The organism is Candidatus Dorea massiliensis AP6 (genome assembly GCF_964245105.1).
GTDB classification, from domain to species: Bacteria; Bacillota; Clostridia; order Lachnospirales; family Lachnospiraceae; genus Laedolimicola; species Laedolimicola intestinihominis.
The window spans coordinates 117,154-308,048 of the sequence record NZ_CAXTKW010000002.1 but is presented as its reverse complement, the minus strand read 5'-3'; the positions used below and the strand labels follow the sequence as shown (position 1 = coordinate 308,048).

The 190,895-nt window shown below is 52.0% G+C and carries 171 protein-coding genes and 15 tRNA genes (1 of these 186 running past the window's edge); 32 read left to right on the top strand and 154 right to left on the bottom strand.

Features of this window, described 5'->3' with window-relative positions; genetic code table 11:
* Positions 1-983, top strand: a 983-nt coding sequence (locus ACESZP_RS03875; RefSeq protein ID WP_499708088.1) for a relaxase family protein, incomplete at its 5' end; no start/stop codon positions are given.
* A gap of 910 nt (positions 984-1,893) precedes the next feature.
* Here ACESZP_RS03875 and ACESZP_RS03870 read toward each other — a convergent pair.
* The 6 genes from ACESZP_RS03870 to gap all read right to left on the bottom strand — a co-directional run bounded on the left by ACESZP_RS03870 (position 1,894) and on the right by gap (position 7,649).
* Positions 1,894-2,076, bottom strand: coding sequence for a hypothetical protein (locus tag ACESZP_RS03870; protein ID WP_499708087.1), 183 nt, complete (start codon positions 2,074-2,076; stop codon positions 1,894-1,896).
* Between the two features lie 9 nt (positions 2,077-2,085).
* On the bottom strand, positions 2,086-2,454 hold the full coding sequence (locus ACESZP_RS03865; RefSeq protein WP_499708086.1) for a hypothetical protein: 369 nt from the start codon (positions 2,452-2,454) through the stop codon (positions 2,086-2,088).
* A 468-nt stretch (positions 2,455-2,922) separates the two neighbouring features.
* On the bottom strand, positions 2,923-4,266 hold the full coding sequence (locus ACESZP_RS03860; protein ID WP_499708085.1) for a tyrosine-type recombinase/integrase: 1,344 nt from the start codon (positions 4,264-4,266) through the stop codon (positions 2,923-2,925).
* A gap of 170 nt (positions 4,267-4,436) precedes the next feature.
* A complete protein-coding gene (gene tpiA, locus ACESZP_RS03855; protein WP_158363370.1) occupies positions 4,437-5,186 on the bottom strand; it encodes a triose-phosphate isomerase in 750 nt (249 codons plus the stop codon).
* A 153-nt stretch (positions 5,187-5,339) separates the two neighbouring features.
* Positions 5,340-6,545 carry a phosphoglycerate kinase gene (locus ACESZP_RS03850; protein WP_440321680.1) on the bottom strand — a complete coding sequence of 402 codons (1,206 nt, stop codon included), beginning with the start codon at positions 6,543-6,545 and terminating at the stop codon, positions 5,340-5,342.
* Positions 6,546-6,635: 90 nt separating this feature from the next.
* Complete coding sequence (gene gap / locus ACESZP_RS03845) at positions 6,636-7,649, bottom strand: type I glyceraldehyde-3-phosphate dehydrogenase (RefSeq protein ID WP_178038091.1); 1,014 nt, start codon at positions 7,647-7,649, stop codon at positions 6,636-6,638.
* A gap of 238 nt (positions 7,650-7,887) precedes the next feature.
* Between gap and ACESZP_RS03840 the strand changes: the two genes are divergently transcribed.
* Positions 7,888-8,688, top strand: a complete 801-nt coding sequence (locus tag ACESZP_RS03840) for a histidinol-phosphatase HisJ family protein (RefSeq protein WP_499708084.1) — start codon at positions 7,888-7,890, stop codon at positions 8,686-8,688.
* 160 nt (positions 8,689-8,848) lie between these two features.
* Here the strand turns inward: ACESZP_RS03840 and mnmA are convergent, their stop codons facing one another.
* From mnmA to ACESZP_RS03820, 4 genes are all read right to left on the bottom strand, one after another.
* On the bottom strand, positions 8,849-10,036 hold the full coding sequence (gene mnmA / locus ACESZP_RS03835; protein ID WP_499708083.1) for a tRNA 2-thiouridine(34) synthase MnmA: 1,188 nt from the start codon (positions 10,034-10,036) through the stop codon (positions 8,849-8,851).
* A gap of 172 nt (positions 10,037-10,208) precedes the next feature.
* Positions 10,209-10,652 (bottom strand): Fe-S cluster assembly scaffold protein NifU, encoded by a 444-nt coding sequence (gene nifU, locus ACESZP_RS03830; RefSeq protein WP_158363365.1) that lies wholly within the window; start codon positions 10,650-10,652, stop codon positions 10,209-10,211.
* Positions 10,653-10,679: 27 nt separating this feature from the next.
* The gene (gene nifS, locus ACESZP_RS03825; protein WP_499708082.1) at positions 10,680-11,861 is read right to left on the bottom strand and encodes a cysteine desulfurase NifS; all 1,182 of its coding nucleotides are present in this window, start codon (positions 11,859-11,861) and stop codon (positions 10,680-10,682) included.
* 19 nt (positions 11,862-11,880) lie between these two features.
* On the bottom strand, positions 11,881-12,342 hold the full coding sequence (locus ACESZP_RS03820) for an Rrf2 family transcriptional regulator (RefSeq protein ID WP_178038085.1): 462 nt from the start codon (positions 12,340-12,342) through the stop codon (positions 11,881-11,883).
* Positions 12,343-12,479: 137 nt separating this feature from the next.
* Here ACESZP_RS03820 and ACESZP_RS03815 point away from each other — a divergent pair, with 137 nt between their 5' ends.
* Positions 12,480-13,808: an oligosaccharide flippase family protein gene (locus ACESZP_RS03815; protein WP_499708081.1), complete on the top strand. Its 1,329-nt coding sequence runs from the start codon at positions 12,480-12,482 to the stop codon at positions 13,806-13,808.
* 145 nt (positions 13,809-13,953) lie between these two features.
* A complete protein-coding gene (locus tag ACESZP_RS03810; protein ID WP_178038083.1) occupies positions 13,954-14,982 on the top strand; it encodes a 3-deoxy-7-phosphoheptulonate synthase in 1,029 nt (342 codons plus the stop codon).
* A gap of 183 nt (positions 14,983-15,165) precedes the next feature.
* Here ACESZP_RS03810 and xerD read toward each other — a convergent pair whose 3' ends face one another.
* The 16 genes from xerD to ACESZP_RS03730 form a co-directional block, all read right to left on the bottom strand.
* Positions 15,166-16,038, bottom strand: coding sequence for a site-specific tyrosine recombinase XerD (gene xerD / locus ACESZP_RS03805; protein WP_499708080.1), 873 nt, complete (start codon positions 16,036-16,038; stop codon positions 15,166-15,168).
* Between the two features lie 206 nt (positions 16,039-16,244).
* Entirely contained in the window at positions 16,245-16,835 is a 591-nt protein-coding gene (locus ACESZP_RS03800; protein ID WP_499708079.1) for a hypothetical protein, read from the bottom strand.
* A 52-nt stretch (positions 16,836-16,887) separates the two neighbouring features.
* Positions 16,888-17,685 carry a pyrroline-5-carboxylate reductase gene (gene proC / locus ACESZP_RS03795; protein ID WP_349163606.1) on the bottom strand — a complete coding sequence of 266 codons (798 nt, stop codon included), beginning with the start codon at positions 17,683-17,685 and terminating at the stop codon, positions 16,888-16,890.
* 124 nt (positions 17,686-17,809) lie between these two features.
* Complete coding sequence (rny, locus tag ACESZP_RS03790; RefSeq protein ID WP_440321705.1) at positions 17,810-19,318, bottom strand: ribonuclease Y; 1,509 nt, start codon at positions 19,316-19,318, stop codon at positions 17,810-17,812.
* A 142-nt stretch (positions 19,319-19,460) separates the two neighbouring features.
* Positions 19,461-20,141 carry a hypothetical protein gene (locus ACESZP_RS03785; protein WP_499708078.1) on the bottom strand — a complete coding sequence of 227 codons (681 nt, stop codon included), beginning with the start codon at positions 20,139-20,141 and terminating at the stop codon, positions 19,461-19,463.
* A complete protein-coding gene (gene srtB / locus ACESZP_RS03780; protein ID WP_499708077.1) occupies positions 20,138-20,881 on the bottom strand; it encodes a class B sortase in 744 nt (247 codons plus the stop codon). The genes ACESZP_RS03785 and srtB overlap by 4 nt, the downstream gene beginning before the upstream one ends.
* A 7-nt stretch (positions 20,882-20,888) precedes the next feature.
* Entirely contained in the window at positions 20,889-22,076 is a 1,188-nt protein-coding gene (locus tag ACESZP_RS03775; RefSeq protein WP_499708076.1) for a DUF7601 domain-containing protein, read from the bottom strand.
* A gap of 47 nt (positions 22,077-22,123) precedes the next feature.
* Positions 22,124-22,513 carry a S26 family signal peptidase gene (locus tag ACESZP_RS03770; RefSeq protein WP_499708075.1) on the bottom strand — a complete coding sequence of 130 codons (390 nt, stop codon included), beginning with the start codon at positions 22,511-22,513 and terminating at the stop codon, positions 22,124-22,126.
* Positions 22,514-27,454 carry a SpaA isopeptide-forming pilin-related protein gene (locus ACESZP_RS03765; RefSeq protein WP_499708074.1) on the bottom strand — a complete coding sequence of 1,647 codons (4,941 nt, stop codon included), beginning with the start codon at positions 27,452-27,454 and terminating at the stop codon, positions 22,514-22,516.
* Between the two features lie 277 nt (positions 27,455-27,731).
* Positions 27,732-28,271, bottom strand: coding sequence for a RecX family transcriptional regulator (locus ACESZP_RS03760; protein ID WP_178039763.1), 540 nt, complete (start codon positions 28,269-28,271; stop codon positions 27,732-27,734).
* Positions 28,246-29,334 (bottom strand): recombinase RecA, encoded by a 1,089-nt coding sequence (gene recA / locus ACESZP_RS03755; protein WP_178039764.1) that lies wholly within the window; start codon positions 29,332-29,334, stop codon positions 28,246-28,248. The genes ACESZP_RS03760 and recA overlap by 26 nt, the downstream gene beginning before the upstream one ends.
* A gap of 277 nt (positions 29,335-29,611) precedes the next feature.
* Positions 29,612-30,433, bottom strand: a complete 822-nt coding sequence (locus ACESZP_RS03750) for a M15 family metallopeptidase (RefSeq protein ID WP_499708073.1) — start codon at positions 30,431-30,433, stop codon at positions 29,612-29,614.
* 11 nt (positions 30,434-30,444) lie between these two features.
* Positions 30,445-31,530: an aspartate-semialdehyde dehydrogenase gene (gene asd, locus ACESZP_RS03745; RefSeq protein WP_499708072.1), complete on the bottom strand. Its 1,086-nt coding sequence runs from the start codon at positions 31,528-31,530 to the stop codon at positions 30,445-30,447.
* 146 nt (positions 31,531-31,676) lie between these two features.
* The gene (locus ACESZP_RS03740) at positions 31,677-32,588 is read right to left on the bottom strand and encodes a DUF6092 family protein (protein ID WP_499708071.1); all 912 of its coding nucleotides are present in this window, start codon (positions 32,586-32,588) and stop codon (positions 31,677-31,679) included.
* A gap of 89 nt (positions 32,589-32,677) precedes the next feature.
* Positions 32,678-33,628: an AEC family transporter gene (locus tag ACESZP_RS03735; protein ID WP_499708070.1), complete on the bottom strand. Its 951-nt coding sequence runs from the start codon at positions 33,626-33,628 to the stop codon at positions 32,678-32,680.
* 157 nt (positions 33,629-33,785) lie between these two features.
* The gene (locus ACESZP_RS03730) at positions 33,786-35,468 is read right to left on the bottom strand and encodes an OPT/YSL family transporter (protein ID WP_178039768.1); all 1,683 of its coding nucleotides are present in this window, start codon (positions 35,466-35,468) and stop codon (positions 33,786-33,788) included.
* 248 nt (positions 35,469-35,716) lie between these two features.
* Here ACESZP_RS03730 and ACESZP_RS03725 point away from each other — a divergent pair, with 248 nt between their 5' ends.
* The 5 genes from ACESZP_RS03725 to ACESZP_RS03705 all read left to right on the top strand — a co-directional run bounded on the left by ACESZP_RS03725 (position 35,717) and on the right by ACESZP_RS03705 (position 40,260).
* Positions 35,717-36,655 carry a DUF1177 domain-containing protein gene (locus ACESZP_RS03725; protein ID WP_178039769.1) on the top strand — a complete coding sequence of 313 codons (939 nt, stop codon included), beginning with the start codon at positions 35,717-35,719 and terminating at the stop codon, positions 36,653-36,655.
* A 124-nt stretch (positions 36,656-36,779) separates the two neighbouring features.
* Positions 36,780-37,454 (top strand): AroM family protein, encoded by a 675-nt coding sequence (locus ACESZP_RS03720; protein ID WP_178039770.1) that lies wholly within the window; start codon positions 36,780-36,782, stop codon positions 37,452-37,454.
* Between the two features lie 75 nt (positions 37,455-37,529).
* Positions 37,530-38,471: a 2,5-dihydroxypyridine 5,6-dioxygenase NicX family protein gene (locus ACESZP_RS03715; protein WP_178039771.1), complete on the top strand. Its 942-nt coding sequence runs from the start codon at positions 37,530-37,532 to the stop codon at positions 38,469-38,471.
* Between the two features lie 22 nt (positions 38,472-38,493).
* Entirely contained in the window at positions 38,494-39,150 is a 657-nt protein-coding gene (locus ACESZP_RS03710; RefSeq protein WP_499708069.1) for an aspartate/glutamate racemase family protein, read from the top strand.
* 27 nt (positions 39,151-39,177) lie between these two features.
* A complete protein-coding gene (locus ACESZP_RS03705; RefSeq protein WP_178039773.1) occupies positions 39,178-40,260 on the top strand; it encodes an S-methyl thiohydantoin desulfurase family protein in 1,083 nt (360 codons plus the stop codon).
* Positions 40,261-40,357: 97 nt separating this feature from the next.
* On the opposite strand, the gene ACESZP_RS03700 is transcribed toward ACESZP_RS03705, so the two are convergent.
* The 21 genes from ACESZP_RS03700 to ACESZP_RS03600 form a co-directional block, all read right to left on the bottom strand.
* Positions 40,358-42,262 carry an EAL domain-containing protein gene (locus ACESZP_RS03700; RefSeq protein ID WP_499708068.1) on the bottom strand — a complete coding sequence of 635 codons (1,905 nt, stop codon included), beginning with the start codon at positions 42,260-42,262 and terminating at the stop codon, positions 40,358-40,360.
* The gene (locus ACESZP_RS03695; RefSeq protein ID WP_178039775.1) at positions 42,252-43,937 is read right to left on the bottom strand and encodes a diguanylate cyclase domain-containing protein; all 1,686 of its coding nucleotides are present in this window, start codon (positions 43,935-43,937) and stop codon (positions 42,252-42,254) included. The genes ACESZP_RS03700 and ACESZP_RS03695 overlap by 11 nt, the downstream gene beginning before the upstream one ends.
* Before the next feature lie 93 nt (positions 43,938-44,030).
* A complete protein-coding gene (locus ACESZP_RS03690; RefSeq protein WP_178039776.1) occupies positions 44,031-45,050 on the bottom strand; it encodes a zinc-binding dehydrogenase in 1,020 nt (339 codons plus the stop codon).
* A 169-nt stretch (positions 45,051-45,219) separates the two neighbouring features.
* A tRNA-Gly gene (locus ACESZP_RS03685) sits at positions 45,220-45,292 on the bottom strand.
* A gap of 147 nt (positions 45,293-45,439) precedes the next feature.
* The gene (locus ACESZP_RS03680; RefSeq protein ID WP_178039777.1) at positions 45,440-46,111 is read right to left on the bottom strand and encodes an epoxyqueuosine reductase QueH; all 672 of its coding nucleotides are present in this window, start codon (positions 46,109-46,111) and stop codon (positions 45,440-45,442) included.
* A gap of 15 nt (positions 46,112-46,126) precedes the next feature.
* Positions 46,127-46,957, bottom strand: coding sequence for a M15 family metallopeptidase (locus ACESZP_RS03675; RefSeq protein ID WP_499708067.1), 831 nt, complete (start codon positions 46,955-46,957; stop codon positions 46,127-46,129).
* A gap of 67 nt (positions 46,958-47,024) precedes the next feature.
* The gene (locus ACESZP_RS03670) at positions 47,025-48,059 is read right to left on the bottom strand and encodes an XdhC family protein (RefSeq protein WP_499708066.1); all 1,035 of its coding nucleotides are present in this window, start codon (positions 48,057-48,059) and stop codon (positions 47,025-47,027) included.
* A gap of 13 nt (positions 48,060-48,072) precedes the next feature.
* Positions 48,073-49,416, bottom strand: a complete 1,344-nt coding sequence (yqeB, locus tag ACESZP_RS03665; RefSeq protein ID WP_499708065.1) for a selenium-dependent molybdenum cofactor biosynthesis protein YqeB — start codon at positions 49,414-49,416, stop codon at positions 48,073-48,075.
* Positions 49,413-50,216 carry a selenium cofactor biosynthesis protein YqeC gene (gene yqeC / locus ACESZP_RS03660; RefSeq protein WP_499708064.1) on the bottom strand — a complete coding sequence of 268 codons (804 nt, stop codon included), beginning with the start codon at positions 50,214-50,216 and terminating at the stop codon, positions 49,413-49,415. Before yqeC ends, yqeB begins: the two co-directional genes overlap by 4 nt.
* 12 nt (positions 50,217-50,228) lie before the next feature.
* Complete coding sequence (locus ACESZP_RS03655; RefSeq protein WP_499708063.1) at positions 50,229-52,502, bottom strand: xanthine dehydrogenase family protein molybdopterin-binding subunit; 2,274 nt, start codon at positions 52,500-52,502, stop codon at positions 50,229-50,231.
* The gene (locus ACESZP_RS03650) at positions 52,490-52,966 is read right to left on the bottom strand and encodes a (2Fe-2S)-binding protein (RefSeq protein ID WP_499708062.1); all 477 of its coding nucleotides are present in this window, start codon (positions 52,964-52,966) and stop codon (positions 52,490-52,492) included. Before ACESZP_RS03650 ends, ACESZP_RS03655 begins: the two co-directional genes overlap by 13 nt.
* Positions 52,967-52,973: 7 nt before the next feature.
* Entirely contained in the window at positions 52,974-53,735 is a 762-nt protein-coding gene (locus ACESZP_RS03645; protein ID WP_499708061.1) for an FAD binding domain-containing protein, read from the bottom strand.
* Between the two features lies 1 nt (position 53,736).
* Complete coding sequence (locus tag ACESZP_RS03640) at positions 53,737-55,128, bottom strand: uracil-xanthine permease family protein (protein WP_349163636.1); 1,392 nt, start codon at positions 55,126-55,128, stop codon at positions 53,737-53,739.
* 44 nt (positions 55,129-55,172) lie between these two features.
* Positions 55,173-55,409: a putative Se/S carrier protein gene (locus ACESZP_RS03635; protein ID WP_178039786.1), complete on the bottom strand. Its 237-nt coding sequence runs from the start codon at positions 55,407-55,409 to the stop codon at positions 55,173-55,175.
* A 4-nt stretch (positions 55,410-55,413) separates the two neighbouring features.
* Entirely contained in the window at positions 55,414-56,565 is a 1,152-nt protein-coding gene (locus ACESZP_RS03630; RefSeq protein WP_499708060.1) for an aminotransferase class V-fold PLP-dependent enzyme, read from the bottom strand.
* Positions 56,562-57,182 carry a sulfurtransferase-like selenium metabolism protein YedF gene (gene yedF, locus ACESZP_RS03625; RefSeq protein ID WP_499708059.1) on the bottom strand — a complete coding sequence of 207 codons (621 nt, stop codon included), beginning with the start codon at positions 57,180-57,182 and terminating at the stop codon, positions 56,562-56,564. Before yedF ends, ACESZP_RS03630 begins: the two co-directional genes overlap by 4 nt.
* An 82-nt stretch (positions 57,183-57,264) precedes the next feature.
* Positions 57,265-58,302 carry a selenide, water dikinase SelD gene (gene selD, locus ACESZP_RS03620; protein ID WP_499708058.1) on the bottom strand — a complete coding sequence of 346 codons (1,038 nt, stop codon included), beginning with the start codon at positions 58,300-58,302 and terminating at the stop codon, positions 57,265-57,267.
* A gap of 22 nt (positions 58,303-58,324) precedes the next feature.
* Positions 58,325-58,918 carry a xanthine phosphoribosyltransferase gene (locus ACESZP_RS03615; RefSeq protein ID WP_178039790.1) on the bottom strand — a complete coding sequence of 198 codons (594 nt, stop codon included), beginning with the start codon at positions 58,916-58,918 and terminating at the stop codon, positions 58,325-58,327.
* 85 nt (positions 58,919-59,003) lie between these two features.
* Positions 59,004-59,951: a hypothetical protein gene (locus tag ACESZP_RS03610; protein WP_499708057.1), complete on the bottom strand. Its 948-nt coding sequence runs from the start codon at positions 59,949-59,951 to the stop codon at positions 59,004-59,006.
* The gene (locus tag ACESZP_RS03605; protein WP_499708056.1) at positions 59,948-61,405 is read right to left on the bottom strand and encodes a sensor histidine kinase; all 1,458 of its coding nucleotides are present in this window, start codon (positions 61,403-61,405) and stop codon (positions 59,948-59,950) included. Before ACESZP_RS03605 ends, ACESZP_RS03610 begins: the two co-directional genes overlap by 4 nt.
* 96 nt (positions 61,406-61,501) lie before the next feature.
* Positions 61,502-62,155: a response regulator transcription factor gene (locus ACESZP_RS03600; protein ID WP_499708055.1), complete on the bottom strand. Its 654-nt coding sequence runs from the start codon at positions 62,153-62,155 to the stop codon at positions 61,502-61,504.
* A gap of 161 nt (positions 62,156-62,316) precedes the next feature.
* Here ACESZP_RS03600 and ACESZP_RS03595 point away from each other — a divergent pair, with 161 nt between their 5' ends.
* Positions 62,317-63,084, top strand: a complete 768-nt coding sequence (locus tag ACESZP_RS03595; protein WP_499708054.1) for an ABC transporter ATP-binding protein — start codon at positions 62,317-62,319, stop codon at positions 63,082-63,084.
* Positions 63,077-63,880 carry an ABC transporter permease gene (locus ACESZP_RS03590; RefSeq protein WP_499708053.1) on the top strand — a complete coding sequence of 268 codons (804 nt, stop codon included), beginning with the start codon at positions 63,077-63,079 and terminating at the stop codon, positions 63,878-63,880. Before ACESZP_RS03595 ends, ACESZP_RS03590 begins: the two co-directional genes overlap by 8 nt.
* 130 nt (positions 63,881-64,010) lie before the next feature.
* Here the strand turns inward: ACESZP_RS03590 and ACESZP_RS03585 are convergent, their stop codons facing one another.
* Positions 64,011-65,324, bottom strand: coding sequence for an ATP-binding protein (locus ACESZP_RS03585; protein ID WP_499708052.1), 1,314 nt, complete (start codon positions 65,322-65,324; stop codon positions 64,011-64,013).
* A gap of 276 nt (positions 65,325-65,600) precedes the next feature.
* On the opposite strand from ACESZP_RS03585, the gene ACESZP_RS03580 reads away from it, so the two are divergent.
* Positions 65,601-65,876 carry a metal-sensing transcriptional repressor gene (locus ACESZP_RS03580; protein ID WP_178038542.1) on the top strand — a complete coding sequence of 92 codons (276 nt, stop codon included), beginning with the start codon at positions 65,601-65,603 and terminating at the stop codon, positions 65,874-65,876.
* 55 nt (positions 65,877-65,931) lie between these two features.
* On the opposite strand, the gene ACESZP_RS03575 is transcribed toward ACESZP_RS03580, so the two are convergent.
* The 3 genes from ACESZP_RS03575 to ACESZP_RS03565 all read right to left on the bottom strand — a co-directional run bounded on the left by ACESZP_RS03575 (position 65,932) and on the right by ACESZP_RS03565 (position 69,108).
* Entirely contained in the window at positions 65,932-67,491 is a 1,560-nt protein-coding gene (locus ACESZP_RS03575) for a permease prefix domain 1-containing protein (protein WP_178038543.1), read from the bottom strand.
* Positions 67,481-67,819, bottom strand: coding sequence for a helix-turn-helix transcriptional regulator (locus tag ACESZP_RS03570; protein WP_178038544.1), 339 nt, complete (start codon positions 67,817-67,819; stop codon positions 67,481-67,483). The genes ACESZP_RS03575 and ACESZP_RS03570 overlap by 11 nt, the downstream gene beginning before the upstream one ends.
* Positions 67,820-68,106: 287 nt before the next feature.
* Positions 68,107-69,108 (bottom strand): DUF362 domain-containing protein, encoded by a 1,002-nt coding sequence (locus ACESZP_RS03565; RefSeq protein ID WP_499708051.1) that lies wholly within the window; start codon positions 69,106-69,108, stop codon positions 68,107-68,109.
* 548 nt (positions 69,109-69,656) lie between these two features.
* On the opposite strand from ACESZP_RS03565, the gene ACESZP_RS03560 reads away from it, so the two are divergent.
* From ACESZP_RS03560 to ACESZP_RS03550, 3 genes are read left to right on the top strand one after another with little or no spacing between them, the layout of a single operon-like run.
* The gene (locus ACESZP_RS03560; protein ID WP_499708050.1) at positions 69,657-70,025 is read left to right on the top strand and encodes a GntR family transcriptional regulator; all 369 of its coding nucleotides are present in this window, start codon (positions 69,657-69,659) and stop codon (positions 70,023-70,025) included.
* Positions 70,026-70,724 carry an ATP-binding cassette domain-containing protein gene (locus tag ACESZP_RS03555; protein WP_178038548.1) on the top strand — a complete coding sequence of 233 codons (699 nt, stop codon included), beginning with the start codon at positions 70,026-70,028 and terminating at the stop codon, positions 70,722-70,724. It begins immediately after the preceding gene.
* On the top strand, positions 70,718-71,575 hold the full coding sequence (locus ACESZP_RS03550) for a hypothetical protein (RefSeq protein WP_499708049.1): 858 nt from the start codon (positions 70,718-70,720) through the stop codon (positions 71,573-71,575). The genes ACESZP_RS03555 and ACESZP_RS03550 overlap by 7 nt, the downstream gene beginning before the upstream one ends.
* A gap of 127 nt (positions 71,576-71,702) precedes the next feature.
* Here the strand turns inward: ACESZP_RS03550 and ACESZP_RS03545 are convergent, their stop codons facing one another.
* From ACESZP_RS03545 to ACESZP_RS03535, 3 genes are all read right to left on the bottom strand, one after another.
* Positions 71,703-72,329 carry a substrate-binding domain-containing protein gene (locus ACESZP_RS03545; protein WP_499708048.1) on the bottom strand — a complete coding sequence of 209 codons (627 nt, stop codon included), beginning with the start codon at positions 72,327-72,329 and terminating at the stop codon, positions 71,703-71,705.
* 8 nt (positions 72,330-72,337) lie between these two features.
* Positions 72,338-73,825 carry a methyltransferase gene (locus ACESZP_RS03540; RefSeq protein ID WP_499708047.1) on the bottom strand — a complete coding sequence of 496 codons (1,488 nt, stop codon included), beginning with the start codon at positions 73,823-73,825 and terminating at the stop codon, positions 72,338-72,340.
* Positions 73,826-74,230: 405 nt separating this feature from the next.
* A complete protein-coding gene (locus ACESZP_RS03535; RefSeq protein WP_499708046.1) occupies positions 74,231-74,605 on the bottom strand; it encodes a hypothetical protein in 375 nt (124 codons plus the stop codon).
* Between the two features lie 147 nt (positions 74,606-74,752).
* Between ACESZP_RS03535 and ACESZP_RS03530 the strand changes: the two genes are divergently transcribed.
* The gene (locus ACESZP_RS03530; protein ID WP_499708045.1) at positions 74,753-74,935 is read left to right on the top strand and encodes a hypothetical protein; all 183 of its coding nucleotides are present in this window, start codon (positions 74,753-74,755) and stop codon (positions 74,933-74,935) included.
* A gap of 20 nt (positions 74,936-74,955) precedes the next feature.
* Here ACESZP_RS03530 and ACESZP_RS03525 read toward each other — a convergent pair whose 3' ends face one another.
* Positions 74,956-75,774 carry a GNAT family N-acetyltransferase gene (locus ACESZP_RS03525; protein ID WP_499708044.1) on the bottom strand — a complete coding sequence of 273 codons (819 nt, stop codon included), beginning with the start codon at positions 75,772-75,774 and terminating at the stop codon, positions 74,956-74,958.
* Positions 75,775-75,858: 84 nt separating this feature from the next.
* Here ACESZP_RS03525 and ACESZP_RS03520 point away from each other — a divergent pair, with 84 nt between their 5' ends.
* Positions 75,859-76,380, top strand: a complete 522-nt coding sequence (locus tag ACESZP_RS03520; RefSeq protein WP_178038535.1) for a peptidylprolyl isomerase — start codon at positions 75,859-75,861, stop codon at positions 76,378-76,380.
* Positions 76,381-76,450: 70 nt separating this feature from the next.
* Here ACESZP_RS03520 and ACESZP_RS03515 read toward each other — a convergent pair whose 3' ends face one another.
* The 3 genes from ACESZP_RS03515 to ACESZP_RS03505 all read right to left on the bottom strand — a co-directional run bounded on the left by ACESZP_RS03515 (position 76,451) and on the right by ACESZP_RS03505 (position 79,099).
* The gene (locus ACESZP_RS03515) at positions 76,451-77,770 is read right to left on the bottom strand and encodes a replication-associated recombination protein A (RefSeq protein ID WP_499708043.1); all 1,320 of its coding nucleotides are present in this window, start codon (positions 77,768-77,770) and stop codon (positions 76,451-76,453) included.
* A gap of 27 nt (positions 77,771-77,797) precedes the next feature.
* Positions 77,798-78,529: a polysaccharide deacetylase family protein gene (locus tag ACESZP_RS03510; RefSeq protein WP_499708042.1), complete on the bottom strand. Its 732-nt coding sequence runs from the start codon at positions 78,527-78,529 to the stop codon at positions 77,798-77,800.
* 75 nt (positions 78,530-78,604) lie between these two features.
* A complete protein-coding gene (locus ACESZP_RS03505; protein ID WP_499708041.1) occupies positions 78,605-79,099 on the bottom strand; it encodes a hypothetical protein in 495 nt (164 codons plus the stop codon).
* A gap of 122 nt (positions 79,100-79,221) precedes the next feature.
* Between ACESZP_RS03505 and ACESZP_RS03500 the strand changes: the two genes are divergently transcribed.
* The gene (locus ACESZP_RS03500) at positions 79,222-79,395 is read left to right on the top strand and encodes a DUF4250 family protein (protein ID WP_178038531.1); all 174 of its coding nucleotides are present in this window, start codon (positions 79,222-79,224) and stop codon (positions 79,393-79,395) included.
* A 90-nt stretch (positions 79,396-79,485) separates the two neighbouring features.
* Here ACESZP_RS03500 and nagB read toward each other — a convergent pair whose 3' ends face one another.
* From nagB to ACESZP_RS03465, 7 genes are all read right to left on the bottom strand, one after another.
* Positions 79,486-80,217, bottom strand: coding sequence for a glucosamine-6-phosphate deaminase (gene nagB / locus ACESZP_RS03495; protein ID WP_178038530.1), 732 nt, complete (start codon positions 80,215-80,217; stop codon positions 79,486-79,488).
* Positions 80,218-80,391: 174 nt separating this feature from the next.
* A complete protein-coding gene (locus ACESZP_RS03490; protein ID WP_499708040.1) occupies positions 80,392-80,949 on the bottom strand; it encodes a serine hydrolase domain-containing protein in 558 nt (185 codons plus the stop codon).
* Positions 80,901-81,158, bottom strand: a complete 258-nt coding sequence (locus ACESZP_RS03485; RefSeq protein WP_499708039.1) for a PTS sugar transporter subunit IIB — start codon at positions 81,156-81,158, stop codon at positions 80,901-80,903. Before ACESZP_RS03485 ends, ACESZP_RS03490 begins: the two co-directional genes overlap by 49 nt.
* A gap of 2 nt (positions 81,159-81,160) precedes the next feature.
* Positions 81,161-81,367: a PTS sugar transporter subunit IIB gene (locus tag ACESZP_RS03480; RefSeq protein WP_499708038.1), complete on the bottom strand. Its 207-nt coding sequence runs from the start codon at positions 81,365-81,367 to the stop codon at positions 81,161-81,163.
* A gap of 281 nt (positions 81,368-81,648) precedes the next feature.
* Positions 81,649-81,978 carry a DNA-directed RNA polymerase subunit omega gene (rpoZ, locus tag ACESZP_RS03475; protein ID WP_499708037.1) on the bottom strand — a complete coding sequence of 110 codons (330 nt, stop codon included), beginning with the start codon at positions 81,976-81,978 and terminating at the stop codon, positions 81,649-81,651.
* A gap of 9 nt (positions 81,979-81,987) precedes the next feature.
* Positions 81,988-82,617 (bottom strand): guanylate kinase, encoded by a 630-nt coding sequence (gmk, locus tag ACESZP_RS03470; RefSeq protein WP_349163666.1) that lies wholly within the window; start codon positions 82,615-82,617, stop codon positions 81,988-81,990.
* A gap of 10 nt (positions 82,618-82,627) precedes the next feature.
* A complete protein-coding gene (locus ACESZP_RS03465) occupies positions 82,628-83,506 on the bottom strand; it encodes a YicC/YloC family endoribonuclease (protein ID WP_499708089.1) in 879 nt (292 codons plus the stop codon).
* A 134-nt stretch (positions 83,507-83,640) separates the two neighbouring features.
* On the opposite strand from ACESZP_RS03465, the gene ACESZP_RS03460 reads away from it, so the two are divergent.
* Positions 83,641-85,425 carry an Rqc2 family fibronectin-binding protein gene (locus ACESZP_RS03460; RefSeq protein ID WP_499708036.1) on the top strand — a complete coding sequence of 595 codons (1,785 nt, stop codon included), beginning with the start codon at positions 83,641-83,643 and terminating at the stop codon, positions 85,423-85,425.
* 131 nt (positions 85,426-85,556) lie between these two features.
* Positions 85,557-86,903 (top strand): SH3 domain-containing protein, encoded by a 1,347-nt coding sequence (locus ACESZP_RS03455; protein ID WP_499708035.1) that lies wholly within the window; start codon positions 85,557-85,559, stop codon positions 86,901-86,903.
* A gap of 59 nt (positions 86,904-86,962) precedes the next feature.
* On the opposite strand, the gene ACESZP_RS03450 is transcribed toward ACESZP_RS03455, so the two are convergent.
* Complete coding sequence (locus tag ACESZP_RS03450) at positions 86,963-87,559, bottom strand: zinc dependent phospholipase C family protein (protein WP_499708034.1); 597 nt, start codon at positions 87,557-87,559, stop codon at positions 86,963-86,965.
* Between the two features lie 274 nt (positions 87,560-87,833).
* Here ACESZP_RS03450 and ACESZP_RS03445 point away from each other — a divergent pair, with 274 nt between their 5' ends.
* On the top strand, positions 87,834-88,412 hold the full coding sequence (locus ACESZP_RS03445) for a TetR/AcrR family transcriptional regulator C-terminal domain-containing protein (RefSeq protein ID WP_499708033.1): 579 nt from the start codon (positions 87,834-87,836) through the stop codon (positions 88,410-88,412).
* 508 nt (positions 88,413-88,920) lie between these two features.
* Here ACESZP_RS03445 and ACESZP_RS03440 read toward each other — a convergent pair.
* From ACESZP_RS03440 to thyA, 6 genes are all read right to left on the bottom strand, one after another.
* Positions 88,921-93,444 (bottom strand): PolC-type DNA polymerase III, encoded by a 4,524-nt coding sequence (locus tag ACESZP_RS03440; protein WP_499708032.1) that lies wholly within the window; start codon positions 93,442-93,444, stop codon positions 88,921-88,923.
* A gap of 12 nt (positions 93,445-93,456) precedes the next feature.
* Positions 93,457-94,515, bottom strand: coding sequence for a flavodoxin-dependent (E)-4-hydroxy-3-methylbut-2-enyl-diphosphate synthase (gene ispG / locus ACESZP_RS03435; RefSeq protein ID WP_178038853.1), 1,059 nt, complete (start codon positions 94,513-94,515; stop codon positions 93,457-93,459).
* Positions 94,512-95,729, bottom strand: coding sequence for an FtsW/RodA/SpoVE family cell cycle protein (locus tag ACESZP_RS03430; protein WP_349163673.1), 1,218 nt, complete (start codon positions 95,727-95,729; stop codon positions 94,512-94,514). Before ACESZP_RS03430 ends, ispG begins: the two co-directional genes overlap by 4 nt.
* Positions 95,730-96,017: 288 nt before the next feature.
* Positions 96,018-97,043 (bottom strand): branched-chain amino acid aminotransferase, encoded by a 1,026-nt coding sequence (locus tag ACESZP_RS03425; RefSeq protein ID WP_158362885.1) that lies wholly within the window; start codon positions 97,041-97,043, stop codon positions 96,018-96,020.
* Positions 97,044-97,230: 187 nt separating this feature from the next.
* A complete protein-coding gene (locus ACESZP_RS03420; RefSeq protein WP_178038854.1) occupies positions 97,231-97,722 on the bottom strand; it encodes a dihydrofolate reductase in 492 nt (163 codons plus the stop codon).
* A 64-nt stretch (positions 97,723-97,786) separates the two neighbouring features.
* Positions 97,787-98,635: a thymidylate synthase gene (gene thyA, locus ACESZP_RS03415; protein WP_349163675.1), complete on the bottom strand. Its 849-nt coding sequence runs from the start codon at positions 98,633-98,635 to the stop codon at positions 97,787-97,789.
* 219 nt (positions 98,636-98,854) lie between these two features.
* Here thyA and ACESZP_RS03410 point away from each other — a divergent pair.
* Positions 98,855-98,927 (top strand) — tRNA-Gly (locus ACESZP_RS03410).
* 208 nt (positions 98,928-99,135) lie between these two features.
* Complete coding sequence (locus tag ACESZP_RS03405; protein ID WP_499708031.1) at positions 99,136-99,972, top strand: amidohydrolase family protein; 837 nt, start codon at positions 99,136-99,138, stop codon at positions 99,970-99,972.
* A 208-nt stretch (positions 99,973-100,180) separates the two neighbouring features.
* Here ACESZP_RS03405 and ACESZP_RS03400 read toward each other — a convergent pair whose 3' ends face one another.
* From ACESZP_RS03400 to glyA, 5 genes are all read right to left on the bottom strand, one after another.
* Entirely contained in the window at positions 100,181-101,470 is a 1,290-nt protein-coding gene (locus ACESZP_RS03400) for an N-acetylmuramoyl-L-alanine amidase family protein (protein ID WP_499708030.1), read from the bottom strand.
* Positions 101,471-101,498: 28 nt separating this feature from the next.
* A complete protein-coding gene (locus tag ACESZP_RS03395; RefSeq protein WP_499708029.1) occupies positions 101,499-102,902 on the bottom strand; it encodes an ABC transporter permease in 1,404 nt (467 codons plus the stop codon).
* Positions 102,903-102,905: 3 nt separating this feature from the next.
* Positions 102,906-104,738: a COG1361 S-layer family protein gene (locus ACESZP_RS03390; protein ID WP_499708028.1), complete on the bottom strand. Its 1,833-nt coding sequence runs from the start codon at positions 104,736-104,738 to the stop codon at positions 102,906-102,908.
* A gap of 5 nt (positions 104,739-104,743) precedes the next feature.
* Positions 104,744-105,472, bottom strand: a complete 729-nt coding sequence (locus ACESZP_RS03385) for an ABC transporter ATP-binding protein (RefSeq protein WP_349163680.1) — start codon at positions 105,470-105,472, stop codon at positions 104,744-104,746.
* A 192-nt stretch (positions 105,473-105,664) separates the two neighbouring features.
* Positions 105,665-106,906, bottom strand: a complete 1,242-nt coding sequence (gene glyA, locus ACESZP_RS03380) for a serine hydroxymethyltransferase (RefSeq protein WP_499708027.1) — start codon at positions 106,904-106,906, stop codon at positions 105,665-105,667.
* A 308-nt stretch (positions 106,907-107,214) separates the two neighbouring features.
* On the opposite strand from glyA, the gene ACESZP_RS03375 reads away from it, so the two are divergent.
* Positions 107,215-107,571, top strand: a complete 357-nt coding sequence (locus ACESZP_RS03375) for a sporulation initiation factor Spo0A C-terminal domain-containing protein (RefSeq protein WP_178038862.1) — start codon at positions 107,215-107,217, stop codon at positions 107,569-107,571.
* Between the two features lie 63 nt (positions 107,572-107,634).
* Here ACESZP_RS03375 and ACESZP_RS03370 read toward each other — a convergent pair whose 3' ends face one another.
* On the bottom strand, positions 107,635-109,104 hold the full coding sequence (locus ACESZP_RS03370; RefSeq protein WP_499708026.1) for a hypothetical protein: 1,470 nt from the start codon (positions 109,102-109,104) through the stop codon (positions 107,635-107,637).
* Positions 109,105-109,304: 200 nt separating this feature from the next.
* Here ACESZP_RS03370 and ACESZP_RS03365 point away from each other — a divergent pair, with 200 nt between their 5' ends.
* From ACESZP_RS03365 to ACESZP_RS03355, 3 genes are read left to right on the top strand one after another with little or no spacing between them, the layout of a single operon-like run.
* Positions 109,305-109,643, top strand: a complete 339-nt coding sequence (locus ACESZP_RS03365; RefSeq protein WP_499708025.1) for a sporulation initiation factor Spo0A C-terminal domain-containing protein — start codon at positions 109,305-109,307, stop codon at positions 109,641-109,643.
* A gap of 59 nt (positions 109,644-109,702) precedes the next feature.
* Positions 109,703-110,620, top strand: coding sequence for a tRNA modification radical SAM protein MnmL/YtqA (gene mnmL, locus ACESZP_RS03360; RefSeq protein WP_499708024.1), 918 nt, complete (start codon positions 109,703-109,705; stop codon positions 110,618-110,620).
* Between the two features lie 29 nt (positions 110,621-110,649).
* Entirely contained in the window at positions 110,650-111,162 is a 513-nt protein-coding gene (locus ACESZP_RS03355; RefSeq protein ID WP_499708023.1) for a DUF4364 family protein, read from the top strand.
* A 31-nt stretch (positions 111,163-111,193) separates the two neighbouring features.
* On the opposite strand, the gene ytvI is transcribed toward ACESZP_RS03355, so the two are convergent.
* The 8 genes from ytvI to ACESZP_RS03315 form a co-directional block, all read right to left on the bottom strand.
* Positions 111,194-112,312 (bottom strand): sporulation integral membrane protein YtvI, encoded by a 1,119-nt coding sequence (gene ytvI, locus ACESZP_RS03350; protein WP_178038867.1) that lies wholly within the window; start codon positions 112,310-112,312, stop codon positions 111,194-111,196.
* Between the two features lie 52 nt (positions 112,313-112,364).
* Positions 112,365-112,991: a ribosome biogenesis GTP-binding protein YihA/YsxC gene (gene yihA, locus ACESZP_RS03345; protein ID WP_499708022.1), complete on the bottom strand. Its 627-nt coding sequence runs from the start codon at positions 112,989-112,991 to the stop codon at positions 112,365-112,367.
* Positions 112,988-115,318: an endopeptidase La gene (lon, locus tag ACESZP_RS03340; protein WP_499708021.1), complete on the bottom strand. Its 2,331-nt coding sequence runs from the start codon at positions 115,316-115,318 to the stop codon at positions 112,988-112,990. The genes yihA and lon overlap by 4 nt, the downstream gene beginning before the upstream one ends.
* Positions 115,319-115,410: 92 nt before the next feature.
* On the bottom strand, positions 115,411-116,682 hold the full coding sequence (gene clpX / locus ACESZP_RS03335) for an ATP-dependent Clp protease ATP-binding subunit ClpX (RefSeq protein ID WP_499708020.1): 1,272 nt from the start codon (positions 116,680-116,682) through the stop codon (positions 115,411-115,413).
* An 18-nt stretch (positions 116,683-116,700) separates the two neighbouring features.
* Positions 116,701-117,285 carry an ATP-dependent Clp endopeptidase proteolytic subunit ClpP gene (gene clpP, locus ACESZP_RS03330; RefSeq protein ID WP_178038877.1) on the bottom strand — a complete coding sequence of 195 codons (585 nt, stop codon included), beginning with the start codon at positions 117,283-117,285 and terminating at the stop codon, positions 116,701-116,703.
* 35 nt (positions 117,286-117,320) lie between these two features.
* A complete protein-coding gene (gene tig, locus ACESZP_RS03325) occupies positions 117,321-118,607 on the bottom strand; it encodes a trigger factor (RefSeq protein ID WP_499708019.1) in 1,287 nt (428 codons plus the stop codon).
* Between the two features lie 239 nt (positions 118,608-118,846).
* Positions 118,847-119,065, bottom strand: coding sequence for an alpha/beta-type small acid-soluble spore protein (locus tag ACESZP_RS03320; protein WP_499708018.1), 219 nt, complete (start codon positions 119,063-119,065; stop codon positions 118,847-118,849).
* 120 nt (positions 119,066-119,185) lie between these two features.
* Entirely contained in the window at positions 119,186-119,737 is a 552-nt protein-coding gene (locus ACESZP_RS03315; protein ID WP_499708017.1) for a DJ-1 family glyoxalase III, read from the bottom strand.
* 173 nt (positions 119,738-119,910) lie between these two features.
* On the opposite strand from ACESZP_RS03315, the gene ACESZP_RS03310 reads away from it, so the two are divergent.
* Positions 119,911-120,360 (top strand): CYTH domain-containing protein, encoded by a 450-nt coding sequence (locus ACESZP_RS03310; RefSeq protein ID WP_440322965.1) that lies wholly within the window; start codon positions 119,911-119,913, stop codon positions 120,358-120,360.
* Positions 120,361-120,515: 155 nt separating this feature from the next.
* A complete protein-coding gene (locus ACESZP_RS03305; protein WP_440322966.1) occupies positions 120,516-120,920 on the top strand; it encodes a helix-turn-helix domain-containing protein in 405 nt (134 codons plus the stop codon).
* 120 nt (positions 120,921-121,040) lie between these two features.
* Here the strand turns inward: ACESZP_RS03305 and ACESZP_RS03300 are convergent, their stop codons facing one another.
* The 7 genes from ACESZP_RS03300 to ACESZP_RS03270 form a co-directional block, all read right to left on the bottom strand.
* The gene (locus tag ACESZP_RS03300; protein ID WP_499708016.1) at positions 121,041-122,306 is read right to left on the bottom strand and encodes a dihydroorotase; all 1,266 of its coding nucleotides are present in this window, start codon (positions 122,304-122,306) and stop codon (positions 121,041-121,043) included.
* A gap of 1 nt (position 122,307) precedes the next feature.
* On the bottom strand, positions 122,308-123,714 hold the full coding sequence (locus ACESZP_RS03295) for an ABC transporter substrate-binding protein (protein ID WP_499708015.1): 1,407 nt from the start codon (positions 123,712-123,714) through the stop codon (positions 122,308-122,310).
* 227 nt (positions 123,715-123,941) lie between these two features.
* Positions 123,942-125,156 carry an LL-diaminopimelate aminotransferase gene (locus ACESZP_RS03290; RefSeq protein ID WP_499708014.1) on the bottom strand — a complete coding sequence of 405 codons (1,215 nt, stop codon included), beginning with the start codon at positions 125,154-125,156 and terminating at the stop codon, positions 123,942-123,944.
* 48 nt (positions 125,157-125,204) lie between these two features.
* Positions 125,205-126,068, bottom strand: coding sequence for a diaminopimelate epimerase (dapF, locus tag ACESZP_RS03285; RefSeq protein WP_499708013.1), 864 nt, complete (start codon positions 126,066-126,068; stop codon positions 125,205-125,207).
* A 19-nt stretch (positions 126,069-126,087) separates the two neighbouring features.
* On the bottom strand, positions 126,088-126,636 hold the full coding sequence (locus tag ACESZP_RS03280) for an ANTAR domain-containing response regulator (protein ID WP_349163702.1): 549 nt from the start codon (positions 126,634-126,636) through the stop codon (positions 126,088-126,090).
* Between the two features lie 46 nt (positions 126,637-126,682).
* Positions 126,683-128,029 (bottom strand): type I glutamate--ammonia ligase, encoded by a 1,347-nt coding sequence (glnA, locus tag ACESZP_RS03275; protein WP_499708012.1) that lies wholly within the window; start codon positions 128,027-128,029, stop codon positions 126,683-126,685.
* A 242-nt stretch (positions 128,030-128,271) separates the two neighbouring features.
* Positions 128,272-129,399 (bottom strand): hypothetical protein, encoded by a 1,128-nt coding sequence (locus tag ACESZP_RS03270; RefSeq protein WP_499708011.1) that lies wholly within the window; start codon positions 129,397-129,399, stop codon positions 128,272-128,274.
* Between the two features lie 391 nt (positions 129,400-129,790).
* Here ACESZP_RS03270 and ACESZP_RS03265 point away from each other — a divergent pair.
* Positions 129,791-129,864: transfer RNA gene (locus tag ACESZP_RS03265), tRNA-Pro, on the top strand.
* 275 nt (positions 129,865-130,139) lie between these two features.
* Here ACESZP_RS03265 and ACESZP_RS03260 read toward each other — a convergent pair.
* From ACESZP_RS03260 to ACESZP_RS03155, 22 genes are all read right to left on the bottom strand, one after another.
* Positions 130,140-130,814, bottom strand: a complete 675-nt coding sequence (locus ACESZP_RS03260; RefSeq protein ID WP_440322632.1) for an NUDIX hydrolase — start codon at positions 130,812-130,814, stop codon at positions 130,140-130,142.
* Complete coding sequence (locus ACESZP_RS03255; RefSeq protein WP_499708010.1) at positions 130,807-131,889, bottom strand: DUF3810 domain-containing protein; 1,083 nt, start codon at positions 131,887-131,889, stop codon at positions 130,807-130,809. The genes ACESZP_RS03260 and ACESZP_RS03255 overlap by 8 nt, the downstream gene beginning before the upstream one ends.
* Positions 131,886-132,188, bottom strand: coding sequence for a hypothetical protein (locus tag ACESZP_RS03250; protein ID WP_349163710.1), 303 nt, complete (start codon positions 132,186-132,188; stop codon positions 131,886-131,888). Before ACESZP_RS03250 ends, ACESZP_RS03255 begins: the two co-directional genes overlap by 4 nt.
* Positions 132,185-133,171, bottom strand: a complete 987-nt coding sequence (locus tag ACESZP_RS03245; protein WP_499708009.1) for an acyltransferase family protein — start codon at positions 133,169-133,171, stop codon at positions 132,185-132,187. The genes ACESZP_RS03250 and ACESZP_RS03245 overlap by 4 nt, the downstream gene beginning before the upstream one ends.
* Before the next feature lie 3 nt (positions 133,172-133,174).
* Positions 133,175-134,599: an ATP-dependent Clp protease ATP-binding subunit ClpX gene (clpX, locus tag ACESZP_RS03240; protein ID WP_349163713.1), complete on the bottom strand. Its 1,425-nt coding sequence runs from the start codon at positions 134,597-134,599 to the stop codon at positions 133,175-133,177.
* A gap of 214 nt (positions 134,600-134,813) precedes the next feature.
* Positions 134,814-136,340 carry a S1C family serine protease gene (locus tag ACESZP_RS03235; RefSeq protein WP_499708008.1) on the bottom strand — a complete coding sequence of 509 codons (1,527 nt, stop codon included), beginning with the start codon at positions 136,338-136,340 and terminating at the stop codon, positions 134,814-134,816.
* Between the two features lie 162 nt (positions 136,341-136,502).
* A tRNA-Leu gene (locus ACESZP_RS03230) sits at positions 136,503-136,583 on the bottom strand.
* A 78-nt stretch (positions 136,584-136,661) separates the two neighbouring features.
* A tRNA-Lys gene (locus ACESZP_RS03225) sits at positions 136,662-136,734 on the bottom strand.
* 38 nt (positions 136,735-136,772) lie between these two features.
* Positions 136,773-136,844: transfer RNA gene (locus ACESZP_RS03220), tRNA-Gln, on the bottom strand.
* A 19-nt stretch (positions 136,845-136,863) separates the two neighbouring features.
* A tRNA-His gene (locus ACESZP_RS03215) sits at positions 136,864-136,937 on the bottom strand.
* A 46-nt stretch (positions 136,938-136,983) separates the two neighbouring features.
* Positions 136,984-137,057: transfer RNA gene (locus tag ACESZP_RS03210), tRNA-Arg, on the bottom strand.
* 151 nt (positions 137,058-137,208) lie between these two features.
* Positions 137,209-137,279, bottom strand: a tRNA-Gly gene (locus tag ACESZP_RS03205).
* 9 nt (positions 137,280-137,288) lie between these two features.
* Positions 137,289-137,363, bottom strand: a tRNA-Pro gene (locus tag ACESZP_RS03200).
* Between the two features lie 107 nt (positions 137,364-137,470).
* On the bottom strand, positions 137,471-137,950 hold the full coding sequence (locus tag ACESZP_RS03195) for a YfcE family phosphodiesterase (protein WP_178040205.1): 480 nt from the start codon (positions 137,948-137,950) through the stop codon (positions 137,471-137,473).
* A complete protein-coding gene (locus ACESZP_RS03190; RefSeq protein ID WP_440322637.1) occupies positions 137,947-138,543 on the bottom strand; it encodes an XTP/dITP diphosphatase in 597 nt (198 codons plus the stop codon). The genes ACESZP_RS03195 and ACESZP_RS03190 overlap by 4 nt, the downstream gene beginning before the upstream one ends.
* 18 nt (positions 138,544-138,561) lie before the next feature.
* A complete protein-coding gene (locus ACESZP_RS03185) occupies positions 138,562-139,932 on the bottom strand; it encodes a lectin like domain-containing protein (protein WP_499708007.1) in 1,371 nt (456 codons plus the stop codon).
* A complete protein-coding gene (locus ACESZP_RS03180; RefSeq protein ID WP_499708006.1) occupies positions 139,929-141,086 on the bottom strand; it encodes a THUMP domain-containing class I SAM-dependent RNA methyltransferase in 1,158 nt (385 codons plus the stop codon). The genes ACESZP_RS03185 and ACESZP_RS03180 overlap by 4 nt, the downstream gene beginning before the upstream one ends.
* A 188-nt stretch (positions 141,087-141,274) precedes the next feature.
* Complete coding sequence (locus tag ACESZP_RS03175; RefSeq protein WP_178040201.1) at positions 141,275-141,580, bottom strand: rhodanese-like domain-containing protein; 306 nt, start codon at positions 141,578-141,580, stop codon at positions 141,275-141,277.
* Positions 141,581-141,703: 123 nt separating this feature from the next.
* Positions 141,704-142,498 (bottom strand): HAD-IIB family hydrolase, encoded by a 795-nt coding sequence (locus ACESZP_RS03170; RefSeq protein WP_499708005.1) that lies wholly within the window; start codon positions 142,496-142,498, stop codon positions 141,704-141,706.
* Positions 142,476-142,943, bottom strand: coding sequence for a PTS sugar transporter subunit IIA (locus ACESZP_RS03165; RefSeq protein ID WP_440322641.1), 468 nt, complete (start codon positions 142,941-142,943; stop codon positions 142,476-142,478). The genes ACESZP_RS03170 and ACESZP_RS03165 overlap by 23 nt, the downstream gene beginning before the upstream one ends.
* Positions 142,924-144,309 (bottom strand): class-II fumarase/aspartase family protein, encoded by a 1,386-nt coding sequence (locus tag ACESZP_RS03160; protein ID WP_499708004.1) that lies wholly within the window; start codon positions 144,307-144,309, stop codon positions 142,924-142,926. Before ACESZP_RS03160 ends, ACESZP_RS03165 begins: the two co-directional genes overlap by 20 nt.
* A 6-nt stretch (positions 144,310-144,315) precedes the next feature.
* A complete protein-coding gene (locus ACESZP_RS03155) occupies positions 144,316-145,893 on the bottom strand; it encodes a PTS transporter subunit EIIC (protein ID WP_499708003.1) in 1,578 nt (525 codons plus the stop codon).
* 189 nt (positions 145,894-146,082) lie between these two features.
* Between ACESZP_RS03155 and ACESZP_RS03150 the strand changes: the two genes are divergently transcribed.
* Entirely contained in the window at positions 146,083-147,639 is a 1,557-nt protein-coding gene (locus ACESZP_RS03150) for a helix-turn-helix domain-containing protein (protein ID WP_499708002.1), read from the top strand.
* Between the two features lie 125 nt (positions 147,640-147,764).
* On the opposite strand, the gene ACESZP_RS03145 is transcribed toward ACESZP_RS03150, so the two are convergent.
* From ACESZP_RS03145 to ACESZP_RS03025, 25 genes are all read right to left on the bottom strand, one after another.
* Positions 147,765-147,935, bottom strand: coding sequence for a hypothetical protein (locus ACESZP_RS03145; RefSeq protein WP_262670582.1), 171 nt, complete (start codon positions 147,933-147,935; stop codon positions 147,765-147,767).
* Between the two features lie 86 nt (positions 147,936-148,021).
* Positions 148,022-148,513 carry a DUF1700 domain-containing protein gene (locus tag ACESZP_RS03140; RefSeq protein ID WP_499708001.1) on the bottom strand — a complete coding sequence of 164 codons (492 nt, stop codon included), beginning with the start codon at positions 148,511-148,513 and terminating at the stop codon, positions 148,022-148,024.
* A gap of 81 nt (positions 148,514-148,594) precedes the next feature.
* Positions 148,595-151,897 carry a coiled-coil domain-containing protein gene (locus ACESZP_RS03135; RefSeq protein ID WP_499708000.1) on the bottom strand — a complete coding sequence of 1,101 codons (3,303 nt, stop codon included), beginning with the start codon at positions 151,895-151,897 and terminating at the stop codon, positions 148,595-148,597.
* Complete coding sequence (locus ACESZP_RS03130; protein WP_349163732.1) at positions 151,887-154,364, bottom strand: efflux RND transporter permease subunit; 2,478 nt, start codon at positions 154,362-154,364, stop codon at positions 151,887-151,889. The genes ACESZP_RS03135 and ACESZP_RS03130 overlap by 11 nt, the downstream gene beginning before the upstream one ends.
* Before the next feature lie 18 nt (positions 154,365-154,382).
* The gene (locus ACESZP_RS03125; RefSeq protein ID WP_349163733.1) at positions 154,383-154,988 is read right to left on the bottom strand and encodes a cytidylate kinase-like family protein; all 606 of its coding nucleotides are present in this window, start codon (positions 154,986-154,988) and stop codon (positions 154,383-154,385) included.
* A gap of 186 nt (positions 154,989-155,174) precedes the next feature.
* Positions 155,175-155,248: transfer RNA gene (locus tag ACESZP_RS03120), tRNA-Arg, on the bottom strand.
* A gap of 282 nt (positions 155,249-155,530) precedes the next feature.
* Positions 155,531-155,616, bottom strand: a tRNA-Leu gene (locus ACESZP_RS03115).
* A gap of 19 nt (positions 155,617-155,635) precedes the next feature.
* Positions 155,636-155,709: transfer RNA gene (locus ACESZP_RS03110), tRNA-Asp, on the bottom strand.
* Between the two features lie 31 nt (positions 155,710-155,740).
* Positions 155,741-155,814 (bottom strand) — tRNA-Ile (locus ACESZP_RS03105).
* A 4-nt stretch (positions 155,815-155,818) separates the two neighbouring features.
* Positions 155,819-155,890, bottom strand: a tRNA-Glu gene (locus ACESZP_RS03100).
* Positions 155,891-155,997: 107 nt separating this feature from the next.
* A complete protein-coding gene (locus ACESZP_RS03095) occupies positions 155,998-157,206 on the bottom strand; it encodes an aspartate kinase (protein ID WP_349163734.1) in 1,209 nt (402 codons plus the stop codon).
* Positions 157,206-158,417 carry a cofactor-independent phosphoglycerate mutase gene (locus ACESZP_RS03090; protein WP_499707999.1) on the bottom strand — a complete coding sequence of 404 codons (1,212 nt, stop codon included), beginning with the start codon at positions 158,415-158,417 and terminating at the stop codon, positions 157,206-157,208. The genes ACESZP_RS03095 and ACESZP_RS03090 overlap by 1 nt, the downstream gene beginning before the upstream one ends.
* A gap of 6 nt (positions 158,418-158,423) precedes the next feature.
* The gene (locus ACESZP_RS03085; RefSeq protein ID WP_178039380.1) at positions 158,424-159,641 is read right to left on the bottom strand and encodes a homoserine dehydrogenase; all 1,218 of its coding nucleotides are present in this window, start codon (positions 159,639-159,641) and stop codon (positions 158,424-158,426) included.
* Positions 159,642-159,680: 39 nt separating this feature from the next.
* Positions 159,681-160,124, bottom strand: a complete 444-nt coding sequence (locus ACESZP_RS03080) for an ACT domain-containing protein (RefSeq protein ID WP_158361781.1) — start codon at positions 160,122-160,124, stop codon at positions 159,681-159,683.
* Between the two features lie 147 nt (positions 160,125-160,271).
* Positions 160,272-161,391 (bottom strand): peptide chain release factor 2 gene (gene prfB / locus ACESZP_RS03075; RefSeq protein ID WP_435391108.1). Its coding sequence is split into 2 segments (ribosomal slippage): positions 160,272-161,315 and positions 161,317-161,391, totalling 1,119 coding nucleotides; the frame shifts between segments, so codons are not numbered across the junction.
* A 154-nt stretch (positions 161,392-161,545) separates the two neighbouring features.
* Positions 161,546-163,657, bottom strand: a complete 2,112-nt coding sequence (locus ACESZP_RS03070; RefSeq protein ID WP_349163737.1) for a glutamine synthetase III family protein — start codon at positions 163,655-163,657, stop codon at positions 161,546-161,548.
* Between the two features lie 214 nt (positions 163,658-163,871).
* Positions 163,872-165,995: a glutamine synthetase III family protein gene (locus tag ACESZP_RS03065; RefSeq protein WP_499707998.1), complete on the bottom strand. Its 2,124-nt coding sequence runs from the start codon at positions 165,993-165,995 to the stop codon at positions 163,872-163,874.
* 435 nt (positions 165,996-166,430) lie between these two features.
* Positions 166,431-167,372, bottom strand: coding sequence for a diacylglycerol/lipid kinase family protein (locus ACESZP_RS03060; protein ID WP_499707997.1), 942 nt, complete (start codon positions 167,370-167,372; stop codon positions 166,431-166,433).
* Positions 167,373-167,411: 39 nt separating this feature from the next.
* On the bottom strand, positions 167,412-167,921 hold the full coding sequence (locus ACESZP_RS03055; protein WP_178039385.1) for a small multi-drug export protein: 510 nt from the start codon (positions 167,919-167,921) through the stop codon (positions 167,412-167,414).
* Between the two features lie 6 nt (positions 167,922-167,927).
* A complete protein-coding gene (gene hisC, locus ACESZP_RS03050) occupies positions 167,928-168,983 on the bottom strand; it encodes a histidinol-phosphate transaminase (RefSeq protein WP_349163745.1) in 1,056 nt (351 codons plus the stop codon).
* A 39-nt stretch (positions 168,984-169,022) separates the two neighbouring features.
* Positions 169,023-169,925 carry a DUF2156 domain-containing protein gene (locus ACESZP_RS03045; RefSeq protein ID WP_499707996.1) on the bottom strand — a complete coding sequence of 301 codons (903 nt, stop codon included), beginning with the start codon at positions 169,923-169,925 and terminating at the stop codon, positions 169,023-169,025.
* Between the two features lie 125 nt (positions 169,926-170,050).
* Positions 170,051-171,784, bottom strand: coding sequence for an ABC transporter ATP-binding protein (locus ACESZP_RS03040; RefSeq protein ID WP_499707995.1), 1,734 nt, complete (start codon positions 171,782-171,784; stop codon positions 170,051-170,053).
* 45 nt (positions 171,785-171,829) lie between these two features.
* The gene (locus ACESZP_RS03035) at positions 171,830-172,747 is read right to left on the bottom strand and encodes a nucleotidyltransferase family protein (RefSeq protein ID WP_499707994.1); all 918 of its coding nucleotides are present in this window, start codon (positions 172,745-172,747) and stop codon (positions 171,830-171,832) included.
* A 31-nt stretch (positions 172,748-172,778) separates the two neighbouring features.
* Positions 172,779-174,110: a phosphoglucosamine mutase gene (gene glmM, locus ACESZP_RS03030; protein ID WP_178039390.1), complete on the bottom strand. Its 1,332-nt coding sequence runs from the start codon at positions 174,108-174,110 to the stop codon at positions 172,779-172,781.
* A gap of 134 nt (positions 174,111-174,244) precedes the next feature.
* Positions 174,245-175,234, bottom strand: a complete 990-nt coding sequence (locus tag ACESZP_RS03025) for a tRNA-dihydrouridine synthase (RefSeq protein WP_499707993.1) — start codon at positions 175,232-175,234, stop codon at positions 174,245-174,247.
* Positions 175,235-175,480: 246 nt separating this feature from the next.
* On the opposite strand from ACESZP_RS03025, the gene ACESZP_RS03020 reads away from it, so the two are divergent.
* Positions 175,481-177,709, top strand: a complete 2,229-nt coding sequence (locus ACESZP_RS03020) for a glycosyltransferase-like membrane protein (RefSeq protein ID WP_499707992.1) — start codon at positions 175,481-175,483, stop codon at positions 177,707-177,709.
* A gap of 90 nt (positions 177,710-177,799) precedes the next feature.
* Here the strand turns inward: ACESZP_RS03020 and ACESZP_RS03015 are convergent, their stop codons facing one another.
* From ACESZP_RS03015 to ACESZP_RS02950, 14 genes are all read right to left on the bottom strand, one after another.
* Positions 177,800-178,003, bottom strand: a complete 204-nt coding sequence (locus tag ACESZP_RS03015; protein WP_499707991.1) for a hypothetical protein — start codon at positions 178,001-178,003, stop codon at positions 177,800-177,802.
* Complete coding sequence (locus ACESZP_RS03010; protein ID WP_499707990.1) at positions 178,000-178,167, bottom strand: hypothetical protein; 168 nt, start codon at positions 178,165-178,167, stop codon at positions 178,000-178,002. Before ACESZP_RS03010 ends, ACESZP_RS03015 begins: the two co-directional genes overlap by 4 nt.
* A gap of 36 nt (positions 178,168-178,203) precedes the next feature.
* On the bottom strand, positions 178,204-179,808 hold the full coding sequence (locus tag ACESZP_RS03005; protein ID WP_499707989.1) for an ArnT family glycosyltransferase: 1,605 nt from the start codon (positions 179,806-179,808) through the stop codon (positions 178,204-178,206).
* A gap of 71 nt (positions 179,809-179,879) precedes the next feature.
* Positions 179,880-180,971: an SGNH/GDSL hydrolase family protein gene (locus tag ACESZP_RS03000; protein ID WP_499707988.1), complete on the bottom strand. Its 1,092-nt coding sequence runs from the start codon at positions 180,969-180,971 to the stop codon at positions 179,880-179,882.
* Positions 180,952-181,896: a glycosyltransferase family 2 protein gene (locus ACESZP_RS02995; RefSeq protein WP_499707987.1), complete on the bottom strand. Its 945-nt coding sequence runs from the start codon at positions 181,894-181,896 to the stop codon at positions 180,952-180,954. The genes ACESZP_RS03000 and ACESZP_RS02995 overlap by 20 nt, the downstream gene beginning before the upstream one ends.
* A gap of 2 nt (positions 181,897-181,898) precedes the next feature.
* On the bottom strand, positions 181,899-182,849 hold the full coding sequence (locus tag ACESZP_RS02990; RefSeq protein WP_349163757.1) for a glycosyltransferase family 2 protein: 951 nt from the start codon (positions 182,847-182,849) through the stop codon (positions 181,899-181,901).
* Entirely contained in the window at positions 182,846-183,268 is a 423-nt protein-coding gene (locus ACESZP_RS02985; protein WP_499707986.1) for a sugar 3,4-ketoisomerase, read from the bottom strand. Before ACESZP_RS02985 ends, ACESZP_RS02990 begins: the two co-directional genes overlap by 4 nt.
* A gap of 35 nt (positions 183,269-183,303) precedes the next feature.
* The gene (locus ACESZP_RS02980) at positions 183,304-184,395 is read right to left on the bottom strand and encodes an aminotransferase class I/II-fold pyridoxal phosphate-dependent enzyme (protein WP_178038784.1); all 1,092 of its coding nucleotides are present in this window, start codon (positions 184,393-184,395) and stop codon (positions 183,304-183,306) included.
* A gap of 87 nt (positions 184,396-184,482) precedes the next feature.
* The gene (locus tag ACESZP_RS02975) at positions 184,483-185,547 is read right to left on the bottom strand and encodes an SGNH/GDSL hydrolase family protein (protein WP_499707985.1); all 1,065 of its coding nucleotides are present in this window, start codon (positions 185,545-185,547) and stop codon (positions 184,483-184,485) included.
* A gap of 230 nt (positions 185,548-185,777) precedes the next feature.
* The gene (locus ACESZP_RS02970; RefSeq protein WP_499707984.1) at positions 185,778-187,214 is read right to left on the bottom strand and encodes an MBOAT family O-acyltransferase; all 1,437 of its coding nucleotides are present in this window, start codon (positions 187,212-187,214) and stop codon (positions 185,778-185,780) included.
* A gap of 12 nt (positions 187,215-187,226) precedes the next feature.
* Positions 187,227-188,258, bottom strand: coding sequence for an acyltransferase family protein (locus ACESZP_RS02965; protein ID WP_499707983.1), 1,032 nt, complete (start codon positions 188,256-188,258; stop codon positions 187,227-187,229).
* A gap of 6 nt (positions 188,259-188,264) precedes the next feature.
* Positions 188,265-189,341 (bottom strand): peptide chain release factor 1, encoded by a 1,077-nt coding sequence (gene prfA / locus ACESZP_RS02960; protein WP_178038780.1) that lies wholly within the window; start codon positions 189,339-189,341, stop codon positions 188,265-188,267.
* 21 nt (positions 189,342-189,362) lie between these two features.
* Entirely contained in the window at positions 189,363-190,193 is an 831-nt protein-coding gene (prmC, locus tag ACESZP_RS02955) for a peptide chain release factor N(5)-glutamine methyltransferase (RefSeq protein WP_499707982.1), read from the bottom strand.
* Positions 190,190-190,895 carry the 3' portion of a DUF1385 domain-containing protein gene (locus tag ACESZP_RS02950; protein ID WP_499707981.1) on the bottom strand. 377 nt of this gene lie beyond the right edge of the window, so only the last 706 of its 1,083 coding nucleotides appear in the window; its start codon lies beyond the right edge, outside the window; it ends in the stop codon at positions 190,190-190,192. The genes prmC and ACESZP_RS02950 overlap by 4 nt, the downstream gene beginning before the upstream one ends.

The following is a 190,895-nucleotide window of genomic DNA, read 5'->3' as shown; positions in this document are numbered from 1 at the left end:
GCTCCAGCTTCGCCCTTCGGCGGCTCTCTGACAGGCTGTGCCTTGAAAACGGGCTGTCCATCGTGGAGAACCCGAAGCCCCGGAGCAAGAGCAAGTATCGGAACTATGGGGAGTGGCAGAAAGACCGGAAAGGGCCGCTTTCCTATCAGGACCGACTGCGCCTTGTTATTGATACTGCGCTGGCGGAACGCCCCGCTGATCTGGACGAATTTCTCAATTTGATGAAGCGGGCCGGGTATGAGGTCAAGACGGTTCGGGGCGGCGGTATCAGCTTCCGGCTGACCGGGCAGGGACAGGAACGCTTCACCCGTCTGCGTGCCTCCACGCTGGGGGACGGCTACGACTTGCAAGATGTTCTGTCCGCCATTGAGGGCAAAGAAAAACGCCCCGGGCGCTCGGAGCGGAAAATCAGTCTGGCGGTGGATATTCAAGCAAAGCTGGTTGCCGGTAAGGGGCCGGGATATGAACGCTGGGCGAAGGTATTTAACATTAAGCAGATGGCCGCCGCTCTTGCCTATATACAGGACAATAACCTGACCGATTATGAGCAGTTGGCGAAGAAAGCCACCGAGGCGGCAGACCGTTTCCATGTTATTTCCGAACAGATCAAGCAGACGGAACAGGCCATGAAAACCAATGCCGGGCTAAAGGCCGCAACGGTTCAGTATGCCAAAACCCGCCCAGTCTTTGAGCAGTATAAGGCGACGAAGTACAGCCGGAAATTCCTTGCGGAGCATGAGGCCGACCTTGAACTGTACCGGGCTGCACAAGCGGAAATGCGCTCTCTGCTGGGCGGGGCGAAGCTCCCTAAAATGGATGTGCTGAAGGAGGAAGGCCGCAAGCTCACAGCAAAGAAAAAACAGCTCTATGGAGAATACCAGAAGGCACGACGGGATATGCAGGAGATCGTCACGATCAAGGCGAACATTGACACTCTGATGGGCTACACCGAGCCGGGAAGAAAGCAGGAAAAGGAGCGTTAAGGTTATGAAAATAAGGAGCAAAGCGACGCTGACACTTCGGGCCATGTTGGCCCGAAGATACGGGTTTGGGGCGAGCCCCAACAAGCCGCCTTTGTGCCACTTGTGGCCACAGAGGCATTGCTTGCCACTTAGCGGCAGCCCCTAAAATGGCGCAAAAAAACAGAGGCCCTTGGGTTATATATTTGTAAGCTACTTTGTGAACACCATAACGGTTCTCGTACAGTTTTCCGACACGCCGCTCATCCTCCTTCAGCTTCTGATATTCACTTTCATGGACAGCCCGCTCAATGTCATTACGACAATCATCTCGAAGCCCATTCAATTCCAATATTTTTCCAAAAATCCAGATATCTACATCATCAATCAAATCCTCATACCGGTATGACTCTACTTCCTCTTTTCCAATTTTCCGCCGTACAAGTTCCCCGTCCCGACTGCCAATCTCGTACTGCATCTGCTCTACATAGAACAGCACAGCCGCCGCATCCTTTTTGAAAACTGCCGAATAGCTTTGGTGGACCGTCATCCAGTCCAGAAAATCATCCGTATTTTTTATCCACTCTATTTTTGTTTCTTCCGTTCTCTATTCCTCCCTTCTTTTCAAGAGCCCTGTCGGTCTCTTGCCAGATACGCATTTGTGACGTCACCGTCCAAATGCCTCTGGTTAGGGGAAAATCCCCTAAAACCCCTGATATCATAGAATGACGGCACTTTTTGCCGTCATTTTCTTACTTTGCCGTCATCTTTTGCCGTCATTTTTTCGTTTTGACGGCATTTTTTGCCGTCACTTTTCCTCTGTGCCGTCACTTTTTGCCGTCACTTTTCCTCTGTGCCGTCATCTTTTGCCGTCATTTTTTCATTTTGCCAGCACTTTTTGCCGTCAAATCACGTTCCTGCAACATCTGTCTTTTCAGGTCTGCCAGGCACTCGTTCCGCTATGTTCAATGTAGAACTGCAGCGCGTCTACCAGAAACTGATTCTGGGATTTATAAATATATTTGTCCAGACTGGTCAGTATCTGGTAGATCTCGGCCTGCTTCGGCTCCTCCATATTGAGCCTGAGCGTCATTTTCCGAATCGTTGATAAACTCATGTCTGCTCCTTATCTGCGCATCTGCCGGAGCGCCGTATAGGTGAGATATTCATATCCCCTTGCATTGGCCTTGATATCCAGATTGTAAGTCACATTTCCCTGCTGTATCGGGCCATAATTTTTCATCACGACTGCCCCGCCTCCTACAAAAATCAACGGCGTGGTCTGAAGATTGTAGCCATGCTCCCGGATGGAATGATAAATCTGCCCCATGAAAGTCCGAACCTCATTTTCAATGATTCTGGTATAATCTCCGTTCAATCCGCTACGCTCCATCCGCATCACTGCCTGAATATCGCTTTCATCTACCTCTCCATTCAACTGCCGGACACACTGTTCATTAATGGAGCGCATTTCATATTTTCCATGTAAGTACACGCTTGTTCCTCTTCGCCCCGTGTACGTGGGAGTTACTGGCAACCCTGCCGCATGACATCCTCTGATGTTCACAAGACCGGTATTCTATATACCGCTCGTCCCCTCTGCTGCTTATTTCGAGGGCCAGGTAACCACTTCAAGCTCCCTTCGTGAGTTATTATCCTTCCGCCGTAATCAATCCAATCTGTACCTGCTCCATCTTCACCTCTCGGTCCATCAACTCTCCTCGCAGGCCCCGCTGATATTCTGCCGAATATACGCCGGAATTTTCCATGCTGTAACTGCTATTCAGTTGTCTGTGAACAGGTTTTTGCTGTTCTTGATATAATCATAAATGATGTTTGGGGATTTGTCTTCGGCCTGAGAGGCCGAATTTGAAGGAATTTTAGAAAAAAGGCTAAAGGATTTATGCTATTTTCCCTTTAGCCTAAAGCGCCTTTCATGTAATCACTATGTTACAACATAATTTTAATCCGTGAATAATGCTGCTAATTTTTCAAGCTTAATTCCTTTTTCCTTCATTAGGCTTAAAAATTCTTTTGTACCATTATCCAGCTTTTCTTCTCCTACACCAAGCACTGTGCCACCCGCCGTTTGAATATTTTTAAAAGCCTCAATATTGGCATGCGTGTATATATTCTCTGTCCGTATCGCAGTATGCCCAGCCATTAACGCTGTATTTACAACGTTAGCATTAGGCGCTGTATTAGCAATGGTAATTGCTGTATGCCTCAATGCATGGACATTTAGTCCTTGCTTTCTTCCGCATTTTGTCACTCGAACATCTCTGTCAATTCCCAATTTGTTACACAAATCTTTCAACTGTATCTCAAATGCATCCATACTTCTCATTTTTCCGTTCATTAAATAGGACGGAAACACCAAATTTTGAGGATTGTCGCGGCACTTTAATCTAGTTTGCGTTATCATATACTGTATTACCTCTCGTGCAAGTGGTGTCATATAAATTGTTCTTTCTTTCCCATTTTTAGGAACTTTTATATATTTTTCCAGTCCATTGCCTTTATCATTATCTATGAAACGCTCGCTTACCGCACAACGAATAGTAATTGTATTATTTTCAAAATCTACATCATCAATATTCAGGGCTAACAACTCTTGGCCGCGCATCATTGTTTCCAAAATCAAGATAATCGCCGCACTATATTCTGACATGTTATTCTTATATGATTCATAAAATTTTATAATGTCTTCATTTGAAAAAATCTTTTTTCTGCTTTTTTCATCCTGAACATCCTTCCGGAAATATTCATCTTTAATTTCCTTTTTTGTTTTGGCCTGCGCTGCATAATTTTCCTTTAGCAAGGATTTAACTATTAACCATTCACAACAACGTTTGCATAACTGCATGGGAACCTTCGCCGTTTTATTGCTCTTCTTTTTTATAATTGAATCAAAATAGGTTTCAAATTCAACCTTATTAAGATCCTCCAAGCGGTAATTGCTTATTTTACAGTTGTAAAAATTTGCTTGAAGAGTATAGACATAACTTTTATATGTAGCTCCCGCAACCTCTGGCTTCACTTCTGTTTCTATAAACTCATCCATATATTGGCCAAACGTTTTTTTCTTATCCATCTTTTTATTTAAACGAGTTTCTTCATAATTCTTTTCCCATACCAATAATGCCTGTTTCGCTTTTTTCCTTGCGTCATTTTCCGTTTTGCCCCGGCGCTTAATTCTTTTCGGACTCATATCCTTTGAATCAGGGTTTATATATTTACTTTGAACCATACATTCCCAAGATCCATTTTCTAATTGTCTTGCACTTCCTTCTCCGTGCTTTTTCACTTATTATCCCTCCTTTAAAAAGGTGATACTAGGGTGATACTAAAAGGTGATACTAAAAAGATTATAAAGCATAATAAAAAGCCATTCAATTAGCAATATTAGCTAAATTAAATGGCTTTTTATCACGTTTTATAGCGTTATATTTGGTTATTTTGCCTAAAATTTCAGACTTACTTGTAATTTACAATCTTTCCGAAGTCCGGCTTCAGAGCTGCGCCGCCTACCAGGCCGCCGTCGATGTCTGCCTGTGCGAAGAGCTCCGGTGCGGTAGCTGCGTTTACAGATCCGCCGTACTGGATACGGATAGCTGCTGCAGTTGCCTCATCGTAGATCTCTGCGATGCATGCGCGGATGCCTGCGCAAACTTCCTGTGCCTGCTCAGTTGTAGCTGTCTTACCGGTTCCGATAGCCCAGATCGGCTCGTAAGCGATAACTGCTTCCTTAGCCTGATCTGCGGTTACGCCCTGGAAACCAACCTTAACCTGCTGACGGATGAAGTCCATGGTTACGCCCTGCTCTCTCTGAGTCAGAGTCTCGCCGCAGCACATGATCGGTGTAAGACCATGCTCAAATGCCTTCAGCATCTTCTTATTTACAGTCTCGCTGGTCTCTGCGAAGTACTCACGTCTCTCGGAATGTCCAAGAATTACGTACTTTACGCCTGCGTCTGTCAGCATATTCGGGGAAATCTCACCTGTGTAAGCGCCCTTCTCCTCGAAGTACATGTTCTCAGCGCCAACCTGGATGTTGGATCCCTTGGTAGCCTCTACGACCGGGATGATGTCGATAGCCGGTACGCAGAATACTACGTCTACGTCATCGTTTGCTACCAGCGGCTTTAAGGTGTTTACCAGTTCTACTGCCTCGCTGGGAGTCATGTTCATTTTCCAGTTACCAGCGATAATTTTCTTTCTTGCCATTGTTTTGTTCTCCTCTATCTTTTATATAAAATAACTTAAGGATACTTCTCGTCACTAAGTTCAGCCTGCGCTTTCAGCTTGGCTTCACTAAGTGTCGACAAGTAAGTTCACACTAAATTCAGGCTTCGCCAACCGCTCGCCTTCATTAAGTGTTTACTTATCGTTTGCTGCTGCTACGCCCGGAAGCTCTTTGCCCTCAAGGAACTCCAGGGAAGCGCCGCCGCCTGTGGAGATGTGAGTCATCTTGTCGCCGAAGCCAAGGGTATTGACTGCTGCTGCGGAGTCGCCGCCGCCGATGATGGTGGTTGCGTCTGTCTCAGCCAGGGACTTTGCTACTGCAATGGTACCCTTTGCCAGGATCGGGTTCTCGAATACGCCCATCGGTCCGTTCCATACTACAGTCTTCGCAGACTTCACAGCCTCAGCGTACAGCTCTGCGGTCTTGGTTCCGATATCCAGACCCATCATGTCAGCCGGGATCTCATTGGACGGTACTACAGATACCTCGATCTCTGCGTCGATGGGGTTCGGGAACTCTTTTGCGATGGTGGTGTCAACCGGAAGAAGCAGCTTCTTGCCAAGCTTCTCAGCCTTCTCCATCATTTCCTTGCAGTAGTCGATCTTCTCATCGTCTACCAGAGAGGTTCCTACCTCGTAGCCCTTTGCCTTCAGGAAGGTGTAAGCCATTCCACCGCCGATGATCAGGGTGTCGCACTTCTCAAGCAGGTTTGCAATTACGTTCAGCTTATCTGCTACCTTTGCGCCGCCCAGGATCGCTACGAAGGGACGCTCCGGGTTGTTGACTGCGTTGCCCAGGAAGTTGATCTCCTTCTGCATCAGGTATCCTACTACAGAAGTCTTTACATACTGAGTTACGCCTACGTTGGAGCAGTGCGCGCGGTGCGCGGTTCCGAATGCGTCGTTTACAAATACGTCTGCCAGGGAAGCCAGCTCCTTGGAGAATGCCTCGCCGTTCTTGGTCTCCTCTGCGCGGTAACGGGTGTTCTCAAGAAGAACTACCTCGCCGTCCTTCATAGCTTCTACAGCTGCCTTTGCGTTCGGTCCTACAACCTCCGGATCAGCTGCGAACTTTACTTCCTGGCCCAGAAGCTCGGAAAGTCTCTTGGCTACCGGCGCCAGGGACAGCTCCGGCTTCGGCTCTCCCTTGGGCTTGCCCAGGTGGGAGCAAAGGATAACCTTTCCGCCGTCAGCGATCAGCTTCTTGATGGTCGGCAGCGCTGCAACCAGACGATTCTCGTCTGTGATCTTGCCATCCTTCAGCGGTACGTTAAAATCGCATCTTACCAGGACACGCTGTCCTTTTACGTTGATGTCATCTACAGATTTCTTGTTTAACATCTCAATCTCTCCTTACTTGTCATGGATAAATAATAAAAAGAGGTCCGGTCCATAAAGACCGGACCTCTTAAGGTCTTAATTCAATACTGATTAAGCGAGCTCAGCGAAGTACTTGATTGTACGAACCATCTGAGATACATAGGAGTTCTCATTGTCGTACCAGGAAACAACCTGTACCTGAGATGTGCCGTTGCCAAGGTTTACAACCATGGTCTGAGTAGCGTCGAACAGAGAACCAAATCTCATACCAACGATATCAGAAGATACGATCTCGTCTGTGTTGTAACCGAAGGACTCGGTAGCTGCTGCCTTCATAGCTGCGTTGATTCCATCAACAGTAGCCTCACCCTTAACAACTGCGTTCAGGATAGTAGTAGAACCAGTCGGGGTCGGTACACGCTGTGCAGCGCCGATAAGCTTGCCGTTCAGCTCCGGAATAACAAGGCCGATTGCCTTAGCTGCTCCTGTGCTGTTCGGAACGATGTTGATAGCGCCTGCACGGCTTCTTCTCAGGTCACCCTTTCTCTGCGGTCCGTCAAGGATCATCTGGTCGCCTGTGTAAGCGTGGATGGTGCACATGATACCGGACTCGATCGGCATGTAGTCGTTCAGAGCCTTAGCCATCGGTGCAAGGCAGTTTGTTGTACAGGAAGCTGCGGAAATTACAGTATCCTCTTTTGTCAGTGTCTCGTGGTTTACATTGTAAACGATGGTCGGAAGGTCATTTCCAGCCGGAGCGGAGATAACTACCTTCTTAGCGCCTGCTGTGATATGAGCAGAAGCCTTCTCCTTGGAGGTGTAGAATCCGGTACACTCCAGAACTACGTCTACGCCGATCTCTCCCCACGGAAGCTCTGCTGCGTTAGCCTTTGCGTAGATCTTGATCTCTTTGCCATCAACAATGATGGAATCTTCTGTTGCAGATACGGTATCTGCCAGAGCATATTTACCCTGAGAAGAATCATATTTTAACAGGTGAGCAAGCATCTTCGGGCTTGTCAGGTCGTTGATTGCTACAACCTCATATCCCTCTGCGCCAAACATCTGTCTGAATGCAAGTCTGCCGATACGTCCGAAACCGTTAATCGCTACTTTTACTGCCATTTTAAATTTCCTCCTAAATATGAATTTAGATTATTCGTGGTTTTCCGCCCCTTTCAGGACAGAGCCCAACCTGCAATTATTGTACCCAATTCCATACAAAAAAGCAAGTCCCAATTCCGCAATTTCCCTGACGTTGTGCAATTTTTGTCAAAACAATGAATTTCCCTTCGATCTTTTTCTTGTCATTGTGTATTTTTTCAATTAAGATGGGTGTATATTCGTTGCAGAGGTGAAAAATATGACTGCTGATTACCATTTACATTCCTGTTTTTCCGGGGACAGTGAGACGCCCACGGAGGAAATGATAAAAAAGGGGCTAGCGCAGGGGCTTTCTCTTATGTGTATGACCGACCACCTGGATATGGATTACCCCTATTCCGATGTAAGCTTTGACCTGGATGCGGACGCTTATTTCCGGGAAATGCATCGGCTTCAGGAGGCCTACCATGACCGCATTGAAATCCGTATCGGAGCAGAGCTTGGGATCCAGCCCCAGCTGGGGGATGCTTACCGGCAATGGCTTTCAGACAAGTCCTTCGATTTTCTGATCGGCTCCACCCACCTGGTGGATCGGTTTGACCCTTACTATCCGGATTTCTGGACCTCCTATGACGCTGCTTCCGGCGTAAACCGGTACCTGGATGTGACCCTTCAGAATATCCGGGCTTTTGATGATTTTGATGTATACGGGCATATCGATTATATCATCCGCTATGTACCGGATGGGGATCGCGTTTTTTCTTACAAAAAGCATGCCGATCAGGTGGACGCGGTTCTGAAGCTGCTGATAGAAAAGGGCAAAGGCATCGAAATCAACACCGGCGGCTACAAGGCCGGACTTTCCGAGCCAAACCCCTGTCACGACGTGCTGCGCCGCTATAAGGAGCTCGGCGGAGAAATCATTACCATGGGATCGGACGCCCATACGACAGAGTATGTAGCGTATCGGTTCGCGGACGCCAAAGAAGTGCTGCGGAAATGCGGATTCCGGTATTTTACAGTATTCCGGGAGCGGAAGGCGGAGTTTGTGCCGTTATAAATATGTTCTGTTATATAGAAAAAGGCTGCTGCAAAATGATGATTTCTCTATTTTGCAACGGCCTCTTCTTCTCATTCTTCGTAATGTCCCCTGCAGGCTGCTATCACAATAAATCCATCTTTTCCCCGATACACAATTCTTCCCAGAGCATTTTCATCCACTAATCCTCTATCAGCTCGTGCTCTGTAAGCTTTACTTTTTCACTTTCGATATCCTCAATTACGCGATCCAGATATCGCATATTTGCCTCTGAACAAAAGGATTCCGGCGTCCGCACGATGGTTCCGCCGCCCAGCACATAGTCGCCGTCGTAGAAGACCACGGCCTGGCCCGGCGTCACGGCGCGGACGGGTTCTTTAAAGTCCACACGCACCAGATCGTCTCCCTCCCGGCGGATGACGCAGGGAGAGCCCTTATGATTGTAGCGGATCTTAGCCAGTACCTCTTTTCCTTCGGGGAAATCCGGCTCAGACATGTGGTTCAGGCGGTTCGCCCGGAGCGTCGTGGTAAACACGTCTTCCTGCTCGCCGATGACCACCTCGTTGGTCTCCGGGCGAATCTCGGTGACCACCACGCGGCGGCCCATGGCCAGGCCTAAGCCTTTTCGCTGGCCGATGGTGTAGTGAATGATACCCTTATGGCGGCCCAGTACTGTACCGTCTGCAGTGACGAAATTGCCCTCTTTTGAGGGTTCTCCGGTGGTCCGCTCAATGAAACCGGCATAGTCCTGATCCGGCACGAAGCAGATCTCCTGGCTGTCCGGTTTCTTCGCTACCCGGAAGCCCAGCTTTCCCGCGATTTCCCGGATCTGATCCTTCGAGTAAGCGCCCACCGGCATCAAGGTATGGGATAACTGCTCCTGAGTCAGGTTATACAGGGCGTAGGTCTGATCCTTCGCTGCGGTCACTGAATTACGGATGGCGTAGCGGCCATTTGGCAGCTGCTCCACCCGGGCGTAATGGCCTGTGGCGATGTAGTCCGCGCCGATGTCCAGGCTACGCTTCAGGAGGGCCTCCCATTTCACATAACGGTTGCAGGCAATGCAGGGGTTCGGCGTCCGGCCCGCCAGGTATTCCGCCACAAAATAATCCATGACTGCCTCTTTGAAATCCGTCTTAAAATTCATGACATAATAGGGAATGTCAAGCTGGGCCGCCACTCTTCTTGCGTCATCCACCGCAGACAGACCGCAGCAGCCGCCGTTTTCCTCCTGGGTAAACTCATCCTCATCCTGCCAGATCTGCATGGTGGCACCGATGACCTCGTAGCCCTGTTCCTTTAAGAGATAGGCCGCCACAGAGGAATCCACGCCGCCGGACATTCCTACTACTACTTTTTTCTTAGCCATATTTATTCTATTTCCTTCTGTTTTTTCTTTGCTGCCCTGGGAAAAAGGGAGCTTCCAACATCTGAATTTCCCTTTGTGGCAAAACTCTGTATACAAAAATGTGCGCTACACAGGAAGGACACCACATTCTTCCCATGCAACACACATTTTCTATGCTAAGGCAAGACTGGTTTTAGTAGTCCTCGCCCTCTTCTTCCTCGCCCTCATGGATATCAGACTTCGGCTTTTTCAGGCCCTCGATCTTGATACCGTGCTTCTCTGCGTAATCCCAGAGTGCCGCGTGAATGGCCTCCTCTGCCAGCAGGGAGCAGTGGACCTTGACAGGGGGAAGTCCGTCCAGAGCTTCCATAACGGCCTTGTTGGTCACCTCCAGGGCCTGCTGGATGGTCTTGCCCTTTACCAGCTCGGTCGCCATGCTGCTGGTGGCAACTGCAGCGCCGCAGCCGAAGGTCTTGAACTTACAGTCCTGGATGACGCCGTTGTCGTCGATGTCCAAGTACATACGCATGATGTCGCCGCACTTTGCGTTGCCGACGGTACCGACGCCGCTGGCGTTCTCTATCTCTCCTACATTACGGGGATGCTGAAAATGATCCATTACTTTTTCGCTGTACATAATCGATTTCTCCTCTATTTCTATAAATTATTTATTTTTCTTAACGAAGTCCTCATAGAGCGGTGACATGCTACGTAACCGGTCGATGATTCTCTTCAGATTCTCCACTACGAAGTCCAGATCCTCTTTCGTGATCTCCTCGTTCAGCGTCAGTCTCAGAGAGCCATGCGCAATCTCGTGGGGCAGGCCGATGGCCATCAGCACATGGGACGGATCCAAGGATCCGGATGTGCAGGCGGAGCCTGAGGAACCGCAGATACCTTCCATGTCAAGCATGATAAGCAAAGATTCGCCCTCGATGAACTGGAAGCTGAAGTTCGCGTTGTTCGGAAGACGGGTGGTTCTGTGGCCGTTCAGTCTGGTGTAGGGAATCTCCTTCATGACGCGGTCAATCAGGTAATCACGAAGCTCAATTTCCTTATCGGTACGCTCCTTCATGGTCGCCATGGCGCGCTCGGTGGCCTTGCCCAGTCCTACGATGCCCGGTACGTTCTCGGTACCTGCACGACGCTTGCGCTCCTGCGCGCCGCCGTGTATGAAGGAACGAATTTTCACACCTTTCCGGATATACAGAAAGCCGATGCCCTTGGGGCCGTTCAGCTTGTGGCCGCTGGCGCTCAGCATGTCGATATGATACTCGTCTACATGGATGGGCACCTGACCGAAAGCCTGTACCGCGTCGGTATGGAACAGAATGCCGTGCTCATGGGCGATTTCACCTATCTCTTTGATCGGCTGAATGGTTCCAATCTCATTATTTGCAAACATCACGGAAATCAGGATGGTTTCCGGACGGATGGCTTTCTTCAGTTCCTCGACCTTGACCACACCATTTTCATCTACGGGCAGGTACGTAATCTCATAGCCATGCTTCTCCAGCCACTCGCAGGTGTGCAGGATCGCATGATGCTCGATCTTTGTGGTAATAATGTGTTTTCCTTTGCTCTTATATGCCTCTGCAGTCGCTTTCAGCGCCCAGTTGTCAGACTCGCTTCCGCCTGCGGTGAAATAAATCTCCTCAGTCTGCGCGCCCAGCGCATTCGCGATGGTCTCTCTTGCTTCTGTGATGGCCTTTTTGCTCTCGCCGCCAAGGCTGTATACGGTAGAGGGGTTGCCGTAATGCTCTGTGAAATAGGGCAGCATGGCCTCTACAACTTCCGGCGCTGTCTTTGTGGTCGCCGCGTTATCCAGATAAATTAACTTCTTCATGGTGATATCTCCTTCTTTTTTAGATGCAACAGGACGTATTTTCCTTGGTCCCGGCTTCATCCTTCATGCTCCTGCTTTCTTCGACCAGCTGATCCAGCTTAATCTCATCTACGGTCCGGTTAATGCTGTCGTTAATCTTCTGCCAGACATACTTGGTCACGCAGAATTCAGAACCGCCACAGCTGCTTTCCTCCTCCAGTCCCGGGCAGTTCACCGCGTCCAGACTTCCCTCCAGGGCCCGCAGGATATCTCCCACGGAAATCTCGGACGCCGGAAGCGCCAGCTTATAGCCGCCGCCCGCTCCCCGGACGCTGGTTACCAGTCCGGCCTTGCGGAGCTTCGCGATCAGCTGTTCCAGATAGCTTTCCGATATATTCTGTCTGGCGGAAATACTGGCGATGGAAACCGTCTCATTTTCGCTGTACAGGGCCAAATCAATCAACGCGCGAAGTCCATATCTTCCCTTTGTAGACAATTTCATATTGTCACCTCGCACTCAAAGGTTATTGAATTCCGAGTACTTTTGTCGGATTTCGTATTGATAATAACACTCAGGTAAGGTTCTGTCAAGCAGGTTTTTGCCATATATTACTTATAATTTTTGATTTAGGGAAATCTATGAAAAAACAGCTTCATCCGCTGGTCGGCGGCACGCTGCTCCTGACTGCGGCAGGCCTTATGACCCGCCTCATCGGCTTTTTCTATAAAATATTCTTAAGCCGCGCCATCGGTGCCGAGGGCATCGGCATCTATCAGATGATTTTTCCCATTTACGGAGTCTGTTATGCGCTGACCACCTCCGGGGCCGAGATCGCCGTTTCCCGCTTCGTCTCCCGGGAAAATGGGACCGGACGTCCGCAGAGCGCAAGACAGGTTCTGCGCGTGGGGCTTCTCCTGGCTCTGGGGCTTGCCATCCCCACCGCTTTTCTCCTGTATGAAAATGCTGCTTTTCTGGCACGGCACATTCTCCGGGAAACGCGCACCGGAACGCTTCTGCGCATTATGGCGTTCACCATTCCCTTCGGTGCCTGCCATTCCTGCATTTGCGGCTATTATTACGGGTTAAAGAAGCCCGCGGTTCCGGCGGCTGCCCAGCTTTTCGAGCAGCTGTCCCGTGTGGGGGCTGTCTTTCTCATTTACCGGGTGGCCTGTGAACAGGGCATGGGTTTGTCCCCGCTAACCGCCGTCATTGGTCTGGTTATCGGGGAGTTTGCGTCCATGCTGTTCTGTGTTTTCTGCGTCTCCGGGCAATCTGCCCCTCCCGGAAAATCTGCGGACGGCTCCGGCGCGCCCTCCCTTTTTTCCCTGACACGGCAGATGCTGGCCATGGCGCTTCCGGTCACCGGCAACCGGCTCTGCATGAATCTGCTGGCCAGCGCCGAATCCATTCTGCTGCCCCTTTGTCTCCAACAATACGGCCTGTCCACGAAGCAGGCGCTCAGCGTCTATGGAACCCTGTCCGGCATGGCCCTGTCCTTTATCCTGTTTCCCAGCGTCCTGACAGGCGCTCTGTCAGTCATGCTGCTGCCCTCTGTATCCGAATCCCAGGCTGCCGGGGACGACGCAAACCTTTCCCGCACGGTCCGGAAAACCGTGTCCTTCTGCCTGCCGCTGGGAATCAGTTTTACCGTCCTATTTCTGCTCTTCGGACGCTTTCTCGGGAACTTTTTCTTCCGAAGCACCCTGGCCGGAGACTTCATCATCACCCTGGCCTGGATCTGCCCGTTTCTGTATCTGAACCACACCTTACACAGCATCTTAAATGGCCTTGGCCGCACCGGAACCGGCTTTTTCAATAATCTGGCGGGCATTCTGATTCGCATCCTTTTTGTCCTGTGCTTTGTACCGCGCTTCGGAATCGAGGGATATTTGTGGGGACTGCTGGCAGGACAGTTGGTCGTATGCGGGATGAATCTGGCTTCTTTACAGGAATTCCTACATAATTAATGTAAAATTTGCGTGACTTTTGCGTTTTCATGTATTATGATAGAAACAGTTCGGCGCGCAGCGGATAGCTCGCTTGCGAGCGGGTCTGTGGCCTGCCCGCCGAACGTCCGTCATCACAATATCTACAAACGAGGAGTTATGAAAAATGGCATTCGATTTCAAGCAAAAGCTGCCCACCCCCCAGGAAATCCGTGAAATGTATCCGGTTCCCGACCATGTGGCACAGATAAAAAAAGAGAGAGACGAAGAAATCCGTAAAATTTTCACCGGCGAATCCGACCGCTTTATCGCCATCATCGGACCCTGTTCCGCAGATAATGAAGAGGCTGTCTGCGACTATGTGCGCCGTCTGGTTCAGGTACAGGAGAAGATTAAGGACAAGGTCCTGATTATCCCCCGTATCTACACGAACAAGCCCCGTACCACCGGCGACGGTTACAAGGGCATCATGCATCAACCGGATCCGGAGAAGAAGCCGGACCCGCTGGCTGGCATCATCGCCCTGCGACACATGCACATCCGCGCCATCGAAGAGACCGGCATGACCGCAGCCGATGAGATGCTGTACCCGGAAAATCTGCCCTATGTACAGGATTTCCTGTCCTATATCGCCATCGGAGCCCGTTCCGTGGAAAACCAGCAGCACCGTCTGGTATCAAGCGGCATCGACATTCCCGTGGGCATGAAGAACCCCACCAGCGGCGACTTTTCCGTTATGCTGAACTCCGTTCACGCGGCACAGAACGGCCACTCCTTCATTTACCATGGCTGGGACGTCCAGACCAGCGGAAATGACCTGGCACACGTGGTTCTTCGCGGTGCTGTCAATGAGCGCGGCGTGTCCCTGCCCAACTATCACTATGAGAATCTGCGGAACCTCTGCAATCTCTACGCCCAGAGAGAGCTGAAGAATCCGGCCTGCATCGTAGACGCGAACCACAACAACTCCAACAAGCAGTTCAAGGAGCAGATCCGTATCGTCAAAGAAGTTCTGCACAGCCGTTCCTGCGCCGACGACATCCGCAAGCTGGTCAAGGGCGTGATGATCGAGAGCTATATCGAGGAAGGCAATCAAGGCATTCACGACCATGTCTATGGCAAGTCCATTACCGACGCCTGCCTGGGTTGGGAAGATTCCGAGCGGCTGCTGTATGAGATCGCGGAGCGCTGCTAATTCAAAAACAGCTTATATACCAAGGGAGAGCGTTCAACCGTCTCCCTTTTTTCTATTCTTTCTATTTTACTCTATAGGAATCATAGTTTTCGCACTTTAACGTAACACGGTGTTTCCTATAGAGTAAAAAAAGAGATTCCCGTGTATTATTATCAGGAATCTCTCGTCACTTTATTCTATCTGTTACCCTCTCGGATGCGCCTTCGCATATATCTCCCGGGTTCTCGCCGCGTACATCATGGTCGTGGAGATATCCGAATGTCCCAGCATCTCCTGCACCACATGCAGATCCGCGCCGTTTTCCACCAGATGGGCCGCAAAGGAATGACGCAGGGTGTGGGGCGTAATCTCCATCTCAATACCCGCCTGCTTCACATACTGCTTCAGAAGCTTCCAGAAGCCCTGACGGCTCATGCCCTCGCCGGAGCAGTTGGGGAACAGCATCTCACATTTCTTATCGCCTATGAGCTGACCGCGCGCCTCCTTCAGATAATGCTCCAGTGCTTTCTTCGCCTTCGGACCGAAGGGAATAATCCGCTCCTTATTCCGGTCGCGGCACACGATATAATCCAGCTTCCAGTTCACATCGTCCATCTTCAGAGAAATCAGCTCGGTTACCCGGATACCGGTGGCGTATAGAAGCTCCAGCATGGCTGTATCCCGCAGACCCTTGCTTGTTCGGTCGCCCGGCTGCCGCAGCAGGCGCTCCATCTCCTCCACAGACATGATCTCAGGCAGTTTTTTTTCTACTTTGGGGGCTTTCAGCTTCTCTGCCGGATCGGAACTGATGCTGCCTTCTTTCCAAAGATACAGATAAAAACCCTTCATGGACGCGATATTTCTCGATACCGTCGCTGTTGACATTCCATTTTTTTCCAAGTCCAGAATATAGGAATTCAAGGCTGTCTCTGTAACCTCTTTCGCATCCTCTACCTTCTGCTTCTGGAGAAAATGCATCATTTTCATCAGATCTCTCTGATAAGAAAGCTCCGTATTCCGGGACGTCTTTTTCACATTATGTAAATAAGACATGAATCCTTTAATCTCTTGTTCCATATATCCATGTGCCCCTCAGCTTATGCTCACCCAAGCCGTTTTCTTCTAAAGTCTTTGGATTTTATTATAGTAAGAAATCATCAGAAAAGCAATGATCTTTTTTTCGCAAAATACTGTAAAATCAAGGCTTTTTACGGCTTTCCACAATATCTGGTTTTCTTCTTTTCCTGTTCCACCAAATCTGGTAAAGAATTCGTAAAATATTTTTAAATATTTTTTAAAATCAGCTTCAAAAACATGGGATTTACATAACTTTCGAGCAGAGAGCCGGCCAAAAGCAGCAGAAATCCAAGTCCCCAGACCAATAGATACGGCGCCGCCTGTCTACCTCCCCCACCGTATCGGTGTCCTCTCCAGAGATGATTCTCCGATGTCTCACAGATTTTCTGCAGAAGCCAGGCTACCGCAGGCACATACAGGAAAACCTGTGGCAGACCCGAGGCAAGACAGATGAGAATTCCCATAAAGCCCAGCTTCATGGCCGCCGTCGTCAATGTAATACCGAGCGCCGCGCCCATCCATGCCAGAGACAGAAATGCCGCCGTTGTGCCGAAGAAGGTAAAACCGGTCAGCCACAGCAATGTGAAAAAACTGACACGTGATTTCAGAATATACCAGAGCAGCTCGCCGCTGGCCAGCTCCACCTGCTGATATCTGGAAAAGAAATAACGGCTCATCAGGGTTGTCTCATGCGCTGCCGCCCGGCCAAAGAACACCATGTATAAGATTCCCGCCGCAAATCCTGTCAGGAACACCGGCAGAAACGTTTTCCTTGTGCCCGCAAACTTTTTCCACATAAAAAGCCCTCCCATATACCTTTCAATATATGAGAGGGCCGCCGCATTCATACTATTTGATTCCTTCGGATTTCTGATAGCAGGCCTCGCAGGCTTTCAGCACCGCGCCCCGGAATCCCGCGTTTTCCAGCGCCGCCACACCGGCGATGGTGGTTCCGCCCGGAGAGCAGACCTTATCCTTCAATGCTCCCGGATGCTCACCGGTCTCCAGTACCATTTTCGCTGCGCCGGCTACTGCCTGGGCCGCAAAGGTGTATGCCTGGGCTCTCGGAAGGCCAAACTGCACTGCGCCATCCGCCAGTGCCTCAATAAACTGGTATACATAAGCCGGAGAGCTTCCGCTGGCGCAGACCACCGCGCTCATCATCCGTTCTTCCACATCGGCGTACTTTCCGACTGCTCCGAAGATCTGATGTACCCGATCAATCTCTTCCTGACTGAATTCCTCCGCGTCAAAAGACAGCCCTGTCATACCCTCGCCAATCAGAGCCGGGGTGTTGGGCATAGCCCGTACAATCCGCCGATCTGAGCCAAGGGTTTCTTTCAGGCTCTGAATGGTGATACCCGGAGCCAGGGAGATTACTACATGATCCGGTGTCACCGCGTAGCGGATCTGCTTCAGCACCAGGGGATAATACTGGGGTTTCACAGCCAGTACCACGTATTTACAGTTGTTGGCGCATTCCGCGTTGGACTCCGCGTATACCACCTGGGTTTCCGCATGCACCCGCAGCTTTGTCTCCGTGGTCTTTGCGGTAAAAATCAGCTTTTCCGCCGGAAACTCTTTCAGGACGCCTTTCAAAAGGGCGTAACCCATATTACCCATTCCGATAAATCCTATCTCTGCCATCTGTATCTCCTCCTCTTTCATCAACCTCTGTTCAAAATCTGACCGGAATCCAAGTGGAATTCATTCACAGTCCACTTGGATTCCGATCGAAAAAGGATGCCGCCCTGCGACATCCTTCGTCTTTTTATTTTGCGTAATCTGTTACTCTGCTTTCGCGGATAACATTTACTTTGATCTGACCCGGATATTCCAACTCAGCTTCTATCTGCTTGGAAATATCTCTTGCCAGCAATACCATGCTGGCGTCATCTACCTGATCCGGAACTACCATTACACGAATCTCTCTACCTGCCTGAATTGCAAAAGACTTGTCTACGCCCTTAAAACCATTGGCGATATCCTCTAACTGTTTTAACCGATTTGTGTACGTCTCCAACGTCTCTCTGCGGGCACCCGGACGGGCTGCGGAAATGGTATCTGCCGCCTGTACCAGACATGCAATCAGAGATGTCGGTTCCGTATCACCATGATGTGATTCTACCGCGTTGATAACAATCGGTGATTCCTTGTACTTTCTGCACAGATCTGCACCAATCTGGATATGGGATCCTTCCACCTCATGGTCAATGGATTTACCAATATCATGAAGCAGTCCGGCGCGCTTCGCCATACGGACGTCTACGCCGACCTCGCCTGCCAGAAGTCCTGCCAGGTGCGCTACTTCGATGGAATGCTTCAATGCATTCTGACCATAGCTGGTACGGAACTTCATTCGTCCCAGGAGCTTCACCAGCTCCGGATGAATTCCATGGACGCCAACCTCGAGAACGGCTGCCTCGCCTTCCTCGCGGATCATGGTCTCCACTTCCTTCTGCGCCTTTTCTACCATCTCTTCGATACGTGCCGGATGAATACGTCCGTCCACGATGAGCTTTTCCAGCGCAATCCTTGCCACTTCGCGGCGAATGGGGTCAAAGCCTGACAGAATGACTGCCTCGGGGGTATCGTCGATGATCAGGTCGATGCCTGTCAATGTCTCAAGAGTACGGATATTCCGTCCCTCACGACCGATGATTCTTCCCTTCATCTCGTCGTTCGGAAGCTGTACCACGGAGATCGTCGTCTCTGCCACATGGTCGGCAGCGCACTTCTGAATCGCCGTTACTACATATTCCTTTGCCTTCTTGTCAGCTTCTTCTTTTGCTCTGCTCTCCAGTTCCTTGACGAGCACAGCGGTTTCATGTTTTACTTCGTCTTCAACAGTCTTTAATAAATAATCTTTTGCTTGTTCGGAGGTAAGGCCAGAGATTCTTTCCAGTTCCTGTACTCTTTTTTCCTGAAGCTTGTTGATCTCAGCTGTCTGCTTCGCCAGCTTCTCTTCCTTGGCCGCATAACTCAGCTCACGGCGTTCTAGGGCATCAGATTTCTTGTCAAGAGCTTCCTCTTTGGCAAGCACTCTGCGCTCATAACGCTGCAGCTCCGCTCTGCGTTCCTTTGTCTCTTTGTCCAGCTCGTTCTTTGTCTTCAGTGATTCTTCCTTCGCCTCCAGCAAAGCTTCGCGCTTGGATCGTTCCGCGACCTTCAGTGCGTCGTCGATGATCTCTCTTGCTTTCTCTTCCGCGTTACCGACCTTTTTCTCGACCGTATTCTTGCGGACAGTCAGGGTCACAAGAGCCGTTACCACAATGCACACAATCGCAACGATTATAAGAACATAAAACGGCACAGGAGCACCTCCTTATTTAATTTTCATTGTACAAATATAACCTGTTTGACACGCTTATTTTTATAAGTTTTGCCGATTAGGAATAACATACAACTATTAAATTCTATACTTATTTTACCTTTCTGTCAAGTAATAGTTGGGTAACAGCAGCTCCCAGTCCGGTAATACCCGCAAGAAGCAAAATGATCCAGAATACCGCCTCATTTTCATCGCCTGTCTGTACCCTGGTACCTGTTTCAGAAGGCTTCTGCCGGCTGGATTTCTGCCCTGATTTATCTTCCGTTTTTTTCTCCGGTTCCTTTTCCGGCTTCTTTCCCCCGTCGTCCACGAACTGAAGTTCGTCAGTCTTGGCTCCCTGTGGATCCTTTTCCCGCAGAGTCGATGTAACTGTCAATTCTCCATTTTTCCCGTTGACAGCCATGACATGCAGATAATACACAGCGATCTGCTTCTGATCCTCCCGGGTCATTGTCAGTACATAATGATAGTCTCCCGGCTTTTCAAACCGGATTTCCGGCAGCTGCGTGATGGTCTTGTCCCTAGTCAGTGTTACACAATATTCCTCCTGGCTTCCGTCCGGCATGAGACACCCTTCATCCAGTCCCTTCAGGGCCAACTGATATGTTTTGTCCTCATTCAGACCGCCCTGTCCCCAGGTAATTGTTACCGGCAGGGTAAACCGGCTGCCGCCTGACGCGTACACCGGAAAGGCCAACATCAGGAACAGCCCCAAAGCTATCAATAAACTATATCTTTTTACTCTTCTTACTCTGTAAAATATTCTTCTCATTTGCGCTCATATACCATCAATACAACAATACGTTCTTCTTCCTTTTCCGACGAACAGGTGCTGAGAGCCAGGACAGCCCAGCTATCCGGTTCTTCTGAAAGCTTCTCCAAAAGCTCCTTTCTGACATACTGCCCCTTCGTTAAAACTGCCTGCTGAAACACATCCGAATCCGGTCCGCAATCCTGCGGTTCAAAGATGCAGGAGTCCGCTGCGTCCACCTTCATAACCGCCAGAAACATAAGCGGATACGTTTTTCCCGGAACCATCAGTGTTCCCGTGGTATGCTCTTCCACAAAGTCCTCTTCCAGATACCGGTCCAGCTCCCCAAACATCCTGTGCTTTTCCATATGATGTCCATACACCAGCTGGTATGCGCCCCAAAATGTTCTGTCGCACCTGGAATCCAGAAAAATGCTTCCTGCCAGGGCATATTCCCCGTACACATTTTTGTTCAGATATTCCAGGTTATCCTCGCCCTGCACAATTGGGTCATCGATTCCGGTACCCTCCAGGGTCAGCCAGGCCGCCACATCCGGATTGAGTCTCTGAAGCTCTTCAAAGGATGGACTTTCTTCCTTTGGCCTCTGCTTTCTCAGCTCCTGCTGAAGCTTAAGCGGCGCGTCATAGATGGTGTTATTATCCCAGATGCAGTAGACACAGTAAAGCGCTGTTACAAGCAGCGTCAGCAAAACAGCCACATCCAGCAGTCTGTTGAGCAGCTTCAGCAGAATGCTTCCCATACTCTGCTTATTTTTCTCTGTCACGGCGTTTCTTACCTGCAAAGAACAAAAGAGCTGCAGCCGCTATGCCCGCAAGTACAAGGACGTAGGGCAGATCGGAAAGGAAGATGCCGGTGTCGATGGTTGTCTCTCTTTTGTTTTCAATCTCCACAGACTGCGTCATTCCCACTGTGCCGGCTCCGGCTGCCGTATCCGTTATGGTTCCGCTTTTGCCGCCGGCAGACTCTGTACCATTGTATTTCGGTGTGTGATAGCCGTCTGCCTGCGTCTCCGTTACCTGGTAGGTGACGCCCTTCGGAATATTGGAAAATACTACCGTTGTTCCGTCCTTCACCTTAACGGAAGCGGTTGCGCCGGTTTTTGCAGCATTGATAACAGCTTCTGTCGGATTGCCTGTTATACCGGCGCTGGTGCTGATGGCGATCGGCGCGTGGATTTCTGTTCCGGCAGGCGCGGTAAAGGTAACCGTTACATCAAACTCTCTGTTTCTGTCTCCCATATTACCAGTAACTGTCTTTGTGACGCTCAAGCTGCCTGCGGCGTACACATTGGTTACATTCTCTGCTTTGTCGCCTAAGGAACCATCTGCATTGACCTTATACAGCCTTACACTGTCGATTTTCAGGGCTCCGGAATCGTCATTAACCACCGCCACGCGGACCGCACAGGTATCTGCGGCATAGGTTACGCCGGCTGTATTTCCCGCTTTCTCCCGGAACTCATAGTAATAGTAGCCCACGCTCTGATAGCTGTCCGCCGTGACCGCGACTGCCACCGGCTGCGTAACGGGTGCTGACGCCGCGTCCGTTGTCTTTGACAGGTTCCCTTCCGCATACGTGACAGAACCAATGGTTACTGCTTTTGCTGTATCCGGAATGCTGTCAGCCTGTCCCGCCGGAAGCTCTCCCAGCTTTGTGATCTGATCCAGATTGGCGGCGCTATTATATTTTGTACAGGACACTGCATACAGCGTCGCCTGATTCTCCCGGGGCGTTGTATCCGCACTTTCAAACACAAATGTCTCTGCCGGGCTTTTGGCGCCCTCCGCGCTGTCTCCATCCAATTGATATACCTTATTGAACGAATAGCCCGTGGTTGCTCCGCCGTCTTCCGCTCTTGCTGTCTTTGCATTTCCCAGCACCAGCACTGCTGCCAGCGCCACGCCGTATACCGTTTTCCATGCTTTCTTTTTCATAAGTTTTTCATTCCTTTTGACTGGTTTCTATTTGCTGCTTTTTTCTCTCACAGGCCTCTTCTTCTGAGAATTGTTATAATCCTTCCCTTTACCTGTTTTCGAGGTACTTCGTCGCCATCCGGGCTGTCTTCCGGGTCTGTCTGGTAATCCTGCTGCACAGACAGCGTCTCCTCGCCTGTATTTTCTTCCTCTTTTTCCGCTACTCTTCCGAAATGTAACGCCCCGCCGGCCTCATATACTATGACGTCGCCTGTCCGGTATTCCCGCTCCAGTCGATAGCCCAGGGCCAGATCTCCGTCCTTCAGGGACGGGTACATCTCCATTCCGGTCACCCGCCCCAGAAAAAGGGCTCTGGTAAATACCAGATATAGAATCAGAAGGAATACGGCTGCCCGCACAAATAATCTCAGATATCCTTTTCCAAGTCCCTGCTTCATCTATCTGCGTCTCCGTCTGCTTATCCAAAACAGGATTCCAACGATCACGATTCCGCCCAGAAGGCTTCCGTAAATCAGATTGGATTCCGTGAAGATTCCCGTTCCGGGCTCCATGTCAGCATACTGCCGGTTCGTGATCTTCACCGACTCCGCGGTTCCATCCTCCGAAATGGTGACGGCATCGGCTCCGCTCTTATATTCCACCCGATATTTCAGGCCATTGGCCATCGTGACGACGGTACCCGTGGATGTTATGGGATTGCCATTACTATCCAGCTCCAGCACACGGTATTGCGCTCCCACCGGCACCTGCGTAAACTCCGGCTTTTCTGTGGAGCTGCCGTTCAGCTTATAGGTCACATTTCCATTCTGACAGATAACCTCTAGAAGCTGCAAAGCCGCTGTACTGTCATAGCTTCCCGATTCCTGATAGGGATACAGTCCGAACCGGTAACTGCCATCCGGCAGCCCGGAACCGGTGACCGTTTCCCCATTCACATTCTGAAAGGTTTTTTCCAGTCCCAGTCTGCCTTTTTCATTGTAGGCTGTCACGTAGTATGTGGTTCCGGAATAGGAGATCTTCGCCCCCCATTCCCGCCACTTTTCCAGCTCCGGCGGATAATTGTCATCCTCTTTTTTGGCAACCACATAGTACTGCGGTGTTTTATCCAGCACATACCCTTCCGGTGCTTCTTCTTCCGTCAGGCGATATACGGTATTATACTGTAACCTTGTTCCGTCTGTGTTTCCAAAAGAGAATATTCCAGCCGGATTGCCTGTGCTGCCGGTGGTTCCTACTATGTCCGTTCCATTTTCCACCTTTTTCCAGCACTTTTCCTCTGTATTCCAGGACACCTGCTCCAGCCTGAATTTTGCTCCATTCAGTGCGGCAGCTGTATTGTCCTTATCTACTTTCTTCACCTGAAGCACCGGATAGGTAGTGGTTTCCGCTGTTGAGCTCACCGTGTACCTTACTGTGGCATCTTTGATTTGCGCAATATCGCTGCTCTGCCCCCACCAGTACGCCGCATTGTTTACGGAAATATCCTGATCCGGCGGGCTGTTCAGGATCGCGTCATAGGTAATGGTAAGCGCCTGTCCGTCGGGTATGGTCAGTATCAGCTTCTGTCCGTCCTCTGTATCTTCAATGCGCGATAAAATATTGGATACCTGGTTTCCGTCCTTATCCGTTACCTTCAGCGATTCCGTATCAAACTGCAGCGGATCCTTCATTTCGTCCACCAGGGTCAGGGTATCTTCTCCTTTTACCAGATCCTCTCCCAGACTGTTTACCTGCAATGTAAAGGGCAGCTTGCTGTTATCCACGCTTCCCATTTCTTTACTGATGGTCTTTTTTGTAACTGTTACCGTGGCGGAAGAATTACTGATCACCTTATCCGAATCATTCTTTACTGTAATTGCGTTGACAAACTCCTTTTCTTTTCCATTCAGCAGTATCTCCGGATCGCTGACCCTTGTAAGCACCTGGATTTCCAGAGAACGCTGATCCGCCGATTCGCCGCCCTTCCGAAGGTTTTCCACCCGGAACTGAAGCTGTCCTGTCTCACTGTTAAAGTAGGAAATACAGGTCCTCTCTACATTTCCTCTGTCATTGCCATCTATCAGCGCGGTTGTCTCCAGCTTTTCCCAGTTTTGATCATTCTTGTATTCACCGATTTCCGGAACCACAGGCGGATTATCAAAGAGTTCTTTCGCAATCCAGAAATATCTGGCGTATACCGGTGTCAGTCCCTCCGGAATCTGATCCTCCACATGCACGGTACCTTCCAGATCCCCGGCGTAGTTGATCTTGATTCGCCACTCCACATAGGTGCCCGGCTCTGTAATTTCATCTTGAAGCAGCTGGCTGATATTTCCTTTTTCATTTGAAATGACCTTCCAGTCTGATCCACCGCTGTATTCATAGACGCCGGCCATTTCTTTAAAATTGGTTCCGGCTGAAGTTCCACGCAGTACTGTTCTATTTACTTTCATAAATTCCGAAGTGCTGCTCTCCCTGAACCACAGATCATTATAATAATTTCTCCAGGCTCTTGTCCCGTTCAGATTATAAGTCGGTCTGGTCTGCAGAACCATGTAGAGATGCTCACCCTCTTGTAATGTCAATGTTTTCTTTATTTCTATGGTGGCTGATGTTCCATCTGCAGGCGCGCTCCATGCATAGTCCGCATCCGCTGGAAGGATTTCGCCATTTTTATCATTTCCCGAAAGCTTCTTCATTTTCTTATCTGCTTCCAGCTCTCTGACCGAACCATAGTAATCCGTAAAACTTTTTCCATCCGGAATTGTTCCGATATACAGACCTACCATGGATGTGCCACGCACCTGATGCAGGGAGCCGACGTCGGTGGAAGGCACGTCCTTTATCTGTGTCCCTGCGCTAATCTCCGTTCCGGTAACGTCAATCACCCAATATAAGCGCCCGTGCTCCCAGTCGCCGCTGCTTTCTTTGTTATGGTCGAAATACCAGCCCGACTTTACGAGATTCAGGTTTTTCTCTCCCTGTAACACGGTGGATGTGCTTACCTGCACACCGGCCAGAGTCACCGAAATTCCGCCAGGTCCCACCACTTTGCCTTCTACCGTAAAGGCATTACCGGTTGTCACCTGACTGACGTTCGATACCTGGTTCGGTTTCGCGTAATAAGTTAAGAGGAAAGCGCCCTTACATACGTCTCCATCTGCCATGCCCAGTTCCTTCGGACTAAAACTGAAGGTAGACATCTTGTCAATATCCGCCCATACCGTCTTCGTCACCGTCGTTTTCTTCAGAAACTCCACTGCCTGCGTGTCGTTTGCCGGCTGTTCATTCAAACCACTTTCGTAATAGTCCACCCGCAGATATCCCGTATAAGCCAGATACTCATTTTTCAGGGTGTCTGTGAGAACCGCAGAAGCCACATCCCAGTCTGCCGCTTCATTGACCACTACCTGATAGGGAAAGCTTCCCGCCGGTACTGTAAAGGAAGCAGCCGCGTCTGTCGCTTCTACCCATGAACCGGATGCGTTCTGATAACGGTAAACTGCAGCCCCTTCAGAGAGCGGCACATTTTTATCTTCTGCTGTCTTCTCACTCTGGAGCTTTCTGTCCCAAACCTTTTTATCCAGCGTCTTTTCCACGTTTGCGAAAGAAAAGGATTGATTTCCGCCCGTTACAGTATCATCAGAATAGGCTGCCGCCCTGTTTTTAATGCGAATTGTTTCGTTCCCCAAAGCAAAGATATCCCCACTCACCTCTACCTGATAAGTCAGAGTCATGGTTTCTCCCGGATTCAGAGTGTCGATATAGAAGTCAAACCTTTTTTCCGTATGGCTGTCATAGATGATCGGATTGCTCTGATCCTTATGTGGATTCTGTCCGATATTCTGCCTTTCGGATTCATCCGCCTGACTTCCCTGATACAGCTGAAAGCTTCCAACTGCATAATGCAGATAGGGCAGGTATCTGATATCCGTAATATCCTTTAAGGCGTCATTGATTTTGACATTCTTTAACGGATAGGTATTGGTCTCGTCGGCACTGACTGTCACCTGGTAAGTAATGGTTCCGCCTCCGGACTCATTCGGCGTATATTTGCCGCCGGTCTTCTGAATTCCCACATAGGTGTGCGGTTCAAAGTTTGTCGATACCGTCTGATGCGGATAGCTCTTTGCAAAAGAGGCTGCCGCATTCGTGATGGCGCCCCTGCTCTGGGCTCCTGTATATTCCGGCTTTAATTGTACGCGGTAAACAAGACTGCGGCTTTCCTGTGCATTCATGTTTCCCACATTCCACACCAGAACGCCCGGAGACGTAACCGAAGCTCCGGCCTGTTCCGGAATCGGGGCCGCTTCTGTGATGGTGTTCCCCAGATATAGCTTACCCTTTCCAGCCTGACTTCCGACCTCGTAAGGCGCCACAGAAGAATCCTGGTTCGTACCCGCCCCGCTCTCTGTACCGGTCACACCTACATACTTCTCTATATATTCCGCATTTGCCGTGAAGTGATCCGTAACCTTTATCTCCGGCATGGCCGTGTCTCCCGTAGACACGGTAAGCGTATATTCCAGATAAGATACGCCGGCTTCGTCCGTTATAAACTTACCTGCGGTTTTCGTCAGATTCAGAGTACCCAGTCTCGCGTCGCTTTCTGTTTCAAATGGGAGACTTATGTTCATGTTTCCTATGATCAGATTCTGATTCGGATTCTCTCTCACCTTATCCCGGTCAGCTCCTGCATAAAATGAGAAAGAACCGTCAATCGTCTTGACTTCTGCTTCCTCCCGCTTCAGGAATTCATCCGTAAAGCTCATCTGAATCGTCTTAGCTGAGGTATCAGCCGTAATCGTTCCGATTTTATTTCCGTTCGCGTCCTGTATAACACTTAATTCCACATGCGGCTCTATGAGCAAATCCGGCAGCTTGTACTGAAGTGTCCTGCTGTGAGCCTCTACCTCCTTCGCGTCCGCTTTTTTATAAGAAATGGTGAATTTTAATTCAGCGTCCGCAGGGATACCGGTCGTATCAGCGCCTACTTCCCCCCAGTTATCGCCTGATTTTTCCGTTCGATACCAGACCTGCACCTTCGTAATATAGGGCGTCACATCCAGTGGTTCTGCAGTTGTCTCTTCCGCCTGTGATACGACGGCAATTTCATTTTGTTCCCCGGAACTGTCCCCTGCCAGCTCAGTCACATCGGATTTCTCCTCCTCTGTAGCTGTCGCGTCACCAGCTGATGCATCTGCTTCCGCTTTATCCGATGCAGTCGCATCTGAGGCATTCTCACCGGACTTATCCCCGCCCGGGACAGCCGCATCCGAATCCGGCGTCTCTCCATCCTCTGTTCCTTCTCCGCCGATCGGATCGCCATCCTTATTCTGCCTGTTCTCTTCGCTCTGACTGGTTTCTTCTTCCTGACTGATTCCTTCATTTTCAGCCAAAATCTTCAAATATGGCTGAGGCAGCTTTATGACCAGAAATACAGCAAGCGCAAAAAAAAGCCAGTTTTTCCTCTTCCGTATAAATCTCATCTTTTTCACCGTTTTTCAACAATATTCTTAGTTGGATTGTGTTGATTTGTGCGTGTTTACGCAATTATCCATTATGATTCAACATTATACCGCATCCCTGTACATATTTCAACTATTCAAGACAATATTTGGGTGAAAGATTTGGGTGAATTTTGGTGAATTTTAGTGAATTTTGGTGGAGCACCTGTCAGGTATCGTCTTCAGCCTGCCGAAGCTCCGCCAATATATCTGAGCTTCGGAATCCCCGACGCAAAAGAAACTGATAAAAACGCCGTTTTTCATTTTGATCCGCCACAGCCGGATCCATATGCTTCTTTTCCATCCAGCGGCGGATCTGGGCACGCTCGTCCTGAGGCTCTGCCTCTTCCAGCGCCCCTTCCAGCACGGACTTGGAGATTCCTTTTTTATATAACAGCTCCTGCTCCACCTGACGGCTGCTCTTTACTTTTCCTCTGCTGTTCAGATAGTTGACCGCATATCGATGATCGTCGATATAGTGATAGCTTTTTACATACTCTACTGCCGCATCCACTACCTCGGGCAGATAATTCTTCAAAAGCTTATCACGTAATTCCTGCTCGGTACGATCAGAGCGCTCCAGGATATGGAGCGCTCTGCGTTTGGCCCGGTTCAGATCGCCGGACTTCTCCGGCTTTTTTTCATACTCTTCCTCGGGGTTCTCTTCTGTGTAATTTCTGTAATTATTTCTCTGCTGTCTCTGCCGCATTCTTCTTTCCTGCCGCCTCTGTCTTTTCCTTCTGTGCCTTTTCTGCCTTCTCCTCATCGATCCCGGCGCTGTCCAGGCCGAAGCCCTCCCGGACTCTCTCCTCTATCTCATGGCAGATCTCCGGGTTCTGCTTCAGAAACTGCTTGGCATTCTCACGGCCCTGGCCAATCTTATCGCCTTCATACGCGTACCATGCGCCGCTTTTATTCACCACGCCGGTGTTGGCCGCCAGATCCAGAATGTCGCCCTCACGGGAGATTCCCTCGCCAAACATGATATCAAACTCTGCCTCCTTGAAAGGCGGAGCAATCTTATTCTTCACTACACGGATACGGGTACGGTTACCCACCATCTCGCCACCCTGCTTCAGGGTCTCAATACGGCGCACATCCAGACGGATGGAAGAATAGAACTTCAACGCACGGCCACCGGTGGTCACTTCCGGATTACCGAACATGACGCCCACCTTCTCACGCAGCTGATTGATAAAGATCACCGTACAGTTGGACTTGCTGATCACAGCGGTCAGCTTTCTTAAAGCCTGGGACATCAGCCGTGCCTGCAGACCCACATGGGAATCGCCCATGTCGCCTTCAATCTCGGCCTTCGGAACCAGGGCTGCTACGGAGTCCACGATGATGATATCCACCGCGCCGGAACGAACCATGGTCTCCGCGATCTCCAGAGCCTGCTCACCGTTATCCGGCTGGGAAATGTAAAGATTGTCAATGTCTACGCCGATATTCTTCGCATATACCGGGTCAAGGGCATGCTCCGCGTCGATGAAGCCAGCGATACCGCCGCGCTTCTGTACCTCTGCCACCATGTGCAGGGCCACCGTGGTCTTACCACTGGACTCAGGGCCATAGACCTCGATGATACGTCCCTTCGGGATACCGCCCAGTCCCAGCGCCAGGTCGAGACTTAAGCATCCTGTGGGGATCGTCTCAATCTGCATGTTCGCTCCCTTGTCTCCCAGCTTCATGACAGATCCTTTACCAAACTGCTTCTCAATCTGCGCAAGCGCCGCGTCCAATGCCTTCTGCTTTTCTTCCTTTACCATAGCTTCTCCTTTATTCCGTACCTGTTTTATTTCGATATTCCAAACATTTGTTTTCGAATATTTGTTCGTTTTTTCAGGTACTATCTTATTATATTTTTTGTCTTCTGTCAAGTAGAAAAGTTCTCATTCGTGTGTTATCATCTGTAAACAGGGGAAATTGGAAAGAGCTGTTCCGGAATAGCGGATATCCGCTATTTGAAGCATAGCACAATTTTCATCCTCCCGTCAATGGTTTTTCCGTTGTTTTGGTCCGACTTTGGATAAGCCTGAGAAGCTCTTATTTCTGAAAATGCTGATAATCCTGCACGCTCTTCCAGCGCCCTCCCCAGGTATAGCCGTGGGCGTCAAAAAGCTGCAGGCACAGGTCATCCTTTCCGCCTATCTTATAGGGAAAATCCACGCTTCGATCCGCATAAGGCTCACTTCCGGGCGGAGAACTGTGTTTTACACCGTCCGGATAAGTCACATAAGGATTATAGAAAGGGTTGATGTCAATGGCCAGGCCGAGGGCATGCCGGGACAGCTTCTTACTGCCTGCCACCACCCGGTAGTTAAAGCAGGATGTATTGTTGTCGGCCACAGCCAGATCATCGTCGCCGCCATACTCGTCAATAAGCAGCATTTTTTCAATGGGGTAATCATTTTCGTAGAGCTCCCGGAAAATTTCCAGCACCTCATCCGCTATCGCCGCGTTTGTGATCATTTCCCCCACATGGGTTTCGCCGTCAAAGCCGCAGTATAAGAGCCGCAGATAGCGCAGGTCATCACGACCGATATTCTCATTTTCTACATAGGAAATGCCGTTGATGCGGTCAAAAATCTCGTCAGGGACAGCCTCGGCAGTGAACAGTCCGTCCATATCCGCCCCAGTCAGCGTCTTATCTACAATCGTTCCCGACGGGCAGGTACCGTAATCCACCGCAGGACTATCGCTATCCATTGCAGCGCTCTCATCATCCATGCCTTCCTGCTCCGAAGTGATCACATTTCCTATATTCTGCTCTGTATCGGGCGCGTCCTGCCCCGCACATCCGCCGCATAACAGGCAAATGGCCATTCCTGCGGCAGAAATGACCATTTTTACACCTTTTTTATTCATTTTCACACTACTTATTTTGCTGCGATAAAGCCCTTTGCCTTCAGAAGCTCTGCGCAGAGTACGGCTCCGCCTGCCGCGCCGCGGACAGTGTTATGGGACAGGCCTACAAACTTCCAGTCGTATACGGTATCCTCACGGAGTCTTCCGATGGATACGCCCATACCTCTCTCATAATCCACATCCAAAGTAACCTGGGGACGGTTATCCTCTGTCATATACCGGATAAACTGCTTCGGCGCGCTGGGAAGCTCAAGCTCCTGCGGTGCGCCCCGGAAACTCTCCAGCTTCTCGATAAGCTGCTCCTTCGTCGGCTTCTTGCGGAACTTCACAAATACAGCTGCGGTGTGGCCGTTCAGAACCGGAACACGGATGCACTGGCAGGTGATCACCGGCTCCTTAGCCAGCTTTATCTCGCCATCCTCGCAGGTGCCAAGCACACGAAGGGGCTCCTTCTCACTCTTCTCCTCTTCGCCGCCGATGTAGGGAATGATATTGCCTACCATCTCCGGCCAGTCCTTAAAGGTCTTGCCCGCGCCGGAAATCGCCTGGTATGTGGTAGCGACTACCTCATAGGGCTCAAACTCTTCCCATGCCTTCAGAGCCGGGGTATAGGACTGAATGGAGCAGTTCGGCTTTACAGCGATAAAGCCTCTCTTGGTACCGAGACGTTCCTTCTGCTTCTCGATAATCTGCGTGTGATCGGAGTTGATCTCCGGGATAATCATCGGAACGTCCGGAGTCCAGCGGTGCGCGCTGTTGTTGGAGACAACCGGGGTCTCGGTCTTTGCGTAAGCTTCCTCAATGGCACGAATCTCGTCCTTGGTCATATCTACGGCGCTGAATACGAAATCTACGCCGGCAGCTACCTTCTCGACCTCGTTGACATTCATAACAACGATGTCCTTTACTGCCTCCGGCATCGGCGTATCCATTTTCCAACGTTCTCCCACCGCGTCCTCGTATCTCTTGCCTGCGCTTCGCGGGCTGGCTGCAATGGTTACAACCTCAAACCACGGATGATTTTCCAGCAGGGAAATAAATCTCTGTCCTACCATTCCGGTACCGCCAAGGATACCGACCTTAAGCTTCTCACTCATTTTTCATACTCTCCTCTGTTTTAAATGTCTTTTTTGTAGCTATTCAATACCCGAACAGTTACTGTCTTTATTCTGCGGACATTTGTGTGTCTTTCAAAATACTACCTCAAATTTTTGAAAATTGCAAGCACTTTTTCGCGTTCCATTCAAAGAAGCTCCGTAGCCTTCGCCGCTGCGTCCTGAAGCATCTCGCAAAAGCCCTCCGGATCCGTCATATTCTTGCCCTTGCCCGCATCAATCAGCGCCGCCAGTTCTTCAAAGACTGCTCCGCCATAGGCGTCCCCCAGCATTCCTGCCAGTCTTCTCGAGGATTCAATCAGACGTAAGGGGCCGTACATATGGGGTTCGCCGGGCAGGCCTGCCGCGCTGGTAATCATATAGATCAGCAGATCCTGCAGTTCTTTCTGATTGAAATGCTGCGCCCGGGTATTCTCTGAAGCAGAAGCCGCCGCTGCCTTTGCAGCTGATTTTCCGGTGTCCGTCCGAACCGCTTCTTTCCCGGCCTCCGGCTTCTCTGCAGCCTCTTCTGAAGCCTCCGGCTCTTCCCAGGTATTCCAGAACAATACGTCTTCCATGTTCTTTCGCTTCGGCTCCCGTGGTTCTGCCGCCGACCAGCCTACAGAAATCAGGATTTCCAACCGCATCGTATCCGGCAGCTTCAAAAGCTTATGCACTGCCTTATCATTATAGCTTTTGATGGCGCAGGTACCCAGCCCCAGATCCGTGGCCTTCAGCATCAGATTCTCCGCCGCCATGGCCGCGTCCATCATCAGGCCGTAGACAACACTGTTCTTGCTTCCCCGGCGCTCCGCTTCCGCCAGATCGCTTGCGATGGCGATAATGACCGGCGGCTTTCCGGAAAGTCCGGGACTGAAGGAGTCGATGTCCCGCACCAGCTCCGGATCATCTGCCACAAAGAAGCGCCAGGCCTGCAGATTGCTAGCTGTGGGGGCCAAAGCCGCAGCTTTTATGAGTTCTTCCAAAATTTCCCTGGAAACCGGTTTGTCCGAGAATTTCCGGATACTTCTTCGTTTTTCGATTACTTTTGTCAGTTCCATATGATTTTCCTCCTATATATAAGCGCTTCCGTCTTCGCATGCGCTGCCCGGATAAGGCGCTTTCTTCCTATGAGTATGTGCGTATGCTTTTACCGAAACAACGCTGAGGTCAGAAACAGCAGCGGAATCGTCACCATACAGCAAATCGTCGTTACAAAGACCGCCGTGGAAGCATAGTCCTCGTCAAGCCCATACTGACCCGCTATCATACAGCTGGTGGTCATGGACGGCGCTCCCGCAATCAGCATCAGCACCACCCGCTCGGTCTCGGGCAGAATCGACCCGGTCAGAATGTAAATCAGAAGCGGCACTGCGAAAAGCTTGGTCAGCACCAGCATCCACAGGGTTTTCAGGCAGTGCAGGCTTCCTTTTTTCAGGAAGCAGATGGTGCAGCCCACATAGATAAGTCCCAGGCTGTAGCTGATATTGCCCACGTTCGTGCAGACCTCCAACACCGGGCTGGGCAGTGTCACCGACAGGGAATTCAGGGTCAGAATCAGCACGATGGACACCAGAATCGGGTTAAACAGCCTTTTTACCAAAATCTGATACCATGGTTCCCTGTCCTTTTCGATCCCTCTTGTGAAAAAATATAACCCCAGGGTCCAGACCATCATGGTGTCAATGGCGGAACAGATAGGGATATATTGCTGTCCGTTTTCCGGCGTGTACAGGGCCATCAGAATCGGGATGACCACGAAGCCGTAATTGCCGCCGATCATACAGCCCACATGCACATTTGAAGTGGTGGGGCGTATTCCGGCCAGCCTTACGCACAGAAGTCCCACAGCGGCCAGCAGCGCATATCCGGCCATCTGGCAGAGCACAATACCATGGAAGCCTGCCAGATCGCCCCAGGTGGTTCCTCTCTGACACAGAAGCGATACGGTCAGACAGGGCAGCACCACTTTAATCAGAAAGGCCGACAGGGATGGCAGACAGCTTTTGGGGAAAATTCCCAATTTTGAAATAGTGAAGCCTAAAGCGATCAGCAGAAAAAAGCTGACAAGCTTAGGCGCTATGATAATAAAGTAATCCATATTTTAAATTCCTCGCAAATAACCCTCCATTTACCTACAGGACCTGCCACCGGCAGCTCCTTACGGATACTTCGTAACAGAAAAGGGAATCCCATCCGACCTGCGGACTGGATTCCCCATTTTCTATAACTCAGGCTTTTTCCTTATGTAACGCCTATCAGTCTTTCTTTCCTACCAGTCCCAGAGTAGCGGTGAAGAAGCTGTAGATAGCAGCTCCTGCCAGTGCGCCTGCACCCAGGATGTTGAGGGTCTGCTCGTTCTCTTTGTTGGCACGGACAGCAATCAGACGGATAATCAGACCAGCTGCGATGGTCAGGCCGTTGATGATATTACCTACCAGAAGTCCGGTAGCGAACAGGATACCCAGCTGACGCTTTCCGCCAAGGAGCTGAATGATAGCGCCCGGGATAGCCCAGATAAGAAGCCATTTTGCGATTTCTCCGCTTGCTCCCGCGTCAATGGTAGCTACGAAGGTATTGGATACTGCTACGAACAGTCCCTGTCCGAAGTACTTGTTTGCAAAGAAGGCAACCATTACAAACGCTACGGCAAAGCCCATGAGCTCTGCAAAGAACTGCTGCTTACGTCCCTCTTTCTCAAGCTCCGGATTTGCTCCGCTTCCTCTTAAAATGTAGCCGCACTTTAAGTCGTACGCCATATCAGAGAAGCAGGGGCCGGTGGCTGCGGTAAAGCCTACCAGCAGGCCAAGCGCCAGCTTCGGGAAGCCAAGAAGCATGCCGACAATCAGGAAAATCAGGGCAGTAGCGAATCCCGGGAACCATCCGGAATACATGGCGGAAATACCTACGATCAGCTCGGATGCCTCAGCAGCGAATGCCGCGAAGATCAGCCAGAGGATGAACTGCGGTACGCTCATCTTGGTGATGATGCCGCCTACGACTGCCAGGAACAGAGCGATGACCAGGTATGCGCCGAAGCCCACGCCCAGGGTCTTCTTCATATGCTCGTTGCTTACCACATTGGTGGTATCCACTGCCTTGGTACCCTTGCTCTTCTTGAACAGGGCGATCCCGCACTGTACCAGGGAAATGATACCGGCGCCGATCATAACGCCGTGCGCCATATACTGCAGCGAAAGGTGATCTGTATATACAAAGCCCTCGCCAAATGCATTGGTTACGAAATTAAACGCGTGTCCGAAGATAGAGAAGGAGAAGCCGTTTACCTTCAGGACGCCGATCACCAGGGAACCTGCTGCCAGAGCGGCCATGGCTCCGAAATCGCCAAACCAGGATACTCCCAGAAGATCCATGGGAAGGCCTGCGATCTTACCTACCCAGCCAAGGCCGATACCAACCAGAAGAAGGACTGCCTTCTTACCTTTCTCGATAACTGCCAGGATGGAATCTGCCGCTGCCACTCCGGGCGGCCATGCGCCCTCTGCCGGGAACATCTCAGATCCGAAGCAGTTGTAAAGGATGGTCGCGTCTACACAGGTAGCCAGCATCACGCCGATCAGCATGGGGAACATCAGCTCCGGATATCCCATGATAACCGGAATACCAATCGGAAGAATCATACAGTTCGCAGCGGAGAATGTAGCTGCGGAAATGGATGTCTGCAGCAGATTCTGTCTGTGGATACTACGGTATTTTCTTAAAAATGCCACCGGAATTCTGGAAAGAAGAATGGCAAACAGTGCTCCGATGATGGAGGTGTTCGGGGTTACTCCTGTACGGACAATCAGCTCCAGGCCGATGATACATCCTACGACTGCCAGCGGAAGTCCCAGAATCATTACCTGGGGATCCCACGCCTTCGGATGCTCGGCTGCTGAAATTGACTGCTGTTTTTTCAGTTCAGGATTTTCATTTGTCATATTATCAGCTTCCTTTCTAAAAAAGCTATGACGCAGGCATCCCGTTCCTATGCCCGTTCATAGCTCGTGATATTTATAATCATACTCTCACTTTCTAGCTGTGTCAAGCTAAAGTATTAATGTTTCTTAAACTTTCTTAATTTTTTGTAAATTTTCTGGAAACTTATCTTTCTTTCCAAAGCAGTTGCTTTTCCATAAGAAATGAGGTATGATCTATCTGAATATAAATCACTTTAGGAGGAAACACCATGCTTATTAAACAGGTTATGGAAGTATTTGACGTACTTGACAGCAGTACGGTAGACGGCGCGGCTGTTAAAAAATATCTGCAGTCCGTAAATCCTGAGGCCAACGTGGAAGTCTATCCGCTGGAAGGACCTAAGGGCAGCACTGATATGGTAAAGGTCCGCATCCCGGGTACCAACGGTAAGTCCAAGGGTGGCTCCGCTCCCACCATCGGTCTTCTGGGACGTCTGGGTGGCATCGGCGCGCGTCCGGAGATGATCGGCTTCGTATCCGACGGCGACGGCGCGCTCTGCGCTCTGGCTGTAGCAGCCAAGCTTCTGGATATGCAGACCAAGGGCGATTACCTGGAGGGCGACGTATTTGTCTCCACACAGATCTGCCCCCACGCTCCGACTGCTCCCCACAAGCCGGTTCCCTTCATGGGCTCCCCGGTGGAGATGTCCCAGGTCAATAAGGAAGAGGTCAGCCCCGAGCTGGACGCTATCCTGACTGTAGACACCACCAAGGGCAACCGTGTCATCAATACCAGAGGCTTCGCCATCTCCAACACCGTAAAAGAGGGCTGGATCCTTCGCGTATCCGAGGATCTGCTGGAGATCATGCAGCGTACCACCGGCCAGCTGCCCTATGTATTCCCGCTGAGCATGCAGGATATCACACCTTACGGCAATGACGTATATCACCTGAACAGCATCCTGCAGCCCTGCACCGCTACCAAGGCGCCGGTCGTAGGCGTGGCTATCACCACCGAGACCATGGTTCCGGGCTGTGCTACAGGCTCCAGCCACTTCGCAGACGTGGAAGAGGCAGCACGCTACATGATGGAGGTTGCCAAATCCTTCGGCCGCGGCGAGGCAAGTTTCTATGACGAGAAGGAGTATGAGCGTCTGGTGAAGCTGTACGGCAGAATGGATCAGCTTCAGACTCTCGGAAACGAATAAATTATTTTGCACGCAAGGAGGCGGCCGCATACTTTGCGGCTGCCTTTTTTCTGTAATAGAGAATTTCCCTGGGTTCTCCTGTTACAGAACCATTTATCACATTTTATTCAGAAAGGATGAGCTTATGAAAATTGGAGCAATCACCATCGGACAGGCCCCCCGTGTGGACGTGACCTGCGATATTATGGATATCTTCGGCGGCAAGATCGAGCTGCTGCAGCGCGGCGGCCTGGACGGCCTGACCCGGGAGGAGATCGAGAAGTTCAAACCTGAAGGCGACGACTATGTGCTGGTATCCCGTCTCACCGACGGCTCTTCCGTCACCTTTGCCGAGAAATACATCCTGGGCAATCTTCAGAAGGGCATCGACGATCTGGAGGCTGCAGGCGTGAAGCTTATCATGGTATTCTGTACCGGAAGCTTTCCGGAAAGTCTGACCTCTCATGTCCCCATGGTCTTCCCCTGCGACATTCTGCATAAGGTAGTGCCCCTTCTGACCCGCACCTCCCATATCGCCGCTGTCACGCCGTCTCCGCTCCAGTTAGAGCAGAATAACCAGAAATGGAGCGGCTATGTGAAAGAGTGTACCAGCGTGGCTGCTTCCCCCTACGGTGAGTGGCCGGAGCTGGAAAAGGCAGCCGAGGAAATCAGCAAAATGGACGACGTGGATCTGGTGGTTCTGGACTGCATCGGCTTCACCCAGAAGATGAAGGAAATGTTCGCCGAAAAGACCGGCAAGACCGTAGTTCTGCCCCGTACCCTCCTGGCCCGGGTGATCTCGGAGGTCACCGATATCTAGCGGATCGTATCTGACTTTTAAGTATCTGATTTTTTAATAAGTAATGATTTTGCATCGAAACAAAGGAGTATAGAAATGGAACTGAAAGAAATCGCAAAAAATGTCATGGTATCCTGCCTGGCTGTAAAGCCCACCGAGGATGTACTGATTATCACCGACGACAGCCGCCTCACCATTGGCACCGCGCTCTACGAGGGAGCCAAGGAGCTGGGCTGCGAGGCTCTGCTGATGGTTATGAAGGAGCGCGAGCTCTCCGGCGAGGAGCCGCCCCGCACCGTAGCGGAGGCCATGAAAGCTGCGGATGTAGTTATCTGCCCCACCGCCAAGTCCCTGACCCACACCAACGCAAAGATCGAAGCTCAGAAGACCGGCACCCGCGTGGCTACCATGCCCGGCATCACCGAGGAGATGTTCGGCGCAGGCGCCATGACTGCGGATTACGACGAGGTCCTGAAGCTCACTGGCAAGGTAACTGAACTCCTCACGAAAGCAAAGAAGGCTGTCATCCAGAAGGACGGCTGCACCCTGACCCTGGACCTGGATGGCCGTGACGGCGTGCCCAGCCCGGGCGTATACCGGGAAGCCGGCCAGTGCGGCAACCTGCCCTCCGGCGAGGCTTACATTGCTCCCCTGGAGGACGGCGTCAACGGTGAAATGATCGTGGACGGCTCCATGGTCGGCATCGGCAAGCTGGACGCTCCCCTGAGGTTCGTGATCAAGGACGGAAAGATCCAGTCCATCTCCGGCGAAAAGAGCGAGATGCTGGATATCCTGCTGGCCAACGACCGGAACCGCACCGTAGCGGAGCTGGGTATCGGCACCAATGAGGCTGCTATCCTGAACGGCATTATCCTGGAGGATGAGAAGGTGTACGGCACCGTGCATGTGGCCTTCGGTACCAATACCTCCTTCGGCGGCGTCAACAAGGCAGACTGCCATATGGACGGCATCATTCTGAAGCCGACCCTGTATCTGGACGATACCCTGGTAATCAAGGATGGCGAATTTCAGATCTGAGAAAGACAATGAGGTAATTCGTATGGAAAAGAAACTATTTCAGGTCGGCCTGATCCGTGTGCTGACCTCTGACGATCCGCATTTCGTAGATATGCACGGCCAGATTATCATGGACCATTTTCCGGGCATCCAGGTAGAAAGCCGCTGTATCCCGGACCAGTGGGAGGGCATCCACAGCCATGAGCTGGAGCTGATTGCCGTTCCGAAAATTGTAGAGCTGGCAAAAACCTTCCAGGACAAGGATATGATTATTGTGAGCTGCGCCGATGATCCGGGCGTGGCAGAGATCCGCGAGGCTCTTCCGCATATGTCCGTAACCGGCGGCGGCGAAACTACCGTTGCACTGGCAGGCAAATACGGTGAGAAAATCGGCCTTCTGGGTATTACCGACTACGCGCCGAGAGCTTACCGCAAGCTGCTGAAGGACCGTCTGGTAGCCGTGGAGAAGCCGGAGGGCGTAAACAGCACGCTGGATCTAATGACCGACGAAGGCCGGAAGAACTGCGTAGCCTGCGCACGGAAAATCAAGGATATAGGCGCGGACGTCATCGCCCTGGGCTGCACCGGTCTTACCACCATCGGCATCGCCAAGCTGCTGGAGCAGGAAGTGGGACTTCCGGTCATCGACCCGGTACTGGCGGAAGGTCTTTTCGCATTTTTTGAATCTATCCGCAAATAAAACGACATCCACAGAAAGGGAACAACTATGATTTATCTGACAAAAGAATTGTGTGAACAGGCCCTGATGGGCGGTCTTCTTCTGGGAGGCGGCGGAGGCGGAACACTGACCGCCGGACGGGAGGCTCTGGAGGAGACCTTCAAGCACACCGATAAGCTGACCATGCTGGACGTCAGCGAACTGAAGCCCGACGATGTGGTAGTGAATGTCTCCACCCTGGGCGCGCCCTCCGCGAAGGACGTTCACCTGACCGCCGAGCACTGGATGACTGCCCTGAAGAATTTTGAGCTGAATTACGGCAAGAAAATCGCAGGCTTTACCTCCTGCGAAAACGGAGCCATTTCCACCGCCAACGGCTGGGTTATCTCCGCTCTTACCGGCATTCCCCTGGTGGACGCGCCCAGCAACGGACGCGCTCATCCCACCGGAACCATGGGAAGCATTGGACTGAACCTGCTGCCGGATTATCAGACTACCCAGTCTGCCTGTGGCGGCGTGGGCGCCCGCTACGTGGAAACCGTGGCAAAGGGAGCCCTGAACTCCACCTCCCATGTGATCCGCCAGAGTGCGGTGGCCGACGGCGGTATGGTAGGCGTGCTGCGTAACCCGGTGACCGCCGAGTATCTGGCAAAGAACGCGGCTGTGGGCGCCATTTCCCAGGCTCTGGATATCGGAAAGGCCTTCAGCCAGTGCAAGAACGGCGCGGAGTTCGTAGCTTTCCTGGAGAAAAACTACGACGCAAAGATTCTGGCTAAGGGTAAAATCGCAAACTACGATCTGAAGATGGACGGCGGCTATGATATCGGACATCTGGACGTAACCGGCGAGGAGGGCAGCGTAAGCTTCACCTTCTGGAATGAGTACATGCTGGCAGAGCAGGACGGACAGCGCGCCGCTACCTTCCCGGATCTCATCTGTACTCTGGACGCCGCTACCGGAGAGGCCATTTCCACCGCCGAGGCAAAGGACGGCATGGAAGCCTACGCCATCGTGATTCCCAAGGAGAAGCTGATTCTGGGCGCAGGCATGCATCAGAGAGAGCTGTTCCAGGAGGTGGAGGATCTCCTTCACAAGGACATGGTCGCATGCAATGACGGCTTGTTTGTATAGTAAATAATTTCCAATTTTCAAAAGAATACGGGCAGCTTTCCTTATCCAGTCGGATCGGGAAAGCTGCCCGTATTCTTTTCTCATCTCTTATCTTCTCTTATCCCAACAGCTTCAGCAGCTCCTCCGGCGGCAGAGGCCGGGAGAAGTAATAGCCCTGGATCATGTCCACGCCCCAACTGCTCAAAAGCTCCATCTCGCTCTCTGTCTCCACGCCCTCGGAGATAATCCGATAGCCCATGTGCTGAAAGGTAGATACCACACTTTGATAGAAGGAAGCCGCCCGCTCATCCGTACAGATATGGAACAGCAGGGAGCGGTCCAGCTTGATCACCGAGAACGGAAGCTGCATAACCGTATTCAGGTTCGCGTAGCCGGAACCGAAATCGTCCAGGCACAGACCGATTCCATCCTTCACAAAATCCTCTACTACCCGGCACAGCCCCGTATTGTACTCGGTGGCCACGGTTTCGGTGATTTCAAACTGAACCCATTCATGGGGCAGTCCGAATTCATCCATGATCCGGATAAAATGGCCGCTGCAGTCCTTACGCATCAGATCCAGTGGGGACAGGTTGATCTTCACATTCCGAATCTGCTTCATCAAATCCGAATGCTCCTTCAGGAACCGGCAGATCCGGTAAAACTGCAGATCACTGATGCGGTCAATCAGGCAGTTGTCCTCCGCAATCCGGATAAAGATATCCGGCGCAATCCAGCCAAGCTCCGGATGCTTCAGACGGCTTAAGGCCTCCAGGGTCACAAACTGCTTATTTCTGGTGGAATAGACCGGCTGGTAGTATACCTGGAACAGATCCTCCTCGATGGCTGTATACAGGAAATTTTCTACCTGCTTGTTGTACAGAAAGCTCTTCTTGGTATGCGCGTCGTTCTGGACCACCTCGGTGGAACCCATTTTCAGGGACAGGGATTCCAGATATTCCGCATAGGAAAGCACCATATTGCCATCCTCCAGCTTCTCTGCATTTACAATGCCGCTGAGTATGGCCGGACACTTTATCCACTGCTCTGCGTCCCCAAGTATCATATCCTTCTCAAACAACCCTTTCAGGGTTTTCAGAAATCGTTCATACTCCTCCAGGGAGATTGCCAGCAGCACAAAGTGCTTGCCTGCCGTCCGGAACGCCCGGGCGCCTGCCAGCAGCTGCATCCGCTCTGCCAGCTCCTGAAGCAGCCTGTCACCGCCGCGGATTCCGGCCACCTTATTGATGTGGGACAGCTGGTAGACGTCCACCATAATCAGATGGAACTGCCGGCCGCTCCGGATCATTTCATCCATTTTCCGGATCAGGCAGGGCTTGTCATAAAGTCCTGTCATACTGTCCGAGTTGGTGTAAGGATTGTTGATGGTAAAGAACAGGGTCAGAATCGCCAGGCTCAGGCCAAAGCCTGTCATTAGAAGCCACTGGCACCGGCTCTGTATCAGTACGCCGCCTGCGGTCAGCACCACAATTTCCCTGAGCGTCCTGATTTTCTGCCGATCCAGCTTCTTTTTCCAGGCCAGAACCATCATAAACGCCGCCAGGATATGAAACAGGGCGCTTGCGTACATCAACATATACCAGCTGCCTTTTACATACCCCCTATACGCGTCAAAGGAAAATAACAGACCTGTAAAGGGATTGGTCAGGATAATCCCCAGAAGTATCAGCGTCGGAACGCCGCACAGGGCCAGACACTTCCACGAAACCGTATGATTTTCCCTGAGCGTACAAATATAACAGATAAATACATAGGGAAGCAGCGCCTGGAACACATAGAATACCGTCGTCGTAAGAACAGCTCCGATTCCGAAGCTTCCCTTTGTGGAAATGATATAATAGGTACTCAGAATTTCTGCCAGCACATCCAGACTGCCCAGCACCACAAAAATAAGAAACGCGCGGTTGTTCAGGTTGTCCGGCCGTCTCTGGCTGTAATAATGCCACAGAACCAGCACCAGAAGGATCATTGCCACGAACAGGAAATCCATATTATACGTCATCTCTTCCGCCTCCCCTCATGCTGTCTCGATTCTTCTGCAGATTCTGATTCGCGCAAGCCATCCAGTCGCTGACGGTTCTGCGGGAACCGTCCTGCTTTCTTAAGGAACTGCTTCCACAGCTTAAATGCAGCCGTCCCCTTCCTGTGACCATGCCGTTATAGCGGCAGACCTCCTGAACCAGAAGCTTCTCAAATGTCTCTCCGCCATCCTGCCCAGTCATCACGGCCGCAAATTCATTGCCGCTGACGCGGAAGCACCTTACCCCTTCTCCCGCCAGGGCTCCGGCCCGCTTTACACAGCCCGCCGTGCCGATAACGCTCTCGTCGCCTACGCTCATGCCGTAGGTGTCATTAAATTCCCGCAGATCCTCCATCTGAATAAAAATCAGCTCTGCATCCTTCATGCCTTCCACATCCCGGGCGCAGTCCTGCAGATATTTCTCAAAGGCTTTCCGGTTCTTCATGCCGGTCAGGCGATCCTCGGTGGACATCCGTTCACAGATCCTCTGCTCCATGCGAAACCGGATATCCTCCGTCACCTTGCAAATCAGCCCCCAGAACATCAGCGCGATATAAATCAGAATTCCAAACTGGAAAACAGCCTCGTACCAGTATATCCTGAACGCCCAGTACAGCACAAGCGCAGTCACCCCGGAGATCCCCAGCATACTGAACGCATACAGGCAGAGCCCGGACTGCTGATTCTTCTCACTCCCGTATTCTCTCCACAGCAGGAAAATCATACACAGCACGCCGGAGAACAGCAGCAAATGGGTCACAACCAGCATCCGGATAAAGGGAATCCCATACATTTTATTCAATAATCCCTGAATCAGCGCGTTCAGATACAGGGCCGCAATCCAGAGATTCACAACCACACCGGACTCTTTTTTCAACGTATTGCGGACAAAATGCAGCATAGGAACCGACATCAGCATAAACGCATAGAAGGAAAGCACGCTTCCCAGGGCTGTATTTTTTCCATACATCTGATAGATCCCGGAATCCGTCAGGCACCAGAAGCCGCATACCAGCAGAAAAAGCGATACATCCAGAAACCGTTCTTCCCGGATTCCCTGCCTGCGCATATAGAGATAGATACACAGGGATATCACTCCCAGGCACTGCATACACACCACGATAACCAGGGAAGCCGATACCTTCTGAAGATGCCGTCCGGTGATCTCCTGCCTGCTTCCAAGCTCCGGCGCTTCTATGATAAGCTCTCCGTCGCCCGTCTGTGTATAAATCAGCCGGAGAGGCTCGGTTCCCGTCTCCTGGGGAAGCGTAATATCCGCCCACAGCTTTCCCTTCATCTGATCGTTTTTCGGAAACGCGTTGTCCTTATATCGGTAGAGCAGTGTCTCACCCAGCCAGACCTCCGGTCCATACTGTACGTCCCCTACAGACAATACCTTCCCGGCGTCCTCCGGCCGGAGGCTGTCGTTCCACAGTTCGATGCTGCCCTCCCCGGAAGCCTCCATCCTGACCGGAAGTTGTATCTCCTTCCTGCCCCCGTCCGAAAGCTGATACCAGCCGGTTCTGAGGGCTGTCACTCTGCTTTGCTCTCCACCGCCGCTTCTTAGCCGCAGCGGGCCTGTCAACGCAAAAAGAAGCAGTACAAGAAGAACCAGTAACGTTCTCTCGAACTGCTTCCATCCCTTCGACATCTTCATTTTCCCACCTCACAATCTCGTTACTCCTATTTTACCATAGGAACGGGAAGCAGGCAATCAGATAAAATGAAGACGCGCAAAAGAAAATTTTTCTTAATCGTTCACCATAACCGCTTTCACCGCATGCGCTTTATCCGTCAGGAATTCCATGATACCCTCCGGCGCTTTTTCCAGCGGGAAGGTATGGGTAATGAGCGGTTTTACGTCTACGATTCCCGCCTTCACCAGATCCAGGCAATGGGGGAAGTAGAGAGCCGGAATCGCGTTGGATCCCCGGATCTGCAGTTTGTTCAGATGAACAATGTTGGAATCAAAGGTCACCATGGCGCCGGAGCCGTAGCTGATACCCAGGAACGCCACAATGCCGCCCACGTTTGCCACCTTTACCGCTTCGGCTATGGTAACAGGCGGCGTGGTAACCAGCACCCGGTCTACGCCTCCCCGGGGGAACGGATAATCCGTCAGCTCCATCTCATCGGTGAGAATCACATCGGTGGCCCCGAATTGTTTTGCCAGCTCTATCTTCTTCTGGTTTGCCTTATGCTCTGCCACATAGATATTTCTTGCGCCGGAGGCTTTCGCCATCTGCAGGGCCATCAGGCCGATGGCTCCGCAGCCCATCAGCAATACGTCCTGTCCCAGATGGATATCCGCAGTCAGAATCAGGTCTGCCGCCACACCCATGGGCTCCAGGAAGCAGGCCTCCCGATCCTCCAGATCCGTAAAGGGCACGCAGAGAATCGCCGGGACAATGGTCTTCTCCGCAAAGCCCATTCCTGTATGCTCCATGGTCATATAGTTGGGACCCTCGGTATCCAGCTCCGGATGTCCATTCCGCGCGTAATCAGAAATGGGATCAAAGATGGAGGTCTCCACTACCACCCGGTCTCCCACTTTTACATTCTTTACGCCATGTCCGACCTTCTCTACCACGCCGGCAAATTCATGTCCGAAGGGCTGCCATTCTTCTCCGGCATAGCTCGCCAGAATCTTGTCGTGTCCGCAGAATCCGCAGGCCTTTACTCCCACAAGTACTTCTCCGGCCTCCGGCTCCCGCACCTCCACCTCGCGGATTTCAAATTGATTTTTTGCTTTCAGATACGCAGCTTTCATGTTTCCCTCTCCTTTATGTCTTTTCTATTTTGCCTATAAATTTCTTTCTTTTCGTTTTCTTTTTATCACTTTTGTACAATTATAACATGAATTCCTTTGTTCTGCAATTTTCTTTTTGTAAATAAGGATCAAAAAAAGAACCATGCTATGCATGATTCCTTTTTACAAGAGCGATAGACGGGGCTCGAACCCGCGGTCTCGACCTTGGCAAGGTCGCGCGTTACCAACTACGCCACTATCGCATTTATGTTCGCTTCTTACTGAAGCAGCAACAAAATATATTATACGGGATGATGAGCGGTTTGTCAACCCATTTTGTGAATTTTTTTGTGTTTTTTCATTTTCCGAAACATTTCTGTTTTTCTATGAGTTTCTCATCTTTTTCATTCTCACAGAAATAATTTCGGTTCAGCAGGTTCCTGTCTTGCCGCGGCCTCCTGCTGCGCGCGGCGCTCCCGCATGGAGAACACACAGCCGCAGTAATCCTGCCGGTAGAGGCCATATTCCCTGGACAGCTCTGTGGAGCGCTTGTAACCGTTCCGTTTTTTGAAATCGCTGTAGAGATAGTCCACGCCATAATCCTTCGCCAGCTGACCGCCGATCTCATTGAGCTTCTCCGCGTTCTTTAAAGGGCTGATGGACAGCGTCGTGGTAAAGTAATCGTATTTTCCGGCGCAGGCCATCTCCGCAGTCTCCGTAAGACGCAGACGATAGCACTTAAAGCAGCGCGCCCCTCCCTCGGGAACCTGCTCCAGGCCCTTTGCCATCTCATAGAAGCGCTCCGGCTCGTAAGGCCCGTCCAGGAAGGAGATGGGATGCTCTGCGGGAAGCTGGGCAATCAGGCGCTTCTGCTCCTCCACACGTTTTCCGAATTCCTCCGGCGGATAGATATTCGGATTGTAATAAAAGACGGTGATTTCAAAATACCGGGACAGATATTCCAGCACGTAGCTGCTGCAGGGCGCGCAGCAGCTGTGGAGCAGAAGACGGGGCACCCGGCCCTGACGCTGCAATACTTCGATTACCTTATCCAGTTCTTTTTGATAATTTATTTTATTCATCGTTCCTGCTTCCTCTTACTTCTCGCCCAGATACTCTTCCAGGCAGATTCCCTGCTCCATGATTTCCCTGGCAGCCTCTTTCCCCACATAGCGGTAATGCCAGGGTTCGAAGATGATCCCCGTTTCCTCGGTCTTATCCGTGGGATAGCGCAGGATAAAGCCGTAGCGCCAGCAGTTTTCCTTGAGCCATTTAGCCTCCGGCGTCTCTGCCTGCTTATCGTCCAGAAGCTGATAATCCTTTGCCACAATATCTGCCGCCAGTCCCAGGTTATGCTCGCTGGTCCCGGGGTAGGCCACGACGGTTCCCGCCTGGCGATAGGCATCTTCATAGCTTAAGCCCTCGGCCTGCAGGCGGCTCACCTTATTGTTATAAAGGTCTATCTGCTTCTCCATGGTCCGATAAGCGGAGCAGATCCAGAAGTCCAGGCCCTCTTTCCGGCCATCGGCCAGCATCTGCTGCAGCTCTCCCACCGCCCGGCTGTCAAAATAGTAATTATTCTCGATTTCAGACACCCGGGGACGATAGCCCTCCGCCATGGGGTGCGTGGCGTTGACCAGGGTCAGCTTCCAGTCCCCGGCGCTTTCTTCCCCGTCCGGGTTATCGATTGTCCCACTGTCATGCTCAGCCGTCTGCGTCCTGTCATTTTCGGATTCTTCTGCTTCCGGTTCCGCCCCGGCTCTCGCCAGCAGACCCGTCTCTTTCGCAAATACAAGTTTCCCGCAAAGCAATCCCAGCACAAAGGCCATCAGCCAGATGGCTGCAAGAATCCGATAAAACTGCCTCTGCCGGCGGCGACGGCGGGATTCGGAACGCCCCGGTCTCTCATATACATGCTCACGCTGCATGTTCCTCACCTCTTGAAGCTCAGTATAGATGAGGAATGTATCCGGCTTGTATCATTTTAAAATTCTTTCAGCATTTCTCCAGCAGCACCTCTATGACGCCGCCGCAGACCATGCCCTCTTCCTCCGCGTCGCAGGCTGTCATGCTCACAGAAATCAGCTCCTGCCGCTTTTCCTTATCCTGCATAAGCCACCGGGCTTTTTCCTTCACGCCCGCTTCCACGCAACCGCCGCCGATGGTTCCGGATACGGTGCCGTCCTCCAGCACCAGCATTTTGGTACCGACGCTTCTTGGCGCCGATCCCCGGCGGGCTACGATGGTACACAGTACCTTCGCCCGTGTGTCCGTCCCGTCCCCGAGAAGCTCCAGCTGCTCCTCCGAGAAGCTGCTGTTCTTCTTATCCCCGTTTTTGACAGAAATGATTTCTCCCAGTATCGAGACCGCGATTTCCTTCGGCGTCTCCGCGTGAATGCCCAGTCCAATGGGGGCGTGAAGCCCTTCCACCTGCTCCGTCGGGACGCCCTGCTCCAGCAGATTTTTTCTGACCAGTGCGGAACGTCCTTTGCTTCCCATCATGCCCAGATAGGCGTAGGTTTTCTTTACAATTTTTTCCAAACAAACCAGGTCGTAACGATGTCCGCGGCTCATGACCACAAAATACGTATCCTCGTCGCTGTCCACTGCGTCCAGCCCCTGTTCGAAGCTGTCGCAGATCACCCGCTTCGCGCCGGCCCGTCTGGCTCCGTCCGCAAAATACGGGCGGTCCTCCAGAACCGTCACATCAAAGCCCAGCAGCAGCGCCATACGAAGCAGCGCCACGCCCACATGGCCCGCGCCGCAGATCACCAGCTTCTTCGCTTCTCCCAGACAGTCGCAGAATACCGTCTCCCCTGCCAGCTCCTGCTGCCCTTCGGCCCGGATTGCCCCGGCCTCCTCCCGGTGTTCTGTGAAGAAGCCCTGTCCGGTTCTCTCCCAGAGAAGCCCGTCTCCGGCAAAAAAGGCTTTTTCCCCCGCATGGGGTCCCTTTAAGACGGTCAGAATCCGTTTTTCCTTTTTATCCTGATATTCCTGTAAGATGGTATATAAATGACGCAAGTTTTCCACAATCCTTCTTTCTTTATGCGCGGATATCCACATCTGCGAGTTCCTTTTCCCCACATTCCACCAGGCGCACCCTTTCCGGATACCGCTTTATCACCTGACGGCCTCCGGTATCGCCGGTCAGCTCCAGAAGCTCCGGGAAATAGTTTCGGTCCCAGAGGACCGGATTGCCCCGCCGCTCCCCGTGTCCGGCGCAGACGATAGCCCCGGGATAAGAAAAGCCCTCCTCCAGAAGTCTCTCCATAGTCGCCGGTTCCAGATAGGGCTGGTCGCAGACCATACACAATACGCCCCGCAGATCCGGATTCTGCCGAAGACATTCCGTAAGTCCAAGCTGCAGGGAATGGCTGATTCCCCGCTCCGGCTCCCGGTTTATCACAGCCCTCACGCCGCGCTCCCCGGCTGCCCCGGCTATTTCCGGAAACCGGGTCACAATCACACGGGTGCAGTCCGAAAAAGCGCCCAGCTTATCCAACGTTACTTCGTACAGGGGACGCCCGTCCACCTGCTCCTCCAGAAGCTTATTTCCGCCGTACCGGCTGGACAGCCCCGCTGCCAGCGCCACGATACCGTACTGCCGCCCTACCAGCGTCCGGACGGCCTCCGCACAGCCCCGTCCTATCTTATGGGATTTATCGGAAATGAGATGAACCAGGCTTTCGTCCTTTCTCGGATCCACGTCCCCGATTTTCATGCCCTTCTTTACCGGCACGCCTGCCTGCAGCATGCCCCGGATCACGCCGTCGATCTGCGCGTACACCGGCTCGCCGCCCGTATAGGCCAGGACGCTGCCCTTCTCTACGATATCGCCGATGGCTGCCACCGGTTCCATCACGCCGTCCCCGGAAGCCTTGATCAGGCGCTCCCTGGCGTAGCCGCCCACCATGCCCGGCACGCCCGTATTAGGAATGGCGCTGCCTTTGTAGAGCGGGCAGCCCAGGTTCTCACCCCGCATGGTTTCGATGACCGCGTGGCAGTCTGTCCCTGCCCGGAAGCCGGGCCCCAGAGCCAGCACCAGCGGCGCGTCCGTAAGCCTTGTGCCAATATTTTTCTTCGCCATGATGGCGTCAATGACCACCTCCGGCTGCCAGATCTTTCGCACCCGGGCTTCCGGATCTACCAGCACGCTGATGACGCCCTGTTCCGAGCGGGCTATGGCTTCCTCCGCCGATCCGGCCAGCACGCCGGTCACGCCCTCTACCTCCGCCCGCCCCTCGTAGACCGCCCGGGAATAGGCCACCTGGCGGCGTACCGTCAGCGGTACGGCGATTTCTGTCATGATAATCCGGTGGCCCTCCCGGAAAAGCTCCCAGGCCACGCCGGTAGCCAGATCCCCGGCTCCCTTGATTAAGATCTTCATCTTTTCTCTCCTGCTCTCTGAAGGTTCCAGGGCGGCATCAGATCCGCCGCCATGAGAATCCTCGTTTCCGGACTCGCAAGCGCTTTCGCAGCTTCCAGCGCCGCTGCCTCCCGCTCCCGGGTGTCCGCCTTGTTAAACAACACCGCGTAGGCCATACCGGCCCTCACGCCCTTTTTGCCTCCTGCCGGACTGGCCGCCAGCTTCGCCAGATCTGCCGCCGTCAGGACGTCCTTCTCTTCTTTTCCGAGAATGGCGCAGACCTCTTCCACACGGCAGCAGACCTCTTTGATAGGCTGCCCCACTCCGTCCAGTCCATACACGCAGAGCACAAGCCCCGTCTCCGGCAGCAACACCGGTTCGCCCTCTCTGGGCGCTTTGACCGGCTTCTCTCTGGCTCCGTCTGCCTCCAACAGAAGCCAGATCCCCTCCGCCAGAAGCTCCCGGTAAAACGGATCCGGCAGCGCTTTACATTTCCAGTCGGAAACAGGCTCTCCCATCCAGAGAGTGCCTGTCTTCTTTAACATCTCCCGGGCCGCCTGCAGATCCGGACGGTCCAGAAATCCTGTATTCTTTTCATATTGGATATGGGTGGTGGTGCCTGCGGCCGCTGAGATTCCCAGTTTTTTACATTCCAACTGGAAACGGCGCAGGCAGGTGGTTTTTCCGCCTGCGCCCACGATGGAAACGACCCGGTTCTTTTCCAGTTTCCTGCCGGAAGCAAAGTTGCTTTCGACCAGATCCAGGGCCGCCAGCAGCGACTCCCGCTCCACCCATTTTCCGTCTATCCATTCTTTTAACATGTCTTATCCGAATCAGTCTATCCCCAGCGCAATCTTCTCGCTGGTAATCGGCAGGTTCCGGTGCCATACGCCCGTCGCGTTATAGATGGCATGGGCCAGGGCCGGAGCCGGGGTATTGATCACGATCTCACCGATGGATTTCACGCCGAAGGGGCCGGTGGGCTCGAAGCTCGGCTTAAATTCCACCCGGAAATGTCCCATATCTTGGCGGGTCGGGATCTTGTACTGCATCAGGGAACTATTGATAAGCTTACCCTTCTCCGTGTACTGGATATTCTCGTAGAGCGTCATTCCGATTCCCTGTCCTAAGCCTCCCTCCACCTGGACCGTCGCCAGGTTCGGGTTCACAACCGTACCGCAGTCTACCACCGCCGCATAGTCCAGGATCTCCACATGGCCCGTCTCCTTATCCAGCTCGATTTCCACCGCGCCTGCCATATAGGGAGGCGGCGATACCGGGGAACTGTGGCTTTCCGTCACCTGTAACGCGATTTCGTTGCAGACCTGGGCCTTGTAGCCGATCTCCTCGCTGGTAACGGATTTTCCGGTTTTCACATCGGTGGCTTTTCTGCCGTCGAACTCCACGTCCTCCGGGTCGCATTCCAGCATGCCTGCCGCCACCTGGCAGATCCGTTTTTCCAGCTCTGTGGCCGCCTTGACCACGGCCTGACCGGTAATATAGGTGGTACTGGAGGCGTAGGATCCGGAATCATAGGGAGAGCTGTCTGTGTCCGCGCCGGAGACGAAGATCTCGTCGGTGGTCACATGCAGACATTCCGCCGCCATCTGGGCCAGAATGGTATCGCAGCCGGTTCCCATATCCGCCGCCGCGATGGCCAGCTTATAGGTACCGTCCTCGTTGAGCATGATCGTCGCGGATCCCACGTCCACGTTGGAGATACAGGAGCCCTGCATGGCCATGCCCACGCCTACGGCGCGTACCTTGCCATTTCCCATATCCCGGGCAGGGTATTTTTCCTTCCAGCCAATCATTTCGCAGGCCCGGACCAGACACTCGTCCAGACGGCAGCTCTCTGCCACCTCGCCGAAATAAGCCGGCATAAGCATCTTTTCCCGTACCACATTTTTCAGTCGGAGCTCCACCGGATCCATCTGAAGAACCGTCGCCAGCTCATTTACGATGGATTCCAGGGCAAAGATTCCCTGGGTGGCTCCATAGCCCCGGTACGCGCCTGTGGCAAGCTGATTCGTATAGACTACGTCAAATACGTGACGGAAGGCCTCCAGGTTGGCCGTATACAGGGGAATCGCCTTGTGTCCCGTCAGTCCCGCCGTAGTGGGGCCATGGTCGCCGTAAGCGCCTGTATTGGACAGGTTGTAAAGGTCGATGGCCCGGATCGTTCCGTCCCGGTCTGCGCCGATGCTGACCCGGACGTCCATCTCATGACGGGGAGATCCGGCAATCTGGCTTTCTTTTCTGGTGTAAATGATCTTGGACGGCTTCTTTGTCATCCAGGTAACAAAGGCCGGATATATCTCCGTCACCACCGTCTGCTTGGCGCCGAAGCCGCCGCCAATCCGGGGCTTCATGGCCCGCACCTTTGCCCTGGGAATTCCGAGGGCCGTGGATACAATTCGTCTTACATGGAATACGATCTGGGTCGAGCTTACGACCACCAGTCTTCCGTAGGTGTCGATATAGCAATAGGTCCGGAAGGTCTCCATCATGGCCTGGTTGACCGCCGGGACATGGTAGGTGCGGGTAAGCTTTACCTCACAGTCCTCAAGGACCGCCTCCACATCTCCGTCTCCGTCCTCCATATGGGCGCAGAGATTCCGCCTGTTGTCGGCTCCCACCGGGAACCGGGATTCCCAGTTGTCCTCCGGATGCACCAGGATTTCATTGTCGATGGCCTCATGGTAATCCAGCAGCGCCGGAAGCACCTGATATTTCACCCGGATCACCCGCAGGGCCTTATCCACACATTCTTCATTCTCGCCTGCTACAATCGCTACCGGATCGCCCACAAAGCGCACATGCTGATCGAGAATCAGATGGTCGTAGGGGCTCCACTCCGGATAGGTCTGTCCCGCTGTGGCAAACCGGTTCTTCGGCACGTCCTTCCAGGTATACACTGCCTCGATACCCGGAATCTTCAGGGCCGCCGCGTAGTTTACGTCCTCCACGATGGCATTGGCGTGGGGGCTGCGAAGAAGCTTTACCACCAGACATTCCTTCGGGGCGAGGTCATCTACATAGACCGGCTGTCCCGTCACCAGCGCTATGGCGTCCTTCTTGCGTTCCCGTTTTCCTACTTCCCGCATGCGGCACCTCCGTTCTTCTTATACTCGATAAAGGCGTGCATTCCCCGCAGCTGTCCCTCATAGCCGGAGCAGCGGCACAGGTTGCCTGCCAGATACTGCTTGATTTTCTCGTCGGTGGGCTCCGGGTTCTCCCGGAACAGGGCGATGGCGTTCATAATCATGCCCGGATTGCAGAAGCCGCACTGCTCCGCGCCCTGATCGGCGATAAAGGAGCCAAATTCCTCTGCCTCCTTCTGCAGTCCCTCCAGGGTCTCCACCCGGCGTCCCTCTGCCCGCGCCGCGAGCATGGCGCAGGAAAGCACCGGGGTACCGTCCAGAAATACGGTACAGAGTCCGCAGTTGGTGGTCTCACAACCGCATTTTACACTGTAGCAGCCATGCTTCCGGACAAAATCAAAGAGTGTCATATCCGCGGCAATCTCATCTGTTATCTTTTTTCCGTTTAAGGTCATCGTTACGATCATGTCAGCCTCACTCCTTTCCCTGAATCTCTGCGAAGGCACGTCCTAGCAGTACGCCCGCCAGATGACGGCGGAAAGCCTCGGAGGCGCGCATATTGCTCTGGAACGGGGTTTCATCTGCCAGACGCTTTGCCGTCTCCTTGTCCATGCGCTCGATCTCATACAGCTTCGCGATACCCGGTCTTGCGCCGATCACGGCCTTCTTTACGCCGCCGCAGTCGGATACGGCCACGGTCAGCACCGGAAAATCGGTTCGTGTGTTCCGGTGGGACAGATACGCAAAATGACCCGGACATTTCTTTACGATGACCCGCACCAGAATGTCATTGTCACGTTTCATTTTTACAAATTCTGACATTGGGACAACGCCGCCCTTATAGAGCTCCACGTAGGAATCCAGGGCCAGAAACGCCGTCATTACATCAGAGAAGCCGAAGCGTCCGAAGATGCTGCCGCCTACCGTAGCCAGGTTCCGGAACTGGGTGCCCACGATATCGCAGACCGCGTCATGCACCAGTCCCTCGCACAGGGTGTTCAGTCCCTCATGCAGCTCGATCTGACGTAAGGTCGCCATGCAGCCGATGAAAAATGCTTCCTCCGTCTCCTCGATCTGATCAAGACCCAGGCCTGACAGATCGATGGCCTTCTGCACGTTCCGGTTGCCCAGGCGGAGCCACAGCATACCGCCCAGGATCTTGTTGGTGCGCTTCTGGTTCAGCTCCCAGGCCTCCTCCAGACTTTCCACCCTTACCAATTCTCTTATTTTTATCATGCTATTCCTCCTTTGGGAGAACAATATTCAGGATAATCGCTACCAGGGCAGCCGGTACGATACCGGATCCGCCGAAGATGAGCTGTACGCTCTGGGGCAGTCCTGCCAGCACGCCGCTGTTGGCGCCCAGACCATAGCCCAGACCCAGTGCTACAGATACAATCGTCGTGTTGCGGACGGTCATTTTCTCCTTGGTAATCAGGCCGATACCGCTGACAACGATGGAGGAGAACATCATGACTGCCGCGCCGCCCAGAACGCTCTGGGGCATAATGGAAATCAGTGCGGACAGCTTGGGGAACAGGCCGCAGAGAATCAGGAACACGGCTCCGGTCGCCAGGGCAAACCGGTTTACCACCTTGGTCATGGTGACCAGACCTACGTTCTGGCTGAAGGAGGTGTTCGGAAGCACGCCGAACAGGGAAGCCAGGGAGGATCCCACGCCGTCGCAGACTACGCCGCCGGACAGCTCGGAATCGGTCGCCTCCCGAGCCATACCGCCCTCAATGACGCCGGAGATATCTCCTACGGTCTCCACCGCGGTTACCACGAACATAATCAGCACCGGAACAATGGCTCTGGGATCGAAGACCAGCTTCACCGGCATCAGGGCCGGAACCGCGAACCATTTTGCCTGGGCTACCTTGTCCCAGTTCAGAACCCATGCCTTAGTATACTCCACACCCTCCGCGGTTACTCCGGTGGTGGGCAGAACCAGCGCCATGATCGCCGCCACAATATAGCCTACAATAATTCCAATCAGAATCGAAGAAACACTGGTCATTCCCTTGGTACCATGCTTCAGCGCAATGATGACCACCAGCACCAGAGTTCCCAGGAGCAGGTTTTCCATGGAGCCGTAATCCTTGGCGGAGCTTCCGCCGCCAAAGGATCCCACGCCTACGGAAATCAGGGACAGACCGATGGAAAGCACCACGGTACCGGTCACAACTGCCGGGAAGAAGCGGCGCAGGGGCTTCAGCATAAAGCCCAGAACCGTCTCAAAGAGGCCGCCAATCAGGGAAGCCCCCAGAATCGCGCCGTACGCCAGGATACCGCCGCCCATGACGCCTGCCACACTGTTGAATACGCCGATAAAGCCGGAGCTGGTACCCATGATAATCGGCACCTTTCCGCCCACCGGACCGATGGCGTACAGCTGAATCAGGGTTACAATTCCCGCCACCAGCATGGCGTTCTGCAGAAGCGCTACCTGCACCTCCGCAAATTCCGTACCGGAGCCGATTCCGCAGGCTCCTGTGATAATCAGAATCGGGGTCAGATTTCCCACAAACATGGCCAGCACGTGCTGGAGTCCCAGGGGAAATGCTTTTCGAAAAGGCATTTTGCCATAAAAATCATAGGCTGCTTTCTTGTTTTCTACTTCATTCATACATGTTTCTCCTCATTTGCGATAGATAAATTCTTACCTGTTTTTCATAGTTCCAGGGTATACATACCCTCCCACCGGATAGCTGCCCCAAGCATCGCCTGCTGCAGCAGCTCCTTCTCTGTGGGCTTCGCCTTCCAGGCCATCCCACAGCCTGCAGTAATCTCCCGGGGAATGGGAATCAGTCTGCCGGGAAGCCCCTCCTTTTCACAATGCCGTTCCATTTTCATGGCCTCGGTGGTGGTTCCGAAGGAGATCACCAGCGCTTCTGTTTTTTTCCGCATTGTCTTACTCCTCCGCCAGCTCCCGGACGGCTGCAGCCGCCTCGTCTGCCTCTGCCTCCGTATTGAAATAAGAAAAGCTGAACCGGACTGCCCCCTGCTCCCGGGTTCCCAGCGCCTCATGCATAAGCGGCGCGCAGTGGGCTCCTCCCCGGACGGCGATCCCGTAATCCTCATAGAGCCAGTCCGCCACCCTTGCGGAATCATAATCCCGGATATTCAGGGACTGGATTCCCGTCCGCCGGTTCAGATCCGGATTTCCGTAGAGGGTTACGCCCTCCACCTCCTTCACGCCGTCCACAAACCGCCGAAGAAGCGCCTGCTCCCGGGCGCGAATCTGCTCCACGCCGGTCTCCAGAAGCCAACGGGCCGCCGCGCCCAGGCCCGCGATTCCATGGCCGTTCAGGGTGCCCGCCTCCAGCGCCGCCGGCATCTCCGACGGATGCTCCCGGTCGAAGCTGTGAATTCCGCTTCCGCCCACCTTCAGCGGCCGGATCGAAAGACCGGGACGGACGCAGACGCCTCCGGTTCCCTGGGGGCCGTAAAGTCCCTTATGTCCCGTGAAGCACAGGACGTCAATCCCCATACGTTCCATATCCATGTGGACTGCGCCCGCCGTCTGCACAGCGTCTACGATAAGCAAAAGGCTGTGCTTTTTTGCGAAGGCTGCCGCACGTTCCAGATCGGTGATATTGCCCGTCAGATTGGAGGCGTGGGTGATGATCAGGGCTTTTGTGTTCGGACGGAGCAGGGATTCCAACTCATCGTAAGCCAGGATGCCTGCCTGCCGCTCCTCCCCGGCTTCCGCCTTTACAGGAAGCACCGACAACTCCACGCCCTGCAGCCGGTACAGGGGCCGCAGCACGGAATTGTGCTCGCAGACGGTGGTAATCACATGATCCCCCGGCCCGAACAGACCGCCAAGCGCCAGGTTCAGGCTCTCGGTGGCATTGGCCGTAAAGGCCACCTGCTCCGGAGCCGCCGCGCCCAGAAGCTCTGCCAGGCTTTCTCTGGCCCGGTAGATGGTCCGTCCCGCGTAAAGGGACGCGTCATGGACGCCCCTTCCGGAATTTCCCATGGAAGCCATGGCTTCCAGAAGGGCCTCCTTTACGCACTCGGGCTTTTGCAGGGTGGTCGCCCCGTTATCCAGATAAATCATGGCTTAACGATTTTCGCCGCGCCCGCCATGGTCTCGGCGATGACATACATATTGGTGACCTCGCCCACCTTTAAGCTGTCTGTCAGCCCGTAATGGTTCAGGCAGGTGCCGCAGGTGAGAATCTGTACGCCCTGAGCCTCCAGGGACTTCAAATCCTCCAGGGACGCGGACCCCTCGCAGGTGAGAGCGGCGCCTCCATTATAAAAGAGCAGGGTCTTCGGCAGGGTATCCAGCTGTGTCAGCGCATAGATGTACCCCTTCATCAGAAGCCGTCCAAGCTCCGGATCTCCCTCTCCCATGGTGGCGGAGGCTATCACGACCACCGTATTCTCCCTGGCGTCGGGAATACAGGTTTCTGACTCCGCTTCCGTCGGCGCAGTCTGCTTATCTGCTGCGTTTTCGCCAATCTCCATGGTTACCTGATACTGTCTGTCCGAAAGCTTTTTGGAGCTGACCTTGTAGCCCTTCTGATTGGCCATCTTGGTCAGGTTCTGGACTGCAATCTCATTGTCTACCAGCGTCTCCACCACACCGCTTCCGCCCAGCTCTTTAATGGCGTTTTTGGTCTTCACTACGGGAATCGGGCAAGCGTCGCCCAGTGCGTTTACCTGAATCATGTTTCTTTCCCTCCTGTTCCTTTCTTATTTTTATGAAAATTTCTTTCTATAAAAAACAACTTCCTTCTTTATAAATAATTACCTATGAGTCTCCTTCGACTACCAGAATCTCCGGCTCCGTGCGCTCCACAATCTCGCCCACGATCTCCGCCGGAAGTCCCGCCGCGCGAAGCTCATTTCTCAGATCCTCTGCCTCCTCCGCGCCCACTGCAAACAGCAGGCCGCCGGAGGTCTGCGGATCAAAGAGCAGTTCCTCCATGGCAAATGGGATGTCTTTGAATTTTACATATTTTTCCACATGGTTTCGGTTCTTCTGTCCGGCCGCCGTCAGCAGAAATTCCTCTGCATGATGCAGCGCTTCCTCGATGCGCGGCACCTTCTCCGCCTGTATCCGACAGGACAGCTTTCCGTCCATCATCTCATGGAGATGGCCCAGAAAACCAAAGCCCGTCACATCGGTACAGGCGTGAATCTCGTAGTTTCTTCCTATCTCAGAGGCTGTTTTATTCAGCGTAATCATGGACGCAATCGCCTCCGCCATCGCCTCTTCGGAAGCCTCGCCCACCCGGTTCGCCGTGCAGACGATACCAACGCCCAGCTTTTTCGTGAAAATCAGCCTGTCGCCGGGACGTCCGCCATTGTTGGACCAGATGCGATCCGGGTGTACCAGGCCCATGACTGACAGTCCATATTTTACATCCGTATCATTGATGGAATGGCCTCCCGCCAGGATGCCTCCGGCCTCCAGCACCTTTTCCGATCCGCCCCGCATGATTTCTCCCAGGATATTCAGATCCGCAGACTCCGGAAAGCAGACGATATTGAGCGCGGTTTTCACGTCGCCACCCATGGCGTAGATATCGCTTAAGGCGTTGGCTGCCGCTATTTTCCCGAAAGTATAGGGGTCGTCCACCATCGGCGGAAAAAAATCCAGGGTCTGGACCACCGCTGTGTCGTCGCTGATGCGGTAAACCGCCGCGTCGTCCTTGCTGTCGTAGCCCACCAGAAAATCCGGATTCTCCGGCCCCCTGGGCAGCTTTTCCAGGACATGGCTTAAAACGCCGGCTCCCAGCTTTGCTGTACAGCCGCCGCCCTTACAGAATACGATTTTTTCACTCATAGTTTTTCTTCTAATCCAATCTTTATTCCACTTCACTCTGATCGCGGAATTTCACGTTTCCGGTTGCTGCGTCCATGCTCTCTACGATGGCCAGGGATTCCAGCTGATAGCCAAGGTTCCGGATCATCCGTCCGCCGGACTGGAAGCCCTTCTCTACAGCGATTCCGATACCTTCCACGGTGCCGCCTGCCTGTGCCACGATGGAAATCAGTCCCTGCAGCGCGCAGCCATTTGCCAGAAAGTCGTCGATGATCAGCACGTGATCCTCCGGCCCTAAGAAGCGTTTGGATACGATGACCTGATTTTTGTTCTTGTGCGTGAAAGATTCTACCTCTGCCACGTACACGTCCCCGTCGATGTTGATGCTCTGGCTCTTCTTGGCAAATACCACCGGTACGTCGAAGTAGCTGGCTACCACACAGGCGATGCCGATACCGGAGGCCTCGATGGTCATGATTTTATTGATATTCTTGTCCGCGAAGCGCTTTTTGAACTCCTCGCCCATCTGCTTGAACAGGTTGATGTCCATCTGATGATTCAGAAAGCTGTCTACTTTCAGGACGTTGCCTTCTTTTACGATGCCGTCTTTTAAAATTCTTTCTTCCAGGAAATTCATGGTTTTTCTCCTTTTTGTCGTTTCTTTCTACTAATGTTATCTTTAAAAATAGCATAGATATCGACATTTTTCAAGGAAGTTTGCGCTATAGGGCAAAATAAATGGCAAGACCTGAGGAACCGAGGCGGAGATAATAATTTACTTCTCCGCTGTCTCCCTCGCGGTAAACAACCTGCGCCGTCCGGGAACCGTCCGGATTCACATCGCTGATGCCCCATTCTTCGCTTACCAGCCTTCTGGCGTCGTCTTCGGTATAGCCCTTCTTTTCGTAAAGGTGTACCTGATTTTCGTAGGCAGTCCTATCTCCATCGGAAAGTATGGCGTCTGCCAGCTCCCAGCTCTGCGTAACGCGCTCTGTTGTCAGGCCCAGATAGGAGCCAAATTTTTGAGCCCAAGCTGTCACGTCCGAATCCGTCACGTCCGAATCCGTCACCGCCAAATCAGCCACGTCCGAATCGGTCGCCGCCGCGCCGGAACGGATTCCATTCTCATAATCCTCGCTCCACTCCCGAATGGCCAACTCCAGAAGCTTACCGGTCTCGTCATCCAGGACAGCTTCCAGGATCAATCTGTCCTTCTCCGTGTCCATTTGGAAATTCAGCATCCAGATAATCATGGATTTTTCCCCGCTGGGGTCGATATAGAAAATCGGATCCGCACTCTGCTCTGCGTCCTGTTCTGTCATTTCAGCTGTGCGGAAGGTTTCGTCCAGTACGCCCATTTCGCATAAGGTACCAAGCTCTTCCTCCGCTTTCGCAAGGCTTCCTGCCACGTCGTAATTTTTCCCTTTTTCCAATACCGTGGTGCTCGCGTCGGCGCTCAGAAACAGCTCCGCCTTTTCTACCATACTAAGCTCTGTCTGGGACGTAATCCGCACCTCCGGCGCTTCCTCCGTCTCCACCACAGACAGACGCCTGTCGTCCTGCCATTTTCGGAAAGCCAGGGGAACGCCAAAGCCTACTGACGCCGCCAGAAGCAATGCTCCCACGGTCAGAAGCCAGCTTTTGCGGGATCTGCAGTTTTTTCTTCTCATGCTTTCTCCTCCCCGGCCTGTTCCGGCAGCCATACCCTTACCAGCGTTCCTTTTCCTTCCTCGCTCTGAAAATCCAGTCTGCCCCCATGACGCTTTACGATTTCCGCACAGATGGACAGTCCCAGACCCGCTCCGCCCTGCTTCCGGGAGCGGGATTTATCCACCATATAAAAGGCTTCTGTGATCCGGCTAAGCTCTGCCTCCGGCATGCCCTTTCCCTTGTCGCACACATAAAAGGCATAGCCTCCCTGCTCCGGACGCCCCAGCAGCGTCAGCCTCTTTTCCCGACCGCTGCCCTCCATGGCCTTCCGGCCATTGTCCAGAAGATTCATCAGCACCGTTTTCATCAGATCCGGCTCCAGCTCCACCTGCCTGTCCTCTACCGACACCCAAAGACGGATCTCCTGCTTTTCCAGGGCAGGCTCCAGGATCCCCCGGATTTCCTCCGCCAGCCACTCGGTGGACACGCGTCTTTTCACAAGCTCCTGATGGCGGAGCACCATCAGATCCAGAAGCTTAAAGGACAGGGCCTCCAACCGCTTTCCTTCTTTAAAAATATAATTGGCCGCGTCCATCCGTTCCTCTTCCGTCATCTCCCGGCTCCGCAGCATATCCGCGTAGCCAATCATCGAGGTCAGCGGAGTCTTCAGCTCATGGGCAAAGCTTCCGATAAAATCCTCCTGCCGTCTGGCCGTATCCTGAAGCTCCGTAAACTGCTGCTCCAGATGGTCTGCCATCCGATTGAAATCCCGGGTAAGCCTTCCCACCTCGTCCTCGGATTCCACCCGAGCCCGCACCTCCATGTCGCCGTTGGCGATGCGGCGGGCGGCCCGGGAGAGACGGCGCAGGGGCTTCAGAAGCCATACGGTCATCAGATAGCACACTGGAAGCTCTAAAAGCAAAACCACCAGCATCCACTGGCGGTAAATCCGGTACTGATCGGCCCGGTCGTTAAAAAGGGTTGTCACATCCCGGTCGCTTTCCAGGTAAATGACACGCTTTTCTCCCAGCAAAATCCGGCTCATGGTAGCCAGCTCGTATGTGCCGTTTTCCTCGCGAAGCTCCCGGGCGCGGGTTTCCCCGGATGCGGCTTTGATGAGCTTTTGGATGTCTTTTTCCTTCTCCTGATCGTAGGGGATTTGTTTTTCCATGTAGAGAGGCTGGCCATCCCCGTCATAGATGCGGAAGGTCAGGCCGCTGTCCGTCATTCCCTGGGACATGGCCTCCGCTGTTTTCTGAATTTCTTTATCTGTAAAATTCTGCCATTCCTGTACCGTGGTATTCCAGTAGGCCACGAAGGAATAGGCCAGCATCCTGTTTTCCTCCGCCGCGTTCCGGGTCTCCCGCTGCCAGGACGACGAAAACAGGGTGCCTAAAAGTGCATAGCCGCCCAGTCCCATCACCAGCATGCTGATGACCAGCATGGAAATACTGATTTTCCAGGAAAATTTCATCCGTTATCCTCTTTTCATTTTTATACTCTACGTTCTGCCTCCGAACAGTCTATATTCTGAACCAGTTGCCGCAGATAGCTTTATTCCCCGTACTGATTACGGGCAATAGCGGTATCCTACTCTGTACACGGTCTGAATCTGCTCCTCCAGGCCCGCTTTTTTCCGCATCCGCTGCACATGCAGATCCACGGTCCGGCTGTCGCCCATGTATTCGCCGCCCCAAATGCGCTCGTAGATGGTCTCCCGGTAAAGGGCGATATTTTTATTGCGCACAAAGAGCAGGAGAAGGTCAAATTCCTTTTTCGTAAGGCTGATGGTCTCGCCCTTCTTTGTGACCGTCCGGGAGGCCGTATCGATAACCAGGTCGCCCTCAGTCAGCACCTGTTCGGTCTTATGGTAGCGCCGCAGCACCGATTCCACCCGGGCCAGAAGCTCGATGATTTCAAAGGGCTTGGTCAGGTAATCGTCCGCCCCCATGCGGAGTCCCTTCACCCGATCCGCCACGCTCGCTTTCGCCGTCAGAAAAATCACCGGAATCTCCAGGGGCGCGATATAATCCATGATCTCGTAGCCGTCCGCGCCCGGCAGCATGATATCCAGAAGTACCAGATCGTAGGGCTTTTTATCCAGCATATCCACCGCCGCCAGCCCGTCGTAGGCGCAGTCGCAGGCATACCCGGCCCTGGTCAGGTTGACCTTTATCAGATTGGAAATGGAGTGTTCGTCCTCCACCACTAAGATTTGCAGCATTTTACTCTCTCCTTCTATATGATAGAGTGTATCATATCTGCATCATATTTGCATCATGGTTGAACTTTGATCAACCATGATGTAAATGGTTCTTTCTTGTTTCAGTCACACCCTTCTTTATTTTTCCATAAACTAACTATATAGTATCAGGAGGCTTGCCTATGAATCCGCTGCTTACGCTGGAGCATGTCGGCTTCGCCTACCATCAGGCGGAGGGCGAAACTCCGGCTCTTTCCGATATTTCTTTTACCCTGGAAGCCGGCCATTTTCTGGCTATTGTGGGGCCAAGCGGCTGTGGAAAATCCACGCTGCTTTCCCTGATCTCCGGCCTCCTTCTGCCGGAGGAGGGCCGTATCCTGCTCCACGGCCTGCCGGTCCGGGAAGCCCGGGCCAACATTGGTTACATGCTCCAGAGAGACCATCTTTTTGAGTGGCGCACCGTCTACACCAATGTGCTGCTGGGCCTGGAAATCCAGCATCAGAAAACGCCCGAAAAGCTTCAAAAAGTCGATCACATGCTGGACTCCTACGGTCTGTCCGGCTTTCGGAACGCCCGTCCCTCCCAGCTCTCCGGCGGCATGCGGCAAAGGGCAGCGCTGATCCGCACTCTGGCTCTGGAGCCCGACCTGCTGCTTCTCGACGAACCATTTTCAGCGCTGGATTATCAGACCCGGCTGACGGTCTGCGATGATATCTATGAGATTATTAAAAAGGAGGAGAAGACGGCGATTCTTGTGACCCACGATCTGTCGGAGGCCATCAGTATGGCCGACGAGGTACTGGTGCTCTCGGCGCGGCCCGGGCGCATCCGGAAACGGGTGTCTGTCAAGTTTGATTTGGCTAACCGCACGCCCATGCGTTCCCGCAGCGCGCCGGAATTCAAGGATTATTTCAACACCATCTGGAAGGAGCTGAACGACCATGCCTGATCTTGCAAATTGCTCCCTGGCCCAGCAGAATTTTCTGAAAAAACAGACCCGGCTCCGGAACCGGGTGCGGCTGGCAAGGCTTCTCATTTTCCTTGGCTTTCTGGTTTTATGGGAGGCCAGCACGAGGATGCACCTCATCGACGCCTTTATTTTCAGCAGTCCCACCCGGGTGATCCACACTTTTCTCTCCATGGGCCGGGACGGCTCCATATTTCTCCATGTGGGCGTGACGCTTCTGGAGACGCTGGTGAGCTTTCTTCTGGTCTTTCTCTTAAGTCTTCTGACCGCCGTGCTGCTCTGGCTGTCGCCGGGGCTGTCCCGTACTCTGGAGCCTTATCTGGTGGTCTTAAACAGTCTGCCCAAATCCGCCCTGGCCCCGCTTCTCATCGTCTGGCTGGGCGCCAATATGCGGACCATCATTGTGGCCGGAATTTCCGTGGCGGTCTTTGGCAGTATTCTGACGCTGTATACCGGATTTCAGCAGATTTCCGCAGAGAAAATCAAGCTCATCTACACACTGGGCGGCGATAGGCGCGACGTACTCCGGAAGGTGGTGCTGCCCGGCTCCGTCCCCATTTTTCTGAATACCATGAAGGTCAATATCGGACTTTGCCTGGTGGGCGTCATCATCGGAGAATTTATCGGCAGCCGCCGGGGGCTTGGGTATCTGATTATCTATGGCAGCCAGGTGTTTCAGCTGGATCTGGTGCTGATGTCCATCGTCATCCTGTGCGGGCTGGCTATGGGGCTGTATCAGGGGTTAAATGTGGTGGAGCGGAGGTTGACACGACGGTAATAAAGAGATAACATACGCTTCGCGAATTTTACTCGTTGCTCACGTAAAAACAGGAGATGCACACTCGCACCTCCTGCTACATATTTCCTATTTTTCTGTCCTTATATTTCCGCAATCTACGCTTCTGGGTTTACGCGTTCTCTGATTTTCCCGCCAGATAATTGATAAACTGCTGGGCTGTTCTGCCGGAGATACCGCCGTGGCTCAGCTCCCACTTGTTGGCCTCGGCGCAAAGCTCTGCGTCGGTCAGGGTAATCTCCGGGTAGCGCTTCGCAAGCTCCGTGACGATCTGGAAGTATTCCTTCTGAGTTGGCTTGGAGAAATTGATGGTCACGCCGAAACGGGCCACCAGGGACAGCTTCTCCTGCATGGTGTCGGACCGGTGCATGCCCTCGTCCTGCTCCATGTCGCTCCGATCGCCCCAGGTCTCCCGGATCAGGTGGCGGCGGTTGGAGGTGGCGTAGATCAGCACATTATCCGGCTTGGTTTCCATACCTCCCTCGATGACAGCCTTCAGGAACTTGTACTCGATCTCAAACTCCTCGAAGGACAGATCGTCCATGTAAATGATAAAGCGGTAGTTCCGGTTCTTGATCTGGGCAATGACGCTGGACAGATCCTGGAACTGATGCTTGTAAATCTCAATCATACGCAGACCCTGATCGTAATACTCGTTCAGAATGGCCTTGATGCTGGTGGATTTGCCGGTACCGGCGTCTCCGAACAGCAGTACATTATTGGCCGGAAGACCTTTTACAAAGGCCTCTGTATTATCAACCAACTTTTTCTTCTGAATTTCATAGCCTACCAGGTCCTTCAAAAGCACCTGCTCTGTATTGTTGACCGGCAGGAATTCCACGCCGTTCGTCACCGCCTTGATGCGGAAGGCCTTATTCAGACCGAACATACCTACGCCGTAGGCTTTGTAAAAATCTGTAATTATTTTGAAGATTTCATTTTCATCTTCTGCCTGCTCGATCTGACGGCTCACCGCCTGTACCTTTTCACTGACGTTTTTATTGTACATCCGCTCTTTTTTGCCGATGGCCTTATAGTGGCAGACGGTGCTGAAGCAGTCAATCTCCAGATCCCGCTCAATGGCGCTAAAATCAAAGTCAAACAGGTGTTTGAACACCTTGAAATCTGCCTTTGCGAAATGGTTCACGGTTCCGTCGTTGGCTCCCACCTTCTCGCTGGTCATACTGAAGGAATTTTCGTTGGTCAGAAGAATAAAGGTCAGGTAATTGTGCCAGAGATTCTCGTCGAATCCGTATACGGTAGACAGATCCAGAAGCGCCTTCATCTGCTCGTAGATCCGCGTGGTCAGCTCTGCCGCGCTGCAGTTATCCTTTTCATAATCCTCAAAAATACCGGCCAGTTTCCGGAGGATGCTGTTTTCTCCCAGATCCCGGTATAATATTAATTTTGCGACTTCCTTGTACATAATTTTGCTCCTCGTCCTTTTCTGTTACCGTTTCTATACGCTAACATTTTTCATCTGCTCTGCGTCGGCTCCAAGCCTGAGACGCAGAGTGCTGTTATGCTGTATTATAACGCAGGGAAAGATGTCTGTACAGTTGATTTTATCTATTCCAGCCTGCATTTTCCTTTGGTTTTTATCTGTCCTGTTCCTTTTTGGCTCCTTTCGGCTCGCTTGACAGTTCCATGGATTCCTTTTATAATTGGGCTAATATATGAATTTTCCGGGAGGTATCATTTTATGAAACAATGCATGGATTCAGATAATCTGCACCGCAGATTAAAAAAGATCATCGGCCAGGTTCAGGCCATCGACCGCATGATCGACGAGGATATCCCCTGTGAAGACATTCTCTCCCAGATCAACGCCGCCAAATCTGCCCTGCACAAGGCCGGTCAGGTGATTCTGGAAGGCCACATCCAGCACTGCGTCCGGGACGGCATCCAGCATGGGGACGCGGATAAGACCATCGAGAGCTTCACCAAGGCGGTGGAACGATTCGCAAATATGAAATAGAAATGGGAAGTCCCCTTGCCGGGTGTGTGAAACACCTTGCAAGGGGACTCTGTTTTTATGACACTACGGTCTCGCACTCTTTCTTCTTATTTTTCTCCTTCTCCGTCACCACCCGGTCATACCGCCACACGGACAGTACCATTCCTGCCGCCAGCGCGGTGATGGTGATGCTGCTCCAGCCTTCGGCCAGGAAGGGAAGGTTGGAGAAATGGCTGAACTGGTAGCCCAGGTTTTCTACCAGGTAGATGACGGTCTCCAGGGTCAGGAGGAGGCCGCCGGAGAGGGCTATGGTGCGGCCCAGGCGATTACGGATACGGAAGGTCAGGAAGAGCAGGGCGGCCGGAAGGCTGACACTGAGCAACATCAGCGCGGCGGCCGGAATGCGTCCGTAATGGAGTACCCACCAGGCAGCCCGGTAATTGCTCTGATATTTATCCGGGAGAATCTTTTCCAGCGTCGGATGCTCCAGAAACTGAAGCCGATATTCCCGGTAGGCCGCGAAGCTGGAAAATGGGCTGTCCTCCCCGGACGTCTCGCCGATGCGCTGATCCTTCCAGTGTCCGGCCCCATTTTTCCCATAATACCATTCGCCGGTGCCGTAATTCAAAAGCTCCTCTCTGCTAAGCTGTACCTCTCCCAAATTTTCCGCCCGGCTAAGAAGCTCCCGGATCAGCATGTTATTATAACTGTCATCCCAGGCCGTGGAGTTAGCCGCGTAGGCCTCTGGATGGATGCAGCGGTTCCAGAGCTCCCGCGCCTGACTTCCCGGCGCGGCCCAGAGGGTCAGGAGTACCGCAAAGCCAAGGATAGCCGCCGCGATGGCCTTTCCGGCAGACCCGCCAAACCAGCCTTTGACCGCCATGTAGAGCTCGATTCCCAGACAGGTCAGAAGCAGGCACAGCACCGGAATCCAGGAGCCGCCGGGTCGGAAACCCCGGGACAGACGGAGGGCAGCCAGATAAAAGGCCTGCGCCAGGGTAAGGAGCGCGATGGCTCGACAGCCTCCCGCCCGTCTTCGATACAACCAGACTGCCGACACCGGGACGCCAAGTCCCAGAATCAGCACCTGGAAACCGGAGCTGTACAGCCGATAAAGCGTCATATTTTCAGAGCCATAGCCTGCAAGCAGCCTCTGACAAAAGCCGCCCGCTGCCAGCACGCCGCAGAAAATTCCAATGGTTTTCACCACTGCGCCCGCATGTTTCAGCAAAAATGGATAACCCTGATACATCATCATCAGAAGGAGCCCAAGCCCCCAGATGTAACAGGTTCCATCAGAAAGGCTGTAAGCCAGATCCGACAGACTGTTCCAACTTCCCCCGAACGCCACCAGTTCACCCAATTCAATCACCAGCAAAAGCCCGATAATTCCAAGCAGCGGCCAGGGCGTCCGGATCCGATGCTGCCGGTTTAACTCCATCCCGATGACATCCGGCTCGCCCATATCCCGGATGGCCCGGCCAAGCGCCTCTTCCTCCGACAGCCCATATCCTCGGTAGTCCTCCGCCTTGTCTTCAATGTGCCCCCGCAGCTCCTCGTTAATCTCCGCATGGCAGAGCCTGCAGGCAATCTGCTCATCCACCGTCTCCAAAAATAAATCCATCTTATCCCGCAAAGCCCACGCCTCCCTTCAGCACATTCCGGACGGCCCGCTCGTACTCCTGCCATTCCTGCTGCTTGGACTTCAATAACTTTCCGCCGCCCTTCGTCAGATGGTAATACTTCCGCTTCCGGCCATTTTCCACGCACTGCTCATAGCTCTCCACCGCCCCCTGCTCCTCCAGGCTGTGAAGAATCGGGTACAGGGTTCCCTCCTTCAGGGAAAAGACCCGAGCGCTCCGCTCTTCCAGAAGCCGGATCATCTGGTAGCCGTACAGGTCGCCCTCCTCCAGAAGCTTCAGCACCAGCATGGACGTGCTGATCGCCATCATTTTCTTGTCCATGGGAAATTCCTCCTTTTCCGTTTTCTCGTTTCCAAAATAATACCTAGATTTTCTATGCTTTTATATTACATAGGAAATCTAGGTATGTCAAGGAACATTTTTCTCTTCTCATAAAAAAAGAGTGCGCATCCCCCCGGAGGTTTTTTTGCTCTATCGGAAGCATGGCTTTCGTGTTTTAATGTGGCACAGTAATTCCTGTAGAGCAAAAAAGCACCGTAAATTGTCCATCTGACAATTACACGGTGCTTCCGCTTCCTTTATTTTTTTATTCAAGCAATTTTTGAATTTTATTCCGCGTGGAACGGCTTTACATCCTTTACCGCTTCTTTTACGCTGATTTCCTTGTCGTTCTCGTCGATGTCAAGCAGATGATACCGGTCATTTCCCATCCCCAGCTCTTTCATGTAGGTGAGCTGGCGCAGGCCGTGGCGGGTCTCCATGCGCTCTACCAGGGCGTGATGATCATGCTCATTCAGGGCGTATACCAGATCTACGGAGGCCTGGTCTACGGCCAGGATGTCGGTGGAGGCTACGATGCCGATGTTCGGGGTGACTACCGGCTCTGCTGCCACTCCTTCGCAGTCGCAGGATACTGACATGTTGCGAAGAACGTTGATGTATACAATCTTATCGCCGAAATGGTCAAAGACGGATTTGGTGGATTCGGTCATGCGCTCCATGAATTCTTCTTCGGCGATGCTCCACTGGTTGTCGGATCCCTCTACGGTGTGGATCCATTTTTTTCCGATGCGGCCGTCTGCGCAGCCGATACCGATGTTCTTATTGGATCCGCCGAAGCCGCCCATGGTATGTCCTTTGAAATGGGTCAGAGCCAGGAAGGAGTCGTAGTTCGCCAGGTTTTTGCCTACGGACATTTCTTTGAACCATTTGCCGCCTTTAATCGGGAACAGAGCTGTGCCGTCCTCGTCCATGATGTCTACGGGGCAGAAGGTCCAGCCGTTGACTTTCAGAGTCTCACGATGGGCTTCGGTGGTGTAGCGGTCGCCCTCGTAATAGGTGTTGGTCTCGACGATGTTGCCATTCGGGATGTCGTTTTTGATGAGTGCTTCTACCCACGGACGCGGAATGATGTTCGGACCGTGCTTTTCGCCGGTGTGCAGCTTCACTGCCACTTTGCCGGTCAGGTGGCCGCCTACTTTCTGAAATATGTTATGCAGTCCTTCTGCGGTGAGGTTTTTGGTGAAGTATACGGTGGATTCGCCGCCGGTGCGCTCCTCATAGGAAATATAGTGATCACCGCCGGTTCCGGGTGTTTTCTGATCTGACATGTTGAAATCCTCCTTTTACAGATGCTTTTGGCAAAATAATGCTTTCGGATAAAAATAGCCTACTCTGATTTTATTTTAAACCTTAAAGTAGGGTTGAAGTCAAGGATTTTTTATCTCCTGCTTACTTATTCTAAGACGGACGGAAGAGAGGGGCCGGAGAGTTGCAGTTTTTTATATTTTGTGTCTTGGCTTTATACCCCTATGGGTATAGTGTGTCGTTACAAGTCATATACCAATAGGGGTATATGTAATATGTGCTTGTATGATAAGAAAGGAGTATTAAAGTTATTATGAATGCTGTTATGGAGAAGCTGGAGGCCTTTGGGGAGCTTGGTGGTATAAAAATCTTGTTATCTCTACTCTTGCTCTGATAGCGAACCTGACGGGCTTGATGCCCGGGTTACCGTTTGATCCGGCCTTCCGTCCCCCTTATTTATTAAGACTTTCTGAAGATTCTTTCTATATCCTTGACATTTTTTCATGAATATTCTATTGTACTAATTAAGTAATACAATTTGTCTGTAACTATGTGAAAGGAGCGTGATCCCATGCCCTGGATCCTTGATGACACCCGTCCCATCTACCTACAGCTGGAAGACATCATCAAATCCAAAATCATCGCCGGCATCTATAAGCCCGGCCAAAAGCTTCCATCCGTGCGGGAACTGGCCGCCGAAGCCGCCGTCAACCCCAACACCATGCAAAAAGCTCTGGCCGAGCTGGAACGCAGCGGCCTGGTCTACACTCAGCGCACCAGCGGCAGATACATCACCGAGGACACCGCCATTATGCAAAATCTGAAACACCAGCTGGCCCACGACCTGATCTATCAGTTTCTGGAAGCCATGGCTCACTTAGGATACACCAGAGAAGAAAGCATTCAGCTTCTCATCGAAGAAAGCAAGGAGGAAGTGTAAATGAACGAACTCTTAACCTGTACAGGGCTCACCAAGCAATACGGCTCCAAGGCTGCCCTGGACAACCTGAACCTGACCTTACCCCGGGGCCGCATCATCGGCCTCTTAGGACCAAACGGCAGCGGCAAGACGACCCTGATCAAGCTTATCAACGGCCTGCTCGCTCCCACCGCCGGACAGCTGTACATCAATGGAAATGAGCCCGGCCCTGACACCAAAAAAGTCGTCTCTTACCTGCCTGAACGCACGTATTTCAACAGCTGGATGAAAGTCAACGACATTCTGGACTTCTTCTGCGATTTCTACGCGGACTTCCGCCGGAACCGCGCCGAAGATATGCTCCAGCGTCTGGGCATCGACCCGACGGCCCGCCTGTCCACCATGTCCAAGGGTACCAAGGAAAAGGTGCAGCTCATCATGGTTATGAGCCGGGACGCTGACCTGTACTGCCTGGACGAGCCCATCGGCGGCGTGGATCCGGCAGCCCGGGACTATATTCTCCAGACAATCATTTCCAATTATAATGAAAATGCGTCGGTTCTGATCTCGACTCACCTCATTTCCGATATTGAAAATGTGCTGGACGACGTGATTTTCATCCAGAACGGCCACATCCGCCTGCATACTTCCGTGGATGCTATCCGGGAGCAGGAAGGGAAATCGGTGGACACTTTATTCAGGGAGGTATTCAGATGTTAGGAAAATTGATAAAATACGAATTTAAGGCAGTGAACCGGTTGATGATTCCGCTGCATCTGGGGCTCATTGCCATTACGATTTTCGGCCGCTTTTATGTTCAGCTGGCGCTGAACCGTCCGCGCTTCAACGACGGGAATGTTTGGATGACCTTTGCGGACACATCTCTGATTATTTTTTATGTCATCGCGCTGGTCGCCATCGCGCTGATTACTTCCATTTATCTGTCGATCCTGCGATTTCAAAAAAATCTGTTCACAGATGAAGGGTACCTGATGCACACGCTTCCGGTATCTGTCCATGAACAGATCTGGGGAAAGCTGATCGTGACGACTGTCTGGATTGCCATCGATACGGTGCTTCTCATTCTTTCTATTCTGGTGATGCTTTTGAACAAGGATCTGATCTCTGCGGTCTTTGATGAGGTCCCTACTCTGTTTATCAGTTTTCGGGACAATTTCGGGGTATCTCCGGTTGCTGCAGGGCTTGTGTGGATTCCGCTTTTTGTTTTATCGGAAATGGCGAGTATCCTGATTTACTATATGTGTATTACCATTGGACATAGCTTTCATACCCATAAAATTTTGTCTTCTGTCGGTATTTTTGTGGGCGTTACGATTCTTTCTAACGTAATTGCCGGTATTCTGACCGGAATTACTGCTACTACCTATTCCACTGGGACTTCTCTGTTTTCCGGTCTGTCGTTCACGGCTCATATGTTTTCGGCCAGCTGGTCTAATACGACGGCTTTCTGGCTTAGTTCGGTTATTTCGGCTTTAATTTCGTTGATGCAGGGTGGGGTTTGTTATTGGCTGACGGCCTACTTTATGAAGAATAGTTTGAATTTGGAATAATAAGACGGACGAAAAAGAGGAAAACCGGGACCCAGCCCGGGGAATCTTTCTTTCACTACGGTGTCCGCGAAGCGTCCGAACACCTCGAAAGAAAAATTCCCCGGGCTGGGTTCCGGTTTTCCGTCCGTTATTCACTTTTTATTACTGCCACTGCCTCTTCCGATGTCTCCGCATATCCATCACAGCCTGCATCCGTAACCGGCTGTTCAAACGCTATCACGCGGACGCCGACACTACGTGCGGCTGAGAGAACACTTTCCAGCGCTTCTTCATGATTGGCGTGAATCGCAATTACGTCTACGTCCTCGGCCATCAGCTCGTTGACTGCCAGCATCTGATACTCTATCGGATCTACGTCACAGAGGGCAAAGGTACGATACTCCAGCCCACGGGCCTCGTCTGCTTCTGCAGCGGATACGTCCGGCATCTTTACATGAAGCTCTGCGCCCAGAGCTTCCGCCAGATTCTCAAAGTCTGTCTGTACCTGTTCATTCTCCGGATCGTCCCGGCTGGTCAATATCAGACCGATACGTGAAATCTGTTCTCCGACATCTGGATTTTTCTGTTCTATCGCTTCGGATTTCTTCTCTGAGGCTTCTGCCTCCGCCACTTTTTCCTGCCCGCAGCCGCTAAGCGGCCCACACAGCAATATCCCCAGCAATGCGCATGCCAGCAGCAGCCCCTGCTTTCTGATGCTGCACCCGGTTCCGCGTTCCGGATGCTCTGTCTGTTCTCGTTTCTTGTTCTTCCACATTTTTCCAGTTATCCTTCATAGCGGACTGCCAGATACCAGGTGTCCTCTTTCTCACTGATCCGCCACTCTTTTTCAAGCTTAAGCCCTTTGTTCTCCCGTATCCAGCGCTTTGCGTAGCCCCGGTCATGGGCGTATACAAAAATCATGGAGCCGGACTTCAGCAATGCTTCTGCCCTCTCGAACAGGGCGCGGTACAGACAGTCCACATCGTGGGCGGTGCGGTTTTTGCCCTCGCCGGGCATGTCGGTGATGATTTCATCGAATTTATATTCATGGCTGAAGTCCCGCATGTCTTTGTTGATGAAATGGGCCGGGATGCCTGCTGTGGCGGCGTTTTCCCGGGCGGCTTTTATGGCCGGGCCAAAGATGTCGGTGCCATAGAGGGTGTCGGCGTGTACTGCGTAGTTCCGCTCAAAGAGCAGGGTACCCACGCCGCAGAAGGGATCCAGCACCCGGGCATTTTCTTTCATGTAAGGTTTTGCCAGTTCTGCCAGTACGGCAGCCAGGGCAGGCTGCATGGAGGCTGCCACGCTGTGTTTCCGGTAGGCGAAGCGGCGATCCGGCAGGCCGGAGAATTTAAGTAAGGGCAGGAATCCGCCGGATTTTTTCTCGTTAAGGCGAAGCTCTACCTCATAATCTGACGTATCGTTCAGCATAGTGCCGCCGGTCTCCAGCATCAGGCCGTCTGCCAGTTTTTTGGTAAAGCGGCTGCGCTCCTCCAGGTTCATTTTGCTGCGGCATTCGATCCGGAACTGCCAGGGAGCGCCGCCCTCGTAGTATCGCTTCAGGACTTCCCGCAGATTGGATTCTGCCAGCTCTTTGGCGGCGTTTTCCCGGGATACCTCATCGATATCCAGGCAGAACAGCAGTTCCCGCCAGGTTCGGATGGACAGAAGTTCTCTGAGATCCCCGTCTTTTACCCGCATGCCGGATCCCATCATGGTGACTTCACCGCAGGTGATCTGACAGGCTGTCAGATCCCGGTAGTCTTTCCAAGTGGTCAGGATCACATCTGACAGTTCGTTTTTGCCTGTAAACCGACGTTTCTTCGCAGTCTCATATTCGGAAATCAGGCCGTTCAGGGCTTCCAGCTCTTCGCGAAGATGCTTATCGTTTTCTGCGGTCCGCTTTTCTCCCAGCAGAATACGTCTGCGCTCTTTCAGAAACGGCAGCTGCTCCTCGCAGTCGCAGCCCTGAAGCGCCAGCAGATAGGCGCTCTTTACAAAGCGCTGTTCTTCCTTCTCATAGGCTGCAAGCAGCGCGTCCCTGCACTCGTCTCTGCCCAGCAGTCCCAGCACCAGAGCCGCATTTTTCCGAATCTTGGGATCCTCGGATTTCAAAAGGGACAGCCAGAATTCCGGCTCCTCCTCGAATTTCTCATCCAGCCACAGACCTGCCGCCGGTCCTTCTTTCTTATCCCGCAGAAGTCCCCGCATGATGGACAGGCTCTGTCTTACGTCTTCTCCGTTTTTTATTTTTTCGTATAAATTATACAAGGTGTTCGTTTCCTTCCTGATACATAATTTTCACAGTTATGGTTATTTTCCCATATCCTTCGGATATACACGCTCCGCTTTGGATGCCATTCGGCAAGGTTGCATACCCAATGATATTCTATCACATTCCACCCGATCTGCCAACGCATTTGCATACCAGATTTGAATGCCTGCCCCGCAGGCTGCTATCTTTTTATTTCCAATAAGAAAGGACCGCCATCTGAAAATGACGCTCCCTTCCACCCCTATATAATTTCCCAATACATTTCGAAAATTTCGTCTTACACCTGTATTCTTACACAAACAATGTCAGGATACCAACCCCCAGTACAATACCGAAGAGCAGCGCAGTGATGTAGCTGTTGATCGGCACATTTGCCAATACGGTAGATTGTAGCATGAAGATCAGCCACGGAAATACGGCCAGCTCCGGATGCTCTGCGAACACGGCCCGGGAAGCAATGGCACAGGAAGCGCCGCCAGCGATATGAGGCTCAGAAGCGTCTCCTTCTTCTTCGCCCTCGGCATCCGGAAATTGATCATCGTACCAGAATGAACCACCAGCACGTTATAGGCGATGGTTCCCACCGCGATCATATTGGCCGACAGCAGCATATCCTTCGGCAGGTTACCTGTGGCGAAGCCAATGATAAATATCACGCCGTAGATCAGCGGCATCGGAATCATGGATCGTATTTTCGTCGCTATCGTCATTGAAAGGAATGCAATCCCCAGAAAAACTAAAAAACTTTTATCAAAGGCCCAGGTGTATTCTGCCATAACATTTACCTCATTTTTTCGTAATTCGTGTATTTCGCGCGAAATTACGCGAGCCGCGTAATTTCTGTGCATAGCGCAGCGTGTTACTGTGAACACCGTGAACAGTAACTAAACTTCCAGCCTCAGTCCGGCGCATGGCAGGCTAAGATGGATCACTTAGGACCTCTCCCGAGTGCGAACACCATCAACTACAAGATTTACCACGATAAGGACTACCCGTCCTATATCCTGATGCCGTATATCCCGGAGACACCGGGCGAGCTGTGGCTGCAGCCCATGGTAGACGATGATATCGTCATGGGCGGAAGCGGCAAGGGCGGAACCCATTAATTTCTAATTACTGCCGTTTTTTAATATCCAAAGTCCTTCCGGTATCGATACATTTTCTGTTCTTTACAGGTAAACTCCTGCTCCCGCCTGAATCCAAGTTTTTCCAGTAAATGGCAGGATGCCGTGTTTTCCGCCTCTGCGTAAGCACTGATCTCCGGAAGTTCCAACCAGTCCCTTCCGTAATCCAGCGCTGCCCGGCAGGCTTCCTCCCCGTAGCCCTGTCTTCGATAAGGCGTGTCAATCAGATATCCCAGATCCAGCTCCGCCTCCGGGAGATAATCGGCGATTCCAAAACCGGCGCGGCCGATGATTCTGCCGCTCTCCTTCTCCAGTACCACCCACATTCCACACTGATAGAGGCCATACATATACTTAATATAAGCCTTCGCTTCTTCCTCTCCCATTTCATCATACCCGTTTTCCCGGCACAGGGCATTGAGCGCGGGCAGGTCAGCAAGCGTCATTTCCCGAATCCGCAGACGTGCTGTTTCCGCGATGGTGACTGGAAGCCCCAGGGCTCTCGTATGTACCTGCTCCAGAAATTCTCGATCAATCTCCTCAAAGCCCTCCAGCAGGATCCGGCAGCCAGACAGCTTCTGGCCGGACAGTTCCGGATTCAGATACCCGATACAGAAGAAGCCCTGCTCCAGCGCGGCTTTTTCCTCTGCGTCTGTCTCCACCAAGCACAATAGCTCTTTGGGCTTTCCAAGGCTTCCGGAGGCCTTGGAAATCGCTTTCCCGCTGCCGCCCGGAACCTTCCTCCAGGGAAGCCCGGAGGCTGTCAGAGCGGCCTCCAGCGCCTCTGTGTGGGACGCCTGTATAATCAGTCCTTTCAGCATTTTCGAAAAACTCCTTTACGTTCTCCCTGTTTTCGGCTAAAATAATAGATAAATACGGATATTAACAAAATGGAGGAATACATTATGGCACAGAATCCGGTAGTTACCATTGAAATGGAAAATGGCGATATCATCAAAGCAGAGCTTTATCCGGAAATCGCACCCAACACAGTCAACAATTTCATCAGCCTCGTGAAGAAGGGTTTCTATAACGGACTGAATTTCCACCGCGTTATCAACGGCTTCATGATTCAGGGCGGCTGCCCCCAGGGCACCGGAACCGGCGGACCGGGCTACTCCATCAAGGGCGAGTTCTCCCAGAACGGCGTCCAGAACGATCTGGCTCACACACCAGGCGTCCTGTCCATGGCCAGAGCCATGCATCCGGACTCCGCAGGCTCCCAGTTCTTCATCATGCATAAGACCAGTCCCCATCTGGACGGCGCTTACGCGGCTTTTGGAAAGGTCATCGAGGGACTTGATGTGGTAGACAAGATCGCCACCACACGCACCGATTTCCGCGATCGTCCCATGAAACCGCAGGTCATGAAGACTGTGACTGTCGATACCTTCGGCGTGGATTATCCGGAGCCGGAAAAACTGTAAGTCTTATCACACAGGACGGAGAAGTCTATGCGCACTTCCCCGTCCTGTTCTTTTTCCGGCATAAAGCGGTCTATGCCTCACCCTTTATTTTCTTAAAATGCTCTTTGATCTGTCTCTCATACCCATTATCTGACAACTCATAAAACTTCTCTTCCAGCACCTCGTCAGGCAGATACTGCTGCTCTACATAATGATTCGGGTAATCATGGGCGTACTTATACCCTGTACCATGACCCAGCTTGCCCGCACCCGGATAATGGGCGTCCTGCAGATGGGGCGGCACGCTGGTGCGCTTTGTCTTCACCGACTCCATAGCCGCAAAGATGGCATTGACTGCGGAATTGCTCTTGGGCGCGCAGGCTACATAGGAAGCCGCCTGGGCCAGGATAATCTGTGCTTCCGGAAAACCGATGCGCTCCACGGCCTGAGCTGCTGATACCGCCACGGTTAAAGCCATGGGATCCGCGTTTCCCACATCCTCAGACGCGCAAATCATAATTCTGCGGGCGATAAACCGTTCATCCTCCCCCGCGTAAATCATTTTCGCCAGATAATAGACTGCCGCGTCCGGATCGGAGCCGCGCATACTTTTGATAAAGGCGGAAATGGTATCGTAGTGATTGTCGCCGGTCTTGTCGTAGCGCACCGTCCGCTTCTGGATGCACTCGGACATCACCTCCAGCGTCAGGTGAATCCGCCCGTCCCCGGAGGGCTCCGTGGTCAGCACGCCAAGCTCGATGGCGTTCAGGGCCGACCGGGCGTCACCGCCTGCGATATCCGCCAGAAAATCCGCCGCTTCGTCGGTGATCTCCGCCTGATACGCGCCCATGCCCCGCTCTTTATCCGTCAGAGCCCGGTGAATCAGTTCCAGAATATCTGATTTTTCCAGTGCTTTCAATTCAAAAATCACAGAACGGGACAGTAAAGCTCCATTTACTTCGAAATAGGGATTCTCGGTGGTGGCTCCTATGAGAATCACCGTACCGTCTTCCACGAAGGGCAGAAGATAATCCTGCTGCCCCTTATTAAACCGGTGAATCTCGTCCACGAACAGGATGGTCTTGCGGCCATACATCCCCAGGTTATCCTTGGCCCGATTTACCACAGCCTCCATATCCTTCTTGCCGGCCACCGTGGCGTTCAGCTGGGTAAAATCCGCCTTTGTCGTATTGGCGATGACACGGGCAATGGTGGTCTTGCCGGTGCCGGGCGGTCCGTAAAAGATCAGCGAGCTTAATTTATCGGCCCGGATGGCCCGGTATAGCAGCTTGTCCTTTCCTAAGATATGCTTCTGTCCCACAATCTCGTCCAGGGTCCGGGGACGCAGCCGGGACGCCAGCGGCGCCTCCTGCTTCTGTGTATTTTCCCGCATATAATCAAATAAATCCATCTGTATCTCTCCTTGTACCCAGGCGCACTACTCCAGAATCAGTTCGTCCGCCGTCACAAATTCGTACCCTTTTTCCTGCAGCGCATCCACAATCCGAAGGGCCGCATCCACGGTGGTCCGGTAGGAATCATGCATGAGAATCACATCGTTTTCCTCCACATCGGATAGTACCTCCCGCACAATCTGGTCGACATTTTTCACCTTCCAGTCCAGGGTATCCAGGGTCCAGAATACCGGAATCATCAGCACCTCACATTCCAGTTCCTTATTCCAGCTTCCGTAGGGCGGACGCACGTATTCCACCTGCTGTCCGGTGATGGCGGTAATGGCGCTGCTGGTGTCCTGAATCTCCGCGCAGGCCTCTTTTAAGGGCAGACTGTTCACGTCCACATGGTAAAAGGTATGATTGCCGATGAGATGCCCTTCCTCATGCATGCGCCGGATGATATCCTCCCGGCCCTCGATATTCTCGCCCAGTAGAAAAAAGGTGGCTTTTACACCGCGATCCGCAAGACCGTCCAGCAGCAAATCCGTATAATAAGGATGCGGACCGTCATCAAAGGTCAGGGCAAGCCGCTTTGTCTCCCGGCCCACCGGATCCGCTTCTGCGCTTCTGACAGATTCCGATCCGGTTCGGATCTGCTGTCCGGCCTCCTGATTTTTACGCCAGAAAAAGGCGCCCAGCACCAGCATAAGCCCCAGAAGCCCCTTCCTGAGTCCCCGCTTCCATTCCGGATTTCTCCTGCTTCTTCTATTCACGGCCGCTCTCCCGGTTTGCTTTTACTGTAATATATGCCGGAAGAGCAGGCATAGAATCCTGCTCCGCCGCTTTTCTTATTTCTCTTTGTCGGACAGTTCTTCCGGATCTGTCTCCTCTTCGTCAGACGCTTCTGCCTGGTCCTTCAGGATCTTCTCTGTAATTCCTTCAAATTCCGGACGCAGCTTCCGTTTCATCTGATTTGCCAGGAAATAAACCAGTACCGGAATCAGGAGGTTATTTCCTGCCTCAGAATCCATCCCCACAATCCAGTACAGCAAAGCTCCCGCGCCAACAACGTCCAGCCCCAGTATTTTCAGATACGCGGTCTTTCTCATCTGGGTCATATCCTTCAAAAGACCGGTCAGCCAGGGCTCCACCACGTCGGAAAGCACCAGATAGCCAATTACAAAGATACCCAGCAGCACTTCAAAAATTCGCATATTGATGTTTTTCGTAACCAGGGCATACGCCACATAGCCGAGCACGATTACGGTCATTCCGATGATAATACCTGTAGTCAGCCGCTGCGCCGCTTTTTTCTTTGCTTTCATCTCTTCTGTATTTTCCATATTTTCCCTTCTCCTTTTGCAAGCTCTCTGGCTCTCAGTGTACCAGAAAAAAATAATCCTTGCAAGTTCCGGGAGAATGTCTTACAGTTATCCTAATCTTTTTTGTCAGGAGGTAATTTCCCATGATTCCTAAGGATCCTATTATGCTTTTAAGCTGGATGAACACGCAGCTTCGCGATCACTACGCATCCCTGGACGACCTGTGCCGTTCCGAAAACCTGGAGCGCAGCGCCATCGAGTCTTCCCTGGCCTCCGTGGACTACGTCTACGATCCAGACACCAACCAGTTTACCTGATTCTTTTTCACAAACTACGCACCAAAACAACGAGGGGAGCGCTCGACGGCACTCCCCTCCATATGCATGGGTTTTGTTGGGTTTTCTTTTTTATTTCTGTACCTTGGACATGGCTGCTTCGTCGCAAATAACGGTTACATTCGGATGGAACTGAATGATGGAAGCCGGAACCTCCGGTGTTACCTCGCCGTAGAATGCCTTTGCCACGATGTCTGCCTTGTCTGCGCCTGTGACTACCATCAGAATCTTCTTCGCGGACATGATAGTTCCGATGCCCATGGTGTATGCCTGACGCGGTACGTCGTCGATGGACTCAAAGAAACGCTTGTTGGCCTCAATGGTCATCTCTGTCAGGTCTACGCAATGTGTCTCTTTGTCGAAGAAGCTGTTCGGCTCATTAAATCCGATGTGTCCGTCATGGCCGATACCAAGAAGCTGGATGTCGATTCCGCCAAGTTCCTGAATCAGAGCCTCGTAACGCTTGCTCTCCTTCTCCGGATCCGGCTCGGTTCCGTCCGGTACGTTGGTGCGGCTCGGGTCGATGTTAATTCTGCTGAACAGATGCTTATTCATGAAGTAGTAGTAGCTCTGGTCGTTGGAGTGATCCAGACCTCTGTATTCGTCAAGATTGACCGTTGCAGCCTTGGAGAAGTCTACCTCGCCGTTCTTGCACCACTCAGCCAGGCAGTCATAGATGCCGATGGGGGTGGAGCCGGTAGCCAGTCCCAGAACGCTGTCCGGTTTCGCGATAACCTGAGCTGCCAGAATGTGCGCTGCCATCTTGCTCATTTCTTCGTAATTCTTTACTGTAATGATATTCATACAAATTCCCTCCTGAAATTAATCATTCCCACTGGATATGATACCGCTTTCTCCCTTCGCGATATCCTCGATATTTTCATCTTAGCAATGAAAAAACACTCTGTCAACGGGATTACCGATTTGTGCAACTTATTTGTGTTTTTGTGTCACTTTTCCTTTAGATCGTTGGGATCTTTAGTCAAGCCACAAATGATTCAACGCAATTCGTTCTTCCAGAAATACCTTATTGTCTCTGCTCGGGTGAATCCGGTTGGTCAGAAGAATCATGCCTTCCCGCGTATCCATATCCATCAGAATCGAGGTTCCGGTAAAGCCGGTATGATACAGGATATGGTTTCCGTATTCCTTGTTCCATCCCAGGCCTCGATCTTTGAACGTGGTATCCAAAATCGTCCGGAACATCCCTTCACTGAACAGTCGTCCGTCCCGCTGCAGATACGCCTCCACGAAACTCATCAAATCCGAAAGCGTGGAAAAAATTCCCGCACTGCCGCTCTCTCCCAGAAGATAAGCCTTGGAATCGTGGGCCACTCCGCAGACCATTCCCCGGTCTTCCTTATCCTTCAGTTCGCCTTTTCGCTCAAAATCGCCCTGTAACCCGCTGGTATGCAGAAGCAGGTGCCCCACCGTCACTTCCGGATGACGAAATTCAGACACCTGCTCTGATACGGATGTATCAAAATTCAGTTTTTTCTCATCGATGAGCTGCAGAATTCTTGTGGTGGTTCCCACAACCTTATATTTTTTGATCCTTCTCTTTTGGCCACATTACCCACATTGACTTTGTCAATCTCTACGCCCTCGCGGATCAGCTTTGCCATATCCGCGATATTCTTCGTGATAACGAAGACGCGCTCGCCCGGATACGCATTCTCCTTCAGGCGCTTCGCGGCACGCGCTACCGTAGTAATAGACAGATTTACACCCGCCGGCTTCGCCATTTTCAGGCCAGACAGACCATCTCGTCCTTCAGCGCCTCGTCATTGGCCACCAGAATGCGGGTCGCGCCCACGGTATTGGTCCATACCATAGCTACCTGACCGTGAATCAGACGCTCATCCACTCTTGCGTGAACAATCTCGCCCTTCGGGCCGTCCGGATTCGCCCGGCGTACGACCTTCGCAGTCTTTACAGGTGCTGCCTTCTGCATTTTTTCTTTTAATTCATCCGCTGAATGTTCCGGCAGAAAGTCCACTGCCTGATATATTTCAATATATTTTCCAAATATTTGTTTTTTGAAATATCATTACATTTTCTGTTTCAAACCACATCTGCCGAAACTATGAGAAACACGCTCCGCGAGTTTCTCAAGTTATCGCGGCAGTCGCCAAGGTCTTGTGCAAGCACAGACTTTGGCTCGTTGCTCGCGTAAAAAATAAGGGCAGGCAGGTTTTCACCTGTCTGCCCCCGGACTTTTCTATCCCCTTCAGCTTACTCTTCGTCCTCTGCAGCACGCTCTGCAGCCATCTCCTCATTGTAATGATCTGCGTGAAGCACTGCGCGCTCTGCGTCCATCTCATCTGAGGAGTCGTCATCCTCCGGCATGATCTTGATCAGACCCTGCTCCAGCTCCTGGATAGCAATGGACAGCGGCTTCTTGCCCTTGCCGTCTACGAACGGCTCCTCGCCGCCGATGATCTGACGGGCACGCTTGGATGTGGCCAGCACGATGGAATAACGGCTGTTGACTACCGGAGTTTCGCCCTCCTCTACCTCGCTGTTGACGACCTTCATTAAATCGGAATATGACGGATGTAACATGTTTTCACCTTAACCTTTCTGAAATTTGCTAATATCTTTTTTGATCGTGTTAATAAGCTCCAGATTGCGGGAAACACGGCTGTGCTCGCCCTGTATAATCTGATGCACCTGTGTGACACAGGTATCTAAATCATCATTGATGATGAAATAATCATAATTTTCAATGCCCTCGGCCTCCTCGGAAGCTCTGGAAAGACGCTTCTCCACCACATCCAGGCTTTCGGTTCCCCGGCCTATCAGACGGTTCTTCAGGGTCTCCGCATCCGGCGTGGATACGAATAACAGCAGCGTATCCGGAAACCGCTTCTTAATCTGCAGCGCTCCCTGAATCTCAATCTCCAGAATCACGTCCCTGCCCAGGGCCAGCTGTTCTTCCACATAAGCCCGCGGGGTTCCGTAATAATTGCCCACATAGCAGGCGTGCTCGATGAGCGCCTCATCGGCTATCATCTGTTCGAATTCTTCTTTGGTGCGGAAAAAGTACTCTCTTCCATCCACCTCGCCCTCTCTGGGGCTGCGGGTGGTCGCAGAGATGGAAAGGGCGTAATTATCATAACGGCTGACCAGCTCCTTCATCAGTGTTCCTTTTCCTGCGCCGGAGAAGCCGGACACAACCAGTAAAATTCCTTTTCTGTCCATCTTATTCTCCCTACTCAATATTCTGAATCTGTTCCCGGACTTTTTCAATGCCGGTCTTCAGCTCAATGGCGTGATTGGAAATCTCCAGGTCGTTGGCCTTGGAAAGGATCGTGTTGGCCTCCCGATTCATCTCCTGAGCAATGAAGTCAAGCTTGCGGCCCACGCTCTCTTTCTCTTCCAGTGTGGCTCTCGTATGCTCGATGTGGCTGCGGAGTCTCACGATCTCCTCGTCCACACAAATCTTATCCGCGAAAATAGTCACTTCGGAAGCGATACGGCTCTCCTCAATCTGGGTATCGGAAAGGAGCTCCTTCACCTTATCCTCCAGCTTCGCCCGGTACTCGGCCACAATCTGCGGAGAACGCTCCTCCACATAATCCACATGAACCAGCAGCTCGTCGAGCTTCGCGGTCAGATCCCGCTTCAGATTCTCGCCCTCCGTCACGCGGGTGGCTACGAACTGCTCGCAGGCGCCCTTTAAGGCCTGCTCCAGAAGCTTCCAGAGCTCTTCTTCGTCATCCTGCACCTCTTCCATCACCAGAACCTCCGGATAACGGGACAGGGCCCCCACCTTCACATCCTGATCCAGGCTGAAATCCTCTGCCATCTGCTTTAAATACTTCAGGTACTCCGCGGCAATTTCCTTATTATAATGAAGCGCCATATTGCTCTCGGACAGATCCTCGTAGGTTATAAAAATGTCCACCTTGCCTCGCTGAATATAAGTCTTCAGGAGGCTTCGGATGGCAGATTCAAAATAATTCAGCTTCTTCGGCATCTTGATGGCCACGTCCAGATATCTGTGGTTGACGGACTTCATCTCCACCGTCATTTTCCGATCCCCTTCGGATACCTCGCACCGGCCAAAGCCTGTCATACTCTTTACCATGGTTGTTCTCTCCGCTCCGCAGTGTCTGATTTTCCGAACCTTTGCACTGCTCATTTGGATTTTATTGTAGTTGAATTTTTTCCACATGTCAAGTATACTTATTTAAAAGCTATTTGAAGGAGGCCGTTTTCACCATGGCATTTGACGGAATTACAGTATCCTGTCTTCGAAAGGAGTTATCCGATAAGCTGACCGGAGGACGCATCACAAAAATCGTCCAGTCCGAGGCCGATGAACTCCTGCTTACCATAAAAAACAACGCAAACCAGTACAGACTTTTGCTTTCTGCTTCGGCGAGTCTGCCGCTGGCCTACCTGACAGATAAAAATAAACCCGCGCCCATGACCGCGCCGGGCTTCTGTATGCTGCTCCGCAAGCATCTGGGGGGCGGACGCATCGTGGCTGTGAACCAGCCCTCTCTGGAGCGCATTCTTCATTTCCATATCGAACATCTGGACGAGATGGGGGATCTCTGCCGGAAAACCCTGATCGTGGAGCTGATGGGCAAGCACAGCAACCTGATTTTCTGTAAAGAGGACGGCATGATCCTGGACAGCATCAAGCATGTGTCCCTGGCGGTCAGCTCCGTCCGGGAAGTGCTGCCGGGCCGGACTTATTTCATTCCCCATACCCAGGACAAGCTGGATCCCCTCACTGTCGCTCCCGTGGAAATGGTTTCTGCCATCTGCGACAAACCGGCGCCCCTCTCCAAAGCCATCTACACTACACTGACCGGCTTTTCCCCGGTCATGGCCGAGGAGCTCTGTCACCGGGCTTCTGTGGAATCCGCGCGGCCCGCAGGGGCTCTTACTGCTCCCGAACGGGAAATGCTGTCCCACCAGCTGCTGCGGCTTATGGAGACTGTCAAGGACGGTGATTTCGAACCCCGTATTTATTATAGAAATGCCGGTTTCGTATCCACTGATACCACATTTTCCCAGTTCGGACAGAGTCTGGAGCCGGTAGAATTCTCCGCTGTTCCCCTGACCATGTACGAAGAAATGAACGCCCAGCCCTTCGAATCCGTTTCCGCACTCCTGGAAAGCTATTACGCCACAAAGAATACCCTGACCCGCATCCGCCAGAAATCCTCCGATCTACGCCGCATCGTCCAGACTGCCCTGGACCGGAGCCGCAAGAAATACGATCTGCAGAGCCGACAGCTGGCCGATACGGAAAAACGGGAAAAGTATAAGATCTGGGGCGAGCTGATTCACACCTACGGCTACGGCGTACCCGAGGGGGCAAAATCCATGCAGGCCCTGAATTACTATACCAATGAAGAGGTCACGATTCCGCTGGATCCGACCCTTTCCGCCCAGGAGAACGCCAAGAAATATTTTGACAAATATGGCAAGCTCAAGCGAACCTTCGAGGCTGTAACCACGCTGCTGGCTGAAACGAAGTCTGAGGTGGAACACCTGGAATCCGTACAGACCGCCCTGGATATGGCACTGTCCGAGGAAGATCTGGTGCAGATCAAAGAAGAGCTGGTAGAGTCCGGCTACATCCGCAGAAAAATCGGCGGCAAAAAGGTGAAAATTACCTCGAAACCCTACCACTACGTCTCCAGCGACGGTTTCGATATCTACGTGGGTAAAAATAATTTCCAGAACGACGAGCTGACCTTCCAGTTTGCCACCGGAAACGACTGGTGGTTCCACGCCAAAGGCGCGCCCGGCTCTCACGTCATCGTGAAGGCAAACAGCCGGGAGCTGCCCGACCGTACCTTCGAAGAAGCGGGCCGTCTGGCCGCCTATTATTCCAAGAACCGGGGCGGCGACAAGGTAGAGATCGACTATGTTCAGAAGAAACAGGTAAAAAAGCCCGGCGGCGCGAAGCCCGGTTTTGTGGTGTATTATACCAATTATTCCCTGATGATTGATTCAGATATTTCGGGTATCCGGCAGGTAGATTAAGAAAGTTAAGATATTCTTAATACTCGGCCCGTCCCGTTGCTTTTTGCCTGCCAAACGCTTATACTGAAAGCAGAACGTATGAGCGGGAATTGCCGCTCATACCATTTTTCTCTACAAGGGAGGATTTTATTATGAAGTATACGAAAAAGAAGAAATTACTTTCCTTTTTCCTGATTTTCACACTCTGTTTCGGACTGCTGACGCCCACATTCCGGACTGAGGCAGCCAGAGCCACCGGAACGGTCAAGAACCGCATTCTCAATGTGCGCTCCTCCGCTTCCACCAGTTCTTCCATCATCTGCAAGCTGTCCCAGGGAACCAAGGTATCCATTATCTCTGAGACCACCGGCGATGACGGCCTGAAATGGTACGATGTGTTCTTTGCCTATGGCGGCGACGCCAAGGAAGGCTATATCCGGGCGGATCTGCTGAATGTATCCGGAAGCGTATCCGGTTCTTCCGGAAGCGCTTCAAATAATTCCTCAGGCTCCGACAACAGCGGTTCGTCCGCATCCGGGCAGAAGTATGTGAAACCGGCTGTGGCTATCATCCGTACCTACGCATCCACCAACGCAGACATCCGTACAAAGCTGGAACGCGGCACGGCAGCTTCCGTTATCTCTTCCAAAAAGGGCGATGACGGCAGAACCTGGTACAAGATTTCCTTTATAAAAAATGGTTCTGCCATGGAAGGCTACATCCGCGGCGATTTGCTGATCGACACTAACCCGGGCGGTTCTGCTTCTTCCACCGATGTATCCGGAACCCGCTATGTAGTTCCTGACAGCGGCGTGTCTGTCCGCTCCTATGCCTCTACCAATGGCGATATCCGCTCCAAACTGAATAAGGGCACAGCCGTCAGTCTGATTACTTCCAAAAAGGGCGATGACGGACAGACCTGGTATAAAGTATCTTATACCGTAGACGGCTATAAGCTGAGCGGTTATATCCGCAGCGATCTGCTGACAGACAAGAATCCGGCAGGCGACTCCGGTTCTTCTAATACTTCCTCAGGAAGCGCCTCTACCAGCGTCACCATCCGTCCGGCAGTAGCCAATATCCGCTCCTACGCTTCCACCGGAGCTGATATCCGCTCCAAACTGCCCGCCGGAACCACAGCTACCATCATTTCCGAAAAAACCGGCAATGACGGCAAGAAATGGTATAAAATCTCCTACACACTGAACGGTAATACCATGCAGGGCTATATCCGTTCCGATCTGGTAACCATGGGCGCTGCGACCAACACCTCCGGCTCTTCCGGAAATTCTTCATCCGGCAGCTCCTCCGGCGGCGTCGCACAGGTTCGAAGCTATGCTTCCCCCAACGCGGATATCCGCGCCACACTGGAAAATGGCACTAAGGTAGCGATTATCAAAGAAAAAACCGGGGATGACGGTCAGAAATGGACCAAGATTTCTTTCACACAGAACGGTGAGAAGATTGAAGGTTATGTTCCTTCTTCTCTGTTAAAATAAGCTTCCGAATTTGAAAAGGGTCTTCGCTTTTATGCGAAGACCCTTTTTATATCTCACTTTTATGCCGGACAGAACCGTTTTTCTGCCTCCCCTGCCGCCGCCAGATTTACCAGATTCAGAATCGCCTGCACCACCTGATGGCAAATGCGGACAATATACTCACAATCCTCCTGCACGCCGTGCTTCATTTTCAGATAATCCTCATGGGCCTTCTTAACAAAGCTGCAGACTGCCTCCGGCGTCTCAAACTTTTTCGCGTCAATCCGGTCGCGAAAGGCCTTACCACTCTTTACGTATTCCCGAAGGCGGAATTTCAGTTCTTTCTCATACACGCAATGATCTTTCAGATTGCCGTCGTAGATCTGATTGTGCGGGAAGGTAAAATAATCCGCAATATAATGAATGATTTCACCCAGTCGGCGCATAAAGGCGCGTCCATTGTCCAACAGCAGACCGGAATCCGCGGACAGTACACAGATACGTTCCTTCACCAGATCAAAGGTTCCATTGAACTCATGACGCTGGGTCAGAAAGGAAGGCTTGCAGTCCGGGAGTATGCTTCCCAGATAGAACGCTTTCCTGTGATGTGTCATCACCGGAACCTGCATGTCCTGCGCAATGTATCTGGCCAGTGAAATATGTGATTTTTTTCTCATTTATTACCTCCATCCTCACGGTATCTTGCCGCTTATATAGTTTCCCCTCGTAAAACACTACCTTTTCTATCATACTCCAATCATTCCAGGTTGTCTATCACTAACTTTTACAATATTCCATAAATTTCAGCATTATTTTTTGACTATTTTGGTGTTTATCTCCTCTTTTTGTTATGAAAAATGATGAACTTTTTATAAACTTCACGTTTTTGCTTGATTCAGACCTGAAAATTCAGTACACTAAGATGAATGACGCAGGATGGATGGTGGATTTATGAAACATGAGATGCAAAGTCAGGCTACGAAGCAGGCGCTGGTGGATTCGCTGAAGCAGCTTCTGACGAAAAAGTCGTTTTCGAAAATTACGGTCACGGAGATCGTGGAAAACTGTGGGTATAACCGCAAGACGTTTTACTATCATTTTGAAGATATTTATTCGTTGCTGCGCTGGATGCTGGAACAGGATCTGCTGTCGGTGGTGGACAGCAATGAATTAACGTCTGATCCGGAGAAGGTAATCCGCTTCGCTCTGAGTTATATTAAGCAGAACCGGCAGCTTCTGACCTGCGTTATCACAGAGCTTGGTCATGATGAGCTCCGCAATTTTCTCTATGATGATTTTGCCGCTCCCATCCGTATGGTGATTCAAAAAGCCGAGTCGGAGATTGGACTTACGTTGGACGACGCTTATCGGGAGTACCTGACTTCTTTTTATACCAGCGGTATGACGGGGATGATTATCCGGGTGCTGCTTCGGAAGATTCCCTCGGAAGAGGAATTTATCGAGGATATGATTACGACGTTTCAGGTGTCGCTGACAGCGCTGGTGCAGGCGCGGGGGCACAGGATATAAAAACATAATAAATGGACGGAAAGAGAGTGTGCCTTGCTTGCTCGGAGACGCATTGATTTCCCTGGATTCGTTCGCGCGGCTTATTCGCCCCCGATCGCCAAACTCGGCCTTCGGCCTCAGACAATGGCTCCTTCGGGGGCTGCCAGCGCAAACGAATCCTCGGGAAATCAAGCTAACCTCCGATCAAGCAAGGCACACTCTCTTTCCTGACGTTACAGGACGGTTAAGTTATCCTGCGATTTAGGATATCGGTTGTTTAAGACGGTATATTTTTTATTTTAGGGCGTTCATTACCAATACACAGGAAAACAAGACGGTATCCCTTTTGCGGAGGTTAGCTTGATTTTCCGTGGTTTTGTTTGCGCTGTCAGCCCCCGAAGGAGCCACTGTCTGAGCCCCGCAGGGGCGAGTTTGGCGGTCGGGGGCGAATAAGCCGCGCGAACAAAACCAGGAAAATCAATGCGTCTCCGCGAAAGGGATACCGTCTTGTTTTCCGTACGTTTTTCTATTAGGATACATAATCAAATAAGGACAGCTGATTGGACTCCGGCAGGTCGCCGAGCAGCCCCAGGTCGCCCATGAAGTCGATGACGGTCTTTGACAGCTTGCTCCGTGTCCGCAGGTCGTCCCTGGACAGGAAGGGGCCGTCTTTGGCGGCGGCTTCCAGCTGGTCGGCCGCTTTGTCGCCCAGGCCCTCGATGGTACTTAAGGCGGGCATCAGTTTGCCGTCGATGATCTGGAAATGGTGGGCCTTCGCCTTATAGATGTCGATGGGCCAGAATTCGAAGCCTCTGGCGTACATCTCCTGTACGATGTGCATGTCCTTCATACTGTCCTGCTCCTTTTTGGACAGAGAATCGCTGCGGCGCTTGTAGTCGGCCATATAGTAAGCCAGCCGCTCCTTGCCCTGGCACATGAGCTCGTAGCTGAAGGCGGACGCTCGGATACTGAAGTAGGCCGCGTAGTAGGCCAGCGGATAGTTGATTTTGCAGTAAGCGATTCGCCAGGCCATCATAACGTAGGCCGCTGCATGGGCCTTCGGGAACATGTACTTGATCATTTTACAGGACTCGATATACCAGTCCTCCACACCTTCCGCCTTCATGGCGTCTATCCATTCAGGCTTCAGTCCTTTTCCCTTTCGCACACTTTCCATAATGGTAAATGACAGGCTTGGCTCCACGCCCTGATGTATCAGATACAGCATGATATCGTCTCGGGTACAAATAGCTGTGGAAATGGTAGCTTTTCCCTCTTTGATGAAGCGCTGGGCGTTGTTCAGCCACACATCGGTACCGTGGGACAGTCCGGAGATTCGGATCAGGTCCGAGAAGGACTGGGGCTTGGCGTCACACACCATCTGGATTACGAAGTCGGTGCCGAACTCGGGGATTCCAAGACACCCCAGAGGACAGCCGTCGATATCCTCCGGCCTGATGCCGAGAGCCTCTGTATTCTTGAACAGGGACATGACGCCCTGGTCGTCCAGGGGAATGGTTTTCGCGTCCAGGCCGGTCAGGTCCTCCAGCATACGAATCATGGTCGGATCATCGTGTCCCAGAATATCCAGCTTCAACAGGTTGTGGTCGATGGAGTGGTAGTCAAAATGGGTGGTGATAATGTCCGTGGTCATATCATTGGCCGGGTGCTGGATCGGCGTAAAGGAATGAATTTCCTCGCCGTGGGGCAATACGACGATACCGCCCGGGTGCTGACCCGTCGAACGGCGCACACCCACGCAGCCCTGGACGATCCGGTCGATCTCACAGTTTCGCTTGTGCTGCCCCCGCTCCTCGTAATAATTTTTCACATAACCGAAAGCAGTCTTATCCGCCAGGGTTCCGATGGTCCCTGCACGGAAGGTCTGTCCTGTACCGAAAATGACCTCCGTATACTTATGGGCCTTGGACTGATAATCGCCGGAGAAGTTCAGGTCGATATCCGGTTCCTTGTCGCCCTTAAATCCCAGGAAGGTCTCGAACGGAATATCGAAGCCTTCTTTCTTCAGGGGACCGCCGCAGACCGGACAGTTCTTGTCCGGCATATCGCAGCCGGCCGCACCCGCGTATTTGCGCACCTCTTCCGACTCGAAATCACTGTAATGGCAGGCCGGGCAGTAATAATGGGGCGGAAGCGGGTTGACCTCGGTGATTCCTGCCATGGTGGCTACGAAGGAGGAACCTACAGATCCTCGGGATCCCACCAGATAGCCGTCCGCATTGGATTTCCACACCAGCTTCTGGGCAATGATATACATAACCGCGAAGCCATTGGAAATAATCGAATGCAGCTCCTTCTCCAATCGCTCCGTTACCACCTGGGGCAGATCTTCGCCATAGATGGAATGTGCCTTTTCATAGCAGATATCACGCAGGGTCTGATCGGAATTTTCGATAACCGGCGGACACTTATCCGGGCGCACCGGGGAAATCCGTTCAATCATGTCCGCGATCTTGTTCGTGTTAGTTATAACTACCTCTTCTGCTTTATCACTTCCGAGATATTCAAATTCTGCCAGCATTTCCTCGGTGGTACGCAGGTACAGGGGAGCCTGGTCGTCCGCGTCCTTGAAGCCCTTTCCGGCCATGATGATACGGCGGTAGACCTCATCCTCCGGATTCAGGAAATGCACGTCGCAGGTGGCCACCACAGGCTTGTGGAACTGCTCGCCCAGGGACACAATCTTTTTATTCAGACGAATCAAATCATCCTTAGACTCAAAGGTGGGACGCTCTCCCCGCAGCATAAACTCGTTATTTCCCAGAGGCTGGATTTCCAGATAATCATAGAAATTCACCAGTCTCGCGATCTCCTCGTCGGGGGCAGACCGTACCAGTGCCTGGTACAGCTCTCCGGCCTCGCAGGCAGAACCCACGATAAGGCCCTCCCGATGCTTCTGAAGCACGCTTTTCGGAATTCTGGGCACACGGGCGAAATAGTCCAGGTGGGACCAGGAAACCATGCGGTACAGATTCACCCGGCCAATCTCATTTTTCGCCAGAATGATGACGTGGTGGGATGGCAGCTTCTTAATGGCGTCCGCGTCCAGGGTACTCATCTGGTTGACGCCGTTCAGGTCGAAGATATCCCGTTCCTTCAGCATTTGCACAAACTTCACGAAGATTTCAGCGGTACAGCCCGCATCGTCCACGGCCCGGTGATGATTTTCCAGGGATACATTCAATGCCTTCGCCACATTATCCAGCTTATAACGGTTCAGCTGAGGCAGTAAAATTCTCGCCAGCGCCACTGTATCTACTACTGTAAATTCACAGGGCAGCCCCTGTCGTTCGCTGTTCTTTCGGATAAAGCTCATATCAAAGCCGGCGTTATGAGCCACCATGACCGCGCCCTTGCAGAAATCCAGAAACTGCGGCAAAATTTCCTCGATGGCAGGCTCGTTCATAACCATTTCATCACTGATGCCGGTCAGCTTCTCAATCTCGAAGGGAATCGGAAGCTGCGGATTTACGAATACACTGAACTTGTCAGAGATTTCGCCCTTTTCCACCCGCACAGCCCCAATCTCGATGATCCGGTCGTTTTCTGCGGAGAATCCTGTCGTCTCGATATCGAATACCACATAGGTATCATCCAGGCTCTGTCCGGCTGCGTCGGTGACAATATCCTTCAGGTCGTCCACCAGATAGCCCTCCACGCCGTAGATCACCTTGAAATTATCGCCCTTTTCCAGGCTGTGGCTGGCGTCCGGATAGGCCTGTACCACGCCATGGTCCGTCACTGCGATGGCTGTATGGCCCCAGGACTTGGCACGCTTAATGATGCTCTTTACATCCGAGACGCCGTCCATATCGCTCATTTTCGTGTGACAATGAAGCTCCACGCGCTTCAGCTCGCTATTATCTGTACGGGGCGTCCGGAAATCTGAGGATTTCTTGATGCCTGTGACAGAGCTGATGGTCAGCTCATTATCGAAGCGATCCATGGCAGTCAGACCCTTCAGCTTGATAAAAGATCCCTGTTTTACCTTCTCCCGGAAGGCTTCCATCTCGTCGTTTTTCTCAAAGATCTTAATGCGGATGGTATCGGTATAGTCCGTCACTGTAATGGTTACAATGGTTTTCTCGCCACGGATCTCCCGCTCATCCCAGCCGGTGACCTGGCCATGGATGACCACCTCGCCCATTTCCCCAATGACCTGCACCAGATCTGTAATCTCGCTGTCATCGAAATCCCGGCCATACAATACATCCGGATTATTGCCGGCACCCCTGCTTCGGAAGCCTCCGCCGGAACGCAGAGTCTTACCATATGCGTACTCGCTCTTGCCGAAATTGCCGAAGTTCTTTTTACCGCCGTCCGCTTTGGCCGCCGTCTTCTTCTCGACCTTTGCCCTGTCGGGGCTTCCCGCGCCGCCTGCTGCCGCGATTTTGCCATCCGCGCTTTCCGCATTTTCCGCGCTCTCCGCCGCGTCCGCTGCCTGCTTGGCCGCCCACATGGCCGCGTTCAGCGCCTCCGCCTGCTTCTCCACGTCCGCCCGGCCGCTGCGCCTCTTCTTTTCTTCCTTTTTATCCACAAACTCCACCCGGATTTTCACATCCAATCCACATCGTTCCGTGAAAATCTTATACAAAATGCGGATAAGTTCATCGGCTGCGTCCTCGCCCAGGGTGGTTTTCGTAAGTTCCATTTTCAGGACATTACTCTCCGGGAAGCTGATTTTCGCGCTCCGGAACAGGTTGTACTCCAGCATGCTGTAATTACGCAACTCAAAAAGAATACTGTCCTTATAGAGCCCCATCAGGGTCTCCGGGTTGTACTGTCCCGACAGCTCGTAGCGCTCCAGGATCTTTACCGTAATGTCAGCGTTGCCAAACAACTGCCTTTTTAAAGTCTTTTCAAGCTGAAAAAGCTGCTCCTTATGGATCAGCTTTCCGCTCACAAGATATACTCTTATGAAATTTTTTGCCCGGTTAGAAGTGACCTTTTCCACCTGCACCTGCTCCAGAAGGTCTGACAGACCTTTTTCCACATGCAGGGGCGGAAATACCTCTGCGAACATTTTTACCATTGACAGTTCTCCCTAGTTCTCGTTCCAGTGTAACAGTTCCTCGCGCAGCGCGCCCAGAAGCTCGCTCTCCGGCATTCGCTGTACGATTTCGCCCTTCTTAATCAGCATACCGGTGCCCTTGCCGCCCGCGATTCCGATGTCGGCCTCCTTGGCCTCGCCCGGTCCGTTGACCACACAGCCCATGACTGCCACCTTGATGTCATCCAGCGGAATATCTTCTACCATGCGCTCTACCTGGTTGGCCAGGCCGATGAGGTCAATCTGGGTTCTTCCGCAGGTAGGACATGATACGACCTCAATGCCGCCTTTGCGGAGCCCCAGCGTCTTCAGGATACGTTTTGCGGAGCGGATCTCCTCCAGCGGATCACCGGTCAGGGATACACGGATCGTGTCGCCGATGCCCTGGTACAGGATGATACCCAGTCCCACGGCGGACTTGATATTGCCGGAATACAGGGTGCCGGACTCGGTGATTCCCACATGGAGGGGATAATCGGTCTTTGCGGCAATCAGTTCATGGGCCCTGGCGCACATCATCACGTCGGAGGACTTGATGCTGATAACCAGATTGTCATAGCCCATGTCTTCGATGAGGTGTACCTTATCCAGGGCGCTCTCCACGATACCCTCTGCGGTGACGCCGTGGTATTTTTCCACCAGCTCTTTCTCCAGGGAACCGCTGTTGACGCCTACGCGGATGGGGATACTGCGCTCTTTCGCAGCGTCTACTACGGCCTGTACACGTTCCCTGCTTCCGATGTTGCCCGGATTGATACGAATCTTGTCCGCGCCGTGCTTGATGGCCGCCAGTGCCAGCTTATAATCAAAATGAATATCTGCCACCAGCGGAATCGTAATCTGCTTCTTAATCTCAGTCAGCGCCTCCGCTGCCTCCATGGTTGGAACCGCGCAGCGGATAATGTCGCAGCCTGCCGCTGTCAGGGCCTGAATCTGCGCCACCGTCGCCTGCACATTCTCTGTCTTTGTGTTCGTCATGGACTGAATCAGGATCGGATTACCCCCTCCGATGACCCGGCCGCCAATTTTAATTACTTTTGTATGTTCTCTCATCCCATTCTTGCCTCCCGCAATTCTTTTTCCTTTTTGAAACGACTCTGCTTCTCTACATTTAACACCATGCCAATCTCAAATAGCAGGAATACCGACGCCGTTCCTCCGTAACTGAAGAAGGGCAGGGTAACGCCCGTGGTCGGAAACAGGCTGGTGACTACCATCAGATTCAACACGACCTGCAGGGCCACATGGGAAAAGACCCCGATGGCCAGCAGACGCCCGAAGGTATCCTCCGCCTCCTGTGCCACACTGTAAAGCTGATATAGCAGGTAGATAAACATCAGGATAATCAGCCCCGCGCCAAAAACGCCAAGCTCCTCACAGATAATGGAAAAAATCATATCGTTATAAGGCTCCGGAATACGGCCCAGCTTCTGGATACTATTTCCAAGCCCCTTTCCAAAGAGCCCGCCGGAACCGATAGCGTACAGCGCCTGCAGGGACTGATAGGCCTTGTCCGACTCATAAGAATAAGGATCCAGCCACGCCAGGATACGGGCGCCACGAAAACCACCGTTTCCACTGCCCACATCTCCGGAAGCCAGCTTTTGCTTCAGATAGAAAATCAGCGCTCCGACTCCCGTGGCTCCCGCTCCGCCCATCAGCACAAAGGGCCAGTACTTCGGATATACCATAAAGGCCATCAGGAAACTGATGCCCAATACGATGGTAGCCGTACTCATATTGTTGCTGATTTTCAGGATCATTACAGACACCACAGCCGTCGGAATCAGAACCGTGATAAAGTTCTTCATATTATCCAGCCTGCCGGAATAATTGCCTATCAACGTCGCGGAAAATAAAATCATCGCCACCTTGACCGGCTCCGCCACCTGGAACTGACCAAGACCCGGGATACGGATCCATCGGGTCGCGCCCTTTACGGTGACGCCCAGTCCCGGCACCTTCAAAAGCAAAATGAGCACAATCGAAGCCAGAAACCCCAACATCGCAAAATGCTTCCAGAAATGATAATCCACATTGGCGACAAACAGCATCACCACAATGCCCAGGATGCTGTATTTCAGCTGACTCATCAACAGAAAGGTGGGATCATGGTTGAACGCGTCACTCATACTGGCCGTATAATAGCTGGCACTGTATATCATCACCAGACCGAAGACGATCAAAAATAAGACGGCCACGATCAGGTTCATATCATAACTGAACAGATAAGAGAGAACTCTTCTCTTTTTCTTTTTTTTCGCCATCTGGCACTCCTTTTTGAAACTCGTTTACTTTTTATTATACTTTCTTCCCATCCCTCTTGCAAGCTGAAAACGGATATCCGTCAAAGAAGAATCCTGCAAAGCAGGATTCTTCGCCTACGGCGGGTCGCCTCAGCGACACAATTCCACTCCGCCGCAGTGCGATCCTGCCCGAAGGGCTTTGTTATGTAATAGGAGATTCCAACGGAATTTTCTATTACATAACAAGAGACAGGACAAGTCTCCTTATCCCGTCTCTTATGTAACGTAAAGTGCCGTCTTGTTTAAAAATTACTCTACGACCTTGATCCAGCCCTTCGGAGCCTCGATGCGGCCCATCTGGATACCTGTCAGGGTGTCATACAGCTTCTTGGTAACCGGTCCCATATCGGTCATGCCGCTGGGGAAGCAGATCTCGTTGCCGTGATCTACGATCTTTCCTACCGGAGAAATTACGGCTGCTGTTCCGCAAAGTCCGCACTCCGCAAACTCCTTTACCTCTGCGAACGGCACGGTTCTCTCCTCTACTTCCATTCCCAGGTACTCTTTTGCTACGTATACCAGAGAACGGCGCGTGATGGACGGAAGAATGCTGTTGGACTTCGGAGTTACCAGCTTGCCATCCTTCGTTACAAACAGGAAGTTTGCTCCGCCTGTCTCTTCTACGTTGGTTCTGGTCGCCGCATCCAGATACAGGTTCTCATCGAAGCCCTCCTGATGCGCGGTTACGATAGCGTGCATACTCATGGCATAGTTCAGACCTGCCTTGATGTGGCCTGATCCATGGGGCGCCGCACGGTCAAAATCAGATACCTTGATGGTAAGGGGCTTTACGCCGCCCTTGAAGTACGGTCCTACCGGAGTACCAAATACACGGAACTGATACTCGTCAGCCGGCTTTACGCCGATAACCGGGTTGGTTCCGAACATATACGGACGGATATACAGGGTTGCGCCTGTTCCGTAAGGCGGTACATAGGCTTCATTTGCCTTTACTGTCTGTACAACTGCGTCTACAAAACGATCCTCCGGGAATACCGGCATCTCCAGACGCTTTGCAGACTGAACCATACGCTCTGCGTTCAGGTCCGGACGGAAGATAACCGTCTTGCCCTGCTCTGTGGTGTATGCCTTCATACCCTCAAACACCGTCTGTGCGTACTGCAGAACGCCTGCACACTCATTCAGGACTACATTTGCGTCATCGGTGAGACCGCCCTCATCCCATGCGCCATCCTTAAAGTTGGATACGTAACGCTTATCTGTCTGTACGTAACCAAAACCGATATTTGACCAGTCTAAATTTTTCTTTTCCATGTCAAAGCTCCTCCTTACACTCATTCAGTAATTTTCTGATTTTCCTTTGGGGATTCCTGAAAATTCACTCCAGCCGTATGCCTGTATTTACACTGAGGCTGCCGCGGTCTTACCCGTACTGAACTTTAATTTTTTATATTATAGATCAGTTTCTTTGATACTGCAATGAGAAAAAGTGTGAAATTTCCTATTTTTTTCGTTCGTATTTACAGAAGGTGAACTCCAGGTCGAAATAGGTCTTCTCGTCGCTCTCACCGGTCAGCTCCCACTCCGGATCCTCCTCCAGGTTCGGGAACCAGGCGTCAGCCATGTATTCATGATCGATGTGGGTCACATGGGCCACATCGCAGTAGGGAAGGAACTGCCTGTAAATGGTATCACCGCCGATGACATATACATCCTCCGGCGGGTACTCGCTGATAAGCTCCAGCGCCTCTTCTACCGTGTGAACCACCTCTGCGCCCTTCACTTTGTATTCCGGATTCCGGGTCAGCACGATGTTTGTGCGGTTCTTTAAGGGAAGACCGTTCGGGAAGGTCTCCAGGGTCTTGCGGCCCATGACAACCACTTTTCCGGTGGTGGTGGTGCGGAAGAACTTCATGTCCTCCGGGATGCTGACCAGCAGCTTGTTCTGGTAGCCGATGGCCCAGTTTTTATCTACGGCAACAATTAAGTTCATAGTGAAAACTCCTTTTACATATTTTTACTTATCATACTTTCTTACATACAACAGTCGCAAGCACCTATACCGCAATGGGAATATCCTTAATCTGCGGCTCTGTCTCATACCCTTCCACATGCAGATCATCCGTGGTAAACGCGTAGAAATCCTTCACCTCCGGGTTCAGCCATACCTTCGGCGCCGGATGCTCCGGTCTTGTGATTAGCTCCTTAATGATATCCACATGGCGGTCATAGATATGCGCGTCCGCAATCACATGCAGCAGCTCGCCCGGCACCATGTCGCAGACCTGCGCCACCATCATCAGTAGAATGGCGTACTGGCACACATTCCAGTTATTGGCCGCCAGCACGTCCTGGGAGCGCTGGTTCAGCACCATATTGAGTACCAGCTTCTCCTCGCCCGGCCGCTTGGTCACATTATAGGTAACGCCGTAAGCGCAGGGGTACAGATGCATCTCACTCAAATCCGAAAATACATAAGTATTCGTCATAATCCGACGGCTGTAGGGATTCTGCTTCAGATCGAAAAGCACCCGATCCATCTGATCCATATCGCCCTCCTTGTAATGACTCTTCACGCCGATCTGGTAACCATAGGCCTTGCCGATGGATCCGGTCTCATCGGCCCACTCGTCCCAGATATGACTGTTCAGGTCGTGGATGTTGTTGGACTTCTTCTGGTAAATCCAGAGGATCTCGTCCATACAGCTTTTAAGCCCCGTCCTTCGAAGCGTCAGCGCCGGAAACCCCTTCGACAAATCATAACGGTTCACCACGCCAAACTTCTTAATCGTATAGGCAGAAGTTCCGTCCTCCCATTTAGGACGCACCTTCTCCCCCTCGGTGCTGGTGCCGTTCTCGATGATGTCCCGGCACATCTCTTTAAATATCTGATCTGCATAACTCATGCGGTATCTTCCTCCCTGTCGCTCTCATCAGGTATTACGCTTTCTGAATCGTAATCCCTTTTCACTGTTTTCTATTATAGGAAATAATCGGCCTGTTTACAAGGGTTTGCACCCTATCGAAAATTTTTTTGATTTTTTTTTGAAAAACCTGTTGACAAATAAAACAAAATCCTGTAAGATACAACATGTCGCTGATGAACAGCAGCCGACACAACTGATGCGATAGTGGCGTAGTTGGTAACGCGCGACCTTGCCAAGGTCGAGACCGCGGGTTCGAGCCCCGTCTATCGCTCTCATCAAAAGGAATTCTGAAAAGTCAGAATTCCTTTTTTGATCTGAATCATCAAAATCCATACATAGCCCAAATCTCCCCTGCTCCTGCTCTGCCCTTGAAAAATAAAATAAAATCTCCTATACTAAACTATGTAAGTTTTTAGAAAATTTTTTTACCCTCAAAATACGGATATTAAATTTTACTGATATACAGGAGGACCCTCACCATGATCATTGATTTCCATGCACATATATTTCCCAATACCGTGGCGCACCGGGCAGTCTGCAATCTGGAGCAGGTGGGCCGGGTAGTGGCTTATACAGACGGAACACTGGAAGACCTGCGTCATTCCATGAAAGAGGCAGGCGTCACCCATTCCGTGGTGCTCCCCATCGTCACAAAGCCCTCTCAGTTTCGCCATATCAACGAATTCGCCTGCTCCATCACCCACGAAGAGCCGGACGAAGACGGCCTTTCTATCATCAGCTTCGGCGGTATCCACCCGGACTCCCCGGACTATAAAGGCGAGCTCCGTGCTATCCGCGACATGGGTCTCAAGGGCATCAAGCTCCATCCCACCTATCAGAACACCTACATTGATGACATCCGCTATGAGCGCATCATCGGCTACGCCACAGAGCTGGGACTGCTGATCTCCATCCACTGTGGCCGGGATCTGGGCTTCCCGCGCCAGGTAAACGCCACCCCGGCCCGCCTGCACCACATGCTGGAGGATGTCTTCCCGGGCGACAAAGGCGACACCTCCAAACTGATCCTGGCCCACCTGGGCGGACACGATATGGAAAATGAGTCCGAGCAGCTTCTGGTGGGCGGCAGCTACTACATGGATCTGGCTTATATCCTGCGCCTGGCCCTGCCAGAGCAGATTCTGCGCATGAGCCGCCACCATGGCATCGACAAAATCCTCTTTGCCACCGACTCCCCCTGGAGCGGCCAGAAGGAGGATGTGGAGTACATCAAACGGATTGGATTCACAGAGGAAGAGCTGGAGAAAATTCTCTATAAGAATGGGGCAAAGCTACTCGGGCTCAAAGAATCTTAATTCGATACACAGAAGCGAGAGAACTCCCCTTTCACCGGGAACGCATTGTTTTCCTGCTTCCGTTCGCGCGGCTTATTCGCGCCTGACCGCCAAACTCGGCCCTAAAGGGCCTCAGACAGTGGCTCCTTCAGGCGCTGCCAGCGCAAATGGAAGCGGCGGAAAACAAGCTAAACCCGGTGAAAGGGGAGTTCTCTCGCTTCGTCCGTCTTTATTCACTTTTATAAGCTTCCGTCCTCAATTCATAGGTATTATACGCCCTTATAAGTAGCTTCTCCTCCTCGGCTTCCGTCACAGAGATCATAAAGGTAATATCATCGCCGGTTCCTTCCGGCCACAGATACAGTTTAGACCAGCTATCCCCTCCATCCAGGCTGTAGTCATAATACATGACGCGGCTGTCGGGATCTTCGGCGTGGAGCGCGATCCGGGCGTTCGCCGTGTCCTGACGGGTCAGTGTGTAGTAAACGTTGACCGGATCGGTGCTGTCGGGACGCACCGGAGATGATACAGGCTCAGGTGTGTCGGTTGTGGGCAGCTCCGGCAGATTTTTCCCCTTCTGCAGGCCAAAGAACGCGGCAATTCCGGCGGCGTCACATTTGCCGAGCTCTGCCAGCTTTTCATCGGTATTCATGCGTGCCCAGTCGTCATCCTGATCCATGTAACCGTGCTCGATGATGATAGCCGGAATCCTAAGCGCCTTGCTTTCCCGGATGATTCCATAGTAATCTGCCCCTTTGCTTCCAAGCCGTGTCTTCACCCCTTTGGATACGAAGCCGTCGCCGACCAGCCGGCTCAGCACCTGATCGCCGACACCCTTTCCCCAGGCGTAGTAGCTTCCGAAAGCTGAGGTGAATACTTCGGATCCGAAGAAATTGTGTTCCTCTGAGGCATTCAGATGCAGACTAATCAGATAGTCCGCGCCTACGGATTTTGCGTAGGCCGCCCGCTGTTTCAGGGTCATGGCTTTGTCTGTCTCTCTTGTATACAGGATTTCCACATTCCCGTAGGTGGACAACTCTTGCCCTGCCGCCCGGGCGATTTTCAGTGTCAGGTATTTTTCAAAGGTATCCCTGTATTTCGCGCCCAGCTCCTGCTCGTCGCTGGTTCCGGGGCCGCCGTGACCGGGATCGAGGACGATGCGGATACGGGGAACCCCGGGTTCCGCAGCCAGTTCTTCCGGACTCAAAAGCCCTGTCTCATTTGACTGCGCATCGTCGTCTTCCTTTTCTGTTCCCTCTGTCTCGGCACTTCCATTTTCTTCCAATTCTTTCTCATCACTTGCGGATGCCGCATCCTCTCCTGCTGCCACAAACACATTTCCCCCGGACGCCAAAAGAGCAGACCCGGCATCACTGCCAGGTCCGCTGATTTCATTGTCTTGCATGGAATATACCAGAAGCAGGGCGATGACTGCCACGCAGAGCACCGCCGCCCCGGTCAGAACATATTGCAGCCGGAGTAATACGCTCTTCCGTCTTCTTTTTCTGTTTTTTTTCATGTTCTCTTACCGTCTCTGATTGGATTGGTTACTCGTTTCGTATCGCTGCCAGCGGACTTAAGCGCATAGCCCGAAGCGCCGGGAACAATCCGGCCAGCATACCGATCACCACCGCAAAAACAAGCGCCAGCAGGGTCAGGTATGGAGGAATATAGGAGATGTTGGAATAATAGCTCTCCCTCACCACAAAATTAATGACCGCCGAAATGATATAGCTGAGCATGATTCCCACTACTCCGCCGATCAGGCCGATGAAGCCGGCCTCTGCCAGAAACATATTCCGGATAGCCGCCATATCGCAGCCCAGCACCTTCATAACGCCGATTTCCTTGGTACGCTCATAGATGGACATCATCATAGTGTTCGCGATACCGATCGCCGCCACGAACAGGGATACGGCGCCGATACCGCCCAGGGTCGCCTGAATGGAACGGGAGCTCTGCTGTACCTGCTCCATCCATTCCGCATTGCTGTTGGCCTGCAGTCCCAGATTCTTAATCTCCTGCTGCACGGCCTTAACATTCTTCATATCGTCTACGCGGATATAAGCAGAATCGTAATAAATCTCCTTATAAGGCTTGCCGGCTTTGGTGGTAGGCTGACCCGGAATGGCCTTTCCCTTATAAATCTTTTTCAGCTGCATTTTCAGCGCTTCCACATCGCAGAGCACGCTGTTGGAATTCTCCGTATAGTCATTTTCCGTACCCGCCATCACACCGCAGGCCGGAATCAGATACTTCTTCAGCGCTGCCACCGGAGCTCCGTTCTCGTCGGTACCCCCATTCTTGCTATTCCAGTAGGCGTCCGTATCGAAAATGATAAACAGCGGATCCTTCATATAATCAATGTCTGCCAGCTGGCCTGTATCCCAGTAATACTGGTTCGTCTTTGCGTCATAGAAGTCTGTGATTACCGTATTGCCGTATAAGAATTTCAGCTCCGAGTCTGACAGCGGCAGCTCACTTCCCTCCGTCAGCTCCAGGTTCATCTTCTGCAGAGCTTCCTTACTCATACCCTGAATATTCAGATATGCTTCCCATTTCCCATACTTGGCAATGGCTGAGGTGGAGAGAACCGGGGATGCTATCTCCACGTGTTCCAGCTGGGACAGGGTCGTAATCATCGCGTCGTTGATGCGAATGGGTTCATTACTGCCGGAGCCCGAAGCTCCCCCTTCCATCGACGACGCCGCCATGCCGCTGTCGCTGTAATACATTCCGCCGCCGTTTTCATTGGGGTATACCGTAATCGTGGTCAGGCCTCCGTACTGCTCGATCTGTTCCATATTGGACTTACTGAGTCCCAGTCCCAAAGAGATCATAACCATAATCGAAGCCGTTCCCACAACTACGCCCAGCACCGTCAGAACTGTTCTGAGCTTCCGCCTCCAGAGGCTGCTCAGACTCATTTTGAGCAAATCGCTAAAACTCATGGATTACTCCTTTTCTGTATCGTCTGCGTCGTCAGTGTCTTCTGCGTCTGCGTCCTCGCCCAGATCCACTTCCTCCAGGCCGTCCAGGTCCTCTGCGTCCAGAAGAGCTGCCGCTTTCTTTGCCTTTTTCTTACGAATGACGATAACTGCCACAATGACCGCAAGAATAAACACCAGCGGAACCAAGACATACCAGATCTTAAAACCGCCCTGGGACTGGCTGCCGTCGTCCATCATTCCGTCGTCCATCATTCCATCATCATAATTCATCATTTCCGTCACATAGAGCTCCATCTCTTTCTCGATGGTTGTTTTTTCTCCGGACTCGTCCTCAAAGGTAATGAGAATTTTCACCTTGCCATCGTCTGTGGTGGCTGCCGCGCCGCTCAGATACGCGTCCACGGAACCGGTTGCGCCCGGATCGATATTGCCCAGATAGGTATCGCCGCCGGTGACGGAATCTGCCTGGAATTTTACAGAAGCATTGTAAAGCTTAGTTTTGCCAATATTATAGAGGCTGAAGGATACGTTGGCCTCTCCGCCCACCTCGATGGACTGGGGCGTCACCTCAATGCTGCTGGTGTCAATCCGTGCCTCCTGGCGCACCGGAATGGATACGCTGGCAGTATTCTCATAAGCATTGACGCTCTCGTCCTCATAATTCATCTTTACATTGATGACGTAAGGCTTCTGAGCCAGGTCGGAACGGGCCTCCAGCTCAATGCTGATGTCCTTGTTTGCGCCTGCCGCAATCTTGTCCACGAACACGGTGCTGGATCCTGCGGTGGGCAGGAAAGAAGCCGCCACATAGGTGGTATCGGTGCTCTCGCTGGCTGCCTGGATATCAAATACCATATTCTTTACCGCGGTAGCCTTGGAGGTGTTCTGCATATGCAGGGTCAGCGTGAAGGTGTCGCCTGCGTGTACGGTCTCCGGGCTGGTGGAAAATCCGGTTACAATGACACGGGGCGTAGAGGACTTGCCGTCCGCTGAGATTCCTGTGGTTCCCACTACTTTCACATAAGATGTCAGAGTTACGTTACTCAGGCTCTTATCATCATTTTCAAAGGTTACGTTAAAGGAAATGGGCATATAGCCGCTGGGGGCGTCCTTTCTGGTCCGCAGGGTCCAGGTCAGCTCCCGGCGTCTGTCCATGTCGGAACCACCGTCATCGGTTCCCGGCAGACGGTCGATGGTCTGACTGTAATTGGAGGTCTCGATCTCAAAGGGCCATTTGGCTGCATCCTCACTGATGACCGGGGTCACTACCACATTTTTGACACGGGTACGTCCCATATTGACTACCGGAAGCACCACGTTTACCTGCTGGCCTGCATTGGCCACCGGAGTCACCCAGTTGCCACCTACCATGATATTGTTGTTGGTTGTGGTGGGGGTGGTGTCGGGGGTATCGTTACCTGCATTACTGCCCGCATCCTGCGAGGGCACAAAGGTGTCAAGCTTTGCAGTCGCCTTGGTCAGATATGCCGTCACCTGTTCACTGGTACGCATATTCTCGATGACTGTCCTAGCGTCATTTTTTGCTTTTTCGAAATCACTCTTTTTATCATCCGGAACAGATGTTTTCAGGGTGTCATAATAGTCTTCCAGCTGATCCAGGGCATTTTTCTTGGCATCTGCCAGATTTTCCGTGGCTGTTTTTCCATTTCCTGATTCTGCACCTGTTCCCGAGCCGGACTGTCCTCCCGCTGTCTGCACCGCCGGAGTCCCTTCTGTCGCCTGCGCTACCATGGGCTGCGCCATTCCCGCTGCCGGAACTGCCAGCGCGCCGCACATCATCAGCACCAGTACTTTTTTCATCCACTTATTCTTCATTTTCCTTATTCCCCCTCTATCTGCTCTGATTTATTTCGGTTGTCTTCTATCTTCACAATCTTACCATCAATAATATGAAAAATCCGATCCGCGAAGCTGGCCAGATGGTTGTCATGGGTTACCATGACCAGGGTCTGATTCCGCTCCCGAACTACCTTCTGCATCAACCGCATAACCTCTGCCGAAGTGTTCGAGTCCAGATTTCCCGTAGGCTCATCCGCAAAGATAATCTCCGGATCCAGTACCAGCGCCCTGGCCACGCCCACACGCTGCTGCTGACCGCCCGACATCTCGTTGGGACGATGATCCTTGTGCTTGGACAGTCCTACCAGATCCAGCATTTTATCTGCCTTCGCCATCCGTTCCTTCTTCGGAATCCCACGGAACATCAACGGCAGCGCCACATTTTCCACCGCGTCCATGGTTCCCAGCAGATTAAAGGACTGAAAAATAAAGCCCACATGCTCCCGCCGGAACTTTACCAGCTGGTTCTCATTCATTTTCTCCAGATGCTGTCCTGCTATGACAATCTCGCCCTTGGTGGGCTTCTCCAGTCCTGCCAGCATGTTCAGCATCGTCGATTTACCGGAACCGGAGGTTCCCACGATAGAACAGAACTCCCCGCGGTAAATCGTCAAATCCACACCGTTCAGCGCCCGTACCTTGTTCTCGCCGACCCGGTAGATCTTGTACAGATTCTTTACCTGAATCACAGGTTCTCTTTTCTGCGCCATGCTCTCTCTCCTGTGCGCGCAGCCCGGCTATTTTCCCGCCGGCTGCCATATCTAGTGTTATATATGTTCAGTATAGCACAGAGATATACGAAAAACTATTTAATTAATTCTTAATTTGCCTAAATCCGGGCCGTCAAAAACCCCCGGAAACCGCTGTCCGGTTCCGGGGGCACACACTATTTTCTATTCTTTTTACATATCCAGCGGATACTTGTCTGTCAGGCTCTTTACCAGCGCTTTCGCCTTCTCAGTGGCGCTCTCGCCCTCCTTGATCATCAGGGCTACCGCCTCCGCGATGGTCTCCATATCCTCTTCTTTCAGTCCTCTTGCCGTAACCGCCGGAGTTCCGATGCGGACGCCGCTGGTGACGAAGGCCGATTTCGGGTCGTTGGGAATGGTGTTTTTGTTTGCGGTGATATTGGCCGCGTCCAGCAGATGCTCCACCTCTTTACCGGTCAGGTCAAAGGGCGTCAGGTCTATCAGCATCAGGTGATTGTCGGTACCGCCGGACACGATCTTGATGCCGCGGTCCATCAGTCCCTTGCAGAGCGCCTGGGCGTTCTTTACAATCTGCTTCTGGTATTCCTTGTATTCCGGCTGCAGCGCCTCCTGGAAGCAGACTGCCTTGGCCGCAATCACATGCATCAGCGGACCGCCCTGGATGCCCGGGAAGACAGCCTTGTTGAAGTTGAACTGCTTCGCGGTCGCCGCGTCGGAGAGAATCATGCCGCCTCTGGGTCCTCTGAGGGTCTTGTGGGTGGTGGTCGTCGTCACATGGGCGTAAGGAATCGGGCTCGGATGCACGCCTGCCGCCACCAGTCCCGCGATGTGCGCCATGTCTACCATCAGGTAAGCACCCACCTCATCGGCAATCTCCCGGAACCGTTTGAAATCAATGGTTCTTGCGTAGGCGCTGGCTCCTGCGATAATCATTTTCGGTCTGCATTCCTTCGCAATCCGAAGAATCTCGTCATAGTCCAGCACGCCGTCATCGTTGACTCCGTAAGGTACTACATGAAAATAGGTACCGGAGAAATTGGCGGGGCTTCCGTGAGTCAGATGTCCGCCGTGTGCCAGATTCTGTCCCATGATGGTATCGCCCGGCTTCAGCATGGCGAACTGTACTGCCATATTGGCCTGCGCGCCGGAATGGGGTTGTACGTTCACATACTCGCAGCCGAAGAGCTTCTTCGCCCGCTCACGTGCCAGCTCCTCCACCTCGTCCACGCATTCGCAGCCGCCGTAATAACGTTTTCCCGGATATCCTTCTGCGTATTTATTGGTCAGGGGGCTTCCCATGGCGGCCATGACCGCTTTGGATACCCAGTTTTCCGATGCAATCAGCTCAATATGGCTGTTCTGACGGGCCATCTCTGCCTCGATGGCTGCCGCTACTTCCTTGTCCACTGCCTTCACTTCATCCAATGAATACATTGTAAGATCCTCCTCGTTTTACGGCGCTTCGACTATGAGTGTCTTTCTCTGGCGCACATTTGTCTTTTTTGTTTGCTTTATTATATGAAAGCAGACCGAAAAAAGCAAGTATTTTTTTGCAAAATATTATAGTTCGTATATTTGTAAACCCAGGTTCCGAAGTCAGATACCTTTATGTCTATCTTTGTCGTTTCTTGTCGGATTCCTGCTTTCTCATCGAACTTTCTGTCCTTATTCGTCATCATTTTCTGAAATAAATATCTCGCGTAAACTGTTTGTTCTATTTTTCTATGAGGGGAGTTTTATCAATGAAACAAACAATCCAGATTCTGCTGAACTCGGCCGGTGTGTTTAGCCACTACTGCGGATACCGTTATTTTATCCGCGCTGTGGAACTTGCTGTTCAGGATCCCACCCGTCTCCAGTATATTCAGAAGGCTATCTATGTCACCGTAGCCTTTGAATATGCCACCACTGTAACCAGTGTGGAGCGGGACATTCGAACCATCCGCGATGTGATGATGAGGAATGGCGGCCATCAGCTTCTCGTCCGAATGACCGGCAGTCCGGTCTGGTCCGACAGAACGCCCTATCCGAAGGATCTGATTGCCATCTTCTGCGAGTACCTGCTTCACAGGAAAGAAACACTCCCGATGGCACAGTAGCTATACCGGGAAGAGCAGAAAAAGCCCGGCAGCCTTTCAGGCCGCCGGGCTCTTTCTATGTTTTTACAAAATCACTGTGCCAAGGATTCTGACGTCTCTGTCTGCCGCCAGCGCACGCTCCTTTTTTATCATTTTACTGTAGGATACTCCCTGTTTCTCCACAAACAGGATTCCCTCGTATTCATTCAGTTCCTCCAGCGCAGCTGCCTGGAAAACGATGCGCTCATAGGATGAAAGGGTAAGATCGCCCAGCTCCCGGACAAGCTCTGCCCGAAAGGCTTCCGCTTCTTCCTTCGCAATGGTTCCCGCAAGCATGATTTTCTTCACACCCGTATCTCTGGCTGCCGCCTTCAGATTGGACGCCACAATCTTTACCTGCTCCTCGTAGGTAATATCCGCATACGCGCCTTCCTGTAAATGTACCAGCCAGCTGTCGATAAAGCTGAACAGACGCTTTTTGCCATTCTTTTTGGTAACCTGACCCAGAAGCGGCATATCAAATTCTTCCCGGAAGTCGTCAATTCCTTCCAGTTTTCCGCTCATCAGATACAGAACCACCAGGACAAAGGCTGCCAGGAACGCTCCCAGTACCAGACCCACAACAGCGTACTTGACTGCTCCGCTGACCGGATTGTCATAGACTACTTCTTCGCCTACCACAATGGTTTCGCCCTCGTCATTTTTCACATTTTTCAAATCGGTCTGCATAGACTTAAACTGCGAATACAGCGTGCTGTATGTATTCAGAATACCGGTCTGATAATCCTGTACGCTCTGATTTACACATTCCGTCCGGGAAGAAGAGAGCAGCTCCAGAGAATGGGCTCCCATCTTTCCCTGCACCTCCCGGGCATATGCGCGAAACGCCGCTTCCGCAGCTTCTGTATAGGTCTCACATCTTTCCGCTGTGTCTGCCCCAATCTGAACCCGGAAAATTGTCGACTCATTCTGCGTGTCGCCTGTCACATATACTACAGACGTCTTATCGGAAGCAGTCTGCATCGTATTGGACGACTCCACGTTAAAGCTGATCAGATACTGCAGCTCTGATTTTTCAATACTGTCGTCTGCCTGAAGCAGCGCGTCAGCCAGTCTTCCATCCTCTGTGAAGGTCTTATAGACCGCCAGCAGATTCACGCGCTCAGACTCGCTCATTCCATCGGTATTGATATAGTAGCTTAAAATTCCCGTATTCAGATGATAAGCGTCCAGCCCCATCACAACAGAGCTGTCAATGTATTCCTTCATGGTTTCCAGCGTCTGCTGCGTATTGTCTACAGCCAACTGGCCATATTCCACATTGGGATTGGTAATGACGCCTTTTTCCTGGTTTTCTTCCTTTTTATCATCTCCCAGCGCCTCTGCTTCTTTCTTCAGTGCGTTCCCCTTCACGGTAGCCTGGTACTTATAACCGCCGGCCAGCACTGCCAGAATCAGCATGGAAGCTACGATCCAACGCCATTTTTTCAGGCAGTAAAACATAAGGTCCATCAGGCTGATTTCTTTTTCGTAAGTCTCCTGATACTCGTTCATATCTGTTTCTTCCTCCTGTTTCTATTTTTACTTTCTGTCCTTTTTTTCACATAGATAATTTATTATATAACATCTCTCTCCAAATAGCAATTCCTGATTTTTTGTCTGTTTTTTCCTTTTCCAATCGTATTTTTTAATATTTACTCATAACTGTTCCGTACCAGAATCGTTACATTTACTCTTACAAAGGAGGAATTTTCGTGAGACAATCTGCATTATACTCTCTGCTTCAGCTGGCAGGCCTCCGCGCGCAGTATCTTGGATACGCTTATTTCGCTGACGCAGTTCTTCTGGCTTCAGAGGATCTGACGCGGCTTCAAAATCTCCGCCGTGATATTTATCTCCCTGTGGCTGCAAAATATCATGTCAGTTGCACCAGCGTCGAGCGGGATATCCGCACGGCCAGGGACGTGATTTTCCGTCATCAGAATTTTGAAGTGTTCCGGACCCTCGGCGTCTATCCGCTCTGGAAAAATGCACAGCCCTATCCCCGCGAATGCATTGCCGCCTTTGCCGACTATCTCGCCCGGCTTTCTTGACAGGCTGCGGGAGAAAAAGTTATACTATTACTTAACTACTATTGTAAGGAGACTTTTTCATGCCGCAGAACCGCTTCCGTTCCCTGAACACTGCCCTTCAGGAGCGCTTTGGAGAGAAAATCTATAAGCTGTCCCTGAACGGCGGCTGTACCTGTCCCAACCGGGACGGGACCCTGGGAACCAGAGGCTGCATCTTCTGCAGCGCCGGTGGTTCCGGGGATTTTGCTTCCAGCCCTGCCCTTTCGATAACGGAGCAGATCGAGGACGCGAAAAAGCGCCTGGCCGGGAAACGCCCGGTACAGCGCTACATTGCCTATTTTCAGGCTTACACCAACACCTACGCTCCCATAGAACATCTGCGGATGATTTTCACAGAGGCCATCACCCACCCGGATGTGGCTGTACTCTCTGTCGCCACCCGCCCGGACTGTCTGGGACCGGACGTGCTGGAACTGCTCTATGAGCTGAATCAGATAAAACCGGTCTGGGTGGAGCTTGGACTGCAGACTATTCACGAGGAGACCGCATCCCTTATCCGGCGCGGTTACCCGCTTCCTGTCTTTGACGAAGCCATGGAGCATCTGAAGGCCATCGGCGTCGAAACCGTCGTACACGCCATCCTGGGACTGCCCGGCGAGACGCCGGACATGATTCTGGATACGGTGCGTTATACCAATGCATCCGGCGCAGACGGAATTAAACTGCAGCTTCTTCACATTCTAAAGGACACGGATCTGGCCGCTTATTATAAGGATGCCGGCTTTCACGTACTGACCCTGGATGAATATGTGGATCTGGTCATCCGCTGCCTGGAGATCTCCCGCCCAGATCTGGTGATTCACCGTTTGACCGGCGACGGACCGAAGGATTTGCTTATCGCGCCCCTCTGGAGTCAGGCCAAGCGGCAGGTGCTGAATACGATTCACAGGGAGCTCAAAAACCGGGATACTTATCAGGGACGGCTTTATACACCCTGACATTTCAAAAGAAAGGACGGCGGACTGCCATGTCAGACACTTTGACCTTATACAAATTGATTCTTCTCCATATTCTGGACAAGGTAAGTTTCCCCATAAGCAACGGACAGCTTTCCGAATTTATGCTGGACAAGGAATATACTGATTATTTCACCGTGCAGACTGCCCTGTCCGAGCTGGTGGAAGCGCATTTTATCCATATGAAGACCGTCCGCAATACTTCTCTCTATTCCATCACCGATGAGGGACGTAAAACGTTGGAATTTTTTGGCAAAAAAATCTCTTCCCAGATACAGGAAGAGATTGCGGATTATCTGAAAGAACACAATTATGAGCTGCGCAATGAGCTCTCTGTTCCGGCTGATTATTACCCCACCGGAAATGGCGAATATGCCGCCCGCTGCCGGGTTCTGGAAAAAGGCTCTGCTATCATCGATCTGACCCTCACTGTGCCAACAAAGGAACAGGCCGAATCCATCTGCGCCCACTGGAGCACCAAAAGCCAGCAGATGTACGCGTATCTGATGCAAAATCTTCTGTAACTCCCTGAAAATAAGGAGAGCAGGCTTTCGCCTACTCTCCTTTTCTGTATTCGTTCAGGCCTTCGGCCAGTTCTTTCACATCTTTGATAATATCGTCAAAGGCTCCTGCCTCGTAGAGATTGACCACAATCAGTCCGATGGGAACTGCGATAATCATCGCGATAATTCCGCCGACTTTATAACCGATGTACATAAATACCATGGTGGACAGCGGATTCAGTCCAATGGTGTCGCCCACAATCTTCGGCTGAATCACCTGACGCACCAGCTGACTTACCAGATAAATGATGATAAGCCCCACCGCAAACTTATAACTGCCGCTTAAGACCTTTAAGACTGCCCATGGAATCAATACAGTTCCGGTTCCAAAAAATGGGAGGAAATCCAGTAGCGCAACCAGAATGGCCCAGAGAATCGCGTATTTGATATGCAGTACAAAGAATCCCACCAGCAGAATCACAGCCACCACGCCCATGATTTTAAACTGGGCTTTGAAATAACCGCCTACTGCGCTGCGGAATCTGCCTGCGATAAAGTGCCATTTGGAGCGCAGCTCCTCCGGCGTGTGCTCCCGCCCCCACTGGATGATTTTGTCCCGCTCTGCGATAAAAAAATAGGCGGACAGGATCGTAAAGATCACATTTACCAGAATATTGGGGATATTCTTTGCGATATTACCTGCAGCGGTCACTGTCGGCCCGCCGATGGTACTGATCACATTCCCCAGGGATTCGGTCAGGCTGTTGACCGTCGTGGCCAGCTTTTCCACCAGCTCCGGCGGTATCTTCTCAGACAATCCGGCCAGGTTGGCGCCGGTAATCTCCAGATCGCCCAGCAGTGATTCATAGAGATCCGGCAGGATTCCGATAAAACCGTAGATCTCACGGGCCAGCCAGGCAATCAGACCGTAGCCGCCCAGTACAATCAACGCAATGGTTCCGATGATAATCACCATGGAACTGTGTTTCCGCACGATTTTCAAACGTTTTTCCATGAACCGTACCAGAGGATTCGCGATCAACGCGATAACCCATCCCACCACAAAGGGCATGAAAAAGATCAGAAACCGTGGAACCAGAAGACAGACCAGCACCACCCCCATAAGAAACAGTACAATGTTTACCACATTTCTCAAGTACTTTCTGTCCATATGTTTAACCTCTTTTCAGGGAATCCGGAAAAACCGCCGGATTCTTTCCTTATTATGCTTCCGGTTGTTCCGGAGCTTCTTCAGGCTCTGTCTCCGGCGCAATCAACGTATCAATCAGCGCCCAGATCTCATCCCGCCCCTGCCTGGTCTCCGCAGAAAATGGAAGAATCTGGGTTCCAGGCTTCACGTTCAACCCGGTACGAATCAGCTTTAACTGCTTCTGAATCTGGCTTCTCTTGATCTTATCCAGCTTGGTGGCGATGATAATCGGATCGTACCCGTTCCAGACAATCCACTCATACATGCGCTTATCATTTTCCGACGGCTCATGACGGATATCAATCAGCAGAAATACCGCCTTCAGCTGCTTCGAACCATGCAGGTAGCGCTCAATGAGCTTTCCCCATTTTTCCCGGATTTCCTGGGTCACCTTAGCATAGCCGTAGCCCGGCAAATCCACCAGGTACATGGCCTGATTCACGTTATAAAAGTTGATAGTCTGGGTCTTCCCCGGCTGGGCCGAGGTTCTGGCCAGAGACTTCCGGTTCAGAAGTCCGTTGATCAGGGAAGATTTTCCCACATTGGACTTGCCTGCAAAGGCGATCTCCGGCAATTCATTTTCCGGGAGACGGCTAGTGATACCGCAGACCGTCTCCAGATTTACATTTTTAATAATCATTTCGTCTCTCCATGAAAGGCTATTTTCAGCACATCTTCCATCTGCTCCGCGTAGACAAGATCCAGTCCCTTCTTGATTTCCGCGGAAATCTCCTCCACATCCCGGCGGTTCTTCTCCGGCACGATGACCGTCCTGGTTCCTGCGTTTTTCGCTGCCAGAAGCTTTTCTTTTAAACCGCCGATGGGAAGTACCCGGCCCCGCAGGGTGATTTCGCCGGTCATGGCCACATGGGCATACACCGGGATACCTGTCATCGCCGACAGCATCGCCGTTGCCATGGTGATACCGGCGGACGGGCCGTCCTTCGGCACTGCTCCCTCCGGAATATGGATATGTATATCATGCTCTCCAAAGAAAGCTTTGTCAATCCCGTAGCGGTCGCTGACGGAACGGATGTAGCTTAAGCCCGTCCGCGCGGACTCCTTCATCACGTCGCCCAGCTGGCCGGTCAGGGAGATTTCACCCTTTCCGGGCATGATGTTGACTTCGATCTGCAGGGTATCGCCGCCCACACTGGTCCAGGCCAGACCACGGACGATGCCGATCTCATCGGTTTCATTGGCCATATCATAATGATAACGGGCCTTGCCCAGATATTTCTCCAGATTATTTTCGGTGAGCTTTACACTCTTTTTCTTCTTCTCCAGAATCTCCCGGGCCGCTTTGCGGCAAACCTCGCCGATTTTACGTTCCAGCTGGCGCACGCCGGCCTCCCGGGTATAGCTGTGAATCAGATCCTCCAACGCCTTCGGACTGATAGTAAGCTGTCCTTCCTTCAGTCCGTTCTTCTCCATCTGCTTGCTGATCAAATGCTCGCGGGCAATATGTACCTTTTCATTTTCCGTATAACTGCTGACCTCAATAAGCTCCATACGGTCAAGCAGAGGTCTTGGAATGGTCTGTACGTCGTTGGCGGTAGCGATAAAGAGCACCTCCGACAGATCCATGGGAATCTCCACATAATGATCCTGGAACCGGTTGTTCTGCTCGGAATCCAGTACCTCCAAAAGAGCCGATGAGGTATCTCCCTTGTAATCACTGCTGACCTTGTCAATCTCATCCAGCAGCATCAGCGGATTTTTCACGCCTGCCTGCTTCATGCCCGTGGCAATGCGGCCCGGCATGGCGCCCACATAGGTTCTCCGATGACCGCGTATCTCTGCCTCATCCCGGACGCCGCCCAGGGAAATGCGGACATATTTCTTATTCAATGCCCGCGCAATGGAACGGGCTATAGAGGTCTTACCGGTTCCGGGCGGGCCCACCAGACAGAGAATCGGACTGCTTCCCTTCTTCGTCAGGATCCGCACGGCCAGATACTCCAGCACACGCTCCTTGACCTTCTCCATGCCATAGTGATCCTCGTTCAGGATCGCTTCAGCACGTTTCAGATCACTGCTGTCCCGGGATGCCTTGTCCCAGGGGAGCTCCAGCATAGTCTCAATATAACCACGAAGGACTGCGCTCTCAGAAGAATTCATTCCCATATTGCGAAATCTGGAGATCTCTTTATTCAGCTTTTCCTTCACTTCCTTGGAGGCCTTCAGTTTCTGCACTTCTTCTGTGAAATGATCCGCGTCGGAAAAGGTGTTATCCTCTCCTAACTCCTCCCGGATAACCTTCATTTCTTCCCGAAGCAGATATTCCCGTTGACCTTTATCCACATGGGCCTTTACCTTCTGCTGCAGTTCTCTCTTGAAACGCATAATTTCAATCTCTTTATTCATCAAAAGGCAAAGCTGTTCATAACGTTCCGACAGATTCACAGCTTCCAGGAGTCTCTGCTTATCGTCATAGAACAACGGCAGGTTGATCAGCACCTGGCTCATCAGCTTCTCCAAATCGGTCTCCTCCAGAATCTGACGTTCCATATCCTTGTTCATCTTGCCATTTTCCTGGCAGTAAAAGCTGAAGATTTCCGCCAGATTCCGAACCATGGCTTCCCTGGCGCTTTCCGGCAGCGCCTCCAGCTCTCTGTCCTTCTCAAACCGGATAATTTCCGCCTCCAGATAGTCCCCTTCTTCCGAAAAATGGGACAGTTCCCCGCGTTCCAGGCCCTCGGCCAGCACACGGATAATTTTCTGGGGCATCTTGATGACCTGTTTTACCGATGCGATGGTTCCGATACGGTAGAGATCATCCGGTCCCGGATTTTCCACCTGTACGTCCTTCTGGGTTACCAGAAAGACTCTCTGATCACGCAGCATGGCTTCTTCGATGGCTTTCACCGAGCGCTCCCTGCTCACGTCAAAATGTATTACCATGTCGGGAAGGATGGTCATTCCGCGTAATGCTACCACGGGTAGGGTTTCGGTTAATTCTGACATAAATCCTTTTCACTCCTTCTCATTTGTATTTCGTTTCTTCTTATCTTATGCACGAAAGAGTCCCGCAAACGGAACTCTTTCTGACTCCGGACTTACGCCCGCGCTTTTATCTCGTTGCTGGCGGTCACAGGCGTACCTGTTCCCTCTACAACTTCTTTTGTAATCATACAGTTGGTGATACTGTCATCGGACGGAATCTCGTACATGGTGTCCATCATAATGCCTTCCATGATGGAACGTAAGCCCCGGGCTCCTGTCTTCCGTTTCACCGTCTGCTCCGCGATGGCCTCAATGGCCTCATGCTCAAAGGACAGCTTCACGCCGTCCAGTTCAAACAGCTTCTTATACTGCTTTACGATAGAATTCTTCGGTTCCACCAGAATCCGGACCATGTCATCCTTGGTCAGAGCGTCCAACGCTACTGTCACCGGCAGACGTCCCACAAACTCCGGAATCATACCGAATTTTACCAGATCCTCCGGAAGCATCTCATGAAGCAGATGTCCGATCTCCTCGTTCTCACCCGGGCGGCCAAGGTATGCGCCGAAGCCCATGCTTCTGCGATCCATACGGTGCTCAATGATTTTCTCCAGCCCCTCGAAGGCTCCGCCGCAGATGAACAGAATATTGGTCGTATCTATCTGTATCAGTTCCTGATGGGGATGCTTTCTTCCGCCCTGAGGCGGAACGGAAGCAATGGTTCCCTCCAGAATTTTCAGCAGCGCCTGCTGCACGCCCTCACCGGATACATCGCGGGTAATGGACGGATTCTCAGATTTTCTGGTTATCTTGTCGATCTCGTCGATATAGATAATGCCGTGCTCCGCACGCTCAATATCGTAATCCGCTGCCTGAATGATTTTCAGCAGAATGTTCTCTACATCCTCGCCTACATAGCCAGCCTCTGTCAGAGATGTGGCATCCGCAATGGCAAACGGAACATTCAGAAGGCGGGCCATGGTCTGAGCCAGCAGCGTCTTACCGGAACCGGTGGGTCCCAGCAGCAGAACGTTACTCTTCTGCAACTCCACGTCCGAAGTATCCTTCTTATCTTCCATCGCCAGAATTCGCTTGTAATGATTGTAGACTGCCACGGAAAGTACTTTCTTGGCTTCTTCCTGACCGATGACATAATCATCAAGGACTGCTTTGATCTCCTTGGGCTTCAGCAGATTGATCTGCTCCCGTACTTCTTCCTCCTGTGCTTCATCGTGCTCGAATTCTTCTTCAATCAGTTCGGCGCAGAGTTCCACACACTCGTCGCAGATATAGGTTCCGCTGGGGCCGGATATCATCTTTCGTACCTGGTCGCCCGTCTTTCCGCAGAAAGAACATCTCACCTTATCATCACTAATTCTAGCCATTCAACAATTTCCTCTATATTACTGTCTCTTTGTTACAATGCTGTCGATCAGGCCGTACGCAACTGCTTCCTCGGCGCTCATATAGTTGTCGCGCTCGGTGTCCGCGGCGATAACCTCCAGCGGCTGTCCTGTGTTGGCCGCCAGAATCTCGTTCAGCTTCTTCTTTGTCTTCAGAATATGATCCGCTACAATCTTGATGTCTGTAGCCTGGCCCTGTGCTCCGCCTGAGGGCTGGTGAATCATAATCTCAGCGTTAGGAAGCGCCATACGCTTGCCCTTGGCGCCGCCTGCCAGAAGGAATGCTCCCATGCTGGCTGCCATGCCCATACAGATGGTGGAAACGTCGCACTTGATATACTGCATGGTATCGTAGATAGCCATACCTGCGGTTACGGAACCACCCGGGCTGTTGATATACAGGCTGATGTCCTTACCCGGATCCTCAGACTCCAGAAACAGGAGCTGGGATACGATCAGGCTTGCGGATACGTCTGTAACTTCCTCCCCCAGAAAGATAATTCTGTCTTTCAGCAGACGGGAATAGATGTCGTAAGATCGCTCTCCCCTGCTGGTCTGCTCAATGACATAAGGTACCAAACTCATATTTGCCATATTCAATCAATCCTTTATTATCTTGCTTATTTCTCTACTGCTGCATCAGTTACCAGTTCTACGGCTTTCTGAATAGCCAGATCCTCACGGACAGACTTCAGATCCTCCTCGGTGAACATCTCCTTCAGCTTCTCAACTTCCATCTTGTACTGCTCAGCCATTCTTCCAAGCTCTGCGTCCAGCTCCTCATCGGATGCAGTCAGGTTCTCTGCTGCTACAACTGCCTCAAGTACCAGACGGCTCTGGATACGCTTCAGCGCCTGCGGCTTGGACTGCTCAACCAGTGCCTGTACATTACCGCCTGTGAACTGCAGGTACTGCTCCATGGTCAGACCCTGCATCTGCAGTCTCTGTGCGAACTCGTCTACCATACGCTCTGCCTGAGTCTCAACCATAGCGTCCGGAATCTCCATGGTAGCGCCCTCGATGATCTTCTCAATGACAGCATCTTCCTTCTTTGCCTTAGCGTCTGCTGCCTTCTTCTCCTCTACCTTCTTGCGGACGTCTGCCTTGTACTCCTCCAGAGTATCGAAATCAGATACGTCCTGAGCGAAATCGTCATCCAGCTCCGGAAGCTCTTTTACCTTAATCTCCTTAACCGTACACTTGAAGACTGCCGGCTTTCCTGCCAGCTCTTTTGCGTGATACTCCTCCGGGAAGGTCACGTCTACTTCTACTTTCTTGCCGATCTCAGCGCCTACCAGCTTCTCCTCAAAGCCCGGGATAAATGCGCCGGAACCGATGGTCAGCGGGTAATCGGTTCCCTTGCCGCCCTCGAATGCCTCTCCGTCAACAAAGCCCTCGAAGTCGATGACGGTCATATCGCCGTCCTGAACTGCTCTGTCCTCTACAGTGATGGTTCTGGAGTTCGCCTCGCGCTCCTTGTCGAGCTCTGCTGCTACTTCCTCATCAGTCGCTGTGGTGTCAGCCTTCTCTACCTCGATGCCCTTGTACTGGCCCAGGGTTACTTCCGGCTTTACTGCTACTTCTGCGGTGAAAATGAAGGGCTTGCCCTTCTCCAGCTGTACGATGTCTACGGCCGGGCGGGATACGATCTCAAGCTCGCACTCGTCTGCTGCCTGCGGATATGCCTTCTGAATCAGCGCGTTTGCCGCGTCATCATAGAATACTTCCGGTCCGTACATCTTCTCGATCATCTGACGCGGAACCTTTCCCTTACGGAAGCCCGGAACGGAAATCTGCTTTCTATTCTTCAGATAAGCGTTCTGAAGCGCTGCCTCTACTTCCTCTGCGGGAACTTCAACGGTCAGCTTCGCCATGTTCTTCTCTAATTTTTCAACCTGTAAACTCATATTCTATTTTCCTCCTTAAGTGTGGGGCGCTTTGTGCCTTCCACGAATTCTCTGTGTATATTTTTACATACTTACAGTCATTTTAGTAGTATAGCATGAGTGAGGCTTAAAAATCAAGTATTTATACCAAATTTACATAGGTCTGACGGGGGATTTTTCTCATTATCCACATAAAAAACCCCGGCGAAAGGCTCCTGTGTCTTACAGGCGACTTTCGCCGGGGTCTGTTTTCTTTCTTTTTATTTACCGCTCATCTGCTGTTCCTGCTTCATGATCATTTTTTTGACCATTTCGCCGCCGATGGATCCGGCCTGGGCGCTGGTCAGATCGCCGTTATAGCCCTCTTTTAAGGGGACGCCCAGCTCGCTGGCTACTTCTTCTTTGAAGCGGCTCATGGCTGCTTTGGATTCGGGGACTGCCATCTGGTTCTGGGTGGAACCGGAATTCTGCTGTGTCATGATTATCACCTCCATGATGGTAGTGTGCGCGGAGGTGTAGGATGCTATACTGGAAGTTTTTTGAAGGGCGAACGGTTCCGGCAGGTGGCTGTGCCGGAACCTGGTTTTCGTCGTTTCGTCTTATACTCCGTACACAATACTCTTCGCGATCTCGTCCGCCTTCTCCTGGCTGTAGAGCTGGGCGATCAGGCTCAGGGCGAAGGGAATCGCGGTGCCGACGCCGCGGCTGGTGGTGATGATGCCATCGGTGACTACCGGGGCGGTCTGGCAGATGGCTCCGGTGAGGCCGTCTTCGCAGCCCGGGTAGCAGGTGGCGTTTTTGCCGTTCAGGAGACCTGCATGACCCAGGACAGTGGGCGCGGCGCAGATGGCCGCCAGCTTTTTCCCTTTGGCGTTATGCTCTTTCAAGAGAGCCAGCAAAGGCTCGCATGCCTTCAGGTTCAGGGTACCTGGCATGCCGCCGGGAAGTACCAGAAGATCTGCGTCTTCATAATCCGTCTCCTCAAACAGACGGTCTGCAGTGATAGAAATGCCATGGCTCCCAGTCACTGTCTTCTCCGCTTTGATGGATACCAGCGTCACTTCCGCTCCGACCCGGCGCAGCAGATCTGCGGGCGTCAACGCCTCTACTTCCTCAAATCCTTCTGCCAAAAATATACTTACTTTTTTCATTTTTTCCGACTCCTTCCGTTTTATGTCACAGTCTTTTGTTTTCTTCGCCCATTATAGCAAATTCCCGTTGAATTTTCTATATCTATGTGCTACTGTCCTTTTATAATATGAATGATTACGACCTTTCCTTTTTTCACACAGGATTTTATGGAACGGTCTAAGGGGGTCTTTTTATGGAAATAGAACGCAAATTTTTAATCCCGAAGCTGCCGGATAACCTGGATTCTTTTCCCTGCAGATTGCTGGAGCAGGCCTATCTGTGTACGGAGCCTGTGGTGCGGGTGCGCCGCAGCGATGATTCTTTTATTCTCACTTACAAATCCAAAGGACTCATGAGCCGCGAGGAGTATAATCTGCCCCTGACAGCTGAAAGCTATGAGCATCTGAAGGCCAAGGCCGACGGTAATATTATTTCCAAGAAGCGGTATCTGATTCCGCTTCCTGACGGCCTGACAATTGAATTGGATGTGTTTGCCGCTCCCTTTGAGGGGCTTTGGATCGCAGAAGTGGAGTTTTCATCCGAGGAGCAGGCCAATGCCTTTACGCCGCCGGAGTGGTTCGGAGAAGAGGTTACCTGGTCGTCCGAGTATCATAACAGTACGCTCAGCCGCAAAAAATTCTGATTCGGATTCTCTGACGCAGTTTATGAAATCGCGATATTTTGTCATCGTTCGCCGACATATTATTTTACTTGAGCTGCGTTTTGTGACATTGCGCATATGAAAATCCGCAAACTGGTATAATAATGCCATCTTTTCGGAACACAAGGAGAAACGCAATGTCGGAATCTTATCTGGCTGATAATCTTCGCAGCCTGCGCGAAGCTAAAAAGTATTCCCAGAAATATATCAGTGAACAGCTTCATATTGCACGGCAGACCTACACTGTTTATGAAAGCGGCAACCGTGTCCCGGATATCAGCCTTATCTGTAAGCTGGCCGATATTTACGACGTTTCTCTGGATCAACTGGTACTGACGGATCTGTCGGCCCACTCGGATATTATCGCCGACGGAACCGAGCCCCGCCACTACGCGGCCGTCCCCAACAAGAGTCTGATTCCCTTAAGCGGCGCCAACGCCAAGTCCATCATGGATTTCTTAAGCTTTCCGGAGGAGACGCAGTTGGAGATACGGGAGTATATCCGGTTTAAGAAGTATTTGTTGGCGAAGGAGCAGAAATGAACTTGAAGCCGCATTTTGCAGCTTCATAAACTCTGCTTTCTGTTACCAAAAAACGCTGCTTGTGTGGATGATGAAGTTCATCTGCACAGGCAGCGTTTTTCTTTTCGCATATAGTTATTCTTATAGACTGTATACTATCTTTCCATCGCAGATGGTGTAATGCACCCGGCCGGTCAGATTCCAGCCCTTGAAGGGGGTGTTGACTGCTTTGGAGCAGAAGCTTTCGGGCTTCCATTCTTCGTCTGCAGCGAAGATGACCAGGTCTGCGGGGGCGCCTTCGGCGATGCCCTGATAGGGCAGGTGGTAGAGGGCGGCGGGGTTCTGGCTCATTTTGCGCATCAGTTCCATAAGGGTCAGGCAGCCCGGTTTGACCAGTTCTGTGATGCCAAGGGCCAGAGAGGTCTCCAGGCCGACGATGCCGCTGGGGGCTTCGGTCAGGGGCTTTCCCTTTTCGTCGATGCTGTGGGGCGCGTGGTCGGTGGCAATCATGTCGATGGTTCCGTCCTTCAGGCCCTCGATAACAGCCTGCCGGTCTGCTTCCGTCCGAAGGGGCGGATTCATTTTCGCCAGGGTGCCATAGGTCAGGACAGCTTCATCCGTCAGGGTAAAATGATGGGGCGCCGCCTCGGCGGTCACATGGGAGCCCCGTCTCTTAGAGGCGCGCACTGCTTCTACGGCTCCTGCCGTACTGATGTGCTGGATGTTTACGTATGAGCCGGTCTCCTCGGCCAGACGGCAGTCCCGCTCTACCATGGTGATCTCGGCCTCCGCCGGGGAACCGCCGATACCGAGCTTCTCTGATACCGGGCCTCGGTTTATACCGTTGTTTGTAATAAGCTTCGGATCTTCTTCATGAAGGCTGACAGGCACCTGCAGTTCTTCTGCTTTGATGAGTGCTGCCTTCAGAACCTCTTCGTCCAGAATTGGGATGCCGTCATCGGTAAAGCCTGCTGCTCCCGCCGCACGTAAAGCATCCATATCTACCAGTTCTTTTCCCTGCATGCCTTTGGTGACACAGGCACAGGAAAGTACGTGGATGCCGGTTTCTTTTCCCTTATTCAATACATATTGAAGGGTCTCGGCGTTATCAATTACCGGCTTCGTATTGGCCATGCAGACGACGGTGGTAAAACCGCCTGCTGCCGCCGCATGCGCACCGGTCAGGATATCCTCTTTATACGTAAGTCCCGGATCGCGGAAATGCACATGCACATCCACCAGGCCCGGCGCAACCGCCATGCCTGCCGCTTCTATGATATCTTCGCAGCCGTCCAGGTTCAGCTGCTCTCCTACAGCTTTGATTGTCCCATTTTCCAGAATCAGATCTCCGATAAAATCTTTGCCGCTTACCGGATCGATGATTCTGCCTCCGCGAATTCCTGTCATGTTAATCTTCCTCTTTCTCTGTCAGCGTTTTGGTCGCATACTCATTAAAGCTGTTGGCGGCTTCTTTTACACTGTACTGTCCGTCCAGAATCTCGCTTTCCATCTGGTACCAGTATACACGCATCTTCTCAAAGCCGTTTACAGACTGGTAGTATGTGCCGCTATAGGGCATCAACGCCTCGAAAAGCTGCGCCTCCTCGTTGCCGTCGTACACGTCGCCCATGGACGCGCGTACCGGGAACGCGCCGCTGCGTACCACGTTTTCCTTCGCAACAGCTTCATCGTTGCACAGGAAATCGATCAGATAACGGGAAGCCTGCTCTTTGGCTTCATCCTCGGTCTTGAATACGCAGAAACCGTTCAGCATATATTCCAGAGACGGGCTACCATCCTCGGACGGGTAGGGCATAACAACCACGTCCACACCATTTTCCTGAAGGGCCGCCGCGTTGTTGATAGCCTGTGGCAGGCTCCACAGCAGGCAATAGGACTGATTGCCCGCCACGAATTCTTCCACCGCATCCGCGCCGGTGGAATCGGCGCCGTTCAGCATCCAGCCTTTGTCCACCCACTCTTTTATCTTGGTAAATGCCTTCTGATTGGCGTCACTGTTCATGGTATAGGCGGTCTTCTCATCGTTCATCAGGCTGCCGTCATACAGATTTGTGATGAAGGAGCGGGTCGCGTAGTCGCCTGCGATTCCGGAGCAGTAGAGCATGCCCGATCCGAAGCCGGATGCGTTTAGCTTCTCCAGTACCTGCTCGAAGGCGTCGGTGGTCCAGGTGCAGGCTCCTTCCCGGTTCATCAGATCGATGGCTCCGGAGCCCTCCAGCATTTCCCGGTTGAAGGCCATCACGTAGTTGGATCCACTTAAGGGGTACATAACGTACGCGTCGCCATTTTTGCAGGCGCTTAACAGGTTTTCGCTTATCATGTCATTCTTGACTTCGTCGGTGAACAGGTCGCTGATGTCGCTGAGCATGTCTGCTTTTGCGTAGGTGCTGATTCTGCCCGGCTCGTCCAGAAGGACGTTCGGGAGTTCGCCGCCTTCGGCTTTGATCTGCTCGTCGATCATGCCGGGGCCGTCGGTGTAATCCAGGAGTTTCAGTTCTACTTTGATGTTCGGGTATTTTTCGTTGAATTTTCGGATCAGTGTCTGCTCGTAGGTGCCGTCGGCCTGGTCCTCGTCCTGTACGAATACGGGGTAGGTCCACCAGGTGATGCTGGCTTCCAGATCGGACACTACCTCGGCCGGTGTCTCTGCTTCGGCTGTGTCTTCGGTGTCTTCTACGACGTCTGCGATATCTATATCTTCGCTGCCTGCGTCTTTTTTGCTCTGGCATCCCATGGCGGATACGGCCAGAAGACTGGCGGCGGTAAGGGCTGTAAGTTTTTTCCAGTTTGTCATGCTTGTGAATCCTCCTAATCTGTTTTACTATAGCACAGATGTGGGGGTGGGACAAGGGGGAAATCGTGGAAATGGATGGATTGAATAAACGGACGAAGAGAGGAAAAAGTGCCATTTTTCCCTCTCTTCTGATATCGGATGTATTTGCTTTACCCTGACATGGAAACGATGGGATCAGGGGACGGGTGGGTGGGTTTGCTTCTGGCTTTCTGTCGCTATCGTCCGCCTTATAAAGCCTTGATTCTCTCCAACGCCTTCACGGTATTTTCATAAGATCCAAAGGCCGTCAGCCGGAAATATCCCTCTCCGCTGGGTCCGAATCCCGATCCCGGCGTACCAACCACGCCCGCGTTCTCCAGCAGATAATCAAAGAACTCCCAGGAATTCATCTTATCCGGCGTCTTCAGCCAGATGTACGGTGCATTTACACCGCCGGATACGGTGTAGCCCGCATCCTGAAGACCCTTAAGGATGGTCTTCGCATTGTTCATGTAGTAGCCCACCTGCTCCTTCAGCTGCGCCTTACCGGCCTCAGAGTAAACCGCCTCACCGGCCCGCTGTACGATATACGGCGCTCCGTTGTACTTGGTACCGTGGCGTCTCGCCCACAGTGCGTGCAGGGATACATCGCCGCATTTCAGCTCCTTCGGGATAACCGTGTAACCAAGACGCACACCGGTGAAGCCTGCGTTCTTGGAAAAGCTGTGAAGCTCGATGGCACAGGTCTTCGCGCCCTCGCACTCATAGATGCTGTGCGGCACGTCGTCCTCAGAAATATAAGCCTCATAAGCCGCGTCATAGATGATGACCGCGCCTACCTTATTGGCATAATCCACCCACACCTGCAGCTGATCCTTCGTAATTGTGGAACCGGTCGGATTGTTCGGGAAGCACAGATAAATGATATCCGGCGTCTCCTTCGGAAGCTCCGGCGCGAAACCATTGTCCGCAGTACAGGGCATATAAATCACATTGCTCCACATCTCCGTCTTTGGATCATAGGTACCGGTACGTCCTGCCATGACATTGGTATCCACATACACCGGATATACCGGGTCGCACACTGCAATCTTATTATCCAGGCCGAAGATCTCCTGAATATTACCGGAATCGCACTTTGCGCCGTCACTGACGAAGATCTCGTCCGGCTGAATATCAGCGCCTCGATCCTGATAATCATTTTTCGCAATGGCATTTCTCAGAAATTCATAGCCCAGATCCGGCGCGTAGCCATGGAAGGTTTCCGCGTGGCCCATCTCGTCCACCGCCTTGTGCAGCGCCTCAATGATGGCCGGAGCCAGAGGCTGGGTCACGTCGCCGATCCCCAGACGGATGATGGTCTTCTCCGGATGCTCCGCAGAATAAGCGGCTACTTTCTTACCAATGGTGGAAAAAAGATAGCTTCCCGGCAGTTTCAGGTAATTTTCATTTACTTTATACATAATATTCACTCCTCTTTGTGCCTCCGGCACTTGAATTTCTTAACAATTCTAACGATCCTCGACGCTGGCTCTCAGCTCCTCCGGATCAAATTCTCCGGTAAATGCGGTCGCCGCCGCGCCTGTCATATAGACACAGTTATCTGTCTCATCCCACTGAATTTCCAGGTCGCCGCCCAACAGATGCACGGTCACTTCCCGCTCTGCGCAGCCGTTCAGAATCGCGGCTACCGCCGTGGCACAGGCGCCGGTTCCGCAGGCCATGGTTTCGCCGGATCCACGCTCCCAGACGCGCATTTTCAGATTTTTGCGATCCATTCGTTCCACAAATTCGGTATTCACACGATCCGGAAAACGCTCATGCTGCTCAAATTTTGGGCCGATTTCCTCTATCTTTAAATCATCCACACCGTCCATAAACACAACTGCATGGGGATTGCCCATGGAGACACAGGTCATCTCATACACCTGATTGTCCACCACGATGGGAGCTGCTACCAGCTTATCCCCTTCGCCCACCACCGGAATCTCGGACGGCTTCAGGATAGGTTCCCCCATGTTTACACGGACTTTTTTTACCTTGCCGTTCTCGACGGTCAGCTTCAGATATTTCACTGCCCCTCCGGAAATAACACTGATCTCGGTCTTGTCGGTCAGACCGTTGTCGTAGACGTATTTCGCCACACAGCGGATACCGTTGCCGCACATTTTTCCGTAGGAGCCGTCCGCATTGTACATGGCCATCTCAAAATCCGCTTCATCGGAAGACTGAATCAAAATCAGGCCGTCGGACCCGATCCCCTTGTGCCGGTCGCTGACCAGCCGCGCGATCTCGCCCGGATTTTCCAAGCGCTCCCTGGTGCAGTCCATGTATACATAGTCGTTGCCGATTCCATGCATCTTTGTAAATTTCATTTTCAAAATTATTTCCTCCCTAGAATTTCATCATGCTTAATACCATCTCCGCCGTCTCCACCAGGTTCGTTCCGCTGTCCATGCTGCATTTCTGGATATAGCGGTGGGCTTCCTCCTCGGTCATGCCGTTTCGTTCCATCAGAAGGACCTTGGCCTCGTCCAGTACTTTCCGGTCTTCGTCAGAGCGTACCTTCGGCATGGCCTTCCGCTTCTTCCGTTTACGCTCAACGCCCGCTGCCATCATTTCCAGCGTATTCAGCAGATCCTGAACCTTCAATGGCATCGCCACAGACATAATACCAGATCCGACACATTCGCTCAAGACCCTCTGGGACGCCATCAAAAGCATTTCGAAATGGGTCGGCAGGCAGTCTGCCAACTCCGTGTACATCATATCCGGATACTTGTACCCACAGACCAGAATCCCATCGCCAAGACCGTTGGCACTGGCCAGAGCCTGCGCTCCTGTGGTACAGACCGCCGAAACCCGGAATCCGTGACGAACCAGCAGATTGCGGATGTTCTTTGCATCTTCTATTTTCGGAAATAATACAATTACATTCGTCACACTTACACCTCCCGGAATTACGAATTACGTTATCCTGAGGTGAAAGCTAGAAACGATACAGATACTGTTCGGTCTCCCACTGGGACACCTGGGCAGAGTAGCTCTCCCACTCCTGCTTTTTGGCCGCGATATAGCATTTACAGAGTTCCTCGCCCAGAACCTGCTTTACCAGCTCATCCTGCTCCAGACCGTTCAGCGCTTCATAGAGATTCCGCGGCAGCGGCTCGATATTCAGAGCCATGCGCTCCTCATCTGTCATTTTCCGCACATCCTCATTGACCGCCTTCGGCGGCTCAATGTGATTTTTGATACCATCCAGGCCTGCTGCCAGGCAGACTGCCAGAGTCAGGTACGGGTTGCAGGACGGGTCGGGACTTCGAAGCTCAATCCTGGTATTCTCCTCCCGCTGAGCCGGAATCCGGATCATCTGACTGCGGTTAATGGGCGACCAGGAGATGTAGGCCGGAGCTGTAAAGCCCGCGCCGGTCTGAGCCGGAAACAGACGTTTGTAAGAATTCACCAGTGGATTGGTGATAGCAGACAAGCCTCTAGCGTGCTTCATCAGGCCGCCGATAAACCAGTAGGCTTCCTGACTCAGACCATACTCGTCATTCTCATCCGCAAAGACATTTTTTCCGTCCTTTTTCAGGGAAATATTGGTGTGCATACTAGATCCGTTAATACCGGCACGGGGCTTGGGCATAAAGGTGGCATGCATACCGAAGCGCTTGGCAATGGTCTTTACGGCCAGCTTGAAGGTCATAATATTATCGGCAGATAAAAGGGCCTCGTCATAGCGGAAATCGATCTCGTGCTGGGCGGAAGCCACCTCATGATAGGACGACTCCACCTCAAAGCCCATTTCCTCCAAAGTCAGGATAATGTCACGGCGGACATTTTCCCCCTGATCGATGGGGCTCATATCGAAATAGCCTGCTTTTTCATGGCTGAATACGGTGGGATTGCCGTCGTCGTCGGTGTGGAACAGGAAGAATTCGCACTCAAGTCCCACATCGAAGCGGTAACCGAGGCCTTCTGCCTCCTTCAGTACCTTCTGTAAGATATAACGTGAATCGCCCTCATAAGGCGATCCGTCCCGCTTCTGAATGTCGCAGATCAGACGGGCTACCTTGCCCTGCTGGGGCCGCCACGGGAAAATGGCCAGGGTGTCCAGATCCGGACACAGAAACATGTCCATGTCATTGTCATGGAGGAAGCCCTCCACGCAGGAGCCGTCAAAAACGTACCGGTTATCCAACACCTTCTCCAGCTGGCTGGCCGTCACAGCCGCGTTTTTCAGATTGCCGAACAGATCGGTGAACTGCAGGCGGATAAACTCCACATCCTCTTCCTCTACCAGACGCATGATATCTTTCTTTGTATAGTGACTCATATGCTCTCTCCTTTTTTATGAGTGTTTCTTTTTCCCTCATCGCTTGCGAAAATAAAACGAAAGGGAAGCCCCGCACGGGACTCCCCCTTCGCAGACTTCCCCCTTGGAGAACGTCATTGTTCTGTAAAAAATATAGCAGGTGGGATTTTTTTTGTCAATGATTATTTCTACACAAAAAGCCCTGCCGTAACCGGAAATTCCGCTTTTACGGCAGGGCTTTTCCATGGATTATTAAAATGGAATTAACGCTTTCTGCGACACAGCGTGATTCCACCCACGCCAGTTACGGCTGCCAGCAGGAGCAGGGTATAGCCGAGGGTACGGACTGCGTTTGTGTCTGCGGTCTTCGGACCCTGGACGATGGGCTGAGGGGCGGATGCTGTCGGGGTACTGCTGCCGGAACCGGATGATCCGGAGCCGCCGGAGCTGCTGCCTCCGCCGTTATTATCCGGCGTCTCCTGCTTCTTATCGTTCAGGCCAGACCAGTGGATGGTGATCTCCACGTCGTTGGCGGGCATGGTGAAGAAAATTCCTGCCTGACCGCCCGCAAAATGTTCCGGGGAAACCTGAAGCCCAAGCTGCTCTTTTGTGAGTCCCTTTACGATACTGATTCCCTCATAGGTGGCGCCTTCCGGCTGTTCAAACAGAAAACTTACATCGCTTCCTTCCCGTTCGTTTACGATCAGCGTATGATTCACTTTATCGTATTCCGGGTACTGCGAATAATGCCCGGATATGATTCCATTGATTTTTACGGTATAGCCCTTACTTACGCTGATGGGCTGGGCCGCGGTCTTTCCGTAAGCCGCTACCGTTACAGCCGTCTGTGCCAGCGGCAGATTTTCACCGTCTGGTATGGTGTATTCTTCGTCATCCAGTTGCCGGCTGTACGGATAGCTTTCTTCCGCTCCGGCTTCCGCAACCGCTTCCGCCTCTGCCTTATAATATGCCGTAACCTTCATTCCCGTTTCTTCAAAATTTTCACCCAAAAGGTATGCCGTTTTATACGGTGGGTTTGTGACCGCGAGTTTCTCCACCGGCAGAACCCAGACATAGATATATCCTTCCGCCTCCTCGTATCGGTTGTCGCCATGACGGACAGCCAGGAACTGGTGCCCTCCACTCTCCGTCATCCTCTGATCCGGATTTTTCCATTCGATATGCTGCTCACCAGCACCCCTGATTTCTACCGTTCCAAGCTTCGCTCCCTGAAGTCCCGATCCTGCTCCTGCATCCAGCACGTTCTCCGGATCTCCCGTAGGATCCAGTTCCGCTGCCCGCGCCGTCACCGGCAGTGCCAGCAGGCAGAACAACAGACTCAACACCAGCGTCAGTCCGCTCTTTTTCCACAGTTGTCTCATTTTTTTCATATTTCTTTTCCCCTTTCCTCATAAGGCCTGCGCTCGTTTCCCTTTTCTCTAGGACAGGCCTTTTTTTCGGTATAAAAATACACCCTACGTCCATTGTAAGGTGTATTTTATAAAATAAATACTAACTTAAGGTTAGGGTTTTAGCTGCATCAGTGTCTCCGGCTGCCGCCGGGCGCAGATATTCCTGCAGGCGCTCGCTAATATAGATGGTATTCAGATCGGATTTTCTTCTGGGCATAGACGTTCCTCTGTAGGGATTATTTCTTACTGTAATTATACTGAAAAATGACCGGAAAAGGAAGCGGGAGCGATAAAGCAAAAAACTTCTTGACAAATCGTTTCCTTTTCCTTATAATAATTTTTGCATGTGAATTTCATATTTATATTTTATCGGAGTATGGCGTAGTTTGGTAGCGCGCTCGGCTGGGGGCCGAGAGGTCGCAGGTTCAAATCCTGTTACTCCGATTTTCTATTGCAAAATCAAGGGTTTGCGGGATTTCGGAACTTTAAAAACTATGATTACTTTTGATTACTTGTTACTACTAATTGTTACTATTTAATCTAAAAGAAAGGACCTTGCAACTATCTTAGCCAGAATCTTTATGGTTCTGGCTTTTTCTTTATATAATAAAAGGACTGGGTATGTTTCCCAGCCCTTTTCTATACTCCTCTTATTTCTCTCCTCTGCATTTCCGCACAAAAAATGAGCGACTTTTTATTCCAATCCACCATTTCCCGTCTTACTGCCGCAGATAAATCCCCTGCTCTTCAATCCAGTCCTGCAGATCGTTCTGGGCGTCCTCTGCCCAGGTCTCCGTCTTTTCCGCACAGGCCAGGGGCCGTCCGGTCTCCCGGAAATAATCCTCGATAGCCGCCGTCAGCTTTTCAAATTCATCTTCAAAGATACAGTTTTTCAGCGTGGCGTTCCGAATGCCGTCCAGACAGGCCCGGTAATCCATCCACAGAACGCTCTCCACCTCTTCCTTCTGAAGCTTCAAATCCCCGGTACGTCCGGTATACTCCATCAGATACACCCTGCTGTACTCATAGTTGATGAACGGCTTTCCATAAAATACATCTTTTACGTAACCCTTATGGGTGAACACCTCATGCAATTCCCCGGGCTCAGCTTTTACGCCCAGCTCTTCCCGAAGCTCCCGCAGCGCCGATTCCCGAAAATCCTGTCCTGCCGGAATATGTCCCGCGGAAGAGATGTCATAACAGCCCGGAAAAGAATCCTTATGGGCGCTCCGCTTCTGAAGCAGCACGTCGGCAGATCCTCGGTCGGCCCGGTAACGCACCAGCCACACATGGGAGGTACCGTGTAAATCGCCGTCCCGGTGTACCAGCTCCCGCTCCTTTGTTTCTCCCTTCCGGCTTCCGTCTTCCTTTCGCAAATCCAGTAACTCACTCATCTGTCTTCCTCCTTCTCTCCGCCAGCAGCAGATCCACCATGCGGCCATAGCTTTTGACTCCACCCTTCTGGGAATTGGCTCTCAGATAGGTATCGTTCATTTTATCGGAAATATCTGCCACTTTTCCGGCAAAGCTCTTCCAGTAACGGTTATGCTCTGCCAGATCGGCTTCCGCCCGGGCGCAGAGCTTCTTCCGGATCGCGATCATCCGCTCCGGATTCTCCCGGTACAGGGTATTTCCACTGTAAATGTAGGCCAGCAGCGCTCCGCTATAACGAAAAGCCGCGCTGTCCGAAGCCCGGCAGGCCAGGTATGCGATAAAATTGGCCTCGTCCTCCCGCATAAAGCCCTTCAGATGAGACAGCTCATGGCAGACCGTGGAGGGCTTGTCCGGCTGCGGCATATCCCCGTTATAATTGGCTTCTATGGTAAATGGGCTGTATTCCCCCTGCAGCTGCTGATAGGACATGTACCACCAGCTGAAAATCTGCTTGGGAACCGGATAATACCCGGCCAGCTCCGGATAGCTTTCCCCCGCCCGCTGCATGGCCTTCACCGCCTCTGTCCCCAGATCTCGGCTGTCAGACAGTCCTTCGGGGGATTCTGTCTCCAGCTCCGCCGCAGCCTCATTGATTTCCTGCACCAGAGCTTCGCAAAGCTCAGCCAGTTCATCTTCCGTTGACTTCTGTAAGGTAAAGCCGGCCCGTTCCGCGAAGGTCCGCCGCTGATAATTGATTCCGCAATTCAAAGTAAACAGAACAAATAAAACAATCGCGAATTTTACCACAATTGCTGCCAGTCTGCGCAGCCGCAGCCGTCGCCGGATCACCAGAAGCAGCCCGGCCAGCGCCAGCAGTATCGCCGCGTAAATCAGAAGCTCAATCAGGGAAACTGGTACAAGGGCGCTTACACGTCCCAGGCTTCCGACCCAGATTGGGTAGATTTTTTCCGCGTACCACTCCGCAAAGGCCGGAAAAAGCCGGGCCGCAAGGTCCAGCGCCAGGGCAGCCAGAAGGCTGCCGCTCCAGCACACTGTACTCCTTCGTACCCGGCTTTTATGCTCCGCACGCCTCATGAAAGGGCGCTCTTCTTTTCATCGATTTCTCCCTGATATTCGTCAATCAGGATTTCCTTGCGCGCGATTTCCTCGCAAAGCTGTTGAAGCGGCACGTCGTCGATACTGCCCGCAGCCGCGAAGCGCTCGTATACGATTTTTCCGATGGCCTCGTAATCCCGCTTCATGTCCCGCTCCAGACTGTAGATCTGATTTTTCAGTTTCGCTACGCCCGCCACCTCAGTCGCTTTGCGGCTTACGGTGTCCGCCGCTCCTGTTACGGTTCTTCCAATGTTGTCCCAGATATTGCTGTTCATCATCTATACCTCCTTGTATTATAAAATACATTTATAACCTCCGCCAGTACTATCGAAGCCGCTCCCACCAGGAAGGGCATCAGCGTCTGACAGATCGTTGTCTCATAAAATCTCACCATCATAAAAGCCAGCGCCGCGAAATTTCGCAGCAGCATGTGCCAGAGATAAATCTGTGCTGAATCCCGCTCGCCGATGCGGGCCAGAGCCGAGCCTTTTCCAAAGGCCGGATGGGCCAGAGCCAATGCGAACATCCCGCCCGCCGTCAGAATACTGCCCACATACAGCTCGTCATATCCGCTCCACAGACATTCCACCGCCGATAACACGACACCTGCCGACAGCGCTACCAGGCAGAAGCCCGTACGCAGTGTCAGCCCTCCCTGCTTCTCCCGGCAGGCAAACCAGCTGCCCCACAGGAAAAACGGAAAGCCCGTCAGCCAGAAGTTTCGGATCCAGCGGACCGGCACCGCGATACCGGTCAATCCTCTTCCCTCTCCCAGCAACAGATTGGCTGCCAGCAGTACCGGAATCAGAAGATATGCCCTTTCCTCCAGGCGTTTACGCGCCAGCAGCCGGTAAAACAGGTAGCAATACACCAGCGCGCCCATAAACCACAGATGAGGCGCCATAGCTGTCCGGTTAAAGAACAGTAGATCGGATACCGTCCTGCCTCCGTCCGGAAAAAGCTCTGCTCCCATCTGCGCGAAGGTCCGCTGGGACAGAAAATACCGGATTGCGGCCCACAGGTAATAAACCGCCACCGCTCCCACATACAGCCGGAGAATATGGATTTCCCGCCGTCTTAAGACAGCGTCCTCCCGTCCATAGGCGAAATATCCGCTGATCAGGAAAAACAGCGGCACCGCGAACCGGGCTATTCCTTTTATGATTTCCCCGGGAACGCCGGGCAGGGTGCAGTGAATCAGCACCACTGCAAAGGCGGCAATTCCCTTCCATACATTCAGACAATCATTCTTCGTCTTCATGACTTAATCCTGCTGCTCCAGCTCCAGCACGCCCCGCATGGCGATAACCGGGCCGCCCCGATGCTCAATATATTCTCTGGTAATCGTGACGCGGCCGATATTGTCATCCTTCGGCACCTCATACATAATATCCAACATAAATTCCTCTATGATAGCCCGGAGCGCTCTGGCTCCCGTATCCCGCTTCAGCGCCTCTTCCGCGATGGCCTCCAGTGCGCCGTCGTTGAACTGCAGATCCACCTCATCCAGATCCAGCAGCTTCTGGTACTGCTTGAGAATGGCATTCTTCGGCTCCTTCAGGATCCGAACCAGCATATCCTTGTCAAGCCTGCCCAGGGTACAGATTATCGGCAGACGTCCCAGAAACTCAGGAATCATACCGAAGGCCCGCAGATCCTCCACGGTCACCTTTGAAAGCAGATTCGGCTCTTTGTCGTATTTATCCTTTAAATCCGCCTGGAAGCCCATGGAGGACTTCTGGTTCAAACGCTCCTTAATGACATTCTCCAGATCCGGGAACGCGCCGCCGCAGATAAAGAGGATATTGCGGGTATTCACCGTGGTCAGCGGTACCATGGCGTTCTTGCTGCTTGCGCCCACAGGTACCTCAACCTCCGCGCCCTCCAGAAGCTTTAAAAGTCCCTGCTGCACCGACTCTCCGCTGACGTCCCGATGATGGGTATCCTTCTTCTTCGCAATCTTGTCAATCTCATCGATAAAGACGATTCCCCGCTCGGCCTTCTCCACATCATTGTCCGCCGCTGCCAGCAGCTTGGAAATAACGCTCTCGATGTCGTCGCCGATGTAGCCTGCCTCGGTCAGGGACGTGGCGTCCGCAATAGCCAGGGGCACATCCAGAAGCTTCGCCAGCGTCTTCACCAGATAAGTCTTGCCGCTTCCGGTGGGACCTATCAGCAGAATGTTGGACTTCTCAATCTCGATATCGTCCTGGGTTCCGGTGGCCACACGCTTGTAGTGATTGTATACAGCCACAGAAATAACCTTTTTGGCATGATCCTGTCCGATAACGAATTCGTCCAGGCTGGCCTTCAGCTTATGGGGTGCCGGGATGCTCCGGATATCAAACGCGGGCTTCGGTCCTTCCTTCTTTGGCTTTTTCTTCTTCACCTGCTGCTGATTGGACATCATGTTCTGTAAATCTGATAAATTCATAAAGTTGACGCCCTGAAGCCTGGAGAAGTCAATATTTCCATTCTGAATCGTATCCATCGTCTTCTGCATACAGTCCGGGCAGACACTGATGCCATCTGTCAGGGTGATCAGCTTCCCGGTCTGGCTCTCCGGACGGCGGCAGAGGAAGCAGAACCGCTCGTAGTCATGTTCCTCCTGCTCTGTACTTTCTGTATGGATTACCCCTTCCGGAGTGTCTTTTTCCTTATCGTTCTCTAAGTAATCTTTATCCTGCATATATTCCTGTTCTCCTTTTCACACAGTATATCATAATTTACCCCATTGTGAGCGAAGAATTAAAATTTCATATTCTTTATAAATCCTTTCGATTATTTTATCAAATATACATATCTGATGATTTTATCCGTTTTTGTAAAATTATCCCAGTTTAAATATGTAAAAGAGACCGGCTGCACGTTTTACGCATAACCGATCTCTTCGATTCATCTGTCTACTTATTGGCCGCTTCTACCTCTGCCTTGGTGCTCAGAGTCAGTGATACTGTTTTCTCCACATAGCTTCCATTTTCCGGGGACTGTACTGTCACTTCCACCGTCTCACCGGCTTCATAGTATTGCAGGCGATCCCGCAGCGTATCATAGGTTGTCACGCCCATTCCGTCGAAGCGGGTCAGGATATCTCCCTTTTTCAGTCCTGCCTTATCCGCCGCGCAGCCTGATACCACAGACTTCAGATAGACGCCCTCAGGCATATCATACTGCTGGGCAATGTCGCTGGTCACATCCTGACAGGTAACGCCCAGATACCCCATTTTCTCACTGTCTACTTCAGAACGGGTCTGCAGATTCTGCAGATCTCCGATGATGCCCTCCACATCGGAAATGGGGATTGCGTAGCCCATACCCTCTACATAGTTGGATGAAAGCTTGGCCTCGTTGATACCGATGACCTCACCCTTCATATTCAGCAGTGCGCCGCCGCTGTTGCCCGGGTTGATGGCCGCGTCCGTCTGAATCAGCTTATTGCTGATGGTACTGCCATCGTCATTTTGCAGGGTTACCTCCCTGTCCAGCGCGCTGACAATTCCCTTGGTCACCGACTGTCCATATCCCAGCGCATTGCCGATGGCAATCACCTGATCGCCCACCTGCATCTGTGAGGAATCGCCAATCGTGGCTGTCTTAATTGCAGACATGGTCTCCGCCGGAATATCTGAAAGCTTCACGGCAATGACGCCCACATCCTTTGTGGCGTCGCTTCCCTTAATCTGAGCCTCCACCGGAGTAGTTCCATCCTTGCCCTCGTCCACGCTGAATACCACAGACAGGTTGGTTGCCCCTGTGATGACATGGTTGTTGGTGACAATCAGAAGTTCGCTGTCATTCTGACCGATGATAATGCCGGTTCCTGTGGATGTGGACTCCTGCTGCTGTGGCTGACTGTACCAGCCGAAGCCCCAGTAATTCTGTACCTCTTTTACGCTGACATTGGTTATAGCCACCAGGGACGGCATGCACTGCTTCACAATCGCTGATACGGACGCAGCGCTGTCTTCCGAACCGCTGTTTCCGGTCTGGGGCTGTACGGTTCCCACCTCCGGTGCCGCCGTATCCGCTGACGCATCCTGGCTTACAGGAGCCGTCACCTTATCGCCGAACAGCTTCTGTCCCACAAAATTCGTGCCCTGGAATGCCGCTCCGGCCACCACGCCAAATACCAGCGCAATGCACACGGTCTTCGCAATGGTGCGGCCAAAATTCTTCTTTTTCTTCTGCTTCTTCGACACGCTGCCCCGGAAACTGCTCTCCGTATTCCGGCTCTCCGTGCGCTGATAATCTGTATCCTGATAGAACGGACCGCTGTAACGATACTGGCTGCCTGTGGTTCCGCTTTCAGGCTGCGCTGCCGTACTGTCTTTTCCTTCCGCTCCGGCGTTCTCTGTATCTCTTACATCTGCTCCTGTTTCATTTTCCATATCCGGATTTTCAGACAGGTTTTTATTTTCCTCATCGTACATAAAGATGCACTCCTTCCTCCACTCACTTGTATCATTATCCTGTAGTGTAACAGGCAATTGTGTTCAAAGTGTGAGCAAAGGATTAAAAAAAGTTTATAAATGCCCGCGCCCGTATAATTCAAAAAAATCGTGCAGTTTCTGCAAAACTGCACGATTCCAGGCTGCGGATAACAGGACTTGAACCTGCACGGGGTTACCACCAGAACCTAAATCTGGCGCGTCTGCCAATTCCGCCATATCCGCGAATGTCGTCCACTTCCGTGGACTTGTTTAAACAAAAAGACCGAAAACCCTGTATTCACAAAATCTTCGATCCTCTCATGAAGCATCCGGGATTCGAACCCGGGACAACTTGATTAAAAGTCAAGTGCTCTACCGACTGAGCTAATGCTCCTTATTCATAATAACTGCGGAAGGTTTTCATCCGCCCAACTGGGCTAACTGGATTCGAACCAGCGAATGCAGGAGTCAAAGTCCTGTGCCTTACCGCTTGGCGATAGCCCAAAATTTTGCTCTCGCAAAGGGTGGATAAAGGGATTCGAACCCTTGGCCTCCAGAGCCACAATCTGGCGCGCTAACCAGCTGCGCTATACCCACCATATCTTGCCAAGTAACGGCATATGCAAATCTTACAATCTGCAAATGTGCTCGAAGGGATTCGAACCCCCGACCCACGGCTTAGAAGGCCGTTGCTCTATCCAACTGAGCTACGAACACAAACCCTTCGATAGAAGTGTTATCTGTGAGTCAAGTACTCACAGTACACACTGATCACTAAGCTCATTTGCTCGCTGCGCTCCCAATTCGCTAAGTGTTCAGGTGGACGTTCGTACTAGGTTCGAAAATACCTCACCAAGTACTCACAGTCAGCGGGTGATGGGAATCGAACCCACGTATCCAGCTTGGAAGGCTGGTGTTCTACCATTGAACTACACCCGCAGAGTATCATCGGGGTGACAGGATTCGAACCTGCGCCCTCCTGGTCCCAAACCAGGCGCTCTAGCCAAGCTGAGCCACACCCCGAAGCTGTTCACCGCCGCGTCACTCGTGACGCAAAATATATTCTACTGGATAAAAGTAAAATTGTCAACAACTTTTTTTAATTTTTTTCAACTTCTTCAAAAATCTTTTTAAATGTATTTGATAGTGTAAGCGGCATCCCCATTTCCATCAATTTCCATTACCATATAGCTGGGCTTCCTGCCCTCCTGGCGGGGATAGGACATACTGCCCGGATTCAGCACCGTTACATCCCGCTCCTGCTCCAGATAAGGCCGGTGGGTATGGCCGAACATGGCGATATCAAAATTCCGCGCCCGGGCTTCCTCCTTCAGCATCTCGGTTCCCATGGAGATATAGTAATAATGGCCGTGGGTCAGAAGCACCCGGTATTTTCCAATCTCAAATTCATCTTCCCGGGGCAGATCGCAGAAAAAATCATTATTTCCCGCCACCATGTGGACCGGACAGCCTGCCATTTCCCGGATCTTTTCCTCACTGCCCTCCACATCGCCGCAGTGAACCAGCATATCAAAGGGCTTTTCCCGTTCCATAGCTTCTTTCAGGTTGCCTTCTTTTCCATGTGTATCGCTGACAATCAGTACCTTCATGCATTTACCTCTTTTAAAACTTCTTTCATAGCCCTTAAAGCCTTTCCTCTGTGGCTGATTTTATTTTTCTGTTCCATGGTAAGCTCTGCGGTGGAACAGCCGAATTCCGGAACAAAGAAAATCGGGTCGTAACCAAAACCGCCTTCCCCTCTGGATTCGTAGCCGATGATACCCTCGATGGTCCCCTTTGTGGTAAATTCCCGTCCATCCGGAAGCACTGCCGCAATGACGCACACAAAACGCGCGGTCCGCTTTTTCTCAGGCACGCCTGCCAGCAGATCGAGGATCTTCTGATTTTTAATCTCATAGGAAGTGTCCTCGCCCATATAACGCGCGGAATAGACGCCCGGCTCACCGTTCAGGTAATCAATTTCCAGGCCGGAATCGTCCGCCAGCACCAGGGCATCCGTCTGGGCCGCCACCGCCCGGGCCTTAATCAGGGCGTTAGCCTCAAACGTGGTTCCGTTTTCCTCGGCGTCACTTGTGATGCCCGCTTCTTTCTGGGACAGAATCGTGAGGCCGGGCCGTCCCAGAATCTCACGGATTTCTTTCATTTTTCCTGCATTTCCGGTAGCAAATATCAGTTTATCCATTTTCTTCTCCTCTGTTTCCTAGTTCCGGTCCGAAGCATATACCTTCAGACACAGATTGCTCTGCTGCTCTGTCTCCACACGTTCCCAGTAGAGATAGCCGTCGGCACTGATATACCCCTCGCCATCGCTTAAATCTACTGCGTCCTGAAGCTCGTCAGACGCGTATTCCACAGCAATCGGATACTGGCTGCCCGGCGTGGTTATCTGCACAATCACGGCAAACCGGTCACCCGCACACACGGATACCGCTTCCGTCAGATCTACGGTATAATAGCCCGCGTACTGCAAATATCCCGACTGCAGAATCTGCGCCTCCCCAAGAGACGTTGCGTCGGTAAATTCCGGTTGGATGCTGATGCGATATTCCGTATCCGGTCCGGTAGCATAAAAGCCTACGGCTTTCAGCTCCTGATTTCCGACCGCCTCGTATACATTGGCAAAGCTGGCCTTTTCTGTATTGTAGCCAATCTGTCCGCACCAGCCGCACAGATCAGACTGATAAAGCGTATCATAATTGTCCGGGGCGTCGATACGGGTATACGCCACATTATCGCTTCCAATATTCGTGTCATAATAGGAGACATAAAATACACCGTCTTCCCCGAACTCGTTTCCCCAGCTGTTCTGACAGATAAAAGCACCGTCTCCCTGCATAGTCCGATTGAAATTATCTGCCGGATACCCATCGTCCCAGCCGATGATCACCACGTCGTGATTGGACGCCTCCTGCCCGGTATAGCCATAACTTTTATGCTCCTCGCTATAGTAGTCGGATTGCCCGGTATATTCGGTAAAATCCATATAAAGGGAGCTTTCCACACCGCCGTAGAGATACACGGTCTGCTTGATGGCCTGATAATCCTTGGCGTCCGGCATCCGCACCTCCTGCACATGACAGACTGCCTGCAGATCGTCGGGGGACTGCCCGTCGCCGTACGGATCGTCCTGCTCCAGCACCGGTCCGGCCCAGGACGTCAGATAAGCCATCGACATGATATAGGAACCGCCTTCTTCTGTTCCCATTTTAAAATGATTGTGATAGTTCAGGTGATCCGGAGAAAAATCATATTGCTTTTCCGGCATCAGTGCCGTCTCCAACGCGGTCAGGCCCGCAAAGGCCCAGCAGGTACCGTGCTGTCCTTGATCCCGGGCCGGAACACTCCTGCCTTCCTCCCGGTAATCATACCGTTCCGGAAGTTCGATTTCTTCCTTTGTCCGGTCAATAGCCAGACTCTCCGCGGTTTTGCCGGCCTTTTCCTCCAGCATGGATTCCACCAGGGCCGCGCCGCTCACCGGCACCTCCGTCGGCTGAATATCCATATCTCGTATCACAAGAAAACAGCAGACCAGAAATGCCAGCACTGTCAGGGTTCGAAGTTTTTTTCTCATATATCCTGCCGCGGTCTCCGGGGCGGTTTGGGTCCCGGAAACTGATAGAAATAGGTTTTCAACATGCCATTATAGATTTTACGGTTCTTCGCCGCCTTGCGGCCCAGATACCGCTCCGCGTCCTCGTAGCCGGTGATCAGGTACATGGACCAGTCATCCAGGCGATCATAGGCCTCGCCAATCTCCCGGTACAGGGTCGGCAGGGCTTCTTTTTCCTCCAGGCGCTCGCCATAGGGCGGATTTGTGATGACAAAGCCGTATTTTTTCGGATGGCGGAGCTCAGAGACCGGCCGCGCCTGAAAATGGATCAGGTGGTCGACGCCTGCTTCCTTTGCATTTTCCCGGGCCGCCTTTACCATGTCCGGGTCGATGTCGTAGCCCTGGATGTCAGTTTCGATGTCGTCTTTAATGAGGTCGTTCGCCTCTTCCACCGCGTTGTACCAGAGTTTTCTCGGGATCATGTTTTTCCAGTCCTCGGCCACGAATTCCCGGTTCATGCCCGGGGCGATGTTGGCCGCCATCATGGCCGCCTCGATGGGAAATGTACCACAGCCGCAGAACGGATCTACCAGGATGCGGTCGCCTTTCCAGGGTGTCAGCATAATCAGGGCTGCCGCCAGAGTCTCGGTGATGGGCGCTTTGCTGGTTAGTCTTCTATAACCGCGCTTATGCAAGGAGACGCCGGAGGTGTCCAGACCTACCACTGCCTCATCCTTTAAAAATGTGATACGGATAGGGTAGGAGGCTCCGTCCTCGCTGAACCATTCCATCTTATATCTGGTCTTCAGTCGCTCTACCATGGCTTTTTTGACGATGGACTGGATGTCTGACGGGCTGAACAGCTTGCTTTTTACGGACGTGGCTTTTGTGACCCAGAATTTTCCGTCTGCCGGGATGTAGTTTTCCCAGGGGATGGCTTTGATGCCCTCGAAGAGCTCGTCGAAGGTCTCTGCCTTGAAGCGGCCCACCTGAAGCATGACGCGCTCCGCGGTCCGAAGGAAGATGTTGGCGCGACACAGGGCGTCCATGTCGCCGATGAAGGTGACGCGGCCGTCCTCGACCAGGCTTACGTCGTATCCCAGGTCCTGTATTTCCCGTTTCAATACCGCCTCCAGGCCGAAGTGGCAGGGGGCGAGGAATTCGTATGTTTCCATTTATCTCTCCGTCTTCTGTAACGGTTCCGCCTGAACTGTTACCATTTTCTTACTTTTTTGTATTCAGTTTGACGGCAGACGCTTCTGATTGTTTGCTCCTGCGCCTGCCGTCATCCACTTATAGTTTATCTTAATATGCCCTTTCCCCGCTGTCAATGATTTTTCTGCGCCATGCCGGGGCTGAATCTCTAATACTGTTCCAGATTCCGCCCTTTGTAGGACTGGATGCCGCCCACTAAGGTCAAGACCCGGTAGCCTGCTTCGGCCAGCTCCCGGGCGGCTTTCATGCTGGTGCTGCCGCGCTCGCAGTAGAGGATCAGGGTTTTGCGGCGGAGCAGGTACACGCGGTCCTGCAGGTTCTCGTAAGGGATGCAGACGGCACCTTTGATGTGCCGGCGGCGGAAGTCCCGGGGAGAGCGGATGTCAATGAGGATGTAGTCGGGTTTAAAGAGATAGCTGTCTATTTCCCTGGGGGAGATGGTGCCAAAGTTCATGGGATCACCTTTTGGATAGAAGGGTATACTTTATAGATATGCGGGAGGCGAAGGGAATGTGAAGAACGGATGCGTGAAAAGCGCCCGGCTCTGCAAAGCAGAGCGGGCGATTCAGATGACACGTTAATTTGTGGACAGATAGGTCAGGCAGGCAGCTACGTCTGCAAATGTGCGGGATACCGGGATTTCCTGGCGGATAGCCGGGTTGGCAGCCTGCAGAGTGCAGCCCTGATAGCGACGGAGCATTCCCAGATCGTTATGGGCGTCGCCAATGGCGGCGATCTGACCCCGGAAGCTGATGGCTTTGGTCAGGATAGCGATGCCCTCGGCTTTGCCCAGGCCCCGGCTTACGATGTCGGCGTTGTTTTCGTTGACAAAAGCCTCTGCGCCTGGATAGCGGGCGTTGATGGCCTCGGCTGCTTTGCAGGTTTCCTCGTTATTAGAAAAACGCACATGGACTTGCAGGACTTCCCGACAGGCTTTCTGGAAGTCTTCCTGTGTGATGGTTTCGTGGATACCGTTGTACATGATGAGATCTTTCTCCGGGTCGGTTCCTGTGATGACCTGTTTTCGGAAGCTTTTGCAGGTGACGTCTACCGGCATTCCATATTGTTCCAGCAGATAATCGGTTATCTGCAGTACCTCGACCGTATCCATTATTTTCTCATACAGGACTCTACCGTCCCAGCTTACGATACGCGCGCCATTATTACAGATCAGATAGTCAGCCTCGGCTTCCCATTCTTCCAGTTTTTCCCTGAGAATGCTTTCTTCCCGTCCTGTAGCTATGACGAACAGGTTGCCCTGCTGCCGCCAGTTTTCCACTGCACGGATGTTGGCCTCTGTGATTTCGCAGTTTACATAGAAGGTCCGATCGAAGTCGGACGCCAGCATTTTACCCGATTTTGACAATGCCATTTTCTCCATTCTGAACTGCGCCTGTTTTCTGCAGCTCTACTTTTTCTCCGCTTGTGAAGATGACCGGAGAGACTACGGATTTTCCCTGCGCTTTCAAATACTCTACGTCTACTTTTACCAGCAGGTCACCCTGTTTTACGGTATCTCCCTGCTTTACTTTTACGTCAAAGCCCTGTCCGTTCAGCGCTACTGTGTCCATGCCAATGTGTATCAGGATTTCTTTTCCGTCATCGGTGTTGATGCCATATGCATGTCCGGTAGGAAATGCGGTGGCAATGGTTCCGCTCACAGGCGCGGTTACCTCGGCTCCGGTCAGTTCGATCGCAAAGCCGTCTCCCATGATTTTTCCGGCGAATACCGGATCCGGACACTGCTCGATGGGGAGCAGGGTTCCGGTCATCGGTGATACGAATTCTTCTTTTTTCTTACGGCTGAATAATCCCATTTTTCTGGTTCTCCTTTGCCTTTTTGGCGCGTTCTTTTGCTTCTTTTGCCATGCGGCGGGCCAGAAAGGCGGACAGTCCCGTGTAGTTCTCGGGTTTTATCATTTCTTCCAGTTCCTGATCGGTGAAGTTGTCGGACAATACCGGATCTTCTTTCAGTACGGTCAGGTAATCTTTGCCGTCCAGCTCTGCCAGCATCGCTTTATCATATAATAACTCATGGGAGCGATCCTTGCCAAGCTTTTCCGCTATTTTCATCATGACGCATTCACTGTTATCGAGACCCTTATTTAAAAGAGCATTCTGATACATGCGCTCTTTCTTCACATGCAGGGTGGCAGTCAGCTCCTCCGCGCGCATCAGGACTTCTGTCGTCAGTTCCAATGCTTCCTCCAGCATACCGTCGTACAGCATGTAAGCGCTGGAATCTCCCTCAAACATCCGGACGCCGGTAAAAAGTCCGGTGGATACCAGGGAATACAGTTTCTGGGAGTTGGCTATGATGCCCTTCGCCAGCTTCGGATTGATTTTCTGGGGCATGGTGGAGCTTCCCACTGTACCCTTCTGAAAAGCCTCGCTGACCTCTCCGAATTCTTCCAGTCCCGTGTAGTAAACTTCCTCCGCTATTTTGTGAAGGGCGTTACATAAAAGCGCCAGGTTCATGATGTATTCTTCTTTGTGACTGAAGATATTGCGGGAGGGAACCGGCATGCTGTACATACCAAGCTTCTTGGCAAAGCGCTGCTGCACCCGCCAGCCGGTCTCGCCGGTGGCGTTGAAGGCGCCTACCGCGCCTCCTGCCATGGCCTGGAATACCCGTTTTTCACATTCCTGCAGGCGCTCCTGCGCGTTCAGGAGCTCGCTGATCCAGACAGATACTTTATAACCGTAGGTAATCGGAATGGCGTGACGGCCATGGGTACGCCCCGGCATCACCGTCTCCGCATGAGCCTCAGCCAGATCGCCCAGGTGATCCAGGATATCCGCCACATAGGACTGGAATATCCGATGGATTTTATAGGTGACATAGAGCTGGCCGGTCTGCTGGATATTCTGGGTGGTCACGCCGTAATGGACGTATTTTCCACCTTCCTCGCTGCAGGCCTTTACCAGCACCTTTACAAATGGTACAAAGCCATGGCCCACCTTTGCCTGAATGCGATCCATTTCTTCCAGATCGATTCGCTCCAGTTTCGCATTTTCTATGATATTGTCTGCTGCGCTGCGGGGAATAAAGCCTTCCTCTGCCTGCGCGTCAGCCAGCGCAGCCTCCGCAAGGAGCCAGGATTCTATCTTTGCTTCCTTTGTAAGTAGCTTCTTGATTCCTCTGTCATTTCCTTTGCTCTTTGAATCATATAATGCTCTCATTTTTTCTTATCCCTTCAGCAATTTATCAACGGCATTTCTTACAAATTCCACGTGCGGTCCGAATACCACGTGAATATGATTCTTGGACGGGAAAAAGATACCTGCGCAGCCGGAATCACGAAGACCTGTCTGATTGACCTGCTCCGGATCCTGCAAATCAATACGAAGTCGGGATACACAATTCTCCACATGTACGATATTCTCCGGGCCGCCCAGATTCTCCACTACGATGCGGGCGATTTCCGGCCAGTTTTTCTCCTTCAGTAAGGTGCTTGCGGACTCCTCAATTTCGAAGGACTCCCGTCCCGGCGTCTCCAGGTTCCATTTCTTAATGAAGAATTTAAATACAAAATAGAATATTACAAAGTTTACGATACCCAGCAGAATCAGGTTCAGCCAATGGGTGTTCTCATACATCAGACCGAAGATTCCAAAATCGAAGATTGTTCCGCGGATGTATCCGATGCTGATATGCAGGAACTGATAAGGAATGGTCATCAGGCCGCACAGTACGCAATATACCGCAAAAAGCTGCGGAGAAATGAACAGGAATGAGAACTCCAGCGGCTCAGTGATATTTCCAAGGAAAGCAGTCAGTACACAGGTCATGATGACGCCCTTGCACATCTTGCGGTTCTTCAGGTATGAAGTATGGTACATCGCCAGACCAATGGCCGGGATACGGAACAGTGTAGTCAGCATCTGAGAACCTCCCAGGTAGCTGGTCAGCTTCGGCATCAGCTCTGCCCAGTAGGGACTGTCCGGACCCAGGTTAAATAAAATCTCATTGACTGCCGGAAGGATACCTACATACTCTGTGCCATTGATAAGATAAGTTCCGCCTGCCTCTGTAAAGCGGACAACCGCTGCCAGTACATGGTGCAGTCCAAAGGGAATCAGCGCCCTGTGCAGCATATAGTAAATACCGCTTCCGATGTAGTTGGTGGTAAAGATAAAGGAAATGCTGATCAGGAAGCTGATTAACAGGCTCCATATAATCGGCAGCACCAGGCCAATCGGGATCATACATACAAACGTAATAATCGGAATGGATTTCTTTCCTCCAAAGAACGCAAAGGCCAGCGGCAGCTCCAGATTGTAAAACTTATCTGCTACCTTGGCAGCCACCAGACCGGAAATCAATCCGCCCAGAGCCTCAGTCTTCAGTGTCTGTACGCCCAGCACCATACCCTGACCTACCTGCGCCATGGTGTCGGCGTCTGCCAGCGTACCCGTGTTTTTCAGGAATACATTCATGACCGTATTCAGCGTCAGATATCCGACGACAGATGCGAATACAGCGATTCCCTTTTCCTTCTTTGCCATTCCCTGCGCTACGCCCATGGCAAACAGAATCGGAATATTGTTGAAAATAATACTGGTAATATCCTTCGCTCCACTGATAATCAATTTCAATACGGCTGCGTCCAGAATCGGAAATTTTTCAATCATGTAGCTCTGCCCCAAAGCGCTGCAGATACCCATAACCATACCAATCGGTGCTAAAAGTGCAATCGGAAGCAGCAGTGAACGTCCAAAGGTCTGGATTCCGTCTTTAAAGCTTCCCGCTTTTTTCTTGCTCATCATAACCCTCCTGAATTCTTAACAATTACTCATCCTCTTATTTTTCTGCATCCTTTGGCCAAAGATTAATTATACTATAGCCCTTGTGCGTTTTCTCTTCAAGGTCACCTTTCGACCTGAAAAAATTACAAAATATGACCCTTAAGCCGAAAGATCTGCTATAATACGGCTATATGGGGGAAATGAACTATGAGTATTCATTCTTACGATTTACAGACCTGCGCTTTTATCCAGGAAAAGCAGACGCTGTCTCTGGAAAAATGCAGCCGGCTTTCAGGCAAAAGTATTGCGTCCGTGAAGCGGAGCATCGCCGCGGTCAATGAATATCTGGCGCCTGCACAACAGATTCTCATCAGCAACAACCAGGCTGTTTTTCAGATGACCTATCCGGAATATCTGACATTTATTCAATCTCTGACCCTGGAGGATTATGTACCCTCCCAGAATGAGCGTCTGGATATTATGGTTATCTATGCCTTTTTTAATCTGGCCTTAAATATGTCCCATTTATATGAGACGCTTCATTTCAGCCCTTCGACTAAGAAAAAAGATAGCCGCGCCCTGTCGGAATGGTTGAAAACGCAGAATCTCGGCACGGAAGTGGTTCCGAAAACCGGTGTTCGGATTGTGGGAGATGAACTGACCTTTCGTATCTGCGTCACCAGTATTCTGTCCCGCTATCTGGAGGTTGGTCAGGATTTTCATCTCACCCGGCGTCTGGCCAATCATCCGCTGCAGACCATGATTGCCGAGTATTTTCTGATTCGATCTGACGCAGAGATCCAGACGGTACGAACTCAGTTAATGCAGCTTATCGAGACCTGCCATTTTCGGATTTCCTATGCGTCTGTAAAGTTTCTGTATATTTATCTGTCCTGCGCGTATTTCCGTCAGCATTCCGGGCATCCGCTGGAGACTTCCCGGGATCTGCCCGTTCCGGTACAGGATTATCATCTGATGAAACGCACTGCGGAAAATACCTTTGTCAATCATCTGATTTCCTCCCTGGATTTCAGCACACGGGTCATGCCTCCGGTAAATGAGCACCTTTTTGCCATCACCAGGGAACTGGTACGGAAAGTCCAGAATAATATCATTACCCGGATTTGTGACGACCGTTTTATTTATGAAGAGGTATATGCGTATCTCCATAAATCGCTGATACGAAATACCTATCATTTTTCTTTTTATGATAATAAGCTGGAGGCAACAAAAGAGCAGTATCACCGGCTCTATGATATTCTAAGCAGCGCTATCTCTGACTATGAGGAAACTTATCAGACCCGGCTGAATCATTTTCAGATTGCTTCTCTGACCCTGATTTTCCGAAAATTTACCAATCGCAACAAGCTGGCCGGACGCAATCGGAAGAAGCTGGTGATCGTGACCAATTCTTCGATTGAGAAGATTGATTTTTTCATGGAACGCATGAAGTTCCGGGTGGATGTGGAGCTTCTGGATGTGATCAATATCAATGAGTTGTATCTGCTGGAAAAGCTGGATTACGATTTTTTGATTGTGTTTTCGAACCGTATCTCCACAATGCTGGATTCGCTGGGATACTCCTGTGTAAAGCTGCATTTTTATCTGACGGAGCAGGATTTTGAATTGCTGAATCATATGGGGTTTTCTACCTCCAGACGGAAGCTGAAGATCGGGGCGTTTCTTGCGGAGATCCGGGGAATGGAGGAGAGGGAGGCTACGGATTATCTGTTGGAGAGGTATTCGGATTTCTTTTTGGAGTAGGGATAAGACGGACGAAACTCCCGGGGGAAAATTTTCTTCCCCGGGAGTTTCTGACTTTGGCTCCGCATAAAATCGCCCGGATCTACGGAGCAGAGCCGGGCGATCCGATTGTTTCGTAGTCGGACTTAGTAGTTGCAGTCCTCGGACCCGCTCTTTGCGTTCTTGCTGCTCTTGGCGGAGCTTTTGGACTTTGCGCTGTTTTTACTGGTGGTGCTTTTTGCGGAGCTCTTGGCATTGTTCATGTCGGTATAGCTTTTGCTCTCGCTGTTGTTCATATTGTCGGTGTAGTTTGCCATGGTTTCTGCCTCCTTGTGAAATGCTTTTGATTTACACTTCTAGTATGGCAGGTATGACGTAAATTATTTTTCCAGATTTTGGTTTTTTACCAGTCACCGAAAATCATCATAATCAGCCGCACCAAAAGCAGCACTATCACCACCGGTATCAGGAACGGCAGTACCAGGGACAGAATGCCGCCGATGATGGCGCCGATCAGGACAATCACTGCGATGATGACTACGGCCACCAGGAGTTTGCCGTACCAGGTGTTAAAGTTGAACTTCTTATATTTGATGTCTATGCCGCCTTCGTCGTTGATTTCGGCGTGGAAGCCCTTCTGTTCTTCCGGCTCGTCGTCATAGTAGGTATAGGTCTGACTGCTTTCATAGCTGCCATCCCCCTGTGTATCTATGATGGTTCTGGCGATCAGTCTGGGATCGCCAAGACCATCCAGTATCTCTTTTTCGCTTTTCCCGGACGCGATTTCCTGGGATATATAGTTCTGATAATAGCGCACGTTATCTTCCACAATGGCCGGGGAGACTGCCCCGGTCAGGGCGGCGCGCAGTGTGCTTACAAATTCATTTCTGTCCATGCTCTACCTCTGCCTTTCTCTGGCAACTCTGTTGTCTGTTCAGTGCCTATATCATAGCCTATCCCTGTATTTTCTGTCAACTTATTCTTCCGTCTCTGTCGCAGTGTCCACATTTTCCGTCGATTTTTCCGGCTCCGCGCTTTCGTCCGGCGCTTCCCCTTCCACGCCTTCGGAATTCTCCTCTGGCTGCTCTTTCGCTGCCTTCCGCGCTTTTCTCTTTTTCTTCAGCCTCTTGATTACAATCAGCAGAATTAACAGAATTATCACGGCCGCGCCAAGTAGAATATACATCAGCGCTCCGCCCGGCTCCTCGGTCACGCAGAAGGTGTTCTCGGTGCTGTCCGCATCAAATACCAGATAGCTGCCGTCCTTCTGATAGGAAATCTTCTTCCAGCTGCCATCTGCATTCAGTCTGTACAATCCCGGTTTGCCTTTCATCTCAGGCGCAATGAAACGAAGCTTGCAGGAGGTGCCGTCAGTCAGAACCGGATCCCGCAGGGTGGAAGTCCACTGCTCCAGTACGCGACCTCTGGTCGGCACCCTGGAAATATCTTCATCTGCCTCTACCAGCACCAGCTTGGCATCCAGACTGAAGGTTCCCTCTGCCAGTAAGGTGGAGTGGACCAGATCGCGCATCTGATCGCTGGCTACCGCTGTGGATTCTGTGGTATACAGGACGTTCAGGTCCTTCGAAAAGGTCATATCAGACAGATCTGCCTCTTCCCATTTTCCATTATATCCTTCCTTCTGCGGGATATCCGGATACTCCACGTCGGACAGATCCGCTCTATACTCGAAGGGCACCGTTTTCAGCACTTTGCCGTCCGCCACAAAACGCAGTTCAAATTTCAGAAAATCCGTTGGTACGTCCGCTTTTTCTGTCAGCGACAAAAATTCTACCGGCTCTGCTTTTCCACTGTAGCTGATATCATCCACAGCGCCGTACTCGTCGCCCACAAAGCTATTGCCGGACAGTTCTCCGTTTTCATCCACATCACCGGCCACGCTTCCGATGTACTCATCTGCCTTGGTGACCTCCAGCATGCTGACGCTGTCCTTGATGTCGTAGCCCCAGCCTGCGATGCCGCCCACATAGCTGCCACCCTCCAGAGTGCATTTCGCATAGGAACGGCGGATGCTGGAATCGGAATAGCCCGCGATACCGCCCACATAGCTGCCGTTGGTGCTTAAGATACTGCCGTATCCCTCGCTGTCTGTCACCAGACCCAGGGCCATGTTGCCGACGACGCCGCCCGCATTGTCCTTCTTGGACGTCACTTCACCCTTATTGACGCAGCTCTGGATGATGGCTTTGGTCTCCAGCGTAAAGCTCAGGCTGTTATTGCCCAGCTTGGTAATATCGTCCTCCGGGTCTGTATCGTATTCGATGGCCATGGAACCGGCGATGCCGCCCACGTTTACATCGCCCTCAATCTCACCAAAGTTCTGACAGCCGTAGGCCTTGCCCCGGGTGGTTTTCTCTATCTGTTCATCTGATACGTCTACAATTTTATCCTCGATGGAATCGCCGGTGTCTGTGACGTCTGTCACCAGATCCACCATGGTGTTCATCACCTTATTGAACTGGGCGTTAATGCCCTGGAAGTCGTCGATCATGTCTCCCGTCATATCGGAAATCTGATCACCCAGCTTTCCAAGCTGCTCGGAAATACCGCCTACCGCCGCGTAGAGACGATCGCCGTCCGCCCGGAAATCGTCGCCCAGCTGATTAAAGGACAGGTCCATACCTGACACATCCGCGCCCAGCTTATCCAGAGCCGCCTTCATGGCGTTCAGTGCTTCCTCAATTTCAGAGCTCATGGTTTTCAGACCGTCCAGCGCTTCCTGCGTCTTGTCCTGAATATCCGGATCCTGCAGCAGGTCATTCAGCTTATTCTGCGCGTCGTTCAGCGCATCCATGCCTTCTTTCAGGTCATTTGCCGCATCGGTCAGCCCGTTGATCAGATTGGACAGATTATGATCTGTCTGGTACTGGTTCAGGGCGTCGGAAGCTTTCTTTGAGGCGCTGGCCAGCTTATCGGAAGCCGTGCTCATGGACTCCTTGATGCTGTTTACCTCGTCCGCATGCTCCGGGCTGTTGAGGGCATCCAGAATCGCGTTGATTCTCTGAATCTCTTCATTGACACTTTCGGCCACATTGGAAAGCTGGGTCAGGGCCTCCTTTGCGTCCTGTACGCCGGCCTTAATGGCTGCCTCCGACTTATTGACCTTTTCCAGGTTGCTGTCGGCCCAGTCTGTAGTCTTATTGGTCAGAGATTTGGCGCTGCTCTTAGCGTCATCCGTATAATCAGAAATCTTATTCATCCGATCGGAAATACCAGACCGGGAATCATCCACATGATCAAGGGCCGCGTCCACCAGGTCTCCCAGCTTATTGATTTCTCCGCGCAATTCCTCAATCTTATCTGTGTCAAAGCGCAGGGTCAGGTCCGGCGCCATCTGTCCGGTGATGCCGCCCACGTCCTTACGGCCTTCTACGTAACCGTAGTTCCGGTTACCGCTTAAATATCCCGCGGAACGTCCAGCCACGCCGCCCACATTGTAACCAATATGGGGATAGCCGATGTGTCCTTCGTTGGTGCTGTTCTGCACCACACCGGAAGAGTAACCGCAGATACCGCCGGTATCCGTGGTGGTATTTACAATGTCGCTCTTTCCATCACTGTCGGAGAGCTGTTTCAGGTTCGTATCCAGGTTCAGATCCTCCAGCGTCGCGCCTTCCTCATGCTCGCCGGTATTGACGTCCGCCTCGTTGGAGCAGTTGATGATCTGCCCCAGGTTCCGGCCCACGACGCCACCGGTGCTGTGGGTTCCGGTGATGCTGCCGGAAGCAGAGGAGTTATAGATGGATCCGCTCTCCTCATTGATACCCGCGATACCGCCCACATTGGTCTGGGCGTCAATGGTTCCGTTGAAGGTACAGGACAGAATCTGTCCGCTGTTGCTGCCTGCCACGCCGCCGATATTTTTCTTGGTACCGGTGGGCGTCAGGGTTCCCTCTATATGTAAATTTTTTACTGTTGCACTTTCCTGCACATATCGGAAAAAGCCCTCGTTGGAACCGTCCCCGTCAAAGGTCAGGCCGGAAATGGTGTGTCCGCCGCCGTCGAAGGTTCCGCCAAAGGTGGGAATGGACTTAAAATCCGAATCCGCCAGATCCAGATCCCCGGCCAGAACCACTGTCTTTCCCTGGGACCAGGTATCCAATTTACAGTTTTTCGCAAGCCTCTCCAGATCCTCCACACCGGAAATCGTGATGGTATCCCCATCCGCATAAACGATACTTCCACCAGAAAAGGTAACTGACAGCGTCATGGCAGCCGCCAGAAGAATGCCCCCCGCATGTCTCATTTTACCAGTCATCTTCTTCGTCCTCCTCTTGATCCAGCTTCTTTATCTGCTTCACATCCACCACTGCATTGATGTCTCCGTCTACCACGCCGTGAATCTCCGCGTCAACCTGTCCGGAGATATAACCGCGCACACGGCCGTCCACATGGACCTTGCCGCTGACACTGTGGGTCCGCTCCGGGTACTTGATATTGAAGCTGGTGCGCTCCAGAATCTTATCGCCCAGAATCAGGATGGCCGGCAGGATGGCCATAACGAGAATCATGGAAATGATAGTACCACGGCCCAGACACACACCGATGCCGTAGATGGCCGGATTCGTCGTAATCAGCGCAATCAACACGCCCGCGGTCGCCAGGATGGCTCCGGAGGTAATGATAGTCGGGAACGCCTGATTCAGAGTCGTGATAATGGCCTCTTTCACCGGCATTTCCTTCTTCAGCTCCGTATAACGGTTCGCGATAACAATCGCGTAGTCGATGTTCGCGCCCATCTGAATGGAGCTTACTACCAGGTATCCTAAGAAGAACAGCGGGGTACCGGTCAGATAAGGCACTGAGAAGTTGATCCAGATACTTCCCTGGATGACGATAATCAACAGAATCGGCATACCTACCGACTTAAAGGTAAATAGCAATACGATAATAACGAACAGTGCCGACAGGATACTGATCATCAGGTTATCCTGGCTGAAGCTGCTGGACAGGTCGTAGTCGCTGGTGGAGTTACCGACCAGATAGATCTCCGCGTCCTCGCCGTAATGCTTCTGCGCCACCTTTCGGATGGTGCTTAAGAACTCAAAGGTCTCGTCATTTTCCTCCGGCAAGTTCAGGCTAATCAGCATTCTGGTATATTTATCGCTCTGGAGCTGATCCTGACCCTTAATCAGCTGATCATGAAGATCGTCCAGCTTATCCACCTGATCCTGATCCAGGTTTACATAATCCAGATGTTCGTAGGCAAACAGGAACATGTCGATCAGCGGCACACCGTAGCCGTCCAGATTGTTGATGATGTGGCCGTACTCCTCATTGTCCACCGCATAGGCCGAATAGATAATACGCGCCTGTTCGATATCCATATCCGCCAGCTCGGCGAACTGCCGGGGCGTCAGAGAATCCGTCAGCATATAGGAATCTGATTTTTCAGAGCTGCTGTCGTCATCCATGGACACTTCGATATTGGACAGGCCTGTGGTGTAATCTACCTCGTCATATGTCTCCAATTCCTCCAGCACAACCTTTTCCTTATCATAATGTCCGGACGGAACAATCAGCGCCATGATATTCGTATCGCCGAAGGTCGCTTTGATCTTCTTCTCCTCCAGCTGGGTCTCACTCTGATTCAGCGTATCGATGTTGTTCTGGCTGAATACATAAGGGCATTTATTGGAAAAATAGCAGCCGAAAACGATGGCCACCACGAAAATCGGCATCAGCAGCGGATAGATTTTCGTAATAATCTTACCCCAGCCATAGATATCCGGGATAAACTTCCTGTGGTGGGTCCGGTCAATCCATTTGCTGAAAAGCATCAGAAGACCGGGCATCAGGGTAAATACCACGATCATACTGAAGATAACCGCCTTAATCAGCACGCGGCCCAGGTCGAAGCCGATCTGGAAATGCATAAACATCATGGCTAAAAGACCTGACATGGTGGTCAGGGAACTGGATGAAATCTCAATGATGGCCTTACTCAGAGCCGTAATACAGGCCTCTCTGGGTTCCAGGTTCTCCCGCTCCTCACTGAACCGATGGCACATGATAATCGCATAGTCAATAGACAAGCCTAACTGCAGGATCGAACAAACGGAATTACTGACGAAGGAAATCTCGCCAAACACGAAGTTCGTTCCCTGATTCAGCAGGATAGCCGCGCCGAAGGTCATAAGAAGCACCGGAATCTCCGCGTAGGTCTGTGATGTGATCAACAGTACGATAATAATGATCACGATAACGATGGCCATGATCACGTTAATCTCCTGGGCCAGGGTCACAGACATGTCATTACCCACCTCGCCGGCCACGGACACATCATAATCCGATAGCAGGGTCCTGATATCATTCAGAGCCTGCACACTCACATCACTCTCAGCCTCGTCCGTGTAGGTAATGGAATACAGGGCGCTGGTTCCCTTGAAATGATCCTCGGAATCATCAAATTCCACCTGATCTACGCCCTTGATGGCCTCAATCTGGTCCACCAGGGCCTCCGCCTGGGGATATGTAATATTGGAAATCATGATACGCGAGGTTCCATAGGTAATGAAATTCTTATCCATAATATCCAGGCCCTGCCGGGTTTCGGTGGTCTCCGGCAGATAATCGGTCAGCTCATTGTCGACCTTTACCCAGGATTTCGCAAAAATACTGAAGATAAGCGCCGCGATGTAAATCAGGAAAAACAGGTTGCGCTTATCCACAATAAAGGTCGCGATCTTCTCCATGGGATTTTTTTTCTGTTTCTTTTCTTCCATAATAGAATGCTCCTCTGTCTATAGCTCGTTAAACCGTTTTACGAGAACTTCTGTCATTTCTTCCGTGGACTGTCTGCTGCTGTCCAGATAGATATCGTAGCTCTCCGGAGCACTCCAGTCCTTTCCTGTATGGAATTCGTAATATTTTCTGCGATCCTTGTTGACCTTTTTAATCAGGGCTTCCGCCTCTTTTTCCGTGATATTCTTCTGCTCCATCTTCCGCCGGATACATTCCTCCATGGGCGCGGTCACAAAGACGCTTAAGACCCTGGCATCCGTCCGCTCTCTGAGGATATAATCCGCGCAGCGTCCGATGATCACTGCGTCAGTCTTTTTGGAAATATGGCGGATGACGTCGCCCTGAAGCTTAAACAGAGCTTCCTGCAGGGACGCTCCCTTGGGCACATGCTTATTGCCCCCGGTAACCATTTCGTACATCCAGGGATTGTGCTTTTTCTCATCAAACCGTGCCAGATAGGACTCCGCCAGATCGCCGCGCTCTGCAGCCATGGAAATCAGGTTCTGATCAAAAAACGGGATTCCCAGGCTTTCTGCCACACGTTCCCCCAGCTCGCGGCCACCGCTGCCCAGCTTTCTGCCGATTGTCAGTATCTTATGCGCCATAATGCCTTCCTCCCGATCGCAAAAATTCAGTATTTTATACCCTCATAACACTCTGCCTATATTATATAGCAAATTCCTGTGAAAATAGCAATACACACTTTCCGTTGTTTTGTTACCTTAATTCTGATTATAACTCCACAAAATAAAAAAAGAAACTCTGATTTCTCAGAATTCCTTTTTCTTCAGCGTGGGCGAGAGGATTCGAACCCCCGACCTTTTGGTCCGTAGCCAAACGCTCTATCCAGCTGAGCTACGCCCACATCTCAGTCATTCGCAAGTACTGTTTCCTGACTGCCTGATTATAATAGCACACATCACTGGGTAATGCAAGCGCTTTTTTAAATTCAGAATTTTCTGTCTATTTATTAAAACCTTTATTCACCTCATATGTTTTTCGTCCGCTTCCCTGCACAGTTGATTCTACAAAATTTTTTCCATCCACACATTCCGCATCCAAATCCAGCACATATCCATTTTACTTTGTAAAGGTATACAAAAAGCTCCGAATTCTTATCTTCTGTAAGAATTCGGAGCTTCTTTCATGCCGGCAACCGGAATCGAACCGGTACGGGAGGTTAGTCCCGCAGGATTTTAAGTCCTGTGCGTCTGCCAGTTCCGCCATGCCGGCATATGCACTTAAGTGCAAGCGACCCGAATGGGACTCGAACCCACGACCTCCGCCGTGACAGGGCGGCGCTCTAACCAACTGAGCCATCGGGCCATATGAAATTGTCATGTATAGTTTTTTTAAGTGGACCCACGGGGACTCGAACCCAGGACCGACCGGTTATGAGCCGGTTGCTCTAACCAACTGAGCTATGGGTCCGTAATGACTCCTACGGGAATCGAACCCGTGTTACCGCCGTGAAAGGGCGATGTCTTAACCGCTTGACCAAGGAGCCGCATCTTGTTTCTTACGTTGCCCCTGGGGGCCATCGTGTGGCAGAACAGAAATGTCCTGAACATTAGATATGCTACCACACTTTGGCCCGTTTGGCAAGTGTTTTTTTTACTCTTCCAGACCGAATGCGTCATGTACTGCATTCACTGCTCTCTCCGCATCCTTCTCGTTGATCAGCACCGTGATCCGAATCTCGGATGTGGAAATCATATTGATATTGATATTCTCGTTGAACAGCGCCTCGAACATCTTCGCAGCCACGCCCGGGTTGGACATCATGCCTGCGCCTACGATGGAGACTTTGACCACTTCCTTATTGCAGGAAATGCCGGTGCAGCCAATGCGGGCCTTATTAGCCTCAATGATCTTCACTGCCTCATCCGCCTCGTCACGGGATATCGTGAAGGAGATATCCTTGCTGTTCTCACGTCCGATAGACTGCAGGATTACGTCTACGTTGATACCCTCTTTTGCCAGCATATTGAAGAGTCGGAAGGCCATACCCGGCTCATCCTTCAGACCGATAACTGAAATTCTGGCTGTATTTTTGTCCAGCGCCACGCCGCTGATTAACATTCTTTCCACGCTCGTTTCCTCCTTCACAATGGTTCCTTCATGATCATTTAAGCTGGAGCGTACCACAAGCTGTACGCCGTATTTCTTCGCCATCTCCACGGAACGGTTGTGCAGAACGCCTGCGCCAAGCGTCGCCAGATCCAGCATTTCATCATAAGTAATCTCCTCCAGCTTCCGCGCCTTCGGTACGATACGCGGGTCGGCTGTGTATACACCATCCACGTCCGTGTAGATCTCACAGGCGTCCGCGTGCAGGGCGGCTGCCAGCGCTACAGCTGTGGTATCGGAACCGCCGCGGCCCAGTGTGGTGTAGTTGTCGTATTTATTCACGCCCTGGAAGCCGGTCACGATGACGATACGGCGATGCTCCAGCTCGTGCATGATGCGGTCTGTATCAATGCGTTTCAGACGCGCATTGCCATGTACCCGGGTGGTGTGCATCCGGACCTGGAACGCATTCAGGGATACCGCCGGGATATCCATGGTATCGAAAGCCATCGCCATCATCGCTACAGAAACCTGCTCACCTGTGGTCAAAAGCATATCCAGCTCGCGCTTGGGCGGATCCGGATTAATCTCCTTCGCCTTGGCAATCAGCTCGTCCGTAGTCTTACCCATTGCGGAAAGGACGAGCACAATGTCGTTGCCCTTTTTGAAATCCTCTGCGCATCTTCTTGCCACATTCATGATGCGGTCCTTATCCCCTACAGAGGTTCCGCCAAATTTTTTCACTATCAGCATTACTTTTTCTCCTCAAACAGTTTGTCGATCAGCTCGTAGCCATGCATCACTTCGATGCCGCCCGCCTTTGCCGCCTTCTCATTGTAGACGCCCGCGCCGTCCTCGAAGGCCTTTCTGCTGTCATAAAGCAGATAGGGAATCGGATCGCTGGTGTGGGTCCGCACGCAGATCGGGGTCGGGTGATCCGGCAGAATCATCATCCTATAATCCTCGCCGGAGGCGTCCAGAGCCTCTTTTAAGCGGGCAATCAGACGCTGATCCAGATATTCGATAGCCTGAACCTTCCTCTCTACACTGCCCTGGTGGCCCATTTCATCGGGAGCCTCCACATGGACATAGACAAAATCATAGCCATCCTTTAAAAGCGCGTCCGCGGCTGCCTGAGCCTTGCCCTCATAGTTGGTGTGAAGCTGACCGTTGGCCCCCTCTACCTCAATATTCTTCATGCCTGCTCCCACCGCAATGCCCTTTAAGAGATCAACCGCGGAAATCATGGCGCTTGTTTTGTGATTTTTCTCCTCAAAGGAGCTTAAGGCCGGTCTGGTACCCGCGCCCCAGAACCAGCAGGAGTTGGCCGGATTCAGGCCCTGCTCCTTACGCTTGACATTTAGCGGATGCCTGGAGAGAATCTCATAGCTCTTCTTCTGCATTTCCCGGAGAACCGGATCAGACGGCAGGTAATCGCCCACCTTCCGTCCCAGCACGTCGTGGGGCGGTGTCAGCTCTACCACACTTCCCTTATCCCAGATGAGCAGATGGCGGTAGCTGGTTCCCACATAAAAATGATACCTGTCATTTTCCAGCTCTTTGCGGACTGCGTCCAGTAAAATCGCCGCGTCCTCGGTGCTGATTTCGCTGGAGCTGTGGTCGATAATCGTTTTTTCTTCATAAGGCTCGTCACCGTCGGATACGGTAATCAGGTTGGTCCGAAGGGCGATATCGTCAGGCTTCATATCCACGCCGATGCTCAAAGCCTCCAGCGGGGAACGTCCGGTATAATATTTCTTTGGGTCATATCCCAGTACCGACAGGTTCGCCGTATCGCTGCCCGGCTTCATACCTTCCGGAATGGTGTGTGCCAGTCCAATCTCGGACTTCTTCGCCAATACATCCATGGTCGGCGTCTCGGCGTATTCCAGCGGCGTCCTGTCTCCCAGAGCCTCAATGGGCTCGTCAGCCATACCGTCGCCAAGTACAATCACATACTTCATGGCCTTCTATCCCTCCACGCGGATGCGGTTCAGAATTTTGTCGCTCTTCGCGGCGCGCTCCGCGTACTCTGCTTCACTTAAGCTGACCGTCACAAAACCGAACTCGCCTGCCAGGTCTGCGTCTACAACCTCAACCGGTCCAAACAGGGCTTCCATAGCCGCTTTGTCCGCCTGGGCGTCGCCCTTCACGCGAACCAGGAAGCGTCTCTTGTCGTCTCTGGTGTCGCCCAGAACCAGCTTCTCATCGCTCCAGTAGAAGCCCAGATTCTCGTTCAGGTTCTTGCATGCGTCTACCACATCGGCTGCCACAGCGCTGGCGGTGGGGAGCTTGCCTGCTCCGCTTCCATAGAACATGGAATCGCCCAGCATATTGCCCTCTACGAAAATAGCGTTGAACACGCCGTTTACACTGTAAAGCGGGTTGGCTGCGTCGATGAGGAACGGCGCTACCATAGCATAATATTTGCCGTCTGCTTCTTTCTTGCTCATGGCCAGAAGCTTGATCACGCGTCCAAGCTTATCGGCATACTTGATATCCTCAGCGGTTACCTTCGTGATGCCCTCGGTATAGATATCTTCGAAATCCACTCTCTGACCACTTACCAGAGAAGTCAGGATCGCAATTTTCCGGCAGGCGTCGTGGCCTTCCACATCCGCTTCCGGATTGCGCTCCGCATAGCCCTTGTCCTGGGCATCCTTCAGCGCGTCATCAAAGCTTGCTCCGCCGTAGGTCATATTGGTCAGGATATAGTTGGTGGTTCCGTTCAGGATACCGCTGATTTCCACGATCTCATCTGCAGTCAGGCAGGTCTGAAGAGGACGGATAATCGGAATGCCGCCGCCTACGCTGGCCTCGAAGAGATAGTTCAGGTTCTTGTCTTTCGCAATCTGAAGAAGCTCCGCACCGTGGGCTGCCACCAGGGCCTTGTTGGATGTGCATACGCTTTTTCCAGCCAGCAGACACCGCTTGGTAAAGGTATACGCAGGCTCCACGCCTCCCATAACCTCGACCACTACTTTTACTTCGGGATCATTTACAATGGTCTCGAAATCGTGAACCAGAACGGATTCTACCGGGTCGCCCGGGAAATCACGCAGGTCCAGTACATATTTGACGCGAACCTCTTCGCCTACTCGCTTATCAATAGATGCCTGATTGGTGCTCAGGACCTCTACCACGCCTGAACCTACGGTGCCGTAGCCCATAACTGCTATCTGAATCATTTGTCTTTTGCTCCTTTTGTTAATCTTATTTGTGAACCTCTATTCACTTGCTAAGATCTTCAGATAATGGATGCCGGGCTGGCTCTCTATCTGATCGATCATGGACGATACATCCCCCGTGGTCGGCAGAATATCCACCGTCAGGGTCAGGGAAGCCACGCCGTTGATCGGAATGGTCTGATGGATCGTCAGGACATTGCCCTTATAATCCGCGATGGTCTTCAGTACCAGGGACAACAGTCCCGGCTCGTCGTCCATCTGCAATACAAAGGTGATGCTTTTTCCCTTGGAATTGTCATGGAAGGGAAAAATATCATCCTTATATTTATAGAAGGAGCTCCGGCTGATACCCACCCGGTCTGTGGCCTCCTGCACGGTAATGGCCTTGGAAGAGTCCAGAAGACGCTTGGCCTCTACCACCTTCAGAAGTACCTCGGGGACTGCCTTCTGTGTGACTACAAAATACTTGCTTTTTTCTGACATCTTTTCCCTCCATGTTCGTTATCCAGAAACACTTGTGTGTCTGTCGTGGATTAAACTGTTAGAATCGTATCACACTACAGCTAAGATTGCAAGTAAAAGGATGTAGAAAATTCTTACGAATTTCCTACATCTGAAAATGCGCATATTCTATTCTTCTTCCGGTTTCACCGTAATCCATTTCAGATACGCATTGATAAACGGATCAATATTGCCGTCCATGACCGCGTTCACATTGCTGATTTCCTGACCGGTGCGGTGATCCTTCACCAGCGTATAGGGCTGCATTACATAGGATCGAATCTGGTTGCCCCAGCCGATGTCCTTAACCTCGCCGCGGATACCGGACAGCATTTCCTGATTCTTCTGCTGCTCCAGGAGATACAGCTTGGCCTTCAGCATCTGCATGGCCTTGTCCTTATTCTGGAACTGGGAACGCTCATTCTGGCACTGTACCACGATACCTGTAGGCAGATGGGTGATACGGATGGCCGATGATGTCTTATTGATATGCTGGCCGCCCGCGCCGCTGGAACGATACGTATCGATACGCAGATCCTCGTCACGAATTTCCACATTGATATCACCCTCGATATCCGGCATGACGTCCAGGGATACGAAGGATGTCTGACGCTTACCCTGTGCATTGAACGGGGAGATACGTACCAGACGGTGGACGCCCTTCTCGGACTTCAGATAACCGTAAGCATTCTCACCGTTGACCTGAAAGGTCACAGACTTGATACCGGCCTCGTCTCCGTCCAGATAGTCCAACACTTCCACTGTGAAGCCGTGGCGCTCCGCCCAGCGTGTATACATGCGGTACAGCATGCCCGCCCAGTCGCAGCTCTCGGTGCCGCCCGCGCCTGCGTTCAGCTTCAGAATTGCGTTGTTTCGGTCATATTCTCCGGACAGCAGGGTCTTGATGGTCATGGAATCCAGCTTGGCTGCAAAGGCCTCCAGCTCCGCCTGGACCTCCGGCACCAGATCCGGGTCATTTTCCTCATTTCCCATCTCAATCAGTGTCTCAATATCCTCGTACTGCTGCTCCAAGGCGTGATAATCCTCTGCCTCGTCCTTTAAGTTTTTCAGCTCCTTCATGCCTTCCTGGGACTTCTCCGGGTCATCCCAGTAGCCGGGAGCCTCCATCTCTCTCTCTAATTCCTCGATTCGCTTTGCCTTGTTAGCCAGGTCAAAGTGAATCCCTCAATTCTACTAATGGTCCCTGATAGCCGTTCAGTGTGTATTTAAACTGATCTAATTCTACCATTTTCCCACCTCTTTCTTTATACAATTCGCGTCTGTGCGCTATTTTTAAGTATAGCAAAGGGCGTACTCGGACGCAAGGGAAATGTGCGAAACAGCCCAAAAAAGGAGCCTCGCCTGACGGCGAAGCTCCCTTTCTTTCCTATATTATGTACTACTTATACCTCAAACATCAGATCGCCATAGGACGGCATCGGCCACATTTCTTTGTCGACGATCATCTCCAGGGCGTCAACCGGGGCGCGGAGCTCGGCCATAGCCGGTACGATTTCCTCGTGGAAATAGTGTGCCAGTTCGGTTCCCTCCGGAACCTCCTCGGACTTCTTGTCAAGGTCAATCAGCTTCTGCAGGGCTACCTTGGTATCAGAAAGCAGGCCGCTGGTCTCTGCAAGAAGCTCGCTCTGTACGCTTGCCTCTGCGCCTGCTGCAGTTACAGAGTTCACGGTGTCTGCCAGAGACTTGGTGTACTTGATCACTGCCGGGATGATCTGCTTGCTTGCGATATCGATCATAGCCTTTGCCTCGATGTTGATGGCCTTTGCGTAGGTCTCATACTGGATTTCCGCACGGGATTCCAGCTCGGCCTTGGTGAATACGTGGAACTTCTCGAACAGACCGATGGCCTTGTCGGTGGTCAGGGCCGGGATGGCATCTACCATGGACTTGATGTTCGGAAGTCCGCGGCGCTCTGCCTCCTCCACCCAGGCGTCGGAGTAACCGTTTCCATTGAAAACGATTCTCTGATGCTCGGTCAGATACTTCTTAATCAGGTCATGTACAGCCATCTCAAAGTCGTCTGCCTTCTCCAGTACGTTACTGGCCTCCGCGAACGCCTCTGCCACGATGGTGTTCAGCACGATGTTCGGAGCCGCGATGGAGTCCTTGGAGCCTACCATACGGAACTCAAACTTGTTGCCGGTAAACGCAAACGGTGAAGTACGGTTACGGTCGGTGGCGTCCTTGGTCAGATCCGGCAGGGTCTTAACGCCGGTCTCCAGCTTTCCGCCCTTCAGGCTGTGTGTCGCCTCGCCGGTGCTGATCAGCTGCTCTACCACATCCTCCAGCTGCTCGCCCAGGAATACGGAGATGATAGCGGGCGGCGCCTCATTCGCGCCCAGACGGTGGTCGTTTCCGACATCTGCCGCGGACTCACGGAGCAGGTCTGCATGGGTATCAACCGCCTTCAGGATGCAGGCCAGTACCAGCAGGAACTGAATGTTCTCATGGGGTGTGGTGCCCGGATCCAGCAGGTTGATGCCGTCGTCTGTGGTGATGGACCAGTTGTTGTGCTTACCGGAACCATTGACGCCTGCGAAGGGCTTCTCATGAAGCAGGCACTGCAGTCCGTGACGGCAGGCTACCATCTTCAGGGTCTTCATCACGATCTGGTTGTGGTCTACAGCCACGTTGCACTCTGCGTAAATCGGAGCCAGCTCATGCTGTGCCGGAGCTACCTCGTTGTGCTGGGTCTTGGCTGTGACGCCCAGCTTCCACAGCTCCTCGTTGACCTCTTTCATGAAGGCCGCGATACGCTGACGGATATTGCCGAAGTAATGGTCATCCAGCTCCTGTCCCTTGGGCGGCATGGCTCCGAACAGGGTACGGCCGGTGTAAATCAGGTCTTTTCTCTGCAGATATTTCGCCTTGTCTACCAGGAAGTACTCCTGCTCCGGTCCTACGGACGGGGTTACTCTCTTAGATGTGGTATTTCCAAAGAGACGAAGCAGTCTCAGCGCTTCTGCATTGATGGCTTCCATGGAACGTAAGAGCGGCGTCTTCTGGTCAAGCGCTTCGCCTGTATAGGAACAGAACGCAGTCGGAATGCAAAGGGTCGCGCCTGCCGCATCCTGTCTTACAAATGCGGGAGAGGTGCAGTCCCATGCGGTATAGCCTCTGGCCTCGAAGGTAGCGCGAAGTCCGCCTGACGGGAAGGAAGACGCGTCCGGCTCGCCCTTGATCAGCTCTTTGCCGGAGAAGCTCATCAGCACCTTGCCGTTCTTATCCGGTGCGCTGATAAAGGAATCATGCTTCTCAGCGGTCACGCCGGTCAGCGGCTGGAACCAGTGGGTGTAATGGGTGGCACCCTTCTCGATGGCCCATTCCTTCATTTCATGGGCAATGACGTCGGCCGTGGCCAGATCAAGCTCCTTGCCCTCCTCGATGGTCTTTTTCAGTTCCTTGTACACCTTCTTCGGCAGACGCTCCTGCATCACCGCGTCGTTGAATACATTGGAACCAAAGATTTCCGCTACATTCGTAAATTCACTCATAATAGACTCCACCTTTCTGCGTAATAGAATCCGATCAAAAGAGGGCGCTCCGGCTATAACCGGAACGCCCTCGTTCACATCGCTTTCAAATATGCTAATACCTTACACCGCTTTTTTTCAAAAATCAAGTGCAAAATCATAAAACTTTCATTTTTTTGCAATGTTACAGGTTCTTTTCGATTTATTTTATTATTTTCTGTAAAATTGCATAAACCTATACCTCAAACAGCAGATCCCCATAGGACGGCATCGGCCACATATCCTTGGCCACCAGCATCTCCAGCTTGTCTACAGGCTGGCGGAGTGCTGCCATGGCGGGAACTACATTTTCCAGAATATAGACAGCCCTCTCCCGGCCTTCTGTCGTGGCTGCTGCCTTCTCGGTTACTTCGGTCAGGGCTTTCAGCGCAGCCTTTGTAGCAGCCAGCAGGGACGAGCAATCCTTCAGAAGCTCGATCTGCACACTGATGTTTGCCTCGACGCAGGCCGAACGAATCTGATTGATAGAGGTTGCCAATGCGGTGGTATACTGCAACACAGACGGGATGATGTGCTTGCTGGCAATATCAATCATGGAACGCGCCTCAATGTTAATTGCCTTGGAATAGGCCTCATACTGTATCTCCGCACGGGATTCCAGTTCGGCACGGGTGAAAACGCCAAACTTCTCAAAGAGCTGTACGGTTTTCTCCTCACTCAGCACCGGAATGGAGTCTACCATGGTCTTGATATTCGGCAGGCCTCTGCGCTCTGCCTCCTCTACCCACTCATCGGAATAACCATTTCCGTTGAATACGATGCGCTGATGCTCAGAAGCGTACTGCTTGATCAGGTCATGGACGGCCATATCGAAGTCGTCCGCCTTCTCCAGCACGTCACAGGCGTCGGAAAATGCCTCTGCGGCAATGGTATTCAGCACCACATTGGGCTCTGCCACGGAATCACGGGAGCCAACCATACGGAACTCAAATTTATTACCGGTAAACGCAAACGGGGAAGTGCGGTTCCGGTCTGTAGCATCCTTGGCAAAATCCGGCAGGGTCCGCACACCGGTGTGCAGATGGCCGCCCTTGATGCTGTGGGTCGCCTCACCCGTACTGATAAGCTGAGACAGCACATCCTCCAGCTGGTCGCCCAGATAAACAGAGATAATCGCAGGCGGAGCCTCGTTGGCGCCCAGACGGTGATCATTTCCCACATCGGAAGCAGACTCCCGAAGCAGGGCCGCATGCTCATCCACGGCCTTCAGGATACAGGTCAGCACCAGCAGGAACTGGATATTCTCATGGGGCGTTTTACCCGGATCCAGAAGATTGATGCCGTCATCGGTAGTCAGCGACCAGTTATTGTGCTTACCGGAACCATTGACCCCGGCAAAAGGCTTCTCATGAAGCAGACACTGCAGGCCATGAAGATAAGCCACCTTCTTCAACGTCTCCATGATCAGCTGATTGTGATCCACAGCCACATTACACTCCGCATAAATGGGAGCCAGTTCATGCTGACCCGGAGCCACCTCATTGTGCTGGGTCTTGGCAGACACGCCCAGCTTCCACAGCTCCTTATTTACATCCTCCATGAAATCCGCAATCCGCTCGCGGATAACACCGAAATAATGATCATCCAGCTCCTGTCCTTTCGGCGGCATGGCGCCAAACAGAGTCCGACCGGTAAAAATCAGATCCTTTCGCTTCAGATACTTCTCCCGATCCACCAGGAAATACTCCTGCTCCACACCCACAGACGGTGTCACACGGTTGGAAGTCGTATTGCCAAATAGTCTGAGCAGGCGTAAAGACTGCTTATTAATGGCCTCCATGGAACGAAGCAGCGGCGTCTTCTGATCGAGAGCCTCACCCTTATAAGAGCAGAACGCCGTCGGAATATACAGAATTGCCCGGGAACCGTCCTCATCCTTCTTCACAAAAGCCGGAGAAGTGCAGTCCCAAGCCGTATAACCTCTCGCCTCAAAAGTGGCGCGCAGGCCTCCGGACGGGAAAGAAGACGCGTCCGGCTCACCCTTTACCAATTCTTTACCGGAGAACTCCATCAGTACCTTCCCATCCGCCTTGGGCGCGGACAAAAACGCGTCATGCTTCTCCGCCGTCGCACCGGTCAGAGGCTGGAACCAATGGGAATAATGGGTTGCGCCCTGCTCCAGCGCCCATTCCTTCATCTCATGGGCCACCACATCAGCCACCGCCAGGTCAAGCTCCTTACCCTCCCGGATAGTCTGCTTCAGCTCCTTATAAATCTTCTTCGGCAGCCGTTCCTGCATCACCGTATCATTAAACACATTTTCGCCGAAAATCTCGGAAATATTCGTCTTCCCTTCCATAATCCTCTCCCCGTATTCTCTTTGTTGTCAGTTACCGTATTTCACAAAAAATTTCTTTACCTAGTACTTTAACACGATTTTTTTCTGCTGTCGATATAAAATGCCCCTGTTTTTTATTATTTCTTCTACTATCCGTTTATCACTATATGAAGTAAATCCCTATACCTGCATACCGCCCTATTTACGAATCACCATCATCCTTTTACCAATCCACAACGTATATCTCTGCCAAGAATAGCCTGGGTCCCCCTTGGGAACGTTAGCGAATTTTGCGTAGGGACGAGCAGGCTGGCAGCATCTGAAGGAGGCACTGTCTGAGGGCCTTTAGGCCCGAGTTTGCCGCTCAGATGCGTATAAGCCGCCTGCGAGGAGTAGCAAAATCCGCGTTGTTCCCAAGGGGGACCCAGGCTATTCTTGCAGTTCACTATTTAAATTCTAATATCCTTCTTCCTCTTCCACCACCAGCGCGTCACGTACTTCCTCTGGCATGCGGATCTCCACCGCTCTCTGGTTGTTCGTGATCTCCACACGAGTGTGCTCGCCGCCGAACTCACCATCCAGCGTCCAGGGCACCGACTCCTCGGATTCAATCACCACCCGGGAGCTCCGGAAAGAATACATATACTTGGTATCAATCTGTTCGATCAGCAGCGCCGCCAGAATCTCCTGCAGCTCCATGGGATTCTTTGGCCGCATAATAAAGGTCATCTCAAAGACCCCGTCATCGAAAATCACATTTTTTCCGATAATACTCTTAAAGCCGCCCACCGACTTGGAATTGGTAATCATCCCAAAGAGGAAATCCCCTTCGAAGGTGGCCTCGTCGCTGGTAACTTTCAGCTTATAGGACTTCACATTCATGAGCTGCTTCATGCCCTCCAGCACGTAAGCCATATGGCCCAGCACATTCTTCATTTCCTGCTTCGTCGTGTAAGACACATCCGTGAAGATGCCAAAGGCCGCCACATAGATGAAATTGCGGTCATTTAAGGAGCCCACGTCGATGGAATAATTGACGCCCCGCACGGCGATTTCCGCCGCCTGATCCATATTATTGGGAATCTGTAAGGATCTGGCAAAATCATTGCAGGAGCCCGCCGGAATATAGCCCACCGGAATCTTATGCTTTCTCTGCATCATACCGGTCATGACCTCATCCAGAGTGCCGTCGCCGCCGCTGCAGACCACCAGATCGTAATCGTCCGGCAAATCCCGAACCTGCTCTATAGCGTCCTGGGGCGCGCGGGTCGGGTAAATGGTAATCGCGTAACCGGCATCGGACATGGCCTGAATGATGCCGTACAGCTTTCCTCTGATATTCTCTTTTCCCGCATGGGGATTATAGATAAAAAACAGTTTCTTCTCTAAATGCAGCATTTTCAAATCACCTCGTCAAAAGCAATCACACCACAATTGTTAAGCAAAGATACCGCCGATGACGGTATAGGACAACACCGTCATAATGAAGGACGCCAGCAGAATGCCGAGTATAACTGCCGGGAACGCCTTCTTAAACTTGATGCCGAGCAGGGCCGCAATCAGGGAGCCAGTCCATGCGCCGGTACCCGGAAGTGGGATGCCTACAAATAATAAAAGTCCCCAGAACTCATATCTTTCGATCTGCTCCTTCTTGTTCATGGCCCGGTTTTCCATCTTTTCCACAAAGGGCTTCAGATGCTTCGTGCCCTTCAGCCAGGTAAAAATCTTCGTAATAAAAAGCAGAATAAACGGCACCGGAATCAGATTGCCGATGATGCAGATGGGAATCGCGCGCCACATGGGCACATTTAAAAATGCCGGTCCGGCTGCCAGAAGGCCGCCGCGGAGCTCCAGGATCGGAATCATGGAAATGATAAAAATAATCAGCTCTTTCGCCGCAGATCCGCCCAGATTCTGCACAAACCATTGTACCAGTGTTTCTGTCATAATAAATTAATTTCCTTTCTTTCGCAGGAATGCAAGCAATGCATCCATTTCTTCATCTGTGCCTACGGTGATCCGCAGATAATTGTCGATTCGCGGGGACGCGAAATAACGCACATAGATGTCTTCTTTCTTTAGTTCCTCAAAGAGCTCCTTTGCAGGCCAGCTCTTATGTGTGGCAAAAATAAAGTTAGACTGAGAGTCCGGGAAGGTAAAGCCAAGATCCGTAAGCTCCTTCTTCACGCGTTCTCTTGTGGCCACAATTTTGCCCACAGTTTCTCTAAAATAAGCCTCATCCTTCACGGCAGCCGCGCCAAGCTTGATGCTCGGCAGATTCATCGTGTAGGAATTAAAGGAATATTTTACATCGTTCAGGTATTTGATAAGCCTGGGCTGTCCCACAGCGAAGCCAATCCGCATACCGGCCAGGGAACGGGACTTGGAAAAGGTCTGTACCACCAGCAGGTTATCATACTTGTCTACCAGCTCCATGGCGGAAGGGCCGGCGAAATCCACATAAGCCTCGTCCACAATCACGATGCTGTCCGGATTCCCGGAAATGATTTCCTCCACCTGGTCGAGTTCCATATAGATACCGGTGGGCGCATTGGGGTTCGGAAAAATAATGCCGCCGTTTTCCTTAAAATAATCCGCCTTCACAATCCGGAAATCTGCATCCAGAGCGGGGCGCTCATACTTGATTCCGAACAGATCCGCCCAGACACTGTAGAAGGAATAGCTGATGTCCGGGAACAGAATCGGCTTTTCCGAATTAAAAAATGTCTGGAACGCCATGGCAATCACATCGTCGGAACCCACGCCAACGAAGATGCAGGACGGATCCTTATGATAATATTCTGCCAGCGCATTCACCAGTTCGGACACTGCCGGATCCGGATAGAGCCGCAGGCGGCCGGTATCCAGCTCCTCCAGGGCCTTCAGCACGCCCGGCGCGGGCGGATACGGGTTTTCATTGGTATTCAGTTTGATCATGCCCGGCCGGTTCGGCTGTTCGCCCGGTGTATAGGGAACGACTTTGCGGACATTTGCTTCCCATGCTTTCATAATCTGACTCCTCTTTTGCAATCTAAGAATATTCCTATCTTACAATAGACCTTTCTCTCTTACAACCCCTTTTTCAATTAAAAATACCGGTTTGTAAGACATTTTTGCCTGCCTGAGACCATCTTCGCCCAGATCCTCCTCCCGGTTCAGATACCGGTAAGCCGCTCCCTCATGAAGGGCGAACTGCTGGTTGATGACTGTGTAGGCTCCCTGCACCTCGGTCAGGGCCTTCTCAATATGGACAATCATGGTATCCTTCTTGTTACCCGGCTCACCGATGGTGCAGGCTGCGATTTTGCCATTCACACGCAGCGCGCCGCCCCGGAATCCCAGCTCGTCGTATAACCGCAACGCATTCTGCGCCACACAGATCTCTGCATTCTTCTCCTCATCCCCGTCGCAGCCGTTTTCATGCCGCCACTCCAGGATCATCTGGAAGCACTCCTCCACGTTGTCTTTGGTAATCGGTTCATAGGCCCAGTCCTCGTAGAGGCTCATGAATTTATTCACATGATTCTTCTTGCTGTGATACTTCTTGCCGGAGAGCTTCGCCAGCTTCTCGGTCTCGTAGACATAGTCGGCGTAATTCCGGTCATACTTGATCTCAAAGCGGCCCGGATACAGATCTTCCAGCCTGGTGAAATCCTCTCTGGTAATATTGTGGAGCTGGAAAATTTCTCCATTTTCTTTACAATGCTCCATCAGCGCATCGATAGTCTTTTTCTTATCTCCCGGTCCCACCGGAAAGGTATAAGAATAGACGCCGTCTACCTCGCCGAATATCAGATTGTCCTCCACAATGGCGAATCCCGTGTTATAAAACCGGGACCAGAGATAGATATTACCGAAGGTCATCTCACAGCTTCTGGTATCCGCGTGAGCCAGATACCGTTCCAGCAGTTCCCGGTCCTCCAGCTCTGGACGTTTCATTTTTAATTCCATAAATCTTTCCCTTTTATATCCTGTTTTTTTTCTCTTAGTATTCCACTCATTTTTCCCGAATATCTATTCTATCGCAAAAAAGCGCGAAGTTCAAGTAACCCCGCGCTTTTTCTTTTGCTCAGATTTTACATGTTGTAGAGCTTCTCATAGACCCCGTGCATGGCCATCAGCTCCTCGTGGGTTCCTTCTTCCGCGATGCCGTCCTCGGTCAGAACCAGGATGCGCTCCGCGTTGCGAATCGTGGACAGGCGGTGGGCGATGACAAAGGTGGTCCGATCCTTCGCCAGGGTTTCCAGGGATTCCTGCACGATGCGCTCGCTCTCATTGTCCAGAGCGCTGGTGGCCTCATCGAAAATAAGAATGCGCGGATTCTTCAGGAATACTCTCGCGATGGAGAGACGCTGCTTCTGACCACCGGAGAGCTTCACGCCCCGCTGGCCGATATCTGTGTCATAGCCATCCGGCAGTTCCATAATGAAATCATGGGCATTGGCGTTTCTGGCCGCCTCAATCACTTCTTCCCGGGTGGCATCCGGCCTGCCGTAGAGAATGTTATCCATGACTGTTCCGGCAAAGAGATAGACGTCCTGCTGCACGATACCGATATTTTCACGCAGACTCTGAAGGGTTACGTCGCGGACATCATTTCCGTCAATGCAAACACTTCCGCCGGTCACATCATAAAACCTGGGAATCAGGCTGCAAAGGGTCGTCTTTCCGCCGCCGGAAGAACCCACAAGAGCCACATAGCTGCCTGCCGGTACGTTAAGGCTCACATGATCCAGCACCTTCTCCGTGGCGTCCTCATACCGGAAGGATACATCCCGAAACTCCACCGTTCCACACACATCTGTAAGCGTCTTCGCGCCTTCTTTGTCCGCAATATCCGGCTCGATGTCCATGATTTCCCGAAATCTGGTGTAGCCGGAATAACCATTCTGGAACTGTTCGGTAAAGTTAATGAGTTTCTTTACCGGCTCCGTAAAGTTTGCAATATATAAAAGGAATGTGATCAGATCCGGAATGGCCATATTGCCATCTACAATCAGTCTGGAGCCGGCCAGTACTACCACAATCGTCACAGCTGTCAACATAGCGTTCAGTACCGACTGATAGGTCCCCATATAGAGATAGCTGCGGCGCTTGGTAGCCAGAAAACGCTCATTGCCTTTCTTGAATTTTCGCATCTCTATGTCTTCATTGGCAAAGGATTTCACCACCCGGATACCGGACAGGTTGTCCTCAATCTGTCCGTTGATATCTGCCATCTTTACGCGGTTCTCCTTAAAGACCCGCTTCATCCGCTTGTTCAGATACAGGGCAAAGGCCAGGATAAAGGGCAGGAAGCATGCGGTGAGAATCGTCAGGCGCATATTGATATGCCCCAGAATCACCAGCGCTCCCACAATTTTAATCAGAGAGATAATGATATCTTCCGGTCCATGGTGCAGAAGCTCTGTAATGTCAAACAGATCATTGGTGACCCGGGACATGAGCTGACCCACCTTCTGGTTGTCATAGAAGGTGAAGGCCAGCTTCTGATAATGCCCGAAAATGTCATTGCGCATCCCGTATTCCATACGTGCGCCCATCAGATGCCCCCAGTACGTGATATAAAAATTGCAGCCCAGCTCTACCAGAAGAAGTACCAGCATCAGCACGCTCAGCCGTACGATGGTCTGCCAGGCTGCGCCACTCTCCTCATAAATGACGGTACCGGTAATATACCGGACGATCAACGGCATAACCAGCGTTACACTGGCACCCAGAGTGGCGAAAAACAGGTCTAACGCCAAAAGACCCTTATAGGGTCCATAATAAGAAAAAATGCTTACCTTTTTGTTGTTTGTTTTACTCATATTCTACCTAATTTAAGGGCGCCACGCGGACGCCCTTAGCCTTGCTTATGAAAATAATTTCTCATTGTATACGCCGTCCGCAATCAGCTTCTTGAAGGAATCCACTACAGACTGCTTATCCTCTTTGTATGTAACTCCGAACCATTTGTCCTTGGTCTCCAGCACGCGGACGGTTGCCTTGCCGCTCTTCAGCAGCTCATCAATGATACCCGGCAGCAGATACTCCGCTTTGATATCGCCCGGCTTCACATTCTTCAGAAATTCAACAAATCCGGTCTCTACCACGTCCAGGAACTCCGGGGTCAGACCCCACATGTTCATGGATACATAGCTGTCCGCATCTACCGGAACCAGCTTGTCGCCCTCGCCCGGTACGGCTGCGCCGCCCTCGTACTTCACGATGCCGCCTGTCTCTACCACGTCAGTCAGGAAGCCGTCCTTAACCTGGCAGATGCCACGGGTAACCGCTCCATTATCACTCAGGGTATTGCCCAGGATGAAACCTGCCATACAGAAATCAAATTTTCCGGTATCCTCATGATCGGCCACCAGATAATCATGTACCTTTACGAACGCTTCTTTTCCGTAGTAATCGTCCGCGTTGATAACAACAAACGGCTCCTCCAGAAGTCCTTTGCAGCTTAAGACTGCCTGGCCGGTTCCCCAGGGCTTGGTACGTCCTTCCGGTACAGAAAAGCCTTCCGGCAGATTGTCAATAGCCTGGAACGCGTACTCGACCTCGGTGATCTTCTCGATACGGTTACCGATGATCTCTTTGAAATCCTTCTCCAGATCCTTACGGATGATGAATACGACTTTATTGAATCCTGCCTCCAGAGCGTCATGGATGGAATAATCCATGATGATCTCTCCGCTGGGTCCTACCGGCTCCAGCTGCTTGATACCGCCGCCAAAACGGCTTCCGATTCCGGCTGCCATAACAACCAGTGCTGTTTTCTTCATTGTGATATCCTCCCTATGATTTTCTCCCTATTTATACGCTTTTCATCGCATTGATGATATGCAGTACACTCTCCTCGCAGAGCTCGTCACTCAAAGCTTCTACCATGACGCGAAGCAGTGGCTCGGTTCCGCTCTTTCTGACCAGAACGCGTCCCTCGGTTCCCAGACGGTCCTCCACCTCTTTGATGGCCTTCTGCACATCCGGATGGTTCAAAGTCGCGTCCATATCCTGTACCCGCAGGTTCTGCAGCAGCTGCGGATAAATCTTCACTTCGCCTGCCAGAGTACCCAGAGAAGCCTTCTTCTCCAGCATGACCTCCATGATCTTCAGGGAAGTCAGGATGCCGTCGCCGGTGGTCGCGTGTTTGCTGAAAATGATGTGTCCGGACTGCTCGCCGCCCAGCTGATAGCCGTTTTGGGACATATTCTCATAGACATATTTGTCACCGACTGCTGTCTTCTCATAACGCAGTCCCACCTGATCGCAGGCCTTGTAAAGTCCCAGATTGGACATAACGGTGGTAACGATGGTATTGTCCTTCAGCGCGCCCTGCTCCATCATGTACTTTCCGCACACATAAAGAATCCGGTCGCCGTCCACCACTTCGCCGTTCTCGTCTACCGCGATGCAGCGATCCGCGTCACCGTCGTAAGCGAAGCCCACGTCCAGTCCCTGCTCCTTCACGAATTTCTGCAGGACCTCGATGTGCGTGGAACCACAGTTCGTATTGATGTTGGTACCGTCCGGCTCGTTGTTGATCACATAGGTCTTGGCTCCCAGGGCGTCAAATACGCTCTTGGCGATGGCGGAAGAGCTGCCGTTGGAGCAGTCCAGGCCCACCCGGATGTTCTTAAAGGAACGGGTCGGCAGAGAAATCAGATAACCGATATAGCGGTTTCTTCCTGCCGCAAAATCGATGGTTCTTCCAATGTCCTCTCTGGTGGCCAGCGGGCGTTCCTCGGTCTTGCCATCAATATACGCCTCAATCTTCTCCTCTACCTCGGCCTCCAGCTTGTGACCCTGGCCGTTGATAACCTTGATTCCATTATCATAGAACGGGTTGTGGCTGGCAGAAATCATGATACCGCAGTCAAAGCCCTCGGTCCGTACCACATAGGATACGCTGGGGGTCGTGGTCACGTGTAACAGATACGCGTCCGCGCCGGAGGCTGTGATGCCTGCTGCCAGGGCGTACTCAAACATATAGCTGCTTCTTCTTGTATCTTTACCGATCACAATCTTCGCCTTGTGCTCTCTTCCATAATACCATCCCAGGTATCTTCCTACCTTAAATGCGTGTTCTACGGTCAGTTTTACATTGGCCTCTCCGCGAAAGCCGTCGGTTCCAAAATACTTTCCCATATTCTACTCCTTTTTCACTGTCAGTTGTGCAGACGAAGGATCCATTTGCCTGAAAATGAGCGCACTGCGCCTGCTGAGTGATACTTTGCCCTTATTATATCAAAATCTGGCAAATACACAAGGTTTATTTTATTTCAGCCTTTTCCCAAGCTCCCCGGCGGTGCGATCCGGCAGCAGTCGGTCAGCTCCCGGACACATTCCAGATAGGTTTCCAGATTCTGAGCCTTTTTGATTTTCTTGCTGTACTTCTCCGCATGCTCGAAGAGGTGGCTCTGATAAAACCAGAGCTCTTTTACCTTATATAAGACATTCCGGTCGCCGATATCCAGCGCCCGGTAGCCGTCCACCAGACGCTGCTGAAATTCCCGGAATTTTTTCCGACGGGTTTTCTCATCCCATCTTGAATCCCCGCCCCGCAAGGTAACCGGAAGTCCCGGATTCAGGATGATGCCGCGCCCCAGCATTACGCATTCCTCCTGCGGGAATTCTTTCTCGAACTCCGCGATCTGTTTTTCCGTAAATAAGTCTCCATTATAGCAGAGAGGCGCTTTACTCTTCTCCAGAGCGCAGCGGAAGACTTCTTTCCGCGGCGTATTTTTATAATAATCAGCCTGTAATCTCGGATGGATAATCAGCTCATAGAGCGGATAGCGGTTATAGACAGCTAACAGCTTTTCAAACTCTTCGTCCGCTTCCATGCCGATGCGGGTCTTCACCGACAGTTTCATTTCCCCGGGAAGACCCTTGAAAACCATGTCCAGAAATCGTTCCAATTCCTCCGGGGATGCCAGAAAGCCTGCGCCCTTGCCCCGGGTGACTACGGTTTTGGACGGGCAGCCCAGGTTCAGGTTGATTTCCTGATACCCCATTTCCTGCAGGGTCTCAGTTAGCTCCAGAAAGCCTTCTGCATGGTTCGTCAGAATCTGCGGCACCACGTGCAGTCCCTCATTGTGCTGTGACAGCACCTCGTTTCGCTCCTTGGTTTTCATGCTGCGCTTCTCATGCGGCTCCAGAAACGGGGTGAAATATTTGTCCAGCGGACCGTAGACGGCTGCGTGGGCATTGCGATAGATGAAGGTGGTGACGCCCTCCATAGGGGCCAGATAGATGCGTGATATCGGCATGGCTGTGTGCTCCTGTTCCCTTTTATTCTTTCTGAAAACAGAAGTATGTTGTCAGCTTCTGTCCAGTTTCGCTCTCTATCTTATCACATGTATCGCACAGATGCATTCTTTTTTCGCTCTGGTTTGGGGTGCTCTTATCCACACGCGCAAACTGGTTGACCCCTCACCGCTTTTGCGCTATTCTATTTGAATAAGATACATGTTTTCTTTTCTATTGCATAAAATGATTTCAGACCGGAGGTTTTTATGTATACACTTTCTCTGTTTCTGCTGACCCTGTTCAGTCTCTATATCGGTGTCTTCGCTTTCTTCCGCTGGGACGCTTCTTTTCTGCGGAATCTCAGTCACGCGCCCGTCCAGGTCCTGTTTATCCTGGCCTTTGGCGCGCTGCTTCTGACGGCGCTGGTGCTTTTATACCGCCTGGTAAATAGCATGTCTGAGAAAAATCAGAAGCGTCTGGAGCTGGCCTTTTTTCTGATACTGGCTGTCGGGCAGCTCGGTTTTCTGGCTGTGATTCGTCCCCAGCTTCGCTATGATCCCTTAAAAATCTTCGATATGGCCATCGAAATGCTGCGGACGCACACCATCTCCGGCACTTATGAAACCGGATACTTTGCCCGGTATACCAATAACTATCCGCTGACCATTCTGACTTACTGGCTTCTGAAGCTTTTACAGGGCGTCGGCGTGCCGGAAAGCGGCTTTATGCTGGCGGTACAGCTGGTAAATGTCGTGTGCATTCTGGTTTCCGTGGTACTGGGGTATCTGATTTTAAAAGAACTGAAAGGCCGGACGGAAGCCGTCTTCTTTCTCGGCGTCTGCGTCCTGTGTCCGCTGTCCTATGTGTGGGCAGGGTATTTCTATACGGCCAACTGTTCCATGCCGTTTTTAATGGGAATTGTGTATCTGGGCATCCGGATTCAGAAGGCCCTGGATGCTTTTCACCGCAGGACGGTGGCGCATCCGGCCCTTTCTGCGGATCAGGATTACCGGAAAGGCCGCCTCACTTTTCTCTTTGCTTTACTTGGCGTCGTGACCGTCTTCGGGTTCAAGCTGCGGGCTACGGCAGCCATTGCGCTGATTGCCCTTTGCATCGACGGGGCGCTTAAGCTCTGGCGCAGACGAGCGGAAGGGCTGGCCGGGCTGTTCAGTGAAACACTTCGGACGCTGGCCGTTCCATGTATCGCTTTCCTTGTAACCGCTGGTCTGTCCCTGGGATTTTTCTCCTCGGCCGTGAATACTTATGTAAACTTCGATTACAAAAATACCGGATTTCCGGCGATTCACTGGGTCATGATGAGTGCGCGCTGGGACGGCTCCTTCGACCAGAATGATGAGAATTATACCGTAAGCTTCGAGACCAAAGAAGAAAAAACTGCAGCTGACCTGGCGATTCTGAAAGAGCGCATCAAAGAGGCGGGGCCTTTAGGGCTTGTAACCCTCTCAGGCCGCAAGCTTCTGAACACCTGGGTGGACGGCACCGACAGCTACCAGGCCGAGGACAGCTATGCTTCCTATGGAAAGGTCTACGATTATCTCATTGGAAATAAGAGCGGACTGCTGCTCATCTATACCCAGGCCTTCCGGGCGCTGGCGATGCTGGTCATCGGACTTGGGGCAGTGAACGCGCTGGTAAGGCTCAGGCGCAAAAAGAAAAGGCCGCAGCTCTTTCTGGTACAGCTGACTCTGCTCGGCGCCATGGCCTTCCATCTTCTTTGGGAGACGAATCCGCTGTACAGTATCGGATTCACATACCTGTGTCTGATGCTGCTGGCAGACGGCGTGGCAGAATTTACCGAAGCGCTTCCCGACTATACTGTATCAGATCGTTTCTGGATCACTCCGGCTGCCGGTACGGTGCTGCTGGCGCTGCTTCTGGTTTTCGCCAAAAAAGAGCTGGTGGATACACCCATCGAGGCTTATGATTATGCCATTGACCAGTATCAATACGCAGGCGGATACGACGGCTATGTGACCTCTTACGATCAGAATTATGTGCAGACCTTTACTACCGACAAGCCTTTTAACCGCATCTCCATCCGGGTTATCAATCCGTTGGATGATTATAATCAGTCGGCCTTCTGCGTGCGGCTTACAGACGGCAGCGGTCATGTGGTCTATGAAAATGACCGATTTCTGGCAGGGCTGGTAACAAAAACGGCTCTGTACGAATTTCAGTTGGAAGATATCGTGCCGAACGGCGAGACAGCCTATACACTGGAGATTTGGCCGGGGTATATCGAGGATGAGAACAGTCTGGAATTTCTGTCCTACACCACCGGAAACTGGGATCTGTATCCGGATGGACAGCTGAGCGTGGGCGGCGAGACCGTCAAGAATGGGGATCTGGCCTTTGCGGTATATCAGTATCGGGTGACGACATACTTTAGCCTGAAGCAGTATCTGGTGCTGTGCGCTGGAATGATCATGCTGGCTGTCGGGGTTACGGTACTCAGTCGGAAGATGTTCGTATAAACCAACAGGCAGGGAGCAGAAAAACTTTCCTAAGGAGAGGCCAAGTCGCCTCGAACGTGGAAATTTTTTCTGCCCCCTGCCGTCCGTCTATCATAATCCGCGATAATACGAATCCATCCACTGCAGCCTTCGCTCCACAAACGCCTTCACAAATTCCGTCTGCTCCCGCCCGATGGCTTTATCCCATGTGACATTCTCCCGTTCCAGTACCCTGTTATATTCCAGCGTTCCGTATAATTGCTCTATCAGCTCCTGCAGATATTCCTCCGTCAGCACCGTACTGCGAAGTTTCATATACATTTCTTTTCTTCCCGGCGCTGTTCGCAGATTTTTGCCGTCTCCTGTTCATTCAGCATCGGCACATCCATGACACAGCGCTGCTCCTGATACAGCATAAATCCGCCCAAGACGCATGTCAGCGCCAGACTTACCCCCAAAAATACCTTCTTCAGGAACATGCTGTTCCCCCCCTCATTTATCTCCTGTCTTTTCTGTCAGTGACCTAACAGTATATACTCTGCGTTTTCACAGAGCACTTCCACCCCCTGGAGTTTTTCTATATTCTGCTCATAATCCAGCCGGTCCACATAGAGGACCGCATCGCCTTTTTCGCTGAGAAAGGCCTCGATGCCGCCGTCCCGACAGTGAAAATCGCCGCTGATCTCGGCTACGAACAGCATATTCTGCTCCCAGTCGCCGATGGCAGCCGGATCCTCGCCGGGGACGTAGACGTAGGCTTTCTCTCCGGCGTATGACGCGTCCCGGCTGACGCTCTCCCGGATAAAGAACTGGAAGGGGTCGCCGTGAGCCTCACGGATGACGTGGAAGTACGCGTTTTTCATGTATATTGCGACAAGCACGAGACTGGCAACTGTGGCTGTTATCCCCACCAGGGTACGAATTCCGGAGAATTGTCCACATTTTTGCTCCGTTTTTCTACCGTCATTTTCAGATGATTTTTCACCTTCAGATTCTGTGACGTCTTTCTCTTCCCCGGCTAACGGCAGCCGGATCAGACCCCCCAGTATCGCCGCCGCTCCCAGTGCCAGCGGCACAGTACAGGGGTAGCAGTACCAGATGAGCTTCGTTCCGATGGCGGAAAAGCCCAGGAACGGCAGTAGAAACCACAGCAGGATACCGCCGCCCTGCTCCAGCAGGATCCGATTCCAGGCTTTTTTTCGCCACATATATAACAGGCCGCACAGGATTCCGGCTACACAGATCAGCAGCTGCCAGCGGTAGATGAAGCCCTCGGCTCCGAATACCATATCGTAGTAGAAGCTGAACGGAAACTGATGTCCCTCGAAGTTGGTGCTTCCGGTACGGGCCAGCAGATCCACTTTTATCATGTTTTTCAGGAAGAACAGGCCGTCTTTCGTGAAGCGCCAGCCAAACCATAAAAGCAACGGCACAAAAACAGACAGCAGGAAACCGCCCCATTCTTTCTTTTTGAACCGCAGCATTTCCCCATTTGCCAGCAGGCAGATGCCGCCAATGGCCATAATCATACCGGCATGCCAGCTTTTGGTCAGAAAGGCCAGGGAGAACATCAGCCCGCAGAGGTATACGTTTTTATGGTTTTTCTTTACGGACAGCATGGCCAGCATAGCCAGCGTGAAGAACAGAAGATAGATGGAATCCGCGTCACCTGCCCGGGCCAGATGGGCCGACAGTGGTCGTTCATTGGCGCAGAAAAAGCCCAGTACCAGAAGCGAGGCCTCTTTGCTGTAACGCCTGGCGAACAGGGCGCAGGCGATTCCGGCCAGCAGATAGGAAAGCGCGGATGTAAATCGCAGGCCAAAGACACTGTAGCCAAAGAGCTTAAACCCCAGCACAATGCCCCAGTAACTGATAGAGGGCTTCAGATTCCAGTCATCCACCCGGTAGTTGTAGGTATGCTGAATATAGTCGCCGTTCTGGATCATTTCATAGGCATTAACGCCGTGGCGGGCCTCATCCCAGGAGTCTACATACTGCACGTCCAGACAGCGAAAGCAGTAAAAGGCAAGCACCAAAGCGCCTGCCGCAAAAAAGATCCAGTAATATTTTTCAAACAGTCCGAGCAAGAGTCTGTAAAATTCTGTAAATCTATTTATCATTTTTTTCCAAGCAACCATATACTTCCCCCAAATCATAAAGCAAAGCTCTCATTTATGATTTTAAATATGATTTATTTCAGCATTTCTTTCAGTGTTCCGCAATATACGCTGTACATCACCGCCGCAAACTGGTCATACCCCGCCGCGCCCGGATGCAGGGCGTCGCCCTCTTCAAAATTGGCGTCACTGTTGTGCATGAATCCAAGGGGAATCAGCACGATATTTTTCTTGTCTTTGAATTTCTTTGCCATGGCCTTCGCCAGATCCATGACACGCTTGTCGGATCGGTTTTTAAATTCACCCGGCAGGAAAGCGGTGCCATCCTGCTTCACCATGGTTCCTATTTTCTCCTGGTCGCCCCAGTACAGGGTATTCACCAGATAAATGGGGATATCCGGGTCGTGACGACGGATATTGTCCACCATCCGGGCGATGGCGTTCACGGTATCAGCAGGGTCATCTTTCAGGCCGTTGGTTCCCAGGAAAATCTGAATAGCGTCCGGATCAATGCCCGTGGACAGCTTGTAATATTTCCAGTCGAACATCTTCTGAACCGGATCGTAAAAGGGCTGGACTCCTTCGTCATTGCCATCGGAATAGAACTTGGTGGGCTCCAGGTAATCCTGGGCCGAAAAGCCGCTCCGTCCCTCATGGCTGTACCGCGTCCAGCCTCTTGTGCCCGCAAAAGTGAGCTGGTCCCCTGACAGATGGTAGATGGTCCGATACCATTCCCGTCCGTCCGAAAGACTGTCGCCGATATTTACGAGCGAATATTCCCCCTCAAGCTTCTCCACCACGTGGAGAGTGCTTTTCAGGGTTATCACTTCATTTACATTATAATCAAATACAGTCAGAGTCAGGTCGTATTCACCCACCTGCTCCTCTTTGCCAGTCACGGAGAACCGATCTTCCAGATTCTCGCCGATCTCGCAGTCCCAGTTGCAGACATAACCATCCCGCAGACCAGACCAGACGACCTCATCGTCATAGAGTTCCACAGTGCTTCCCACTGCCACATAGACGTCCTCCGGCAGATAGGCCTCCACCTGAGGCTTATATTTCTTAAGCTCCATCTGTAACATGACATTCCAGACCAGCAGAGCGACGATAACTGCTGCCGGAATTATGAGAAGAAGCTTCTTTTTACTTCTGATTCCGCTCAATGTTTGTCTCCTTACAGATAAATATGGGCCGGTGCTTGGTCTCCATATAGGTCTTCGCCAGATACTCGCCCAGGATTCCGATACAGAACAGCTGGATACCGCCCAGGAAAATGATGATACAGGTCATAGACGGCCAGCCGGACACCGGATCTCCGTAGAGCACTGTTCGAATGATAATAAAACACAGCGCCAGAAACGCCACAATGCAGAAGAAGACTCCCAGAAACGCAGCCATTACCAGGGGCGCTGTCGTAAAGCCCACGATGCCCTCAATACTGTATATCAGCAGCTTCCAGAACGACCATTTGGTCTCCCCGGCGCTTCGCTCCACATTTTCATACTCCAGCCACTTGGTGTTGAAGCCGACCCAGCCAAACAGTCCCTTGGAAAATCGGTTATATTCTCCTAACCGAAGTAACTCATCCACAAACTGCCGGGTCATCAGCCGGTAATCCCGGGCTCCGTCCACGATATCCGTCTTGGACAGCCGGTGCATCAGCGTGTAAAAGCGTCTTGCAAAGAAGGAACGGATCGGCGGTTCCCCCTTTCTGGTCACGCGGCGGGTCGCCACGCTGTCATAGTCTTCCGTCGTAATAATCCGGTACATCTCCGGCAGAAGGCTCGGCGGATCCTGCAGATCCACATCCATAATGGCCACATAATCGCCGTCCGCATAGGACAGACCGGCGTACATGGCTGCTTCTTTTCCGAAATTCCGTGAAAAGCTCACATATTTCACACGGTCATCCCGCTCTGCCAGCTTCTTCATTTCCATGAGGCTTGCATCCCGGGAACCGTCATTTACAAATAATACTTCCAACCGCACCTGAGGCATCTCCCCTGCGGTCTTCGCAATCGCGTCATAAAAGATAGGAATCGCTTCCTGCTCATTATAACAGGGAACAATAATTGAAATCTTGTCCATAGCTATTTTTCTTTTTCTTTCTCCTCGTCGTCAAAACCGCGAATCTGGTCAATCAGGAAGGGCGGACGGTTTCTCGCCGCGTCGAAGGCTCTCCAGATATACTCGCCCAGAATTCCCAGCATTACCATGGTCACACCAAAGGAAAACAGCATCAATACCATCATGGACGTCCAGCCCGGTACGTCCTCCACGCCGGTCAGCCGCTGTACCATCAGTACAATCGCCCAGATAACAGCTCCTGCCGCATATACACCACCCAGTCCGGTCATAAAGCGCACCGGGAAATAGGAGAAGCTCATCATGGAATCCACAACCAGCTTGATTTTCTTCGACAGGGTCCACCGGGACTCCCCGATCTCTCTGGCTTTCCGGTGGAAATAAACCTTCTCGGTCTTGAAGCCTACCCAAAGCACCTGCAGAGTTAATGCGGAATTCTTCTCATCCAGCATCAGCAGCACCTCAATGACCTGACGATCCAGAAGATAACAGTCAAAGCCGCCTTTGGGCATATTTTTCATAATCAGCTTCCGGGTAATGGTGTAGTAGAGGTTGGCGAAAAACTTCTGAATGGCACCCTCGTCGCGGTCGGCTCGTACCGCCAGAACCACCTTATTGCCCTCTTTCCATTTCTCGTAAAGCTGCAGGATCAGCTCGGAATCCTCCTGCAGATCTGCCTGCTTGGTCACAGCACAGTCGCCGGTGCAGACAGAAAGACCCGCCAGAATGGCGGAATGCTCGCCAAAGTTTCTGGAAAGCTTCACCAGTCTGACCTTGTCATCCATATCGCGGATCTGATTCATGATTTCCCAGGAATTATCGCCGGATCCGTCGTCCACGAAGACAATCTCGTAATCCTCCAGCTTATGCAGAATCTTCTCTTTCATGTCCTCATAGAGGAGCATCAGGGTATCGGAGTTCCAGTATACCGGAACGATAATTGAAAGCTTGCTCATCGTCTGCGGGTTCCTCCCACTTCTTTGATAAATTCATCGTAATCGCGGATGTATTCGTGACCGTCGTAATGGGTGTTAGCCAATACTAACAATACGGAATCCGCGCTGAAATCGTACATATCCTTCCAGAGCATGGTGGGCAGATAGAGTCCCATACGGGGACGGTTCAGCTCGATGATCTCCTCCTCGAAGCCATTGTCCACGCGCACCTTGCTGGACCCGCTCACGTTGATAAGGACGAATTCAGAATTGCGGTTGGCGTGCTGGCCCCGGACTACTTCACTGTCAGAACCATAGATGTAGAAAACACGCTGAATGTCAAAAGGAATATCCTGCGCTCCCTCTACAACCACCAGCTTTCCACGCTCATCGCCCAGATCACCGAATTCCAGAATCTTGTACTGATCTTTAATACTCATATTTTCTCTCCCAGATTTATTAAAATGCGTCATTCTTAAAACGCATTGATTGCGTCAATGACGTAAGACTGTTCTTCCTCTGTCATGCCGTTGTACATAGGCAGAGAAAGTACCTGTGACGCGTACTGCTCGGTAATGGGGAAATCGCCCTTCTTATAACCCAGATACTGATAAGCCTCTGACAGATGGGGCGGAATCGGATAGTGAATAATCGTTCCGATCTCCTTTTCCTCCAGATATTTTTTCAGCTCGTCGCGCTGCTCGCTTCTGACTACAAACTGATGCCATACGGCGGTGGCTCCCTCCTGTACTCCCGGAAGAATCAGTTTGTCGTTCTGAATCTCCGCAAGATATCTGGCCGCAATCTGGCGGCGCTCCTCCTCGCACTCCTCCACATGGCGCAGACGCACGCGAAGAAGTCCTGCCTGTAATTCATCCAGACGCGAGTTAGCTCCGACTACCTTATTGTAATAGCGTTTCTCGCTTCCATAATTGCGATACACACGGAAATCCTCAGCCAGTCCCGCGTCCTTCACAACCACTCCGCCGCCGTCACCAAAAGCGCCGATGTTCTTGGAAGGATAGAAGGAAAAGCAGCCCACATCTCCGAAGGTTCCGGTCATCTGACCATCAAAGCAGGCTCCATGGGACTGGGCACAGTCCTCCACCAGCTTCAGATTGTATTTTTCTGTCAGCTTCTTGACTTCGGCCATGTTGGAAGCCTGGCCATAGAGGTGTACCACCAGAATCGCCTTGGTGCGCTCAGTGATTTTCTCCTCGATCTTGGATACATCGATATTGTAATACGGATTCGGCTCCACGAAAATCGGGGTCGCGCCGTTCATGGTGATACCCATAACGCTGGCAATGTAGGTATTGCCCTGGACAATGACCTCGTCGCCCTTACCGATACCCAGCAGACGAAACGCGATCCACAGTGCATCCAGGCCGCTGGCCAGACCCACGCAATGATTGCCGCCTGTATAAGCCGCAAATTCCTCCTCGAAGCTCTTTACCTCATTGCCCAGCACATACCAGCCGGAGCGAAGCACCTCAAGGGCCTTTGACTCAAATTCCTCCTGATACCGGAAGAAGCCTCTATCCATACGGTTTGCCATAACTTTCATTTTACAGCCGCCTCACTTTCTATCCTTTGCGACAGACCTGCTTTTCTCTTTCCTGGAAATGGGCAGATCTATGCCTTATAAAATACATTACTCGTATTTATCATCATAACACGCGTTGAAATATTCGTCAATCGGCTTTCCATCCGCTTCAGTCAACAGAAGGGTCAGCTTCTCCGCGCCTGTTCCATTCAGATGATCCACGTCGATATAATCGTCAGCTGTCAGCTCCAGGTACTCCGTCTTCGCCAGATTGAAATCCAGATACTCCACGCCGAAACGCTCCGCCAGCTTCTGCACGTAAGCATGGGCTGACTCGTAGGGACCAATGGCTTCCAGATACTGATTGAGGCTCGGCGCTGTCACAAATACCAGACGAATATCATGCTCCCGGCAAAAGCTTACGATTTTTTCTATATAAGAAACAGGATACGTCGTATCCAGCTGCATGTCATCGGCCACTTTGCCGAAATTGTCCCACCAGGTAATGGCGTCCACGTCCAATCGCGCGTCAGACCAAACGAAGCCCCGACCTGCGTACTGGTCTGCCTCCACGGTCACCGGCTCGTATTTCCGGTAGCTTTCGGCCTGCTTCTTCGCCAGATTTTCCCGTACGTACGCGAAGTCTCCAAGCTCCTGCCAGCTGCGCCGGAAGGGAAAGAAGCGGTTCGTGTAATTCTTCGCCTCCGTGGTAGTCAGCAGGAAAGAAAGCTTATTCAAAGAAGGCCGCATATAGTCGGAAATGATATTGGCCTGCACCAGGTCACGGTCTTCGCTGTCCATAAACAGGAACTTGTAGTACATATCAAGATAGACGGTTTTCAGGTCGTAAAGTCTGGCCGCCTCCCGCAGAAGGTAGTAGGATGTATCGTAATTCTGGGAAGAAGAACCCAGATTGTATGCTGTCCTTCCGGTCAGTTCTTCGTAGAGTTCCGGGTCGTAGGCCCGGTAGCAATGGGAGCTTCCCAGGAACAGGGTATCAATCTCCTCGCCTGCGTCGGCGCGCTCATAGAGCTCATGCATAGTTAGCCTTGTGTAACTTTGACTGTCGTCCATCAGGAGGTAATTACAGAGTCTGATGAGACCGCAGAGCAGGGCTATGACTGCCACTATCATCAAAAGCCATCCGCACAGGGCTTGTTTTTTTGTTTTCACGGAAACTGAAGCCTCCTTTCCCGGACGTTCGGCCGCGCCAATTCGCAAAACCGAACTGTTCAAATACGGACGTTCGGTCGCGCCAATTCGCAAAACCGCTCCTACGGAGCTCTCCGCTGCTTCGCAGCTCATTTTTGCTCATTACCTGGCGCTCATCTCATGCTTCTGTATAGCAGGATTCTTATGCAAGCATAAAATCCTGCCACACAGAAGCATGGCCGAACTGTTACTTAAAACTGTGTATACAGGAATCCGCTGGTATCATAAGCCGCGCCGTACACGCCAAAGATGAGTACAGCCCCAAGCAGCGCCGTATATATCAGGCACCGCAGCACTGCATTTCGCTCCAGAATCCAGCTTTGGAACGCGAAGCCTTTTTCATTCAGCACGTCCTTCGCTATCACAGCCAGAATACCAAACACCAACAGCACCCACTCGAAACTGCCAAGCTGCATACCCGCAAAATCCTGCAAACGGAAATTCGTGAGAATCACCCTCAGCATTCCCTTTAAATCTCCCAGGGAATTCACCCGAAACACCATCCAGGTGGCGTCAACGAACAGGAATATCAGTACACGTTTCACTGCGCGCGGCACTTTCCAATTCTTAATATCGAAAATCTGTCCGATGCCATGCAGCAGTCCCCACAGCAGAAAATGAAAGCCGGTTCCGTGCCAGATACCGCTGACCCCGAAGGTAATCAGGATATTGACGGCTCTACGAAAGCGCCCCCTGCGGCTGCCCCCCAGCGGAATATACACATAATCCCGAAGAAAGCTGCTTAAGGAAAGATGCCACCTGCGCCAGAAATCCTGCACGGAATCCGCCTGATAAGGCCGCTTGAAATTCACCAGCAAATCAAAGCCCAACAGTCCGGCAATTCCTCTCCCCATATCCGTATAGCCTGCGAAATCGCAGTAAATCTGAAAAGCGTAAAGCGCCGTCGCCAGAATGATTTCCACGCCGCCGAAGGCCCCAAACTGACTGTACACCGCATTAACCGGAATGGCAATGCGATCCGCAATCAACAGCTTTTCGCACAGACCCCAGAGCAATAACAGGGCGCTTCGCCGGATACGCTCCGGATCCCGCACCGGGAGCGTACCTATATTCTGAATCTGTCGGAGCAGATTGCCGCTGCGCTCGATGGGTCCCTGCACCAGCTTTGGGAAAAAAGCCTGGAACAGGGCGAAATTCAGGAGATTACGCTCGGCCCGCACGGTTCCGCGGTAAACGTCGGTTAAATAGCCGATGGCCTGAAAGGTATAGAAGGAAATACCGATGGGCAGGGCGATATTGCTGCGGTTGTATTTGAAAAAGCAGAGGACCGCCACGTGGAATCCCACGACTGCCACAAAAACGCCCGTTGCCAGGCTGCTTTTTTTCTGCTCTGAAGCAGAACTTTTTCCGGCTTCCGGCATTGCCTTTGATTCTGCCTCAGCTTTTTTTACGCCGCTTGAAATTCCATATTTTCCCAGTGCCAATCCGGCCACCCAGGTCACCAGTGTGGACCCGATCAGCACCGCCAGATACTTTGTCCCAAAGGTCCCTAAAAAAACATAACTGGCCGCAAGAAGCCACACTGTCCGGAACCGTCCGGGCAGCATTAAATATACAAGCCATACGATTGGAAAAAAGACCAGAAAGGCCAGCGAAGTAAATCCCATACTTTCCTCCCTTTATTCCTGCACTTTTCCGAAAAACCGGCCCTCTGCAGGCCATTTCCCATAAAGCAGAAAATCAAGCAGCCGTACCCGCTTCGTAACTGCGATAATCGCCGCCGTGATGGCACTCATGGCGATAAAGGACGCCAGCACGAACAGGAACCATCCCGCCGAATACTGCGCATACACCTGTCCCCGGTTCAACACCGTGGCGAAATGGAAATGCACCACATAAATCTCCAGGGTATAGCCGCCCAGCCAGGCCAGAAACTTTTTGAACCGATTCGGACCGCATTTCCACAGAAGCCAGCAGACCGCCGCACAGCCCAGAAAGGAAGCAATGATCTGCCGCCCCAGTAAAAGAAGCGTGGTCACATCCTGAAGATCCAGCAGTACCGCCATGGTCAGAAGTCCCACAAGTGCCAGCGCGCCGCCTGCGTTTTTCACCATTTCCGGCAAGGCTTTCAGGCGTTCCTTCTGCTCTCCGGCCAGATAACCGGCCAGATAGAATGGCAGATAAAGCCGGGTCAGTCCCGGACTTAAAAACTCCACGCCCACCAGTGTCTCCAGCAGAACCGCCGCCGCCAGTCCCAGATAGACTGCCCAAAACACAATTTTTCCGCCCAAAGCGCCAAAACTCCGCTCTGCCACTGCGCCCGCCAGCTCTGCCGTATAGACCATCAGCGTCAGAAGAAACAGCGTCATCAGAAACCACAACCCCTTATCCAGCCCGAACAGAGTCTCCACAATATTCGTCATCGGATGCAGAGGATGCTGCAGCACGATCCAGAAAAAGAAGGGCGTCAGATAGCTGAGTGCCCGTTTTTTCAGCTTCGCGCCATACGCGGAAAGGCTGGAAATTTTCCGTCCCATTCCGCACAAATAGCCGCTGACCAGAATGAACAGCGGCATTTGAATGACTTTTATTACATCGTAAATAATTCCGTCCTCCATATGGTTCCACACCAGGACGTGGCCCGTCATCACAAGCAGAATAGCCATGCCCTTGGTGGCATCTATGGTAAGACTGCGGGATTTCTGATTCATAAATAATTACGATTCCTCATTCATCTTCGCCAGCTTTGCTGCCTGGTCGGCTGCGATGCAGGCGTCGATAATCTCCTGGATATCTCCGTTCATGATCTTATCCAGCTTGTACAGGGTCAGTCCGATCCGATGATCGGTCACGCGGCCCTGGGGGAAGTTATAGGTACGAATCTTCTCAGAACGATCTCCGGTACCGATCTGGCTTCTTCTGGCCTCTGCCTCCGCGTCGTGGGCCTTCTGGCACTCGATATCGTACAGCTTGGCGCGAAGCAAAGCGAACGCCTTCGCCTTATTCTGCAGCTGAGACTTCTCGGTCTGGCTGTATACCACGATTCCTGTGGGGTAATGGGTAAGACGTACCGCGGAGTCAGTGGTGTTGACACACTGTCCGCCGTTACCGGACGCACGCATGACGTCAATACGGATATCCTTCTCGTCGATCTGCACATCCACTTCCTCGGCCTCCGGCATCACGGCCACGGTAATGGTGGACGTGTGAATTCTTCCGCCGGACTCGGTCTCCGGTACACGCTGTACCCGGTGTACGCCAGACTCGTATTTCATCACAGAGTACGCGCCCTGACCGTTGATCATGAAGGTCACGCTCTTCATACCGCCGATGCCGATCTCGTCGGCTTCCATCAGCTCTACCTTCCAGCGGCGGCTCTCTGCGTAATGCACATACATACGGTAAATCTCAGCCGCGAACAGGGCAGCCTCGTCTCCGCCTGCGCCCGCGCGGATCTCCACAATAACGTTCTTGTCATCGTTGGGGTCTTTCGGCAGAAGCAGAATCTTCAGGGTGTGCTCCAGCTCCTCGATGCGGGCCTTCGCTTCGTTCAGCTCCTCTTTGAGCATCTCGCGCATTTCCTCATCGTTCTCTTCTTCCAGCATCATAAGACTCTCTTCCACAGTCTCTTTACACTTTTTGTATTCCTTATAAGCATCGACGATAGGCTGCAGATCACTCTGCTCCTTCATCAGCTTCCGGAAACGCTCCTGATCACTGACCACATTCGGCTCATTCAGCTCGTTCATGATATCCTCGTAACGCAGAAGCAGGTCATCCAACTTGTCAAACATGCTTGTTCCTCCATTAAAATCTTATCTATTAAAACCTTCCACGACCCGGTCAAGTCCGGCCAGGTCCTTTACTACCTTTACATCTGCGAAGCCCTGATGACGCAGAAGCTCTGCCACACACGCTCCCTGATCGCAGCCGATTTCCAGGAAAAGACCGCCGTCCGCCCGTAAGTACTTCGGCGCTTCTTCGGCTATTTTCCGGTAAAAATACAGTCCGTCCTCATGTCCATCCAGCGCCATATAGGGCTCGTGGAGCCGCACCTCATCCATCAGGGTTTCGATCTCCGCCCTTTTTATATAAGGGGGATTGGACACGATTACATCAAAGGCGCTCTCTATCTTATCAAATAAATCGCTTTGAATAAGCGCTGCTTTCGCTCCCAGCCGCTCCCGGTTTTTCTCAGCCACCTTCAGGGCTTCCGGCGATAAATCCACGCCTGTACCTTCCACGCCGGGTTTTAGATGCAGCAGACTCAGGAGAATACAGCCGGATCCGGTACACAAATCCAGAAACTGCATCCCGTCCCTCAGAAACTTCGCTGTCTCCTCCACCAGAATCTCCGTGTCCTGTCTGGGAATCAGCACATGCTCATTTACATAGAAGGAAAGCCCCATAAATTCCTGCTCGCCAGTAATCTGCTGCAGGGGAATCCGCCGTTCCCGCTTTACAAGCGACGCCCGGTACTGCTCCTCCTGATCATGGGAAATGATTTCGTCCGGATACGCCAGATAATGACTGCGGCTCACGCCCGTACACCATTCCAGCAGATACCAGGCATCGAGATCCGCATCCGGTACCTCTGCTGCGGTTAGTCTTTTCTTACCAAGGTTCCAGGCCTCCCGGAGCGTCATGCCTTTTCCTCCAGAACCTCTTCCACTTCTTTCGGCTCCCCGTCAAAGGTCTCTGCGGATGCTTCCTCATCCTCTTCCAGGATCTCTTCCAGGTCACCGGCCTGAAGCTGTGCTTCTTCCGCCTCGTCTACTGTCTCAGCTTCTTTCTCCAGCGGCTCTCTGCCCTGCCAGGTTCTCCAGTCAAAGACCGCCTCCACAGCGGCGATAGCCACCTCGATCATATCGTCGTCCGGCTCTCTGGTGGTCAGTCCCTGCATCCACATACCGGGACGGCTTAACGCCAGTACCAGCTTATTCTCGCTTCTTCCGGCCAAACGGATGAATTCATAGGACACGCCCGCGATCACCGGCACCAGCGCGATACGGAATACCACGCGGAGAATTGGGGATTCCACACGGATAAAGATGAAGAAAATGATGCTGACAATCATAACAATCAGCATAAAACTGGTTCCACAGCGCTTATGCTCCTTGGAGCTGCCGCGCACATTTTCCACATTGAGCTCCAGTCCGTGTTCCACGCAGTTGATGCATTTGTGCTCCGCGCCGTGATACTGGAACACCCGCTGAATATCCTTCATCCGGGAGATTAGCAGAATATAACCGATAAAAAGCAACAGACGAATGCCTCCCTCGATCAGCGCGAGCAGGGTATCGGATACGATGACCTTGCGAAGCAGCGCCGCTGCGAAATAAGGCAGA

Excerpts from the sequence above, each read along its gene's own strand:
- ACESZP_RS03870 (WP_499708087.1), bottom strand. The coding sequence starts at position 2,076 with ATGAGTTTATCAACGATTCGGAAAATGACGCTCAGGCTCAATATGGAG.
- tpiA (WP_158363370.1), bottom strand. The coding sequence starts at position 5,186 with ATGGCAAGAAAGAAAATTATCGCTGGTAACTGGAAAATGAACATGACT.
- ACESZP_RS03850 (WP_440321680.1), bottom strand. The coding sequence starts at position 6,545 with ATGTTAAACAAGAAATCTGTAGATGACATCAACGTAAAAGGACAGCGT.
- gap (WP_178038091.1), bottom strand. The coding sequence starts at position 7,649 with ATGGCAGTAAAAGTAGCGATTAACGGTTTCGGACGTATCGGCAGACTT.
- ACESZP_RS03840 (WP_499708084.1), top strand. The coding sequence starts at position 7,888 with ATGACTGCTGATTACCATTTACATTCCTGTTTTTCCGGGGACAGTGAG.
- mnmA (WP_499708083.1), bottom strand. The coding sequence starts at position 10,036 with ATGGCTAAGAAAAAAGTAGTAGTAGGAATGTCCGGCGGCGTGGATTCC.
- nifU (WP_158363365.1), bottom strand. The coding sequence starts at position 10,652 with ATGTACAGCGAAAAAGTAATGGATCATTTTCAGCATCCCCGTAATGTA.
- nifS (WP_499708082.1), bottom strand. The coding sequence starts at position 11,861 with ATGAAGAAGTTAATTTATCTGGATAACGCGGCGACCACAAAGACAGCG.
- ACESZP_RS03820 (WP_178038085.1), bottom strand. The coding sequence starts at position 12,342 with ATGAAATTGTCTACAAAGGGAAGATATGGACTTCGCGCGTTGATTGAT.
- ACESZP_RS03815 (WP_499708081.1), top strand. The coding sequence starts at position 12,480 with ATGAAAAAACAGCTTCATCCGCTGGTCGGCGGCACGCTGCTCCTGACT.
- ACESZP_RS03810 (WP_178038083.1), top strand. The coding sequence starts at position 13,954 with ATGGCATTCGATTTCAAGCAAAAGCTGCCCACCCCCCAGGAAATCCGT.
- xerD (WP_499708080.1), bottom strand. The coding sequence starts at position 16,038 with ATGGAACAAGAGATTAAAGGATTCATGTCTTATTTACATAATGTGAAA.
- ACESZP_RS03800 (WP_499708079.1), bottom strand. The coding sequence starts at position 16,835 with ATGTGGAAAAAGTTTGCGGGCACAAGGAAAACGTTTCTGCCGGTGTTC.
- proC (WP_349163606.1), bottom strand. The coding sequence starts at position 17,685 with ATGGCAGAGATAGGATTTATCGGAATGGGTAATATGGGTTACGCCCTT.
- ACESZP_RS03785 (WP_499708078.1), bottom strand. The coding sequence starts at position 20,141 with ATGAGAAGAATATTTTACAGAGTAAGAAGAGTAAAAAGATATAGTTTA.
- srtB (WP_499708077.1), bottom strand. The coding sequence starts at position 20,881 with ATGGGAAGCATTCTGCTGAAGCTGCTCAACAGACTGCTGGATGTGGCT.
- ACESZP_RS03775 (WP_499708076.1), bottom strand. The coding sequence starts at position 22,076 with ATGAAAAAGAAAGCATGGAAAACGGTATACGGCGTGGCGCTGGCAGCA.
- ACESZP_RS03770 (WP_499708075.1), bottom strand. The coding sequence starts at position 22,513 with ATGAAGCAGGGACTTGGAAAAGGATATCTGAGATTATTTGTGCGGGCA.
- ACESZP_RS03760 (WP_178039763.1), bottom strand. The coding sequence starts at position 28,271 with ATGCGGCAGAGACAGCAGAGAAATAATTACAGAAATTACACAGAAGAG.
- recA (WP_178039764.1), bottom strand. The coding sequence starts at position 29,334 with ATGGTAAAGGAAGAAAAGCAGAAGGCATTGGACGCGGCGCTTGCGCAG.
- ACESZP_RS03750 (WP_499708073.1), bottom strand. The coding sequence starts at position 30,433 with ATGAATAAAAAAGGTGTAAAAATGGTCATTTCTGCCGCAGGAATGGCC.
- asd (WP_499708072.1), bottom strand. The coding sequence starts at position 31,530 with ATGAGTGAGAAGCTTAAGGTCGGTATCCTTGGCGGTACCGGAATGGTA.
- ACESZP_RS03740 (WP_499708071.1), bottom strand. The coding sequence starts at position 32,588 with ATGGAACTGACAAAAGTAATCGAAAAACGAAGAAGTATCCGGAAATTC.
- ACESZP_RS03735 (WP_499708070.1), bottom strand. The coding sequence starts at position 33,628 with ATGGATTACTTTATTATCATAGCGCCTAAGCTTGTCAGCTTTTTTCTG.
- ACESZP_RS03730 (WP_178039768.1), bottom strand. The coding sequence starts at position 35,468 with ATGACAAATGAAAATCCTGAACTGAAAAAACAGCAGTCAATTTCAGCA.
- ACESZP_RS03725 (WP_178039769.1), top strand. The coding sequence starts at position 35,717 with ATGCTTATTAAACAGGTTATGGAAGTATTTGACGTACTTGACAGCAGT.
- ACESZP_RS03720 (WP_178039770.1), top strand. The coding sequence starts at position 36,780 with ATGAAAATTGGAGCAATCACCATCGGACAGGCCCCCCGTGTGGACGTG.
- ACESZP_RS03715 (WP_178039771.1), top strand. The coding sequence starts at position 37,530 with ATGGAACTGAAAGAAATCGCAAAAAATGTCATGGTATCCTGCCTGGCT.
- ACESZP_RS03710 (WP_499708069.1), top strand. The coding sequence starts at position 38,494 with ATGGAAAAGAAACTATTTCAGGTCGGCCTGATCCGTGTGCTGACCTCT.
- ACESZP_RS03705 (WP_178039773.1), top strand. The coding sequence starts at position 39,178 with ATGATTTATCTGACAAAAGAATTGTGTGAACAGGCCCTGATGGGCGGT.
- ACESZP_RS03700 (WP_499708068.1), bottom strand. The coding sequence starts at position 42,262 with ATGACGTATAATATGGATTTCCTGTTCGTGGCAATGATCCTTCTGGTG.
- ACESZP_RS03695 (WP_178039775.1), bottom strand. The coding sequence starts at position 43,937 with ATGAAGATGTCGAAGGGATGGAAGCAGTTCGAGAGAACGTTACTGGTT.
- ACESZP_RS03690 (WP_178039776.1), bottom strand. The coding sequence starts at position 45,050 with ATGAAAGCTGCGTATCTGAAAGCAAAAAATCAATTTGAAATCCGCGAG.
- ACESZP_RS03680 (WP_178039777.1), bottom strand. The coding sequence starts at position 46,111 with ATGAATAAAATAAATTATCAAAAAGAACTGGATAAGGTAATCGAAGTA.
- ACESZP_RS03675 (WP_499708067.1), bottom strand. The coding sequence starts at position 46,957 with ATGCAGCGTGAGCATGTATATGAGAGACCGGGGCGTTCCGAATCCCGC.
- yqeB (WP_499708065.1), bottom strand. The coding sequence starts at position 49,416 with ATGAAGATCTTAATCAAGGGAGCCGGGGATCTGGCTACCGGCGTGGCC.
- yqeC (WP_499708064.1), bottom strand. The coding sequence starts at position 50,216 with ATGTTAAAAGAATGGATAGACGGAAAATGGGTGGAGCGGGAGTCGCTG.
- ACESZP_RS03655 (WP_499708063.1), bottom strand. The coding sequence starts at position 52,502 with ATGCGGGAAGTAGGAAAACGGGAACGCAAGAAGGACGCCATAGCGCTG.
- ACESZP_RS03650 (WP_499708062.1), bottom strand. The coding sequence starts at position 52,966 with ATGATCGTAACGATGACCTTAAACGGAAAAAAGATAACAGATGAGATT.
- ACESZP_RS03645 (WP_499708061.1), bottom strand. The coding sequence starts at position 53,735 with ATGATAAAAATAAGAGAATTGGTAAGGGTGGAAAGTCTGGAGGAGGCC.
- ACESZP_RS03640 (WP_349163636.1), bottom strand. The coding sequence starts at position 55,128 with ATGAATGAAGTAGAAAACAAGAAAGCAGCCTATGATTTTTATGGCAAA.
- ACESZP_RS03635 (WP_178039786.1), bottom strand. The coding sequence starts at position 55,409 with ATGCGGAAAAAAACAGAAGCGCTGGTGATCTCCTTCGGAACCACCACC.
- ACESZP_RS03630 (WP_499708060.1), bottom strand. The coding sequence starts at position 56,565 with ATGATTTATCTGGATAACGGGGCGACCACCCTGCAAAAGCCCGAGTGC.
- yedF (WP_499708059.1), bottom strand. The coding sequence starts at position 57,182 with ATGATTCAGGTAAACGCACTGGGCGACGCTTGCCCGATTCCCGTAGTG.
- selD (WP_499708058.1), bottom strand. The coding sequence starts at position 58,302 with ATGAGTGAAAAAATCGTATTCTGTAAGGGCGGCGGCTGTACAGCAAAG.
- ACESZP_RS03615 (WP_178039790.1), bottom strand. The coding sequence starts at position 58,918 with ATGAATTTCCTGGAAGAAAGAATTTTAAAAGACGGCATCGTAAAAGAA.
- ACESZP_RS03610 (WP_499708057.1), bottom strand. The coding sequence starts at position 59,951 with ATGAGAAGAAAAAACTGCAGATCCCGCAAAAGCTGGCTTCTGACCGTG.
- ACESZP_RS03605 (WP_499708056.1), bottom strand. The coding sequence starts at position 61,405 with ATGAAATTTTCCTGGAAAATCAGTATTTCCATGCTGGTCATCAGCATG.
- ACESZP_RS03600 (WP_499708055.1), bottom strand. The coding sequence starts at position 62,155 with ATGCTGCAAATCTTAGTGGTGGAGGACGAACACTCCATTTCCAATCTG.
- ACESZP_RS03595 (WP_499708054.1), top strand. The coding sequence starts at position 62,317 with ATGAATCCGCTGCTTACGCTGGAGCATGTCGGCTTCGCCTACCATCAG.
- ACESZP_RS03590 (WP_499708053.1), top strand. The coding sequence starts at position 63,077 with ATGCCTGATCTTGCAAATTGCTCCCTGGCCCAGCAGAATTTTCTGAAA.
- ACESZP_RS03585 (WP_499708052.1), bottom strand. The coding sequence starts at position 65,324 with ATGTACAAGGAAGTCGCAAAATTAATATTATACCGGGATCTGGGAGAA.
- ACESZP_RS03580 (WP_178038542.1), top strand. The coding sequence starts at position 65,601 with ATGAAACAATGCATGGATTCAGATAATCTGCACCGCAGATTAAAAAAG.
- ACESZP_RS03570 (WP_178038544.1), bottom strand. The coding sequence starts at position 67,819 with ATGGACAAGAAAATGATGGCGATCAGCACGTCCATGCTGGTGCTGAAG.
- ACESZP_RS03565 (WP_499708051.1), bottom strand. The coding sequence starts at position 69,108 with ATGTCAGATCAGAAAACACCCGGAACCGGCGGTGATCACTATATTTCC.
- ACESZP_RS03560 (WP_499708050.1), top strand. The coding sequence starts at position 69,657 with ATGCCCTGGATCCTTGATGACACCCGTCCCATCTACCTACAGCTGGAA.
- ACESZP_RS03555 (WP_178038548.1), top strand. The coding sequence starts at position 70,026 with ATGAACGAACTCTTAACCTGTACAGGGCTCACCAAGCAATACGGCTCC.
- ACESZP_RS03550 (WP_499708049.1), top strand. The coding sequence starts at position 70,718 with ATGTTAGGAAAATTGATAAAATACGAATTTAAGGCAGTGAACCGGTTG.
- ACESZP_RS03545 (WP_499708048.1), bottom strand. The coding sequence starts at position 72,329 with ATGTGGAAGAACAAGAAACGAGAACAGACAGAGCATCCGGAACGCGGA.
- ACESZP_RS03535 (WP_499708046.1), bottom strand. The coding sequence starts at position 74,605 with ATGGCAGAATACACCTGGGCCTTTGATAAAAGTTTTTTAGTTTTTCTG.
- ACESZP_RS03530 (WP_499708045.1), top strand. The coding sequence starts at position 74,753 with ATGGATCACTTAGGACCTCTCCCGAGTGCGAACACCATCAACTACAAG.
- ACESZP_RS03525 (WP_499708044.1), bottom strand. The coding sequence starts at position 75,774 with ATGCTGAAAGGACTGATTATACAGGCGTCCCACACAGAGGCGCTGGAG.
- ACESZP_RS03520 (WP_178038535.1), top strand. The coding sequence starts at position 75,859 with ATGGCACAGAATCCGGTAGTTACCATTGAAATGGAAAATGGCGATATC.
- ACESZP_RS03515 (WP_499708043.1), bottom strand. The coding sequence starts at position 77,770 with ATGGATTTATTTGATTATATGCGGGAAAATACACAGAAGCAGGAGGCG.
- ACESZP_RS03505 (WP_499708041.1), bottom strand. The coding sequence starts at position 79,099 with ATGGAAAATACAGAAGAGATGAAAGCAAAGAAAAAAGCGGCGCAGCGG.
- ACESZP_RS03500 (WP_178038531.1), top strand. The coding sequence starts at position 79,222 with ATGATTCCTAAGGATCCTATTATGCTTTTAAGCTGGATGAACACGCAG.
- nagB (WP_178038530.1), bottom strand. The coding sequence starts at position 80,217 with ATGAATATCATTACAGTAAAGAATTACGAAGAAATGAGCAAGATGGCA.
- ACESZP_RS03485 (WP_499708039.1), bottom strand. The coding sequence starts at position 81,158 with ATGGCGAAGCCGGCGGGTGTAAATCTGTCTATTACTACGGTAGCGCGT.
- ACESZP_RS03480 (WP_499708038.1), bottom strand. The coding sequence starts at position 81,367 with ATGCAGAAGGCAGCACCTGTAAAGACTGCGAAGGTCGTACGCCGGGCG.
- rpoZ (WP_499708037.1), bottom strand. The coding sequence starts at position 81,978 with ATGTTACATCCGTCATATTCCGATTTAATGAAGGTCGTCAACAGCGAG.
- gmk (WP_349163666.1), bottom strand. The coding sequence starts at position 82,617 with ATGGACAGAAAAGGAATTTTACTGGTTGTGTCCGGCTTCTCCGGCGCA.
- ACESZP_RS03465 (WP_499708089.1), bottom strand. The coding sequence starts at position 83,506 with ATGGTAAAGAGTATGACAGGCTTTGGCCGGTGCGAGGTATCCGAAGGG.
- ACESZP_RS03460 (WP_499708036.1), top strand. The coding sequence starts at position 83,641 with ATGGCATTTGACGGAATTACAGTATCCTGTCTTCGAAAGGAGTTATCC.
- ACESZP_RS03455 (WP_499708035.1), top strand. The coding sequence starts at position 85,557 with ATGAAGTATACGAAAAAGAAGAAATTACTTTCCTTTTTCCTGATTTTC.
- ACESZP_RS03450 (WP_499708034.1), bottom strand. The coding sequence starts at position 87,559 with ATGAGAAAAAAATCACATATTTCACTGGCCAGATACATTGCGCAGGAC.
- ACESZP_RS03445 (WP_499708033.1), top strand. The coding sequence starts at position 87,834 with ATGAAACATGAGATGCAAAGTCAGGCTACGAAGCAGGCGCTGGTGGAT.
- ACESZP_RS03440 (WP_499708032.1), bottom strand. The coding sequence starts at position 93,444 with ATGGTAAAAATGTTCGCAGAGGTATTTCCGCCCCTGCATGTGGAAAAA.
- ispG (WP_178038853.1), bottom strand. The coding sequence starts at position 94,515 with ATGAGAGAACATACAAAAGTAATTAAAATTGGCGGCCGGGTCATCGGA.
- ACESZP_RS03430 (WP_349163673.1), bottom strand. The coding sequence starts at position 95,729 with ATGGCGAAAAAAAAGAAAAAGAGAAGAGTTCTCTCTTATCTGTTCAGT.
- ACESZP_RS03425 (WP_158362885.1), bottom strand. The coding sequence starts at position 97,043 with ATGGAAAAGAAAAATTTAGACTGGTCAAATATCGGTTTTGGTTACGTA.
- ACESZP_RS03420 (WP_178038854.1), bottom strand. The coding sequence starts at position 97,722 with ATGAACTTAATTGTTGCCGTAGATAAAAACTGGGCCATCGGCTACCAG.
- thyA (WP_349163675.1), bottom strand. The coding sequence starts at position 98,635 with ATGAGTTATGCAGATCAGATATTTAAAGAGATGTGCCGGGACATCATC.
- ACESZP_RS03405 (WP_499708031.1), top strand. The coding sequence starts at position 99,136 with ATGATCATTGATTTCCATGCACATATATTTCCCAATACCGTGGCGCAC.
- ACESZP_RS03400 (WP_499708030.1), bottom strand. The coding sequence starts at position 101,470 with ATGAAAAAAAACAGAAAAAGAAGACGGAAGAGCGTATTACTCCGGCTG.
- ACESZP_RS03395 (WP_499708029.1), bottom strand. The coding sequence starts at position 102,902 with ATGAGTTTTAGCGATTTGCTCAAAATGAGTCTGAGCAGCCTCTGGAGG.
- ACESZP_RS03390 (WP_499708028.1), bottom strand. The coding sequence starts at position 104,738 with ATGAAGAATAAGTGGATGAAAAAAGTACTGGTGCTGATGATGTGCGGC.
- ACESZP_RS03385 (WP_349163680.1), bottom strand. The coding sequence starts at position 105,472 with ATGGCGCAGAAAAGAGAACCTGTGATTCAGGTAAAGAATCTGTACAAG.
- glyA (WP_499708027.1), bottom strand. The coding sequence starts at position 106,906 with ATGTATTCATTGGATGAAGTGAAGGCAGTGGACAAGGAAGTAGCGGCA.
- ACESZP_RS03375 (WP_178038862.1), top strand. The coding sequence starts at position 107,215 with ATGAAACAAACAATCCAGATTCTGCTGAACTCGGCCGGTGTGTTTAGC.
- ACESZP_RS03370 (WP_499708026.1), bottom strand. The coding sequence starts at position 109,104 with ATGAACGAGTATCAGGAGACTTACGAAAAAGAAATCAGCCTGATGGAC.
- mnmL (WP_499708024.1), top strand. The coding sequence starts at position 109,703 with ATGCCGCAGAACCGCTTCCGTTCCCTGAACACTGCCCTTCAGGAGCGC.
- ACESZP_RS03355 (WP_499708023.1), top strand. The coding sequence starts at position 110,650 with ATGTCAGACACTTTGACCTTATACAAATTGATTCTTCTCCATATTCTG.
- ytvI (WP_178038867.1), bottom strand. The coding sequence starts at position 112,312 with ATGGACAGAAAGTACTTGAGAAATGTGGTAAACATTGTACTGTTTCTT.
- yihA (WP_499708022.1), bottom strand. The coding sequence starts at position 112,991 with ATGATTATTAAAAATGTAAATCTGGAGACGGTCTGCGGTATCACTAGC.
- lon (WP_499708021.1), bottom strand. The coding sequence starts at position 115,318 with ATGTCAGAATTAACCGAAACCCTACCCGTGGTAGCATTACGCGGAATG.
- clpX (WP_499708020.1), bottom strand. The coding sequence starts at position 116,682 with ATGGCTAGAATTAGTGATGATAAGGTGAGATGTTCTTTCTGCGGAAAG.
- clpP (WP_178038877.1), bottom strand. The coding sequence starts at position 117,285 with ATGAGTTTGGTACCTTATGTCATTGAGCAGACCAGCAGGGGAGAGCGA.
- tig (WP_499708019.1), bottom strand. The coding sequence starts at position 118,607 with ATGAGTTTACAGGTTGAAAAATTAGAGAAGAACATGGCGAAGCTGACC.
- ACESZP_RS03320 (WP_499708018.1), bottom strand. The coding sequence starts at position 119,065 with ATGACACAGCAGAATTCCGGTTCCACCCAGAACCAGATGGCAGTCCCC.
- ACESZP_RS03315 (WP_499708017.1), bottom strand. The coding sequence starts at position 119,737 with ATGAAAAAAGTAAGTATATTTTTGGCAGAAGGATTTGAGGAAGTAGAG.
- ACESZP_RS03310 (WP_440322965.1), top strand. The coding sequence starts at position 119,911 with ATGGAAATAGAACGCAAATTTTTAATCCCGAAGCTGCCGGATAACCTG.
- ACESZP_RS03305 (WP_440322966.1), top strand. The coding sequence starts at position 120,516 with ATGTCGGAATCTTATCTGGCTGATAATCTTCGCAGCCTGCGCGAAGCT.
- ACESZP_RS03300 (WP_499708016.1), bottom strand. The coding sequence starts at position 122,306 with ATGACAGGAATTCGCGGAGGCAGAATCATCGATCCGGTAAGCGGCAAA.
- ACESZP_RS03295 (WP_499708015.1), bottom strand. The coding sequence starts at position 123,714 with ATGACAAACTGGAAAAAACTTACAGCCCTTACCGCCGCCAGTCTTCTG.
- ACESZP_RS03290 (WP_499708014.1), bottom strand. The coding sequence starts at position 125,156 with ATGTATAAAGTAAATGAAAATTACCTGAAACTGCCGGGAAGCTATCTT.
- dapF (WP_499708013.1), bottom strand. The coding sequence starts at position 126,068 with ATGAAATTTACAAAGATGCATGGAATCGGCAACGACTATGTATACATG.
- glnA (WP_499708012.1), bottom strand. The coding sequence starts at position 128,029 with ATGAGTCACTATACAAAGAAAGATATCATGCGTCTGGTAGAGGAAGAG.
- ACESZP_RS03270 (WP_499708011.1), bottom strand. The coding sequence starts at position 129,399 with ATGAAAAAAATGAGACAACTGTGGAAAAAGAGCGGACTGACGCTGGTG.
- ACESZP_RS03260 (WP_440322632.1), bottom strand. The coding sequence starts at position 130,814 with ATGAGTGAGTTACTGGATTTGCGAAAGGAAGACGGAAGCCGGAAGGGA.
- ACESZP_RS03255 (WP_499708010.1), bottom strand. The coding sequence starts at position 131,889 with ATGAGGCGTGCGGAGCATAAAAGCCGGGTACGAAGGAGTACAGTGTGC.
- ACESZP_RS03250 (WP_349163710.1), bottom strand. The coding sequence starts at position 132,188 with ATGATGAACAGCAATATCTGGGACAACATTGGAAGAACCGTAACAGGA.
- ACESZP_RS03245 (WP_499708009.1), bottom strand. The coding sequence starts at position 133,171 with ATGAAGACGAAGAATGATTGTCTGAATGTATGGAAGGGAATTGCCGCC.
- clpX (WP_349163713.1), bottom strand. The coding sequence starts at position 134,599 with ATGCAGGATAAAGATTACTTAGAGAACGATAAGGAAAAAGACACTCCG.
- ACESZP_RS03235 (WP_499708008.1), bottom strand. The coding sequence starts at position 136,340 with ATGTACGATGAGGAAAATAAAAACCTGTCTGAAAATCCGGATATGGAA.
- ACESZP_RS03195 (WP_178040205.1), bottom strand. The coding sequence starts at position 137,950 with ATGAAGGTACTGATTGTCAGCGATACACATGGAAAAGAAGGCAACCTG.
- ACESZP_RS03190 (WP_440322637.1), bottom strand. The coding sequence starts at position 138,543 with ATGGATAAACTGATATTTGCTACCGGAAATGCAGGAAAAATGAAAGAA.
- ACESZP_RS03185 (WP_499708007.1), bottom strand. The coding sequence starts at position 139,932 with ATGAGAAAAAAACTTCGAACCCTGACAGTGCTGGCATTTCTGGTCTGC.
- ACESZP_RS03180 (WP_499708006.1), bottom strand. The coding sequence starts at position 141,086 with ATGGAAACATACGAATTCCTCGCCCCCTGCCACTTCGGCCTGGAGGCG.
- ACESZP_RS03175 (WP_178040201.1), bottom strand. The coding sequence starts at position 141,580 with ATGAACTTTGGCACCATCTCCCCCAGGGAAATAGACAGCTATCTCTTT.
- ACESZP_RS03170 (WP_499708005.1), bottom strand. The coding sequence starts at position 142,498 with ATGGCATTGTCAAAATCGGGTAAAATGCTGGCGTCCGACTTCGATCGG.
- ACESZP_RS03165 (WP_440322641.1), bottom strand. The coding sequence starts at position 142,943 with ATGGGATTATTCAGCCGTAAGAAAAAAGAAGAATTCGTATCACCGATG.
- ACESZP_RS03160 (WP_499708004.1), bottom strand. The coding sequence starts at position 144,309 with ATGAGAGCATTATATGATTCAAAGAGCAAAGGAAATGACAGAGGAATC.
- ACESZP_RS03155 (WP_499708003.1), bottom strand. The coding sequence starts at position 145,893 with ATGAGCAAGAAAAAAGCGGGAAGCTTTAAAGACGGAATCCAGACCTTT.
- ACESZP_RS03150 (WP_499708002.1), top strand. The coding sequence starts at position 146,083 with ATGAGTATTCATTCTTACGATTTACAGACCTGCGCTTTTATCCAGGAA.
- ACESZP_RS03145 (WP_262670582.1), bottom strand. The coding sequence starts at position 147,935 with ATGGCAAACTACACCGACAATATGAACAACAGCGAGAGCAAAAGCTAT.
- ACESZP_RS03140 (WP_499708001.1), bottom strand. The coding sequence starts at position 148,513 with ATGGACAGAAATGAATTTGTAAGCACACTGCGCGCCGCCCTGACCGGG.
- ACESZP_RS03135 (WP_499708000.1), bottom strand. The coding sequence starts at position 151,897 with ATGACTGGTAAAATGAGACATGCGGGGGGCATTCTTCTGGCGGCTGCC.
- ACESZP_RS03130 (WP_349163732.1), bottom strand. The coding sequence starts at position 154,364 with ATGGAAGAAAAGAAACAGAAAAAAAATCCCATGGAGAAGATCGCGACC.
- ACESZP_RS03125 (WP_349163733.1), bottom strand. The coding sequence starts at position 154,988 with ATGGCGCATAAGATACTGACAATCGGCAGAAAGCTGGGCAGCGGTGGC.
- ACESZP_RS03095 (WP_349163734.1), bottom strand. The coding sequence starts at position 157,206 with ATGCTGATAGTGAAAAAATTTGGCGGAACCTCTGTAGGGGATAAGGAC.
- ACESZP_RS03090 (WP_499707999.1), bottom strand. The coding sequence starts at position 158,417 with ATGAAGTATGTGATTGTACTTGGCGACGGTATGGCTGACGAGCCCATT.
- ACESZP_RS03085 (WP_178039380.1), bottom strand. The coding sequence starts at position 159,641 with ATGATTCAGATAGCAGTTATGGGCTACGGCACCGTAGGTTCAGGCGTG.
- ACESZP_RS03080 (WP_158361781.1), bottom strand. The coding sequence starts at position 160,124 with ATGTCAGAAAAAAGCAAGTATTTTGTAGTCACACAGAAGGCAGTCCCC.
- ACESZP_RS03070 (WP_349163737.1), bottom strand. The coding sequence starts at position 163,657 with ATGAGTGAATTTACGAATGTAGCGGAAATCTTTGGTTCCAATGTATTC.
- ACESZP_RS03065 (WP_499707998.1), bottom strand. The coding sequence starts at position 165,995 with ATGGAAGGGAAGACGAATATTTCCGAGATTTTCGGCGAAAATGTGTTT.
- ACESZP_RS03060 (WP_499707997.1), bottom strand. The coding sequence starts at position 167,372 with ATGCTGCATTTAGAGAAGAAACTGTTTTTTATCTATAATCCCCATGCG.
- ACESZP_RS03055 (WP_178039385.1), bottom strand. The coding sequence starts at position 167,921 with ATGACAGAAACACTGGTACAATGGTTTGTGCAGAATCTGGGCGGATCT.
- hisC (WP_349163745.1), bottom strand. The coding sequence starts at position 168,983 with ATGAAAGCATGGGAAGCAAATGTCCGCAAAGTCGTTCCCTATACACCG.
- ACESZP_RS03045 (WP_499707996.1), bottom strand. The coding sequence starts at position 169,925 with ATGGAATTAAAAATGAAACGTCCAGAGCTGGAGGACCGGGAACTGCTG.
- ACESZP_RS03040 (WP_499707995.1), bottom strand. The coding sequence starts at position 171,784 with ATGAGTAAAACAAACAACAAAAAGGTAAGCATTTTTTCTTATTATGGA.
- ACESZP_RS03035 (WP_499707994.1), bottom strand. The coding sequence starts at position 172,747 with ATGAAGAAAACAGCACTGGTTGTTATGGCAGCCGGAATCGGAAGCCGT.
- glmM (WP_178039390.1), bottom strand. The coding sequence starts at position 174,110 with ATGGGAAAGTATTTTGGAACCGACGGCTTTCGCGGAGAGGCCAATGTA.
- ACESZP_RS03025 (WP_499707993.1), bottom strand. The coding sequence starts at position 175,234 with ATGCCGATATCACGCATCTATCTGGCCCCTATGGAGGGCGTCACCACC.
- ACESZP_RS03020 (WP_499707992.1), top strand. The coding sequence starts at position 175,481 with ATGTATACACTTTCTCTGTTTCTGCTGACCCTGTTCAGTCTCTATATC.
- ACESZP_RS03015 (WP_499707991.1), bottom strand. The coding sequence starts at position 178,003 with ATGAAACTTCGCAGTACGGTGCTGACGGAGGAATATCTGCAGGAGCTG.
- ACESZP_RS03010 (WP_499707990.1), bottom strand. The coding sequence starts at position 178,167 with ATGTTCCTGAAGAAGGTATTTTTGGGGGTAAGTCTGGCGCTGACATGC.
- ACESZP_RS03005 (WP_499707989.1), bottom strand. The coding sequence starts at position 179,808 with ATGATAAATAGATTTACAGAATTTTACAGACTCTTGCTCGGACTGTTT.
- ACESZP_RS02995 (WP_499707987.1), bottom strand. The coding sequence starts at position 181,896 with ATGGACAAGATTTCAATTATTGTTCCCTGTTATAATGAGCAGGAAGCG.
- ACESZP_RS02990 (WP_349163757.1), bottom strand. The coding sequence starts at position 182,849 with ATGAGCAAGCTTTCAATTATCGTTCCGGTATACTGGAACTCCGATACC.
- ACESZP_RS02985 (WP_499707986.1), bottom strand. The coding sequence starts at position 183,268 with ATGAGTATTAAAGATCAGTACAAGATTCTGGAATTCGGTGATCTGGGC.
- ACESZP_RS02980 (WP_178038784.1), bottom strand. The coding sequence starts at position 184,395 with ATGAAAGTTATGGCAAACCGTATGGATAGAGGCTTCTTCCGGTATCAG.
- ACESZP_RS02970 (WP_499707984.1), bottom strand. The coding sequence starts at position 187,214 with ATGGGATTTACTTCGCTGGCCTTTCTGGTCTTTTTTCCAATCGTATGG.
- ACESZP_RS02965 (WP_499707983.1), bottom strand. The coding sequence starts at position 188,258 with ATGAATCAGAAATCCCGCAGTCTTACCATAGATGCCACCAAGGGCATG.
- prfA (WP_178038780.1), bottom strand. The coding sequence starts at position 189,341 with ATGTTTGACAAGTTGGATGACCTGCTTCTGCGTTACGAGGATATCATG.
- prmC (WP_499707982.1), bottom strand. The coding sequence starts at position 190,193 with ATGACGCTCCGGGAGGCCTGGAACCTTGGTAAGAAAAGACTAACCGCA.